The 228503-nt window shown below is 70.8% G+C and carries 204 protein-coding genes, 1 tRNA gene and 1 riboswitch (1 of these 206 running past the window's edge); of the genes, 127 read left to right on the forward strand and 78 right to left on the reverse strand.

Translation table 11 applies throughout. The annotated features are described in order from the left end of the window. Nucleotides 1-93 precede the first annotated feature (93 nt). Entirely contained in the window at nucleotides 94-1305 is a 1212-nt protein-coding gene (locus Q9R33_RS15895; protein WP_311294379.1) for an amidohydrolase family protein, read from the forward strand. Between the two features lie 138 nt (nucleotides 1306-1443). On the opposite strand, the gene Q9R33_RS15900 is transcribed toward Q9R33_RS15895, so the two are convergent. The 8 genes from Q9R33_RS15900 to Q9R33_RS15935 all read right to left on the reverse strand — a co-directional run bounded on the left by Q9R33_RS15900 (nucleotide 1444) and on the right by Q9R33_RS15935 (nucleotide 12171). Next, entirely contained in the window at nucleotides 1444-2802 is a 1359-nt protein-coding gene (locus Q9R33_RS15900; protein ID WP_056370460.1) for a hypothetical protein, read from the reverse strand. Between the two features lie 223 nt (nucleotides 2803-3025). After that, nucleotides 3026-4837 (reverse strand): DEAD/DEAH box helicase, encoded by a 1812-nt coding sequence (locus Q9R33_RS15905; RefSeq protein ID WP_056371501.1) that lies wholly within the window; start codon nucleotides 4835-4837, stop codon nucleotides 3026-3028. A gap of 119 nt (nucleotides 4838-4956) precedes the next feature. After that, a complete protein-coding gene (locus Q9R33_RS15910; protein WP_311294380.1) occupies nucleotides 4957-7713 on the reverse strand; it encodes an FtsX-like permease family protein in 2757 nt (918 codons plus the stop codon). A 98-nt stretch (nucleotides 7714-7811) separates the two neighbouring features. Further along, complete coding sequence (locus Q9R33_RS15915; RefSeq protein WP_056370456.1) at nucleotides 7812-8528, reverse strand: ABC transporter ATP-binding protein; 717 nt, start codon at nucleotides 8526-8528, stop codon at nucleotides 7812-7814. Beyond that, nucleotides 8525-9142 (reverse strand): PadR family transcriptional regulator, encoded by a 618-nt coding sequence (locus Q9R33_RS15920; protein ID WP_056370454.1) that lies wholly within the window; start codon nucleotides 9140-9142, stop codon nucleotides 8525-8527. Before Q9R33_RS15920 ends, Q9R33_RS15915 begins: the two co-directional genes overlap by 4 nt. A 40-nt stretch (nucleotides 9143-9182) precedes the next feature. After that, complete coding sequence (locus Q9R33_RS15925; protein ID WP_056370452.1) at nucleotides 9183-10394, reverse strand: ABC transporter permease; 1212 nt, start codon at nucleotides 10392-10394, stop codon at nucleotides 9183-9185. Next, on the reverse strand, nucleotides 10391-11245 hold the full coding sequence (locus Q9R33_RS15930) for an ABC transporter ATP-binding protein (RefSeq protein WP_056370449.1): 855 nt from the start codon (nucleotides 11243-11245) through the stop codon (nucleotides 10391-10393). The genes Q9R33_RS15925 and Q9R33_RS15930 overlap by 4 nt, the downstream gene beginning before the upstream one ends. Next, complete coding sequence (locus tag Q9R33_RS15935) at nucleotides 11242-12171, reverse strand: HlyD family efflux transporter periplasmic adaptor subunit (protein WP_310248594.1); 930 nt, start codon at nucleotides 12169-12171, stop codon at nucleotides 11242-11244. Before Q9R33_RS15935 ends, Q9R33_RS15930 begins: the two co-directional genes overlap by 4 nt. A gap of 225 nt (nucleotides 12172-12396) precedes the next feature. Here Q9R33_RS15935 and secA point away from each other — a divergent pair, with 225 nt between their 5' ends. The 3 genes from secA to Q9R33_RS15950 all read left to right on the forward strand — a co-directional run bounded on the left by secA (nucleotide 12397) and on the right by Q9R33_RS15950 (nucleotide 17056). After that, entirely contained in the window at nucleotides 12397-15231 is a 2835-nt protein-coding gene (gene secA / locus Q9R33_RS15940; RefSeq protein WP_310248591.1) for a preprotein translocase subunit SecA, read from the forward strand. Between the two features lie 167 nt (nucleotides 15232-15398). Beyond that, nucleotides 15399-16625, forward strand: coding sequence for a pyridoxal phosphate-dependent aminotransferase (locus tag Q9R33_RS15945; protein ID WP_056370445.1), 1227 nt, complete (start codon nucleotides 15399-15401; stop codon nucleotides 16623-16625). A gap of 74 nt (nucleotides 16626-16699) precedes the next feature. Further along, nucleotides 16700-17056, forward strand: coding sequence for a hypothetical protein (locus tag Q9R33_RS15950; protein WP_056370443.1), 357 nt, complete (start codon nucleotides 16700-16702; stop codon nucleotides 17054-17056). Nucleotides 17057-17169: 113 nt separating this feature from the next. Here Q9R33_RS15950 and Q9R33_RS15955 read toward each other — a convergent pair whose 3' ends face one another. Continuing rightward, nucleotides 17170-17610, reverse strand: a complete 441-nt coding sequence (locus tag Q9R33_RS15955; protein ID WP_056370441.1) for an Rv3235 family protein — start codon at nucleotides 17608-17610, stop codon at nucleotides 17170-17172. Nucleotides 17611-17739: 129 nt separating this feature from the next. Between Q9R33_RS15955 and Q9R33_RS15960 the strand changes: the two genes are divergently transcribed. Beyond that, nucleotides 17740-18348, forward strand: a complete 609-nt coding sequence (locus tag Q9R33_RS15960) for a hypothetical protein (RefSeq protein ID WP_311294381.1) — start codon at nucleotides 17740-17742, stop codon at nucleotides 18346-18348. A 31-nt stretch (nucleotides 18349-18379) separates the two neighbouring features. On the opposite strand, the gene Q9R33_RS15965 is transcribed toward Q9R33_RS15960, so the two are convergent. Further along, complete coding sequence (locus tag Q9R33_RS15965) at nucleotides 18380-18661, reverse strand: excisionase family DNA-binding protein (protein WP_056370437.1); 282 nt, start codon at nucleotides 18659-18661, stop codon at nucleotides 18380-18382. A gap of 98 nt (nucleotides 18662-18759) precedes the next feature. On the opposite strand from Q9R33_RS15965, the gene Q9R33_RS15970 reads away from it, so the two are divergent. Genes Q9R33_RS15970 through Q9R33_RS15980 form a run of 3 tightly spaced genes read left to right on the forward strand, consistent with a single transcriptional unit; the run spans nucleotide 18760 to nucleotide 22210 of the window. Next, a complete protein-coding gene (locus Q9R33_RS15970; RefSeq protein WP_311294382.1) occupies nucleotides 18760-19392 on the forward strand; it encodes an SAF domain-containing protein in 633 nt (210 codons plus the stop codon). Next, nucleotides 19389-20702 (forward strand): P-loop NTPase, encoded by a 1314-nt coding sequence (locus Q9R33_RS15975; RefSeq protein WP_311294383.1) that lies wholly within the window; start codon nucleotides 19389-19391, stop codon nucleotides 20700-20702. The genes Q9R33_RS15970 and Q9R33_RS15975 overlap by 4 nt, the downstream gene beginning before the upstream one ends. Before the next feature lie 23 nt (nucleotides 20703-20725). Further along, nucleotides 20726-22210 carry a histidine kinase N-terminal domain-containing protein gene (locus Q9R33_RS15980; RefSeq protein ID WP_311294384.1) on the forward strand — a complete coding sequence of 495 codons (1485 nt, stop codon included), beginning with the start codon at nucleotides 20726-20728 and terminating at the stop codon, nucleotides 22208-22210. Between the two features lie 73 nt (nucleotides 22211-22283). On the opposite strand, the gene Q9R33_RS15985 is transcribed toward Q9R33_RS15980, so the two are convergent. Then, nucleotides 22284-22532, reverse strand: coding sequence for a WhiB family transcriptional regulator (locus Q9R33_RS15985; RefSeq protein WP_018171995.1), 249 nt, complete (start codon nucleotides 22530-22532; stop codon nucleotides 22284-22286). A 247-nt stretch (nucleotides 22533-22779) separates the two neighbouring features. Between Q9R33_RS15985 and Q9R33_RS15990 the strand changes: the two genes are divergently transcribed. Beyond that, on the forward strand, nucleotides 22780-23205 hold the full coding sequence (locus Q9R33_RS15990; RefSeq protein ID WP_056370433.1) for a hypothetical protein: 426 nt from the start codon (nucleotides 22780-22782) through the stop codon (nucleotides 23203-23205). Here the strand turns inward: Q9R33_RS15990 and bcp are convergent. The 3 genes from bcp to aroA form a co-directional block, all read right to left on the reverse strand. Beyond that, on the reverse strand, nucleotides 23202-23672 hold the full coding sequence (bcp, locus tag Q9R33_RS15995; RefSeq protein WP_311294385.1) for a thioredoxin-dependent thiol peroxidase: 471 nt from the start codon (nucleotides 23670-23672) through the stop codon (nucleotides 23202-23204). The genes Q9R33_RS15990 and bcp overlap by 4 nt on opposite strands. Before the next feature lie 9 nt (nucleotides 23673-23681). Next, nucleotides 23682-24740, reverse strand: a complete 1059-nt coding sequence (gene rsgA / locus Q9R33_RS16000; RefSeq protein ID WP_310248563.1) for a ribosome small subunit-dependent GTPase A — start codon at nucleotides 24738-24740, stop codon at nucleotides 23682-23684. Nucleotides 24741-24823: 83 nt separating this feature from the next. After that, entirely contained in the window at nucleotides 24824-26197 is a 1374-nt protein-coding gene (gene aroA, locus Q9R33_RS16005) for a 3-phosphoshikimate 1-carboxyvinyltransferase (RefSeq protein WP_310248560.1), read from the reverse strand. Between the two features lie 167 nt (nucleotides 26198-26364). On the opposite strand from aroA, the gene Q9R33_RS16010 reads away from it, so the two are divergent. Beyond that, entirely contained in the window at nucleotides 26365-26982 is a 618-nt protein-coding gene (locus Q9R33_RS16010) for a sigma-70 family RNA polymerase sigma factor (protein ID WP_056371499.1), read from the forward strand. Next, nucleotides 26979-27221 carry a zf-HC2 domain-containing protein gene (locus Q9R33_RS16015; RefSeq protein WP_045297433.1) on the forward strand — a complete coding sequence of 81 codons (243 nt, stop codon included), beginning with the start codon at nucleotides 26979-26981 and terminating at the stop codon, nucleotides 27219-27221. The genes Q9R33_RS16010 and Q9R33_RS16015 overlap by 4 nt, the downstream gene beginning before the upstream one ends. 17 nt (nucleotides 27222-27238) lie before the next feature. Here Q9R33_RS16015 and Q9R33_RS16020 read toward each other — a convergent pair whose 3' ends face one another. Both Q9R33_RS16020 and Q9R33_RS16025 read right to left on the reverse strand, forming a co-directional pair. Next, nucleotides 27239-28144 (reverse strand): diacylglycerol kinase, encoded by a 906-nt coding sequence (locus Q9R33_RS16020; RefSeq protein WP_310248557.1) that lies wholly within the window; start codon nucleotides 28142-28144, stop codon nucleotides 27239-27241. After that, a complete protein-coding gene (locus Q9R33_RS16025; protein ID WP_082497090.1) occupies nucleotides 28141-29805 on the reverse strand; it encodes an FAD-binding oxidoreductase in 1665 nt (554 codons plus the stop codon). The genes Q9R33_RS16020 and Q9R33_RS16025 overlap by 4 nt, the downstream gene beginning before the upstream one ends. Before the next feature lie 34 nt (nucleotides 29806-29839). Here Q9R33_RS16025 and Q9R33_RS16030 point away from each other — a divergent pair, with 34 nt between their 5' ends. The 3 genes from Q9R33_RS16030 (at nucleotide 29840) to Q9R33_RS16040 (ending at nucleotide 33563) form a co-directional block, all read left to right on the forward strand. Beyond that, nucleotides 29840-30427 carry a helix-turn-helix domain-containing protein gene (locus Q9R33_RS16030; RefSeq protein WP_311294386.1) on the forward strand — a complete coding sequence of 196 codons (588 nt, stop codon included), beginning with the start codon at nucleotides 29840-29842 and terminating at the stop codon, nucleotides 30425-30427. Then, a complete protein-coding gene (locus Q9R33_RS16035; RefSeq protein ID WP_311294387.1) occupies nucleotides 30424-31983 on the forward strand; it encodes a glycerol-3-phosphate dehydrogenase/oxidase in 1560 nt (519 codons plus the stop codon). Before Q9R33_RS16030 ends, Q9R33_RS16035 begins: the two co-directional genes overlap by 4 nt. A gap of 188 nt (nucleotides 31984-32171) precedes the next feature. Next, nucleotides 32172-33563, forward strand: coding sequence for an APC family permease (locus Q9R33_RS16040; RefSeq protein ID WP_082497089.1), 1392 nt, complete (start codon nucleotides 32172-32174; stop codon nucleotides 33561-33563). Between the two features lie 33 nt (nucleotides 33564-33596). Here the strand turns inward: Q9R33_RS16040 and Q9R33_RS16045 are convergent, their stop codons facing one another. Then, complete coding sequence (locus Q9R33_RS16045) at nucleotides 33597-37325, reverse strand: multifunctional oxoglutarate decarboxylase/oxoglutarate dehydrogenase thiamine pyrophosphate-binding subunit/dihydrolipoyllysine-residue succinyltransferase subunit (RefSeq protein ID WP_311294388.1); 3729 nt, start codon at nucleotides 37323-37325, stop codon at nucleotides 33597-33599. Between the two features lie 178 nt (nucleotides 37326-37503). On the opposite strand from Q9R33_RS16045, the gene Q9R33_RS16050 reads away from it, so the two are divergent. Beyond that, the gene (locus tag Q9R33_RS16050; protein ID WP_056370416.1) at nucleotides 37504-38961 is read left to right on the forward strand and encodes a GuaB1 family IMP dehydrogenase-related protein; all 1458 of its coding nucleotides are present in this window, start codon (nucleotides 37504-37506) and stop codon (nucleotides 38959-38961) included. 50 nt (nucleotides 38962-39011) lie between these two features. Here Q9R33_RS16050 and Q9R33_RS16055 read toward each other — a convergent pair whose 3' ends face one another. After that, entirely contained in the window at nucleotides 39012-39887 is an 876-nt protein-coding gene (locus Q9R33_RS16055; protein WP_310248538.1) for an LLM class flavin-dependent oxidoreductase, read from the reverse strand. Nucleotides 39888-40021: 134 nt separating this feature from the next. Between Q9R33_RS16055 and Q9R33_RS16060 the strand changes: the two genes are divergently transcribed. After that, nucleotides 40022-41350 (forward strand): hemolysin family protein, encoded by a 1329-nt coding sequence (locus tag Q9R33_RS16060; RefSeq protein WP_056370412.1) that lies wholly within the window; start codon nucleotides 40022-40024, stop codon nucleotides 41348-41350. Continuing rightward, a complete protein-coding gene (locus Q9R33_RS16065; protein ID WP_310248536.1) occupies nucleotides 41347-42405 on the forward strand; it encodes a hemolysin family protein in 1059 nt (352 codons plus the stop codon). The genes Q9R33_RS16060 and Q9R33_RS16065 overlap by 4 nt, the downstream gene beginning before the upstream one ends. A 60-nt stretch (nucleotides 42406-42465) precedes the next feature. Here Q9R33_RS16065 and Q9R33_RS16070 read toward each other — a convergent pair whose 3' ends face one another. Continuing rightward, a complete protein-coding gene (locus tag Q9R33_RS16070; RefSeq protein ID WP_311294389.1) occupies nucleotides 42466-43530 on the reverse strand; it encodes an NADH:flavin oxidoreductase/NADH oxidase in 1065 nt (354 codons plus the stop codon). Nucleotides 43531-43571: 41 nt separating this feature from the next. On the opposite strand from Q9R33_RS16070, the gene Q9R33_RS16075 reads away from it, so the two are divergent. The 5 genes from Q9R33_RS16075 (at nucleotide 43572) to Q9R33_RS16095 (ending at nucleotide 48313) form a co-directional block, all read left to right on the forward strand. Beyond that, nucleotides 43572-44498, forward strand: a complete 927-nt coding sequence (locus Q9R33_RS16075; protein ID WP_310248532.1) for an ADP/ATP-dependent (S)-NAD(P)H-hydrate dehydratase — start codon at nucleotides 43572-43574, stop codon at nucleotides 44496-44498. Between the two features lie 138 nt (nucleotides 44499-44636). Then, nucleotides 44637-45848, forward strand: coding sequence for a glycosyltransferase 87 family protein (locus Q9R33_RS16080; RefSeq protein ID WP_311294390.1), 1212 nt, complete (start codon nucleotides 44637-44639; stop codon nucleotides 45846-45848). A gap of 31 nt (nucleotides 45849-45879) precedes the next feature. After that, on the forward strand, nucleotides 45880-46206 hold the full coding sequence (locus Q9R33_RS16085) for a thiamine-binding protein (RefSeq protein WP_311294391.1): 327 nt from the start codon (nucleotides 45880-45882) through the stop codon (nucleotides 46204-46206). Nucleotides 46207-46296: 90 nt separating this feature from the next. Beyond that, nucleotides 46297-47514, forward strand: coding sequence for an MFS transporter (locus tag Q9R33_RS16090; protein WP_311294392.1), 1218 nt, complete (start codon nucleotides 46297-46299; stop codon nucleotides 47512-47514). Nucleotides 47515-47554: 40 nt separating this feature from the next. Next, nucleotides 47555-48313, forward strand: a complete 759-nt coding sequence (locus tag Q9R33_RS16095; protein WP_311294393.1) for an NUDIX hydrolase — start codon at nucleotides 47555-47557, stop codon at nucleotides 48311-48313. Nucleotides 48314-48325: 12 nt separating this feature from the next. Here Q9R33_RS16095 and Q9R33_RS16100 read toward each other — a convergent pair whose 3' ends face one another. Beyond that, nucleotides 48326-49531, reverse strand: a complete 1206-nt coding sequence (locus Q9R33_RS16100; protein WP_056370397.1) for a homoserine O-acetyltransferase — start codon at nucleotides 49529-49531, stop codon at nucleotides 48326-48328. A gap of 118 nt (nucleotides 49532-49649) precedes the next feature. After that, nucleotides 49650-50972: a bifunctional o-acetylhomoserine/o-acetylserine sulfhydrylase gene (locus tag Q9R33_RS16105; protein WP_045297454.1), complete on the reverse strand. Its 1323-nt coding sequence runs from the start codon at nucleotides 50970-50972 to the stop codon at nucleotides 49650-49652. A 170-nt stretch (nucleotides 50973-51142) separates the two neighbouring features. Here Q9R33_RS16105 and Q9R33_RS16110 point away from each other — a divergent pair, with 170 nt between their 5' ends. From Q9R33_RS16110 to Q9R33_RS16125, 4 genes are read left to right on the forward strand one after another with little or no spacing between them, the layout of a single operon-like run. Next, nucleotides 51143-51931: an SDR family oxidoreductase gene (locus Q9R33_RS16110; RefSeq protein WP_310248515.1), complete on the forward strand. Its 789-nt coding sequence runs from the start codon at nucleotides 51143-51145 to the stop codon at nucleotides 51929-51931. Continuing rightward, nucleotides 51928-52797 carry a metal-dependent hydrolase gene (locus Q9R33_RS16115; protein ID WP_311294394.1) on the forward strand — a complete coding sequence of 290 codons (870 nt, stop codon included), beginning with the start codon at nucleotides 51928-51930 and terminating at the stop codon, nucleotides 52795-52797. Before Q9R33_RS16110 ends, Q9R33_RS16115 begins: the two co-directional genes overlap by 4 nt. A 1-nt stretch (nucleotide 52798) precedes the next feature. Then, nucleotides 52799-53491 carry a uracil-DNA glycosylase gene (locus tag Q9R33_RS16120; RefSeq protein WP_310248510.1) on the forward strand — a complete coding sequence of 231 codons (693 nt, stop codon included), beginning with the start codon at nucleotides 52799-52801 and terminating at the stop codon, nucleotides 53489-53491. 37 nt (nucleotides 53492-53528) lie between these two features. Next, the gene (locus Q9R33_RS16125) at nucleotides 53529-54140 is read left to right on the forward strand and encodes a GNAT family N-acetyltransferase (RefSeq protein ID WP_056370389.1); all 612 of its coding nucleotides are present in this window, start codon (nucleotides 53529-53531) and stop codon (nucleotides 54138-54140) included. Between the two features lie 3 nt (nucleotides 54141-54143). On the opposite strand, the gene Q9R33_RS16130 is transcribed toward Q9R33_RS16125, so the two are convergent. The 9 genes from Q9R33_RS16130 to Q9R33_RS16170 form a co-directional block, all read right to left on the reverse strand. Continuing rightward, entirely contained in the window at nucleotides 54144-54503 is a 360-nt protein-coding gene (locus Q9R33_RS16130) for a protealysin inhibitor emfourin (protein WP_310248507.1), read from the reverse strand. Next, a complete protein-coding gene (locus tag Q9R33_RS16135; protein ID WP_056370385.1) occupies nucleotides 54481-55551 on the reverse strand; it encodes a M4 family metallopeptidase in 1071 nt (356 codons plus the stop codon). Before Q9R33_RS16135 ends, Q9R33_RS16130 begins: the two co-directional genes overlap by 23 nt. Next, a complete protein-coding gene (locus Q9R33_RS16140) occupies nucleotides 55548-55703 on the reverse strand; it encodes a hypothetical protein (RefSeq protein ID WP_310248502.1) in 156 nt (51 codons plus the stop codon). Before Q9R33_RS16140 ends, Q9R33_RS16135 begins: the two co-directional genes overlap by 4 nt. A 262-nt stretch (nucleotides 55704-55965) precedes the next feature. Continuing rightward, complete coding sequence (locus Q9R33_RS16145) at nucleotides 55966-56700, reverse strand: ABC transporter ATP-binding protein (RefSeq protein WP_396654123.1); 735 nt, start codon at nucleotides 56698-56700, stop codon at nucleotides 55966-55968. Between the two features lie 56 nt (nucleotides 56701-56756). After that, entirely contained in the window at nucleotides 56757-57545 is a 789-nt protein-coding gene (locus tag Q9R33_RS16150; protein ID WP_310248496.1) for an ABC transporter ATP-binding protein, read from the reverse strand. Then, the gene (locus Q9R33_RS16155; protein WP_056370380.1) at nucleotides 57542-58444 is read right to left on the reverse strand and encodes an ABC transporter permease; all 903 of its coding nucleotides are present in this window, start codon (nucleotides 58442-58444) and stop codon (nucleotides 57542-57544) included. The genes Q9R33_RS16150 and Q9R33_RS16155 overlap by 4 nt, the downstream gene beginning before the upstream one ends. Continuing rightward, a complete protein-coding gene (locus tag Q9R33_RS16160; RefSeq protein ID WP_311294396.1) occupies nucleotides 58441-59391 on the reverse strand; it encodes an ABC transporter permease in 951 nt (316 codons plus the stop codon). The genes Q9R33_RS16155 and Q9R33_RS16160 overlap by 4 nt, the downstream gene beginning before the upstream one ends. Next, a complete protein-coding gene (locus Q9R33_RS16165) occupies nucleotides 59388-60902 on the reverse strand; it encodes an ABC transporter substrate-binding protein (protein WP_311294397.1) in 1515 nt (504 codons plus the stop codon). Before Q9R33_RS16165 ends, Q9R33_RS16160 begins: the two co-directional genes overlap by 4 nt. A gap of 171 nt (nucleotides 60903-61073) precedes the next feature. Beyond that, nucleotides 61074-62027, reverse strand: coding sequence for an alpha/beta fold hydrolase (locus Q9R33_RS16170; RefSeq protein WP_235560252.1), 954 nt, complete (start codon nucleotides 62025-62027; stop codon nucleotides 61074-61076). Nucleotides 62028-62094: 67 nt separating this feature from the next. On the opposite strand from Q9R33_RS16170, the gene Q9R33_RS16175 reads away from it, so the two are divergent. The 4 genes from Q9R33_RS16175 to Q9R33_RS16190 all read left to right on the forward strand — a co-directional run bounded on the left by Q9R33_RS16175 (nucleotide 62095) and on the right by Q9R33_RS16190 (nucleotide 64371). Continuing rightward, nucleotides 62095-62604: a carboxymuconolactone decarboxylase family protein gene (locus Q9R33_RS16175; protein WP_045297469.1), complete on the forward strand. Its 510-nt coding sequence runs from the start codon at nucleotides 62095-62097 to the stop codon at nucleotides 62602-62604. After that, the gene (locus Q9R33_RS16180) at nucleotides 62601-63356 is read left to right on the forward strand and encodes a tyrosine-protein phosphatase (RefSeq protein WP_396654119.1); all 756 of its coding nucleotides are present in this window, start codon (nucleotides 62601-62603) and stop codon (nucleotides 63354-63356) included. The genes Q9R33_RS16175 and Q9R33_RS16180 overlap by 4 nt, the downstream gene beginning before the upstream one ends. Before the next feature lie 74 nt (nucleotides 63357-63430). Beyond that, nucleotides 63431-63907: an SIP domain-containing protein gene (locus Q9R33_RS16185; RefSeq protein ID WP_056370374.1), complete on the forward strand. Its 477-nt coding sequence runs from the start codon at nucleotides 63431-63433 to the stop codon at nucleotides 63905-63907. A 140-nt stretch (nucleotides 63908-64047) separates the two neighbouring features. After that, nucleotides 64048-64371, forward strand: coding sequence for a hypothetical protein (locus Q9R33_RS16190; protein ID WP_157549698.1), 324 nt, complete (start codon nucleotides 64048-64050; stop codon nucleotides 64369-64371). Between the two features lie 59 nt (nucleotides 64372-64430). Here Q9R33_RS16190 and Q9R33_RS16195 read toward each other — a convergent pair whose 3' ends face one another. The 4 genes from Q9R33_RS16195 to Q9R33_RS16210 all read right to left on the reverse strand — a co-directional run bounded on the left by Q9R33_RS16195 (nucleotide 64431) and on the right by Q9R33_RS16210 (nucleotide 68711). Then, complete coding sequence (locus Q9R33_RS16195; RefSeq protein ID WP_200919498.1) at nucleotides 64431-64889, reverse strand: Fe-S oxidoreductase; 459 nt, start codon at nucleotides 64887-64889, stop codon at nucleotides 64431-64433. Then, complete coding sequence (locus Q9R33_RS16200; RefSeq protein WP_311294399.1) at nucleotides 64886-65722, reverse strand: arginase family protein; 837 nt, start codon at nucleotides 65720-65722, stop codon at nucleotides 64886-64888. Before Q9R33_RS16200 ends, Q9R33_RS16195 begins: the two co-directional genes overlap by 4 nt. A 121-nt stretch (nucleotides 65723-65843) precedes the next feature. After that, nucleotides 65844-66581 carry a PspA/IM30 family protein gene (locus Q9R33_RS16205; RefSeq protein ID WP_056370369.1) on the reverse strand — a complete coding sequence of 246 codons (738 nt, stop codon included), beginning with the start codon at nucleotides 66579-66581 and terminating at the stop codon, nucleotides 65844-65846. 99 nt (nucleotides 66582-66680) lie between these two features. Further along, nucleotides 66681-68711 carry a TPM domain-containing protein gene (locus tag Q9R33_RS16210; protein ID WP_311294400.1) on the reverse strand — a complete coding sequence of 677 codons (2031 nt, stop codon included), beginning with the start codon at nucleotides 68709-68711 and terminating at the stop codon, nucleotides 66681-66683. Between the two features lie 186 nt (nucleotides 68712-68897). Here Q9R33_RS16210 and Q9R33_RS16215 point away from each other — a divergent pair, with 186 nt between their 5' ends. The 10 genes from Q9R33_RS16215 to Q9R33_RS16260 all read left to right on the forward strand — a co-directional run bounded on the left by Q9R33_RS16215 (nucleotide 68898) and on the right by Q9R33_RS16260 (nucleotide 80535). Beyond that, the gene (locus Q9R33_RS16215; protein ID WP_310248476.1) at nucleotides 68898-69740 is read left to right on the forward strand and encodes a DUF3097 family protein; all 843 of its coding nucleotides are present in this window, start codon (nucleotides 68898-68900) and stop codon (nucleotides 69738-69740) included. Between the two features lie 117 nt (nucleotides 69741-69857). Then, on the forward strand, nucleotides 69858-70523 hold the full coding sequence (trmB, locus tag Q9R33_RS16220; protein WP_396654124.1) for a tRNA (guanosine(46)-N7)-methyltransferase TrmB: 666 nt from the start codon (nucleotides 69858-69860) through the stop codon (nucleotides 70521-70523). Beyond that, nucleotides 70520-71893, forward strand: a complete 1374-nt coding sequence (locus Q9R33_RS16225; protein WP_311294401.1) for an MFS transporter — start codon at nucleotides 70520-70522, stop codon at nucleotides 71891-71893. The genes trmB and Q9R33_RS16225 overlap by 4 nt, the downstream gene beginning before the upstream one ends. 35 nt (nucleotides 71894-71928) lie before the next feature. Then, nucleotides 71929-72810: a CPBP family intramembrane glutamic endopeptidase gene (locus tag Q9R33_RS16230; RefSeq protein WP_310248468.1), complete on the forward strand. Its 882-nt coding sequence runs from the start codon at nucleotides 71929-71931 to the stop codon at nucleotides 72808-72810. A 58-nt stretch (nucleotides 72811-72868) separates the two neighbouring features. Next, nucleotides 72869-72934, forward strand: a riboswitch (guanidine-III (ykkC-III) riboswitch). Between the two features lie 9 nt (nucleotides 72935-72943). Beyond that, nucleotides 72944-73264, forward strand: coding sequence for a multidrug efflux SMR transporter (locus tag Q9R33_RS16235; RefSeq protein WP_056370360.1), 321 nt, complete (start codon nucleotides 72944-72946; stop codon nucleotides 73262-73264). Between the two features lie 184 nt (nucleotides 73265-73448). Further along, a complete protein-coding gene (locus tag Q9R33_RS16240; RefSeq protein WP_311294402.1) occupies nucleotides 73449-74990 on the forward strand; it encodes a M20/M25/M40 family metallo-hydrolase in 1542 nt (513 codons plus the stop codon). 319 nt (nucleotides 74991-75309) lie between these two features. Then, complete coding sequence (locus tag Q9R33_RS16245; protein WP_311294403.1) at nucleotides 75310-76143, forward strand: mechanosensitive ion channel family protein; 834 nt, start codon at nucleotides 75310-75312, stop codon at nucleotides 76141-76143. A 56-nt stretch (nucleotides 76144-76199) separates the two neighbouring features. Further along, entirely contained in the window at nucleotides 76200-77852 is a 1653-nt protein-coding gene (locus Q9R33_RS16250) for a SulP family inorganic anion transporter (protein WP_311294404.1), read from the forward strand. Nucleotides 77853-77895: 43 nt separating this feature from the next. Beyond that, entirely contained in the window at nucleotides 77896-79767 is a 1872-nt protein-coding gene (locus tag Q9R33_RS16255) for an alkyl sulfatase dimerization domain-containing protein (RefSeq protein ID WP_311294405.1), read from the forward strand. A 462-nt stretch (nucleotides 79768-80229) separates the two neighbouring features. After that, the gene (locus tag Q9R33_RS16260; protein ID WP_310248454.1) at nucleotides 80230-80535 is read left to right on the forward strand and encodes an NIPSNAP family protein; all 306 of its coding nucleotides are present in this window, start codon (nucleotides 80230-80232) and stop codon (nucleotides 80533-80535) included. A gap of 866 nt (nucleotides 80536-81401) precedes the next feature. On the opposite strand, the gene Q9R33_RS16265 is transcribed toward Q9R33_RS16260, so the two are convergent. After that, complete coding sequence (locus Q9R33_RS16265; protein ID WP_311294406.1) at nucleotides 81402-82121, reverse strand: ion channel; 720 nt, start codon at nucleotides 82119-82121, stop codon at nucleotides 81402-81404. Between the two features lie 317 nt (nucleotides 82122-82438). Further along, nucleotides 82439-82864, reverse strand: a complete 426-nt coding sequence (gene arr / locus Q9R33_RS16270) for an NAD(+)--rifampin ADP-ribosyltransferase (RefSeq protein WP_311294407.1) — start codon at nucleotides 82862-82864, stop codon at nucleotides 82439-82441. A gap of 116 nt (nucleotides 82865-82980) precedes the next feature. Here arr and Q9R33_RS16275 point away from each other — a divergent pair, with 116 nt between their 5' ends. The 3 genes from Q9R33_RS16275 (at nucleotide 82981) to Q9R33_RS16285 (ending at nucleotide 84989) form a co-directional block, all read left to right on the forward strand. Continuing rightward, the gene (locus Q9R33_RS16275) at nucleotides 82981-83712 is read left to right on the forward strand and encodes a putative immunity protein (RefSeq protein WP_311294408.1); all 732 of its coding nucleotides are present in this window, start codon (nucleotides 82981-82983) and stop codon (nucleotides 83710-83712) included. Nucleotides 83713-83991: 279 nt separating this feature from the next. After that, nucleotides 83992-84282 (forward strand): hypothetical protein, encoded by a 291-nt coding sequence (locus tag Q9R33_RS16280; protein ID WP_157549696.1) that lies wholly within the window; start codon nucleotides 83992-83994, stop codon nucleotides 84280-84282. 260 nt (nucleotides 84283-84542) lie between these two features. After that, nucleotides 84543-84989 carry a VOC family protein gene (locus Q9R33_RS16285; RefSeq protein ID WP_311294409.1) on the forward strand — a complete coding sequence of 149 codons (447 nt, stop codon included), beginning with the start codon at nucleotides 84543-84545 and terminating at the stop codon, nucleotides 84987-84989. A gap of 201 nt (nucleotides 84990-85190) precedes the next feature. Here Q9R33_RS16285 and Q9R33_RS16290 read toward each other — a convergent pair. Both Q9R33_RS16290 and Q9R33_RS16295 read right to left on the reverse strand, forming a co-directional pair. Further along, a tRNA-Arg gene (locus tag Q9R33_RS16290) sits at nucleotides 85191-85266 on the reverse strand. Nucleotides 85267-85310: 44 nt separating this feature from the next. Continuing rightward, nucleotides 85311-86135, reverse strand: coding sequence for an SGNH/GDSL hydrolase family protein (locus Q9R33_RS16295; RefSeq protein ID WP_310248436.1), 825 nt, complete (start codon nucleotides 86133-86135; stop codon nucleotides 85311-85313). A 161-nt stretch (nucleotides 86136-86296) separates the two neighbouring features. On the opposite strand from Q9R33_RS16295, the gene Q9R33_RS16300 reads away from it, so the two are divergent. The 11 genes from Q9R33_RS16300 (at nucleotide 86297) to Q9R33_RS16350 (ending at nucleotide 101583) form a co-directional block, all read left to right on the forward strand. Further along, on the forward strand, nucleotides 86297-87151 hold the full coding sequence (locus Q9R33_RS16300; protein ID WP_056370339.1) for a transglutaminase family protein: 855 nt from the start codon (nucleotides 86297-86299) through the stop codon (nucleotides 87149-87151). A 46-nt stretch (nucleotides 87152-87197) separates the two neighbouring features. Beyond that, entirely contained in the window at nucleotides 87198-88865 is a 1668-nt protein-coding gene (locus Q9R33_RS16305) for an arginine--tRNA ligase (protein ID WP_056370337.1), read from the forward strand. 2 nt (nucleotides 88866-88867) lie between these two features. Next, nucleotides 88868-89686, forward strand: a complete 819-nt coding sequence (locus tag Q9R33_RS16310; RefSeq protein ID WP_311294410.1) for a DUF2993 domain-containing protein — start codon at nucleotides 88868-88870, stop codon at nucleotides 89684-89686. A 149-nt stretch (nucleotides 89687-89835) separates the two neighbouring features. After that, complete coding sequence (gene lysA, locus Q9R33_RS16315; RefSeq protein WP_311294411.1) at nucleotides 89836-91320, forward strand: diaminopimelate decarboxylase; 1485 nt, start codon at nucleotides 89836-89838, stop codon at nucleotides 91318-91320. After that, complete coding sequence (locus tag Q9R33_RS16320) at nucleotides 91317-92630, forward strand: homoserine dehydrogenase (protein WP_056370330.1); 1314 nt, start codon at nucleotides 91317-91319, stop codon at nucleotides 92628-92630. The genes lysA and Q9R33_RS16320 overlap by 4 nt, the downstream gene beginning before the upstream one ends. Nucleotides 92631-92654: 24 nt before the next feature. After that, entirely contained in the window at nucleotides 92655-93743 is a 1089-nt protein-coding gene (thrC, locus tag Q9R33_RS16325; RefSeq protein WP_056370328.1) for a threonine synthase, read from the forward strand. After that, complete coding sequence (gene thrB, locus Q9R33_RS16330) at nucleotides 93740-94687, forward strand: homoserine kinase (RefSeq protein WP_056370326.1); 948 nt, start codon at nucleotides 93740-93742, stop codon at nucleotides 94685-94687. Before thrC ends, thrB begins: the two co-directional genes overlap by 4 nt. A gap of 203 nt (nucleotides 94688-94890) precedes the next feature. Beyond that, nucleotides 94891-97110 (forward strand): transcription termination factor Rho, encoded by a 2220-nt coding sequence (gene rho, locus Q9R33_RS16335; protein ID WP_311294412.1) that lies wholly within the window; start codon nucleotides 94891-94893, stop codon nucleotides 97108-97110. Between the two features lie 3 nt (nucleotides 97111-97113). Beyond that, nucleotides 97114-98193 (forward strand): peptide chain release factor 1, encoded by a 1080-nt coding sequence (prfA, locus tag Q9R33_RS16340; protein WP_056370322.1) that lies wholly within the window; start codon nucleotides 97114-97116, stop codon nucleotides 98191-98193. 128 nt (nucleotides 98194-98321) lie between these two features. Beyond that, the gene (locus tag Q9R33_RS16345) at nucleotides 98322-98720 is read left to right on the forward strand and encodes a phage holin family protein (protein WP_056370316.1); all 399 of its coding nucleotides are present in this window, start codon (nucleotides 98322-98324) and stop codon (nucleotides 98718-98720) included. Nucleotides 98721-98793: 73 nt separating this feature from the next. Beyond that, a complete protein-coding gene (locus Q9R33_RS16350; protein ID WP_311294413.1) occupies nucleotides 98794-101583 on the forward strand; it encodes an AAA family ATPase in 2790 nt (929 codons plus the stop codon). A 107-nt stretch (nucleotides 101584-101690) separates the two neighbouring features. Here Q9R33_RS16350 and epsC read toward each other — a convergent pair whose 3' ends face one another. The 3 genes from epsC to cysK (Q9R33_RS16365) form a co-directional block, all read right to left on the reverse strand. Next, the gene (gene epsC, locus Q9R33_RS16355) at nucleotides 101691-102275 is read right to left on the reverse strand and encodes a serine O-acetyltransferase EpsC (RefSeq protein ID WP_310248416.1); all 585 of its coding nucleotides are present in this window, start codon (nucleotides 102273-102275) and stop codon (nucleotides 101691-101693) included. Further along, nucleotides 102272-103225, reverse strand: a complete 954-nt coding sequence (cysK, locus tag Q9R33_RS16360) for a cysteine synthase A (RefSeq protein WP_311294414.1) — start codon at nucleotides 103223-103225, stop codon at nucleotides 102272-102274. Before cysK (Q9R33_RS16360) ends, epsC begins: the two co-directional genes overlap by 4 nt. 92 nt (nucleotides 103226-103317) lie before the next feature. Then, nucleotides 103318-104256 carry a cysteine synthase A gene (cysK, locus tag Q9R33_RS16365; protein WP_045297522.1) on the reverse strand — a complete coding sequence of 313 codons (939 nt, stop codon included), beginning with the start codon at nucleotides 104254-104256 and terminating at the stop codon, nucleotides 103318-103320. A gap of 148 nt (nucleotides 104257-104404) precedes the next feature. Here cysK (Q9R33_RS16365) and prmC point away from each other — a divergent pair, with 148 nt between their 5' ends. The 13 genes from prmC (at nucleotide 104405) to Q9R33_RS16430 (ending at nucleotide 115630) form a co-directional block, all read left to right on the forward strand. Continuing rightward, nucleotides 104405-105283 (forward strand): peptide chain release factor N(5)-glutamine methyltransferase, encoded by an 879-nt coding sequence (gene prmC / locus Q9R33_RS16370; RefSeq protein WP_310248410.1) that lies wholly within the window; start codon nucleotides 104405-104407, stop codon nucleotides 105281-105283. Between the two features lie 58 nt (nucleotides 105284-105341). Continuing rightward, nucleotides 105342-106091 carry an L-threonylcarbamoyladenylate synthase gene (locus tag Q9R33_RS16375; protein ID WP_056370298.1) on the forward strand — a complete coding sequence of 250 codons (750 nt, stop codon included), beginning with the start codon at nucleotides 105342-105344 and terminating at the stop codon, nucleotides 106089-106091. Beyond that, on the forward strand, nucleotides 106088-107299 hold the full coding sequence (locus Q9R33_RS16380) for an MraY family glycosyltransferase (protein ID WP_311294415.1): 1212 nt from the start codon (nucleotides 106088-106090) through the stop codon (nucleotides 107297-107299). Before Q9R33_RS16375 ends, Q9R33_RS16380 begins: the two co-directional genes overlap by 4 nt. After that, a complete protein-coding gene (locus tag Q9R33_RS16385) occupies nucleotides 107296-107799 on the forward strand; it encodes a hypothetical protein (RefSeq protein ID WP_056370293.1) in 504 nt (167 codons plus the stop codon). The genes Q9R33_RS16380 and Q9R33_RS16385 overlap by 4 nt, the downstream gene beginning before the upstream one ends. Nucleotides 107800-107967: 168 nt before the next feature. After that, nucleotides 107968-108759 (forward strand): F0F1 ATP synthase subunit A, encoded by a 792-nt coding sequence (gene atpB, locus Q9R33_RS16390; protein WP_235560275.1) that lies wholly within the window; start codon nucleotides 107968-107970, stop codon nucleotides 108757-108759. A gap of 47 nt (nucleotides 108760-108806) precedes the next feature. Beyond that, nucleotides 108807-109043 (forward strand): ATP synthase F0 subunit C, encoded by a 237-nt coding sequence (gene atpE, locus Q9R33_RS16395; protein ID WP_045297529.1) that lies wholly within the window; start codon nucleotides 108807-108809, stop codon nucleotides 109041-109043. Nucleotides 109044-109071: 28 nt separating this feature from the next. Next, nucleotides 109072-109632: a F0F1 ATP synthase subunit B gene (locus tag Q9R33_RS16400; protein WP_056370292.1), complete on the forward strand. Its 561-nt coding sequence runs from the start codon at nucleotides 109072-109074 to the stop codon at nucleotides 109630-109632. Next, entirely contained in the window at nucleotides 109632-110423 is a 792-nt protein-coding gene (locus Q9R33_RS16405) for a F0F1 ATP synthase subunit delta (protein WP_311294416.1), read from the forward strand. Before Q9R33_RS16400 ends, Q9R33_RS16405 begins: the two co-directional genes overlap by 1 nt. Nucleotides 110424-110483: 60 nt before the next feature. Continuing rightward, nucleotides 110484-112121, forward strand: coding sequence for a F0F1 ATP synthase subunit alpha (atpA, locus tag Q9R33_RS16410; protein WP_056370287.1), 1638 nt, complete (start codon nucleotides 110484-110486; stop codon nucleotides 112119-112121). A gap of 21 nt (nucleotides 112122-112142) precedes the next feature. Beyond that, nucleotides 112143-113039, forward strand: a complete 897-nt coding sequence (locus tag Q9R33_RS16415) for a F0F1 ATP synthase subunit gamma (RefSeq protein WP_056370285.1) — start codon at nucleotides 112143-112145, stop codon at nucleotides 113037-113039. Nucleotides 113040-113078: 39 nt separating this feature from the next. Continuing rightward, complete coding sequence (atpD, locus tag Q9R33_RS16420; RefSeq protein WP_056370284.1) at nucleotides 113079-114527, forward strand: F0F1 ATP synthase subunit beta; 1449 nt, start codon at nucleotides 113079-113081, stop codon at nucleotides 114525-114527. Between the two features lies 1 nt (nucleotide 114528). Further along, entirely contained in the window at nucleotides 114529-114789 is a 261-nt protein-coding gene (locus tag Q9R33_RS16425) for a F0F1 ATP synthase subunit epsilon (protein WP_045297537.1), read from the forward strand. Between the two features lie 91 nt (nucleotides 114790-114880). Next, complete coding sequence (locus tag Q9R33_RS16430; protein WP_311294417.1) at nucleotides 114881-115630, forward strand: peroxide stress protein YaaA; 750 nt, start codon at nucleotides 114881-114883, stop codon at nucleotides 115628-115630. 4 nt (nucleotides 115631-115634) lie between these two features. On the opposite strand, the gene Q9R33_RS16435 is transcribed toward Q9R33_RS16430, so the two are convergent. Further along, nucleotides 115635-116363: a GNAT family N-acetyltransferase gene (locus tag Q9R33_RS16435; protein WP_310248395.1), complete on the reverse strand. Its 729-nt coding sequence runs from the start codon at nucleotides 116361-116363 to the stop codon at nucleotides 115635-115637. A gap of 80 nt (nucleotides 116364-116443) precedes the next feature. Beyond that, nucleotides 116444-116896 (reverse strand): DUF4282 domain-containing protein, encoded by a 453-nt coding sequence (locus Q9R33_RS16440; RefSeq protein WP_056370278.1) that lies wholly within the window; start codon nucleotides 116894-116896, stop codon nucleotides 116444-116446. Between the two features lie 185 nt (nucleotides 116897-117081). On the opposite strand from Q9R33_RS16440, the gene Q9R33_RS16445 reads away from it, so the two are divergent. The 7 genes from Q9R33_RS16445 (at nucleotide 117082) to Q9R33_RS16475 (ending at nucleotide 128245) form a co-directional block, all read left to right on the forward strand. Then, entirely contained in the window at nucleotides 117082-117885 is an 804-nt protein-coding gene (locus Q9R33_RS16445; RefSeq protein WP_310248391.1) for a DUF5684 domain-containing protein, read from the forward strand. 86 nt (nucleotides 117886-117971) lie between these two features. Then, nucleotides 117972-118955, forward strand: coding sequence for an aldo/keto reductase (locus Q9R33_RS16450; protein ID WP_311294418.1), 984 nt, complete (start codon nucleotides 117972-117974; stop codon nucleotides 118953-118955). A gap of 137 nt (nucleotides 118956-119092) precedes the next feature. Continuing rightward, nucleotides 119093-120826 carry an ABC transporter ATP-binding protein gene (locus tag Q9R33_RS16455; protein WP_310248385.1) on the forward strand — a complete coding sequence of 578 codons (1734 nt, stop codon included), beginning with the start codon at nucleotides 119093-119095 and terminating at the stop codon, nucleotides 120824-120826. Continuing rightward, nucleotides 120823-122865 carry an ABC transporter ATP-binding protein gene (locus Q9R33_RS16460; RefSeq protein ID WP_396654120.1) on the forward strand — a complete coding sequence of 681 codons (2043 nt, stop codon included), beginning with the start codon at nucleotides 120823-120825 and terminating at the stop codon, nucleotides 122863-122865. Before Q9R33_RS16455 ends, Q9R33_RS16460 begins: the two co-directional genes overlap by 4 nt. 64 nt (nucleotides 122866-122929) lie before the next feature. Beyond that, complete coding sequence (locus tag Q9R33_RS16465) at nucleotides 122930-123727, forward strand: protein phosphatase 2C domain-containing protein (protein ID WP_311294419.1); 798 nt, start codon at nucleotides 122930-122932, stop codon at nucleotides 123725-123727. A 66-nt stretch (nucleotides 123728-123793) separates the two neighbouring features. Continuing rightward, nucleotides 123794-126610, forward strand: a complete 2817-nt coding sequence (locus Q9R33_RS16470; RefSeq protein ID WP_311294420.1) for an FtsK/SpoIIIE domain-containing protein — start codon at nucleotides 123794-123796, stop codon at nucleotides 126608-126610. Between the two features lie 66 nt (nucleotides 126611-126676). Beyond that, a complete protein-coding gene (locus tag Q9R33_RS16475) occupies nucleotides 126677-128245 on the forward strand; it encodes an APC family permease (protein WP_311294421.1) in 1569 nt (522 codons plus the stop codon). A gap of 18 nt (nucleotides 128246-128263) precedes the next feature. Here the strand turns inward: Q9R33_RS16475 and Q9R33_RS16480 are convergent, their stop codons facing one another. The 3 genes from Q9R33_RS16480 to Q9R33_RS16490 form a co-directional block, all read right to left on the reverse strand. Then, nucleotides 128264-128644 carry a DUF5655 domain-containing protein gene (locus tag Q9R33_RS16480; protein ID WP_056370263.1) on the reverse strand — a complete coding sequence of 127 codons (381 nt, stop codon included), beginning with the start codon at nucleotides 128642-128644 and terminating at the stop codon, nucleotides 128264-128266. Nucleotides 128645-128745: 101 nt separating this feature from the next. Continuing rightward, on the reverse strand, nucleotides 128746-129861 hold the full coding sequence (gene ald / locus Q9R33_RS16485; RefSeq protein WP_311294422.1) for an alanine dehydrogenase: 1116 nt from the start codon (nucleotides 129859-129861) through the stop codon (nucleotides 128746-128748). 56 nt (nucleotides 129862-129917) lie between these two features. Further along, complete coding sequence (locus Q9R33_RS16490; protein WP_311294423.1) at nucleotides 129918-130907, reverse strand: asparaginase; 990 nt, start codon at nucleotides 130905-130907, stop codon at nucleotides 129918-129920. 52 nt (nucleotides 130908-130959) lie between these two features. Here Q9R33_RS16490 and Q9R33_RS16495 point away from each other — a divergent pair, with 52 nt between their 5' ends. Then, the gene (locus tag Q9R33_RS16495) at nucleotides 130960-131442 is read left to right on the forward strand and encodes an OsmC family protein (protein ID WP_310248370.1); all 483 of its coding nucleotides are present in this window, start codon (nucleotides 130960-130962) and stop codon (nucleotides 131440-131442) included. A gap of 99 nt (nucleotides 131443-131541) precedes the next feature. On the opposite strand, the gene Q9R33_RS16500 is transcribed toward Q9R33_RS16495, so the two are convergent. Continuing rightward, nucleotides 131542-132243: a 1-acyl-sn-glycerol-3-phosphate acyltransferase gene (locus Q9R33_RS16500; RefSeq protein ID WP_056371480.1), complete on the reverse strand. Its 702-nt coding sequence runs from the start codon at nucleotides 132241-132243 to the stop codon at nucleotides 131542-131544. Between the two features lie 200 nt (nucleotides 132244-132443). Between Q9R33_RS16500 and Q9R33_RS16505 the strand changes: the two genes are divergently transcribed. Together Q9R33_RS16505 and dxr are read left to right on the forward strand one after the other, a co-directional pair. Further along, nucleotides 132444-133415 (forward strand): FKBP-type peptidyl-prolyl cis-trans isomerase, encoded by a 972-nt coding sequence (locus Q9R33_RS16505; protein WP_311294424.1) that lies wholly within the window; start codon nucleotides 132444-132446, stop codon nucleotides 133413-133415. Nucleotides 133416-133455: 40 nt separating this feature from the next. Beyond that, the gene (gene dxr / locus Q9R33_RS16510; RefSeq protein ID WP_311294425.1) at nucleotides 133456-134541 is read left to right on the forward strand and encodes a 1-deoxy-D-xylulose-5-phosphate reductoisomerase; all 1086 of its coding nucleotides are present in this window, start codon (nucleotides 133456-133458) and stop codon (nucleotides 134539-134541) included. Nucleotides 134542-134785: 244 nt separating this feature from the next. On the opposite strand, the gene Q9R33_RS16515 is transcribed toward dxr, so the two are convergent. The 3 genes from Q9R33_RS16515 to Q9R33_RS16525 form a co-directional block, all read right to left on the reverse strand. Next, entirely contained in the window at nucleotides 134786-136450 is a 1665-nt protein-coding gene (locus Q9R33_RS16515; protein ID WP_311294426.1) for a UDP-N-acetylmuramoyl-L-alanyl-D-glutamate--2,6-diaminopimelate ligase, read from the reverse strand. Between the two features lie 78 nt (nucleotides 136451-136528). Beyond that, complete coding sequence (locus Q9R33_RS16520) at nucleotides 136529-137242, reverse strand: YcnI family protein (RefSeq protein ID WP_311294428.1); 714 nt, start codon at nucleotides 137240-137242, stop codon at nucleotides 136529-136531. A gap of 135 nt (nucleotides 137243-137377) precedes the next feature. Continuing rightward, nucleotides 137378-137941: a hypothetical protein gene (locus Q9R33_RS16525; RefSeq protein ID WP_311294429.1), complete on the reverse strand. Its 564-nt coding sequence runs from the start codon at nucleotides 137939-137941 to the stop codon at nucleotides 137378-137380. A gap of 107 nt (nucleotides 137942-138048) precedes the next feature. Between Q9R33_RS16525 and Q9R33_RS16530 the strand changes: the two genes are divergently transcribed. The 3 genes from Q9R33_RS16530 (at nucleotide 138049) to Q9R33_RS16540 (ending at nucleotide 141079) form a co-directional block, all read left to right on the forward strand. Then, entirely contained in the window at nucleotides 138049-139344 is a 1296-nt protein-coding gene (locus tag Q9R33_RS16530; protein ID WP_311294430.1) for a M50 family metallopeptidase, read from the forward strand. A 104-nt stretch (nucleotides 139345-139448) separates the two neighbouring features. Continuing rightward, a complete protein-coding gene (locus Q9R33_RS16535) occupies nucleotides 139449-139814 on the forward strand; it encodes a YciI family protein (RefSeq protein ID WP_311294431.1) in 366 nt (121 codons plus the stop codon). Further along, complete coding sequence (locus Q9R33_RS16540; protein WP_311294432.1) at nucleotides 139814-141079, forward strand: DUF6596 domain-containing protein; 1266 nt, start codon at nucleotides 139814-139816, stop codon at nucleotides 141077-141079. The genes Q9R33_RS16535 and Q9R33_RS16540 overlap by 1 nt, the downstream gene beginning before the upstream one ends. 123 nt (nucleotides 141080-141202) lie before the next feature. Here the strand turns inward: Q9R33_RS16540 and Q9R33_RS16545 are convergent, their stop codons facing one another. Then, nucleotides 141203-143155: a chorismate-binding protein gene (locus tag Q9R33_RS16545; protein ID WP_311294433.1), complete on the reverse strand. Its 1953-nt coding sequence runs from the start codon at nucleotides 143153-143155 to the stop codon at nucleotides 141203-141205. A 233-nt stretch (nucleotides 143156-143388) separates the two neighbouring features. Here Q9R33_RS16545 and nhaA point away from each other — a divergent pair, with 233 nt between their 5' ends. Both nhaA and ispG read left to right on the forward strand, forming a co-directional pair. After that, the gene (nhaA, locus tag Q9R33_RS16550) at nucleotides 143389-145290 is read left to right on the forward strand and encodes a Na+/H+ antiporter NhaA (protein ID WP_311294434.1); all 1902 of its coding nucleotides are present in this window, start codon (nucleotides 143389-143391) and stop codon (nucleotides 145288-145290) included. An 84-nt stretch (nucleotides 145291-145374) separates the two neighbouring features. Continuing rightward, nucleotides 145375-146526, forward strand: a complete 1152-nt coding sequence (gene ispG / locus Q9R33_RS16555) for a flavodoxin-dependent (E)-4-hydroxy-3-methylbut-2-enyl-diphosphate synthase (protein WP_311294435.1) — start codon at nucleotides 145375-145377, stop codon at nucleotides 146524-146526. 27 nt (nucleotides 146527-146553) lie between these two features. Here ispG and Q9R33_RS16560 read toward each other — a convergent pair whose 3' ends face one another. Then, nucleotides 146554-147144, reverse strand: coding sequence for a YdcF family protein (locus tag Q9R33_RS16560; RefSeq protein WP_310248345.1), 591 nt, complete (start codon nucleotides 147142-147144; stop codon nucleotides 146554-146556). A gap of 48 nt (nucleotides 147145-147192) precedes the next feature. Here Q9R33_RS16560 and Q9R33_RS16565 point away from each other — a divergent pair, with 48 nt between their 5' ends. From Q9R33_RS16565 to Q9R33_RS16575, 3 genes are read left to right on the forward strand one after another with little or no spacing between them, the layout of a single operon-like run. Beyond that, the gene (locus tag Q9R33_RS16565) at nucleotides 147193-148134 is read left to right on the forward strand and encodes an aminoglycoside phosphotransferase family protein (RefSeq protein WP_311294436.1); all 942 of its coding nucleotides are present in this window, start codon (nucleotides 147193-147195) and stop codon (nucleotides 148132-148134) included. Nucleotides 148135-148179: 45 nt separating this feature from the next. Beyond that, a complete protein-coding gene (locus Q9R33_RS16570) occupies nucleotides 148180-148803 on the forward strand; it encodes a hypothetical protein (RefSeq protein WP_311294437.1) in 624 nt (207 codons plus the stop codon). 31 nt (nucleotides 148804-148834) lie between these two features. Next, nucleotides 148835-150064, forward strand: a complete 1230-nt coding sequence (locus Q9R33_RS16575) for a benzoate/H(+) symporter BenE family transporter (protein ID WP_310248336.1) — start codon at nucleotides 148835-148837, stop codon at nucleotides 150062-150064. Nucleotides 150065-150171: 107 nt separating this feature from the next. Here Q9R33_RS16575 and Q9R33_RS16580 read toward each other — a convergent pair whose 3' ends face one another. Further along, nucleotides 150172-150447 carry a hypothetical protein gene (locus tag Q9R33_RS16580; protein WP_235560250.1) on the reverse strand — a complete coding sequence of 92 codons (276 nt, stop codon included), beginning with the start codon at nucleotides 150445-150447 and terminating at the stop codon, nucleotides 150172-150174. 115 nt (nucleotides 150448-150562) lie between these two features. On the opposite strand from Q9R33_RS16580, the gene Q9R33_RS16585 reads away from it, so the two are divergent. After that, nucleotides 150563-151180, forward strand: a complete 618-nt coding sequence (locus Q9R33_RS16585) for a TetR family transcriptional regulator (RefSeq protein ID WP_311294438.1) — start codon at nucleotides 150563-150565, stop codon at nucleotides 151178-151180. A 13-nt stretch (nucleotides 151181-151193) separates the two neighbouring features. Here Q9R33_RS16585 and pcp read toward each other — a convergent pair whose 3' ends face one another. Continuing rightward, nucleotides 151194-151829, reverse strand: coding sequence for a pyroglutamyl-peptidase I (gene pcp / locus Q9R33_RS16590; protein WP_311294439.1), 636 nt, complete (start codon nucleotides 151827-151829; stop codon nucleotides 151194-151196). A 9-nt stretch (nucleotides 151830-151838) separates the two neighbouring features. After that, nucleotides 151839-153281, reverse strand: a complete 1443-nt coding sequence (locus tag Q9R33_RS16595; RefSeq protein ID WP_157549692.1) for an RNB domain-containing ribonuclease — start codon at nucleotides 153279-153281, stop codon at nucleotides 151839-151841. Between the two features lie 89 nt (nucleotides 153282-153370). Between Q9R33_RS16595 and Q9R33_RS16600 the strand changes: the two genes are divergently transcribed. Beyond that, nucleotides 153371-155170 carry a proline--tRNA ligase gene (locus Q9R33_RS16600; RefSeq protein ID WP_056371471.1) on the forward strand — a complete coding sequence of 600 codons (1800 nt, stop codon included), beginning with the start codon at nucleotides 153371-153373 and terminating at the stop codon, nucleotides 155168-155170. Here the strand turns inward: Q9R33_RS16600 and Q9R33_RS16605 are convergent. Together Q9R33_RS16605 and Q9R33_RS16610 are read right to left on the reverse strand one after the other, a co-directional pair. Continuing rightward, nucleotides 155157-155771, reverse strand: coding sequence for a hypothetical protein (locus tag Q9R33_RS16605; protein WP_311294440.1), 615 nt, complete (start codon nucleotides 155769-155771; stop codon nucleotides 155157-155159). The two genes, Q9R33_RS16600 and Q9R33_RS16605, sit on opposite strands and share 14 nt — an antisense overlap. Next, nucleotides 155771-156781, reverse strand: coding sequence for a hypothetical protein (locus Q9R33_RS16610; RefSeq protein ID WP_311294441.1), 1011 nt, complete (start codon nucleotides 156779-156781; stop codon nucleotides 155771-155773). Before Q9R33_RS16610 ends, Q9R33_RS16605 begins: the two co-directional genes overlap by 1 nt. Nucleotides 156782-156964: 183 nt before the next feature. On the opposite strand from Q9R33_RS16610, the gene Q9R33_RS16615 reads away from it, so the two are divergent. Together Q9R33_RS16615 and Q9R33_RS16620 are read left to right on the forward strand one after the other, a co-directional pair. Further along, nucleotides 156965-158014, forward strand: a complete 1050-nt coding sequence (locus tag Q9R33_RS16615) for a TIGR00730 family Rossman fold protein (protein WP_056370223.1) — start codon at nucleotides 156965-156967, stop codon at nucleotides 158012-158014. Between the two features lie 203 nt (nucleotides 158015-158217). Beyond that, nucleotides 158218-160245 (forward strand): PhoX family phosphatase, encoded by a 2028-nt coding sequence (locus Q9R33_RS16620; protein WP_311294516.1) that lies wholly within the window; start codon nucleotides 158218-158220, stop codon nucleotides 160243-160245. Nucleotides 160246-160310: 65 nt separating this feature from the next. On the opposite strand, the gene Q9R33_RS16625 is transcribed toward Q9R33_RS16620, so the two are convergent. The 3 genes from Q9R33_RS16625 to Q9R33_RS16635 form a co-directional block, all read right to left on the reverse strand. Then, nucleotides 160311-160952: a GPR1/FUN34/YaaH family transporter gene (locus tag Q9R33_RS16625; RefSeq protein ID WP_310248315.1), complete on the reverse strand. Its 642-nt coding sequence runs from the start codon at nucleotides 160950-160952 to the stop codon at nucleotides 160311-160313. Nucleotides 160953-161074: 122 nt separating this feature from the next. Continuing rightward, nucleotides 161075-161596, reverse strand: coding sequence for a pyridoxamine 5'-phosphate oxidase family protein (locus Q9R33_RS16630; protein ID WP_311294442.1), 522 nt, complete (start codon nucleotides 161594-161596; stop codon nucleotides 161075-161077). 84 nt (nucleotides 161597-161680) lie between these two features. Further along, entirely contained in the window at nucleotides 161681-162517 is an 837-nt protein-coding gene (locus tag Q9R33_RS16635; protein ID WP_056370219.1) for a DUF1206 domain-containing protein, read from the reverse strand. 130 nt (nucleotides 162518-162647) lie between these two features. On the opposite strand from Q9R33_RS16635, the gene Q9R33_RS16640 reads away from it, so the two are divergent. The 5 genes from Q9R33_RS16640 to rbfA all read left to right on the forward strand — a co-directional run bounded on the left by Q9R33_RS16640 (nucleotide 162648) and on the right by rbfA (nucleotide 169395). Then, the gene (locus Q9R33_RS16640) at nucleotides 162648-164507 is read left to right on the forward strand and encodes a lipase family protein (protein ID WP_082497079.1); all 1860 of its coding nucleotides are present in this window, start codon (nucleotides 162648-162650) and stop codon (nucleotides 164505-164507) included. A 132-nt stretch (nucleotides 164508-164639) separates the two neighbouring features. Next, nucleotides 164640-165629, forward strand: coding sequence for a transcription termination factor NusA (gene nusA, locus Q9R33_RS16645; RefSeq protein ID WP_056370215.1), 990 nt, complete (start codon nucleotides 164640-164642; stop codon nucleotides 165627-165629). A gap of 34 nt (nucleotides 165630-165663) precedes the next feature. Further along, nucleotides 165664-165915, forward strand: a complete 252-nt coding sequence (locus tag Q9R33_RS16650) for a YlxR family protein (RefSeq protein WP_082497078.1) — start codon at nucleotides 165664-165666, stop codon at nucleotides 165913-165915. Between the two features lie 91 nt (nucleotides 165916-166006). Then, nucleotides 166007-168847, forward strand: a complete 2841-nt coding sequence (infB, locus tag Q9R33_RS16655) for a translation initiation factor IF-2 (protein ID WP_311294443.1) — start codon at nucleotides 166007-166009, stop codon at nucleotides 168845-168847. Between the two features lie 113 nt (nucleotides 168848-168960). Further along, nucleotides 168961-169395 (forward strand): 30S ribosome-binding factor RbfA, encoded by a 435-nt coding sequence (gene rbfA / locus Q9R33_RS16660; RefSeq protein ID WP_056370212.1) that lies wholly within the window; start codon nucleotides 168961-168963, stop codon nucleotides 169393-169395. Between the two features lie 76 nt (nucleotides 169396-169471). Here rbfA and Q9R33_RS16665 read toward each other — a convergent pair whose 3' ends face one another. After that, nucleotides 169472-170338 carry an A/G-specific adenine glycosylase gene (locus Q9R33_RS16665; protein ID WP_311294444.1) on the reverse strand — a complete coding sequence of 289 codons (867 nt, stop codon included), beginning with the start codon at nucleotides 170336-170338 and terminating at the stop codon, nucleotides 169472-169474. 143 nt (nucleotides 170339-170481) lie between these two features. Between Q9R33_RS16665 and Q9R33_RS16670 the strand changes: the two genes are divergently transcribed. From Q9R33_RS16670 to Q9R33_RS16715, 10 genes are all read left to right on the forward strand, one after another. Then, complete coding sequence (locus tag Q9R33_RS16670; RefSeq protein WP_311294445.1) at nucleotides 170482-171162, forward strand: uridine kinase; 681 nt, start codon at nucleotides 170482-170484, stop codon at nucleotides 171160-171162. After that, on the forward strand, nucleotides 171162-172067 hold the full coding sequence (gene truB / locus Q9R33_RS16675) for a tRNA pseudouridine(55) synthase TruB (RefSeq protein WP_311294446.1): 906 nt from the start codon (nucleotides 171162-171164) through the stop codon (nucleotides 172065-172067). Before Q9R33_RS16670 ends, truB begins: the two co-directional genes overlap by 1 nt. Next, a complete protein-coding gene (locus Q9R33_RS16680; RefSeq protein ID WP_045296346.1) occupies nucleotides 172064-172432 on the forward strand; it encodes a hypothetical protein in 369 nt (122 codons plus the stop codon). The genes truB and Q9R33_RS16680 overlap by 4 nt, the downstream gene beginning before the upstream one ends. A 68-nt stretch (nucleotides 172433-172500) precedes the next feature. Beyond that, nucleotides 172501-172920, forward strand: a complete 420-nt coding sequence (locus tag Q9R33_RS16685) for a hypothetical protein (protein ID WP_310248606.1) — start codon at nucleotides 172501-172503, stop codon at nucleotides 172918-172920. After that, on the forward strand, nucleotides 172917-173888 hold the full coding sequence (locus tag Q9R33_RS16690; RefSeq protein ID WP_056370199.1) for a bifunctional riboflavin kinase/FAD synthetase: 972 nt from the start codon (nucleotides 172917-172919) through the stop codon (nucleotides 173886-173888). Before Q9R33_RS16685 ends, Q9R33_RS16690 begins: the two co-directional genes overlap by 4 nt. 85 nt (nucleotides 173889-173973) lie before the next feature. After that, a complete protein-coding gene (locus tag Q9R33_RS16695; protein WP_056370196.1) occupies nucleotides 173974-174366 on the forward strand; it encodes a hypothetical protein in 393 nt (130 codons plus the stop codon). A gap of 95 nt (nucleotides 174367-174461) precedes the next feature. After that, a complete protein-coding gene (locus Q9R33_RS16700; protein WP_311294447.1) occupies nucleotides 174462-175406 on the forward strand; it encodes a sugar-binding domain-containing protein in 945 nt (314 codons plus the stop codon). A 52-nt stretch (nucleotides 175407-175458) separates the two neighbouring features. Next, nucleotides 175459-176466 (forward strand): deoxyribose-phosphate aldolase, encoded by a 1008-nt coding sequence (gene deoC / locus Q9R33_RS16705; protein WP_311294448.1) that lies wholly within the window; start codon nucleotides 175459-175461, stop codon nucleotides 176464-176466. A 14-nt stretch (nucleotides 176467-176480) separates the two neighbouring features. Next, entirely contained in the window at nucleotides 176481-177977 is a 1497-nt protein-coding gene (locus Q9R33_RS16710) for an aldehyde dehydrogenase family protein (RefSeq protein WP_311294449.1), read from the forward strand. Continuing rightward, nucleotides 177974-178837 carry an aldehyde dehydrogenase family protein gene (locus Q9R33_RS16715; protein WP_310248275.1) on the forward strand — a complete coding sequence of 288 codons (864 nt, stop codon included), beginning with the start codon at nucleotides 177974-177976 and terminating at the stop codon, nucleotides 178835-178837. Before Q9R33_RS16710 ends, Q9R33_RS16715 begins: the two co-directional genes overlap by 4 nt. A 246-nt stretch (nucleotides 178838-179083) precedes the next feature. Here Q9R33_RS16715 and Q9R33_RS16720 read toward each other — a convergent pair whose 3' ends face one another. Continuing rightward, entirely contained in the window at nucleotides 179084-179800 is a 717-nt protein-coding gene (locus tag Q9R33_RS16720) for an NRDE family protein (protein WP_311294450.1), read from the reverse strand. A 70-nt stretch (nucleotides 179801-179870) separates the two neighbouring features. On the opposite strand from Q9R33_RS16720, the gene coaBC reads away from it, so the two are divergent. The 6 genes from coaBC to Q9R33_RS16750 all read left to right on the forward strand — a co-directional run bounded on the left by coaBC (nucleotide 179871) and on the right by Q9R33_RS16750 (nucleotide 189451). Further along, nucleotides 179871-181106, forward strand: coding sequence for a bifunctional phosphopantothenoylcysteine decarboxylase/phosphopantothenate--cysteine ligase CoaBC (coaBC, locus tag Q9R33_RS16725; protein WP_311294451.1), 1236 nt, complete (start codon nucleotides 179871-179873; stop codon nucleotides 181104-181106). Between the two features lie 80 nt (nucleotides 181107-181186). Continuing rightward, complete coding sequence (locus Q9R33_RS16730) at nucleotides 181187-182083, forward strand: glycerophosphodiester phosphodiesterase family protein (protein ID WP_311294452.1); 897 nt, start codon at nucleotides 181187-181189, stop codon at nucleotides 182081-182083. A gap of 111 nt (nucleotides 182084-182194) precedes the next feature. Beyond that, nucleotides 182195-182833 carry a hypothetical protein gene (locus tag Q9R33_RS16735; protein ID WP_311294517.1) on the forward strand — a complete coding sequence of 213 codons (639 nt, stop codon included), beginning with the start codon at nucleotides 182195-182197 and terminating at the stop codon, nucleotides 182831-182833. 238 nt (nucleotides 182834-183071) lie between these two features. Continuing rightward, nucleotides 183072-185225: a DEAD/DEAH box helicase gene (locus Q9R33_RS16740; RefSeq protein WP_311294453.1), complete on the forward strand. Its 2154-nt coding sequence runs from the start codon at nucleotides 183072-183074 to the stop codon at nucleotides 185223-185225. A gap of 161 nt (nucleotides 185226-185386) precedes the next feature. Next, on the forward strand, nucleotides 185387-186415 hold the full coding sequence (locus Q9R33_RS16745; RefSeq protein ID WP_056370176.1) for an ATP-dependent 6-phosphofructokinase: 1029 nt from the start codon (nucleotides 185387-185389) through the stop codon (nucleotides 186413-186415). A gap of 96 nt (nucleotides 186416-186511) precedes the next feature. Next, complete coding sequence (locus Q9R33_RS16750) at nucleotides 186512-189451, forward strand: LuxR C-terminal-related transcriptional regulator (protein WP_311294454.1); 2940 nt, start codon at nucleotides 186512-186514, stop codon at nucleotides 189449-189451. Nucleotides 189452-189495: 44 nt separating this feature from the next. Here the strand turns inward: Q9R33_RS16750 and Q9R33_RS16755 are convergent, their stop codons facing one another. Then, complete coding sequence (locus tag Q9R33_RS16755; RefSeq protein WP_311294455.1) at nucleotides 189496-191619, reverse strand: S9 family peptidase; 2124 nt, start codon at nucleotides 191617-191619, stop codon at nucleotides 189496-189498. Between the two features lie 159 nt (nucleotides 191620-191778). Here Q9R33_RS16755 and Q9R33_RS16760 point away from each other — a divergent pair, with 159 nt between their 5' ends. The 6 genes from Q9R33_RS16760 to Q9R33_RS16785 all read left to right on the forward strand — a co-directional run bounded on the left by Q9R33_RS16760 (nucleotide 191779) and on the right by Q9R33_RS16785 (nucleotide 200118). Further along, on the forward strand, nucleotides 191779-193074 hold the full coding sequence (locus Q9R33_RS16760; protein WP_311294456.1) for an inorganic phosphate transporter: 1296 nt from the start codon (nucleotides 191779-191781) through the stop codon (nucleotides 193072-193074). Then, nucleotides 193071-193400 carry a hypothetical protein gene (locus Q9R33_RS16765; RefSeq protein ID WP_056370168.1) on the forward strand — a complete coding sequence of 110 codons (330 nt, stop codon included), beginning with the start codon at nucleotides 193071-193073 and terminating at the stop codon, nucleotides 193398-193400. Before Q9R33_RS16760 ends, Q9R33_RS16765 begins: the two co-directional genes overlap by 4 nt. Nucleotides 193401-193541: 141 nt before the next feature. Further along, nucleotides 193542-196946: a BTAD domain-containing putative transcriptional regulator gene (locus Q9R33_RS16770; protein ID WP_311294457.1), complete on the forward strand. Its 3405-nt coding sequence runs from the start codon at nucleotides 193542-193544 to the stop codon at nucleotides 196944-196946. A gap of 10 nt (nucleotides 196947-196956) precedes the next feature. Continuing rightward, entirely contained in the window at nucleotides 196957-197868 is a 912-nt protein-coding gene (locus Q9R33_RS16775) for a phosphodiesterase (RefSeq protein ID WP_311294458.1), read from the forward strand. A gap of 148 nt (nucleotides 197869-198016) precedes the next feature. Then, nucleotides 198017-199498 carry an aspartate ammonia-lyase gene (locus Q9R33_RS16780; protein WP_056370161.1) on the forward strand — a complete coding sequence of 494 codons (1482 nt, stop codon included), beginning with the start codon at nucleotides 198017-198019 and terminating at the stop codon, nucleotides 199496-199498. Between the two features lie 62 nt (nucleotides 199499-199560). Continuing rightward, complete coding sequence (locus tag Q9R33_RS16785) at nucleotides 199561-200118, forward strand: DUF4190 domain-containing protein (protein WP_311294459.1); 558 nt, start codon at nucleotides 199561-199563, stop codon at nucleotides 200116-200118. Nucleotides 200119-200185: 67 nt separating this feature from the next. Here the strand turns inward: Q9R33_RS16785 and Q9R33_RS16790 are convergent, their stop codons facing one another. Then, on the reverse strand, nucleotides 200186-201049 hold the full coding sequence (locus Q9R33_RS16790; protein WP_311294460.1) for a fumarylacetoacetate hydrolase family protein: 864 nt from the start codon (nucleotides 201047-201049) through the stop codon (nucleotides 200186-200188). 86 nt (nucleotides 201050-201135) lie between these two features. Here Q9R33_RS16790 and Q9R33_RS16795 point away from each other — a divergent pair, with 86 nt between their 5' ends. The 3 genes from Q9R33_RS16795 to Q9R33_RS16805 all read left to right on the forward strand — a co-directional run bounded on the left by Q9R33_RS16795 (nucleotide 201136) and on the right by Q9R33_RS16805 (nucleotide 203667). Next, nucleotides 201136-202359 carry a PrsW family glutamic-type intramembrane protease gene (locus Q9R33_RS16795; RefSeq protein ID WP_311294461.1) on the forward strand — a complete coding sequence of 408 codons (1224 nt, stop codon included), beginning with the start codon at nucleotides 201136-201138 and terminating at the stop codon, nucleotides 202357-202359. A 186-nt stretch (nucleotides 202360-202545) separates the two neighbouring features. Then, a complete protein-coding gene (locus Q9R33_RS16800; protein WP_056370156.1) occupies nucleotides 202546-202914 on the forward strand; it encodes an FKBP-type peptidyl-prolyl cis-trans isomerase in 369 nt (122 codons plus the stop codon). 189 nt (nucleotides 202915-203103) lie between these two features. Next, nucleotides 203104-203667 carry a YceI family protein gene (locus Q9R33_RS16805; RefSeq protein ID WP_056370154.1) on the forward strand — a complete coding sequence of 188 codons (564 nt, stop codon included), beginning with the start codon at nucleotides 203104-203106 and terminating at the stop codon, nucleotides 203665-203667. A 34-nt stretch (nucleotides 203668-203701) separates the two neighbouring features. On the opposite strand, the gene Q9R33_RS16810 is transcribed toward Q9R33_RS16805, so the two are convergent. Further along, a complete protein-coding gene (locus Q9R33_RS16810; protein WP_311294462.1) occupies nucleotides 203702-204649 on the reverse strand; it encodes a DMT family transporter in 948 nt (315 codons plus the stop codon). Nucleotides 204650-204745: 96 nt separating this feature from the next. Continuing rightward, entirely contained in the window at nucleotides 204746-206056 is a 1311-nt protein-coding gene (locus tag Q9R33_RS16815; RefSeq protein ID WP_311294463.1) for an MFS transporter, read from the reverse strand. Nucleotides 206057-206232: 176 nt separating this feature from the next. On the opposite strand from Q9R33_RS16815, the gene rpsO reads away from it, so the two are divergent. After that, nucleotides 206233-206502, forward strand: coding sequence for a 30S ribosomal protein S15 (gene rpsO, locus Q9R33_RS16820; RefSeq protein WP_005048780.1), 270 nt, complete (start codon nucleotides 206233-206235; stop codon nucleotides 206500-206502). A gap of 84 nt (nucleotides 206503-206586) precedes the next feature. Here the strand turns inward: rpsO and Q9R33_RS16825 are convergent, their stop codons facing one another. After that, nucleotides 206587-207621: an isopenicillin N synthase family oxygenase gene (locus Q9R33_RS16825; protein ID WP_056370148.1), complete on the reverse strand. Its 1035-nt coding sequence runs from the start codon at nucleotides 207619-207621 to the stop codon at nucleotides 206587-206589. 133 nt (nucleotides 207622-207754) lie between these two features. On the opposite strand from Q9R33_RS16825, the gene Q9R33_RS16830 reads away from it, so the two are divergent. After that, complete coding sequence (locus Q9R33_RS16830) at nucleotides 207755-208603, forward strand: SDR family oxidoreductase (RefSeq protein ID WP_311294464.1); 849 nt, start codon at nucleotides 207755-207757, stop codon at nucleotides 208601-208603. Between the two features lie 43 nt (nucleotides 208604-208646). Here Q9R33_RS16830 and Q9R33_RS16835 read toward each other — a convergent pair whose 3' ends face one another. Together Q9R33_RS16835 and Q9R33_RS16840 are read right to left on the reverse strand one after the other, a co-directional pair. Further along, nucleotides 208647-209849, reverse strand: coding sequence for an oxygenase MpaB family protein (locus tag Q9R33_RS16835; RefSeq protein ID WP_311294465.1), 1203 nt, complete (start codon nucleotides 209847-209849; stop codon nucleotides 208647-208649). A gap of 170 nt (nucleotides 209850-210019) precedes the next feature. Next, on the reverse strand, nucleotides 210020-211201 hold the full coding sequence (locus Q9R33_RS16840) for an acyltransferase family protein (RefSeq protein WP_311294466.1): 1182 nt from the start codon (nucleotides 211199-211201) through the stop codon (nucleotides 210020-210022). A 133-nt stretch (nucleotides 211202-211334) separates the two neighbouring features. Here Q9R33_RS16840 and Q9R33_RS16845 point away from each other — a divergent pair, with 133 nt between their 5' ends. Together Q9R33_RS16845 and Q9R33_RS16850 are read left to right on the forward strand one after the other, a co-directional pair. Continuing rightward, the gene (locus Q9R33_RS16845) at nucleotides 211335-212831 is read left to right on the forward strand and encodes a carboxylesterase family protein (RefSeq protein ID WP_311294467.1); all 1497 of its coding nucleotides are present in this window, start codon (nucleotides 211335-211337) and stop codon (nucleotides 212829-212831) included. Between the two features lie 13 nt (nucleotides 212832-212844). Further along, nucleotides 212845-213726: an alpha/beta fold hydrolase gene (locus Q9R33_RS16850; protein ID WP_311294468.1), complete on the forward strand. Its 882-nt coding sequence runs from the start codon at nucleotides 212845-212847 to the stop codon at nucleotides 213724-213726. Nucleotides 213727-213765: 39 nt separating this feature from the next. Here Q9R33_RS16850 and Q9R33_RS16855 read toward each other — a convergent pair whose 3' ends face one another. From Q9R33_RS16855 to Q9R33_RS16870, 4 genes are read right to left on the reverse strand one after another with little or no spacing between them, the layout of a single operon-like run. Further along, on the reverse strand, nucleotides 213766-214683 hold the full coding sequence (locus Q9R33_RS16855) for a carbohydrate ABC transporter permease (RefSeq protein WP_311294469.1): 918 nt from the start codon (nucleotides 214681-214683) through the stop codon (nucleotides 213766-213768). Further along, nucleotides 214683-215618 carry a sugar ABC transporter permease gene (locus Q9R33_RS16860; protein ID WP_310248224.1) on the reverse strand — a complete coding sequence of 312 codons (936 nt, stop codon included), beginning with the start codon at nucleotides 215616-215618 and terminating at the stop codon, nucleotides 214683-214685. Before Q9R33_RS16860 ends, Q9R33_RS16855 begins: the two co-directional genes overlap by 1 nt. Before the next feature lies 1 nt (nucleotide 215619). Then, nucleotides 215620-216906 carry an extracellular solute-binding protein gene (locus Q9R33_RS16865; protein WP_310248221.1) on the reverse strand — a complete coding sequence of 429 codons (1287 nt, stop codon included), beginning with the start codon at nucleotides 216904-216906 and terminating at the stop codon, nucleotides 215620-215622. 34 nt (nucleotides 216907-216940) lie between these two features. Next, nucleotides 216941-219106 carry an alpha-galactosidase gene (locus Q9R33_RS16870; protein WP_311294470.1) on the reverse strand — a complete coding sequence of 722 codons (2166 nt, stop codon included), beginning with the start codon at nucleotides 219104-219106 and terminating at the stop codon, nucleotides 216941-216943. Between the two features lie 126 nt (nucleotides 219107-219232). On the opposite strand from Q9R33_RS16870, the gene Q9R33_RS16875 reads away from it, so the two are divergent. The 3 genes from Q9R33_RS16875 to Q9R33_RS16885 all read left to right on the forward strand — a co-directional run bounded on the left by Q9R33_RS16875 (nucleotide 219233) and on the right by Q9R33_RS16885 (nucleotide 222371). Further along, nucleotides 219233-220348 (forward strand): ROK family transcriptional regulator, encoded by a 1116-nt coding sequence (locus Q9R33_RS16875; RefSeq protein ID WP_311294471.1) that lies wholly within the window; start codon nucleotides 219233-219235, stop codon nucleotides 220346-220348. Between the two features lie 171 nt (nucleotides 220349-220519). Then, nucleotides 220520-221719: an LLM class flavin-dependent oxidoreductase gene (locus Q9R33_RS16880; protein ID WP_157549776.1), complete on the forward strand. Its 1200-nt coding sequence runs from the start codon at nucleotides 220520-220522 to the stop codon at nucleotides 221717-221719. Nucleotide 221720: 1 nt separating this feature from the next. After that, on the forward strand, nucleotides 221721-222371 hold the full coding sequence (locus Q9R33_RS16885) for an FMN reductase (RefSeq protein WP_311294472.1): 651 nt from the start codon (nucleotides 221721-221723) through the stop codon (nucleotides 222369-222371). Nucleotides 222372-222374: 3 nt separating this feature from the next. Here Q9R33_RS16885 and Q9R33_RS16890 read toward each other — a convergent pair whose 3' ends face one another. After that, a complete protein-coding gene (locus Q9R33_RS16890) occupies nucleotides 222375-223199 on the reverse strand; it encodes a DNA/RNA non-specific endonuclease (RefSeq protein WP_056370130.1) in 825 nt (274 codons plus the stop codon). 45 nt (nucleotides 223200-223244) lie between these two features. After that, nucleotides 223245-223961 (reverse strand): VTT domain-containing protein, encoded by a 717-nt coding sequence (locus Q9R33_RS16895; protein ID WP_311294473.1) that lies wholly within the window; start codon nucleotides 223959-223961, stop codon nucleotides 223245-223247. Nucleotides 223962-223992: 31 nt separating this feature from the next. On the opposite strand from Q9R33_RS16895, the gene Q9R33_RS16900 reads away from it, so the two are divergent. Then, nucleotides 223993-225978 carry a GDSL-type esterase/lipase family protein gene (locus tag Q9R33_RS16900; protein WP_311294474.1) on the forward strand — a complete coding sequence of 662 codons (1986 nt, stop codon included), beginning with the start codon at nucleotides 223993-223995 and terminating at the stop codon, nucleotides 225976-225978. An 18-nt stretch (nucleotides 225979-225996) separates the two neighbouring features. Here the strand turns inward: Q9R33_RS16900 and Q9R33_RS16905 are convergent, their stop codons facing one another. The 3 genes from Q9R33_RS16905 to Q9R33_RS16915 form a co-directional block, all read right to left on the reverse strand. After that, nucleotides 225997-226653 (reverse strand): YrhK family protein, encoded by a 657-nt coding sequence (locus tag Q9R33_RS16905; RefSeq protein ID WP_310248202.1) that lies wholly within the window; start codon nucleotides 226651-226653, stop codon nucleotides 225997-225999. Then, entirely contained in the window at nucleotides 226650-228017 is a 1368-nt protein-coding gene (locus tag Q9R33_RS16910) for a glutamate decarboxylase (protein WP_310248200.1), read from the reverse strand. The genes Q9R33_RS16905 and Q9R33_RS16910 overlap by 4 nt, the downstream gene beginning before the upstream one ends. A 164-nt stretch (nucleotides 228018-228181) precedes the next feature. Further along, nucleotides 228182-228503, reverse strand: the final stretch of a protein-coding gene (locus tag Q9R33_RS16915) for a response regulator (RefSeq protein ID WP_311294475.1). It continues 371 nt past the right edge of the window; only the last 322 of its 693 coding nucleotides appear in the window; its start codon lies off the right edge, out of view — the gene reads right to left on this strand; its stop codon occupies nucleotides 228182-228184.

Below are 228503 nucleotides of genomic sequence, written 5' to 3' on the forward strand. Positions count from 1 at the left end.
CCCGGCCGGAGTGTCGATGGTACTCGGTATACCATCGACAATGTGACGCCGCTCCGGTCGCGGCATCCGCTCATTCGTCGAGAGGCACCCCACGTGATCATCCGCAACGCGCGCCCGTGGGGCGCCGAGTCCGCCGATATCGTTCTCGAGGGCGACCGCATCGCCGAGATCCGGTCGCACGACGCCTCTGCGCCGGCGGGCGCGGTCGACGTCGACGGTCGTGGCCGGCTTCTGCTGCCGTCGTTCAGTGACGTGCACGTGCACCTCGACTCCTCGCGCATCGGCCTGCCGTTCCGCCCTCACACGGGCGCGCCCGGCGTGTGGGGCATGATGCTCAACGACCGCAACAACTGGCGGAACACCGACGTGCCGCACGCCGAGATCGTCGCGGGCACCCTCGAGCAGATGATCGCCAAGGGCACGACGCGCGTGCGCACCTACGCGCAGGTCGACGTCGACTGCAAGCTCGAGAAGTTCGACTCCGTGCTCGCCGCGAAGGAGAAGTTCCGCAAGCACGCGGACGTGCAGATCATGACGTTCCCGCAGGCCGGCATCCTGCGTGAGGCGGGCACCGTCGAGTACCTCGAGGAATCGCTGAAGCAGGGCGCCGACGTGATGGGCGGGATCGACCCGAGCCAGCTCGACCGCGACCCGGTCAAGCACCTCGACATCGTGTTCGGCCTCGCCGAGAAGTATCAGGTCGAGATCGACATCCACCTCCACGAGCCCGGCGCCTTGGGCGTGTTCAGCACCGAGCTCGTGCTGGAGCGCACCCGCGCGCTGGGCATGCAGGGCAAGGTCACCATGTCGCACGCGTACGACCTCGGCTCGGTGTCGGAGGCGGTGAGCCGCCGCCTCATCGACGAGTTCGCCGAACTCGACATCGCCATGGCCACGGTCGCGCCGTCGACCACCGGTCATCTGCGACTCGTCGATCTCGTCGATGCCGGCGTGCGCGTCGGTCTCGGAGAAGACGGGCAGCGCGACTACTGGAGCCCGTACGGCAACTGCGACATGCTCGACCGCACGTGGCAGCTCGCCTTCGTCAACGGCTTCCGCCGCGACGACCACATCGAGCTCGCGCTCGCCGTCGCCACCATGGGCGGAGCCTCGATCATGAGCCACGCCTCGCCGCGTGTCGCAGGCGTGGGCGATCGCCCGGGTCTGGCCGCCGGCGACCGCGCCGACCTCGTGCTCGTCGACGGCGAGACGCCGGCGAGCACGGTCATGGACCGCGGCGTCGACCGCACGGTGATCCACGACGGCCGGGTTGTGGCCGACGCGCTCCAGGTTCTCACCGTCTGAGCCCTCGGTTCCTCTGCCGAAACACGGGTCGGCGACACGACACGCCGGGAACGGATGCTGCGCCCCGGCGTGTCGTCGTGACCAGCCCGTGTTTCGGCAATCAGGCCTGGGTCAGAACCCGAGCCGGTGGTGCCGCGGTCAGTCGATGAAGCCGTCCAGGATGCTGCCGATCACGAGGCCGCCGAGGATGCCGCCCATGAGGTCGCTGCCGCCGCTTCGGCGACCGCCGCCCCATCCCTGCTGACCGTATCCGGGGCCGCCCCACTGGTCGGGCTGCGGGCGTGCGGCGTCGATGTCGCGTTGCGCCAGCTGCAGCGCCTCACTCGCCAGGAACGCCGCACGGCGGGCCATCGCGAACGCCTGCTCACGGTGGTCCTCGTCGATCGCGGTGACCGCGGCGGCCGATGAGCCGAGGTACCGGTCGAGGTCGAGGCGCACGCGCTCGGCCTCGGCGAACCGGGTGCGCGCGTCGGCGCCGATCCACCCGCGGTGCCCGGCGATCACGTCGCGCGAGACGGCGAGCTGCCGGTCGGCGTCGTCGATGGCGTGACGCACGTGCTCGAGGGGCGGGATGGGTCGGGCGGCGCGCTCGCGCGCGGCCGCGATCGCGGCATCCAGTCCTGCATTCGCCTCGCGCAGTCGCGAGAGCTGCTCGAAGGGGTCGGTGTTCACGCCCGCGGCGGGAAGAGCCGCCAGGGCCGCCTGCAGGTCCTCGATCGCGGTCTGCACCGCGGGGGAGTGCGGCTCCTTGAGGGCGACGACGAGGTCGCCGCGGGAGTCCTCGACGATCGCGGCGAGCGTGGACTCGGCGCGCAGCGCCTCGACCTCGAACGTCTCGACCGCGTCGAGCAGCGTCTCGGCGCGCCGCACGGACTCGGTCGAGGCCTCGAGCGCCATGTTGGCCTGCTCGCGCTGGCCCGCTTCGCGGCGGCGCTCGGCGACGCCGGCGCTGTGCTCCGCGAAACCCAGCAGCTGCTCCGCCTCGGCCGGGTTCGCGTCGATCTGCGACAGCGCGTGCGACGAGTAGCGGATCGCCAGCCGGTCGACGGTGGAGCGGGCGTCGGGAAGCCGCAGGCGCAGGCGCGCAGCATCCGCCCGCACCTTCGCGATGATCTCGGGAGCCCGCCGCGCGCGCTCGATCGGCGCCGCGAGCGCCTCGGTACGGTCGTCGAGGAGGTCCTCGGCCCACTCGCACAGCTGCACGATGCGGGCGTTCCGGGTCCGCAGCTCTTCGGGGGTGTCGGGGATCTCGTCGTGGTTGAGCTGGTGGAGGTGGAACGCCTCCTGCAGGTGCGTCCGCACCGACCCGAGCGCGTCGCGCAGCTCCGTGGTGGGGCCTGGGCCCAGCTCGGCGTCGGCGAACGCCAGCTCGTCGGTCGTGAGGCGGATGCGCTCGTCGGCCGCCACCAGCGCCTGCTGCGCGCGGCGCGCCAGGTCGGCGTCCTGCGTGTTCAGTTCTTCCTGCTCGCGCTTGCGTCTGCCCCAGAATCCGGCCATGAATCGATCCTACGGGGGCCGCTGGGAGCAGGCTGAGGCGAGGGGCCGGCCGCGGGGGGTGTTCGCGCAGAGCGTGGCTCTGGCGCACGCACGCCCCGGTGCCCCAGTCCGCCGGGGTTCCCGTTCAGGCGGCGCAGCACGCGGGGTCCGTGAGACGATCCCGCGTGTCGAGACGCACCTGAACAGCGGGACACGGATGCCGCGCCCCGGCGCGGCGGCCGGGTCAGCCGTCGCTGCGCTTGTGGCGGGGCTTGCGCGCCGCACGGTCGTCGCCGTACGAGCCGCGCGAACCGGAGTCGCGGTACGACCCGCGGCTCTCCGAGCGGTCGCCGGAGCCGCGGTTGTCGCGGTACGACCCGCTCGCGGCATCCTTGCGTCGCTGCGGACGCCCGGTGTCGGGACGCAGCTCGATGAGCTGACCCGAGATGCGCGTGTCGGCGAGTCGGTCCAGCGCGCCGGCGGGGAGGTTCGCCGGCAGCTCGACGAGCGAGAAGTCGGGCATGATCTTGATCGCGCCGAAGTCGTCGCGACGCAGGCCCCCCTCGTTCGCGAGCGCGCCCACGATCTGACGCGGCTCGACGCGGTGACGCTTGCCGACGTTGATGCGGTAGGTCGCGAAGCCCTCGCGGGGCGTGCGGCGCTCGCCGCGCTCGGGCCGGTCGCCGTACGCGGGCCGGTCGCCACGATCCGTCCGCTCCGTGCGCTCGCGCCGCGGGGCCGGCTCGGGGTCGGCCTCGAGGAGCAGAGGGGTGTCGCCCTGCGCGACGACGGCGAGGGCTGCGGCGACATCCGCCTCGGGCACGTCGTGGTTGCGCACGTAGTGGGCCACGATGTCGCGGAAGGCTTCGATGCGCTCGGCTTCGCCGAGGGCCGCGGTGATGCGGTCGTCGAAGCGCGACAGGCGCGTCACGTTGACCTCGTCGACGCTCGGCAGCGGGATCTCGGTGAGCTCCTGGCGGGTGGCGCGCTCGATCATCTTGACCAGTCCGCGCTCGCGGGGCGTCACGAAGCTGATCGCGTCGCCCGAACGCCCGGCGCGACCGGTGCGGCCGATGCGGTGGACGTAGGACTCGGCATCCGTCGGGATGTCGTAGTTGACGACGTGCGATACGCGCTCGACGTCGAGACCGCGCGCGGCGACGTCGGTCGCCACCAGGATGTCGAGCTTGCCCGACTTCAGCTGGTTGACCGTCTTCTCGCGCTGCGGCTGGGCGATGTCGCCGTTGATCGCGGCGGCGGAGTACCCGCGGGCGCGGAGCTTCTCGGCGATCTCCTCGGTGATCGAGCGGGTGCGGCCGAACACGATCATGCCGTCGAAGTTCTCGACCTCGAGGATGCGCGTGAGGGCGTCCATCTTCTGCTGCCACGCGGTGATCAGGTAACGCTGGGAGATGTTCGCCGAGGTCTGCGTCTTGGACTTGACGGTGATCTCTTCGGGGTCGTGCAGGTACTGCTGCGACATCCGTCGGATCGTGGCCGGCATCGTGGCCGAGAAGAGCGCGACCTGCTTGGTCTCGGGCGTCTCGGCGAGGATTGTCTCGACGTCCTCGGCGAAGCCCATCTTGAGCATCTCGTCGGCCTCGTCGAGCACGAGGTACTGCAGCGCCGAGAGGTCGAGCGTGCCCTTCTCGAGGTGGTCGATGATGCGGCCGGGGGTTCCGACGACGATGTGCACGCCGCGTCGGAGGGCCGACAGCTGCACGCCGTAGCCCTGTCCGCCGTAGACGGGGAGGACGTGCACGTCCTTCAGGTGGCCGGCGTACTTCTCGAACGCCTCGCAGACCTGGAGCGCCAGCTCGCGCGTCGGAGCCAGCACAAGGGCCTGCGGGGTCTTCTGCGACAGATCGAGGCGGTCGATGATCGGCAGCGCGAACGCGGCGGTCTTGCCGGTTCCGGTCTGCGCCATGCCCACGACGTCACGGCCGCCGAGCAGCGTCGGGATGGTGGCCGCCTGGATCGCCGACGGGGTCTCGTAGCCGATGTCCTTCAGCGCCTTGAGGACGGGCTGGCTCAGCCCGAGGTCGGAGAAAGTCATCGCTGCGGGCTCGGTCTGAGCCTCGGCTTCGATCTGGTCGGCGTTCGTGTGCACAGTCAACCGTAGCGCGGCGCGCCTGTGAGGCGACAGGATGCCGCTTCCCCGCGCACGTGGAGACGTCAGGTGATGGCGGTGCGGCGGGTCAGGTCGGGGTTCCGCGGCGGCACGAGCCAGTTGGTCACCGCGATCGCGAGGGGAAGCGCGACGACCAGCGTGGCGATGAGCCACCACGGGATGTCCGAGACCCGCTGAGCGCCTCCGGACTGGATCGAGAAGCCGATCGGCGGGAGCACGCCGACGGCCGCCCCGGCGAGGGTGCCGAGGCCCGCGATGATGAGCCCCTGCCAGAAGCCGATCCCGCGTCGGAGCGACCTCGTGCCGCCGACGGCGGCGATGGTCGCGTCGTCGGGGCGGCGCTCGAATCGCGCGAGGCCCAGCGCGACCGCACTCGCGCCGAGCACGAGGACGGCCACGGCGGCGAGGAGAGGCACCATCCACGCGGCATCGCTCGGGGGGCCTTCCTCGACGCCCGGCGCGAGAGTGAACGAGGCGCCGCTCAGGAGCTCCGCCTGCGCCTGCATGCGGTCCCGCTCCGCCCACGTGGGCGGAGCGGGTGTCGTCGCGACGACGCGTTCCGGCATCAGCACCATGTCCAGGCGCTCACCGGTGCTCGGCGCGACGGCGATCGCCACCGGCTGCAACGGGGCGTCCACGACGATCGCCTCCAACCGCTCGGTGCGCTGTGGTTCGGCGACGATGGGAGCGTCCGGCCGGCGCTCCCAGATGTTGTCGGGGACGCGCCCCTCGTAGACGTCGGTGCCCGCGAACGTCGCGATGTCGATCGCCCCGTCCGAGACGAACCGATCGTCGGCGACGAGTGCGGCGCCGTCCCGGTATGCGGCGAGGGCGGATGCCGTCAGCTCCACTCCCATCACCACCGCCACGTCCTCGGCGGCCACGACGGAGATCGGATTGCTCGGGTCCTGGCCGAAGGTGGAGGAGTCCTGCACATCGGGGTCCAGCAGGTGCTGCTCGCCGAGAAGCGCGATGGTGAAGGTCACGTCGTCGGGCACCTCGTCGGCGGACGGGTACGCCCAGACGGTGCTCAACTGGCGGGACACGACGGCCGCTCGGTCTGCGCCCGCGTCGTGTGCGATCTGGAGGGCGGCGGCGGTGCCGGCCTCGGCGTCTTCGGCATCGAGCACGCCGGAGGACGAGGAACCGGGCCAGATCGGGATGGCGATGCTCCCTGGCGGCGCGTCGTAGTACCACAGCCGGGCGGTCTGGGCCGTCTGCATCGAGGACTGGGAGAGCGCGAAGACGCCGATGAACACCGTCGCGGCGATGGCGGCGAACGCCGGAACGGTCCGTGAGGCGTTGGCGGCGGCGTCCCTCGAGGCGAGCTTCGCCGCCATGCCGGTGCGGGAGAGCCCGCGCGAGGCGGTCCACAGCAGCCACCGGCCAGACAGAAGGATGCCGAACTGCGCGACGATCGGCCCGATCACGATGCCGTAGGCGGGCAGGTAGCGCATGAGCGAGTCGTAGCCGAAGAAGTTCGTGGCGTTGATCGCGGCGACCGCGAACGCGCACAGCAGGGTGATCGCCACCCCGCTCACGATCAGCACCGACCCCCAGATGGGACGCGCGACGACGGGCCGCTGCGGGCGGCGCGCGCCGCGCAGCGCGCGGATCGCGTCGGTGCGCCCGACCGTGCGGGCCGGCATCCAGGCCGACACGGTGCCGACGATCACGGCGAAGACGAGCACCACGGCGATGAGTTCCCACGGCACGTGGAAGCCCCAGAACATCGTCGTGCCGCCGCTGCCCAGCGCGATCACCAGCGCGGCGATGCCGATCCCGCCGGCGATTCCGACGACCCCGCCCACGAGACCCAGTGCGGTCCCCTGCAGCAGCACCACGCGCGACAGATCCCGGCGGTTCGCCCCGACGCTCGCGGCCACCGCCAGCGCGCGCTGCTGACGGCGTGCCGCGACGGCGAACGCGGCCCCGGCGAGCATCACCACCACGTAGCCCGCGAACAGCGCCGCGACCGACAGCATGAGAACGAGCGGCCACATCTTCGCCCACCGGTCCGTCGAGGCTGACGAGTAGTAGCGATTCGAGAACTCGGGCGGATCGAGCGCCACGGTGCGCGAATAGGCGACGACACCGCCGTCGTCGTTGAGTCGCTGCACGTCCGCCCACGAGAGCCGGAGCTCCGGGAGGTACCACTTCTGGGTGCCCCCGACGGCTCCTCGTGCGTGCTCGGGAAGGAACACGGCCGCGGCGCCGTCGGCGATGGTCGCCGCGTCGAGCGTGCCGGTCACCGTGAAGGACGGCCCGCCCGACAGCCGGAGCGTGTCGCCGATCTCGAGCCCGAGCCGTTCCAACGCGGCGGTGGTGACCATCGCGTCGCGAGTCGCCACCGGGCGATCGCCCGCCACCAGGACGAACGCTTCGCCGAAGCGCGGATCCCACGTCGTCCCGGCCCACGCAGGCAGGACCACGGAGCCGTCATCGGTGGCGACGGAGACCATGCCCTTCGAGATGGGCAGGATCTCGGTGCCGGCCGCCAGCAGCCCGGTCGGATCGTCCAGCGGCTCGCCGTCCGGCATCGTCATGACCCCGTCCGCGTCGATCGGGTACCCGTTCCACTCGGGCTCGGTGGGCACCTGCCAGAACCCCTCGCCGGGGACGCCGGACGGCGCGATCCACGCCTCCATGTCGCCGAGTTCGGCCGCCGTGCGCTCCTCGGGGGTTGCGATCGCGCTCGCGGTGAAGATGAGGAATCCCGTCATCCCCGCGATGGGAAGCGCCACCAGCGTCGTCACGAGCAGGCTCGACACCCACGCGCGTCGCAGCTGCCGCTGTGCCATCCGGACGGCGACCCTCCAGCGGGCCGCCCGCGAGAGCGGGCGGCGGCTGCGCGGGGCGGCGGAAGGGGGCGCGTCGACGCTCCGCTCGAGGGTGTCGGTCATCGCGCCGCCAGCAGCGAGTCCGCGCCCGCGCGCCGCGACTCGTCGACGATGCGGCCGTCGCGGAGGAACACGATGCGGTCCGCGAAGGCGGCATGGCGGGCCTCGTGGGTGACGAGGATGCCGGCGGCTCCGGCATCCACTCGCGCACGCAGCATCTTCAGCACCATCTCGCCCGTCACCGAGTCCAGAGCGCCGGTCGGCTCGTCGGCGAGGATCAGCCGGCGCCCGCCGACGACGGCGCGGGCGATCGCGACGCGCTGCTGCTGGCCGCCTGACAGATCGTCGGGGTAGGAGCCGGACTTGTCCTCCAGGCCGACCGAGGAGAGCGCGTCCCGTCCGGCGCGACGTGCAACCCGGGACCGGAAGCCGTCGAGCTCGAGCGGCAGCGTGACGTTCTCGAGCGCGGTGAGCGTCGGAATGAGGTTGAAGTCCTGGAACACGAAGCCGAGCGAGCGCCGCCGGAGGCGCGCGAGCTGTGCCGGCGTCTGCTCGCTGAGGTGCTGCCCCTCGACGACCACCTCGCCGGACGTCGGGATCGCCAGACCGCCGGCGATCGACAGCAGGGTCGACTTGCCCGAGCCCGACGGACCCATCACGGCGACGAGCTCGCCCTGACTCACGTCGAAGTCGACGCCCGACAGCGCCGAGACGGCCGTCGAGCCGCTGCCGTACTGCTGCGTCACGCCGATGAGACGCAGCACGGTACCGGTCATCGCGCCTTCTCGGGGGCGACGGATACCTCGGCTTTCGCCGGGCGCCCGCGCTTGGGCTTGTCGGTCGAGAGCTCGAGCGCCATGGCGTGATGCGGGTGCAGCGCCAGGCGCTGCTCGGAGTGGTCGAGCCAGCGCACCTCGGCTTCGGCCGAGAAGATCATGGAGTCGACGACGAGCGACCACGCGAGCTCCTCCGGACCGTCGGGGTTCGCGCCGGCGTACTTCGCCCGGTTCAGCTCCTGCAGCTGCGCGAGCGACGAGCGGCGCTGTGTCTGGATGATGTCCGCCACGTCCACGCCCGGCAGGGTCGCGGCGACCGCGAGCTTGATCGCGAGCTCGTCGCGGGTGCCCTGCGCGCGCTGCACCGGCGAGGCCAGCCAGTCGCGCACCTCGGCGGCTCCGGCATCCGTGATCTCCCAGTAGACGTGACCGTGCTCGTCGACGGCGCCCTTCTCGACGAGTCCGTCGCGTTCGAGGCGGTCGAGCGTGTTGTAGATCTGGCCCACGTTGAGCGGCCAGGTCGACCCGGTGCGCCGGTCGAACTCGGCGCGCAGCTGGTAGCCGTAGCACGGGCCCTGATCGAGGATCGCGAGCAGACTCTGACGAACGGACATGGGGTTCTCCTTCGGGTGGAGGGTCAGAAGCCCTGAACAGCTAGAAGCGGAGTGCGTCGATGACGTTCGAGCGCACCGCCATGAGCGCCGGGATGAAGCCGGCCAGCGCGCCGATCGCGACGGCGGCGACGAGTCCGGTGACGGCGGCGCGCACCGGGAAGGGCGGGATGTCCTGCATCGCAGAGAACATGTCCATGACGAACGGCGCCTTGAGCACGGCCACCGCGATCGCGATGCCGACGACCCCCGCGACCGCGGTCGCCACGACGCTCTCGAGCAGCACCGACGTGAAGATGCGGCCCTGCGTGGCGCCGAAGCTGCGGCGCACGCCGATCTCGCGGATGCGCTGGCGCATCGCCACGAGCTGGATGTTCACCAGACCGAGGCCGCCGAGCAGCAGCACGAGGGCCGCGATGCCGCCGGTGACGAGCTCGAACACCGCCATCGAGCTCTGCGCATCGGGCCGCGACGCCCAATCGGTGCGCATGACCGAGACCTCGGTGCTGTCGTCGAGCCCCGCGCGCAGGTCGGCCGCGAGCACCGGGCCGAGCTCGGCGACGCCGTCCTCGGGCACCCACACCTCGTACATGACCATCACGTCGGCCGGCAGTGCATCCAGCCGCGCCGCGTACGAGTCGAACATCATGGTGATGCGCTTCTCCTCGTCGCCGTTGTACTGCCGCGGCGTCACGCCGATCACGGGGTACGTGCCCGCCGTGTCGCCGGTCGTGCGGAGGGCGAAGCCCGCGCCGAGGTCGGGGCGTCCGTAGACGTCCCACAGCGCCTCGCTGATCACCACGGGCGGCGCGAGCAGCTCGGCGTCCGCCTCCTGGAACCAGCGCCCTTCGAGCAGGGGAGTGCGGTGGATGACCGGGTACGCCGGGTCGACGAGCCGCGCGTTGACGGGGCGCACCTGCTCCGGCGTCTGCACCTGCAGCGGCACCGGGTCGACGATGCGCGTGAGGTAGTCGAAGGAGTACCGCTCCGACACCTGGGCGACGTGGGCGTCGAACGCGTCCCAGTCCATCGGGGCGCCGTCGGTGCGCGACACCGAGATCGACACCGTCGCGGGCCGCCCGCCGCTCTGGTCGGACTGCTCCTCCATCTGCTGCTGCTGATACTCGCTGAGCGCCACCACCGCGGTGAGGGCGCCGACCGACACCGCGATGCCGATGAGGCTGAGCAGCACCCGCAGCTTGTGGTGGCGCAGCTCCGACCACGCTTCGCCCAGCGCGCCGACGAGCCCGCTCATGAGGCCACCTCCGCCGGCTCGGCGTGCTCGGCCCGGGATGAGGGACGGACGGATGCTGCGTCCCCCGCGTCTGCTCGGGCGTCGGCGAGCGCCGCGCCCTCGGCGGTGGGTTCGTCCACGCTCTCAGCGAGCTCGGGTGCGCCGGCGGTCTCGCCCGCGGTCGCGCCGAGGTCGAACTCCGTGAGCACGCCCGCCTCGAGCCGGTAGTGGCGACGGGCGCGCGCGGCGACGTGGAGGTCGTGGGTGATCGTGACGAGCGCGGCGTCGGCCTCGGAGGCGATGTCGTCGAGCAGTTCCATGACGCTGCCGCCGGTCTCGACGTCGAGTGCGCCGGTGGGCTCGTCGGCCAGGATCAGCGCCGGCCGGCGCACCAGGGCGCGCGCGATCGCGACGCGCTGCTGCTCGCCGCCCGACAGCTGCTCGGGCGTCGACTCGAGGCGGTGCCCGAGCCCGACGCGCTCCAGCATGCGGGTCGCCGCCGCCCGCCGGGTCCAGAAGGCGCGGCCCGAGGCGTAGCCGAGCGGCATCTCGACGTTCTCGAGGGCGGTGCGCCCGGCCAGCAGATTGAACTGCTGGAACACGAAGCCGACGTTGCGGCCGCGCAGGCGATCGAGCTTGCCGCGGCGCATCTTCCGCACCGGCTCGCCGTGGAACCAGACGGCCCCCTCCGAGGGGGAGTCGAGCATGCCGAGCAGGTTCAGGAGCGTCGACTTGCCCGATCCGCTGCGCCCGACGATGGCGACGTGGTCGCCCGCCGCGACGGCGAGGTCGACGCTGCGCAGGATGTCGAGGCGCGTGTCATCGGGCAGCAGCACGTGCTTGGCCACGCCCTCCAGCCGGACGAGGGTCACCAGTTCCACCCCGCGGGCTCGCAGTACTCGCCGCCCATGCCGTCGTCGTAGCAGACCGGCTCGTCGGCCGCGGCGACGCCGGGCACGTACTGGCGCACCTGCTCGCCCTCCTCGACGCCGCTGGTCACCTCGACGATCGTGCCGTCGCTGACGCCGAGCGCGATGGTGCGCTCCTCGAGCTCGCCGTCGCCGCCGTCGATCCAGACGACGCCCGAGCCCGCGCCGCCCTTGACGGCGGTGGTCGGCACGACGAGCACATCGGTGACCGTGCCGAGGTCGATGTCGAGCTGGGCCTGCAGACCCGCGAACACGACCTGGTCGGCAGGCACCGCGCAGGTGACCGAGGTCGTGCCGTCCTCGGCGACCTCGACCTTGAGGCCGGTGCACGTGAACGGCGCCGGGCCGCCCTGGATCGTGACCGAGCCCTCCGTCGGCGCGCCCTGCAGACGGTAGAGCTGCACCGGCTCGACGGTCGCCCGCACGTGGTAGCGCGCCGGCGTCAGCTTCGCGAGCTCCGCGCCGATCGACGCCGGCTGCCCCTTCACGACGGCGAGCTCGGTGATGTCGCCGGTCTCGGGCGCCAGCACGTCGATGTTCTTGACCGGGTCGGCCTGCTTGATCGTGAAGAGCTTCTGCCCGGCCGCGACCGCCTGGCCCTCGCCGACGTGCACGGCGGTGACGGTGCCGTCGATCTCGGAGCGGAGGGGATAGGCCGCATCCCTCGCGATCGTCCCCGGGAGGCTCAGCGCGTTGGCGACCTGGGCGCGCTCGACGGCGACGACCGGATCGGCGATCTGCGCCGACGGCTGCAGCGCGGCGGTGGGCGCGGTGTCGGGGAAGAACGCGATCTTCACCAGGGCGAGGGCCGCGGCCCCCAGCACGAGCACCAGCAGGATCGGGAAGATCCATCGACGCCAGACCACCATGTCGCACCTCTCCGTCGGGGTATACCCAGTATGTAGTCACCGAGTATATGCATACCGGGAATCGCGGGGAGCGGCATCCTCTCCTCAGTCCCCATGGATGAGTGCACACCCAGCGCACACCAAGGTCACGGGTGGATAACATGGGCAGGTATGCCTGGGGTCATGCACCCCGGCGGCACTGGCGCCGTTGCGCCGCTCCCGAAAGCCAGAAGATGGAGACATTCCGTGGCCAACCCCCTCGAGAAACTGCTTCGCGCCGGTGAGGGTCGCATCCTCCGGCGGCTCCAGCAGGTGGTGAAGGCCGTCGGCGCGCTGGAAGAGGACTACGAGCACCTCACCGACGAGGAGCTCCGGGGCGAGACCGCCGAGCTCCGCGCCCGCTATGAGGCCGGCGAGACCCTCGACCACCTCATGCCCGAGGCGTTCGCGGCCGTCCGCGAGGCCGCGAAGCGCACGCTCGGGCAGCGCGCCTACGACGTCCAGCTCATGGGCGGTGCGGCACTGCACCTCGGCAACATCGCCGAGATGAAGACCGGTGAGGGCAAGACGCTCACCGGCGCGTTCCCCGTCTACCTCAACGCGATCGCCGGCAAGGGCGTGCACGTCGTCACCGTCAACGACTTCCTCGCGTCGTACCAGTCCGAGCTCATGGGCCGCATCTACCGCGCGCTCGGCATGACGACCGGCACGATCGTCGCGGGCCAGACGCCCGAGGTCCGTCGCGAGCAGTACAACGCCGACATCACGTACGGCACGAACAACGAGTTCGGCTTCGACTACCTGCGCGACAACATGGCGTGGCGCAAGGAGGACCTCGTCCAGCGCGGTCACTTCTATGCGATCGTCGACGAGGTCGACTCGATCCTCATCGACGAGGCGCGCACGCCGCTCATCATCTCGGGGCCGTCGTCGGGCGAGGCGAACCGCTGGTTCGTCGAGTTCGCGAAGATCGCGAAGACGCTCGAGCCGGGCGTCGACTACGAGGTCGACGAGAAGAAGCGCACCATCGGCGTGCTCGAGCCCGGCATCGAGAAGGTCGAGGACTACCTCGGCATCGACAACCTGTACGAGTCCGCGAACACGCCGCTCATCTCCTTCCTCAACAACTCGATCAAGGCGCTGGCGCTTTTCAAGCGCGACACCGACTACGTCGTGATGAACGACGAGGTCATGATCGTCGACGAGCACACCGGCCGCATCCTGGTCGGGCGCCGCTACAACGAGGGCATCCACCAGGCCATCGAGGCCAAGGAGGCCGTGCCGGTCAAGGCAGAGAACCAGACGCTCGCCACCGTCACGCTGCAGAACTACTTCCGCCTGTACGACAAGCTCGCGGGCATGACCGGTACCGCCGAGACCGAGGCGGCCGAGTTCATGTCGACGTACCAGCTCGGCGTCGTGCCGATCCCGACGAACAAGCCCATGATCCGCAAGGACCAGGCCGACCTCGTCTACAAGAACGAGACGGCGAAGTTCGCCCAGGTCGTCGAAGACATCGCCAAGCGCCACGAGGTCGGCCAGCCGGTGCTCGTCGGCACCGTGAGCGTCGAGAAGAGCGAGTACCTGTCGCGCCTGCTCGCGAAGAAGGGCATCAAGCACGAGGTCCTCAACGCGAAGAACCACGCCCGCGAGGCCGAGATCGTCGCGCGGGCCGGTCGCCTGGGCGCCGTGACCGTCGCGACGAACATGGCCGGTCGAGGCACGGACATCATGCTCGGCGGCAACGCCGAGTTCCTCGCGGTGCAGGAGATGAAGACCAAGGGCCTCGACCCGGTCGAGACGCCCGACGAGTACGAGTCCGAGTGGGACGCGGTGTACGAGTCCACGCGCGACCGCGTCGCCCAGGAGAGCACCAAGGTCGTCGAGGCCGGCGGCCTGTACGTGCTCGGCACCGAGCGCCACGAGTCGCGCCGCATCGACAACCAGCTGCGCGGTCGCTCGGGCCGTCAGGGCGATCCTGGCGAGAGCCGCTTCTACCTGTCGCTCACGGACGACCTCATGCGACTCTTCCAGTCAGGCGCCGCCGAGGCGATCATCGCCCGGACGAACTTCCCCGACGACGTCGCGATCGAGTCGGGTATGGTCACGCGCGCGATCAAGTCGGCGCAGAGTCAGGTCGAGGCGCGCAACGCCGAGATCCGCAAGAACGTCCTCAAGTACGACGACGTCCTGAACCGTCAGCGCGAGGCGATCTACTCCGACCGCCGCCACATGCTGCAGGGCGACGACATCGCCGACCGTGTGCAGCACTTCATCGAAGACGCGATCAACGCCGTGATCGACGACCACACCGGGTCGGGTCACAGCGAGAACTGGGACTTCGACGCGCTGTGGACGGAGCTTAAGACGCTCTACCCCGTGGGTGTCACCATCGACGAGGTCGTGGCCGAGGCCGCGGGCCGCAAGGGCGGAATCACCGCCGACGGGCTCAAGCGCGAGATCCTCTCCGACGCCCGCATCGCCTACGACACGCGCCAGAACACGCTCGGTGAGGCCGCGACGCGCGAGCTCGAGCGCCGAGTGGTCCTCCAGGTGCTCGACCGTCGCTGGCGCGACCACCTCTACGAGATGGACTACCTCAAGGACGGCATCGGCCTGCGTGCGATGGCCCAGCGCGACCCGCTCATCGAGTACCAGCGCGAGGGCTACCAGATGTTCCAGGCGATGATGGGGCAGATCAAGGAGGAGTCGGTCGGCTACCTCTACAACCTCGAGGTCGAGGTGCGCCGCCAGGGCGAGGCGGGCGCCGAGCAGGTCACCCAGGTCGAGGCCAAGGGCCTCGGCGCCCAGCCCGTGGAGGCGCAGCGACTGCAGTACACGGCGTCCAACGACGCCGGCGAGGTCGAGGTGCGCAACGATCGCGGCCAGGTGCAGCAGGCAGCCACGCGCCTGCGCCAGGCCGCTGCCGCTGCCGCCGCCGCTCCTGCCCCGCAGCAGGCGCCCCCCGCCGAGCAGCAGCGCGGCGCATTCGGCCAGCGGACGGATGCCGAGGCACCGGCTGCGCCGGCGGCGCCGCTGAACCGCGCGCAGCGTCGCGCGGCCGAGCAGCGCAAGAAGTGACGCGGATGCCGCGACCCGCGGCATCCATCCTCCGTCTTCGTCCGTGAGACCACAGCCGGCGGACGAGACCTTGGGGTTTCCCCGGGGTCTCGTCCGCCGATTGGTGTTTCACGGGGCGGGCCACCTGGCGGCGATTGGCACCGGTCGGCCGCGGATATCCTGAAGCGATGAGTCCCCTCCGCCCCCTCGATCAGTCGAGCAAGCTCCAGAACGTTCTCTACGAGATCCGCGGGCAGGCACTGGCAGAGGCAGACCGGCTGGAGGACGACGGCCACACGATCCTGAAGCTGAACACGGGCAACCCCGCGGTGTTCGGGTTCGAGGCGCCGTTCCAGATCGTGCGCGACATGATCGAGGCCGTGCCGCACGCGCACGGGTACAGCGACAGCAAGGGCATCATGTCGGCGCGGCGCGCCGTCGTGTCGCGGTACGAGCAGGTGGCCGGGTTCCCGCAGTTCGACCCCGACGACGTCTATCTCGGCAACGGGGTGTCCGAGCTCATCACCATGACCATGCAGGCGCTCCTCGACGAGGGCGACGAGGTGCTCATCCCCGCACCCGACTATCCGCTGTGGACGGCGATGACGAGCCTCGCGGGCGGCACGCCCGTGCACTACCGCTGCGACCCCGACGCCGAGTGGCAGCCCTCGCTGGAAGACATCCGCGAGAAGGTCACGCCGCGCACCAAGGCGATCGTCGTCATCAATCCCAACAACCCGACCGGCGCCGTCTACAGCCGCGAGGTCCTCCAGGGGATCGTCGAGATCGCGCGCGAGAACTCGCTGCTGCTGCTCTCGGACGAGATCTACGACCGCATCCTCTACGACGAGGAGCAGCACATCCCGCTCGCGACGCTCGCGCCCGACCTGCTGTGCCTCACATTCAACGGCCTGTCGAAGACGTACCGCGTCGCGGGCTATCGCTCGGGCTGGCTCGTCATCACCGGACCGAAGAAGCATGCGGCGGGTTTCCTGGAGGGCATCCAGCTGCTCGCGTCCACGCGTCTGTGCCCCAACGTGCCGGCGCAGTACGCCGTGCAGGCCGCGCTGTCCGGCGTCCAGTCGATCGACGCGCTCATCGCGCCCGAGGGACGCCTCCATGAGCAGAGGGATGCGGCGTGGGAGGGCCTCGAGCGCATCCCTGGCGTGACGTGCCTGAAGCCCAAGGGTGCGCTCTACGCGTTCCCACGGCTCGACCCGGACGTGTACGAGATCCGCGACGACGCCAAGCTCGTCTACGACTTCCTCGTCGCCGAGCACGTGCTGCTGGTGCAGGGCACAGGCTTCAACTGGCCGACCCCCGACCACCTGCGCATCGTCACGCTGCCCGAGGCGCGCGTCCTCTCGGAAGCCGTCGAGCGGCTCGGCAACTTCCTCGCGTCGTACAAGCAGTAACAGACGACGTCGGCGGGTCGCGGCGTACGTCAACCCCCTCGTGTGACGGGGGATCGCGTCGTACTTTCTCCCCCATGTCCATCGAACTGAACCAGCCGGCGCTGCGCCATGCGCGTGCGCTCATCCGGGACGGCAAGGTCGTGCGCGATGAACGCGACGATTGGTCGGAGGCCGCGCCGACGGCTGACGAGGAGAACTCCTACATCGAGCGAGAAGGATGGACCGAGTACTCCCACTGGCACATCGGCATCGACCATCGTGAGAACGAGGAGACGAAACAGGCGTACTCGTTCCCGGTGGGCGACTTCACGAAGGTCCACCGGTCCGGGGTGATCTCGGCCGAGAGCCGCGCCGGACAGCACGACCACTACGAGATCCGCGACGCGCTGAGATCTCTGCTCGAACTCATCGACACAGACGACAAGAGCTGACGACGGGACCGGCCGCATCGTCGGGGCCGGTTCCGTCGCCGGGTCGTGGGGGCCTCGCATGCCGCGGCGCCGTCAGACGTTCGCGTGCGACGGCGGCTGCGTCAGGGCGTCGGTCAGAGCAGCGCGAGCGAGGTGGCGCGCCAGCGGCCGTCCATACCCTCGATCCGCACGGCGAGGGCTCGCGTGCGGGCAGGCCCTCGGACGACGACGACCGCCTCGATGATGCCGTCGGCGGGGGAGGACTCGTGCACCGACATGATCGTGTGCACGGGGCGCTTCGCTGCCACACCGCGGGCGCTGCGCGCCCGCGTCGCGAGGTTCGTGCGCGTGACGAGCTTGCGGTAGGCGTCCTCGGTGAGCCAGCGGGCGAGCTGGTCGACCTCGCGGACACCCGCGAAGACCTCGAGCACGCCGACCGTGAGGTTGCGCAGGAATGGCTCCGGAGCGGGGAGCGCTATGGACGGCGTCCGCTGCGGCGCGAAGAACTCTGCGACCTGCGCGCTGCTGCGGGACGCATAGGGTACGCGGGCGGTGCCCGCGGGCGTCGTTGCCATGGGTGCCAATCTCGACAGGGGGATGTCTTCCCGGACAGTAGACCACACAGCGAACTCTCAGGAAAATCCGGCCTGGTCGGCTGTGGATAACTCGCCGGCCGATGGGCCGCGGTGCCCTACTCTCACTGAGTGCGCTGGGACCGCTTCTTCGACGACCTCGAGGATCAGCTCGCCTCCGAATGGGAGGCCGAGCGTGCCGCGCTCGACACCGAGGCCGAGCGCCTGCGGCTCTCGCGGGTGCAGCTGTCCGAGCGTCTGACGCTGCTCGCCGCCCGCGAGGGAGCGTCGCCGACCGTGGCGTCGTTCGACCTCGCCGATGGTACGACGGTGCGAGCGTCGGTGACCGGCGTGGGCGCGGACTGGGTCGCTCTGGCCCTCGCCGACGGACCGGGGGGTGCGGTGGTCGTGCCGTTCGCCTCGATGGGGGCCATCGGCCTCCCGCACGCCGACCTCCTGCGCACCGCGCGCCCTGCGCCGCCTCGATCGCCCCTGGCCGAACGGCTCACCTTCGGCTTCGTGCTGCGCGACCTCGTGCGCCGCCGGGCGGGGGTCGCCGTGCACCTGGTCTCGGGGCGGGTCCTCACCGGCACGATCGATCGCGCCGGTGCCGACCATCTCGACCTCGCGGTGCACGACCAGGGCGCGCCGCGGCGCGCCGACGCGGTATCGGCCTACCGGCTGGTGCCGTTCGGGGCCATCGCGTGGATCCGCGCCGACGAGGCGCCGGCGATCCCCTGACCGCTGGGTCGCCGCGCGAGGGATGCCGTGCTCAGTCCGGGTGGCGGACGATGCTTCCACCCCACAGCTCGGGGAAGCTGGCGGTCTGGGACTGACGCCAGAGCGCCATGCGCCGAGCCTCCTCGGCCTGGTCGTCGAGGTAGTCCCCGACGCTCGCGGCGTCGATCCGCCAGCGCGCGGGCGCGCCGACACGCAGGCCCCGGAGCCGTCCTTCGTGGACCAGAGCCATGACCTCGTCGACCGAGACGCCGAGCACCTCGCCCACCTGGGCGGGTGCGTAGAGCCGCACGTCGGACGTCGGGTCATCTGACATGCCCCCATTATGGACCTGCCTCCCCAGTGCGGGCTGGGCCCCCTCACCCCTGTGGATAACGCCCGACGGCCTCACGCCGAGTCGGCGACGATGGACGCATGACAGCCGCCCACGACCCCGTCCGCACCCCGCGCCGAGCCTTCTGGGGCGATGCACGGTTCTTCCTCGGCGTGCTCCTCGTGGCAGCATCCGTCGTCGGCGTGTGGCTCGTCGTGTCGGCCGCGCGCCAGACCGTCCCGGTGTACGCCGCCGCCCACACGATCGTCCCCGGCGAGGCGATCGGGAGCGGCGACCTGAAGGTCGTCGACGTCGCACTCGGGACGCTTGCCGGCACCTACCTCACCGCGGACGACCTCGACGAGCCCGTCGTCGCGACCCGCACGATCGAGGCGGGCGAGCTCGTGCCCGCAGCATCCGTCGGCGATCCCTCCTCCGCGCGCACCACGAGCGTCGTCGTCCGCAGCGCCGTGGACGTGCCGGCGTCGGTCGAGGCGGGCAGCGTCGTCGAGGTCTGGTCGGCCCCGCTGCTCGAGCAGGGGGCGTACGACGAGCCGCGCGTCCTGGTCGCCGACGCCACCGTGGTCTCGGTGACGCGGGACGACTCCATGATCGGCGGCGGTGCGGCCGCCCTCGAACTCGTGATCCCGCGGGCGGACGTGCCGGCGACCCTCGCCGCGATGGCCGACGAGTCCGCGCTCTCCATCGTCCCGACGACGGGTTCCGGCTCGTGAGGGTCGTCGTCGCCGTCGACGACGCCCGGCTCCTCGTCGAGGGGCTGCGGCGCGAGGGGATCGACGTGATCGCCGAGGTCGCGGCATCCGCTCCCGCCCTCGCCGCCGCGGACGGGATGCTGGGCGCCGACGCCGAGACGATGCTCCGGGCGCTCGCCGACGCCGACGCGCTGGTGGTCGCGGTGTCGCGGGCCACGATGTCGCCGACCGTCGTCGCCCTCTGCGACCGTGCCGGCACGCGCGTCGTGCCGCTCGTCGAGGACGCGGCGGGGGAGCGGATCGCGGCGTCGTGCGGCCTCGAGGCCCCGCTGGATCTCCACACCGAGCCCTGGCGGATCGCCGAGGCCCTCGCAGCGACGCCGCGGCCGTCGACGCCGACGACGCCCGCGCGCCCGCAGCCGCGCGTGATCGCGGTGTGGGGTCCTGCCGGCGCCCCCGGGCGGTCCACCGTCGCGACAGAGCTCGCCGTCGAGCTCGCGCGCGGCGGACGCCACGTCGCGCTGGTCGACGCCGACACGCACGCGCCGTCGCTCGCCCTGACGCTCGGGCTCGCCGACGAGGGTCCCGGATTCGCCGCCGCGTGCCGGCAGGCCGAGCTCGGCGGTCTCGACGTGCGCGAGCTCACCCGCATCGCGGTGCCGCTCGGCCGCACCGGTGTCAACGTTCTCACGGGCATCAACCGGCCCTCTCGCTGGCCCGAGCTGAGCGAGCGGCGTGTGGGCGCCGCCCTCGCCGCCTGCCGCGAGTGGGCCGACTATACGGTCGTCGACGTCTCGTCGTCGCTCGAGCGCGACGAAGAGATCATGAGCGACCTCGACGGGCCGCGACGCAATGCCGCCACCCTCGCCGCGCTGCGCGCCGCAGACCTCGTGGTCGCGGTGGTGGCGGCCGATCCGGTGGGCGTCGCGCGATTCCTGCGCGGGCACGCCGACCTCCGCGCCACCGTCGGCGCGACCCGGGTGGCCGTCGTCGCCAACCGGCTCCGCCCCGGAACCCTCGGCGTCGACGCCCGCGGGCAGGTGCGCCGCACCCTTGACCGCTTCGGCGGCATCGAGGACGTCTGGTTCCTCCCGCAGGACCCGAGATCCGCGGATGCCGCGATCCTCGCGTCTCAGCCCATCGCCGATGTGGCGCCCCGATCGCCCTTCACGCTCGCGCTCCGCCGATTCGTGGGCGAGGCGATCGTGCCCGCTCCTGCCCCGCAGCGCGCCGCGAAGCCGCGGCGCCGGGGCGTCCATCTCACCGGCGCCGGGCGACCCGTGCACACCGACGCCGACGACATGGCACGTGTCGGCGAACGAGTCGTGTGATCATCGCGCTCTAGGCTAGGTCCGTGTCGACCCTCAGCGATCTCGTTTACGCCCAGGGCCGCTCCAGTGAAGAGGACGTGGAGTGGCTGCACCGTCTCGCAGGAGACGGCCAGCTCCTCGCCGATCTGGCGTTCGCCGACATCGTGCTCTGGGTGCCCACCTCCGACGATTCCTTCGTCGCCGTCGCCCACACCCGACCCGGCGGTGCGGCGACGCTCTTCTACCGCGACATCGTCGGCGACCGCGTGCGGCCGCAGTGGCGCACGCAGGTGCGCGAGGCGTTCCAGACGGGCGGCATCGTCGACTCGGCCTCGCCCGACTGGTTCGAGGAGACGCCCACACGCGTGCGTGCGGTGCCGGTCGCGCGCAAGCACGGCAAGGACGCGACGATCATCGGGGTGCTCACCCGCCACACCAACCTCGGCGAGGCGCGCATCCCCTCTCGGCAGCAGATCACCTTCAACGACTGCGCCGACGACCTCTTCGGGATGATCGCGTCGGGGGACTTCCCCGACCTCACCGCACCCACCTCGCCGCGCCGTGGCGCGCCCCGTGCGTCGGATGGACTGGTGCGGCTGGACGTCGACGGGGTGACGACGTTCGCGAGCCCCAATGCACTGTCGGCGTTCAACCGCCTCGGGTTCGACGACGAGCTCGAGGGGGAGTCGCTGGTGGAGGTCGTCACCGGCATCCTCCCTGCGAAGCGCCAGTTCGACGAGTCGCTGCCGGTCGTCGTCACCGGCCGGGCGCCGTGGCGTGCCGACCTGGAGGCCCGCGGCGTGACCGTCTCGCTGCGGACCATTCCGCTGCGCGACCACGGCACGCGCATCGGCGCCATCGTGCTCTGCCGCGACGTCACCGAGATCCGTCATCAGGAGCAGGAACTCATCACCAAGGACGCGACGATCCGCGAGATCCACCACCGCGTCAAGAACAACCTCCAGACGGTCGCGTCGCTGCTGCGCATCCAGGCCCGTCGCTCGCACACCGACGAGGCCCGTGAAGCGCTCACGCAGGCCATGCGCCGGGTCTCGGCCATCGCGGTGGTGCACGACACGCTCTCGGAAGGCCTCGCGCAGAACGTCGACTTCGACGAGGTGTTCGCCCGCGTGCTCAAGCTCGTGGCCGAGGTCGCCGCGGCGCCGAACACGCGCGCCAAGACGCACTCCACGGGCCGCTTCGGCACCCTGCCCAGCGAATACGCGACGCCGCTCGCGCTCGCCCTCACCGAACTCGTCACGAACGCCGTCGAGCACGGGCTGGCGGGGCAGGAGGGCGACGTCGAGATCATCGCCGAGCGCAGCGACGACCGCCTCGAGGTGCGCGTGCGCGACACCGGCTCCGGCCTCCCCGAGGGTCAGGTCGGTCGCGGCCTCGGCACGCAGATCGTGCGCACCCTCATCCAGGGCGAGCTCGGCGGCACCATCGACTGGCACACCATCATGGGCAGCGGCACGGAGGTCACGATCGACATCCCGCTGCGCTACATCGAGCGCGCCAAGAACTGAGCCTCACGCGCTCATCCTGCGACATGCAGAACGGATGCCGCGGGATGCGGCATCCGTTCTCTGCAGGTTCTCGCTATGAGGCGCGGCGCGCGCGGGCGGCGCGGCGCTTGAGCGCGCGGCGCTCGTCCTCGGAGAGACCGCCCCACACGCCCGAGTCCTGACCGGTCTCGAGGGCGTACTGCAGGCAGATCTCGGTGACGGTGCAGCGTGCGCACACCGACTTGGCCTTCTCGATCTGATCGACGGCCGGACCGGTGTTCCCGACGGGGAAGAACAGTTCGGGGTCGACGGTCAGGCAGGCGGCCTTGTCGCGCCAGTCCATGGTGGTGCTCCTTGTGACAGAGGGGTGGGGAATAAGGGCCCGGTTCGGGTCCGGTACCCTGTGGGATGTGCGAGAAGAATCTCGCCCCACGTCGCTGTGGGAGCACACGGCTTCACCAATCGTCCCATAGCGGTTTACCTGAATCAAGGGTTCATCGGCGGGTTTGTGTAGGACTTGCTGAGTGTTCCCCAGGGGGTGTGGAGGGTTCGCACAAACCGCTGTCGGTGGAAGAAGGAGTCGACGGAGAATGCGGACAAACCTGTCCGGAAGGATCGCCGCCGTGCTGGTCGGGCTCGAGGGACTCGGGCTCGCCGCGCTCACGGTGCGCGAGATCGTCGCGATCGCCTCGGGCGACACTGGCGCGATCGAGAGCGCGATCGCGCTGGCGGTGCTGACCCTCGTCGCCGCTGCCGCGGTCATCGCCTTCGCGTTCGCCATCTGGCGCGGCCAGTCGTGGGGGCGTTCGGGCGGCATCGTCACGCAGCTGCTGATCCTCGCGGTGGCCCTCGGAGCGGCGACGGGCGCGTTCGCCGATCCCGCAGCGGCGCTCGCGCTCGCCGCCCCGGCCGTGGTCGTCCTGGTGCTCCTGGTGCTCGCCGTACGCGACGCCGGCCGGGCGGCGCGCCGGCAGCGCGACGAGGAGGCCGACGGGCAGGCTTCGGGCAGCGCTTAGACGCCCAGGAGCGTCCGCACGCGCGCGACGTGGCCGGTGGCGCGCACGTTGTACAGCGCGTGCGTGAGACGGCCCTTCTCGTCGATGACGAAGGTGGAGCGGATGACGCCCATGAAGGTCTTGCCGTAGTTCATCTTCTCGCCCCATGCGCCGTACTTCTCGAGCACCTTGTGGCCGGGATCGCTCAGCAGGTCGTACGTCAGGCCGTCGCGCTCCCGGAACCGGCGGAGCTTCTCGGGCTCGTCGGGAGAGACGCCCAGCACCGTGTAGCCGGCCGCCTGCAGCGGGGCGAGGCTGTCGCGGAAGTCGCACGCCTCCTTGGTGCAGCCGGGCGTCATCGCCGCCGGATAGAAGAACAGGATCACGCGCCCGCCCCGCAGGTCCTTCAGCGTCACGGCCCGCTCGTCCTGGTCGACGAGGGTGAAGGCGGGGGCGAGGGAGCCGGGTTCGAGGCGTGTCGTGGTCACCGTCCCACTCTAGGCGCCGTGCTCCTGGCCCTTCTTGGCGAACGTCTCGAGCAGTCGCTGCAGTGAGTCGAGTCGGGCGGCGCCGCCGGGGCCCAGCCGGCCCTCCTCGACGGCCTCGACGATGGCGCAATCCGGCGCGTCGGGGAGGTGCGTGCACCCGCGAGGGCACTCCTCGGCGATCGCGTCGAGGTCGGAGAAGGCCCGCAGGATGTTCGCGGGATCGACGTGGCCGAGGCCGAACGAACGCACGCCGGGGGTGTCGATGACCCAGCCGTTGCCGCCTTCGCCGCGGTAGCGCAGCGACACGGTCGAACTCGAGGTGTGCCGCCCGCGCCCGGTCACGACGTTGACGTGCCCGGTGGCGCGCTTCGCATCGGGCACGAGCGCGTTGACGAGCGTCGACTTGCCGACACCCGAGTGTCCGACGAACACCGTGGAGTGGCCGACGAGCGCCGCGCCGATGCGCTCGAGGGGCATCTCCTCCCGCCCGCTCGTGAACACCTCGAGGTCGAGGCCTTCGAAGTGCGCGAGGAACTCCGCCGGGTCGGCGAGGTCGGTCTTGGTGACGACGAGGAGAGGACGGATGCCGGCATCCAGCGCCGCGACGAGGTAGCGGTCGACGAGCCGCGGGCGCGGCTCGGGGTCCGCCGCGGCGACCACGACGAGCATCTGGTCGGCGTTGGCGACGACGACGCGCTCGACCTGGTCGGTGTCATCGGCGCTGCGTCTGAGCAGCGAGGTGCGCTCCTCGATGCCGACGATGCGCCCGAGGGTGCCGTCGTCGCCCGACGCGTCGCCGACGACGCGAGCGCGGTCGCCCGTCACGATCGGCGTCTTGCGCAGTTCGCGCGCCCGGGCGGCGAGCGCCGTGCGCTCGGTCGGCAGGTCCTCGTCGACCAGCACGGTGTACCGGCCGCGGTCGACGCCCAGCACGCGCGCGATCTCGGCGTCGCTGTGGGCCGGGCGGCGTTTCGTCCGGGGGCGGTTGGCCTTCGGATTGGGCCGCACGCGCACGTCGGCCTCGTCGAACTCCGGCTCGTCGTCGTCGAGGTCGTCGAGCCAGCTCACGGTGTCGTCCCGCTCATCGAGTCATCCCGGATCGGTTCACGCTGGTCATCCCGATCGCTCCGCGAAGGTGTCCACGCGCCCTCTCACGAGGCGCGCATCGTCTCCTCGGAGACCCCGCCGTCGGCGTGCTCGCCGTCGAGCATCCGCTGCCAGATCTGCGGGAACTCGGGCATGGTCTTCGCGGTCGTGCCGATGTCGTCGACCTCGACCCCGGGCACGGCCAGGCCGATCAGGGCGCCCGTGGTCGCCATGCGGTGGTCGTGGTACGCGTGCCAGGTTCCGCCGTGGAGAGGGCGGGGGACGATGCGGATGCCGTCGGGCAGCTCCTCGGCCTCGCCGCCGAGGCCGCGCAGCTCGGCGACGAGCGCCGCGATGCGGTCGGTCTCGTGGCCGCGGATGTGACCGATGCCGTGCAGGGTCGAAGGGGAGTCCGCGAAGGCGGCGAGCGCGAAGATGGTGGGCGTCAGCTCGCCGGCGGCCGACAGATCGAGATCGACCCCCTGGATGCCGGCTCCGGCGGTCACGGTGAGCGCGCCGCCGCGGCGCACCACGCGGGCGCCCATGAGCGACAGGATCTCGGTGAGCATCGCGCCCGGCTGGGTGGAGTGCGCGGGCCAGCCGGTGACCGACACCGCACCGCCGGCCACCATGGCCGCAGCCAGGAACGGCGCTGCGTTCGAGAGGTCGGGCTCGATCGCGACGTCCTTGCCGCGGATCGGACCGGCCGGCACGATCCACTCGCCCACGCCTGGGCGCTCGACGTGCACGCCGCGGTGCCCGAGGGCTTCGACGGTCATGTCGATGTGCGGGATGCTCGGCAGCCGCTCGCCGGCGTGACGCAGCTGCAGCCCGACGTCGAAGCGCGGCGCCGCGAGCAGGAGACCGGAGACGAACTGGCTCGACGCGCTGGCGTCGATCGTCACCTCGCCGCCGCGGACGTGGCCGTGGCCGCGGATGATGAAGGGGAGCGCCCAGTGGCCGCCGTCGTCGATGTCGACGCCGACGTCGCGCAGCGCCGTGATCATGGCGCCCATCGGGCGGTGCAGCGCGCTCTCGTGCGCCGTGAGGGTGACGTCGCCGCGGGCGAAGCCCCCGAGGCCGGCCACGAACCGCATGACGGTGCCCGCCTGCCCGCAGTCCACGACGGTGTCGCCGCGCAGCGGCCACACCGGTGTCACCTCGATGTCGTCGCCGTACAGTCCGTTGCCTTCGACGAGCTCGATGCCGACGCCGAGCGAGCGCAGCGCGTCGATCATGCGGGCGGAGTCGTCGGAGTGCAGCGGCGCGATCAGGCGGCTCGGGGCGTCCGCGAGGGCGGCCAGGATCAGCTCCCGGTTCGTCAGCGATTTCGACCCGGGGACGGTCACCGTGGCGTGCAGTGCTCCGTCCGCGACGGGCGCGGGCCAGTGGCCGCGCTCGATCGGCGCGGAGGGCGGGGAATACGCGTCGGCTGTCATCGGGTTCTACCCTACTGAACCCGGTGGGCACGAGCCGGGAGCAACCTACTGAGCGGAGCCGGATGTTCGCCACCCTCGAGCGCCTCGATCGTGAGGCGCCCCTCCTCGCAGAGCGCGACGCGCCTCTTTCAGGCGGCCTGGAACAGGCCGCCGTAGACTGGCGCGTGATGAGCGACTCGACCGACCAGGCTGCCGAGGCGGACCGCGATCAGGATCCCCGCGCGCAGTTCGAAGAGCAGGCGCTGCCCTTCATGGACCAGCTGTACGCCGCGGCCATGCGCATGACCCGCAACCCCGCCGATGCGGCTGATCTCGTGCAGGAGACCTTCGTCAAGGCGTTCGCCTCGTGGAAGACCTTCACGCAGGGCACCAACCTCAAGGCGTGGCTGTACCGCATCCTGACGAACACCTATATCAACACCTACCGCAAGAAGCAGCGCGAGCCGTATCAGGGCACGATCGACGACCTCGAGGACTGGCAGCTCGGCGGTGCCGAGTCGACCACGGCGACGAGCACCCGCTCGGCCGAGGCCGAGGCGATCGACCACATGCCCGCGTCCGTCGTGAAGGACGCGCTGCAGTCCATCCCGGAGGACTTCCGGCTGGCGGTGTACCTCGCCGACGTCGAGGGCTTCGCCTACCAGGAGATCGCCGACATCATGAAGACCCCCATCGGCACGGTCATGAGCCGTCTGCATCGTGGCAGGCGGATGCTGCGTGAACTGCTGGCCGACTACGCAAAAGAGCGCGGCATCACCCCCGCCGCCACGAGGAGCACGAAATGACCGACTGCGGCTGTGAGAAGGCGCGGCGCGACCTGGAGGAGTACCTGCGCCACGAGGTCTGCAAGACCGAGCAGAGCGACATCGCCGAGCACCTGGCCAACTGCGAGGGCTGCCGCGACGAGGCGCTCGTCGCGACCACGCTGACCGAGGTGCTCGCCCGGGCGTGCAAGGAGAGCGCGCCCGAAGAGCTGCGGGATCAGGTGCTGGCCAAGCTGCGGGCGGTCCAGGCGGCGCACTGACGCCGCTGCCCGCCGGGTCACCCCGCGGGCGTGAAGATCGTGAGCGCGCCGGGCGCCACATCGACGGTCACAGGCAGCGCGCCGATCGGGTCGCCGTCGGCGTACGCCGTGACCCCCGGTGACGACAACCGCACCGAGCGCACACGTCGCATCGCGACCTCCGACACGCCGGCGTGCGTGCCTCTGTACACCCGGGGGAGGAGCCGCAGCAGGCGCAGTCTCCCGGCGGGACGCACGAGCACGACGTCGAGCAGGCCGTCGGCCGGGTCGGCATCGGGACAGATCGGGATGCCGCCGCCATACGTGCGCCCGTTGCCGACGGTCGCCATCACGAGGTCGCCGCCCACGTGTTCGCGCGTGCCGTCGGCGAGTTCGAGCTCGACCTCGTACGGGATGCCGGCGAGCGTCAGGAACTCGACCAGGATCGCGATGTTGTAGCGCGAGCCGCCGCGCGGCCAGCGCATCGCGTTGGCGCGGTCGTTGACCTTGGAGTCGAACCCGCTCGCGAGCACCGATCCGAAGTACCGCGTCGATCCGTCCTCGCGGGTGACGCGAGCCAGGTCGATCGCCCGGGTGACGCCCGCGGCGATGGCGTCGGCCGCCGCGGTGGCGTCGAGCTCGCGCAGCCCCAGCGTCGCCGCGAAGTCGTTGCCGGTGCCCGACGGCACGATGCCGAGCGGGATGCCGGTGCCGGCGACTTCCTGGATCGCGAGGTTCACAGTGCCGTCGCCGCCGGCGACGACGACCGCGTCCACGCCCACCCCGATCGCGGTCCGCAGCAGTGCGGACGACTCCGCCGCGCTGCCACCGCTCAGGATCGACGTCTGGACGCCGTGCGCGCGCAGGCGCTCGGCGGCGCTGGTCGCGGCACCGGTGTGGGCGCCTGCCCGCGCCGCGGGGTTGACGAGCAGCGCGACCTTCATGGGCGCTCCGTCGCAGAGGCGGCCGGTTCGACCAGCGCGCCGGGGTTCATGATCCCGCGCGGGTCGAGCACGTTCTTCACCGCGCGCAGCACCTGCACGCCGAGGGGTCCGATCTCGGCCTCGAGATACGGCCGATGATCGCGCCCCACGGCGTGATGGTGGGTGATCGTGCCGTGGGCGTCGCCGATCGCGCGGGACGCGGCATCCTTCGCCCTCATCCACTGGGTCTCCGGATCGTCGGTGAGCGCGGCGACCACCGTGAAGTAGAGCGACGCGCCCGCCGGGTACACGTGCGAGATGTGGCACAGCACGAGGGGCTTCGTGCCTGCGGCGGCGAGGCTCGCGGTGAGCGCGGCGGTGACCGCGGCCTTGAGGGCGGGCAGGTTCGCCCACGTCGTCGCGGTCTCGAGGGTCTCGGCGAGGACGCCGATGTCCATGAGGGTGTCGCGCAGCGCGGGCGAGGCGAAGCGGCCGCGCTCCCACGACCGCGCCGGGTCCTCACCTCGCGACGTCGCGCCGTGCGCGCGGAAGACCGCGTCGAGCGCATCGCGTGTCGCCTCGGCCTCGGCGGACGTCGCGCCCTCGAAGGTGGCGACGGCGAGGCATCCGCGCATCCGCGTGAGGTGCCCGCCCATCGCTGCGTTCACCCGCGTCTCGGTCTCGTCGCTCAGCCGCAGGACGGTGGGACGGATGCCGCGCTGCGTGGCTTCGCGGAACGCCGACGCCCCCGCGGCGAAATCGGGGAACGACCAGGCGCGGTACGCGGTCGCCGCGGGGACCGGGCGGATGCGCACGGTCACCTCGGTGAGGACGCCGAAGGCGCCCTCCGAGCCCAGGAACAGCTCGCGCAGGTCGGGGCCGGCGGCGCTCGCGGGGGAGCGCCCGAGGTCGAGGTCTCCCGCCGGAGTGGCGACGCGCAGCGCGTGGACGAGGTCGTCGAAGCGGCCGTAGCCGCGCGAGGCCTGGCCGCTCGACCGCGTCGCCGCGTACCCGCCGAGGGAGGCGTACAGGAAGCTCTGCGGGAAGTGCCCGAGCGTGTAGCCGCGGGTGCCGAGAAGCTCCTCGGCCTGAGGACCGGTCGTGCCGGCGCCGAACGTCGCGAGAAGCGCCACCTCGTCGAGCGCGAGGAGCGCCGCGGTGCGGCTGAGGTCGAGGGCGATCACGGCGCGCTGCGCGCCGCGCACGGGGTCGACGCCGCCTACGACCGACGTGCCCCCGCCGAAGGGCACGACGGCGATGCCGCGCTCGCCGCACACGCGGAGCACGGCGGCGACCTCGGAGTGATCCGCGGGCGAGACCACCGCGTCGGGAGCGGCCTGCAGGTCGTCGAGCCGGCGGCGCAGCAGGTCGGGCGTGCTCTTGCCCCCGAGGTGCATCATGCGCACCGCATCGTCACGCGTCGCCGCGTCGGCGCCGACCACGCCGGCCAGTGCCGCGAGGTCGCCGTCGGGCAGCAGCGAGGGCGTGAGGACGGGCGCGGTGCGGCGCGCAACGGGGTGTGCCTTGCCCGGCAGCAGCGTCGCGACGATCGCCTTCGCGGCCGTAGGCAGACGCGCGGGCTCCGACCCCCAGGCGTCCCACTCGCCGCGGGGGCGGGGCGTCGGGACGGCGAGCGGACGCACCGGGTCGCTCGAGGGATCGGTGGGCACCGTCGCAGCCATGGCGACAGTATGACACATTCTGTATGGTTGTCACATGGCCGATGGAGTGCCCGATACCGAGACCGCGATCCTCGACGCCGCGCTCGCCGAGGTGCTGGCGCACGGCATCCGCCGGACGACGGCCTCCGACATCGCACGGCGCGGCGGGATCGCCCGCCAGACGCTCTATCGCTACTGGCCCGACGCGCAGGCGGTGTTCGCCGCGCTCGTGACGCGCGAGCTCGTCGCGGCGCTTCCCGCCGACGCCGGGGACTCCGCCGACCTCGGCGAGCTCGTCGCACTGCTCGTCGAGACCGCAGACCGCGTGCGACGTCTTCCCCTCGTCGACCGGCTCCGCGACACCGATCCCGAGCTGTTCGCCCGGTACATCCTCGATCGGCTCGGCACGAGCCAGCGGGCGATCCACGCCGAGACCGCCCGGCGCATCGCCGCGGGCCAGCGTGCCGGCTTCGTACGCGCGGGCGAGCCGCCGCAGCTGGCGGCCATGGTGCTGCTCGTGGCGCAGTCGGCGGTGCAGTCGGCGCCGCTCGTCGCCGAGTGGCTGCCCGAGGGCGCGTGGCGCGCCGAACTCGCGCACGCGCTGCGCGGCTACCTCGCACCGGCCGTGGGGGAGCAGCGATGACGACGCGCATCGTGGGGCGCACGCCCGGATCGTCCGCGCTCTCGGCGGGCAGGCGCTCGCGCGAGCTCGACGCACTCGCCGACCGCGGCGAGATCGACGTGCTCGTCATCGGCGGCGGCATCACCGGAGGGGGGATCGCGCTGGATGCCGCGAGCCGGGGCCTGCGCACGGTTCTGGTCGAACGGCACGACCTCGCGCACGGCACCAGCCGCTTCAGCTCCAAGCTCGTGCACGGCGGCCTGCGGTACCTCGCGTCGGGCCAGATCGGGATCGCGCACGAGAGTGCGACAGAGCGTCACATCCTCCTCACCCGGACGGCGCCGCACCTCACGCGCGCGCTGGCGCAGGTCGTGCCACTGCACGACCCCGGGCACCTCGCGCGCGGTGCGTACATCGGCATGGGCTACGAGCTCGGCGACGGCCTGCGCCGCGCGGTCGGAACCCCCGGGTCGCTGCTGCGGCCGCCCGGCCCGATCGGCCGCGACGCCACCCTCGCGCTCGCGCCCGCCGTTCGCGCCGAGGGGCTCCGCGGCGGGGTGCGGGGCTGGGACGGACAGCTCATCGACGACGCCCGGCTCGTCGTCGCCGTCGCGCGGACGGCCGCCGGGTACGGGGCATCCGTCCTCACCCGTGTCGAGGCCGTCTCGGTCACCGGACGCGAGGCGACCCTGCGCGACCTCGTGACGGGCGAGACGCTCCATGTGCACGCGCGCGCCGTCGTGAGCGCGACGGGTGTGTGGGCGGGAGATCTCGACCGCGACGTCCGCCTGCGGCCGAGCCGCGGCACGCACCTCGTGGTGTCGACGGCCCGCCTCGGCGGTTCGGACGTGTCGCTCACCGTGCCGGTCCCCGGGTCGTCGAGCCGCTTCGTCTTCACTCTGCCGGCGCAGCACGGTCGCACCTACATCGGCCTCACGGACGTGCCCGCCGACGGGCCGATCCCCGACGTCGCGCACGCGACCGAGGCCGAGATCGACATGCTCCTCGGCACGGTCAACACCGTGCTGGAGGAGCCCCTCGTCCGCGCCGACGTGCTCTCCACCTTCGCCGGCCTGCGGCCGCTGCTCGCCGGCGGCGACGACCACGACACCAGCGACCTGTCGCGCCGTCACGCGATCATCGAGTCCTCCAGCGGCGTGCTCAGCATCGTCGGGGGCAAGCTCACGACGTACCGGCGGATGGCGGAGGACGCCGTCGATGCCGTGATCCGGCGCGACCCCGGGTTCGCCTCCCGCCCGTCGCGAACGCGTTCGATCCCGCTCGTCGGCGCGTGGCCGCGGCACCGCCTCGGCGAGATCGCCGCGGCGCCGCGTCTGGTGCGCCGGTTCGGTGCCGAGGCGCCCTACGCCGCCGCCCTCCCGAAGGGTCCGGCCGCCGCGTGCGGCGTGACGGCCCAGGAGCTGCAGTGGGGGGTCGCGGTCGAGGGCGCCCTGAGCGTCGCCGACCTCCTCGACCGGCGTACCCGCCTCGGTCTCGTCGAGACCGACCGTGAGCAGTCGACGGATGCCGCCACCGCCGCCTTCGCGCGCGCGGGTGTCGAGCCGATCGAGGCCTGAGCCGCAGCTCGCAACCGATCCTCGGTTGAGGAGCATTGCCGATGTGAGGGGCGACATGCCCTGATTCGGTCCGCATCTCGGAGCAGAACCTCGTGTGAGGAACGTCCGTACGCGGGTTGGCAGGAATCCGCTCCAGGACGGCGGCGCAGGCGGGTCGGGGTGTCGCACGTCCCCCTCACACTGGAACGGTGACTCACAGCGGAACCCACGGGGGACTCGGCGTCGTCCAGGGCACGGCGCTCTACATCGCGTCGGTGCTCGGAACCGGGCTCCTCGTGCTCCCCGGCCTCGCGGCCGACGTGGCCGGTCCGGCGTCCATCGTCTCGGTGCTGGCGGTCATCGTGCTCGCCGTGCCGCTGGCGGGCACCTTCGCCGCCCTGGCCGCGCGCTACCCCGATCCGGGCGGCGTCGCCAGCTACGTGCGCCGCGCGCTCGGTCGCACGGCCGCCCGCGCGACCGGCTACTGGTTCTACTTCGGCGTGGCCGCGGGGTTCCCGGTGCTGGCGGTCCTCGGCGCCGAGTACCTGAGCGCGATCCTGCACATCGACCGCGTCGCCGTGCCCATCCTGGTGTTCGCGATCCTCATCCCGCCGTTCGCCGTCAACATGCTGGGTGTGCGGGTCGCCGGCTGGGTGCAGTTCGTCCTCACCGGCCTCCTCGTCGGCATCGTCGTCTTCGTCGTCGCCACGGCCTTCCCCGCCGTCGAGGGGTCGAGCTTCACGCCGTTCCTGCCCCACGGCTGGTCGGGCGTCGGCACGGCGATCAGCCTCTTCGTCTGGGCGTTCGCGGGCTGGGAGGTCGGCACGCACATCTCGGGGGAGTTCCGCGACCCGCGCCGCAGCATCCCGATCGCCACCGCCATCGCGCTCGTCGTGACCGGGCTCGCGTACCTGCTGCTGCAGGTCGTGACCGTGGGCGTGCTCGGCGAGGACGCGGGCGCCGGTGCCGTGCCGCTGCTCTCGCTCGCCGAGGCGGTGGCGCCCGGATTCGGTCCGACGGCGATCGGCGCCGTCGCCGCGATCGTGGTGCTGGGCGTGATGAACGCCTACCTCGCCGCATTCGGCAAGCTGGGCGCGTCGCTCGCGTCGTCGGGCGATCTGCCCCGGGTGCTCGCGCCCGGTGCCGAGTCGGGTGGAGTGCCTCGGCGCGCCCTGATGCTGACGTTCGTGATCGCGATGGTCTACTGCACAATCGCGCTCGCGACCGGCGGCGACCTGCAGACGTTCATCCTCATCCACACCAGCAACATGGTGTCGATCTACGCCGCCGGCATGATCGCGGCGACGCTGATCCTGCCGCGCTTCACGGCGGGCTGGTTCATGGCGGTCGTCGCGGCCGTCCTGTCGGTGGGCCTGCTGCTCCTGGCCGGAGCGAATCTGCTCCCCGCCGCCGCGCTCGCGCTCGCCGCGATCCTCGTGACGGTCGGGAAGCGGCTGCGGCGCTCGTCGCGGCAGGCGGTCGCGCTCGGCGGCGAGACCGTGGCAGCAGAGGCCGCAGACCCCGGGTCCATCGTCGAGGTGAAGACGACGGCGGTCCCGGCAGAACGCAGTTCGGCCCTGGAATCCTCAGCGCAGGGCTGAGTCCTCCAGGGCCGGACCGGCGGAGCGCTCCGCTTACAGCGTGAGCGCCTGCTGCATGATCGCAGCCTGCTCGGCGGCGTGCACCTTCGGCGAACCGGTCGCGGTCGACGCCGCCGACGCGCGCGAGACGCGGCTGATGGTGCGACCGTTGAGGTTCTTCACGACCTCGAGGGCGATGAAGGGCCATGCGCCCTGGTTCTCGGGCTCGTCCTGCACCCACACCAGCTCGGCGTTCGGGTAGGCGTCGATGACGGCGTTGAGCTCGTCGATGGGGGCCGGGTAGTACTGCTCCAGGCGCACCAGGGCGATCTCGGGGTTCGGGTTCTTGTCGAGCTCGGCGCGCAGATCCCAGTGGATCTTGCCGGCGTGCAGCAGCACGCGCTTGACCGCCGACTTGTCGAGACCGCGGTTGTCGTCGATCACCGGTTCGAAGCGGCCGGTGAGGAAGTCCTCGACCGGGCTCGTCGCGCCGCGCAGGCGCAGCATCGCCTTCGGGGTGAAGACGATCAGCGGGCGGCGCGGACGCGCGTACGCCTGGCGGCGCAGCAGGTGGAAGTACGACGCCGGGGTCGACGGGCGCGCGACGGTCATGTTGTCCTGCGCGCACATCTGCAGGTACCGCTCGATGCGTGCCGACGAGTGGTCGGGTCCCTGACCCTCGTAGCCGTGGGGGAGCAGCAGCACGACGCTCGACTGCTGGCCCCACTTCTGGTCGGCCGCCGAGATGTACTCGTCGATGACCGACTGGGCGCCGTTGGCGAAGTCGCCGAACTGGGCCTCCCACAGCACGAGCGAGTCGGCGCGCTCGACCGAGTAGCCGTACTCGAACGCCATCGCCGCGTACTCGCTCAGCAGCGAGTCGTAGACATAGAAGCGCCCCTGGTCCTCGCTGAGGTTCGTGAGCGGGATCCACTCCTGGCCGTTCGCGCGATCGTGCAGCACGGCGTGGCGCTGCACGAAGGTGCCGCGACGCGAGTCCTGACCCGCGAGACGCACGTTGGTCTTCTCGAGCAGCAGCGAGCCGAAGGCCAGCAGCTCGCCGAAGCCCCAGTCGATCGAGCCGTTGCGGCTCATGTCGAGCCGCTTGTCGAGCAGCTGCTGCAGCTTGGCGTGGACCGTGAAGCCGTTCGGCTTGTTCACGAACGTGTCGCCGATCAGGTTCACCATCTCGCGGGAGACGCCCGTGGTCGCCGGCTCGCCGGCGGCCGGCACGTCGCCCGCTTCGGGCACGAGGATCGGCGAGGAGCCGGTCTCGGCCGCGTGGGTCTCGGCGAACGCGATCTCGAGGCGGCTCTGGAAGTCCTGCTTCGCCTTCTCGTACTCTTCTTCGGTGATGTCGCCGCGACCGACGAGAGCCTCGGTGTAGAGGCGGCGCACGGAGCGCTTCGCCTCGATGAGGTTCGTCATGAGGGGCTGGGTCATCGACGGGTCGTCGCCCTCGTTGTGACCGCGGCGGCGGTAGCAGACGACGTCGACCACGACATCGCGGTGGAACCGCTCGCGGTAGGCGAAGGCCAGCTGCGCCACGCGCGTGACGGCCTCCGGGTCGTCGCCGTTCACGTGGAAGATCGGCGCCTGGATCGTCTTGGCGACGTCGGTCGCGTACACCGAGGTGCGGGCGTCGGTCGGCGTCGTGGTGAAGCCGACCTGGTTGTTGACGACCACGTGGACGGTGCCGCCGGTGCGGTAACCGCGCAGCTGCGACATCTGCAGCGTCTCGACGACGACGCCCTGGCCGGAGAAGGCCGCGTCGCCGTGGACGAGGATCGGCAGCCACGTGAACGTGCCGATGGGCTTGCGGTCCTGCTTCGCGCGGACGATGCCCTCGAGCACGCCGTCGACCGTCTCGAGGTGCGACGGGTTCGCGGCGAGGTACACCGGCAGCTCGGACTCGTTGTCGGCGACGAACGTGCCCTCGGTGCCGAGGTGGTACTTGACGTCGCCCGACCCGCTCTTCGAGCCGATCGCGACGGAGCCCTCGAACTCGCGGAACACCTGGCCGTACGTCTTGCCGGCGATGTTCGTCAGCACGTTGAGGCGACCGCGGTGCGCCATGCCGATCGCAGCACCGTCGAGGCCTGCCTGGGCCGCGCCCTGCAGGATCTCGTCGAGGAGGGGGATCAGCGACTCGCCGCCCTCGAGGCTGAAGCGCTTCTGGCCGACGTACTTCGTCTGCAGGAACGTCTCGAACGCCTCGGCCTGGTTCAGCTTGTCGAGGATGCGCAGCTGCTCGTCGTGCCCGGGCTTCTGGTACTTGACCTCGACGTTCTCCTGGAACCACGCGCGCTGCGTCGGGTCCTGGATGTGCATGTACTCGATGCCGATGGTGCGGCAGTACGAGTCGCGCAGCACGCCGAGGATGTCGCGGAGCTTCATCTGGCGCTTGCCGCCGAAGCCGCCGGTGACGAACTCGCGGTCGAGGTCCCAGAACGTGAGGCCGTGCTGCTCGATCTCGAGGTCGGGGTGCGTGCGCTGCTGGTACTGGAGCGGGTCGATGTCGGCCATGAGGTGGCCGCGCACGCGGAACGAGTTGATGAGCTCCTGCACGCGCGCGGTCTTGTCGACGCGCTCGGCGAGGTCGACGTTGATGTCGGACGCCCAGTGGATCGGCGCATACGGGATGCGCAGCGCGGCGAAGATGTCCTCGTAGAAGCTGCGCTGCCCGATGAGCAGCTCGTGCACCTTCTTGAGGAACTCGCCCGACCCGGCACCCTGGATGACGCGGTGGTCGTAGGTGCTCGTCAGCGTGATCGTCTTGCCGATCGCGAGCTCGTTGAGCGTCTTGTCGCTCGCGCCCTGGAACTCGGCGGGGTACTCGAGGGCGCCGGCGCCGACGATGCAGCCCTGGCCCTTCATGAGCCGCGGCACGGAGTGCACCGTGCCGATGCCGCCGGGGTTGGTCAGCGAGATCGTGGTGCCCTGGAAGTCGGCCGCGGTGAGCTTGTTGCCGCGTGCACGCGTGACCAGGTCCTCGTAAGTGGTGAGGTACTCGTTGAACGTCAGCTGCTCGGCGCGCTTGATGCTCGGAACGAGGAGAGCGCGGGTGCCGTCGGGCTTCGGGAGGTCGATCGCGATGCCGAGGTTGATGTGCGCGGGCGCGACGAGCGACGGCTTGCCGTCGACCTCGGCGTAGAACACGTTCTGGCTCGGGAACTCCTTGAGCGCCTGGATGATCGCCCACCCGATGAGGTGCGTGAAGCTCACCTTGCCGCCGCGCGTGCGCGACATGTGGTTGTTGATGACGATGCGGTTGTCGATCATCAGCTTCGCCGGCACCGTGCGCACGCTCGTCGCCGTCGGCACGGTCAGCGACTCGTCCATGTTGGCGGCGAGGGCCTTCGGCATGCCGCGCAGCGTCGTGACGACATCGGCGTCGGCCTCGCCGTCGGCTGCCGACGGCTGTGCCTTCGGTGCCTGCGCCGGGATCGGCTGCGGCGCGGCCGGGCGCGCGGTGGTGCGCGCCACCGGCTGCGTGCCGATCACCGGGATCGGCGCCGTCACCGGACGCGGCTCGGATGCCGTCGGCGGGGTCGTCGCCGGGGGCGCGGCGGGCGCGGCCGCCGCGGGGGCGGTCGCCGCGGGCGCGGCCTGGGTCGGTGCTGCTCCGTCGACGGGGTGGTAGGCCTCGAGAACGGGCCACCACGCCTTGTCGACGGAGTTCCGGTCGATCTTGAACTGTTCGTACAGCTCCTCGACGAGCCACTCGTTGGCTCCGAACTCTCCCTCGTTCGAAACCCCGACGCCCGTCACCTGGCTCGACACGCTGAATCGCCTGCTTTCATCGGTGAAGTTCTGGGATGCGCGGGGGGCGCGAACCGCCCTCACACACGACGGTTAAGCCTAGCCCAGTCTGCGCGGGAGGTTCGGGCCCTCCGGGGCCGCGAACCTGAAAGAACCCGCATGATTATCCGCACAGGAACTGTCACTAACCTTGGCGGTCATGGAGTTCTACGGCGAAACACCCGACGTCGACCTGACCTACTCTGACGTCTTCCTCGTCCCGCGGCGCTCGGCGATCACGAGCCGCCTCGATGTCGACCTCGCTCCTGGCGACGGCACGACGGCCACCCTTCCTCTGGTCTCGGCGAATATGAACTCGGTCACGGGGGCGCGCCTCGCGGCCACGCTGGCGCGCCGCGGCGGCCTCGGAGTCCTCCCGCAGGACATGCCGCTGCAGGAGCTCGACGCCGCGATCCGCTGGGTCAAGGCGCAGCCGGTCGCGTGGGACACCCCGCTCGTGCTGCCGCCCGATGCGACCGTCGCCGACGCCGCGCGGCTGCTCCCCGCGACCGAGGGGCACGGCATCGTGGTCGCCGACGCCTCGTCCGGTCACGTCGACGCCGATGAGATCCTCGGCATCGTCCCGGCCGCCCGGCTCGGCACCGCCCTGCCCGACGCACGCCTGGGTGACCTCGCGCGTGGGCGCGCAGCATCCGTCGATGCCGATGACATCGAGAGCGCGCGCCACGCGTTCGACGTGATCGTCGCCGCGGAAGCCGAGACCGTGTGCGTGCTGCACCACGGGCACCTTGTCGGCACCCTCTCGCGCCGCAGCGCACTGCGCTCGACGCTGTACCGCCCGGCCGTCGACGCATCGGGTCGCCTCATCGTCGCCGCGGCCGTCGGCATCAACGGAGACGTCGCGTCGAAGGCGAAGGCCCTTGCCGGCGCGGGCGTCGACGTCCTCGTCGTCGACACCGCCCACGGGCACCAGGAGGGCATGCTCCGGGCGCTGCGGGCCGTCGCCGACCTCGACCTCGGCATTCCGATCGCAGCCGGCAACATCGTCAGCGCCGAGGGCGTGCACGACCTCGTCACCGCCGGTGCCACCATCCTCAAGGTCGGCGTGGGCCCCGGCGCCATGTGCACGACGCGCATGATGACCGCGGTCGGCCGTCCGCAGTTCTCCGCGGTCCTCGAGACGGCGGAGGCCGCCCGCATCATGGGGGCGCACGTGTGGGCGGACGGCGGTGTGCGCTACCCGCGCGACGTCGCGCTGGCTTTGGCGGCGGGTGCGGCATCCGTCATGATCGGCTCGTGGTTCGCGGGGACCATCGAGGCGCCCGGCGAGCTGCAGATCGACGACGCCGGCCGGGCCTACAAGGAATCGTGGGGCATGGCCTCGACGAAGGCCGTGCACGAGCGATTCGGGCGTCTCGATCCTTACGAGCTCGCCCGCAAGGAGCTCTTCGCCGAGGGCATCTCGTCGTCGAAGATCTACCTCGACCCGCTCCGCCCCGGCCTCGAGGACCTGCTCGACATGATCACGTCGGGCGTGCGGTCCTCCTTCACGTACGCGGGCGCGTCGACGGTCGCCGAGTTCCATGACCGCGCGCGCGTCGGCCTGCAGTCGGCGGCCGGTTACGAAGAGGGCAAGGCGCTGCCGGTCAGCTGGTGAGGATGCTCCGGATGCTGCGGCCCGCGGCATCCGTGATCCCGAAGGCTTCGTCAGCGCAGGCGGGCGAGTGCCTGCTCGTGCACGGCCGGGTCGGAATCCATTCCGGCTGGTGACTCGGGGGCGTACACGACGAGCTCGGTGAACCCGAGCGACGCGGCGTGCTCGGCGGCCGCGAGGTACGCGTCGACGCTCGTCGTGGGGCGCACGCGGCCGAACCCCAGCAGCAGCGAGCGACGCACCGCCGACGGATCCCGGCCGGCGCTCCGGCACGCCTCGTCGAATCCCCGCGCCTGCTGTGCGAGCAGCGCCCAGTACTCCTCGGCGTCGAGCTGGGTCGACCCGGGGCCGCCGTACGAGTTCCAGGTGTCGGCATACGCGGCGGCGAGCGCCAGCGCACGGGGCCCGTGTGCGGCGAGCAGCAGCTCCGGGCGGGCGACCCCCTCGGGTGCCGGCAGGGTCTCGAGACCGCGGAACGAGGTCGTGCGACCTTCCCACTCGGTCGTCCCGTCGAGCACCGCCCGGTAACCCCGCACCACGTCCGCGAAGCGCGCCGACATCTCGGCGGGGCTCTCGCGGGTGCCGTGATCGGCCAGTGCGCACGTCGGCGCACCCATGCCGAGGCCGAGGACGAGGCGGCCGCCCGAGATGTCCTGCACGGTCATCGCCACGCGGGCGAGCGTGACCGGCGTGCGGAACACGGCCGACGCCACGAGCGTGCCGAGGCGGATGCGCTCGGTCACGGCCGCCGCCGCGGTGAGCGTGGTGAAGGCCTCGCTCAGCCACAGGCCGGGCGCCGTCGCGTGCGTGAGGTGGTCGTAGGTGTACACGACGTCGTACCCGACCTGCTCGGCCCACCGGTACCACCGCTCCTGTTCGCGCCACGGTCCGACCGGCGGAACCACGAGGCTGATCCTGTCCAGTGCCATAGCGCCATGGTGGCACCCATCCCAGGATCGTGCGGAGATGCCTGCCGTAGACTTGTCGGCACGATGGACGACCCTCCTAGTTGCAGACAATCGCCCCACCGACCCTCCACCCCGATGAACGGGGGTGATGCGTGATGGATTACGTCATGTTGGGCGTGGGGCTTCTTCTCACAATCGGCACCGGCCTGTTCGTCGCCAGCGAGTTCGCGCTCGTGAACCTCGACCGGGCGGACCTCGAGGCCCGCCAGGCTGCCGGTGAAAACCGGCTCTCGCTCACGATCAGCGCGTTGCGCATCACCTCGACCCACCTGTCGAGCGCGCAGCTCGGCATCACCCTCACCACCCTGCTCACCGGTTACACGATGGAGCCGGCGATCTCGAACCTGCTCGCGCCGGTGTTCGACGCGTGGGGCATCCCGAGCGGGGTGTCACGACCCCTCGCCGCCATCATCGGCGTCTCGATCGCGACCGTCTTCTCGATGATCATCGGCGAGCTCGTGCCCAAGAACTTCGCACTCGCGGTCCCACGTCAGACCGCCAAGCTCGTCATGCCGTTCCAGGTGGCGTTCACGACGGTGTTCCGCCCCGCGATCGTCGTGCTCAACGGCAGCGCCAACGGCGTGCTGCGCTCCGTCGGCATCGAGCCGAAGGAGGAGCTCTCCGGCGCCCGCACCGCCGAGGAGCTCTCGAGCCTCGTCCGTCGCTCGGCGAGTGCCGGCGTGCTCGAGGAGGACACCGCGTCGCTCCTCGACCGCAGCCTCACCTTCGCGCGGCTCTCGGCGGCCGACGTCATGACGCCGCGCCCGAGCATCCACGCCCTCGCGGCCGACGACTCCGCGGAGGACGTCATCCAGCTCGCCCGGCGCACCGGCCACAGCCGGTTCCCCGTCTACGGCGAGGACATGGACGACATCACCGGCATCGTGCACCTGAAGGCCGCGGTCGGCGTTCCCCGTGAGCGTCGGGCCGACGTGCCCGCCGCCGCGCTCGCGACCGAGCCGCTGCGGTTCCCCGAGGCGGTCCACCTCGACGTGCTGGTCGCCGAACTGCGTGCCCGCGGTTACCAGATGGCCGTCGTCGTCGACGAGTACGGCGGCACGGCCGGCGTCGTCACCCTCGAGGACCTCGTCGAGGAGATCGTCGGCGAGGTGCTCGACGAGCACGACCGCCGTCGCGCGGGCATCGTCCGGGTGGAGGACACCGTGATCTTCCCCGGCGAGCTCCGCCCCGACGAGGTGCGCGACCGCACGGGCATCCGCATCCCCGAGGGCGACGTCTACGACACCGTCGGCGGGTACATCATGAGCGTGCTCGAGCGCATCCCGGTCGTCGGCGACAGCGTCGAGATCGAGGACGGCACCATCGAAGTGCAGCGCATGGAGGGCCGCCGCGTCGACCGCGTGAGGTTCACACCCACGCCGATGCCCCACGAAGGCGCGAACGAGGGGGGTGATCGCCGATGAACGACTGGGCAGGAATCGCCTGGCTGGTGGTGCTCCTCATCGCCAACGCCTTCTTCGTCGGCGCCGAGTTCGCCGTCATCTCGGCACGACGCTCGCAGATCGAGCCCCTCGCCGAGAAGGGATCGCGCGCGGCCAAGACGGCGCTGTACGCGATGGAGCACGCGACGCTCATGCTGGCGACGAGCCAGCTCGGCATCACGATCTGCTCGCTGCTGATCCTGAACGTGTCGGAGCCCGCCATCCACCACCTGCTGGCCGAGCCGCTGGGGCTCACCGGTTGGTCGGAGGCCGTCGTCGACGGCGTCGCCTTCGCGGTGGCGCTCATCGTGGTGTCCTACCTGCACGTCGTGTTCGGCGAGATGGTGCCGAAGAACCTCGCGTTCTCGGTGCCCGACCGCGCCGTGCTCATGCTCGCGACGCCGCTGGTGTGGGTGTCGAAGATCTTCCACCCGGTGATCGTGACCCTGAACTGGATCGCCAACCACATCGTGCGGCTGTTCCGCGTCGAGCCGAAGGACGAGGCCGCCTCGACCTTCACGCTCGAAGAGGTCGCCACGATCGTCAATCAGTCCCGCATCGAGGGCGTGCTCCACGACGCCTCGGGCACGGTGGCCGCGGCCGTCGAGTTCACCGACAAGAAGGCCGCGGACGTCGCGGTGCCGCTGTCGCAGCTCGTGACGCTCCCCGAGATCACGACTCCCGACGAGATCGAGCGCGCGGTCGCCAAGCACGGCTTCTCGCGCTACGTGATCGTCGACGAGGCGGGCGTGCCGCTCGGCTACGTGCACCTGAAGGACATCCTCCGAGCGGCCGAGGGGCCGGATGCCGCGACCGATGTCGCCCTCCCGATCGCGACGAAGCGCATCCACCACATGGTGCCCGTGCTCGAGTCGACCGATCTGGAGGACGCGCTCGCCGTCATGCGCCGGGCCGGACGCCACCTCGCGCAGGTGCGCAACGAGTCCGGTGAGATCACCGCGGTGCTGTTCCTCGAGGACATCATCGAGGAGCTCATCGGCGAGGTGCAGGACGCCACGCGCCGTCGCGGCTTCTGACGAACGAGATGAGCGGATGCTGCGGCCCCGGGCCGCGGCATCCGCTCATCGCCTTTCGTGTCAGAGGCGGGCGCGGAGGTACTGCGCCGGCCAGTAGTCGATGTCGGCCCCCAGCTCGGCGGCGGCACGCAGGCCGTAGTGCGGGTCGCGCAGCCACTCGCGGCCGGCCATCACCGCGTCGGCGAGGTCTTCGGCGAGCACGCGCTCCGCGTGGGCGGCGTCGTCGATCATGCCGACGGCGTTGACCGGAACCCCCGCCTCGCGCCGCACGCGCGCCGCGAGCTCGACCTGGTACCCCGGGCCCGTCGTGAGCTTCTGGTGGGCGACGAGTCCGCCGCTGGAGATGTCGAAGAAGTCCGCGCCGCGCTCCGCCGCCCAGCGGGCGACCGTCGCGGTCTCGTCGGGGTTCCAGCCGCCGTCGGCCCAGTCGGTGGCGGAGAACCGCACGATGACCGGAACGCCGGGGGCGGCCTCGGTCACCGCCTCCAGCACGCGCAGCAGCAGACGCGCCCGATTCTCGAGCGGACCGCCGTACTCGTCGTCGCGCAGGTTCGACAGCGGCGACAGGAACTGGTGCAGCAGGTACCCGTGCGCACCGTGCAGCTCGAGCACCTGGAATCCGGCGGCGACGGCGCGGCGCGCGGCCGCCGCGAAGTCCGCCACGATGCGGTCGATGCCCGCGAGATCGAGGGCGACGGGCTCGGCGTAGCCGTCGAACGCGATCGCCGACGGGGCGACGGTGGCCCAGCCGCCGTCAGCGGCGGTGACCGAGCCGCGGCGGCCGGAGAACGGCGACCAGGTGGAGGCCTTGCGGCCCGCGTGGGCGAGCTGCACGCCCGCGACGGCGCCGCGGCTGCGGATCGCGGCGACGATCGGTGCCCACGCGCCCTGCTGCGCGTCGTTCCACAGCCCGGTGTCCTCGGGTGAGATCCGGCCCTCGGGCGACACCGCCGTCGCCTCCGCCATGACGAGCCCGGCGCCACCCGACGCGAACTGCGCGAGGTGCGTGTGGTGCCACTCCTGCGGCACCCCGTCCACCGCGCTGTACTGGCACATCGGCGAGACCCAGAGGCGGTTGCGCACCGTGACGTCGCGCAGGGTGAGGGGGGTGAACAGGCGGCTCATCTGGTCTCCGGATCGGATCGGGTGGGCGGTACTGTGGCCGCATGGTGAGGACGTGGACGCGCGCCGATGCCGCTCGCGCCCTGCGGAGGCCAACCGCCGGCGACGACAAGTATTCCCGAGGCGTGCTCGGCATGCGGACGGGCTCCGAGGCCTACCCGGGGGCAGCGGTCCTCGGTGTCGAGGCCGCGTGGCGTACCGGCCTCGGCATGGTGCGCTACCTCGGACCCGCCCGTCCCACCGACCTGGTGCTGGCACGCCGGCCCGAGACGGTGACCGCCGACGGGCGCGTGCAGGCGTGGGTGATCGGATCGGGAACGGATGCCTCGGCCCGCACGCCGTCCGACACCGCGGCGCTGCGGGCGATCCTCTCCGACACCGACCCGGTCGTCGTCGACGCCGGGGCGCTCGACCTCGCCGCGGAGGCCACGGCCCCCCGCATCCTCACGCCGCACGACCGCGAGCACGCACGCCTGCGCTCGGCGCTCGGACTCGGGCATGCGCCGGCCGACCGCGTCGCCGCCGCCCGCGAGACCGCCGAGGCCACCGGCGCCGTCGTCCTGCTCAAAGGCGCCGTCACCGTCGTCGTGGCGCCCGACGGATGGGCGGCGACGGTCGAGGCCGGCACGCCCTGGCTCGCCACCGCGGGCACGGGGGACGTGCTCGCCGGCGTCATCGGAGCCCTGGTCGCCGGAGCGATGGCGCACGAAGGACGCACGGTCCCCACGCCCTCTCCACACGGCGCTGGCGCGCCGCGCGGAGCCTCGGGGCGCGTGGGCCCAGCCGCGACCCTCGCCGCCCTCGCCGCCTCCGGCGCATGGCTGCACGGGCGGGCGGGGGCGATCGCCGCGCAGGGCGCGAGCATCGCGGGGGCATCGAGCTCCCCGCCGTTCGGCGACGGGCCGATCACGGCTCTGGATGTCGCGGACGCCCTGCCCCGCGCCGTCGCCGAGGCTCTCGCGCACTCCTGAACCAGCCCCACTGCGGGCACAGAATCGGAGGTCGCGCGCGACGCGCCGTGTCGCGGCATCCGTTTCAGGCGTGTCGGGCATCATCTCCGATTCTGTGCGCGTCCAGGACGTTCCGCGGGCGCTCCCTAGGATGAAGGGGTGTTGCGGCGGATGTGGGTGTGGATCGCGTTCGTCCTCGTCCACGCGGTCGTCATCTGGCTCGGCTTCGCCGGCGACCACGCCGCCTCGTGGGACGTCGATCAGCTGTACCGCTGGTGGGCCGGGCTCACGCTCGGCGGCGACGTCGTGCCGGGCATCACCGAGGACTGGATCTATCCGCCGCTGGCGCACCTGCCGATCCTTCTCGTCGGGGCGCTGCGCGGTGTCGTGGACTACACCCTGGGCTGGGGACTGCTCGTGACGGCGCTCGATGCCGCGGCCTTCGCAGTGCTCGTCGGCCGTGGGCGCTCGCGCGGCCGCATGATCGCGGCGTGGTTCTGGCTGGCGGCGATCCTCGCGCTCGGCGGCGTGGGCATGTTCCGGCTCGACGGCGTGACGGTGCCGATCGCGGTCGCCGGTTCGCTGTTTCTCGTCGGCCGACCGTGGCTGGGCTCCGTGCTCCTCGCCGTGGCCACGTGGATCAAGGTGTGGCCGGCGGCACTGCTCGCCGCGGCGGTGATCGCGGTGCGTCGCCGGCTCGCGGTCGTCGGCGGCGCTGCCGCCGTCTCGGCGGTCGTCGTGGGGGTCGTCCTCCTCGCCGGCGGCGGCCCGCACCTGCTCGGCTTCGTGGGCGACCAGACCTCGCGGGGCCTGCAGATCGAAGCGCCGGTGAGCAGCGCCTACCTGCTGCTCGCGCTGGCGGATGTGCCCGGTGCGCGGATCTTCTACGACCCCGACCTGATCACTTTCCAGATCACCGGCCCGTCGGTCGACACCGTCATCATGCTGATGACCCCCGTCCTCATGTTCGGGATGCTCGCCATCGCGGTGATCGGCGCCGTCAAGGCGTGGCGCGGGGCGTCGTTCGTCGCGCTCTTCCCGCCGCTGGCCCTCGCGCTGGTGCTCGGCTTCATCGTCCTCAACAAAGTGGGGTCGCCGCAGTACATGACGTGGCTGATCGCGCCGGTCGTCGTGGGTCTCGCGATCGATCGGCGGCGGTGGCTGCGCCCCGCAGTCCTGACCGTGGTGATCCTCGCCCTCACCCAGTGGCTCTTCCCGTTCGCCTACGACTGGCTGCTCGTGCTGTGGCCCGCGGCAGTCTGGCTCGTCGTCCTGCGCAACGTGATGCTCGTCGCGCTGTTCGCGTGGGTCGTCGTGAGGCTGGTGCGGCTCCCGGTGCGGCAGCCGGTGGCGCTGCGCGTGTCAGAGTAGACCCCGTCCCCCTCGAGACCCGGAGGTCCCCATGCTCGTCGCCTTCTCTGTCGCCCCCAGCGGAACCGGCCGCGCCGACGGCTCGGTGCACGACGCCGTGGCTGCCGCCGTGCGAGTCGTGCGCGACAGCGGTCTGCCGCACCGCACGACCTCGATGTTCACCGAGATCGAGGGGGAGTGGGACGAGGTCTTCGACGTCGTCAAGCGCGCGACCGACGCCGTCGCGCCGTACGGCTCCCGCGTCTCGCTTGTGCTCAAGGCCGACATCCGGCCGGGCTACGCGGGCGAGCTCGACGGCAAGATCGAGCGCCTCGAGGCCGCGATCGACCGCCAGGAGGGCGACCCCGGCGCCGAGTGAGACTCCTCCTGCCGAGCACTCATGACACTCCGCGACGAGCGCGCCCGAATCGATTCGACAGGATCATCCGGCCGCCGGTAGCATGACGCCGTGACCTCCTCGAATCTGACGAGGGGGGCGGCGACGTGGGCGCTCCTTTCCCTCGCCGTCGGCAGCTTCGGCATCGGCATGACCGAGTTCGTCGTCATGGGCCTGCTGCCGAACATCGGCTCCGACCTGCTCCCGTCGCTCTGGCAGCTCCGCCAAGAGGACGCCATCTACCAGGCCGGCTGGCTCATCTCGCTCTACGCCCTCGGTGTCGTGGTCGGTGCCCCGACCATCGCCGGTGCGGTGGCGAAGTATCCGCGCCACCGCGTGATGATCGGGCTCGCGCTCGCCCTCACGGTCTTCAACGCGCTCACCTTCCTGGCGCCGACGTTCGAGTGGGTCGCGGCATCCCGGTTCCTCGCGGGGCTCCCGCACGGCGCGTACTTCGGCATCGGGGCGCTCGTCGCCGCCGACGTCCTCGGGCCGGGCAAGCGGGCGAAAGGCGTCGCGTTCGTGCTCACCGGCCTCACGGTCGCGAACGTCGTCGGCGTGCCACTGGGCACCTACCTCGGCCAGCAGCTGGGATGGCGGGCGGCGTTCATGGTCGTCGCGGCCATCTTCGCGGCGGCCACCGTGCTCATCGCGTTCTTCGTGCCCGGGCATCCGGGGGATCCCTCCCGCACGCTGCGTGCGGAGCTCAAGGTGTTCCGCATCGGTCAGGTCTGGCTGGCGCTCGGCGTCGGCGCGATCGGCTTCGGCGGGTTCTTCGCGGTGTACAGCTACGTCGCGCCGCTGGTGACCGAGGTCGCGGGATCGCCGGAGTGGGTCGTGCCGATCGTGCTCGTGCTCATCGGACTCGGCATGACCGTCGGCAACCTCGTCGGCGGCCACCTCGCCGACGTCGACCTGAAGCGGACGCTCATCGGGGGCCTCGTGGGGCTCGCGGCGGTGCTCGCGCTGCTCGCGCTGACCGCCCACTGGATCTGGGCGCTCGCGTTCTTCGTGTTCGCCGTAGGGTTCGTGGCGTCGGCGCTCAGTCCCACGATCCAGACGCGGCTGATGGATGTCGCCGAGGACAACCAGTCGATCGCCGCGGCCCTGAACCACTCGGCCCTCAACATCGGCAACAGCCTGGGCGCCTTCCTCGGCGGCGTCGTCATCGCGGCCGGATGGGGGTTCGGCGCACCCGCGTGGGTGGGCGTGGGCCTTGCTCTCGCCGGGCTGGTGCTGGCGTCGGCGAGCCTGATCCTCGAGCGCCGCAGGGTGCCCGTCGCTGTCTGAGCTCCGCGCCGCGGGCTTCGGCCATGGATAGAGTGTGCGGATGCCGGAACCGACGCCGTCCTCCGACCGCGCTCTGCAGGCGCTGAGCGACTCGATCGGCGGCGCTCGCACGCGCCGCCCCGAGGACGCCACCGACCCGGCCATCCCCGTCGCCGCGACCGTCGTGCTGTTGCGCGACGCCGGCGACGGGCTCGAGGTGCTGATGATCGAGCGGCCGGACCGTGGATCTTTCGCCGGTGCGTGGGTGTTCCCCGGCGGCAAGCTCGAAGACGCCGACCGGGGCGCCGAGGGCGACCCGGAGGAGGCCGTCGCCCGTCGCGCCGGCGTGCGCGAGACGCACGAGGAGACCGGGCTCGCACTCGACGTGGACGCGCTCGTGACGCTGTCGTGCTGGGACCCGCCGCCAGGCCTCGCGCTGCGCATCCGCACGTGGTTCTTCGTCGCGCAGGCCGCGGCGGGCGCCATCACGCTGTCGGCCGACGAGGCTGTCGCCGCCGAGTGGCTGCGCCCCGCCGACGCGCTCGCGCGACACGGGCGCGGCGGGTTGACGCTGTATCCGCCGACGTGGGTGACGCTGCACGGCCTGGCCGAGCACGCCGACGTTGACTCCGTGGTCGGGGCAGTACGCCTCCGGGGCGTCGAGCGCTTCGAGACGGTCGCGCGCCGTGGTGGCGAGGGACCCCTCCTCATGTGGCAGGGAGACGACGAATGGGAGGCGGACGCCGAGGGCGCAGCATCCGGATCCCGTCATCGCCTCGAGATCGGTGCCCTGCCGTGGCGCTACGAGCGCACGGACTGAGACCCCGAGGGGTCAGGCTTCGAGCAGCCGTCGCAGGTGCGCCCCGACGGCGTTCGTCTCGATGAGGAACCCGTCGTGGCCGAAGTCGCTCGACAGCACCACGGCGCGATCGCCGTCGAGCGTGTTGCGGATGCCGCGCGCGATGCGGTGCTGACCGTCGATGGGGAAGAGACGGTCGCTGTCGATGCCGAGCACCAGGGCCTTGGCGGTGACCAGGGACAGGGCGTCCTCGACGCCGCCGCGATCGCGGCCGACGTCGTGCGAGTTCATCGCCTCGACGAGCGTGATGTACGAGTTGGCGTCGAAGCGGCGCGTGAACTTGTTGCCGTGGAAGTCGAGGTAGGACTCGACGGCGAAGCGCCCGCCATGCCCGAGCGGGCTCACCCCGGATTGCCACGTGCGCTGGAAGCGCTGGTTGAGCTCGGTGGGGGACCGGTAGTTGAGCAGCGCCATCCGCCGGGCGAGCGCGAGCCCGCGGTTCGGACCGTCGCCGTCACCCGCGTCGTAGTACTCGCCGCCCTGGAACCGCGGATCGATGCGGATCGCCTCGAGCTGCACCGAGTTGAGCGCGACCTGGTCGGCGGTGTTGACGGGCGGCGACGACAGGATGCCGACCCGCTCCACGCGGTCGGGGAGCATGACCGACCACTCGAGCGCATGCATGCCGCCCATCGATCCGCCGACGACGGCGGCCCACACGTCGATGCCCAGGGCGTCGGCCAGGCGCACCTGCGCGGCGACTTGGTCGCGGATGGTCAGGTAGGGGAAGCGCGACGCCCACTCATAGCCGTCGGGTCCGATGGATGCGGGGCCGGTCGATCCCTGGCATCCGCCGAGCATGTTCGGGGCGACGACGAACCAGCGATCGGTGTCGATGGGCGCGCCGGGGCCGACGATGTCGTCCCACCAGCCCGAGGTCGGATGCCCCGCGCCGGCCGGCCCGCGCACGTGGCTGTCGCCGGTGAGGGCGTGCAGCACGAGCACGGCGTTGTCGCGCGCGGCGTTGAGCTCGCCCCATGTCTCGTAGGCGAGGCGGTACGCGGGAAGCTCGCGGCCTCCCTCGGTGCGGAACGCCCCGAACGCGGCGAAGTGGCGCTCGCCCACGGGATCGCCGTCGCGCCACGCGCCGGTCGCCGGAGGGCGGCCCAGCAGCAGGCGCGCGTCGGCCTCCGTCACAGGTGCGCTCGGCACCGTGTCTTCGGAGGTCTGCCAGTCCATCCGTCCATTCTCGCCTGAGCATGCGCCTGCATGCTGTCTGTTACGGGTACGGGAATGACGGATGCCGTGTGCCGGCGCAGTGCGCAGGCACACGGCATCCGTGTCCCGAGGAGGGGGATCAGGCGCGAGCGGCCTCCGACACGCGGCGTGCCGCGGCGAGTGCCTGCTCGAGGTCGGCCTTGAGGTCGTCGATGTTCTCGAGACCCACCGAGAGGCGCACGAGGCCCGGCGTGACACCGGTCGTGAGCTGCTGCTCGGGCGTGAGCTGCGAGTGCGTCGTCGACGCGGGGTGGATGACGAGCGAGCGCACGTCGCCGATGTTGGCGAGGTGGCTGAAGAGCGTCAGCGAGTTGACGAACTCGCGGCCCGCCTCGACGCCGCCCTTGAGCTCGAACGACAGCACCGCGCCGACGCCCTTCGGGGCGTACGCGTTGGCGGCCGCGTACCACGGCGATGTCGGCAGGCCCGAGTAGTTGACCGAGGCGACGTCGGAGTGGTTCTCGAGCCACTCCGCGATCTCCTGCGCGTTCTGCACGTGGCGCTCGACGCGCAGCGACAGCGTCTCGATGCCCTGGATCAGCAGCCACGCGCTGTTCGGCGAGATGGCCGAGCCGAGGTCGCGGAGCAGCTGCACGCGCGCCTTGATGATGTAGGCGAGGCCGTCGCCGACCGCGGCAGTGTAGGACGCGCCGTGGTACGACGGGTCCGGAACCGTGAGGCCCGGGAACTTGTCGACGTTCTTCGACCACTCGAACGTGCCGCCGTCGACGATCACGCCGCCGATGGTCGTGCCGTGGCCGCCGAGGAACTTCGTGGCCGAGTGGACGATGATGTCGGCGCCGTGCTCGAACGGCTTGATGAGGTACGGGGTCGCGATCGTGTTGTCGACGATGAGCGGCACGCCGTTCTCGTGGGCGACGTCGGCGACACCGCGGATGTCGAGCACGTTGATCTTCGGGTTGCCGATGGTCTCGGCGAAGAACAGCTTCGTGTTCGGGCGGACCGCGCGGCGCCACTCCTCGAGGTCGTCCTGGTTCTCGACGAACGTGACCTCGATGCCGAGCTTGGCGAGCGTGTACTTGAAGAGGTTGTAGGTGCCGCCGTAGATGGAGCTCGACGACACGATGTGGTCGCCCGCCTCGGCGATGTTGAGCACCGCGAACGTCGCCGCGGCCTGGCCGCTCGCGAGCAGCAGGGCGCCGGTGCCCCCCTCGAGCGCGGCAAGGCGCTCCTCGACGACGGCCTGCGTCGGGTTCTGGATGCGCGTGTAGATGTTGCCGAACTCGGCGAGCGCGAAGAGGTTGGCCGCGTGGTCCGCGTTGTCGAAGACGTACGACGTGGTCTGGTAGATCGGCGTCGCGCGAGCCTTGGTCACCGGGTCGGGCTGGGCCCCCGAGTGGATCTGCTTGGTCTCGAAACGCCAGTTCTCGGGTGCGGACATGGCCTGCTCCTGCGGGATCGGATGCCGGGAGCGTGCCCCCCAGCCGGGTTCGAGAGTACGGAGAACCCCGGGTTGTCAACAACGTGGGGGAAATGTGACGTAACGCGGTCGGGTCCCAGCAATCCCTGTCGGGGAGTGCCTCCGGGCGCGACGTGGGTAGCGTTGTGGTCATGGCGAACAGACGTGCAGTGGTGACCGGGGCGAGCTCGGGGATCGGCGAAGCGGCGGTGCGGGCGCTGCGGGCGAGCGGATGGGATGTGGTCGGCGTCGCCCGGCGCGCCGATCGGCTCGCCGCCCTGGAGGCCGAGACGGGTGCCGTCGCGTTCGCGGCAGATCTCACGGCCGACGCCGACGTCGAGGCGCTCGCCGCCTTCCTGGCGGACTCCGGCCCGGTGCACGCCCTCGTCCACGTCGCCGGCGGCGCACGCGGCACCGACCGCGTCGAGGACGGCCGCGTCGAAGACTGGCAGTGGATGTTCGACGTCAACGTGCTGTCGGCACAGCGGCTGGTCGCAGCGCTGCTGCCGCAGCTGCGCCGGGCTGCGGCATCCGACGGTCACGCCGACACCCTCTTCGTCACCTCCACCGCCGCGCAGACCGCGTACGCCGGCGGCGCCGGCTACAACGCCGCCAAGGCCGGCGAGGCGATGATCGCGCACGCGCTGCGGCTCGAGCTGAACGGCGAGCCGATCCGCGTGATCGAGGTCGCTCCGGGCATGGTGCACACGCCGGAGTTCACCCTCAACCGCCTCGGCGGCGACAGTGCGGCGGCCGAGCGCGTGTACGACGGCGTCGAGAAGCCGCTCACCGCCTACGACGTGGCCGACGTCATCGCGTACGCGCTCAATGCACCCGGCCACGTCAACCTCGACCTCATCACCATGCGCCCGGTCGCGCAGTCGGCGCAGTTCCTCCTCGCGCGCGGCCCGCTGCGCCCGCGCGGCGCGGAGGAGCTGTGACCCTCGCCGACGGCACCGTCGTCACCTATCCGGCCGGCGCCACCTCGTCCCGCGGCACGGTCGTCCACGTCACCGACGCCGGCGACGGGCGAACCGCCGTCGTCCTCGACGAGACCGCGTTCCACCCGGTCGACACCGCGTGGCCCGATCAGCCCGCCGACCGCGGCACGCTGGGCGTGGGCGGCGCCGAGCTCGTCGTGGTCGACGCCGTCGTCGGCGCGACGCAGGGTGACGGGCTGCTGCTCGGCCCCGACGTCCCCGTGCGCACGGGCACCGAGGGCTGGACCTTCGTCGTCGCCCACCTCGTCGAGAACGGCGCCGCGGTTGCGGTGGGCGACACGGTGGACGTGACGGTGGATGCCGCCTACCGCGCCGCGCTCTCGGCAGGGCACACCGCCTGCCACCTGGCCTCTCTCGCCCTCGACGCGGCACTCGCCGACGCGTGGCGCAAGGGCGCGCCCACCGATGCGCTCGGCGCCCCGGCCTTCGACGCCCTCGCGATCCAGGAGTCGCGGATCCTGCCGGACGGCTCTCGCGACGTCTACCGCATCGGCAAGTCTCTGCGGCGCAAGGGGTTCGACCCCGACGCGCTCGGCGACCTCGACGCCCTCGCGGCGCGGGTGGACGCAGAGCTCGCGGACTGGATCGCCGCGGGCGGCGCGGTGCGCATCGAGCGCGACGGCGACGCGCTCGCCGACCGGCGCACGTGGGTGTGCGGGCTGCCGGGCGCCGAAGCGAGGATCCCCTGCGGCGGTACGCACGTCGCCTCTCTGCACGAGCTGACGGCGGCGACCGTGGCGTTCACGTCCGCGCCGGTCGAGGGCGGCCTCGAGCTCGTCATGACCACGACGGTGGAGCGCGCCTGAGATGGCGATGACCCTGCCCGAGCTCGCCGACGCCGGACTCATCGACCCGGAGTGGTCGGCGGCGCTGGCACCCGTCGCTGCGGACATCGCCGCACTCGGCGAACGTCTCCGCGCCGAGGTCGCCGCCGGACGCCAGTATCTGCCGGCCGGCGACCTCGTGCTGCGGGCGTTCCAGCGCCCGCTTCCCGACGTGAAGGTGCTCATCGTCGGGCAGGACCCGTACCCCACGCCGGGGCATCCGATCGGGCTCTCGTTCGCGGTCGACGCGCACGTGCGACCGCTGCCGCGCAGCCTCGGGAACATCTACCAGGAGCTGGAGAGCGACCTCGGGATCCCGCGCGCGCCGCACGGCGACCTGTCGGCGTGGAGCGACCAGGGGGTCATGCTGCTGAACCGCGTGCTCACGGTCGCGCCGGGCGCGCCGGCATCCCATCGCGGCTGGGGCTGGGAGAAGGTGACCGAGCACGCCATCCGCACGCTCGTCGCGCGCGACAGGCCGCTCGTGGCGATCCTGTGGGGACGGGATGCCGCGAACCTCCGACCGCTCCTCGGCACGACGCCGATCATCGAATCGCCGCACCCGTCGCCGCTGTCGGCGAGCCGTGGGTTCTTCGGCTCGCGGCCGTTCTCGCGGTCGAACGAGCTGCTCGCCCAGCAGGGCGCCGACCCCGTCGACTGGCGAGTGCCCGCGTAGGGGCCGCCGGCCGATCGCAGACATCGAGGAGGAGTTCATGCTCGAAGAGGAATACGACAAGGACCGCCGCAAGCTGCCGCGCCATCTGCAGCGGCAGCCCGAGCCCGAGCGTCCGTTCTCGTTCACGATCCGTCCTGTCGAGGACCGGGACATCCCCGACATCCGCGAGATCTACAACTACTACGTCACCAACTCGGTCGTGACCTTCGACGAAGACGTGTGGTCGGTGGCCCAGTGGCGCAAGAAGCGCGACGGCCTCGCCAAGCAGGGGCTGCCCTTCCTCGTGGCGGAGTCACCGTCGGGTCAGGTCCTCGGCTATGCGCTCGTGCAGCCCATGTCGAGCAAGTCCGCGTACCGGTTCTCGGTCGAGAACTCGATCTACCTCGGCCAGGCCGCGACCGGCAAGGGGCTCGGTCGCGCGTTGCTCGAAGCCCTCATCGAGGCGTGCGAGGCAGCCGGGATCCGGCAGATGGTCGCGGTGATCAGCGACAAGGGCGCCGAAGGGTCGGTCGCCCTGCACGAGAGGATGGGCTTCGTCGAGGTCGGCCGCATGGGCCGCGTCGGCTTCAAGTTCGGCAGGTGGCTCGGGACGATCTACATGCAGAAGGCGCTCAAGCCGGCGAAGAAGAAGGGCCTCTTCACGCGCTGAGCGTCAGCGGCTCGGCCGATCGGGGTCGGCACTCTGCCGGCTCCAGTCGCGTACGGCGTCGACGAGTTCGCGCCAGGCGCCCACGACCTCGTCGTCGGGCAGCTCCGCCTCGAGGGGGCCGGTCCCCGACCACGTCGCGCGGATGAACCACACGAAACCATCGGGCATCGGTTCGCGGTTGCCCGCTTCGCTCCACGGGCAGCGGTCGATGAGGGTGATCCACTCGGACGCCTCCGCCTCGGGCGGCTGCGCCGACCACCGTCGCGTCATGCCGGCGATGCCACCGGTGCGCGCGACGTCGACCTCGACCGCGGGCGGCGCCGCGGAAGGTGCGGTCGGGTCAGGACTCGGCTTCTCGGTCATTCGGGATCACGCCGACGCCCGTCCACCCGGCGCGGACGGCGGCGACCTCCTCCGACTCCTCACCGTACTCCGCGGCGGCCGCGGCGAGGGTGGCGCGTGCGAAGGTGGTGAAATCGGCCGTGGACGGGAGCGTCCCCGACGTCAGGGCGCGGTACCAGATGAGCCCGGCGCGCTCCCACGCATGGCCGCCGAGCGCCTTCGCCGTGAGGTAGAACGCGTGATTGGGGATGCCCGAGTTGATGTGCACTCCGCCGTTGTCGTCGCGGGTCTCGACGTAGTCGCGCATGTGCGCGGGCTGCGGGTCCTTGCCGAGCACGTCGTCGTCGTACGCCGTGCCGGGGGCCTTGAGCGACCGCAGCGCGACGCCCTGCACGGCGTCGGTGAAGATCCCCTCGCCGATGAGCCACGTCGCCTCGGCGACCGTCTCCCCATCGCGGTGCTGCTCGGCCAGGGCGCCGAAGACGTCGGCGATCGACTCGTTGAGCGCGCCGGATTGGCCGCGGTACAGGAGGCCCCCCTCGTCTTCGATCACGCCGTGCGCGAGCTCGTGCGCGATCACGCTGAGCGACCGGGTGAACCCGCGGAACACCTCGTCGTCGCCGTCGCCGAAGACCATGCGCTCACCGTTCCAGAACGCGTTGTCGTAGTCGCGGCCGTAGTGCACGGTCGCCAGGAGCGAGCTGCCCGAGCCGTCGATGCTGTCGCGGGCGTAGGAGTCCCACCAGAAGTCGTACGTCGCGCCGAGCCCGTCGTACGCCTCGTCGACGGAGGCGTCGCCCGTCGCCGGGTCGTCCTCGCCGCGCACCCGGGTACCCGGCAGCACTTCTCGGTGCTTCGCGTCGGAGATCTCGCGGTCGGGTGCGGGCGTCGCCTCGGCGACGAGCGTTCCCGGCTCCTGGATCGACAGGCGCAGGCGAGAGCGCACCGGACGGTATTCGCGCGGCGCCGCCAGGGTGCGGTGCGCCGCGTCGGCCGCACGAGCCCAGTTCTCCTCCTGCACGGCGGCGATGCGGGCGAGCAGGTACGGGGGGACGATTCCGGGGCTCATGCTCCGAACCTACTGGCCGTCACCGACAGGGTGCGCTGCAGCCCGTAGGACACGAACATCCGGATGTCGACGTCCGAGAGTCCGATGCGGTGCAGGTCGCGGGTGGACGCGACGTGACCCGAGCGCGCCATCGCCATCTGCCAGGACATCACGAAGCCATGATCGCCGCCCACGCGCGCGGTTGTTCCGCCGGAGATGCTCCTGGGGATAAGGACGACCCGCCACACCCCCGGGGAGGAAGCGACCGCCGCGCCAACGGGCGGTCTCGGCGATGATCGCGGCATCCGTCTCTCGAGGACCCTCGCGGGTCCTGACCGAGCGTCCTTATCCCCAGGACTGTTTCTCCAAGGACCGGTCGCTCGTCGCGCGACACACCTCCGGGGGAGCGGCCGGGACGAGGCGAGGCCTCCGCGACTACCTGCCGTTCTCGATGACAGGGATGGATGCCAGCAGCCGCCGTGTGTACGCGACCTGGGGCTGCAGCAGCACCTTCTCGGTCGGGCCCTCCTCGACGATGCGGCCGTCCTTCATGACGACGACCTCGTCGCACAGGTTCTGCACGACGCCGATGTCGTGCGACACCATCAGGAGCGTCAGGCCGTCGCGCACCCGCAGCTCGCCGAGCAGTTCGAGGATCTGCGCCCGGACCGTGACGTCGAGCGCCGACAGCGGCTCGTCGCCCACGAGCAGCCGGGGACGGTGCACGATCGCGCGGGCGAGGGCGATGCGCTGCCGCTGGCCGCCCGAGAACTCGTGCGGGAAGCGGTCGGCCATGTCCGCCTCGAGGCCGACGTCCTCGAGCACCTCGCGCACGCGCGCGCGGCGGTCGCCGTCGATCCCCAGCGCCCACAGCGGCTCGCCGACGATGCGTCCGACGCTCATACGCGGGTCGAGCGACGCATACGGGTCCTGGAACACGATCCCCGTCTGCTTGCGCAGCCAGTGCAGCGACCGTGCCGAGGCGCTCGCGTCGACCGGTCGCCCGTCGAACTCGAGGGTGCCGGCGGAAGGGGTGTCGAGCGCCAGCAGCAGGCGGACGAGCGTCGACTTGCCGGAGCCCGATTCGCCGATGAGGCCGACCGCAGAGCCTTCGCGCACGTCGATGTCCGCGTCCTCGAGTCCCGTCGTGAACGCGGGCTTCTCGAACAGGTGCGTCTTCGGCGTGGGGTAGCGCCGGGTGAGCCCGCGGCCGCGGATCAGCACGCTCACTCCGCGCCCCCCGGCCGCCACAGCGTCGCCGTCGCGTCGCGCAGCAGCTCTTGAGTGACGACGGATGCCGGAGCCGACAGCAGCTGAGACACCGGAGCCTCCTCGACGACACGTCCCCGCTCGAGCACGACACCGTGCGTCGCGATCTGCGACAGCACGGCGAGGTCGTGGGTGATGAAGACGAGGGACATGCCGTCGTCGCGCACGAGCGACAGCAGCAGCTCGAGGATCTCGGCCTGGATCGTCACGTCCAGAGCCGTCGTCGGCTCGTCGGCGATCAGTAGGCGCGGACGGCAGGCGAGCGCCATCGCGATCGCGACGCGCTGGCGCTGGCCGCCCGACAGCTGATGGGGATAGCGAGCCACGATACGGTCCGGATCGGGGAGGGCGACACGGGATGCCTCGGCGACCGCGCGGGCGGCAGCATCCCGTTTCGAGAGCCCCTCGTGGATGCGGATCGACTCGGCGATCTGGCGCCCGACGGTGCGGATCGGGTTGAGCGCGGTGCGCGGCTCCTGGAAGATGATGCCGATCTCGTCGCCGCGGAGCTCGGCGAGCTCGCGGTCGGGCAGGCCCAGGACCTCTCGTCCGTTCCACCGCACGCTGCCCGACGCCGTCGCACCGTCGGGCAGGAGGCCCAGGATCGCGAGGGCGGTGAGCGACTTGCCCGACCCTGACTCGCCGATGAGTCCCACGCGGGCGCCATCGGGCACGGCGAACGACACACCGTCCACGACACGGCGGTCGCCGATGTCGATCGTCAGGCCCTGCACCTCGAGGCTCACGAGACCACCTCCGGGATGTGCAGCCGTGCGCGCCGGGTCGCGAACGGACTGCGCGAGAGTGTCGGGTCGGTCGCCTCCCGCAGGGCGTCGCCGAGGAGGTTGAGCCCCAGCACGGTGATCGTGATGGCGAGACCCGGCCACACGACCGACAGCGGGTGCACCCCGATGAACTGCTGCAGCTGCGCGAGGAGCAGACCCCAGGACGGCTCGGTCACCGGCGCGCCGAATCCGAGGTACGACAGGCCGGCCTCCGCGAGCACCGCGACCGCCATGCCCCACGAGAGCTGCACGATGAACACCGGCGCGACGTTGGGAAGGAGGTGCCGCCAGAGGTTCTGGGCCGGCGTGAGGCCGGAGGCGCGTCCCGCCAGCACGAAGTCGCTCTGCAGAACACGGCGCAGCTCGGGCCGTGTGACGCGGGCGATGTTGACGCCGAAGCCGATGCCGACCGCCCAGATCACGACCCAGAGCGACCCGCCCCACACCGCCGAGATCATCATCGCGATGATGAGCACCGGGAACGCGATCAGGATGTCGACGAACACCGCCACGGATTCGCGAACCCAGCGCGCGGTGAGGGCGCCGAGGGCCGCGAGCGAGATGCCGATCACGGTCGCGACGATGCCGGCGCCGATCGCGACGAACACCGTGGTGCGGGCGCCGGCCATCAGGAGGCTCAGGATGTCGCGCCCCGATCCGTCGGTGCCGAGCAGGTGCGGCCAGCCCGGAGGGGCCCAGCGGTCGGCGATGTCGACCTTCTGCGGGTCGAACGGCGTCCAGAAGCGCGCGACGATCGCGGTGATCCCCACGACGGCGACCACGATGAGCCCGAAGCGTCCTGTCGACAGAGACCACAGCCCGCCGAGCCACGCCCAGCGTGAACGACGTCGCGGGCTCACGATGCCTCCCGCTGCCGGGGGTCGATCACGCGATGCACGAGGTCGACGACGAAGCCGACGATGAGCACGAACCCGGTGAGCGCGAGGAGCTCGCCCTGCACCTTCGGCAGGTCGCGCGCGGCGACGTCGGCCACGAGCATGCGGCCGATGCCGGGGAGGGAGAAGAGCTGCTCGATGACCACGGCGCCGACGATGATGCCGGCGACCTGCAGGCCCAGCACCGTGATGACCGACAGTCCCACGACGGGCAGGCCGTGGCGGAGGAGCGCCTGGTCGCGCGTGAGCCCCTTCGCGGCCGCGGTGCGCACGAAGTCCTGCCCGACCGCCTGCAGTGTCGCGCTGCGCACGAAACGCAGCAGCATGGCGCCCTCGACGATGCCGATCGTGAGGGCAGGGAGGATGAGGGCGCGCAGTGCCGCCCACGGGTCGCTCCACCCCGACCGCGGGAAGCCCTGCGCGGGCAGCCACCCGAGCCACACCGCGAAGACGACGACGAGCATCATGCCCGCCCACACCACGGGCACCGCGGCGAGGGTCTGCGCGCCGACGCTGAGTCCCGTGCCCGAGGCGCGCCCGCGCCGCATGGCCGAGAGCACGCCGAGCGGCACGCTGATCACCACGGCGATGAGGAGGGACAGGATGCCGAGGGGCACGGTCACCTCCGCCTTCTGGGCGAGCTCGTCCACGACGCTCGTGCCCGTGAGGAGGGAGGTGCCGAGGTCGCCCCGGAAGAGTCCGCCGACCCAGGTCAGGTACTGCTCGGGGAGCGGGCGGTCCAGGCCCAGCCGCTCCCGGATGGCGTCCTGCTGCTCGGGTGTGGACCCGACACCGGCGATGAGGTGCGCGATGTCACCGGGGAGCACCCGGAGGGTGAGGAAGATCAGCACGCTGGCGACGAGAAGCCCGAGCAGGAGCAGGGCGAATCGGGTCAGCGTGTACCGGATCACCCGTTGCTCTTGGCGATCTCGGCGACGTTCAGGCGCTCGTTCACGTTGATCGACGGCATACCGGCGATGTTAGTGCCGACGGCGACGACGGAGGCCCCGTTGTAGAGCCAGTCGGCGGCGGCGTCCTCCGACACGATGCGGGCGGCCTGCTTCCGCAGGTCTGCCGCCTCGGACTCGTCGGTGGCGGCCAGCGACTGGGCGTACAGGTCCTGCACCTCGGGGTTGTCGTAGGTGAAGTAGTAGTCCGGGTTCGCCCAGTTCTCGAAGTCGCGGGCCTCGGTGTGGAGCACGAAGCTCAGGTCGTAGTCGTGGTTCGTGTAGACGTCGGTGAGCCACGTGGTGAAGTCGACCGAGTCCACATCGAGGGTGATGCCGACCTCGTCGAGGTCCGACACGAGGATCTGCGGGATCGTCGTCGAGTAGAAGCTCGGGATGGTCAGCGTCAGCTCGAGGTCGTCCTCGTAGCCGGCCTCCTTGAGGAGCTTCTTCGCGGCCTCCGGGTCGTACGGCGCGACGTCCGACAGGTCCTCGTAGCCGGGGTCGAGTTCGGGGATCGGACCGTACTGGGTCTGCCCTGACGCGAGGGCCTCGATGATGGCGTCGTGGTCGATCGCCTGACGGATCGCCTGGCGCACGCGCTTGTCTGCGAGCGGGCCGGTGGTCTGGTTGAACGCGAGCGTGCCCTTGTCGGTGGACTTCCCGAGCACGAGCGCGAAGTCGCCGTTCTGCTCGACCTGCTCCTTCAGGTTCGCGTCGAAGCCCGTCAGCACGTCGACCTCGCCCGCGAGCGCCGCGTTGAGGGCGGCCTGGTTGTCGGGGATGTACTCGAACACGACCTCGGCGGCGCCGGACGCGTCGCCCCAGTAGGCGTCGTTGCGCTCGAAGGTGATGCTGTCGCCCTGGCGCCACTCGGTGAGCACGAACGGACCGGTGCCGTTCGCCTTGGTCTTGTAGTCGACGGTGTCGCCCTCCTTGAGGACGATGCCGGCGCGGCCGGTGAGGTTCCACAGCAGGCTCGAGTCGGGCTCGCTGAGGGTGAGCGTGATGTCCTGCCCCTCGGCGGTGATCGAGGTGACGTTCGCCAGGCGCGCCGCGTCGCGCCACGCCGGCGTGTCGCGGCGAGTCGTGAGCGACCACACGACGTCCTGCGGAGTCAGCGCCTGGCCGTCGTGGAACGTCACCCCCTCGCGCAGCGTGAAGGTGTAGGTGAGGCCGTCGGGCGAGACGGTCCAGTCGCTCGCGAGCGCGGGAACGATGTCCTGCTCGGGCGTGCGGGCGACGAGGCCCTGGTAGATGTTGTCGACGAGGATCTGGTCGAGCGCCGACCCTGCGGTCTCGCGGATGTCGAGGTTGCCGGGCTCGAGCACCAGCCGGACCGCGACCGACGCGTCGGGGTCGGGCTCCCCGGGCGAGGTCGGCGCGGCATCGCCCCCGCCACCGCTGCAGGCGGTGAGGACGAGCAGACCGGCGGCCAGCAGCGAGGCTGCGGCGAGAGAGGTGCGACGGAGCATGAAGGTCCTTTCGGGGAGGGGCCCGTGTGTGGTGTGCGGGGCCCCGGGGCTGCCCAGGGGGGTCAGGACTGCCGGATGGGTATCAGCCTAGGGATATCGCCGAGGTGCGCGGCGACTCGGTACCCGGAACGCAACAGAAGTGTTAACGCTTCCCGACCAGCGCCGCAGCGGTCACGCGACGCCGGCGATCGCACGCAGGCGCGCGCCCAGTTCCAGCGGGATCTCTTCCTGCACGTTGTGCCCCGAGGGGACGACGGCGACGGATGCTGCGGGCACGCGTCGCGCGAACTCCGCGGCGTCGTCGTCCGTGACGTAGCCGCGCTCCCCGCGCAGGAGCGTCGTCGGGGCCGCCACGGCGGCGAGATCCGCCCAGCCGGACTCGCCGAGCACCGAGGCGACGGCGTCCTGCCCTTCGACGGGCTCGGGGACCGCCGGCCCGGAGGCCGCCGCGTTCGCGAGCCGGGCGAAGTGGTGCTTCCACTCGACTCTGCCGTCGGGGCGGACACGGGAGTTGAAGTACACGCCGCGCTCGGCCTTGCGGCGGGTGCCGCCGCCGAGCCCGAAGGAGAGCGCGCGGTCGACGAGCTCGTCGCGCGACCCCCAGTCGGCGGGGCCGGCGAAGAAGTCGCGGATCTGCTGCGCCCCCGCGTTCGGGTCCAGGCCCGGCGTGATGTCGATGACCACCAGCTCGCGCACGAGATCGGGTCGGGACGACGCCACGGCGGCCGCGGTCAGCCCGCCGAGCGACTGCCCCACGAGCAGCTGCGGGGCGTCGGTCCAGGTGTCGATGCCCGCCGCGACGTCCGGCGCGAGCACCCGCGCGACGTAGGCCGTGTCGTCGCGCCACGACGAATCGCCGTGGCCGGGCAGATCGATCGCGAGAGCGGGGAGCCCGAGCGCGAGGATCGTGGTGTCCCACGTGTGCGCGTTGAGGCCCGCGCCGTGGAGGAACGTCACCACGGGGGCGGCACCGGGGGAGTCCGCGGGCGTGTACCGCAGCGCGCTCAATGTGCGTCCGTCGGCCAGCGTCAGCGACAGCCGCTCGCCATGGGGGACGAGAGCCGGGATGCCGGCCTCCGCGGCCTGCTCGGGAAGGAACGAGAACTCGTCGATGGGGTCGCTCACCCGCTCATCATGCCCCACCCCGGCGACGCCCGGCCTCGCGCGAGCCGGCCCTGGGTAGTCTGGCGTCATGACGGCAGAACACCGCGTGCATCTCTCGCGAGCGGCGCGACCCGCCTATCAGGCGCTCTCGGCCTTCTCGAAGACCGTGGGCGGCATCGCCGCCGAGAACGGCATCGACGACCGGCTCAAAGAACTCGTGCAGATCCACGCCTCGCAGCGCAACGGCTGCGCCTATTGCGTGCGGGTGCACGTCGAGCGGGCGCTCGCCGCCGGCGTCACGGCGGACGACATCGCGCAACTGCCGGTGTGGCGCGAGTCGGGCGTCTTCTCCGACCGTGAGCGGGCGGGCCTCGAGCTCGCCGAGGCGTATGTCTACATCCACGAGGACGGCATCCCCGACGACGTGTACAACCGCATCGGCGGCGTGCTCAGCGAGAAGGAGTACGTCGCCCTCAGCTGGATCCTCGTCTCGATCAACGCGTTCAACCGGATCGCCATCGCGGGCCGGTACAGCACGCCGCCCCGCGACGACCTCGTCGGCGAAGACAAGGACGCCGCCGCGGGCGCCGCCTGGTGACCATCCCCACACCCCCTATCGATCCGGCACCGGTCGACCCCGTCGTACCGGGCGCGGTCAATCTCCGCGACGTCGGCGGCCTGCGCGCGGGTGACGCGGCCACGCGGTTCGGCGTGCTGTTCCGCTCGGGCAACCTCGCCCGGCTCGATCCCGCCGGCACCCAGGCGCTCGCGGATCTTCGCCTCCGGCGCATCATCGACCTCCGCGCCGACGACGAGGTCGCGCGCGAACCCAGCCGCATCGCCGGTCTCGACGTCGTGACGCAGCGCGTGCCCCTGTTCCTCGGATCGGTGGAGTCCTTCTTCCGCGACGACATCAGCCTCGACGAGATGTACCGCCGACTCGTCGACGACTCCTCCGAAGGTGTCACCGCGGTGGTCCGCGGCATCCTCGTCGACCAGCCGGTGCTCGTGCACTGCACCGTCGGCAAGGACCGCACGGGCGTGACGATCGCACTCACCCTCGCCGCTGCCGGTGTCGACCCCGACGCTGTCGTCGCCGACTACGCCCGCACCGAGGGGCTGCTTCCGCCGCAGCGCAATCGCAAGATCGTCGAGATGCTGCGCGCGATGCACCCCGACGCCGTCCACCTCGAGGACCTCGCGACCAGGTCCCCGGCGCCCGTCATGCGGGCACTGCTCGACGATGTCACGCGGCGGTACGGGTCCGCCGAGGAGTACCTGCGCGCCCATGGCCTGGCCGACGACGAGATCGCCGAGCTGCGCCGCGTGCTGCTGCACCGCAGCGCGTAGAGGCGAGGCATCCGCTCTTCACGATCGGTAATGAGGTAAGGCAACCCTTCATCAGCGGTTATAGTGGAGGGGTCATGGTCCAGAACATCCAGCCTCAGAGTGCCGCGCACAACGCGTCGGCGTGCCGTGCGTCGCGTCACACGCGCGTGCAGCACCTGATCACGGCCGACGAATCGTCGCTGGCCGAGCTCGAGGCCGTGCTCGCGACCCTGCCGATCTGCTCGACGGGCCGGGTGTTCATCGAGATCCCGGATGCCTCGTGGCTGGCCGAGATCACCGCTCCGAGCCGCATGATCGTGACGTGGCTCGACCGCTCGCAGCGGTCGGGCGCGCCCGGCACCGGCCGCGGCTGCGCGTCGGGCGAGGCGCTGACGCGTGCGGTCACCGCGTGGGCCGACGAGATGCTCTGTGCCGAAGACGACGAGACCCGCATCCACCTGCTGGGCGGCTACCTCGGCACCGCCGACATCGTCGACCACCTGGTCGAGCTGGGCATCCGCGCGGACGCGATCCACACCCCCGCGCAGTACGGCCTCGCCACCGCGCGCTGAGTCGCCGTGCGGCGTCGGCGCCGCGATGCACGCTCCCTAGGTACTGCCCTGGTATTCACCTCATTGACGGGGCCCGAGCCTCGGAGTTCGATGAGCGCGGGCGAGCTCGCTGCCGCCCTGTCGACTGGAGGGGGCGCATCATGCGCAGGAAGATCATGTTGGGAATCGCGGTGGGGGCTGTGCTGGTGCTCGGTTCCGCGGGCGGAGCATTTGCGGGGGAGTACAACGCCAACGGCGAGGCGACCGGCGCGCGCAGCAACGCGAACTCGCCGTGCGCGTTCTCCGGCCTGGAGGACCACGAGACCGACGGCTCGGGCGTGGAGCCGGGGGCCACGCAGAACTGGGGCCAGTTCGACCAGGAGGTCCGCAAGGCCGCCAGCCTGCACGGCGGCGGCGCCTCCGAGGTCAACATCCCGGGCCTCGGGGAGTGGGGCTGCAACGGTCACACCCAAGGGCAGAAGTGACCTGAGGACGCGGTCGGAGTATCCGGCCGCGTCCTTCGTGCTGTCGTCGCCTCGTGCGATCAGGCCGCGCCGCGCGGCACGTAGTTGCCGTCGGCGAGGCCGGCCTCGATCTCGAACCGGTTGCGAAGCGGGTTGCGGCCGGCCAGCAGGTAGAGCACGGGCATGAGCAGCCCGTAGCGCTGCCACTGCCGCTTGTGCACCGCCTCGTGCCGCAGCAGCGCGTCGGTGACGCGCCCGTCGCCGGTGAGGAAGCACGCGCCGACGCACGAGCCGCCGCGCGGGAACGTCCAGCGGGGCATCCCGCGGAACACCCACAGGCCCTCGCGCTTCTCGACCCGCCCGGTGCTCCAGAGCGTGCCCCAGACCCATCCCACTGCGCAGCCGTACCAGTAGCCGATGCGGCTGATCGGCGAGTCCAGGAGGATCGACGGGATGGCGTCGTCGATGCGGCGCCCCCTGATGACGGCGCGCTCCGCGGCGGCGCGCCACCCGGCGGGCGGCGTGGGGATGGGACTCACGCCAGCGCCCCGATCACGCGCAGGATCGCGCCCAGGTCGTCGGTCGCCGCCGCGAGCGAGGCGGGCGAGTAGCCGGCGAGGGATGCGCCGACCAACGGCACCCGCTCGCGCAGGCGCGCGACCGCGACGGTCAGCTCCGTCACGGTGACCCCGAACGGCTCGGGGTGCGCGTTGCCCGCGATCTCGGCGGGGTCGAGCGCGTCGATGTCGATGTGGATGTAGACGGCGTCGGCCCGCGTTGCGAGCACGGCGTCGGCGAGGGCGTCGGCGTCGCGCAGCGCGTCCACCGTGAGCGCCGTGATGCCGAGCTCCGCGACGACCTCGAGCTCGGGGTCGTCGAATGACCGCGCCCCGCCGACGATCACGCGCTCGGCGGCGATCGTGCCGGCGGGAAGCGCCAGGCCGGGATCCCCGTCGCCGATCACGGCGCGCAGCGCCATGCCCGCGAAGGCGCCCGACGGCGACGAGTCCGGCGAGTTGAGGTCGGGGTGCGCGTCGATCCAGACCACGGCGAGCCCGGGGGAGCGGCGGGCGGCGTGAGCGATCGGCGCCAGCGCGACGCCGCAGTCGCCGCCGATCGTGAGCACCGGCTCATCCGGCGCCGCGGCATCGTGCGCGTCGAGCGCCTGCGCGACCATCCCGCGCACGCGCTGCAATGCGCTCAGGCGATGGATGCCGGTGCCCAGCGATTCGCCCGCCTCCATGGGCACGTCGAGCACGGTGGTCGAGGCCCGGGGGAGGTCTCCCGCGATCGCCTGGGCGCCGTCGATCAGCTGCATCGCGCGGGAGGACGGGCTTCCCTGCCACTGCGGGACCACGAGGTAACGCGTCATCTCCTCATCTTCGCGCAGACCGGGGGTCGAGGCATCCGTCCTGCCGTCCGTTCGCTGGAGGCAGACGCGAGGGGCGCCGGATCCGCGCGGATCCGACGCCCCGAGGCAGCGAGCGGTGGGCTCAGTTCTCGATCGCGGCCTGCACCGGAGCGCCGGACTTGAGCGCGGCGAGGCGCGCCTCGACCTCGGTCAGCTCGCCGACGTCCTCGAGGGCGTTGAACTGCGCGTCGAGGGTCGACGCGGCCAGCTCCTGTTTGCCGGCGGCGAGGGCCTCCTGGCGGCGCACCTTGTCTTCGAAGCGGCCGAGCTCGCTGGTCGGGTCGAGCACGTCGATCGACTTGACGGCGTCGTGCACCTTGTTCTGGGCCTCGGCGGTCTTGGCGCGGGCGAGAAGCTCGGAGCGCTTGGCCTTCAGCTGCTCCAGCTTCTGCTTCATGCCATTGAGGCCCTCCTTCAGCTTGTCGACGACCTCGTTCTGCGTCGCGATGGTGGGCGCGATCGCCTTGGCCTCGTTCTCCTCGCTGATCTGACGCTGCAGCGCGATCTTGGCGAGGTTGTCGAACTTGTCGGCGTCGGTGGTGTTGCCGGTCTTGCGCAGCTCGTCGGCCTTGCGGCTGGCGGCGAGGGCCTTGTTGCCCCACTCGGCGGCGGCCTGCACGTCCTCCTGGTGGTCGCGCTCGAGCAGGCGCAGGTTGCCGATGGTCTCGGCGATGGCCGACTCGGCGTCGGCGATCGAGTTCGTGTAGTCGCGCACGAGCTGGTCGAGCATCTTCTGCGGGTCCTCAGCGGAGTCGAGGAGTGCGTTGATGTTCGCTTTCATGAGGGTCGAGATGCGACCGAAGATGGACTGCTTCGCCATCGGTTTTCCTTCCTATCGGACGTCAGTTCTGGGTCGGTGAGTCTGGTCTGGAGACGGATGCCGCAGCTCGCTGCCCGCGGGCGGCCGGGCGATTTCGGGTCAGAAGCGGCCACCTCCTCGACGCGCGCGCGTGCCGCCGCCTCCGAAGCTACCGGGTCGCATTCCGCCCGACGAGCGGCTCGGACCGCCGCCCAGCATGCCGCCGAGGCCGCCGCCCATGCCTCCCGAGGAGCGGCCACCGCTCAGCACGGAGTTCAGCACGATGCCGCCGAGGACGGCGCCGAGCATGCCGCCGCCGGACTGGCCGCCCTGCTGGCTCGGGCCGAACATGCCGCCTGAGCCGGCGTCGAACGCGCCGACGTCGCTCTGCGCGAGCTGGATCGCCTGCCCGGCGAGCTGGTCGGCACGCTGCGCCTGCTGCATCGCCTGCTGCGGGTCGCTCGCCTGCAGCGCCTGGGCGCGCGCGAGTGAGGCTCCGGCCTCGGCGAGGCGGGTGCGTGCCTGGGCGCCGACCGCGCCGCGCCGGGCGGTGATGTAGTCCTCGGCCGCCGACACCTGCGCCTGCGCCTGCATCATCACCTGGCCGACCATCTGCCGTGCGCGCTCAGCCTGGGCCTCGGCATCCCGGACGCCCTGCACGAGCGTGTCGATCTGCGTGTTGGCCGCTTCGAGGCTCTGGAGTGCCGCGAGCGGACGCTTGGCGGTGCCGCTGAGCTGTGCGCGCGCGGCATCGAGCTGCTGGCGCGTCGACGCGATGACGCCGGCGATCCGCCCGTCGGTGTCGGGGAGGGCCGATGCCGCGGCGATGTCGGATTCGAGCTCGGCGACGAGGGCGGTGGCGTTGCGCTCGCCCTCGGCGAGGTCGGACTGGAGCTTGTCGATGGCGTTCTCGAGCAGAATCGCCTGGCCGACTGCCTCTTCGGCGGCCCTGATCCCGACCGCGGCCTCGCCGCCGTCGCCCGCGCCGATGGCGGCCTCCGCGGCGGTGAGCTGTTCGTCGGCGAACGCGAGGCGCTGCCGTGCCTGCTCGGGATTGTCGACGACGGTCGCGAGCGCCTCAGGCGCGTACGCCGTCTGCAGGCTCTGCAGCCGGGAGGTCGCTTGGTCGAGGGATGCCTCGGCCTTCGCCTTCGCGTCGTGCACCCGCGCGAGCGCCTCGGGGGCGTTCTGCTCGAGTTTGCGCAGCTCGTCGAACGCGGCCGCCTTCTCGTCGAGGAGGGTGTTGGAGGCCTCGCAGAGCGCGATGATCCGCTCGTTCCAGGCGCGCGTGTCCTGCTCGGAATCGGGGATGTGATCGTCGAGCTTCTGCTTGAGCCCGAACGCCTCGTCGAGGCTCTGCTGCGCGGTCGCGAGTGCCGCCTCGAACTCGGTGGTCGCGGCGTCGCCGAACTGCGCCTTCGCGAAGCCGAGCTCCTGCGTGCTCGTCTTGATGGCGTCGTCGGTCTCGACGAGCAGCGACGACGCGCGCCGCTCGAGTTCCTCGACGCTGGGCTGGGGCGGACCTGCCGGCCCGGCGGTCACCGCGCCCTTCTTGCGCCGGCGGAGGAACATCACCAGCAGCACGATGCCGATGCCGACGACGACGATGACGAGCAGCCAGGTGAGCCACCCGCTGCCGCCGGAGCCGATGGCAGCGGCGCCGGACCCGCCGACGGCGTCCGTCAGACCGTCGGCCGCCGCGTCGACCGCGCCGAGCCAGTCGTCCTGGGCGAGGGCGGGCTGGATCTGCTGCTGCTCGATGGTCGCGAGCTGCTCGTCGCTGACGGGGCCGCCCGGGTCGCCCGACAGGTAGTACGCGCGGCCCTGGGTCGCGACGGCGAGCAGGTACTGGCTGACGCCGAGGTTGTTGTCGTCGGCGGTCTGGTTCGCCCAGTCGGCGGCGCTCGCCGGGTCGGTGAACTCGTCGACGTAGACGACCCAGAGATCGAGGCCGGTGTCGGACTTGAGCTGTTCGAGTCGCGACTGCGCCTCGGAACGCTGCGCGGACGAAAGCACACCCGACTCGTCGAGCACGTACTCCGCGCTCGAGCCGAGCGTGACCGGCGGAGTCGCGAGCGCCGCCCCACCGCTGATCGCCGTGACCACGACCACCGCAGCGGACGCCAGCGCTGCAGCCCAACGCAGTCGCATCGATCCCCCCTCTGGGACTCGGGTTCCCCCTCCCGCGAGTCTATTCAGCCGCGGGGATACGACGATAGCCCACGGCCCCGACGCCGCTTGAGTGTTCGCCGAGAACGTACGCAGGCGCCGCCGCTGCGGGTCGCTCCCGCCCTGGGTGCGGGGCGGCGGGTAGCCTTGCCGATCCGGAGGAGGACCATGGACGATCGCTACGGCGCCGATGTGCTGGCCACGGGCTGGAAGGGCCACGGGGTGCGGGAGCTGCCGCGGGTGGCGGCATCCCGTGATCTCGTCGTCGAGGTGGCGGACGACGGCTTCTGCGGCGCCGTCGTGGGTGCGTCGGGCGGCATGGTGGAGCTCGAGGACCGCCTCGGACGCCGCCGGCTGTTCCCGCTGGGCGCGGGGTTCCTCATCGACGGCAAGCTCGTCGTGCTCGGTCCGCCCGCACCGGCCGCGGCGCCCGCCGGCCCGAAGCGCACCGCGTCGGGCTCGTTCGCGACCGCCGACTCGCGCGCCCGCGTCGCGCGTGCCAGCCGCATCCTTGTCGAGGGGCGCCACGATGCCGAGCTCGTCGAGAAGGTGTGGGGTGACGACCTCCGGGAGGAGGGCGTCGTCGTCGAGTACCTCCAGGGCATCGATCTGCTCGACGCCGCGCTCGACGAGGAGCCGCCGTCGGCCGAGCGCCGCTACGGCGTGCTCGTCGACCACCTCGTGCCCGGGTCGAAGGAGTCGCGCATCGCCGACGCCATCGGGCGCGGCCGCCACGGGAAGCACGTGCTCATCGTCGGCCACCCCTGGATCGACGTGTGGCAGTGCGTCACGCCCCGCGCGGTCGGCATCGAGCGCTGGCCCGAGGTCCCCCGGGGCATCGAGTTCAAGGTGGGCGTGTGCCGGGCACTCGGCTGGCCCGCGCGCGACCAGGCCGACATCGCCCGGGCCTGGCAGCGCATCCTCGCGTCGGTGAAGACCTACCGCGACCTCGAGCCCGCCTTCCTCGGCCGCGTCGAGGAGCTCATAGACTTCGTCACGGTCCCGCAGTAACCCGTCGGGGTCGGCCGCCCTGGGTAGCCTGGAGGGGTGACGAACCCTGCCACGCCTGCGCCCGAGCCCCGCACCTTCCGTGAGAAGCCGGTGTCGTTCGTCCGGCGCAGCGGCCGGATGTCGGACGCGCAGGAGCGCGCCTGGAGCGAGCTCGCCCCGCGGTACGTCATCGAGGTCCCCCGCGACCGTGCGGCCACGAGCATCCTGCCGGACTCTGAGATCGATCCGGGCACGGTGTGGGGGCGCGACGCGCCGCTCGTCGTCGAGATCGGATCGGGCCAGGGGCACGCCATCGTGCACGCAGCGACGTCGCGCCCCGATACGGACTTCCTCGCCATCGAGGTGTTCCGCGCCGGGCTCGCCCGCACCATGCTCGACGCCGACCGCGCCGGGGCGCGGAACCTCCGCCTCGTCGAGGCGAACGCGCCCGAGGTGCTGCAGCACCTGCTGCCCGAGGCATCCGTCGACGAGCTCTGGATCTTCTTCCCCGACCCGTGGCACAAGAAGAAGCACACCAAGCGGCGCCTCGTCGCCGAGGGCTTCGGCGCGATCGCGGCGCGGGCGTTGAAGGACGGCGGGATGCTGCGCCTCGCGACCGACTGGGAGGACTACGCGCTGCAGATGCGCGAAGTCATGTCGGTCGCGCCCGAGTTCGAGGCGACGTTCGAGGGGGAGTGGGCCCCTCGCTTCGACGGTCGCGTGCTGACCGCATTCGAGCGCAAGGGCGCGCGCGTGGGCCGCGACATCCGAGATCTGTCGTATCGCCGCGTCGCGAGGTCATGAGCGGACCCACCGGACCCCTCACCGGCCCGGTCCCGCTGCCGGGATCGGCGCCCGACCACGCGCGAGAGCCCCAGGCCGCGTCCGGCGCGGTCGCCCCCGCGCCGCCGCGCGACCCGTGGCGCTTCGTCCGACCGCTCGGGCACCGCGACTTCCGGATGCTGTTCGGCGCCGTGGTGCTGTCGATCCTCGGCGCGGGCATGTGGGCCGTCGTCATGGTCTACACGGTCATCGGCGCGGGCGGCGGGCCGGTCGAGCTCTCGGCCGTCGCCGCGGCGAACGCCATCGGTCTGCTGGCGTGCGCGATCCCCGGGGGCATCGCGGCCGACCGCGTGCCGCGCCGACTTCTGCTGCGCATCGTGGAGCTCGTGAACCTGCTCGCGATCACATCGGTCGCGCTCGCGGGCTCGTTCGGCGTCGTGACGATCCCGCATCTCGCGGTCGTGGCCTTCGTGATGGGCGCGGGGGCGGGCTTCTTCTTCCCGGCGTACAGTGCGATCCTGCCCCGCATCCTGCCGCCCGCGCAGCTGCTCGCCGCGAACGGTCTCGAGGGCGCCATCCGGCCCGCGCTGCAGCAGGCCGCGGGCCCGGCGGCGGCCGGTGCCATCGTCGCGGCGGTGCTCGCACCCGCGCACGCGGCGTGGGGCGTCGTCGCCGCGCACGCGCTGGCGTTCGTGCTGCTGCTGTTCGTGCGTCCTGAGCCGCCCGCCGCCCCAGGCGAGCAGCACGAGGCGCCCGAGGGCGTGCGCGGCGTGCTCCACGACCTGCGCGAGGCGGTGGGCTTCACGATCCGCACGCCCTGGCTGCTGTGGACGCTTCTGTTCGCGACGGGGTGGGTGCTCGTGTTCGTCGGTCCCGAAGAGGTGCTGCTGCCCTTCGTCACCCGCGACCGGGTCGGGGAGGATCCGCGGCTGTTCGGCTTCCTCCTCGCGATCTACGGCATCGGCGGCGTGCTCGGCTCGATCGTGGTGTCGTCGATGAGGCTGCCGCGCCGGTACCTCACGGTGATGATGGGCGTGTGGGGCGTCAGCACGCTGCCGTTCGCGATCGTCGGCATCACCCACCAGTACTGGCTCATGGCGCTGTGCCTGTTCCTCGTGGGCTTCGGGTTCAGCTACGGCAACGTCATCTGGGGCACGCTGCTGCAGCGCCGCGTGCCGCGCCACATGCTCGGGCGCGTCTCGAGCCTGGACTTCTTCGTGTCGCTTGCGCTCATGCCGCTGTCGATGGCGCTCGCCGGCCCCCTCGCCGAGGTGGTGCCGATCGAGGCGATCTTCATCGCCGCCGGCGTGATCCCGCTGATCCTCGGCGCGCTCGCGTACGTCGCCGCGCGCATGGCGAAGGATGAGATCGAGCACCCCCTCGACCACTGACCTGTCCCGACCCCGACCGACCGGAGCCGCCGCGCATGCCCGCACATCCCGACGCCCCGCCCGCGCCGGCCGTCCGCACGTGGTCCTGGGGGTTGGCGCCCGCCCTCCTCGTCTGCCTCGCTGCGCCGGCGTTCTTCGTCGTGCGGGTGCCGTGGCTCGGGTGGGTGCTGCTCGCCGCGGGCCTTGCGGCCGCGCTGCTGACAGAACGAACCGATACTGCCGCCAGACTGCCTGCGTCGGACTCCGGTCTCCGTCAGCCGTCCCTCCTGCGCGATCTCTCGCTCATCGCCGTGGGACTGCTCATCGTGAGCGCGATCCCCCTCAAGGCGGAGCTCGACAACCTCGCGATCCTGCGGTTCGCGGTGGCCCTCGGTGGCGCGGTCGCCGTGCCCTACGTGATCTCGCGATGGGTCTATCGCGACCGCGCCATCCGGTTCCCGTGGCGTGGCGGTGGCCGGTGGACGCGGTTCCAGTGGACGTGGCTCATCGCCGTGCTGCTGCTCGGCTGGCTGATCCTGCCGTTCTACTTCATCACCTCGGGCGTCTACCTCAACTGGCCGGTCGTCGACACCCCGGAGCTCATCGCGCGCCTCTTCGTCGGCGTCGGCGCGGTGGGCATCTGGGACGAGCTGTTCTTCATCTGCACGTGCTTCGCTCTGCTGCGGCGGCACTTCCCGTTCTGGCAGGCGAACATCCTGCAGTCGGTCGTGTTCGTCTCGTTCCTGTGGGAGCTGGGGTACCAGGCGTGGGGTCCGGTGCTCACCATCCCGTTCGCGCTGCTGCAGGGCTTCATCTTCATGAAGACGCGCTCGCTCGCGTACGTGGTCACCGTGCACCTGCTGTTCGACGCGGTCGTCTTCCTCGTGCTCGTCCACGCGCACAACCCGGGGATGCTCGACTGGCTCTTCTTCGTCTGACCCGGACGGGCCGCAACCCTGCCCAGGCCCTGCCCAGCGGGAGCGGCTAGGGTGGTCAGCGGATCCCCGACCGGGGATCCCCGGACGACGGATCAGTACCCGGTACGCGACAAGACTGGCCAGGAGCACAGTCATGGCGTGGGTCATCCTCATCGTTTCCGGCATCCTCGAGGCCGTGTGGGCCACCGCCCTCGGCAAGACCGAGGGTTTCACGAAGCTCTGGCCGTCGGTGATCTTCGGCGTCGCCCTCGTCGCCAGCATGGGCGGACTCGCCTGGGCGATGCGCGACATCTCCACCGGCACGGCGTACGCGGTGTGGGTCGGCATCGGCGCGTCGCTGACCGTCGCCTACGCGATGATCACCGGCGACGAGGCGTTCTCGTTCGTCAAGATGCTGCTCATCCTCGGCCTGGTCGGCTGCGTCGTCGGCCTGAAGCTCGTCGGCCACGAGTGAGGTTCGGGAGACGGATGCTGCGACCCGGCGACCACGCCGGGTCGCAGCATCCCTCCTGATCGGGCCCTGATGATGAGAGCTCGATGAGAGTGCCCGCCGTGGGACTGGCCGTGCCGACGCGGAGTGTGTGAGCATCCCCGCAGGAAGCCGGTGACAGAGGGGTCGCCGGCGGAGAGGCACGACCATGCCCATGAGAACCAGGCGCGCCTGGGCTGTCGCTACCGCGACCGCCCTCGTCGCCACCGTCGCTCTCGCTGCTCCCGCGTACGCGGCACCGAACAACAACTCGGTGAACAAGATCACGAAAGCCGTGACGCTTGATGCCGTCTTGAACCATCTCGAGGCGTTCCAGGCGATCGCCGACCAGTACGGCGACCGGGCCGCCGGCCGTCCGGGGTACAAGGCCTCCGTCGACTACGTCGTGAGCCGGCTCACCGCCGCCGGGTACACACCCGAGGTGCAGCCGTTCGAGTTCGACTACTTCGAGGAGAACAGCGAGCTCATCCGTGTGTCGCCGAACCCCACCTCGTTCGTCGACGAGTCGGACTTCCTCCGCAACAGCTTCGACACCGGCAGTCCCAAGGGCACCGCGACCGGGCCGCTCGTGCCGGTCGGTGTCGTCTACCCGTCCGAGGCGCTCCCGCCGAACAGCAACACCAGCGGATGCGAATCGACGGACTTCGCCGGCTTCCCGGCGGGCGGCATCGCCCTGGTCCAGCGCGGGTCGTGCGGGTTCGCGGTCAAGGTCCTCAACGCGCAGGCGGCGGGTGCCGCCGGCGTGATCGTCATGAACGAGGGGCAAGCGGGCCGCACCGGTCTCGTCGGCATGATCGGCGACGCCACCGGGCTCACCATCCCCGCGGTGTTCGCGACCTCGGCCACGGGTGCGAACCTGCTGTCGGTGCCGAACTCGATCGTCACCGTGACCGTCGACTACGAGGCCGATACGCGCACCGCGTGGAACGTGCTCGCCGAGACCAAGGCCGGCAACGACGCCAACACCGTCATGGCGGGCGCTCACCTGGACAGCGTCCAGGACGGCGCGGGCATCAACGACAACGGCTCGGGCAGCGCTGCGCTGCTGGAGACGGCCATCCAGATGCAGAAGACCAAGCCCAACAACACGGTGCGGTTCGCCTGGTGGGGTGCCGAGGAGAGCGGACTGCTCGGTTCGGAGCACTATGTCGGGGCTCTGTCGGATGAGCAGGCGGGCGACATCGCGCTCTACCTCAACTTCGACATGATCGGCTCGCCGAACTACTTCATGGGCGTCTACGACGGCGACAACTCCAGTGGGACGGCCGCACCCGGCTTCATCCCGGAGGGATCCGCCCAGATCGAGGACGTCTTCGAGCAGTACTACACGAGCGTCGGAGAACCGTTCCAGGACACCGAGTTCTCGGGCCGCAGCGACTACGGACCCTTCATCGCCGTGGGCATCCCCGCGGGCGGTCTGTTCACCGGTGCCGAGGGGGTCAAGACCGCGCAGCAGGCGGCGATCTTCGGCGGCACGGCCGGCGTCGCGTTCGACCCGTGCTACCACGCTCCCTGCGATGACATCGACAACCTCAATGCGCACGCGCTCGACGTGAACTCCGACGCTGTTGCCGCGGCGGTCATGACGTTCGCGTTCGACACGTCGACGGTCAACGGCGTCCGCACACCGGGCAAGTCGCACGGTGCGGGCAAGAGCATGGACGCGTTCACGGACGACGCCACGCAGTGATCGAGCGGATGCTGCGCCTCGGCGACGTGCGCCGGGGCGCAGCATCCCTCACCCTCAACCTCACGTCGAGATGACTTCTTCGTGAACTCTTGACGACGGGGTTTCGGAGGAGGACATTCGATCTTGCGAAGAGAAAACAGAGACGTAAGGCCCGAAAGGACCCGGAACACAGAAACCCCTTCGCATTGACGATCCCCCCGGCGCTCCGGCACCGAGGGGATCATCGTTTTGCGCCGGGCGTCGTCGGGGCCTCTCGTTCGAAGCCGGGGCCCCGGCGAGGCTCGCGCGACGCGCGCACCCCCCTTCGTATCCTGACGACGTGGATTTCAGTCAGTTCCTGAGCACGCCGATCACGTGGTGGCAGGTGCTGTGGGCGATCCTCGCCCTGCTCGCCGGGTGGATCGCCTCGCGCATCGCCAAGAGGGCCGTCACCGACCTCATGGGCCACGTGCCCACGGCTACCCCGGCGGCGACCAGGTTCGCCGCGCGATTCGCCCAGTACACGCTGCTGTTGGTCGGCTTCGGGATCGCACTCGCGTTCCTCGGGGCCAATGTGCAGCCGGTGCTGGCCGTCGTGATCGTGCTGGTCGTCGTCGCCGCCCTGGTGCTGCGCGGCGTCGCCGACAACTTCGCGGCGAGCGTGCTCATCGCGACGCGCAAGCCCATCGTGCTCGGCGAGGAGATCACCGTCGAAGGACCCGACGGCAACCCCATCTCCGGCACGGTCATCGAGCTCAACTCCCGCGCCGTGGTCTTCATCACGCCCGACGGTCGCACCGCGCACGTGCCGAACTCGAAGCTCCTCGCCGAGACCCTGGTCAACAACTCGCGCCACGGCGGTAGGCGCAGCGACATTCAGGTGCGTGTCGAGCGCGCCGGTGCCGGGGTCGACGAGGTCGTCGAGGCACTCGCAGAGTCCGCGGCCGCCGCCGAGGGCGTGCTCGCCGATCCCGCGGTCGGCGTGCTCGTCACCGCCGTTTCGGAGACCCGGATCACCGGGCGCGTGCAGTTCTGGCACGATCCCGCGCGGGGCCTTTCCGTCACGTCGGGGGTGGTCGCCGCGCTCACCGCGGGACTGGCGCGGCGCGGATGGTCGGCAACGGTGACGAGCGAGGCGGTCGTGCCGCCCCTCGTTCCCGGCGATCCCGTCTGACACCGCTCGACCATGCCAAGGTGGACACGACTGTCCCCCCTTATCCAGGAGCAGGAATGCAGCGACCCCTCGCCGGCCTGACCAGGCGGAACCTCGTCACCGAGCTCACCGCAGGGGTCACCCTTCTCGCGATCGCCATCCCGCTCAACATCGGGTATGCCCAGATCGCGGGGCTCCCGCCGACGGCAGGGTTGTACGCGCTGGTCGTGCCGACGCTGATCTATGCGCTGGTCGTGTCGTCTCGTCAGCTTGTGGTGTCGCCGGATGCTGCCGCCGCCGCCCTCGTCGCCTCGTCGATCGGCGGGCTCGCCACAGCCGGCAGCACGGATTACGCCACACTCGCACTCGCGCAGGCCATCATCTGCGGCGTCATGTTCGTGCTGATGGCATTCTTCAAGCTCGGCTTCCTCGCCAACTTCCTCTCCAAGCCGATCCTGATCGGGTTCGTCGGAGGCCTCGCCCTCGACATCCTGGTCAGCCAGATCGCGAAGATGCTCGGGGTCAAGATCGACTCGGGCGGCGAGTTCGTCGACAAGGTGGTCGGACTCGTGTCGAACCTCGAGACGATCAACGCGTGGTCGGTGGCGATCTCGGCGGCGTCCGTCGCCGTCCTCCTGCTCGGCAAGAGGTATCTGAAGGCCGTGCCGTGGGCGCTCGTCGTCCTGATCCTGTCCACGCTGCTGGTGGTGCTGACAGGCCTCGACCAGCGGGGCGTCGACGTTCTGGGCGCGGTCCCCTCGGGGCCGCCCACGCTCACGTGGCCCGTCATCGACTGGCAGATGTGGATGGCGCTGATCCCGTCGGCGATCGCGCTGACGCTCGTCACGACCGCCGAGGGCCTCCTCGTCTCGCGCTCGTACGGCGAGAAGCACGGCTACCCGTTCCACGCCAACCGCGACCTCCTGGCCTTCGGCCTCGGCAACATCGCCGCGGGCGCGCAGGGCAGCTTCTCGATGGGCTCCTCGACGTCCCGCACTGCCGCGATGGATCAGGCGGGCTCCCGCACCCAGCTTCCGTCGCTCGTGCTCGCCGTGGGCACTCTGCTGCTTCTGCTGTTCGGCACCACGCTGCTCGCCGACATCCCATCGCCCGCCATCGGCGCGGTGGTCGGCGTCGCGATCCTGCCCCTCCTCGGCATCCGCGAGTTCCGGGTGCTCTGGCGCCAGGACCGCTTCGAGTTCGCGATCGGCGCGGTGTGCTTCCTCGTGACACTGTTCGTCGGCGCGATCCCCGGGATCGTCGTGGCGTTCGTGCTCGCGCTCATCAACCTCGCCAAGCGCGCGGCGAACCCCGCGATCGACGTCCTCGCCGCCGACGACGACGCGAAGCAGTCGCTCCTGGAAGACGCGGCGGCCGGCGCGACGACCGCGCCCGGCGTCGTGGTGGTGCGGATGGCAGCGCCGCTGTTCTTCGCGAACGGCGCCGTGTTCTCCGCCGCCGTCAAGCGCGCGGTGACCGGCGCCGACGAGCCCGTGAAGCACGTGGTCATCGACATGGAGGCGGTGACGGACATCGACGTGACTGGTGCCGAGGCGTTCGCGTCGCTCGAGGAGTGGCTCGACGAACAGGGCGTGAGCCTGGCGTTCAGCCGCGTGCGGGTGCCTACGAAGGCGCGACTCGACGAGCTCGGACTGCTGTCCGGGCAGACCGTCTACTCGACCAATCGAGAGGCTGTGGCCGCGCTGGAAGCGCGGGCGCCGCAGGACTGAGGGACTCACGGCCGCCGGGGCCGGAACGAAGGGAACAGGACACATGGAACAGCGGGAACCGCAAGCGTCGATCCGTCAGGCTCACGCCGCCGCCCTGGCTGCGCTGCCGTTCGACGACGTCGATGACTTCGTCGCCGCGGACCGCGGATACATCGGCACGCTCGATGATCCGAAGATCCGCAACGACAAGGGCGAGGTCGTGTGGGATGCCTCGAGCTACGACTTCGTGGAGGGCGACGCGCCCGCGTCGGTGCACCCGAGTCTGTGGCGGCAGTCGCAGCTGGTCGCCAAGCATGGACTGTACGAGGTCGTGCCCGGGCTGTACCAGGTGCGCGGACTGGACCTGTCGGTCATGTCGATCATCGAGGGTGACACCGGCGTGATCGTCGTCGACCCGTTGATCTCGGTCGAGACGGCCGCGGCCGCGATGGCGCTCTACCGCGCGCACCGTGGCGAGCGCCCGATCCACGCGGTGATCCACTCGCACAGCCACATCGATCACTTCGGCGGCGTGTTGGGAATCGTCAGCGAGGACGACGTCGACTCCGGAAAGGTGCAGATCATCGTGCCCGAGGGGTTCCTCGAGCACTCGGTCGCGGAGAACGTGTATGCCGGCACCGCGATGGCCCGACGCGCCGGGTACATGTACGGCGCCGCCCTCGCCAAGGGACCGCAGGGGCAGGTCGGTGCGGGGCTGGGGCAGACCACGTCGACCGGAAGCCCGACCATCCTCCCGCCGACGCTGGAGATCACCACCACCGGCGAGACGCACACGGTCGACGGCGTCGAGTTCGAGTTCCAGATGGCGCCGGGCACCGAGGCGCCGTCCGAGATGCACTTCTACCTGCCGCGCTACCGTGCGCTGTGCATGGCCGAGAACGCGACCCATACGCTCCACAACCTCCTGACGCTGCGGGGCGCGCTCGTGCGCGACCCGCACGTGTGGTCGCAGTACCTCACCGAGGCTCTCGAACGCTTCGGCGAGGAGGTCGAAGTGGTGTTCGCGTCCCACCACTGGCCGACGTGGGGCAATGAGGAGATCCGCGAGTTCCTCGCGATCCAGCGCGACCTCTACGGCTACCTGCACGACCAGACGCTGCGGCTGCTGAACCAGGGATACAACGGCGCCGAGATCGCCGAGATGCTCGAGCTGCCCCCGGCGCTCGAAGCGTCGTGGAGCACGCACGGCTACTACGGCTCGGTGAGTCACAACGTGAAGGCGATCTACCAGCGCTATATGGGCTGGTTCGACGGCAACCCCGCGCGCCTGTGGCCGCATCCGCCTCAGGCTCAGGCGGAGCGTTACGTCGCCGCGATCGGCGGCGTCGACCGGGTGGTCGAGCTCGCGCAGCAGGCGTTCGACGCGGGCGACTACCGCTGGGCGGCGACACTGCTCGACCACGCGGTGTTCGCCGACGCCGACCACGAAGCGGCGCGCACCCTTTACGCCGACACCCTGGAGCAGCTGGCATACGGTGCCGAGAACGGCACCTGGCGCAACTTCTTCCTGTCGGGCGCCACCGAGCTGCGCGAGGGCAGCTTCGGCACGCCCACCCAGACGGCCGCGCCGCTGATCATCGCCCAGCTCACGCCTGAGCAGCTGCTCGACGCCGTGGCGATCCGCGTGAACGGCCCGAAGGCCTGGCGCCTCGACCTCGCCCTGGACGTGACCCTCACCGACCTCGGTCGCACCTTCCACGTGACGCTGCGCAACGGGGTGCTGGTGTACGTCGAGCGGGAGGCCGATCCCGAGACCCCGCTGCAGCTCACGCTCTCGAAGCCGCGCCTCATCCGGCTGGCGGGGGGCGATACGGACTCCGAGGGCATCGAGGTCCGCGGTGACGCCGGGGTGCTGCGGCAGATCCTCGGTGTGCTCGACCAGGGCGACCCGGATTTCGAGATCGTCCTTCCGTAATCGCGTGCCACCGGTCGCCGGCGCCGCGCCCCGCGGCGCCGGCGACCGGCTGTGAGGGGCGCTGGGGCGCCTGCACGGCCGGTGCGCGCGGGCCGCAGCGTCCGCTCCCGCTGATCAGCCGACGAAGGGCGGACCACCGCTGGACCAGATCGCGTCCGGGCTGGGCGCGGGCAGCTCGTCCGGGAGGGGGATGATCGCCAGCGGAACCCCCCACCCTCCGCACACCCTGCAAGAGTGTCCGGATCTGCGACGTCACTCGCTCGACGCCCACGACTCGTGATGCGGTGCTCCAACCGGCTGCGACTCCCGCTCGAGCCACGCTGCCGCGGGCGGTCGATCCGCGTGGCTCTGCCAAGTTCTCGGGCTTTCTCCGCCACCTTTGCTCGCGGCACCCCCGATCGTCGTCGCGCCCGCTCCGGGTCAGTGAGACTCGTGGGTACGGCTGAGTGCAAAGGAACCTCGATGATCACTGTTCATCTTCGCTACGAGATCGATCCCGACAAGCTCGACGACTTCACCGAGTACGGCCGCGCCTGGATCCGACTCGTCGGCAAGCTCGGCGGCACCCACCATGGCTACTTCCTGCCCAGTGAGGGCGACAGCGACGAAGCGTTCGCGTTGTTCACCTTCCCGTCGCTTGCCGAGTATGAGGTCTACCGCAATGCCTCGAAGACGGATCCGGAGTGCCAGGCGGCGTTCGCGCTCGCGCGCGCCACGGGTTGCATCCGTCGCTACGAGCGTCGCTTCCTCTCTCCGGTCTTCTCCTGACAGCCGGCAGCCTGCGAACCTGCAGCCGTGGGGTCGACCTCGTCTCGCGGGAAGAGCAGAAGGATCGGGAGTCCTGATGACCCACCTTCGGGTGCGGGTGGAAGGGATTTCCCTTCCCGCTTCGTTCCGCTGATCCGCCCGACCCGGCTCCTCGCGAAGCGTGTTCGGAGGACACGAGCCGCACGGGTCAGAGGTGGGCGAACGCCGTGATGGTGCTCTCGAGTGGGACCTCCCACATCGAGACGTTCCACGCTGCGGTGCCGCAGCGGGCACGCGGTCGGTGAAGGTGAAGTCCACGCCCACGATCTGGCCCTGCGGGTTGCGCGCGATCAGGTCGATGCGCACCATGTCCTGGTCCTCGGAGAAGTTCGAGGTCACCGTGCCGTCGACGGTCATCCAGTCGTACTCCTGACCAGTCGTGATCGCGCAAGACGTCGACTGGCGACGGAGGGATCCGGCTGCGTCGTGCGAGGCGCCTGGACGCCCTACCAGTCTCTGGGGCCGGGCGTTGGGTTGAAGTCCGGGCGTTGCCGCCGTCCATCGCGATAGTCGTCGAGCCCGCCGGGAGCCCGCCGCGAGGTTCCCGACGCGCCGGCGTCGGGGTAGCCGGCTCCGGTGGCCCACAGCTGTGGCAGCGGGTCGCGCTTGGACGACTTGAGGTAGCGCCGTTGCCGGCGTCGCCAGCTTGCGCGCTTCACGGCAGCTATCGCCCAGCGGCCGACGATCATCAGGAGCACTCCCCAGAGCACCCCGACAATGACCCCAGCCCAGAACGTCATCCCCACAGACGCATCCACGAGCCACACAGTAGCGCCCCTCCTCGGTGCACGCCCTGCACCTGCGCCGCACATCCGCGCTGTCACAGCTCAGCCGGCGGGGCGCAGCTCCCGGATCATCTCCTTGAGCTCGACGATCTCGCTGCGCAGTTCCTCGACTTGCGTCTCCGTGGCGGAGACGGTCTTGCTGGTCTGGTCCGCGACGCGTTCGACGATCCAGGACGCGAGGGTGGCGGTGACGACACCGATGAGCGCGATGCCGCCGATCATCAGCCCGACTGCGACGATCCGGCCAGCGGCGGTGACGGGATAGTAGTCGCCGTAGCCGACGGTGGTGATGGTCACGAACGCCCACCACACCGCGTCGGGAAACGTGTCGATGTCGCCGACGCCGCGTTCTGCGTCGAACACGGAGAGCGCCGCGATGAACACGGTGAGGACGGTGGCGCCGACGGTGTACAGCACAACGCGGCCACGAAGCATGTTGCCGGTGCTGCGCCCGATCAGTGCCAAAACGGTCAGAAACCGCATGAGGCGCAGCGGCCGCAGCATCGGCAGCACGACGATCGCCAGGTCGAGCAGATGCCGGTAGAACCACCGCCATCGGCGCTTCGTGATCGCCAGCCGAACCACGTAGTCCACAACGAACACGGCCCACGTCGCGACCAAGACGATCTCGCAAGACAGGTTCAACAAACCGCCCGGTCGGGCAATGATCTGTATCGCGTAGGCGGCAAGGAAGAGGACGGCGGCGAGGGTGAGGGGCCATTCAACAGCCTTCTCCCATTTGGCGATACGTTCCCCATACATGGCGCGATTATCGCAACCGCATCGCCGCAACGGGGACGCCGGTGATGACGTGCAGAGCGTCTGCCGAGATCTGCCCCTCCGCGACGAGCCGTTTGAGCTCATCTACGACGCTGTTCGAGTGCGATGTCATGGGTTCACACGAAGGCGCCCTTCGCGGCCGCCGACGGCACACGGATCCGCCGCGCTCGGTTCTTGCGTCTTCGAGGGTGCGGTGTCCAAGCTTGAGCCTCATGCCCGACGGACGGCCCTTCTCGTGCCATTGCCCGCAGGAGGACCGTCGGGGTCGGCACGTCGACCAAGCATTGAGATGCGCGGTGCTAGTTGATGATCTCGGCGTCGCTCTCGCGCAGCGCAGCCAGTCGAACGCGCCATGACTCGAGGGCCTCGGGTGTCAGCCGGGTCCATTCCGTGATTTCCTCGACGACGATCATGGGTGCTCTTGTCCGGTAGGAACGCGTGGGGTTGCCCGGGAACTTCTTGTCCGTGACGTTCGGGTCGTTCTCGAAGTCTCCGGTCGGTTCGACGAGGTAGACGTGCGGCTCCGCTTCGGCGGGTCCCAGCATCGCCGCGATCTCGGCGGCCAGGCCCGCGCCGTCTCGGAGGGCGGTGAAGTACACGTGGTTCATGATGACCTCGCGCCTGTAGTTCGACCGATGCCCGGCGACGAGCCGGTCTCCGGCGGCGAGGTTCGCACGCGTGCCGTGAAAGAACGGGCCGTCGTCGAGTGAAGCATTGCCGCTCATCGCGCAATTGTCGCACCCACCTCACGCAGGCTTGAGGATCGCGGCTGCACGGATGCATCCCCTCAGTGCGCACCGCCCGTTTGTGGATCGATCGTGGCGTAGCAGATTGCGGCCTGATGGCGATCGCATCAGGTCACGGGTGCAGCCAGCGTGTCGAAGGCGGGTTGCAGTCGTCGCGCGCGATCGGGGTCGGACTTCGTGACCTCTTCGAGAAGCAATCGGGTCAGTGCGATGCGGGCGCTGAGCGGGCAGTGCGCGTTTACGGATCCAGTGCGGGCCGGGATCGGCAGTTGTGCGAGATTGCTGGCATGCTTTCGCCTCAGTCGCTCAGCGAAGATGACCGGAGACAAGTCGCTGCGTGGGCAGCAGACTGCGCGGAGCGCGTCCTGGCGCTGTTCGAGTCCGAGGCGCCAGGCGACGACCGGCCGCGCGACGCGATCGCGCGCACTCGAGGGTTCGCCGCAGGGCGACTGACGGCCGCCGACCAGATCCGTCGACGGTTCATCGCAGGGCGCGCAGCCAAGTCCGCCGCCTCGCCGGCCGGCGCCGCCGCCGCTCGGGCCGCCGCGCAGGCGGCCGGTGTCGCGCACATGGGCGCGCACGCGCTTGGCGCAGCCGCCTATGCGGCCCGCGCGGTCAGGCTCTCCGCGGGCGACCCGAACGCTGTGAACGAGGAACTCGAGTGGCAGATCGCCAGCATGAGTTCCGACGTCGCGGCTGCACTCCGGTCGCTCCCGCCGATCGGCAGCGACTCTGCCGGCCCGCTCGGCCCGGGGATGCTGTCATCCGGTGAGCTCGGCGAACACATCCGACAGCTCCAGACGCGACTTCACAACACGACCGCCTGAGCGCTACTCGCGCTCGGGCACGGCATCCGCACTGCTCGCAGGAGGATCGACGCCGCTCGGGGGGTTATGGCCAGATAGTGTTCGCTCATGTCGTTTGCAATACTCACGACCCAGGCCGCATGGAGTGGATTCTGGGAATGGTCGCAGACGCAACTCGGGGCAACTATCGTCGGTGGACTCGTCGTAGCGGCGGTACTGGGCGCGGTCGGGTGGCTCGCACGTAGACGGCGATTGCGAAAGGCGGCCGCCACGAATCGGGTTGACGAGAGTTCGGACGACTTGTCGACCACGCACCCGGCGAATCCGACCTTCCAGTGGCGCTTGGCCAAAGAAGGCGATGAAACCGTGCGGCTGATCAACGAGGGAGCCTTAGCTGAGGTGACGACCATCGTCGGCCGACCTGGACTCACCCGCGTGAGTACGGACTTCAGCCTCCCCGTCCGGGTGCCGCATAAGTCGTCGATCGAACTCCGTGTTCGCAAGGACGACGGGCACGAACGTCACTGGCTCAACGTCAATTGGCTCCGCGAAGGTCGAGGCAACTTGCAGAGTCACAGCTTCGACGTCTGATCGCCGACCCGCCCGGAGCAGCTGTCAGCACGCATCGGAACGCCTCATGCACGCCCTCAGGCCTGCACGCATCGTTCCGGCTTCGTGCAGTGCCCGCAACGGGATCGACGCACGTCATGGTGTTCGCAGGGGGCGATGCCCGTTGAGGGATGCGCTCACACCGATGTCGGTTGCGATCCTCGACAACGGCCCCGGCAACGACCTGACAGCTACCACCGATCCGGACACCATCTGTCCGGGAGAATCGCTACCTTCTCATCATGACAACGGCAGAGACTCCGGCATTCCTCTATGCGCAGATCCCGTACCGCGATGCGCCCGCCGCCCTCCGATGGCTCGAGCGCGCGTTCGGGCTGACGACCACCGCGGAATGGCCCGACGGTGAGGGAGGCATCCAGCACGCCGAGATGCGGCGCGGCGATGCTGTCTTCACCGTCTTCACCGATCGAGCGGGCTACGACCGCGCGCAACCACGCGGCGAGTCGGTCGGGCTCGGGCTGGTGTTCGCCCTGGGCTCTTCGGCCGAGGTCGACGACATCTTCCGGTCTGCCGTCGCCGCCGGCGCGGAGGTCGTCTTCGCACCCACCGACACGGAGTGGGGGAACTACCGTTGCCGCGTCCGGGACCTCGAAGGCTACGAGTGGACCTTCGGGACGTACAAGCCCGGCGAGCCGCAGGAGTGGGCGGGCGACGACCAGGTGGACTAGCTGTTCTTCCCCGACACGTTGTGAACGGCTGAGGTGAGCGGAGACCGGTCGCGGTCGGTCCCGTATCCCGAGTTCCTGGCATCGCCGTTTGACGCAATAGCCGCTGCTCTCGATCGCGCCGAGCGCGCCACAGATGTTGTCAAGGTGTTGTCACGAGAAAGGGATCGAGAGTCCTGAAGACTCTCGATCCCTTGTCCCGACTGGTGCCCCCGACAGGAATCGAACCTGCGACCTTTGGTACCGGAAACCAACGCTCTATCCCCTGAGCTACGGAGGCGTGCCGATCGAGACTACCATCCAGGCGCCCGTCGCCCCGCCAACTCAGGGCGCCGGGGGAGTGTCGTCCAGCGGTGCGTCGGCGACGATCGCTGGCTGCTGCTCCATGCGTTCGATCGCCGTCGCGACGCGGTCGGCGAGGTAGGCGTGGCCGTTCGTCGAGGGATGGTCGCGCCCGATGGGGCCGGTGTCGATGACATCGCGGTAGTTGGCGTCGGTGATCCAGTCGTCGCGGATGGGGGAGATGTACCACCAGCCGCGTGCGCCGGCCAGCTCGCTCAGGTCGGCGTCGATCCTGCGCGTGGCGTCCTGTACCGGCAGCACCTGCGGCGACGGGCCGAGGATCACGATCTCGGCGTCGGGGTACCGGGCCTCGAGGGCGTCCCACGCGGCGGTGACGGCATCCCGGTATCCGGCCGGATAGAGCTTGCGGTCGTTGATCGACCCCTCGACGATGATCAGGTCGGGGTCGAGAGCCGGATCCAGCCCGCCGATGCGCTCGCCGTAGGCGGGGCCGTCGAGGCCGGGCTTGAGGTAGCCGCTGCCGCGCACGCCGTCCACGACGGTCTCGACGCCGAGCTCGTCGGCGAGGAGGTAGGCGAAGCCGAGCGTCGGCACGTTCGCGGCCGAGCCGTAGACCCACGAGTCCCCGAAGACGAGCACACGCGCATCGTCTTCGAGTACGAGGGGAGCGGGAGGGACGGATGCTGCGACCGCCGCCTCACCCTCGGCCACCGCCGCCGGAGCCACCGGTTCGGATGCACCCCAGGGGCGCAGCACCGCGACCGCGCACACCGCCGCGACGGCCAGTGCGGCGCCCGCCAAGGGGAGCCATAGCCGCCGGGCTCGGGTGTTGCCGGGCGCGTGCATGTGAAGAGGGTAAGTCATGCACGGACGAGGTCGTCCCCTGGGCCGTGAACTGGGGAAAAGTGGGGCCCGATCCTGAGGGTGGGAATCGCTTCCAGAACACTCGCAGCAAGAGGTTGTCAACCCCGCGCGATCGAGCCCTCGCGGCATGCGAGGATACTTCGGTGCAACGCGTCGTGACCGCTGAGATGGACCTCGAATTGGGGGCATCCGTCGACCTCATCTTCCAGATCGCAGCCGCTCAGGCGGTGCCGATCTCGAATGAGCATCTGACGTTCATCCAGGGCGATCGCGTGTACACCCCGACCGAGATCGTCGATCAGTCGGGAAGCAGGCTGCACCGCCTCACGGGCGAGCCCGGCCACCTCGAGATCCGCTACGAGGCGACCGTCGACGGACAGGCCGCGAGCAGCCGCACGAGCGATCTCGAAGCCATCACCTACCTGCGCCCGAGCCGTTACGCCCAGTCCGACGAGGTGTTCCAGCAGGCCCGTCGCCAGTTCAAGGGGCTCTCGGGCCACGACCTCATCGCGGCGGTGTCGGAGTTCGTCTCGACGAGCACCACGTACACGCCGGGTCTCAGTCAGGGCACCGACAGTGCGGTCACGACCCTCATGACCGGCCAGGGCGTCTGCCGAGACTACGCGCACGTCGTCATCGCCCTGCTGCGCGCGATGGACATGCCGGCCCGCTATGCCGCGTGCTTCGCGCCGGGGCTGCGCCCGATGGACTTCCACGCCGTCGCCGAGGCGTACCTCGACGGCGCCTGGTACGTCATCGACGCGACGCGTCTCGCGAACCGCAATTCTCTGGTGCGCATCGCGACCGGGCGCGATGCCGCGGACTGCGCATTCCTCAGCTACCACGGCGGCTACGTCGGCCTGAAGCGCCTGCGCGTCGACGCGTGGGTGGTCCCCGAGGCCGCGACCCTCGACGGACTCGACACTCTGCCCGAAGTGCTGCCCGAGGCATCCGATCCCGCCGCCGACGACTTCGGCGCGCTGGTGCAGATCTCCTGACCCCGCGCAGGGGCGGGGTGGGCCGCGCCCGTAGACTTGACGGGCTATGAATCCCGAAGCCCTCTCCGCCGCCCTGCTCGCCGTCGTCGCCCCGCTCGCGGAGGCGCGACGACCCGGCGCGGCCGAGGGGCTCACGGTCGCCGATCTGCCGCTCGAGCGGCCGAAGAACCGCGACCACGGCGACTGGGCCTCGAACGCGGCGCTCAAGCTCGCGAAGGCCGTCGGCGCGAACCCCCGCGAGTTCGCCGCCGACATCGCGGCCGGTCTCGCGCAGGTCGAGGGCGTCGCCGATGTCGAGGTCGCCGGTCCCGGCTTCATCAACATCCGACTGGATGCTGCCGCCGCCGGTGCGCTCGCGAAGACCATCGTCGACGCGGGCGCGGCGTTCGGAACGAACGAGTCGCAGCGCGGCAACACGATCAACCTCGAATTCGTCAGTGCCAACCCGACGGGTCCGATGCACATCGGCCACACCCGCTGGGCGGCGCTCGGCGACTCGATGGCGCGGCTGCTGCTCGCGAGCGGTGCGACGCTCGTCCGCGAGTTCTACGTCAACGACGCGGGCGCGCAGATGGACCGGTTCGGCCGCTCGGTGCTCGCCGCCGCCAAGGGCGAGCCGACCCCCGAGGACGGCTACCCGGGTTCGTACATCGCCGACCTCGCGCAGCGTGTGCTCTCGGCGGTGCCCGAACTGCTGACGCTGGCGGAGGACGAGCAGCTGCGGATCGCGCGCGACCGCGCCTACGAGCTGCAGCTCGGCGACCTGCAGTCGTCGCTCGAGAAGTTCAACGTGCACTTCGACGTCTTCTTCAGCGAGCGCACGCTGCACGCGAAGGGGGCCGACGGCGAGCCGAGCCTCGTGGACGAGGCTGTCGACCGCTTGCGCGAACAGGGCCACGTGTTCGACGACGAGGGTGCCGTGTGGGTGCGCACCACGGACTTCGGCGACGACAAGGATCGCGTCATCCGTCGCTCGAACGGCGAGTACACCTACTTCGCGGCCGACGCGGCGTACTACCTCAACAAGGGCGACCGCGGCTTCGCGCACAAGATCTACCTGCTCGGTGCCGACCACCACGGCTACGTGCACCGCCTCAAGGCGCTCGCCGGTGCGGCCGGCGACGACCCCGAGAAGGACATCGAGGTGCTCATCGGGCAGCTCGTGTCGGTCAACGGCGCACGGCTCTCGAAGCGCGCGGGAAACATCATCGAGCTCGACGACCTGCGGGACTGGATCGGCACCGACGCGCTGCGCTATTCGCTGGCGCGCTATCCCGCGGACTCGCCGCTCACGCTCGACCCCGAGATCCTGCGCAAGCGCACCAATGACAACCCGGTCTTCTACGTCCAGTACGCGCACGCGCGCACGCACAACGTGGCGCGCAACGCCCACGGCTCAGGTGTCGACCGTTCCGAGTTCGCCCCCGAGCTGCTGACCCACGAGACCGAGTCGGCCCTCCTCGGCGCGCTTCAGGAGTTCCCGCGCATCGTGGCGTTCGCCGCCGAGGTGCGCGAGCCGCACCGCGTCGCGCGGTACCTCGAGGAGCTCGCGGGGCTCTACCACCGCTGGTACGACAACTGCCGCGTGATCCCGCTGGGTGACGAGCCCGTCGAGCCGGTGCACCGCACCCGGCTGTGGCTCAACGACGCCACCGGCCAGGTGCTGCGAAACGGGCTCGATCTCCTGGGTGTCACCGCACCGGAACGGATGTAGCAATGGCCAGAGGCGACACGCAGGCGACCGAGCCGATCCCCGACGGGACGCTGTCGACGGCACCGGCGCAGCCGCGCCGCGTGTGGCCGTGGATCGTGGCGTTCGCGATCGTCGCTGTGCTCGCCGTGGCCGCGTGGTTCGCCGCCGAGGCGATCGCCCGGCAGATCGTGACCGGCGTCGTCCGCGACCAGGTGCGCACCCAGCTGTCGCTGCCTGCCGACCACCCGGTCGACGTCGACGTCGCCGGCGCCGTCATCCCCCAGCTCATCTCGGGCTCCATCGACGACCTCACGATCGCCTCCGACGACGTCACGCTCGGCGGTGTCACCGGCGATGTGACGGTGACGGCGCACGATGTCGCCGTGCGCGGCACCGGAGAGATGAGCGGCGCCACGGCGACCGTCTCGCTCGACGAGTCGCAGCTGCGCACGCTGCTGGCGACGGTCGAGGGTCTCCCGTCCGACTCCGTGGGCCTCGCCGCGCCGAACGTGACGATGTCGATCGACCTGCAGCTGTTCGGCGCGTCCATCCCCGTCGGCGTCGCCCTGGCGCCGTCCGCGGTTGACGGCGCCATCGTCCTGACGCCCGCGGCGTTCCGTCTCGGCGAGTCGGAGGTGACCGCCGACGCCCTGCGCAGCCAGTTCGGAGGTCTCGCCGACATCGTCCTGCGCGAGTGGAACGTGTGCATCGCGCAGTACCTGCCATCCGGAGTGACCCTCACCTCCGTCGAGGTGACCGGCGACGTGCTCGTCGCCGACTTCGACGTCGATGGGGCCATCGCCACCGATCCGGCGCTGCAGGCGAACGGCACCTGCGCCTGAGCCGCCGCAGGGCGTCACACGGCGCAGGGCCCTGGAGCCGTGTGCCCTAGACTGCTACCACCGCCAGGCGCGTGACCCCCTCCGGCCTGGCAGAGCCGCACCCGGACTCCCGGACGGCCAGCGTCGAAGCTCCCACTGATTGGTCCACCGTGTCCGCCGACCCGCACCACCGTTCCGTCGCTCCCGCGTGGCTCGAGCGCCCCGCCGACGCGAACGGGCTCGCCCCGGCCGTCTGGCCGGCGGCAGCGGCGCGTGATGCCGACGGCGTGCTGGAGCTCGGCGGCATCCCTGCCACCGCCCTGCGTGAGCGGTTCGGCACGCCTCTGTATGTCGTGGACGAGGACGAGGTGCGCCAGGCCGCACGCCGCACACTCGACGCCTTCCGCGCGGCTGCGGCGCTGCACGGCGTTCAGGCCCGCGTCTACTACGCCGGCAAGGCGTTCCTCAGCACCGAGGTCGTGCGCTGGGTCACCGAAGAGGGGCTCGCCGTCGACGTGTGCAGCGGCGGAGAACTCGCCGTCGCGCTCGCGGCGGGCGCCGACCCTGCGCGACTGGGCTTCCACGGCAACAACAAGTCGGTGGCCGAGCTCGAGCGGGCCGTCGAGGTCGGCATCGGCTCGATCGTCATCGACAGCCTCATCGAGATCGAGCGTCTCGCGGCGATCGTCGAGCGCCGCGGAGCGACGCAGGCCGTGCTGCTGCGGGTCAACAGCGGCGTGCACGCCGAGACGCACGACTTCCTCGCGACGGCTCACGAAGACCAGAAGTTCGGCTTCACGCTGACGGATGCCCCGGCCGCCGTCGCCCGCATCCGCGAGCTCGGCGGGCTCGAGTTCGTGGGCCTGCACTGCCACATCGGCTCGCAGATCTTCGGCACCGCCGGGTTCGAGGAGTCCGCCGCCCGCCTGGTCGAACTGCACGCCGAGCTCCGCGAAGGCGGCGAGCTGCCGGTCCTGAACCTCGGCGGCGGGTTCGGCATCGCCTACACGTCGGTCGACGACCCCACCCCCATCGAGCAGCTCGCGCTGGGCATCGCCGAGTCGGTCGCGCGGCAGTGCGAGGTGCGGGGCATCCCCATGCCGAACCTGGCGTTCGAGCCGGGCCGTGCCATCGTGGGCCGCGCGGGCGTGACCTTGTACGAAGTGGGCACGACCAAGCCCGTCGCGCTCGAGGGCGGCGAGACCCGCCTGTACGTGAGCGTCGACGGCGGCATGAGCGACAACGCCCGCCCGGCCCTGTACGGCGCGCAGTTCTCGGCCCGCATCGCGTCGCGCACCAGCGACGTCGAGCCGGCGCTCGCGCGCGTCGTGGGCAAGCACTGCGAGTCGGGCGACATCGTCGTCGACGCGGAGTACCTGCCGGGGGACGTCTCGCCCGGCGACCTGCTCGCCGTGCCCGCGACGGGCGCATACTGCTTCTCGCTCGCGAGCAACTACAACTACGTCTCCCGCCCGCCCGTCGTGGCGCTGCGCGGGGGAGAGGCGCGCGTCATCGTGCGCGGCGAGACGATCGACGATCTGCTCGCCCGGGACGCAGGCCTCAGCACCGTGCGCGACGGGCGCGAGCTCGCCGGCGCACCGACGGAAGGAAGACAACGTATGCCTGTACTGAGCGAGCGAAGCGAGTCGAAGTGACCGACTACCGCCGCCTCCGCGTCGCACTGCTGGGAGCCGGAGCCGTCGGCTCGCAGGTCGCCGCGCTGCTGCGTCAGCACGCCGACGAGCTCGCCGACCGCGCGGGTGCACGACTGGAGCTGGTGGGCATCGCCGTGCGCGACGTCGACGCCAAGCGCGAGACCGACCTTCCGCGCGAGCTCTTCACGACCGATGCGGACTCGCTCATCGTCGGCTCCGACATCGTCATCGAGCTCATGGGCGGCATCGAGCCGGCGCGAGAGTACCTGCTCCACGCGATCAATTCGGGCGCCGACATCGTGACGGCCAACAAGGCGCTCCTGGCGACGCACGGCCCCGAGATCTTCGACGCCGCCGATCAGGTGGGTGCCGAGGTCTATTACGAGGCGGCCGCCGCGGGCGCGATCCCCATCATCCGTCCGCTGCGCGATTCGCTCGCCGGCGACCGCGTCCAGCGCATCATGGGCATCGTCAACGGAACCACGAACTACATCCTCGACCGGATGGACACCGAGGGCGCCGAGTTCTCCGACGTGCTCGCCGACGCGCAGCGCCTCGGTTACGCGGAGGCCGACCCGACCGCCGACGTCGAGGGCTACGACGCCGCGCAGAAGGCCGCGATCCTGGCGAGCCTGGCGTTCCACACGACCGTGCCGCTCGATGCGGTGCACCGCGAGGGCATCACCTCGATCGACAAGTCGATGATGGATGCCGCACGCCACGCCGGGTACGTCATCAAGCTGCTCGCCGTGTGCGAGCGCCTGACCGAGGCATCCGGTGAATCCATCTCGGTGCGCGTCTACCCGGCGCTCATCGACCGCGCGCACCCGCTCGCGAGCGTGCACGGCGCCAACAACGCGGTGTTCGTTCAGGCCGAGGCCGCCGGAAACCTCATGTTCTACGGCGCGGGCGCCGGTGGCGTGCAGACCGCGTCGGCGGTGCTCGGCGACGTCGTCTCGGCGGCGCGCCGCCACATCGCCGGCGGCGTCGGCGTCGGCGAGTCGACGCTCGCGAACCTGCCGATCGTTCCCGTCGGACGCGTCACCACGCGGTACCAGATCACGCTCGAAGTCGACGACCAGCCGGGCGTTCTGGCTACGGTCGCGGGCATCCTGAGCGAGGGTCGCGTGTCGATCGCGACCGTCGAGCAGACCGTCGTCGAGTCGGCCGAGGGCGAGAGCGGCGTGGCGCGACTGGTGATCGGCACGCACAAGGCTCTGGAGCAGGACCTGAGCGAGACGGTGGACCGCCTCGCCGCGAGCGGCGTCGTCGAGCGCGTCGTCTCGGTGCTGCGCGTCGAAGGCAATTGAAGACTTTTCTGAAGGAGAACTGACATGGCACACGTTTGGCGCGGAGTCCTCCGCGAGTACGCAGATCGTCTGGGCGTCACGGATGCCTCGACCGTCGTCACCCTCGGGGAGGGTGGCACGCCGCTCCTGCCCGCTCCCGCGCTGTCGCGCCGCACCGGCACCGACGTGTGGGTGAAGTTCGAGGGCATGAACCCCACGGGCTCGTTCAAGGACCGCGGCATGACCGTCGCCGTCTCGCGTGCGATCGAGCACGGGGCGAAGGCCGTCATCTGCGCCTCGACCGGAAACACGTCCGCCTCGGCGGCCGCATACGCCGCCCACGCCGGCATCACCGCCGCGGTGCTCGTGCCCGAGGGCAAGATCGCGATGGGCAAGCTCAGCCAGGCCGTGGCGCACAACGGCCGTCTCATCCAGATCCGCGGCAACTTCGACGACTGCCTCGAGATCGCGCGCGAACTCGCCGACAACTACCCGGTGCACCTGGTCAACTCGGTCAACCCCGACCGCATCGACGGTCAGAAGACCGCCGCGTACGAGGTCGTCGAGCAGCTGGGCGACGCCCCCGACTTCCACTTCATCCCGGTCGGCAACGCGGGCAACTACACCGCCTACACGCGCGGCTACCGCGAAGAGGCCGAGGCCGGCGTCTCGACCCGCGTGCCGCGCATGTTCGGCTTTCAGGCCGCCGGCTCGGCGCCGCTCGTCACCGGTGAGGTCGTGAAGAACCCGGAGACGGTCGCCAGCGCCATCCGCATCGGCAACCCCGCGTCGTGGGAGCTCGCCCTCGAGGCGCGCGCCGCGACCGACGGGTACTTCGGCGCGATCGACGACGACCGCATCCTCGCGGCCCAGAAGCTCCTCGCGGGCGAGGTGGGCATCTTCGTCGAGCCCGCGTCGGCGATCAGCGTCGCCGGTCTCCTCGACCGTGTGGAGGCGGGCATCGTGCCGCAGGGCGCGCGCGTCGTGCTCACGGTGACCGGCCACGGCCTCAAGGACCCGCACTGGGCACTGCGCAACGCCGACGGCTCCGAGGTCGAGCCCACCGTGGTCGACGCCACGACGTCGGAGGTGGCATCCGTCCTCGAGCTCGCTCCCGCGGCGGCGACCGCGTGAACGCAGCCGTCGCTCCGGCCCCCGGCCGCCGCGTGGTGGTGCGGGTTCCGGCGACGAGTGCCAACCTCGGGCCCGGGTTCGACACCCTCGGCCTCGCGCTGAGCGTGTACGACGAGCTCGACGTCACGGCGCTGCCCGAGGGCGAGCTCGAGATCGAGGTCGAGGGAGCCGGTGCGGACGACGTGCCACGCGACGCCTCGCACCTCGTGGTGCGGGCGATCGCGTACGCGTACGAATCGGTCGGGCGACGGATGCCGGGACTCCGCCTGGTCGCCAAGAACGTGATCCCGCACGGACGCGGCCTCGGCTCGTCCGGCGCGGCGGTCGTGTCCGGCCTGCTGGCCGCGAAGGGCCTGCTCGAGGGCGACGTCGAGCTCGGCCCCGATGCCCTGCTCCGTCTCGCGACCGAGCTCGAGGGCCACCCCGACAACGTCGCGCCGGCGCTGTTCGGCGGCCTCACCATCGCGTGGGTGGACGAGGACGGCCCGCAGCACAAGAAGCTGCTCGTGCACCGCGGTGTGTCGCCGCTCGTCTTCGTGCCGACCTTCACGATGTCGACCGAGCTCGCGCGCAGCCTTCAGCCGATGCATGTGCCGCGAGAGGACGCTGTCTTCAACGTCTCGCGCTCTGCGCTCCTGATCGCGGCGCTCACGCAGAGCCCCGAGCTGCTGCAGGCGGCGACGGAGGACAAGCTGCACCAGAACTACCGCGCGAGCGCCATGCCCGAGACCGACGGTCTTGTGCGGGCGCTGCGCGCGGCAGGCTTCGCGGCGGTCGTGTCGGGGGCGGGACCGAGCGTGCTCGTGCTCGCCGACGGCCCGGGACGACGCCTCGAGGCGGCGGCGCTCGCGGGTACCGCGACCGACACCCCGTGGGAGGCGCTCATGCTCGCCGTCGACTTCAAGGGTGGTACAGTGAGGGAGTACGCGGAGGGTTCCACGTAAGACGTGAATCTGGCCTCCGTCGCAAATCTGCGAAACCACCGCACGGCATCCTGACCTGCTGACGTCCGCTGAGCACCCTCGCGGTCCCTCACCCCGTCGGCGGGCGTTTCGACAGGCGTGACAACTGATCGAGACAGGCAGACGCCACCCGGCAGCGCCGTGCGATCGTGCACAATCGTTCCGTTTTTCACAAGGGAGAACTCGTGGAGTCCATCTCCGAGATCCACGCCGACGTTCCGGCCGACGAGCGCGCGGAAGCGCCCGAGGCCTTCGAGGACGCCGGCAGCATCGAAGCCCAGGCCGAGGCCGTGGCTGAGGAAGCCGTCATCGAGGCCGTCGCGGCCGAGGTCGTCGCCGAAGCGGCCGTCGAGGTCGCCGAGGCGGCCGACGCCGTCGCCGACGAGGCCGTCGTCGAGGCGCTCGCCGCCGAAGAGGTCGCCGAGGAGGCGGTCGCCGAGGCGATCGTCGCCGAGGAGTCCGGTGACACCGCCGCCGCAGAGGCCGCCGAGGAAGCGGCAGAGGAGGCCGTCGCCGAGGCGATCGTCGCCGACGCCGTCGCCGAGGAGGCCGTCGCCGAGGCTGCGGTCGCGGACGCGGTCGCCGAAGAAGCGGTCGCCGAGGCCGTCGTCGCCGAGGTCGTGGCCGAAGAGGTCGTCGCCGAGGTCGTGGCCGCCGAAGCGGCTGCCGAGGCGCCCGCTGCGCCCGCCAAGGCCCCGCGCAAGCGCGCTCCTCGCCGTGCCAAGAGCACCGACGTCGCGCCGGCCGAGCCCGCCGCGGAAGCACCGGCCGAGGAGCCGGCATCCGCCCCCGCCGAGGCTGCGCCGGCTGAGGCCGCGCCGGTTGAGGCCGGCGAGCAGGCCGCAGACGAGGCATCCGCCCCCGCCGAGGCATCCGCCGCCGATGCAGAAGCGCCCGCCGAGGGCGGCGAGCAGGCCGCTGAGGGCGAGGGCGCCGAGACGCCGTCGCGCGGCCGGAGCCGCAGCCGCAGCCGCAGCCGCAACCGCAACGCTCAGAACCAGAACGCCCAGGGCGGCCAGGGCGGCCAGGCCGCACAGGGCCAGAACGCGCAGGGCGGTCAGAACCAGAACGCCCAGCCCGTCGCGGAGCCGGCGAAGGCCGACGCGCAGGACGACGAGCAGTCGGCCCAGGGCAACGGCCGAGGCCGCCAGCGCAACAAGCGCCGTGGCACGCAGGCCGCCGCCGGTGGCGATGAGTTCGAGACCGAGATCGGCGAGGACGACGTCCTCATCCCGATCGCGGGCATCCTCGACGTGCTCGACAACTACGCGTTCGTGCGCACCTCCGGCTACCTGCCCGGCCCGAGCGACGTCTACGTCTCGCTCGGTCAGGTGAAGAAGTACAACCTGCGCAAGGGCGACGCGGTCGTCGGCTCGATCAAGCAGCCGCGCGAGGGTGAGCAGTCCAGCCGTCAGAAGTACAACGCGCTGGTCAAGGTCGACGCGATCAACGGCCTGTCGGTGGACGACGCTGCCGCGCGTGTCGAGTTCGGCAAGCTGACGCCGCTCTACCCGCAGGAGCGTCTTCGCCTCGAGACCGCGCCCGAGAAGCTGACGCAGCGCATCATCGACCTCGTCGCGCCGATCGGCAAGGGCCAGCGCGGCCTCATCGTCGCGCCCCCGAAGGCGGGCAAGACGATCGTGCTGCAGCAGATCGCCAACGCGATCTCGATCAACAACCCCGAGGTGCACCTCATGGTCGTGCTCGTCGACGAGCGCCCCGAAGAGGTCACCGACATGCAGCGCACGGTGAAGGGCGAGGTCATCGCCTCGACCTTCGACCGCCCTGCCGAGGACCACACCACGGTCGCCGAGCTCGCCATCGAGCGCGCCAAGCGCCTCGTGGAGCTCGGCCGCGACGTCGTCGTGCTGCTCGACTCGATCACGCGCCTCGGCCGCGCCTACAACATCTCGGCGCCGACCTCGGGCCGCGTGCTCACCGGTGGTGTCGATGCGTCGGCGCTGTACCCGCCCAAGCGCTTCTTCGGCGCCGCGCGCAACATCGAGAACGGCGGATCGCTCACGATCCTCGCGACGGCCCTCGTCGAGACCGGCTCCAAGATGGACGACGTGATCTTCGAGGAGTTCAAGGGCACCGGCAACAGCGAACTGCGCCTGAACCGCCAGCTCGCCGACAAGCGCATCTTCCCGGCGGTCGACGTCAACGCATCGTCCACGCGCCGCGAAGAGATGCTGCTCTCGCCCGACGAGGTCAAGATCACCTGGAAGCTCCGCCGCGCGCTGGCCGGCCTCGAGCCCCAGCAGGCCCTCGAGGTCGTGCTCGGCAAGCTCAAGGAGACACAGTCGAACGTCGAGTTCCTGGTGCAGATGCAGAAGTCGATCCCGGCGCCCGCCAACGGGCACGGCGGCGGCCGCAGCCACGATCACGACAACAGCATCCGCTGAGCCGTGTTCGAGTCCGTCAAGGGACTGATCGACGAGCACCGCGCGGTCCAGGAGGAGCTCTCTGACCCCGCGGTGCACGCCGATGCGGCGCGCGCCAAGCGGGTGAACCGGCGCTACGCCGAGCTGTCGCGCATCGTGAAGGCCCACGAGGACTGGGTGGCGGCATCCGATGATCTGGATGCCGCCCGCGAGCTCGCCCGTGAGGACGACGCGTTCGCGGAGGAGGTGCCGGCCCTCGAGGCCGGGCTGGCCGAGGCGCAGGAGCGCCTGCGACGCCTGCTGATCCCGCGCGACCCCGACGACGCGCGCGACGTGATCATGGAGATCAAGCAGGGCGAGGGCGGTGCCGAATCGGCGCTGTTCGCGGCCGACCTCCTGCGCATGTACCTGCAGTACGCGGCGTCGAAGGGCTGGAAGACCGAGCTCCTCGAGCGCAACGAGTCCGACCTCGGCGGCTACAAGGACGTCCAGATCGCGATCAAGGGCTCCTCCTCCGACCCGGCGCAGGGCGTGTGGGCGCACCTCAAGTACGAGGGCGGCGTGCACCGCGTGCAGCGCGTGCCGGCGACCGAGTCCCAGGGGCGCATCCACACGTCGACCACCGGTGTGCTGGTGTTCCCCGAGGTCGACGAGCCCGAAGAGATCCACATCGACCCGAACGACCTGAAGATCGACGTCTTCCGCTCGTCGGGTCCGGGCGGCCAGTCGGTGAACACGACCGACTCCGCAGTGCGCATCACCCACCTCCCTACGGGGATCGTGGTGTCGATGCAGAACGAGAAGTCGCAGCTGCAGAACCGTGAGGCGGGCATGCGCGTGCTCCGGGCACGCCTCCTCGCCAAGCAGCAGGAGGAGCTCGAGGCTGCGGCATCCGACGCCCGCAAGTCGCAGATCCGCGGCATGGACCGGTCCGAGCGCATCCGCACGTACAACTTCCCCGAGAACCGCATCGCCGATCACCGCACCGGCTACAAGGCCTACAACCTCGACCAGGTGATGGACGGCGCGCTCGAGCCCCTCATCGAGTCGGCCATCACGGCCGACGAGGAGGCCCGTCTCGCGGCCCTCGGCTCCGACGACTGACCCTCCGCGCTGTGGCCGGGCGTGCGCGCCCAGACCTGGGGCGCAGCCCCCGGTCTCGGCGCGGATCCCCGGTCTCCGGATCCGTGGCGGTCGGCGGACTCCGGATGCTGCGCCGGTAGGCTTCGAGCGTGCTCACGCTGCTCATCCGCGCCCTCATCTTCCTGGTGTCGGCGGCGCTCGGCCTCATCGTCGCGGACCTCGTCCTGCCGGGCTTCTCCCTGCACTGGAACGACTGGTGGGGGATCCTCCTCGCCGTCGTGATCTTTGCCGTGCTGCAGAGCGTGCTCGCGCCCTGGCTGTTCAAGATCACGCGGCGGCACGCCAACGCGCTGATCGGGGGCATCGGACTGCTCTCGACGTTCGTGGCCCTGCTCATCGCGGTGCTCATCCCCGCGGCGGGCATCGGCATCGACGGCCCGGTCGCCTGGATCATCGGAACGCTCATCGTATGGCTGGTCACCGCGCTCGCGACGTGGCTGCTGCCGCCGCTGTTCATCAAGAACAAGGTGCAGGACCGCCGCGGCTGACGCCCGAAGACAGGGATTCCTCCCGATCCCGCCGGGCCGCCTCAGCCACGAGGCTGGTGGAATGATAGGCGGTATGCAGATCGGCCGGGTGCCCCTCGTCGGCCGCCAGGCGGACCTCGACGCGTTGCGCGACGAGGTCGACGCCGTGGGTGCGGAGGGCCGTGCCGTCGTCGTGTCGGGTGACGCCGGGATGGGCAAGACCCGCCTGCTCCGGGACTTCACCGACAGCCTCACCGACGTGGTCGTCGTCCGGGGCGCCTGCGTCGACTCCGGCTCGGGCCCCGCACCGCTGACCGCGATCACCGACCTCCTGCGCGACCTCGTCGACGCGCTGGGCGTGGAGGCGGTGCGCGAGGCCGCCGGTCCCGGCGCGGACGCGCTCGGCGTGCTCGTCCCGGCGCTCGCCGACAGCGCCGGCGACGCCGAGCGTCTGGCCGACGTCGTCGTCGAGCTGTTCTCGCAGCTGGCGCGCACGCACCGGCTGGTCGTCATCATCGAGGACCTCCACTGGGCCGACAGCACGACCTGCGACATCGCGGCGCGGCTGGTCCGCCGCGCGGCCGCGCTGCCGCTCTTCGTGCTGCTGTCGTACCGCACCGACGACGTCGGGCGGGCCCATCCGCTGCGTCCGGTGCTCGCCGAGCTCGACCGCGCGCGCCTGCTGACGCACCGGCCCCTCGCTCGCCTCAGCCCTGCCGAGGTCGGCGCACTCGCCAATGCGGTGCACGGCGACACGCTCGCGGCCGGCGTGCTGAACGACATCGCCGCCCGCAGCGACGGCATCCCGTTCTACGTCGAGGAGCTCGCGAGCTTCACCGGCGCGAGGCTCCCGGTATCGCTGCGGGACGTGCTCCTCCTGAGATACGAGCGATTGGATGCTGAGGCCCGCCGCTTCGCACGCGTGCTGGCGACCGGCGGGGTCGAGGTGGAGCACGCCGTCCTCCGCGACGTCTTCGACGGGGACGAGGCCGCCCTCGAGGATGCCGTGCGCAGCGCCGTCGACGCGCAGGTCGTCGTGGTCCGCGACGAGGCGTACGCGTTCCGCCACGCGCTCATGCAGGAGGCGGTCTACGCGGAGCTCCTGCCGACCGAGCGGACGCGTCTGCACACCGCTTACGCCGTGGCACTCGAGAACTCGGCGCCCACGGCCCGGGTCCTCGCGGACATCGCCCACCACTGGCGCGCGGCGCGCGTGCCCGACCGCGCGCTGGCCGCGGGGGTGGCGGCGCAGCGCGCCGCGAGCGTCGCATCGGCGTGGTCGACGGCGGCCGAGGCGGGGGAGCGGGTGCTCGAGCTCTGGGAGTCGGTCCCCGACCCCGAGGGGATCTGCGGGATGCCGCGCGCCGAGGTGCTGCGACGCACCTCTGCCGCCCTCGTGTCGGCGAACCGGAACGACCGAGCCCTCGCGTTCGCTCAGGAAGCAGTCGCCCTCTGGCCCGAGGACGACGTCGTCGGGCGCGCCACGATGCTCGGCGACCTGGCGACGATCGAGTTCCAGGCGGGGGTGTCGGACGGGGTCGAGAGCATCGAGCAGGCGCTGTCGATCCTGGGCGACGACCCGCAGCACGACGTGCAGCGCGCGGGCCTCCTGCTCAGCTCCGCGCGCGTGCACATGCTCAACGGGCGCCAGGCACTCGGCGCGGAGGTCGCCGCGCAGACGCGGGCGACCGCCGAGGCTGCGGCTGCCGCGGGAGACCCCGCCGCGCGCGAGATCCTCGCGCAGGCGCTGCTCATCGCCGCGACGTGTCGCGCCAGCGTCGGCGACCCGGACGGCGTGAGCCTCTTCGAGGAGGCGCGTGCGCACGCGGACGGGTTCGTCCGCGCGATGATGCGGTTCTACATCAACTACTCGAACACCCTCATGCTGATCGGCCGCTACGAGGACGCCGTCGCCCTGGCGCGGGAGGGGCAGGAGTACGGCCGCACCCACGTGGCCGACCTCGGCCCGCTCGTGATGATCGAGGCCAACATGATCGAGGCGCACATCTACGCGGGCCGGCTGCGGGAGGCCGAGGAGCTCGGCGGTCTGCTCCCGATGGTCGAACCGGGCCTCTACTCCGCCTTCCTGCGCGAGCGGCTGGTGTGCCTGGCGATCTGGCGCGGGCGTATCGACGGCGCCGAGGCAGCCCTGGACGCGGCCCGTCTGGAGCTCGACATGTTCGGCGCGTACGAGTTCCAGACCCGCTTCGGCATGGCGTACGACCTCGGCGAACTGGCGCTCGCGCGCGGAGACGCGCACGAAGCGCTCTCGCACGCGCGCCTGGCCTGGGAGACGCCCGCCGGCGGCGTGCTCGCGCTGCCGCTGACCGCGATCGCGGCCAGGGCGGTCGCGATGCTCCGCGAAGCCGGTGAGGATGCCGACATCGAGCCCTACCGAGCCGTGCTCGCCGGATTCGACGCCTGGCCGGTGACTCCGCTGTGGGCGGCGGTCTTCGCCGCCGAGCTGGGCGAAGGACCGTGGACCGCCGCGATCGACGCGATCGGACCCGCCTACATCCGCGCGTACGCGCGCGTGCGGCACGGCGAGGCGCTGCTGGCGGAGGGCGACCGCGCCGGCGCGCGCGAGGCGCTCACGGGGGCGGCGTCGTACGCCGGGGAACTCGGTGCGGACGGCCTCGCCGCGCGCGCGAACGCGCTGCTGACGGATGCCGGACTCACGGGCGACGCGTCGCGCTCACTGCTGACCGCCCGCGAGGAGCAGGTGCTCGAGCTGGTCGCCGAAGGGCTCAGCAACGGGCAGATCGCGGAACGGCTGTACATCAGCGTCAAGACGGTCTCGGTGCACGTGTCGGCGATCCTGCGCAAGCTCGATGCGTCGTCCCGCACGGCAGCGGCCGCGATCTATCGTCGCAGCGCCGCGTAGACCCGGCCGGACCCGGTGCGCTTCGAGAAGCCGCGGGCCGCGGCATCCGTCATCCGGCGTGGTCGGGCTCCGACACGGCTCGTTCCCTGCGCGACCTCGACCCGGCGTCAGATGTGGTACTCGGGCGTCGTCAGCAGGGCACGGGTGTCGTCGCCGACGCGGCGGGCGCGCGGCTTCGCGGGCACGCCGACCAGCACGCTGTCGGCGGGCGCGTCCTTGGTGACGACCGCGTTCGCGCCGACGACGGATCCGGCGCCGATCGTGATCGGGCCGAGGATCTTGGCGCCGGCGCCGACGGCGACGCCGTCCTCGATCGTGGGGTGGCGCTTGCCGCCCTCGCGCTGGCGGCCGCCGAGCGTGACGCCGTGGTAGAGCATCACGTCGTCGCCGACCTCGGCGGTCTCTCCGACCACGACGCCCATGCCGTGGTCGATGAAGAAGCGACGGCCGATCGTGGCACCGGGGTGGATCTCGATGCCGGTGAGCCACCGGGTGATCTGCGACCCGGCGCGCGCGACGAAGCGGAAGTCCCGCGTCCACAGGGCGTGCCACACGCGGTGCGCCCAGATCGCGTGCAGGCCGGGGTACAGCACGGCGATCTCGAGGCCGCCGCGCGCCGCGGGGTCGCGCAGCTTCGCCGCGGCGACGTCCTCGCGGGCCCGGGCGAGGAATCCGATGCGTTCGTCGGTCATTTGGTCTGGGCCTCCGGCTCGCGCAGGTGCTCGTACAGAGCGGTCGACAGGTATCGCTCGCCGGAGTCGGGCACGATCACGACGATGCGCTGCCCGGCGGCCTCGGGGCGCGCGGCGATCTGGAGCGCCGCCCACACGGCGGCGCCGGCCGACATCCCGGCGAGGATGCCCTCGCGGGTGGCGAGCTCGCGCGCGACCGTGATCGCGTCATCGAACTCGACGTCGAAGATCTCGTCGACGACCGAGCGGTCGAGCACCTCGGGGACGAAGTTCGGTCCGATGCCTTGGATCCGGTGCCCGCCGGCGCGGCCCTCCGTCAGAACGGGGGAGTCCTTCGGCTCGACGAGGACGATCTTGACGTCCGGGTTGCGCTCCTTGAGCACCTGACCGACGCCGGTGATCGTGCCGCCCGTGCCCGAACCCGCGACGAACCAGTCCACGCGGCCCTCGGTGTCGCGCCAGATCTCCTCGGCGGTGGTCTTGCGGTGGATCGCCGCATTCGCCTCGTGCTCGAACTGGCGCGCGAGGATGGCCCCGGGGGTCTCGGCGACGATGCGCCGGGCCGCCTCGACCGCCTCGGTCATGCCCTTGTAGGGGTCGGTGAGCACGAGCTCGGCGCCGAACGCCTTCAAGAGGGTGCGGCGCTCCTTCGACATCGAGGCGGGCATCGTCAGGATGACGCGGTAGCCGCGCGCGGCGCCGATGAGCGCGAGCGAGATACCGGTGTTGCCGCTCGTGGACTCGACGATCGTGCCGCCCGGGAGCAGTTCTCCTGCGGCTTCGGCGGCCTCGACGAGCGCGTAGCCGAGGCGGTCCTTGACCGAGGAGCCCGGGTTGTAGAACTCGAGCTTCGCGAGCACCTCCGCCCCGAGGCCCTGCGTGAGCGCGTTGAGCCGCACGAGCGGTGTCTCGCCGAAGGCGGTGGTGATGTCGGAATGGATGCCGGGCACGTGGAACTCCCTCGGATCAGCGGTGCGCGAAGACGGCGACGGCGCGCCGGCGCCCGACGGGGTCGGGGCGGCCGGCGCGCCGTCGTGACGACTCAATCTTCGCGCAGATCCTCGTAGAGCGCGGTCGACAGGTACCGCTCGCCGAACGAGGGGACGATGACGACGATGTTCTTGCCGGCGGCCTCGGGGCGTGCAGCCACCTGGAGCGCCGCCCAGATCGCCGCACCAGACGAGATGCCGACCAGGATGCCGTCCTGCGCGCCGACGGCGCGTGCCGTCGAGATCGCGTCGGGGAACTCGACGTCGATGACCTCGTCGATGACGCCCTGATCGAGGATCGCCGGGACGAAGTTGGGGCCGATGCCCTGGATCTTGTGCGGGCCGGGCGTGCCCTTCGTGAGCAGCGGCGAGTCGGCCGGCTCGACGGCGACGACCTTGGCGCCGGGCACGCGCTCCTTGAGCACCTGGCCGACGCCGGTGATCGTGCCGCCCGTGCCGATGCCGGCGACGAAGTAGTCGATCTGGCCGTCGGTGTCGCGGATGATCTCCTCCGCGGTGGTCTTGCGGTGGATCTCCACGTTCGCCTGGTTCTCGAACTGGCGGGCGAGGATCGCACCGGGAATGGCGGCGACGAGCTCCTCGGCCTTCGCGATCGCACCCTTCATGCCGCCGGCGGGGTCGGTGAGCTCGAGCTCGGCGCCGTAGGCCTTCAGCAGGAGGCGGCGCTCGATCGACATCGACGAGGGCATCGCGAGGACCACGCGGTACCCGCGCGCCGCACCGACCATCGCCAGCGCGATGCCGGTGTTGCCGCTGGTCGCCTCGACGATCGTGCCGCCCGGCTTCAACTCGCCCGAGGCCTCCGCGGCATCGACGATCGCGATTCCCAGGCGGTCCTTCACGCTCGAGGCGGGGTTGTAGAACTCGAGCTTCGCCAGGACGTTTGCGCCGGCACCGTTGGTGACGCGGTTCAGGCGTACCAGCGGCGTGTTGCCGAATGCGGAAGTGATGTCGGGATGGATGCCGGTCATGTCGGGACCTTTCGCGGGTTCTCGGCTGAATCGAGCACCAGCCTAGGGGGCGGTGTTTTCCATGAGTCCTTCTGTGACGAAAGGGTGGCGCGCACGCGGTACCCTCTTGCGCGCCTCGCACGGAGCCGGCCCTAAAGTGGATGCGGTCATGGCTTCTCCCGACGAATCCCCCCTGCTCTCCGATGCCCTCCGCCGCGCCGCCGCGCGTCTGGCCGAGGTCGGCGTCACCGATCCGTCCGTCGACACCGAGCTGCTCGCCGCCTTCGTGCTCGGCTCCGGGCGCGGGGGAGTGCAGGCGGCCGCGATCCGCGGCGATCGCCTGGCCGCCGCCGACGCCTCCCGCCTCGACGAGCTGGTCGCCCGCCGCGCCACCCGCGAGCCGCTGCAGCACATCATCGGGACGGCACCCTTCCGCCACCTGGAGCTGCGGGTCGGCCCCGGCGTGTTCGTGCCGCGCCCAGAGACCGAGGTCGTCGCGCAGCTGGCGATCGACGCGCTGCGGGCCGCAGCATCCGCGTCTCCCATCGCGGTGGATCTCGGCACCGGCAGCGGCGCGATCGCCCTCGCCATGGCGACCGAAGTGCCGCACGCACGCGTCTACGCCGCGGAGAACTCGGTCGACGCCTTCGTGTGGACGAAGGAGAACTTCGCGCACGTCGGCGCCGACAACGCGACGCTCGCCTTCATCGACCTCGCCCACGCGTTCGGTGAGCTCGACGGCACGGTCTCGGTGGTGGCATCCAATCCTCCGTATGTTCCGGATGCTGCGATCCCGCGCGATCCGGAAGTCCGCTTCTTCGACCCGCCCGCGGCGCTGTACGGGGGAGAGGACGGCCTCGACGTCGTCCGCGTGCTGAGCGGGGTGGGCCTGCGGCTCGCGCACCCGGGCGGTCTGATCGTGATCGAGCACGGCGAGTGGCAGGGCGAGGCGATCCGCGGGATCCTCGAGGCCGACGGCTGGCGTGCCGCCGCGACCCACCCCGACCTCACGATGCGCGACCGCGCGACCACCGCCCTGCATCCCTGATCGCCCGTCCCGGTCTCGGAGCGTTCGTCCGCGGCCGCGCAACTAGACTTCCTCTGACATGTCCCCCATCTACGACTGCCGTGACGAGGCGCAGCTGCTCACCGGCATGCGCCAGGCGCGCCAGGCCATCGGCCGCGGCGAGCTCGTCGTCATCCCCACCGACACCGTCTACGGCGTCGCCGCCGACGCCTTCGACCACGCCGCCGTCGCGCGCCTGCTGGCGGCCAAGGGGCGCGGACGCCAGTCCCCGCCGCCCGTTCTCGTCGCAGGACTCACGACGCTGCGCGCGCTCGTGGCCGAGGTCCCCGAGCCGGTCGAACGCCTCGTGGAGGCGTACTGGCCGGGTGGCCTGACCATCGTGCTGCCGTCGCAGCCGTCGCTGTCATGGGATCTCGGCGAGACCCGCGGCACCGTCGCCGTGCGCATGCCGGCGCACCGCATCGCCCTCGAGCTCCTCGAAGAGACCGGTCCGCTCGCCGTCTCGAGCGCCAACCTCACCGGCATGGCGGCCGGCATCACCGCCGAGGACGCGGAAGGGATGCTGAAGGACAGCGTCGCCGTCTACCTCGGCGACGGACCGTCCAAGACCGGCATCCCGTCGACGATCATCGACGCGACCAGCCTCGTCGTCGGCGACGAGCCCCAGGTGCGCGTGCTGCGTGAGGGCGCGGTCAGCCGCGAGCAGCTGCGCGACGTGCTCGGCGACCTCCTCGAGCCCGACCCGGGTGCCGAGCCCGACGCCGACGCCGCGGATGCTCCGGCCGAAGAGGCTGCGGCGCCCGAGGCGCCGGAACCCGACCGCTCGTGAAGCAGTACGTCTTCACGATCCTCCTCACGGCGGCCGTCACCTTCGTCCTGTCGTGGGCGGTGTGGCGACTCAGCCTCAAGTACAAGCTGTATCCGGGCATCCGCGAACGCGACGTCCACAAGACCCCCACACCGCGCCTCGGCGGCATCGCGATGTTCCTCGGCGTGCTGGCGGCGTTCGCGGTGTCGTCGCAGCATCCCTATTTCTCCATCGTCTGGGCGCAGCCCCAGCAGATGTATGCCCTGCTCGGCGCGACCGCGCTCATCGTCGTCGTCGGCGTGCTCGACGACCTGTGGGACCTCGACTGGATGATCAAGCTCGGCGCGCAGTTCCTCGCCGCCGGCGTGATCGCGTGGTTCGGACAGCTCCAGATCTACACGCTGCCGCTGGGCGGCATGACGATCTTCTCGAGCTGGGCGAGTTTCACCCTCACCGTCTTCTCGATCGTCGTCGTCATGAACGCGGTGAACTTCATCGACGGTCTCGACGGTCTCGTCGCCGGCGTGTGCCTGATCGCGAACGGCGTCTTCTTCGCGTACTCCTACATGGTGTTCCGCGACATCGGCTCGAGCACGTACTTCACGCTGTCCTCGCTCATCGCCGCCGTGCTCATCGGCGCCTGCATCGGCTTCCTCCCGCTGAACTGGAGTCCCGCGCGCCTGTTCATGGGAGATGCCGGCGCGCTCATGCTGGGCCTTCTGATGGCGTGCTCGGCGATCTCGATCACCGGCAACTTCGACCCGGCGATGATCGCCGACAACGACGCGTTCGGCCGCTCGCAGCTCCTCGGTGCGTTCATCCCGATCCTCTTGCCGGTCGTCGTCGTCCTGCTGCCGCTGCTCGACTTCGGCCTCGCCGTCGTGCGGCGCATGAGCCGCGGCAAGTCGCCGTTCTCGCCCGACCGCAAGCACCTGCACCACCGCATGCTCGACATGGGCCACACGGATCGCGACGCCGTGCTCATCTTCTACGCGTGGACGGCGCTCGTGAGCCTGTCGGTGCTGCTGATGTACATCGGCACGACCCTCCAGTGGCCGGGGGACTACCTCTTCGGCGTCTTCTACGGCATCGTCGGCATCGCCGCATGCCTCGTCGTCACCCTTCTTCCCTCGCGCCGGCGCCCCGCACCCGCGGCGATCGCCGTCGATCCCCGACCCGAACCCGAACCGCAGCCCGATCCCGCGCCCGCACAGGAGGACGCCCGATGAGCACCAGCCCGAACCCCCGCACCCCGATCTCCAGCACCCCGATCCTGCGCACCGTCCTGGTGTGGTCGGGCTCGGTCACCGCGATCCTCGCCGTCATCGGCGCGATCGTCGGCTTCCTCGTCGCGGGCACGACGGGCCTCTGGAGCGCCCTCGCCGGCGTCCTGGTCGCCGCGGTCTTCCTCGGCATCACCGGGGCGAGCATCCTCATCGCGAACCGCTGGTTCGGCGACCCGCTCTACGTGCCGATCTTCTTCGGCATCGTGATGGGCGGGTGGATCCTCAAGTTCGTCGTGTTCATCGTCATCCTGCTCGTCCTTCGCGATCAGCCCTGGATCGAGCCGAGGGTGTTCTTCGTCGCAGCGGTCGTGAGCGTTCTCGCCTCACTGGCCGTGGACGTCGTCGTGATGGTGCGCATGCGGGTGCCCCACGTGAGCGATGTGGAGCTTCCGACCGACCCCGACGCGGGGGACAGGCGCGACGACGGGTCCTCCGGATCCTGATCCGCCGCCCCGCGGATTCAGCGACCTCACAAGTTTGATAGGCTGAACGAGCGCCCGCCCCACTCGCTTGACGAGTACTTGCGGAGTGACGCTCATCGACCATCGTCGCAACGGTTCTCGACCGGTGCCCCGAAGCTGGAGCCAGCGCTGTCTATTCATGCTGCGACCCTGATCGCCCCCTTTGCCACGGATGAACCGCCCGTCTTCCACGGGCCCTCGATCGATGAGTTCTTCCCTGAGGTCCTCTTCAATCTGGCCGGTGTTCCGATCACTCGGATCCACCTCATCCAGTTCCTCGCCACGATCGCCGTCGTCGTGATCTTCTGGCTCGGTACGCGGCGCATGCGTGTCGTACCGGGGCGCTTCCAGAGCCTCGTCGAGATGGGACTGGACTTCGTCCGCGTCAACATCGGCGAAGACCTGCTCGGCAAGAAGGACGCCCAGCGCTTCCTGCCGATCCTCACGACGCTCTTCTTCATGATCCTGTTCATGAACATCACGGGCATCATCCCGTTCCTGAACATCGCCGGCACGAGCATCATCGCGGTGCCGCTGACGCTGGCGGTCGTGAGCTACGTCACGTTCATCTACGCCGGCATCAAGAAGAGCCCGAAGAACTTCTTCAAGAACTCGCTCTTCCCGTCGGGCGTGCCGTGGCCGATCTACATCATCGTCACGCCGATCGAGCTGATCTCGACGTTCATCATCCGGCCGGTGACGCTGACCCTCCGACTCCTCATGAACATGATGGTCGGCCACCTGCTGCTGGTGCTGTTCTTCGCGGCCACGCAGTTCTTCATCTTCGACATGGGCGGCTGGTGGTCCATCCTCGGCGCCGGCAGCCTCGCGTTCGGCTTCGTCTTCACCCTGTTCGAAATCCTGGTGGCCGTCCTCCAGGCCTACGTCTTCGCCCTTCTCACCGCGGTCTACATCCAGCTCGCGGTCGCCGAAGAGCACTGAAAGCGGGACGGCTCGCACGCCGCCCACAACTGAAAGGAAACACCCCCGTGGACGCAACTACGGTTCTCGCAGAGGTCACCGGCTCCATCGCCACCGTCGGTTACGGCCTCGCCGCGATCGGCCCGGCCATCGGCGTGGGCATCGTCGTCGGCAAGACGATCGAGGGCGTCGCCCGTCAGCCCGAGCTGGCCGGCCGCCTGCAGGTCCTCATGTGGATCGGTATCGCCTTCACCGAGGCGCTCGCCTTCATCGGCATCGCGACCGGCTTCATCTTCGGCTTCTGATCGCCACACTCTCGTCTAAGGAGACAGGATGCTGAACGCTCTTGTCACGTACGCCGCGGAAGAGGGCGCCGAAGCGGCGCACAACCCTCTGATTCCCGCGTGGTACGACATCATCTGGTCGTCGGTGTGCTTCATCGTCATCCTGGTCATCTTCTGGAAGGTCGCCCTTCCTCGGATGAAGAAGCTGCTCGACGAGCGCTCCGCTGCCATCGAGGGCAACATCGCGAAGGCCGACGAGGCCCAGCGCAAGGCCGAGGCCGCCCTCGAGGAGTACACGGCGCAGCTCGCCGATGCCCGCAAGGAGGCCGGCGAGATCCGCGACGCCGCCCGCGAGGACGGCAAGAAGATCGTCGCCGAGGCCAAGGAGACCGCTTCGGCGGAGGCCGCGCGCCTGACCACGACCGCGCACGCGCAGATCGAGGCTGAGCGCCAGACGGCACTCGTTTCGCTGCGCAGCGAGGTGGGCACGCTCGCTCTCGACCTCGCCGGCGGCGTGATCGGTGAGACGCTGTCCGACGACAAGAAGGCCCAGGCCGTCGTCGACCGCTTCCTCGCCGAGCTCGAAGAGTCCGAAGGGGCCAAGGCGTAATGGGCAGCGCGACCACTCAGGCCCTGGCGGCGACGACCGCGGCGCTGCGCGCCGCGTCGGGCGTCGACCTCGACGTGGCCGGCGAGCTGTTCGCCGTGGCGCGCGCCGTGGGCGACTCGTCGCAGCTGAGCGGCGCGCTCGCCGACTCCGCCGCGTCGGGCGAGGCGCGCCGCAAGGTCGTCACCGACGTGTTCGGCAAGGCTGTGAAGCCCACGACGGCGTCGCTGCTGACGGCCGCCGTCGCCGAGCGGTGGTCCTCGTCCGGCGATCTCGTCGACGGCATCGAGGAGCTCGCCGTGCGTGCTGCCGCTGTCGCCGACGCGAACGCCGACGTCGAGGCCGAACTGTTCGCGTTCTCGCGGGCGGTCGCCGACAACCCCCAGCTCGAGCTCGCACTGGGGAGCCGGCTCGGTGACTCCGCCGCGAAGGGCACGCTCGTCGAGAGGCTCCTTGCGGGCCGCGCGAGCGCGGGGGCGACGCTGATCGCGTCCTCCCTGGTCCGCCAGCCCCGCGAGCGCCGCGTGCGTCAGCTGCTGGCGCGCGCCACGCGACTCGTCGCCGACCAGCGCAACCGCGCGGTCGCGACCGTCGTGGCGGCGGCCCCGCTCAGCGCCGCGCAGAGCGAGCGCCTCACGGCCGCGCTCACCAAGCGCTACGGGACGCCGGTCTCGCTGAACACCATCGTGGACCCGACCGTCGTCGGCGGTGTGCGCGTGCAGATCGCGGACGACGTGATCGACGCGAGCGTGTCGTCGCGCCTGGCCGACCTCCGTCAGCGGCTCGCCGGCTGACACAGACTTCCCGCTCACGCGGAGATTTCGGGGCCGAGGCCCCTTGAACGAAGGAAAACAATGGCAGATCTCACTATCAGCCCTGATGTCATCCGTGACGCGCTGAAGGACTTCGTCGCCGCTTACGAGCCCACCGGGGCTGCGGCCACCGAGGTCGGCACCGTCGTCGACGCCGCGGACGGCATCGCCCACGTCGAGGGCCTGCCCGGCGTCATGGCGAACGAGCTCGTGACGTTCGGCGACGGCACGCAGGGCCTCGCCCTCAACCTCGACGAGCACGAGATCGGTGTCGTCGTCCTCGGCGACTTCTCCGGCGTCGAGGCCGGCCAGCAGGTCACCCGCACCGGCGAGGTGCTCTCGGTGGCCGTCGGCGACGGCTACCTCGGTCGCGTCGTCGACCCGCTCGGCAACCCGATCGACGGCCTGGGCGAGATCGCCACCGTCGGCCGCCGCGCCCTGGAGCTGCAGGCGCCGGGCGTCATGCAGCGCAAGTCGGTGCACGAGCCGCTGCAGACCGGCATCAAGGCCATCGACGCGATGATCCCGGTCGGCCGCGGCCAGCGCCAGCTCATCATCGGCGACCGCCAGACCGGCAAGACGGCCATCGCGATCGACACGATCATCAACCAGAAGGCCAACTGGGAGTCGGGCGACGTCAACAAGCAGGTGCGCTGCATCTACGTCGCGATCGGCCAGAAGGGCTCCACCATCGCGGCCGTGAAGGGTGCCCTCGAGGACGCCGGCGCGCTGGAGTACACGACGATCGTCGCGGCCCCCGCCTCCGACCCCGCCGGCTTCAAGTACCTCGCGCCTTACACCGGCTCGGCCATCGGCCAGCACTGGATGTACGAGGGCAAGCACGTCCTGGTCATCTTCGACGACCTGTCGAAGCAGGCCGAGGCCTACCGCGCCGTGTCGCTGCTCCTGCGCCGCCCGCCGGGCCGCGAGGCCTACCCGGGTGACGTCTTCTATCTGCACTCGCGTCTGCTCGAGCGTTGCGCGAAGCTGTCCGACGAGCTCGGCGCAGGCTCCATGACCGGTCTTCCGATCATCGAGACCAAGGCCAACGACGTCTCGGCGTACATCCCGACCAACGTGATCTCGATCACCGACGGCCAGATCTTCCTGCAGTCCGACCTGTTCAACGCCAACCAGCGCCCCGCAGTCGACGTCGGCATCTCGGTCTCGCGAGTCGGCGGCGACGCCCAGGTCAAGTCGATCAAGAAGGTCTCCGGCACGCTCAAGCTCGAGCTCGCCCAGTACCGCTCGCTCGAGGCGTTCGCGATGTTCGCCTCCGACCTGGATGCCGCTTCGCGTCGCCAGCTCGCCCGCGGCGCGCGTCTGACCGAGCTGCTCAAGCAGCCGCAGTACTCGCCGTACCCGGTGGAGGAGCAGGTCGTCTCGATCTGGGCCGGCACCAACGGCAAGCTCGACTCGATCGAGGTCGAGGACGTGCTGGCGTTCGAGCGCGAGCTGCTCGACTACCTGCGTCGCAACACCACGATCCTCGACACCCTGCGCGACACGAACGTCCTCGACGACGACACCGCGGCCGAGCTGGCGAAGAAGACCGACGAGTTCATCCTCGAGTTCCAGGCCGGCAAGGGCCAGTCGATCACCAAGCCCGGCCACGAAGAGGTCGCGGCTGCGCAGGCCGACGACGTGAACCAGGAGAAGATCGTCAAGGGCCGCCGCTAAGGCGGGCCTGGGCTAGCAGACATGGGCGCACAACTCCGGGTCTACAAGCAGAAGATCTCTTCTGCTCAGACGACCAAGAAGATCACGAAGGCGATGGAACTCATCGCGGCTTCGCGCATCCAGAAGGCGATGGCGCGTGTGCGCGCGTCGTCGCCCTTCGCGCGGGCCGTGACGCGTGCCGTCTCCGCCGTGGCGACGCACTCCAACGTCGACCACCCGCTGACCGTCGAACGAGAGACGATCCGCCGCTCCGCGGTCGTGATCTTCTCGTCCGACCGCGGTCTCGCGGGCGCGTTCAACTCGCAGATCCTCCGAGAGGGCCTCGAGCTCGCGCAGCTGCTGCGCGAGGAGGGCCGGGAGCCGGTGTTCTACCTTGTCGGCCGCAAGGCCGTCGGGTACTTCCAGTTCCGTCGCATGGAGAGCGCTGCCGAGTGGACGGGTGACACCGACACCCCGCACTTCACCACGGCGGAGGAGATCGCGGCGACTCTGCTCGACGCGTACGACCGCGGCGGCGAAGAGAACGGCGTCGACGAGATCCACCTCGTCTACAACCGCTTCGTCAGCATGATGACGCAGTCGCCCGAGACGGTGCGACTGCTCCCGCTCGAGGTCGTCGAGGCGGAGGAGTCGTCCTCGGCAGCGGTCTACCCGCTGTACGAGTTCGAGCCGGACGCCGAGACCGTGCTCGACGCGCTCCTGCCGGTGTACATCCAGAGCCGCGTCTTCAACGCACTCCTGCAGTCGTCGGCCGCGAAGCACGCCGCGACGCAGAAGGCGATGAAGTCCGCCAGCGACAACGCCGACAAGCTCATCACCGACTACACGCGCCTGCGCAACAACGCGCGCCAGGCCGAGATCACGCAGCAGATCGCCGAGATCGTCGGCGGAGCCGACGCCCTGTCCTCGGGCAAGTAACGCTCCTGCGCAGACAGACCACACGAAAGAGAAGAAGCCATGAGCCTCACCGCTGACAAGACCGAGACGGCGGTCGTCGGGCGCGTCGCCCGCGTCACCGGCCCCGTCGTCGACATCGAGTTCCCGCACGACTCGATCCCCGACATCTACAACGCGCTGAAGACGACGATCGTGATCGGCGACGACGCGTCCGAGATCACGCTCGAGGTCGCTCAGCACCTCGGTGACGACCTCGTCCGCGCCATCTCGCTCAAGCCGACGGACGGCATGGTCCGCGGCCAGGAGGTGCGCGACACCGGCGGCCCCATCACGGTCCCCGTCGGCGACGTCACCAAGGGCAAGGTGTTCAACGTCACCGGCGACATCCTGAACGGCGAGCCGGGCGAGACGATCGAGATCACCGAGCGCTGGGGCATCCACCGCAAGGCGCCGTCGTTCGACCAGCTCGAGTCCAAGACCGAGATGTTCGAGACCGGCATCAAGAGCATCGACCTGCTCACCCCGTACGTGCAGGGTGGAAAGATCGGCCTGTTCGGCGGTGCCGGCGTCGGCAAGACTGTCCTCATCCAGGAGATGATCCAGCGCGTCGCGCAGGACCACGGCGGTGTGTCGGTGTTCGCCGGTGTCGGCGAGCGCACCCGTGAGGGCAACGACCTCATCGGCGAGATGGAGGAGGCGGGCGTCTTCGACAAGACCGCGCTCGTCTTCGGCCAGATGGACGAGCCGCCGGGGACGCGTCTGCGCGTGGCCCTGTCGGCCCTGACGATGGCGGAGTACTTCCGCGACGTGCAGAAGCAGGACGTGCTGCTGTTCATCGACAACATCTTCCGCTTCACGCAGGCCGGTTCCGAGGTCTCGACGCTGCTCGGCCGCATGCCGTCCGCAGTGGGCTACCAGCCGAACCTCGCCGACGAGATGGGCGTCCTCCAGGAGCGCATCACCTCGACGCGCGGTCACTCGATCACGTCGCTCCAGGCGATCTACGTCCCCGCCGACGACTACACCGACCCGGCGCCGGCCACGACGTTCGCGCACCTCGACGCGACCACCGAGCTGTCGCGCGAGATCGCGTCGAAGGGTCTGTACCCCGCCATCGACCCGCTGACGTCGACGAGCCGCATCCTCGACCCGCGCTACATCGGTGAGGACCACTACCGCGTGGCCACGGCCGTCAAGCAGATCCTCCAGAAGAACAAGGAGCTGCAGGAGATCATCGCGATCCTCGGTGTCGACGAGCTCTCGGAAGAGGACAAGATCGTCGTCTCCCGCGCGCGCCGCATCCAGCAGTTCCTCTCGCAGAACACCTACATGGCGAAGAAGTTCACCGGTGTCGAGGGCTCGACGGTTCCGATCAAGGAGACCATCGAGTCGTTCGACGCCATCGTCAAGGGCGACTTCGACCACGTCGCCGAGCAGGCGTTCTTCAACGTCGGCGGCATCTCCGACGTCGAAGAGCAGTGGGCGCGCATCCAGAAGGAGAACGGCTGACATGCCGCTCAAGGTGAGCCTCGTCTCCGCGGACGCGGAGGTCTGGTCGGGGGAGGCGTCGCTCGTCGTCGCCAAGACCGTCGAGGGCGAGATCGGCTTCATGACCGGCCACGAGCCGGTGCTCGCGATCCTCGCCGAGGGTCAGGTGCGCATCACCGAGACGTCCGGCACGAAGATCATCGCCAACGCGCAGGACGGGTTCCTGTCGATGGAGGGCGACGATCTCACGATCGTGGCCGGAAACGCCGCACTGATCTCCTGATCGACCATCATTCGCACTCGGCCGGTCCCCTCGGGGATCGGCCGAGTCGTTTCATCCGGCGACGTCGCCCCGAGCCCCGCCAGGGAGAGCCATGCTGATCCTGCTGCCCCCGTCCGAGACGAAGCGGACCGGCGGCAGACGCGCGCCGCTGGATGCCGCAGGACTCGCGCTGCCGGAGCTCGCACCGCAGCGCGACGCCGTCGTGACGGCCCTGGTCGCCCTCTCGGCCGATGAGGAGCACGCCGCACGCGTCCTCAAGCTCGGCCCCCAGCAGCGCAGCGAGGTCGCCGTGAACGCCGTGCTGCGCGAAGCACCGACCATGGCGGCGATCGACCGCTACACCGGTGTCCTCTTCGACGCGCTGGATGCAGCATCCGTCTCCACCGCCGGACGTCGCTGGCTGGGAGCCCATGTCCTCGTGCACTCGGCCCCGTTCGGGCCGGTGGGCGCGCTGGATCCGATCCCGGCGTACCGTCTCGGCGCCGCCACGTCTCTTCCGGGCGTGCCGCCGCTGCGGCGACTGTGGAGCGCCGATGTGACCGCCGCTCTCGCTGCGCTCGCGCCGCGGTTCGTGCTCGATCTCCGCTCCGAGGCCTACGTCGGGCTCGGCCCCGTACCGGCCGGCGTCGCCTCGCGGTACGTGCGGGTCGTGAGCGAGGGCGCCGACGGCGCCGTGCGCGCCCTCAACCACTTCAACAAGCACGCGAAGGGCGCGCTCGTGCGCCGGCTGGCAGAGGATCGCCCACGAATCGGGTCTGCCGCGGCCTTCCTGACATGGGCGGATGCTGCGGGCCTGCGCGTCCGCGAGACCGCCGCCGGCGAACTCGAGCTCTTCGCCTGAGTTGCTACGCGGTCGGCGTGCGCACCGCCGAGAAGCGATTGCGGCGGCGCAGCGCGAAGCCGAGACGCTCGTACGCGGCGATCGCCCCGACGTTCGACGCCGCCGCGTGCAGCAGTGCGCGGTCGCCGCGCTCCTGGATGTGGAAGGCGACGTCGAGCACGAGTCGCGACGCGAGCCCCTGACGGCGGTGGTCGGCGTCGACGGCGACGGCGCTGATCTCGGTCCAGCCCTCGGGGTGCAGGCGCTCGCCCGCCATTGCGACCAGCCGGCCGTCGCGGCGGATGCCGATGTACCGTCCGAGCTCGTAGGTGCGCGGCCGGAACGGGCCGGGCTGGTTTCGCTCGACGATCGCGAGCATCTCGGGAACGTCGTCGGCGCCCAGCACGATCGCTTCGGGATAGGGCTGCGGTCGCAGCGCGTCGGTCTCGACGAGCTGCACCCCCTCGCCCTGGCCGACGACCTCCCATCCCACCGGCACTTCGCCCTCGTACCCCGACAGCCCGATCTCGGCACCGGGGCCCACGAGGTCGACGAGCGCCTGCCACACCGCCGGCTCGTCCCACGAGCGCACCGCGACGAACGGCGCCACGTCTTCCGGATAGCGGCGCACGAGGTCGTCGCCGATCGCGAACGAGGCGTGCGGACCGGTGAGCGCGTGCCACGGGGCGTTGTCGAGCACGGTGGCATCGGCGTGCGGGGCATCGAGGACGGGGGCGAGGGAGGCATCGGGCACCCGCCCACTCTGCGCCTGCCGTCCCGTCGCCGCAAATGCCCGGCGTCACCGCACGCAACACGTGCGATGACGCCGCCGGGTCAGCGCTTCGTGTGCTCGGCGGTGCGCTCGGTGTTCTCGGCGATCGCGATGAGGGCGACGACCGCCTCGATGATGAACCTGAGCAGGATGATCGCGAGGAACGTCACCACCGGCACCACGATGATGGTCGCGACGAGCCCGGTGATGCCGGCGCCGACGTTCAGCCACATCACCGAGATCGCACTCATGATGCCGCCGACGAAGTACACGATGAAGCCGATGGCGATCGCGATCAGGCCGACGAAGTAGAACACGCTCGCCAGTCGCCGCGTGATGAAGGTGCGGAACGACAGGTCGAACAGCGCCGAGAAGAACCCTCGGCCGACCTCGTTGACCTCACCGCGGACCGTCGGGACACCGGTGTCGTCAGGATCGGCCGCGCGCGCGGCGTCGGCTGCGGACTGCGGGGGCAGCGGCGGAGGAGTCGAGGCGGACGGAGTCTGGTCGGTCATGGCAGCCCTTCGGTCGGGAGATCTGCTCAGGGTATCCACCGCCGCCTCAGCGGGCCATCCCCTTGATATGGGGCGCCAATGCTGACAGGCAGCTGAGAGCGTCGCTAGCATGTGTCGAGCGGAGCAGGGGCTCCGTGGGCGCGCTTGGGCGCTCCCCGAACCGACTCTCTCGGAGGTCGCTCCACATGGATTACAACGACGGCAGCGGAGCTGGGGCGCTCATCGCCTGGCTCGTGCTCGCTCCCTTCCTCTTCCTGCTCGCGATCGCCGGATACGTCATCGGCTCGTGGTTCCTCATGAAGGTCTTCGACAAGGCCGGCGTCCAGGGCCGCTGGCGTGCATGGGTGCCGGTCTACAACACGCTGATCTTCGTCAAGCTCGGCGACCTCAACCCGTGGTGGCTGCTGATCCTCTGGGGCGGCGCCGTCGTACTCGGGTGGGTTCCGGTGCTCGGCACCCTCATCGGGATCGCCGCCTTCATCTACACGCTCCTCGCCGCCTGGCGCGTGGGCCTGAAGCTGCAGAAGGAAGCCGTCTGGCTCATCCTCTACTTCTTCCTCGCCATCGTGTGGCTCGGCATCAACGCGTTCGACCGCTCGCGCTGGAACACGGCGATCCCCGCAGCCCCGTGGGCGGGCACCTTCCTCGCCGACAACACCGTGTGGTCGGGCGTCCCCGCGCAGGCACCGGCCGGCGGCTACCCGCCGAACCCGGCCACCGCTCCCGGCTACGGCGCCCCTGCGGGCTACCAGCCGCCGGCCGGGTACACGCCGCCCGCGCCTCCCGCCGGCTACACGCCGCCGCCCGCGCCCCCGGCCGCGCCCGCCGCTCCGGTGCCGCCGCCCGCTGCCCAGCCCCCGGCCGCACAGCCCCCGGTCACGCCGCCGCCCACGGCAGCGCCTCCGGCCGCACAGCCCCCGGTGACGCCGCCGCCCCCGTCCGAGCCGCCCACCACCGAGCCGCCGGCGCCTGACGCGCCCAAGCCGTAACCGCATCGACAGCCCCTCGCCCGATGGCGAGGGGCTGTCGTTTCACCCCGGGCGGCGGCATCCGCATCCGGGGATAGCGTGGACGCATGACCTCGACTGTTCCCCTGCGCCGGGTCGGCGCGTCCGGCCTGCTCGTCTCCGCCGTCGGCCTCGGCTGCAACAACTTCGGTCGCCCCGGCACCCGCACCGAGACGCTCGACGGCACGCGGGAGGTGCTCGACGCCGCCATCGACGCCGGTGTGACGTTCCTCGACACCGCCGACATGTACGGCGGCGATCCGGGGCAGTCCGAGACGTTGATGGGGGAGGCGCTTGAGGGGCGGCGCGACCAGGTCGTCCTGGCGACCAAGTTCGGGCATCCCGGCCGCGACATGGGCTACCCGCCGTCGGGCGCGAAGGGCTCGCGGTCGTACATCCGGCGCGCGGTCGAGGCATCCCTCACCCGCCTGAAGACCGAGTGGATCGACCTGTACCAGCTGCATGTGCCCGACAACGACACGCCGATGGAGGAGACGCTCGACGCGCTCGGCGACCTCGTCCGGGAGGGCAAGGTGCGCTACATCGGGCACACGAACTTCTCGGGCTGGCAGGTCGCGGAGGGCCATTTCACCGCGCTCATGCGCCACGGCGTGCCCTTCGTCTCGGCGCAGAACGAGTACAGCCTGCTGGCGCGCGGAGCCGAGCGGAACGTGCTGCGGGCCGTCGAGCGCTACGGTCTCGGCTTCTTCCCGTACTTCCCGCTCCACAACGGGCTGCTGACCGGGAAGTTCACGCGGGATGCCGCGCCGGCCGACACGCGCATCATCCGGCAGCGTCGCCACATCTACGACGACGCGCCGTGGGAGGCACTCGAGGGATATCGGGCGTTCTGCGACGAGCGGGGCATCACGATGCTCGAGGCGACCTTCGGGTGGCTGCTGTCGCGTCCGGCGCTGTCGAGCGTCATCGCGGGTGCGACCACTCTCGAGCAGGTCCGCGGCAACGCCGCGGCGGCCTCGGCGTGGACGCCGACGGCCGCGGACCTTGCGGCGATCGACGCGCTGTTCCCGCCGCCGGAGGCCGCCGCCTGACGCCTCGACGCACCGCGTCGGGCGAGTTCGCCGACGGCGTAGGTGCCGGACTGTCGGCGGAACGCACGCAGGCGTAGCGTCGCTATCCGTGCGCGGTCCGCGTGAGCGGATGACTCCGCGCGCCGGAAAGGACCGTCGTGCTCGGCAAGCTCCTGGTGCGGTATCTGAGTCCCGCGTGGCCGCTCATCGTGGCGGTGGTCGTCTTCCAGCTGGCGCAGTCGATCGCGTCGCTGTGGCTGCCGACCCTGAACGCCGACATCATCGACAACGGCGTCGTCACCGGCGACATCCCGTACATCTGGTCGACCGGCGGCGTGATGCTGATCGTGAGTCTCGTGCAGGTGGTGTGCGCGATCGTCGCGGTGTACTTCGGGTCGCGCCTCGCGATGGGCATGGGCCGGGACCTGCGCGGCGACCTGTTCCATCGGGTGGTCGCGTTCTCGCAGCGGGAGGTCGGCCAGTTCGGCGCCCCGTCGCTCATCACCCGCAACACCAACGACGTGCAGCAGGTGCAGATGCTGGTGCAGGTGTCGGCGACGCTCATGATCTCGGCGCCCATGCTCGCGATCGGCGGCGTGATCATGGCCATCAGCCAGGACGTCGGCCTGTCGTGGCTGATGGCGGTGGCGATCCCGGTGCTGCTCATCATCGTCGGGCTCATCGTGTGGCGCATGGTCCCGGCATTCACCCAGATGCAGAAGCGCATCGACCGCGTGAACCAGATCATGCGCGAGCAGCTGAGCGGCATCCGTGTCGTGCGGGCGTTCGTTCGTGAGCGTGAGGAGCGCGCCCGCTTCGAGGCCGCCAGCGACGATGTGAAGGCGACAGGTCTGCGTGCCGGCAACCTGATGGCCCTGATGTTCCCCGCGGTGATGCTGGTCATGAACGTCTCGAGCGTCGCGGTCATCTGGTTCGGCGCGTTCCAGGTGCAGAACAACGGCGTCCAGATCGGCACGCTGTTCGCGTTCCTCACCTACCTGATGCAGATCCTCATGGGCGTCATGATGGCGACCTTCATGTTCGTGATGATCCCGCGCGCCGCAGTCTGCGCGAACCGCATCGGCGAGGTGCTCGAGACCGATCCGTCGGTGTCGGCGCCCGAGACCGCGGCGTCGGCTCCGGCCCCCACCGGCCGCATCGAGTTCGACCACGTCGACTTCGCGTACCCCGGCGCCGAGGAGGCCGTGTTGCACGACGTGACCTTCACCGTCGAGCCGGGCACGACGACGGCGGTGATCGGCTCTACCGGCTCGGGCAAGACGACGCTCGTCAGCCTCGTGCCGCGCCTGTTCGACGTGACCGCGGGCAGCGTCCGCGTCGACGGTGTCGACGTGCGCGACTACGACCCCGATGAGCTCTGGACCCGCGTCGGGCTGGTCCCGCAGCGCGCCTTCCTGTTCTCGGGCACGATCGCGTCGAACCTGCGCTACGGCGATCACGATGCGACCGACGAGCAGCTGTGGACCGCGCTCGAGCTCGCCCAGGCGGCCGACTTCGTCCGTGCGATGCCCGAAGGGCTCGAGGCGCCGATCGCCCAGGGCGGCACGAACGTGTCGGGCGGGCAGCGCCAGCGCCTCGCGATCGCGCGGGCGCTCGTGAAACGTCCCGAGTCGTACATCTTCGACGACTCGTTCTCGGCACTGGACCTGAGGACGGATGCGGCGCTGCGCCGCGCGCTCGATACCCACCTGCCCGACGCGACCCGGCTCGTCGTCGCGCAGCGCGTCTCGACGATCCAGCACGCCGACCAGATCCTCGTCCTCGAACACGGGCGCATCGTCGGGATCGGCACACACGACGAGCTCGTCGAGGCCAACGAGACGTACCGCGAGATCGTGGAATCCCAGCTCGCGGCGGAGGCGGCGGCATGAGCGGGCCGGGGCGGGCACCGCAGCGCATGCCGATCGGCCGCGGCCCCATGGGTCAGGCGACGGGCGGCGAGAAGGCGCAGAACTTCGGTCCGAGCGCGAAGCGCCTGCTCGCGACCCTGCGCTCGGACATGCCGCGGCTCTGCGTGGTGCTCGTGTTCAGCATCCTGTCGGTCACGCTCTCGGTGATCGGCCCGAAGCTGCTCGGCGAGGGCACGAACGTGGTGTTCGCGGGCTTCATCTCGCTGCAGGTGCCGGCGGGCGTGACCAAACAGCAGGTCGTCGACCAGCTCGTCGCGTCGGGCAATCAGGACCAGGCGAACATGGTCGCGGCGATGGACTTCGTGCCCGGTGCCGGCATCGACTTCGACCAGCTCGCGCGGATCCTGACGCTGGTGCTGCTCGTCTACGTGTTCTCGAGCCTGTTCGGGTGGCTGCAGGCCCGCATCCTCAACGGCGTGGTGCAGCGCGCGATGCACCGGCTGCGTCTGCAGGTCGAAGACAAGGTGCACCGCCTGCCGTTGTCGTACTTCGACCGTGTGCAGCGCGGCGAGCTGCTCAGCCGCGTCACGAACGACGTCGACAACATCGGGCAGACGATGCAGCAGACCCTGTCGCAGGTCGTCATCTCCCTGCTGACCGTGATCGGCGTTCTCACGATGATGTTCATCATCTCGCCGCTGCTGGCGGTCATCGCCCTCGTCACCATCCCGCTGACGATCCTCATCACCGTGCTCGTGGCCAAGCGCTCGCAGAAGCTCTTCGTGCAGCAGTGGAAGACGACAGGCGTGCTCAACGCCCGGGTCGAGGAGACGTTCTCCGGCCACTCGGTCGTGAAGGTGTTCGGCCACCAGAAGGAGGTCGAGGCGGACTTCAGAGCCGAGAACGAGGAGCTGTACCGGTCGAGCTTCGGGGCGCAGTTCCTCTCGGGCGTGATCATGCCCTCGATGATGTTCATCGGCAACCTCGTGTACGTCGCGATCGCCGTCGTCGGCGGACTCCAGGTGGCCGCCGGGCTCATGTCCATCGGCGACGTGCAGGCGTTCATCCAGTACTCCCGGCAGTTCACCCAGCCGCTCAGCCAGCTCGGGTCGATGGCGAACCTGCTGCAGTCCGGCGTCGCCAGCGCAGAGCGCGTGTTCGAACTGCTCGACGAGGAGGAGCAGACGCCCGACGACGACCCGGCCGAGACCGCGCCGGAGTCGGCGAGCAGGCTGGAGTTCGAGGGCGTCTCATTCCGGTACACGCAGGACAAGCCGCTGATCGACTCGCTGACGCTGGCCGCGCGGCCTGGCAGCACGGTCGCGATCGTCGGGCCCACTGGCGCCGGCAAGACGACCCTCGTGAACCTCATCATGCGGTTCTACGACGTCGACTCGGGCCGCATCGTGCTGGACGGCGTCGACACCCGGCGCATGACGCGCGACGACCTCCGCGCGCGCACCGGGATGGTGCTGCAGGACACCTGGCTGTTCGCGGGCACCATCCGCGAGAACATCGCGTACGGGCGACCGGAGGCGTCCGAGGAGGAGATCGTCGCCGCGGCGACGGCGGCCTACGTCGACCGTTTCGTGCACGCGCTGCCCGACGGCTACGACACGATGCTCGATGACGAGGCCACCAACCTCAGCGTGGGTGAGCGTCAGCTCGTGACGATCGCCCGGGCATTCCTCGCCGATCCGCGCATCCTCATCCTGGACGAGGCGACGTCGTCCGTGGACACCCGCACCGAGCTACTCATCCAGCGAGCGATGTCGCGGCTGCGCGAGGACCGGACGGCGTTCGTGATCGCCCACCGGCTGTCGACGATCCGGGACGCCGACCTCATCCTCGTGATGGAGAACGGCGCGATCGTCGAGCAGGGGTCGCATAATGAGCTGCTCGCGCAGAAGGGCGCGTACTGGCGCCTCTACAACGCGCAGTTCGAGGGCGCGGCCGAAGAGGAAGAGGCGCTCGAGGTGCCGACCGTGCCGCTGTCGCCGCCCACGACTGCGCAGATCGTCGTCGAAGCGCTCGCCGAGTCCGAAGACGCCGTCGAGTAACCCACTAGTATGTGAGGACGCCGGGGCGATGGGTTCCGGCGTATTCCGACGGGGAGGACAGGGCGTGCCCGAAGTTTCCACCCAGTCTCTCGCCGTCCCGGTTCCCGGTGGCGTGCTCGAGCTCTCCTGGGCGGCCGTGACCGACACCGGACGCCGTCGCGAGGTGAACCAGGATGCGATGTTCGCGGCGTATCCGCTGTTCGTCGTCGCCGACGGCATGGGTGGGCATGTCGGGGGTGAGATCGCCAGTGCGAGCGCGATCGAGCGACTCCGCGCCGTCGCCGACAGCGGCACGGTGACGCCCAAGACCATCGAGAAGGCGCTCGCGCGCGCCGTCAAGGACATCGCGTCGCACCCCGAGGCGACGGACGACGGCACCGGCACCACGGTGACCGGCGTGTTCCTCGACACATCGGGGGACGCCGCCCACTGGGTCACGCTGAACATCGGCGACTCCCGGGTGTACCTCGTGCGCGATGGCGCGATCGTGCAGATCACCACCGACCACTCGGTCGTGCAGGAACTCGTCGCAGCAGGACGACTGAGTCCCGAAGAGGCCGAGAACCACCCCTACGGCAACGTCATCACCCGCGCGGTGGGGCCGAGCGAAGGCGTCACGCCCGACTACGTGCGGCTGGACGCTCTCGACGGCGACCGCTTCGTCATCTGCTCCGACGGGCTGACGAAGGAGCTCACCGACTACGGCATCCGCCACTTCCTCGAGGAGAACGCCGACGCGGGCGACGCGGCATCCGCCATGCTCGAGGCGGCGCTCGAGAACGGCGGCCGCGACAACATCACCATCATCGTGCTCGATGTGAGTCGCCCGGCCGACGACGTCTCCTCCACAGACGACGACTGACCGCCGCGATCCACAGATCCGGCTTGCGGGGATCCGGGTCGATCCGGCTCGCGCTGGACTGGGCGCATGCGCTCGACCGTTCCTTCGACCTTCGCGACCGGTGGCGTCCTCGACGATGAGCCGCTCGCCCTGCCAGCGGCGTGGAGTCCTCCGCCGCGCCCCCCGCTGCCGCTCGTGGCCGCGATCGTGCCCGTGGTCGGTGCCGTCGCGCTCTGGCTCGTCACCGGCTCCCTCTTCTCCCTCTGGTTCGCGCTCCTCGGCCCGCTGATCGCGGCGGCGACCATGCTCGACGCACGCCGCGCCGCCCGCCGCGACGGCCGGCGCGCCGCAGCCGACGCGATGCGCGCCCGCGCCGACGTCTCCGCGGCCGTGACGGCGCGTCACGAGAGCGAGCGGGCGCAGCTGTGGGCGCGGCATCCCGATGTCGCGCGCCTCGCCACCCGCGACGGCGAGATCTGGCGCGGCGGCCGCGATGCGTGCCTCGTGGTCGGCGAGGGCGAGCGCGCGAGCGTCGTCCGGGTGACCGGAGGAGACGGAGATCCGGATGCTGCGGAGCTGCGTCGTCGCGCGGCCCGCGTCGCTGGGGCGCCGGTGACGCTCCCTCTCGCCGCCGGCGTGGTGGTCGTGGGCGGTGAGACACTGGCCGCCGCCGTCCAGCGGGCGCTGGTCCTGCAGGCGTGCCTCGCCTTCGCGCCGGACGAGCTGCATGTCCTCCCGCCGCTCGGGCGGGGTCTCGACTGGATGGAGGCGCTGCCGCACCGGGACGGCCGGGGCGGATCACAGCTAGCAGTCGTCGGTCCCGGTGAAGTGGTCCCCGCGGACGCCGACCTCGTCATCGCGCGCGGTCGACCCGGCGAGCCACTGCCACCGAGGTGCCAGGCGGTGCTCACGATCTCCTCGCCCGGCGTCTCGCGTCTCGAGCACGCCGGCGAGGTCGTGCCGGTGCGCGTCGAGGCGGTGGCCCGGGGGCAGGCGGAGGAGATCGCCGCCGAACTCTCCACTCGCGCCGACCACAGCCTGGGACTGCGGCGCGGGGCGCCGGAGCCGATCGCCCTGTCGTCGCTGCTGACCGTCGTGCCGGCCACGGCCGGCGGGCTCCCTGCGGTCATCGGCGCGAGCCGCGGCGAGCCGGTGCTCGTCGACCTCGTCGCCGACGGACCTCACGCGGTGGTCGCGGGAGTCACCGGGGCCGGCAAGAGCGAGCTGCTGATCACCTGGATCCTCGCGCTCTGCGCCACCCGCTCTTCAGATGAGGTGACCTTCCTGCTGGCGGACTTCAAGGGCGGCACGGCGTTCGACGGCCTCGCCGGGGTTCCCCATGTCACCGGGGTCATCACCGACCTCGACGGTTCCGGCGCCCGCCGCGCCATCGAGAGCCTGCGGGCCGAGCTCCGCGGTCGCGAGGCGGCGATCGCCGCGGCCGGCGCCCGTGACATCGGCGACCCGCGGGTACGGCTGCCGCGGCTCGTCGTGGTCGTCGACGAGTTCGCGGCTCTCCTGGGCGATCACCCCGAGCTGCACGGCCTGTTCGCGGATCTCGCGGCCCGCGGCAGAGCCCTCGGGATCCATCTCATCCTCGGCACCCAGCGGGCGGCGGGGGTGATCCGCGACAACCTGCTGGCGAACTGCCCGCTGCGGATCAGCCTGCGCGTGACCGACGCGGCCGACAGTCGCGCGCTGCTGGGCACGGAGGATGCCGCGCGCCTGCCCGGCGGGGTCTCGGGCCGCGGGGCGGCGTTCGTCCGTCGCGCCGGCGATGCGAGTCCCGAGCAGCTGCGAATCGCGCTGTCCGGCCCCGGCGACGTCGCGGCGGCCGCGCTCAAGGTCGGGCACCGTGCGCCCCGTCGGCCCTGGCTGCCGGAGCTGCCGAAGCTGCTGACCCTCGACGATCTCGTGGGTCGCTCGGCGGCGGAGCGGGACGCACCTCCCGCGGGCGCCGTGCTTCTCGGGCTGGCCGACGAACCCGAGCACCAGCGGCAGCCGGTCGCGTTCCTGAGCGCGTCCGACCGTGGGCTGCTGGTGCTCGGAGGGCCGGCGTCTGGGGTGTCGAATGCGCTCGACCTCGTGCAAGCCCAGTTGCGCGGGGCGGCGGTGCGCCTGCCGGCGCATCCCGAGCGGCTCTGGGATGCCGTCGCCGCACTGCACGAGGAGCTGCCGCGCCCCGGCTCGGCGGTGCTCGTCGATGATCTCGACGGGGTCGCACCGCGGCTGCCGCCCGAGTACGCGCAGATCGTCACGGAGCGGATCGAAGCGCTCGTGCGCCGGGCCGCCGATGCCGGCGTGCTCATGGTGGTGGGAGCGCACCGGCTGACCGGTCCCGTGTCGCGCATCGCCGAACTCTTTCCGCGTCGGCTCGTGCTGCCGTACGCCACGCGCGTCGATCACGCATCGGCCGGGGGTGATCCCTCGACGTTCGATGCGGCCGCGCCCTCCGGGCGGGGGCGACTCGACGGACGGACGCTCCAGCTCGCGATGGCGCCCTCCGCGTGGCGAGAGACGTTCGAGCCCGACGCCCCGTGGATCCCCTCCGCCGCGCTCACCGGAGTCGTGGCTCGGCGCTCGCCGGCCGGGCGACGCGCGCTCGCCGCCTGGGAGGAGCGCGGGGTGCGCGTGCTCGGCGTCGAAGCCTACGTGGCGGAACCGGCTGCCGTGGCCACGGCGCGAGTGGTCGTCGTGGGGGAGCCCGACGACTGGCAGCGGCAGTGGCGCCTCCTCGCAGATGTGCGCGGCGACCACGACCTCGTGATCGACGCGTCGTGCGCGTCGGAGCTCCGCGTCCTCACGGGGTTCCGCGGAGCACCGCCCTACTGCGAGCCCGGTGCCGGGCGCGCGTGGCTCATCTCGGCCGGAGCGGATCCCGTCCGCATTGTCCTCCCGTCGTGACATGTCCGGCCTGACCGTCGGGCGGATGCCTTGACCGGTGCTTCTCGCACGCCATAGCGTCGGCCTGTGGCCACATCCCCGATCGATCTGCACCGCCCCGAGGGGAAGGGACTCGCCGCGGGCACGCTGGGCCTGTGGGGTTCTACCGTCATCGGCCTCGCGTCGACCGCGCCCGTCTACTCCCTGGTGGCGACCCTCGGGTTCGTCGTGCTGGCGGTCGGGGCGCAGGCGCCCATCGCGTTCGTCATCGCGTTCATCCCGATGCTCTTCATCGCCTTCGCCTATCGCGAGCTCAACAACGACGTCCCCGACTGCGGCACCACCTTCACATGGGGCACCAAGGCCTTCGGGCCATGGGTCGGCTGGATGGGCGGGTGGGGCGTCGCCGTCGCCGGCATGGTCGTGCTGGCGAACCTCGCGCAGATCGCCGGCATCTACTTCTGGGCGCTCGTGGACGGCATCGTGGGAAATCCCGAGGATGCACTCCTCGCCGACAACGTTGCGCTCGTCACGGCGACGGGTGTGGTGTTCATCGCGGCGATGACCTGGGTCAGCTGGCGGGGCGTCGAGATCGGCGAGCGCATCCAGAACGTGCTGCTGGCGATCCAGTACCTCGCCCTCGCGATCTTCGTGGTTGCCGCGCTCTGGCAGTTCTTCGCCGGCACGGCGCCGGACCCGACGCCGTTCGACTGGTCGTGGTTCAACCCGTTCGCGTTCACCGAGTGGAGCGGGTTCGTCGAGGCCGTGCTGCTCGCACTCTTCATCTACTGGGGCTGGGACACGTGCCTCGCCCTCAACGAGGAGACGAAGGACCCCAAGCGCATCCCGGGCCGTGCGGCTCTGCTGACGACGGTCATCCTGCTCTTCACCTATGTCGGCGTGACGGTGGCCGCGATGATGTACGCCGGCCTCGGCGAGACGGGGACGGGCCTCGGCAACGAGGCGAACGCGGACGACTTCTTCCTCGCGATCAAGGACGGCCTGCTCGGGCCGCTGGGCTGGGTGCTGGTGGTCGCGGTGATGATCTCGGCGATCTCGTCGACGCAGACCACGATCCTGCCCACGGCTCGCGGCACGCTGTCGATGGCCGCCTACAAGGCACTGCCCCGCCGGTTCGCCACGGTGCACCCGCGGTACAAGACGCCGTCGTTCTCGACGCTCGTGATGGGCGTCGTCGCGATCGTCTACTACGTCGGCATGACCTTGATCAGCGACAACATCCTGCAGGACTCCATCCTGTCCCTCGGGCTCGCGATCGCCTTCTACTACGCGATCACCGGCTACGCCTGCGTGTGGTACTTCCGGCGGGAGCTGTTCAACAGCGCGAGGAACTTCTTCTACCGGTTCCTCTTCCCGCTGCTGGGGTCCCTGATGCTGACGTACGCGTTCGTGCAGTCCGCCATCGACATGTACGACCCCGACTACGGCTATGGCGGTGGCATCGGCCCCGTCGGCAGCACGTTCCTGCTCGGCATCGGATCGCTCGCGTTCGGCGTGCTGCTCATGGTCCTGTGGTTCCTCTTCCCCCGCGCGAAGGCGTTCTTCCGGGGGGAGAGCCTCAACCGGGACACCCCGGTGCTCGTTCCCGAGGACCCGGCAGACTTCGCCCGGTCGATCGACGGCGGGCTCGTCTGAGGCGGAGCGCCACGGCCCTCACGGACCGAGGTGCGCCCCGCAGCCGACGTCGTACGCCTCCCGCAGCCAGGCCGCGACAGCCTCGTCGAACTCGCCCGCGTCGGCGAGGCGGAGCTGGTGCACGAAAAGCCGTCGTCCGTACGGCGACGCACTGAGGACACGGGGGTCGGGCGGAAGCTCGCGCATGAGGTCGAAGTACCCGCGAACCCCCGCGCGCCACGGCCTGAAGCCGGCGAACCCGCGACGCGGTCCCTTGAACGTGATCGTCGTCTTCGCGACCGAATGCGTCACGGGGCCGAACGATCGGATCAGCTCGTCGATGCGGTGCCACAACTCGACCGCGGCGGGGTCCGCATCCCTCAGGTGATCCTCCACCGTCCACACCCGCGCGTCCGTCATCCCCCCAGTCTCGGCCAGGGCGCCGACACGCGCACCTCGGCAGAAGGGCGGAAGCCCCGGACTCCCGAAGGAATCCGGGGCTTCTGAAGCCGGGACCGCTGTCAGACCAGGGCGGCGTCCAGCGGCGCGAGCTCGAGTCCGTGCGCCGTCGCCACACCCGCGTTGACCACGCGGCCGCCGACGGTGTTGAGACCGGCCGCGAGCGCGGCATCCGCTCGGAGCGCTTCCTTCCACCCGCGACGCGCGATCTGGCGGATGTAGGGGAGGGTGGCGTTGGTGAGCGCCGAGGTCGACGTGTTGGGCACCGCGCCCGGCATGTTCGCGACGCAGTAGAAGATGCTGCCGTGCACCGGGAAGGTCGGATCGGCGTGCGTGGTGGGGTGCGTGTCCTCGAAGCAGCCGCCCTGGTCGACGGCGATGTCGACGAGCACGGAGCCCGGCCGCATACGCGAGACCATGTCGTTGGTCACGAGCTTCGGCGCCTTCGCGCCCGGGATGAGCACCGAGCCGATGACGAGATCCGAGGCGGTGACCGCCCGATCGAGGTCGAGCGGGTTCGATGCGGCGGTCTTGACCCGGCCCTGGAAGTGGTCGTCGAGGTAGCGAAGACGCTGCACGTTGGTGTCGAACACGGTGACGTCGGCGCCCATGCCCACCGCGATCACCGCGGCATTGGCGCCGGCGACGCCGCCGCCGATGACGGTGACCGTGGCCGGTCGCGTGCCCGGCACCCCCGACATGAGCAGGCCGAGGCCTCCGGCGGAGCGCATCAGCGTCGCGGCGCCGACCGTCGGGGCGAGACGCCCGGCGACTTCGCTCATGGGCGCGAGCAGCGGGAGCCCGCCACCGGCCAGCTGGACGGTCTCGTAGGCGATCGCTGTCACGCCGTCGGCGACGAGGCGCTCGGTGAGCGGCCGGTCGGCCGCGAGGTGCAGGTAGGTGAACAGCACGAGGTCGTCGCGGAAGTAGCCGTACTCGCTCGCGATGGGCTCCTTGACCTTGAGGAGCAGCTCGGCGCGCGCCCACACCTCGGCGGCATCGTCGAGCAGCACCGCCCCCGCGTCCTCGTACTCGGCATCCGGCATCGACGAGCCCTCGCCCGCGCCGCGCTGCACGAAGACCTCATGGCCGGATGCGACCAGGTCGTGCACGCCCGCGGGCGTGAGGGCGACCCGATACTCGTTGTTCTTCACCTCGGTGGGGACGCTGATCCGCATCGTGTGATCCTTTCCGCTCCGCCGTTGGAGCGCTCGGGCTCCTCGTGGGAGCGCCTCTAGAAAGCGGGGCGGATGGCCCCGACATCCTGTCCGCCGCCGGTGACGGTCAGCGGAAGCCTCGACATCGTGTCGGCGACATCCGCCGACGCCAGCGCGCCGTGCCGCTCGAGCAGGCGCACCGCGACGGCGGTCGCGGCGCGGCCGCTGCCGTCGAGCATCTTGAGTGCGACCGTCGTGCCGTTCGGGGCGACCATCACCATGACGCCCTCGGCGCCGCCCTTGGCGAACACGCCCAGCCGTTCGATGACGACCGTGTCGGCGCGGCCGGGGCCGTCGATCGTCCACGGGTCGGCGCGCACCGCTTCGACGAGTGCGCCCGCGCTGCGGTGCAGAGCGAAGGGGGACGTCGTCGACGAGTTGCCGATCCGATGGATCGCGCGCGCGAGACCGAACAGGGTCATCGCGTAGACGGGAGCGCCACAGCCGTCGACGGCGGTCGCGGCGACCTTCTCGCCGATCAGGCGTTCGACGGTCTCACGGACGAGGATCTGCACCGGATGATCCGGCGCCAGGTAGCTTTCGGGATCCCACCCGTTCAGGACGCTCGTGACGAGCATCGCGGCGTGCTTGCCGGAGCAGTTCATCCGGATGCGCGACGGCTGTCCGAGTTCACGCACCAGCTCGTCACGCGTCGACGTGTCGCCGGGCCACGCTGCGGGGCATCCCAGTGCGTCCTCGCCGAGTTCGGCGAGGGACAGGATGTCGCGGACCACCGCGACGTGACGGTCGGTGCCGGAGTGGCTCGCGGTCGCGAGGGCCAGTCGCTCGCCCTCGAGGGGCGCGCCTGCCGAGAGGCACGCGAGCGCCTGCAGCGGCTTGAGGCTGGAGCGGGGGAGGATCAGCGCCGAAGGATCGCCGAGCTTCTCGGCGATGGTGCCGTCGGCGGCGAGCACGATGGCGATGCCGGCGTGGCGCGACTCGACGAAACCGCTGCGTTCGACGACGGCGAGCTCGACGGCGTCGGTCGCGGCGAAGGTCTGCGGCACCCCGACAGCCTACCGCCGGAGGGGCTGTCCGCCCGCATGACAGACTGTGCTCATGTGGGGCGAGCATCGATACTCCGTCCGGACGACGTGGACCGGTGACCGCGGCACCGGTACGTCGGGCTACCGGGACTACGACCGGGCGACGACCATCGAGATCGACGGCAAGCCGGCTCTGCTCGCTTCCTCCGACAAGCCCTTCCGCGGAGACCCGTCGCGCTGGAACCCCGAGGACATGCTGCTGGCATCGCTCAGCGAGTGCCACCTGCTGTCATACCTCCACGCGTGCGTGCAGGCGGGCGTGGTGGTCGTGGGCTACGAGGACGAGGCATCCGGTCTCATGGTCGAGGACGGCCGCGGCGGCGGCGCGTTCCGCGAGGTCGTGCTGCGCCCGCGCGTGACCGTCGCGGACGCCTCGATGACGGATGCCGCGGCCGCCGCGCATGCGCAGGCGAACGAGTGGTGCTTCATCGCGAACTCCGTGAACTTCCCGGTGCGCCACGAGCCCACGATCCTCGTCGCTCCCGCCGGTCGTTGAGCGCGCGGCATTCCCCGGTCTTTGAGCGGACTGCATTCCCCGGTCGTTGAGCGGGCTGCATTCCCCGGTCGTTGAGCGAGCTTGCGAGTCGAAACGCCGTCAGCGGCGCTCGTGGGGGAGGACCTGCTTGATGCGGTCGATCGTGTTGTGCGCGGGGACCTCGTTGTAGGCGTTCGCGAGCTCCTGGCCCGACAGGGCGTGGATCGCGGCCATGATCTCATCCGTCGCGAGACGGCGTGCCTTGCCCGAGGACGCCGGGCCGTGGTGGGCGAGGTCGAGCGGCTCGCCGAACTTGACCGTGATGCGGTGCTGGAACGACGGCTTCTTGGCCCCCACCGGCATGACCTTGTCGGTGCCGATGAGCCCCACCGGCACCACGCGGGCGCCCGACTGCAGCGCGAGGAACGCGACGCCGGTGCGGCCCTTGTAGAGGCGGCCGTCGAGCGAGCGGGTGCCCTCAGGGTAGAGCGCCACGGCCTTGCCCTCGTCGAGCAGGGCGCGCTGCTGGTCGAGCGCATCGAGGGCGGCCTGCCCGGCGCCGCGCTGCACCGGGATCGCGCCGATCGACGTGAAGAACCACCGCGACGCCGGCTTGTCGAAGTAGGTCGATTTCGCCAGGAAGTGCACGGGGCGCGGTGCCGCCACCGGGATCGCGATCGAGTCGATGAACGACAGATGGTTGCTCGCGAAGATCACCGGGCCGGACTTGGGGACGTTGGCCTTGCCCTCGATCCGCGGGCGGTACACGACTCGGGCCAAGGGGGTCAGGATGCTGCGCCCCAGCGCGTACGTGAAGCCCATGCGGCGCGCCGCAACGGCGGAGGATTCGGGTTCTTCCGCCGTCTCGTCGGCGGTGTCTTCGGCGCCGGGCACGAGGTCGGAAGTCACCCGTAGAGGGTACTCCCGATTGCATTCCGGTATCGGCATGTCGTTTCCCAGCGCGAACAGAGGGAAGATGCGAAAGGATGGAGGCTTCCCTTCCCCTGACTAGAGGTTGTTCCGTGCGCATTCGCCCGTTCGCCGCCCTGTCCGTCGTCGCCGCGGCGACTCTCCTGCTTGCCGGGTGCACCGGGTCGGCCGATCCGAACGCCACGCCGACGCCGACGTCGACCGCTTCGTCCGAGTGCCTGCTCGACGCGCAGCCGGGTGCGGACTCCGACGCCATCGAGGTTACGGGCAACGGCGCGGGTCTCGCGGCGACCCTCCCCGACGACCTCGCCTTCGAGGGCGTCGAGCGCACGATCGTGACCGAGGGCTCCGGCGACGACGTCGTGTCGGGTGACCTCGTCAGCGGCTTCTACACGATCTATGACGGATCGACCGGCGAGGTCCTGCAGGACTCGTCCGAGACGTCGGCCGACGACTCCGGCGAGGTCCCGATCATCATGGACCCGCAGCAGTACTCGCTGTTCGTCGCGGCGCTCGAGTGCGCGCCGATCGGGTCGACGGTCGCGATGTCGATCCCGGGGAGCGCGTTCGGCGAAGGCGCATCGCCTGTCGTGATCGTCGCCGAGACCACTGACTTCGTCCCGACCAGCGCGGACGGCGCCGAGCAGGACCCGGTCGACGGCATGCCCACCGTCGAGCTCGCCGACACCGGCGCGCCGACCATCACGATCCCCGAGGCCACCGAGCCGCCGACTGAGGTGCAGATCGCGGACCTCAAGGAGGGCGATGGCCCCGTCGTCGAGTCCGGTGACACCGTGTTCGTGCAGTACACCGGCGTCAAGTGGTCGGACGGCTCCGTCTTCGACTCCAGCTGGGACCGCGGCCAGCCCTCGGCGTTCCAGACGACCGGCGTCGTCGCCGGCTTCCAGCAGGCGCTCGAAGGACAGGCCGTCGGCTCGCAGGTGCTCGTCGTGATCCCGCCGGAGTTCGGCTATGGGGCTCAGGACGGTCACGAGCTGCAGAACGAGACGCTCGTCTTCGTCGTCGACATCCTCGGCGTGCAGCGCGCCGCCGCCCAGCAGTAACCCGAGGCGGCCGCATCCGGCCCGGCGATAGGCTGGCCGGATGCGGCGCGTCCTCATCCTCGGCTCGACCGGTTCCATCGGCACCCAGGCGCTCGATGTCGTGCGGGCCAACCCCCGGCGGTTCGAGGTGGTGGGTCTCGCTGCGGGATCCGACCGCGAGACGCTCGAGGCGCAGGCGACCGAGTTCGGCGTCGAGAGCACCGCACTCGGGGCCGTCGAGGCCGAGCAGCTCGTGCGCGATGTCGACGCGGATGTCGTGCTCAACGGCATCACCGGCTCCGTCGGCCTCGGTCCGACCCTCGCCGCACTCGAGACAGGTCGCACGCTCGCCCTCGCGAACAAGGAATCGCTCATCGTCGGCGGCGACCTCGTCACGGCCCTCGCACGCCCCGGGCAGATCGTCCCGGTCGACTCGGAGCACTCCGCCATCGCTCAGGCGTTGCGGTCGGGGGAGCGCAGCGAAGTGCGCCGGCTCGTGCTGACGGCATCCGGGGGCCCCTTCCGGGGCCGCAGCCGCGCCTCGCTCGAGGACGTGACCCCGGCCGAGGCCCTTGCGCACCCGACATGGGACATGGGCCGCGTCGTCACGACCAACTCGGCGACCCTCGTCAACAAGGGCCTCGAGGTCATCGAGGCGCACCTGCTCTTCGCCGTGCCCTACTCCGAGATCGACGTCGTCGTGCATCCGCAGTCGATCGTGCACTCGATGGTCGAGTTCGTCGACGGCTCGACGATCGCGCAGGCCTCGCCGCCCGACATGCGCCTGCCGATCTCGCTCGGGCTCGACTGGCCCAACCGCATCGCCGGCGTCGGCCGGCCGCTCGACTGGACCACTGCGACCTCGTGGACCTTCGAGCCGCTCGACGACGCCGCCTTCCCCGCCGTGCGCCTGGCGAAGCAGGTCGGGCGGGCCGGCGGCACCTACCCTGCCGTGTTCAACGCCGCCAACGAACAGGCGGTCGACGCGTTCCACGACGGACGCCTGAGCTTCCTGGGCATCATCGATGTGATCGAGCGCGTGGTCGACAAGCACGACGCCCCTGACACCCTCACCCGGGACGCTCTCGCCGACGCCGAGGACTGGGCACGCCGCAAAGCCGACAAGGTCATCGCCGCAGCATCCTGACGGCGCGACCCGTCGTGCCGGCCGACCTCTCCGGCTGGCGTTGCTCCCTCACCCGTGGTCCCGGTCCCGACCTCATTTGAGGAGGATTGCCGAGATGCGGATCGCGGTAGAAGGATGCCTCCGCATCTCGGCAGCTGTCCTCAATTGAGGAGGGCAGCGAGAACGTCCTCAATTGAGGAGGGCGGCGAGAACGTCCTCAATTGAGGAGGGCGGCGAGAACGCCGGGGGAGCCCCGAAGAGGTGCTCAGGCCCGCGGATAGACCGGACGCAGGGGGTCGGATGCCGGGGTCTCGTGCTCCGGGTACGGCACCGGCCAGTGCGGCTCGGGCACGGGCCAGCCGGCCTCGCGCAGCGCGCGGCGGGCGAGCTCGCGCGCCGAGTAGGGCGTGCGGACACCGCGGATGTCACGGTAATCCTGGTGACCGGGGCCGGCCCACAGGATCGCGTCGCCGTCGCCGACGAGCGCGACGGCCTCGATGATCGCGCGCTCGGGCGGCGAGAACTCGTGGATCTCGGCATCCGGCTGCGCGCGACGCGCGCCCTCGACCAGGGTGGCGCGGATCGAGTCCGGGTCCTCGTGACGAGGGTGGTGGTCGGTGATGACGAGGATGTCGCTGCCCTCGACGCCGGTGCGGCCCATGTCGTGGCGCTTGGTGGCGTCGCGGTCGCCGTCGGCGCCGAACAGCATGACGACCTTGCCCGGCGTGACGCGGCGCACCGCCGAGAGCGTCTTCTCGAAGGCGTCGGGGGAGTGGCCGAAGTCGACGTACACCGCGGGTCCGGTCTCGCCCGAGACGAGCTCGGTGCGACCCGGCAGATAGGCCTCGATCCGGCCGCCGTCGAGGGCCTCCACCAGGCGCTCCCAGGTGTAGCCGCCCTCGTGGATCATTACGATCGCGAGCCCGGCGTTGGCGGCCATGTGCCGGCCGATCACGGGGACGAGCGTGGTCAGGGTGCGCCCGTCGCGGGCGGTGAGGCGGAACTCGGTGCCGACCTGGCGCTCGTCGAGGATCTCGACCACCCAGTCGGCGGCGGCCGCGGCGTCCGGATCCGACGCGAGGGCGGGCGTGCCCACGGTGACCGTCGGCACCTCGCTGCGCGCAACGACCTCGGCCCCGGGCTCCGAGTCGACGCAGACGACGGCGCGACGCGCGCGGTCGGCGCGGAACAACGGCAGCTTCGCCTCGAAGTACTCGCGCATGTCGGCGTAGTCATCGAGGTGGTCGTGGGTGAGGTTCGTGAAGCCGGCGACGTCGAACACGATGCCGTCGACACGGCGGCGGCTGAGCGCCTGCGCGCTCACCTCGACGGCGACCGCTTCCACGCCGCGCTCGCGCATGAGCGCGAGCAGCGCGTGCATCTCGTACGCCTCGGGGGTCGTGAGGCGCGACACGATGACCTGCCCGGCGATGTGGCGCTCGGCGGTCGACGACAGTCCGCTCGTCACGCCGAGCTGCCCGAGGATGCCCTCGAGCAGGTGCGAGACGCTCGTCTTGCCGTTGGTGCCGGTCGTGCCGAACAGCGTGGGGAGATCGTCGTCGCGTCCCGTGCTGTAGACCCAGGCCGACAGCTCGCCCAGGACTGCTCGAGGATCGTCGACGAGCACCACGGGCAGCCCGCTCGCGGCCGCGGCGTCGGCTCCGGCAGCATCCGTCACCACCGCGACGGCGCCCTTCTCGGCGGCCGTGGCGGAGAACTCGGCTCCGTGGCGGTTGACTCCCTGCACGGCGACGAACACGTCGCCGGGGCGGAGGTCGGCGGTCGCGAGGGTGAGGCCCGTCAGCGTGGCGTCGGCGACGTCACCGCGGACGTCGACGGCGAAGCGTGCCGCGAGGTCTGCGAGCGAGTGTGTCGGCGGCGCGTCGGGGCGGAGTACCGGGGGCAGGTTCGAAGGCGCGTCGGTCGGCATGGCGCATCCATCTTCGCATGGGGGCCGGTCGTCGAGCGGCGGGTGGTGCGCTCGCCCGACGACCGGCGGGGGTTCGCGTCAGGCCCTGCGGCGTCCGCGCACCAGCACGACCACGAGCGCCGCGATCCCGGCGGCGAGTCCGCCGGCCGCCAGCCAGCGCGCGACCGGGTCGGCGGAGGCGACGGATGCTGCAGCCTCGGCATCCGCGGCGGCCGCGTCGTCCGACGCGTGGCCGGAACCGTCGGCGTCAGCGTGCCCGGAACCGTCGGCGTCCGCCGCGGCGCCCACGGCGACCAGCGGCGCGGGCGCATCGAGGTCGTGCGGGTCCTCGCCGTCCTCGGCGATCTGGGTCCAGGCGGTCTCGCCTGCAGCACACGTCTGCGTCACGGGGAACGCGAGGGTCGTGCCGGCCGTGCCCTCGGTGAAGAGCACGTCCATCGAGACGGCGGCTGCGAACCCGTCCTCGACCGGGGTGTCGGCGGTGTACACGACGCGGGTCGGCACGCCGTCGGTGCCGAGTTCGCGAGTGATCGTCCAGCCGCCCTGCACGACGGGCGTCGCGTTGCCGACGCCCGCGGGGATGTCGACCGCGAGGGCCGTCGTGGGGGAGCCGTCGCAGCCGTGTGAGAACGAGAACGTGAGCGTCTCGGTGCCGCCCGCCGCCGCCGTCTCGGGGGTGACGTGGACGTGGGCGGATGCGGCGAGCGGCGCGCCGATCGCGAGTGCGAGGCCGGCGGTGACGCCGATCACGACGCGGCGGGTGCGGGAGGAACGGGAGATGGAATCGGTCATGGCTGTGCTGTCGTCTTTCGTCCGGGTCGTCGGCGGGATCGCCGATCGGGGCGCACCGGCGGGAGCCGGACGCGCGAGAGGGTTCCGGCGCGCGCATCGGGCGCGGGCCGGCGACGGTGCGGCGCGCGGCGCCGCTCAGACGAGTGCGGGAGGACCGCGCCGCGAGACGTCGGACAGGACGATCCGTGCCGCGACGACCGCAGGGCCGTCAGGTACCGGCACGAACCGCGGCATCGTCGGCCGCGGCGCGATCGCGCGGGCGCGCGAGAAGAGCGAACGGATGCCGCGGCCCAGGGCGCGCAGCATCCGTTCCCCGCCGTACAGTGCGACGACGGTCGCGATCGCCGCGAGCACGTGCGCGGCGAACATGGGGGCGTCGGGGAGGACGACGGCGCTGAGGTCGCCGCCGAGGTGCGTCACGTGGTGCCCGTGAAGCGCGGCGGGATCGGCGTCGGCGGTCACGGCGAACGCGACGTGGAACAGTCCCTGGCTCGCGAGCACCGTGGCGCCGACGCGCCACGCGGCGAGCCGCCGGCCGATGAGGGCGACCGCGACGGGAGCGGCGAGGATGCCGACCGCCGCGACGAAGGCGGGAGACGGTGCGCCGCCCCCGCCGAGGGTGTGCGCCGTGGCGGCGACGACGGTCGCGACCCACGCGGCAGCGGTGCCGCGCAGCGCGCGCACGTGGCGTGGGGTCACGGCTCCTCCTCGCGTCGAGCCTACGGGAGGAGCGAGGCGCCCTGCGTCCGCCCGCGGTGGGCGGCCGTCACACCCAACTCAAAGGCTGGCGCGGGTACCGTGAGCGTGTGGAGATCCTCGCGTTCGTCATCGGTGTCGCCCTCATGGTCGTGGGCCTCGCGGTGTCGATCGCGCTGCACGAGCTCGGCCACCTCTGGCCCGCCAAGAAGTTCGGCGTGCGCGTCGGCCAGTACATGATCGGGTTCGGCCCGACGCTGTGGTCCAAGCGGTGGCGCGGCACCGAGTACGGGTTCAAGGCGATCCCGCTCGGCGGCTACATCTCGATGGCCGGAATGTACCCGCCGTCGCCGCAGGCGGCGACACGTGACGGCCGGGCCGCCGGGGGCTTCTTCGCGACCATGGTGCAGGACGCCCGGGACGCGAACGACGAGACGCTGCACGGCGATGACGACACGCACGTCTTCTATCGCCTCCCGATCCACAAGCGCATCGTCGTGATGCTCGGCGGTCCGCTGATGAACTTCTTCTTCGCGATCGTGCTGTTCTCGATCCTGCTCACCGGGATCGGTGTGCAGACGGCGACCACCGAGGTCGCGCGCCTGTCGGAGTGCGTCCCCACGACGAGCTCGACCGAGTGCGCCGACGGGTCTCCCGCGGCTCCGGCCGAGGCCGCCGGCATCCAGCCCGGCGACGTCATCGTGTCGATCGACGGGGAGCCGGTCGCGGACTTCGCCGAGGCATCCGCCATCATCCGCTCGTCGCCCGGCGAGCAGCTGACCTTCGTCGTCGAACGCGACGGCAGCGAGCAGACGCTGCAGATCACCCCCGCCACGATCCAGACCGAGGTGACGGCCGCCGACGGCACGACCGCCACCCAGCAGGTCGGGTTCGTGGGCATCGGTCCCAGCGTCGAATACGTGCAGCAGCCGATCTGGGCGGGGCCGCAGATGGCCGTGCAGAACGTGGGCGCGGTCGCGGGGATCATCTGGCAGCTGCCCGTCAAGGTGTGGCAGACCGGGGTCGACCTCGTCACCGGCCAGGAGCGCGACCCGAACGGCCCGCTCAGCATCGTGGGCGCGAGCCGCCTCTCCGGCGAGGTCGCCGCCGCCGACTCGCCCGTGCTCAACCGCGTCGCGGGGTTCCTGTCGCTGCTCGCGTCGCTGAACATCGCCCTGTTCGTCTTCAACCTGATCCCGCTGCTGCCGCTGGACGGCGGCCACATCGCGGTGGCCCTCTGGGAGGGCATCAAACGGGGGTGGGCGAAGCTCGCCCGTCGCCCGCCGCCGAAGCCGGTGGACGCGACCAAGCTCGTGCCGCTCACGTTCGCCGTCTTCGTGGCCCTGCTCGTGATGGGTGGCATCCTCATCCTCGCCGACCTCTTCAACCCCGTCACGCTCTTCTGACGCCCCGCGCACCGGCCGCGAAGAATCCTGGTCGGTCGTGTCGAAATCGGTCTTGTCCGTTCGCTGTAGGGATGCAACGGTTCCACTGACGAAAGGACACGACCGTGAAGTACGTGATCATGTTCACCTCGACCCCCGAGCTCGACGCCGCCGTGCCGGATGAGCGCCGCCAGGAGGTCTACGGGCGGATCTACGAGTGGTTCGGCATGAACGCCGACAAGATCGACGATTCCGGCGCCGAGCTGCACCCGGTCAGCACGGCGACGACGGTGCGCTCGGGCGATGACGGTCCGGTCGTCGCCGACGGACCCTTCTCGGAGGCGAAGGAGGTCATCGGCGGGTTCAGCGTGATCGACGTGCCCGACCTCGACGCGGCGATCGAGCTCGTGAAGACCTGGCCGTCCCTCGAGTTCCCGGGCGTGGCCGTCGAGATCCGGCCGATGGTCGTCGACTACAGCCAATTCGAGTGATGTCCGCAACGGATGCCGCGGCCCCGCGCGAGCCGGATCACCCGGTCGGCGCCGGGGACGCGGCATCCGATCGTCTTCTCGTGAGCGTCGTGCGCGAGGAGTCCGCACGCATCACGGCGGCGCTGACCGTCTCGTTCGGAAGCTTCGACGTGGCCGAAGAGGCAGTCGCCGAAGCGGTGGAGGAAGCGCTGCGCGAGTGGCGCGGCCGGGGGATCCCGCCGAAGCCCGGCGCGTGGCTCATGCAGGCCGCGAGGCACAACGCCCTCGACCGGGTGCGGCGCGAGCGCGTGCTCCGAGACAAGGTCGCGCTGCTCCGACCTGACCTGTCGGTCGACGGCGCGCCGGCGGATGAGCGGCTCCCGCTCCTCTTCGGATGCTGCCACCCCGCGCTCGCGCCCGACGCCCAGCTCGCCCTCACTCTGCGGGCGGTGTGCGGCCTCACGACCGTGCAGATCGCCCGCGCCACGTTCTCGACCGAGTCCGCCACCGCGCAGCGGATCTCGCGGGCCAAGCGCAAGATCGCCGACAGCGGCATTCCCCTGCGCGTTCCCGAGGGCGCGGACGCCGCCGCGCGCCTCGACCTCGTGCTCACGATCGTGTCGGTGATGTACAGCGAGGCCCACTTCGTGGCGGGGGCGGATGCCGCGGCAGACCGCGACCTCGCCGACGATGCGCTGTGGCTCGCCCGGGTGGTCGCCGAGGCGCTTCCTCGCGCCGCAGAGGCGTGGGGACTGCTGTCGCTGCTGCGGTTCCACCGGGCCCGCGAGTCGGCGCGGTCGGTCGACGGCGAGCTCGTGCTGCTCGCGGAACAGGACCGCACACGGTGGGATGCGGCGCTGCTCGCCGGCGCGCGTGACGCACTCGGGCGGGCGGCACGCCTGCGGCGGCCCGGACGCTGGCAGCTGCACGCGGCGATCGCGGCGTGTCACGCGGATGCCGCCGATGCGGCGTCCACCGACTGGCTCCAGGTGCTGACGCTCTACGACATGCTGCTCGCGTACGACCGGTCGCCGGTGGCGCGGCTCAACCGTGCGGTCGCGCTCGCACGGGTCGACGGCGCGGCCGTCGCGCTCGCCGAGGTCGACGCGCTCGAAGCCCCGCTCGCACGATCGCATCTGTGGCACGCCGTGCGGGCGTCACTGCTGCGCGACCTCGGACGCGACGACGAGGCGCTCGCCGCGGACCTCCGCGCCCTCGAGCTCACCGCCAACGAAGCCGAGCGCCGCCTGCTCGCCGCCCGCACCGGCTCTGCCCCCGGTTGTTGAGCCGCAGCATCCGTCGCCCGGTTCGGAGTTTGGGGCGCGCGTTGTTCGTCGGGGCGCAGAAGGTGCGCCCCGACGGAGGAAATGCGCCCCAAACCCGGTGGCCGGGCCGACGTGTGGCAGTCGTCAGGCGGGGACGGGACTCAGCGCCTGTTCGACCAGGCGCTGGAGCGTCGTCATGCCGTCGCGCGACAGGATCGACTCGAGGTGGCCCTGCACGGACGCGAAACCGGGGCCACGCAGCGCGTAGACGTCACCCGCCGCGTCGGCGGCGACCTCCGCCTCGCCTACGCGCGTCGTTCCGGCGGGGACGCGCGCGGTGAAGGTGTTGTAGAAGCCGATCGATGCCGGCATGCCGAACACGTCGACCGACTTCTGCAGGCCCTGGTGCGGCGCGTCGAGCGGAGCGAGGTCGATGCCGAACGTGTCGGCGAGGATCTGGTGGCTCAGGCACACCGCGAGGAGCGGCCGGCCGGCGGCGCGGCGACGCGCCACGACCTCGCGCATGCGATGGATGCGGGGGCTCGACGCGTCGCGCGGGTCACCCGGCCCCGGCCCGGTCACGAGGAGCTCCGCCGCATCGATCTGCGCGTCGGAGACCTCGCTCCACGGCGAGATCTCGACCTCGAGCCCGAGGTGGCGCAGCTGGTGGGCGAGCATCGTGGTGAAGCGGTCCTCGGCGTCGACGACGAGCGCCGAGCGCCCCGCGAAGGGCCCGGGTTCGCCCGAGCCCTGCGGGTTCAGCCAGAACTCGGCGAGGCGGCCGTTGCGCGACGCCAGCAGCTCGGCGATCGCGGCGTCGTCGGCGAGGCGTCGGGGGGCCGCCGCCGGGGCGTCCTCGTCGATGACCTCGCTGCGCGCGGCCGCGGACTCGGCCTCGGCGTCGCGGGGAACGGCGCCGATCGCGCCGAGCACGCCGGCGGCCTTGCCGTGGGTCTCGCCGACCTCGCCGTAGGGGTCGGAGTGGCGCACGAGCGTGGCCCCGACCGGCACGCGCAGCCGGCCGTCCTGCAGGTAGGCGGTGCGGATGAGGATCGGTGCGTCGAGGTCGTGGGTCGCCTCGCCCGCCCCGCCCGGTTGCTGAGCCTGTCGAAGCACGCGCGGTGTGAAGAGCGCCGCGACGCCCGAGTAGTAGCCGCGCGGGGTCGTCTCGTGACGGGTGATGACCGTGCACGCGTTCTGCATCGGCGAGCCGGTCACCGTCGGCGCGAACATCGTCTCGCGCAGGATGTCGCGCGGGTCGAGCTTGCTGCGGCCTCGCAGCACGTACTCGGTGTGCGTCAGCCGCGACATCTCCTTCAGGTGCGGCCCCGTGATGCGGCCGCCGTCCGAGCAGACGGCGCTCATCATCTTGAGCTCCTCGTCGACGACCATGAAGAGCTCCTCGGTCTCCTTCGTCGAGCGGAGGAACTCGCTGAGCGTCTCGGGGGTCGCCCCTCCCGCCGGGTGGCGGAACGTGCCGGAGATCGGGTTCATCGTCACGACACCGTCACGTGCGCTCACGTGCGCCTCGGGGCTCGCGCCCACCGCGACATGGCCGGGGGTGACGACCGCGAAGGTCCAGTACGCGCCCCGCTCGTGCTCGAGGAGAGCCCGGAACCACGTCAAGGCGGCGGTGGCGGCATCCGTCGACACGCCCGCGGTGAAATCGCGACGGATGACGAAGTTGGCGCCCTCGCCGCGACCGATCTCGTCGGCGATCACCCGCCGCACGATCTCGGCGTAGTCCTCGTCGGCGATGTCGAAACCGGGGTCCTCGAGCGGGACCGCGGCGGTCGGCAGCTGTGCGAGGGCCTCGTCGCGGGGGAGCGAGGTGCGGCTCTGCACGATGAGGCACCGCAGCGGCGCACCGTCGTCGTGGCACTCGAACCCGCGCTCGCGCACCTGACGGAACGGGACCAGGGCGAGCACCTCGTTCGGCGCGCCGGACGCCCCCGTCAGCGGGATGTCGGCGAGGAGGTCGACGTCGACGACGTCGCCGGTCAGCACCTCGACGGTGCGGTCGTCACGCGCGATGAGCGCGAACGGGAGACCGCTCGCAGCGAGGTCGGGAAGGGACGGGGAATCGGGCCCGGACATGTGCATCGTCTTTCGTCGTGGGGCGGAGTCCCGTACGAAAAAGAAGACCGCCCCGTGGGCGGTCTGTGGTCGCGCGAAACCCACCGCCTATGCGGTGAGCCACCAGGAGAGGTGCGCGGACATGCGCCGAACCTACCACACGCCCGATCCGGCCATCGGCCCACCGGCCCCGCGTTACGCACCATACTGAGGCCAGCCCGTTTCCACGCATCCCCGCCTCGCGGAGGTACGCCATGACCCAGCTGACCATCACCGAGCGCTCGCCCGAGCCCGAACGGCCGGAGCCGCGCCGTCGTCGCGGTCCGTCGATCGCCGACCGCATCCGCAACATGGGGGAGCAGCGCACCGGCGCTCTCCTGCTGGTGCTCGCGACGCTCGTCGCGATCGTCTGGGCGAACATCTCCGCCACGTCGTACCACGACTTCTGGGAGACCGCGCTGACGATCGGGTTCGGCGACATCCATCTCGAGTTCACGCTGCACGCGCTCGTCAACGACGCGCTCATGGCCATCTTCTTCTTCACGGTCGGGCTCGAGGTGCGCCGGGAGTTCGCGATCGGCGAGCTCACGAGCTGGTCGCGCGCGATGATCCCCGTGATGGCCGCCCTCGCGGGCCTGCTCGTGCCGGCGGGGCTCTTCCTCGCGATCGCCGCCGGGTCGGGCAGCGAGCACGCGTGGGGCGTGGTGATCTCGACCGACACCGCGTTCCTCGTCGGCGCGCTCGCCCTCATCGGGCCTCGCGCCTCCGGCCGATTGCGCGTGTTCCTGCTCGCGCTCGCGGTCGTCGACGACATCGGAGCGCTGAGCATCATCGCGCTCTTCTACACCGAGAACTTCACCCCGTTGCCGCTCGTCGTGGCGGCGGTCGGGCTCGCGGGCATCTACTTCACCCGCTACGTGCGCCGCGGCCGCGGCCCCATCTACGCGACCCTGTCGATCATCGTGTGGCTCGCGTTCCTCGCGTCCGGCGTGCATCCGACGCTCGCCGGTGTCGCGATCGCCCTGCTGATCCCGGTCTACCGGCCGAATCGCCGCGACGTGGAGCAGGCGCTCGAGCTCGCCCGGGTGTTCCGCCAGTCGCCGAACACCGAGTACGCCCGGCAGGCGGCGAACAGCCTGCGCGAATCGATCTCGATCAACGAGCGCCTGCAGTCGGCGTACTCCCCGTACGTGGCGTACGTCATCCTCCCGCTGTTCGCGCTGGCCAACGCGGGTGTCGAGATCTCGGGGCCGATCCTCGCGGCGGCGGTGCAGTCGCCGGTCACATGGGCCATCATCGTGGGGCTCGTCGTCGGCAAGTTCGTCGGCGTCTTCGGGGCGGCCGCGATCATGAAGGTGTTCAAGCTCGGCGAGTTCGGACTCGGCCTCACCCTGGACCGCATCGCCGGCGGCGCGATGCTGTGCGGCATCGGGTTCACGATCTCGCTCTTCATCATCGATCTCGCGATCGACGACCCCGGCGTGCAGAACGAGGCGCGCGTCGGCGTGCTCGCAGCATCCGTCCTCGCGTTCATCCTCGCGGCGATCGTGTTCCGCATCTCGGACGCGCGACGGCCCGACGATGACGGCGGGCGCACCCTCGTGCGTGAGGTCGACCCCCAGCGCGACCACATCTACGGCGACGTGAACGCGCCGCTCACGATCGTCGAGTACGGCGACTTCCAGTGCCCGTTCTGCCTCAAGGCGTCCGGATCGATCGAGGAGGTGCGCCGCGAGCTCGGCGACCGGCTGCGGTACGTCTGGCGGCACGCCCCGCTCGAGCGGCAGCATCCCAACGCGCTCGCCGCGGCGGAGGCCGCCGAAGCCGCGAATCTGCAGGGCAAGCTGCCGGAGTTCTCACGCAGCCTGTTCGCCGATCAGGACCACCAGCTGCCGTCCGACATCATCCGGCGCGCCCGCGAGCTCGGTCTCGACGTCGAGCGCTTCGAGGAGGACCTCAGCTCGCCGAGGGTGACCGAGCGGGTGCGCGACGACATGCTGGATGCCGAGGCGATGGACATCACGTCGGTGCCCACGTTCTTCATCAACGGCGTGCGGCACGTCGGGCCGTACGATGCGCGCACGCTCGTGCGCGCCCTCACGGGCTCGGAGGCGGCAGAGACCGGCACCCAGCCCGAGCCCCGCGCCGACGCGTAGTCGCGCCTGCGGCGTTCCACGCTTGCTCGCTCGGCCCCGTCCGCAAGCGGCCGGGCCTCACTCGCTGCGCGTAGGCTGTCAGACGTGCCAGCCGTCAACATCGGGATGCCCAAGGTCCCCGAAACGCTCGCCCCCCGTCGCAAGACCCGCCAGATCAAGGTGGGCAAGGTGCTGGTCGGTGGCGATGCCCCCGTGAGCGTCCAGTCGATGACGACGACGCCGACGACCAACATCAACGCCACCCTCCAGCAGATCGCCGAGCTCACCGCCTCGGGCTGCGAGATCGTCCGGGTCGCCGTCCCCTCGCAGGACGACGCGGACGTGCTGCACATCATCGCGGCGAAGAGCCAGATCCCGGTGATCGCCGACATCCACTTCCAGCCGAAGTACGTCTTCCAGGCGATCGACGCCGGGTGCGGCGCCGTGCGCGTGAACCCCGGCAACATCCGCAAGTTCGACGACCAGGTCGGCGCGATTGCGGCCGCCGCGAAGGCGGCCGGGGTGTCGCTGCGGATCGGCGTGAACGCCGGCTCTCTCGACAAGCGCCTGCTGGAGAAGTACGGCAAGGCGACGCCCGAAGCGCTCGTCGAGAGCGCCGTGTGGGAGGCATCCCTCTTCGAGGAGCATGACTTCCACGACTTCAAGATCTCGGTCAAGCACAACGACCCGATCGTCATGGTGAAGGCGTACCGCCTCCTCTCCGAGCGCGGCGACTGGCCCCTCCACCTCGGCGTCACCGAGGCGGGCCCGGCGTTCCAGGGGACGATCAAGAGCGCGACGGCCTTCGGCATCCTCCTCGCCGAGGGCATCGGCGACACGATCCGCGTCTCGCTCTCGGCCCCGCCGGCCGAAGAGGTCAAGGTCGGCCACCAGATCCTGCAGTCGCTCAATCTGCGCGAGCGCAAGCTCGAGATCGTCTCGTGCCCGTCGTGCGGCCGCGCCCAGGTCGACGTCTACACGTTGGCCGACGACGTGACCGAGGGCCTCAAAGACATGACCGTCCCGCTGCGCGTCGCGGTCATGGGCTGCGTCGTGAACGGCCCGGGCGAAGCCCGCGAGGCCGACCTCGGTGTCGCGTCGGGCAACGGCAAGGGCCAGATCTTCGTGAAGGGCCAGGTCATCAAGACGGTGCCCGAGGCCGACATCGTCGCGACCCTCATCGAAGAGGCGAACCGCATCGCCGACGAGATGGGCCCTGACGCGCCGATCGGCACCGCGCAGGTCGTCACGTCGTAGCGCCGGCGCCGGTCATCGCGGTCCGGCTCACCGCCGCGCGTGGTACCGGCCTGCGATGAACGCCGCCGCGACCTTGAGCAGCGGCGCCTCGCCCAACCGGTAGTCCGCGCCGCGCGCGAGACGGTCGGCGAGGTCGGGCCTCAGGCTGCGGAGGTACTCACGTCCGACCGCGGCGTGGGGCGAGTTCGACACGACCTTGATGGCATCCGCGTCCTCGACGAGTGCGATCGCATTCTCGATGTTCTCCTGCGTGGTCGTGCTCGTCGAGTCGAGCAGGATGCGCCCGGCGTAACCGCGACTCTCCCGGGCGTAGCGCGCCATCAGCTCGGCTTCAGGGATGTCGCCGCCGACGCTGCCGCCGCACAGCACCAGCACGCTCTCGCGCGCCCGAGGACTCTGCGAACGGAGCCCGACGCGAACGCGGTACCTGTTGACGAAGTTCGCGGTCGGCCCTCGATCGCGGTAGCCGAGGACCACCACAGCCTCGATGCCGTCTTCGCCGGCGCTGACGCCGAGCGCGCGGTGCGAGGCGCGCCAGTTCACGTACTCCGCCCACGCGAGCACGCCCAGGCCGGCCGCTGTCGCGGCCACCGCGAGCGGGGGGATCAGTCGACGCACACCCCGACCCTACGGGCACGGTCACGGCGCCCGTGGCAGGATCCGAGGGTGCATCACCCCTCCACGCCGCCCGTCGACGCCGGCCTCGGCCGTCTGTCGCCGCGGCAGCGTGCCCTCGTCGCCGCGTGGCTCCCCGGCGCTGAGGTCATCGCCGACCTCAGCTGGAACCAGGTCGAGACCGTCGTGCTGCAGGTGCGCCAGCGCGATCGCACGCTCATCGTCAAGGCGGGAGGCGACACCGATCACCACCTCGGCCGCGAGCTCGACGCGCACGAGGGCGGGTACGTCTCCCCGTGGGCGGAGCGCGGCCACGCGGCCAGGCTCCGGTGTGCCGATCGTGAGGCCCGCGTCCTGGTGCTCGACTGGCTTTCCGGCGAGCTGGCGTACCGCACGGCCGCAGGCGTCGACCCCGAGGTCCATCGTCGTGCGGGCGCGCTGCTGCGGCAGTTCCATGCGCAGACGACGCAGCGCTCTGCGGGGACGGATGCTGCCGTCACCCGCCGCGCGATCGCCTGGCTGGACTCGTCCCACGCGATCGCGCCGGACGTCGAGCGCCGGCTGCGAGCCATGCTCGCCGCGCTGCCGCCGATCGAGGACGACCTCGTTCCGACCCACGGAGACTGGCAGCCGCGCAACTGGCTGGTCGACGGCGACGAGGTACGCGTCATCGACTTCGGGCGCTTCGCGTTCCGCCCCGCCGCCACGGACTTCGTGCGCCTCGCCGCGCAGGAGTGGCGTGAGAACCCCGCGTGCGAGTTGGCGTTCCTCGATGGCTACGGCCCGGACCCCCGGCTGGGCCCACGCGCCCGAGGCTCCGCGCAGCGCGAAGCGATGCGTGGAGAGGCGTGGGGACCGTCCCACTGGATCCTCCTGCGAGCGCGAGAGGCCATCGGCACGGCCTGCTGGGCGCATCAGGTCGGCGACGCCGAGTTCGAGGCGCAGGGGCATCGCATGATCGCGGACGTGCTCGCGGAGTTCGAGGCGCGCTGAAGCCTGCCGCACGGGGCCCTGCGAGGGCTCCGTTACTGTGAGCGCATGGTGCACTTACGCAGGGTCGGCGATGTCGAGGTGTACGAGCGCCTGCGTTTCGTGCCGCTGACGGTCGGGGCGGCCGCCGCGGGCATCGTCCTCGTGCTGCTGCCGGCGTTCGACACTCGCTACCTCGGATTCTCGGCCGGGCTGGGTCTCGTGGTGTGGCTGCTGTGGGCGTTCGCGGTGTGGCCTCGCGTGACCGTGGAGACCGACGCGGTGCACGTGCGGAACACGTTCACGACCACCCGGTTCGCGCTCTCCGCCCTCGACGGCGTGACATCGGGCTTCACGCTCGACTTCCTCCTCCGCGGCGGCCGGCGTGTGCGGGCGTGGGCGGTGCCGGGGCAGCAGAACCTCGCCATGGAGGCGATGCGATCCGCGGACGCGCACGCGAGCGGGTTCCAGCCCGTCAGGCGGGTCGCCGAGCTGACGGTCGGCAGCGCGACCACGCCCGCCGGCCAGGTCGCGGCGTCCATCGCGCGCAGACTCGCTGTGGCAGGCGCGGGGCAGGTCGGCGTCACCGATCCGCCGGCGGATGCCGTTCGTCGGGTCAACGTGATCATGATCGCGGTGACCTGCCTGGTCGTGGTTCTCGCGGTCGCCGGCATCGCGGGCGTCGCATCGTGACCGCATCGCGAGGATCGCGACGGCACGAGGCATGACCGAGGACTCCTCGACCGGCGCCGCGGCGGCGGATCCTTCGCCCGCTCCGGCCGAGACCGCACCGCTGTCGCGGCCGATCGTCGCGGGGATCGTGACCTCCCTCGTCGGCGTCACGAGCTCGTTCGCCGTGGTGCTGACCGGCCTCGACGCCGTCGGGGCATCGCGCGCGCAGGCGGCGAGCGGCCTCCTCGTGCTGTGTCTCACGATGGGGGCGTCGGCGATCCTCCTGGCGTGGCGCTATCGCATGCCGATCACCGTCGCGTGGTCCACGCCGGGCGCCGCGGTGCTCGCCGCCACCGGAGCCGTCGAGGGCGGCTGGCCTGCGGCGGTCGGCGCGTTCCTCGTGACCGCCGGCCTCATCCTCCTGACGGCGCTCTGGCCGCAGCTCGGCCGGCTCATCGCGCGGATCCCGCCGTCGATCGCACAGGCCATGCTCGCCGGCGTGCTGCTTCCGCTGTGTCTCGCCCCGATCACCGGGCTCGTCCTCAACCCGTGGGGCGTCGTGCCGGTCCTCGTCACGTGGCTCGTGTTCGTGCGGCTCGCGCCGCGGTGGGCGGTGCCGCTCGCGTTCGTCGCGGCATCCGTCGTCGTGGCGGTGGATGTCGCGGTCACGGGCGCGACGATCGATCCGGCGCTGCTCGTTCCCCGACTCGAGTTCACGGCGCCGACGCTCACCTTCGGTGCCGTCGTCGGACTCGCACTGCCGCTGTTCCTGGTGACGATGGCGTCGCAGAACGTACCGGGCATCGCGATCATGCGCAGCTTCGGCTACCAGGTGCCGTGGCGGCCGGCGATGCTCGTGACCGGTGTCGGCACCGCGATCGGCGCGACGGCCGGCGGGCACGCGATCAACCTCGCCGCGATCAGCGCCGCGCTCGCCGCAGCACCGGATGCGGATCCCGACCCGAAGCGGCGCTGGGTGGCGGGCGTGTCGACGGGTGCGAGCGGCATCGTGCTCGGCGGGTTGTCGGCGGCGCTCGTCGCACTGGTCGTGGTGGCGCCGGAAGCTGTGATCCCGGCGGTCGCCGGCATCGCGCTGTTCGGCGCCTTCGGCTCGGCGGTGCAGCAGGCGATCGACGATCCGGGGGAACGGCTGCCGGCCGTGGTGACGTTCCTCGTGGCCGCGTCGGGCGTCGCGATCGCGGGCGTGAGCGCCGCGTTCTGGGCCTTGGTGGCAGGTCTCGTCGTGCGTGAGGTGCTGCACTTCGGCCGCCGCTCGCGCTGAGGCCGCCACATCTGTCAGGAGCGGAGGGGATGCGACGAGCGGAGGTCGACTTCGGCGCTTTCAGCCCTCCCCTCCTCACATTCCCTCCGCTCAGGACGCGGCGGGCGTCAGCTCTCGCGGGCCGCGCGGCGCCGGAGAAGCGACGCGTAGACGCCGAGGAGCCGCGGCACGACGACGTAGACCGCGAGCGGCACGACGACGGCGGTGAGTACCAGTGCGCGGAGGATGGGATGCCACGACTCCGACACGGGGGCGAGCAGCAGCATCCCCACCGACACGAGAGGGAAGATCGCCAGCCACGTGATCACGGCGCGGACATGGACGGACGGCGCGGGAGCGGGTGCCGCCACGCGAACGGGCTCGGTGCTCGAAGAAACGGACATGTGCGGCATCCTTCCGAAAAGCCAACTGAATGGTTGCAACTGGCTCGTTGTAAGTGAATCACCGCGCGAATAATTCCGCAACCACTTAGTTGGATTTCTTCGTTACCATGGGCGCATGGCGTGGGATACCGAGCGCACGAGGCGGCTGCTGCTTGACGCTGCGACGGTGGAGTTCAGCGAGCACGGGCTGGCCGGCGCACGCGTGGACCGCATCGCCGCCGCCGCAGGCGTGAACAAAGAGCGCATCTATCAGTACTTCGGCAAGAAGGACGAACTGTTCGCCACGGTGCTGGCCGAGGCGCTCCAGGCCGCGTTGCAGGCGGTCCAGGTCGAGGGCACCGGGCCTCAGGCCGTGGGCGACTACGCCGCGCGGCTGTTCGATCACCACATGGCGAACGGCCACATCCCGCGCCTCGTCTACTGGGAAGGACTCGAACGCGGCATCGCGGCGGCGGAGAGCCCGGTGCGAGCCGAGTTCCACGCCGAGAAGGTCACGCGCATCCAGCGCATGCTGCCGGGTGTCGGTCGCGTCGAGGCGGGGGAACTGCTGCTCACCCTCGTGAGCCTCGTCAATGCCTGGCCGGTGCTGCCGCAGCTCGACGCCCTCATCGTGCCCGACGCCGGCGACGGCGCCGCGCGCACCGCGGCACGACGCGCCGCGATCGTCGCCACGGTGACGGCTGCCGCGATTGCTGTTGCGGCGTCCGCCTCGGCCGAGCCCGCCGCGCCCTGACGCCCTAGTCAGATCAGTGCAGCGTCCCGCCCGGCGTGGCGGTGTCTTCGGCGACGTCGAGGCTCGTCCGCACGGCGATCTCGAGCGCACGGGCGATGTCCGAGAGCGGCAGGGCGGCAGACTCCGTCGTCGGCGCGTGCTCGGTGGACCAGGGCACGTGCACGAATCCGGCACGGGTTCCGGATGCCGCGGCCTCGAGCGCAGTGAAGAACACGTGGTTGCACACGAACGTGCCGGCCGAGTACGACACCTCGGCGGGGATCCCGGCGTCGGCGATGCGCCGTGCGATCTCCTTCACGGGGAGCGTCGCGAAATGGGCGGTTGCGGCACCGGGAACACTCGGCACGTCGACGGGCTGGTCCCCGTCGTTGTCGGGGATGCGCGCATCGACGAGGTTCACCGCCACGCGCTCGACGCCGATCGCGGCGCGACCGCCCGCGAGCCCGGCGGCGATCACGATGTCGGGCCGGTGCTCTGCCAGCAGTGCGCGCATCCGCTCCGCTGCGCCCGCGAACGTCACCGGCAGCACGGCGGTGACGAGCGCTTCGGGCCCTTCCCAACGCGAGGCCACGAGAATCACGGCGGCTCCCGACGGATTGGAAAGGTCGCCGCCGAACGGCTCGAACCCGGTGAGCAGCACTGTCGTCATGCGACCACGCTATGCGCTGTGCTCGAGCACGACGGTGCCCGAATCGATGTCGGTGGACGTGAGGCGCAGTCGCACGGTCGCCCCCGCCCCCGCGTCGAGCCCCGCGACCTTCGCGGTGACCGGCGGATCCGTGAGCTGCACGCGGGCGCCGTCGCCGCGCAGGCCCAGCACCACGGCTTCGAACACCTGGCCCTCGTGGCCGGAGAGGAGCGCCGCCTCGACCCGGTCGACGGTCGCCGCCCCGAGACGATTCGCGACGCCGTCACTGCGTGCCATGATCTTCGGCAGCGACGCAAGGCTCTCCCGCGCCCACGCAGGCACATCCCGCCCGTTCGCGAGCGCCTCGCAGATCACGAGCGACCAGCGATCGACGAGTCGCCGCAGCGGCGCCGTGGTGTGCGCATAGGGTGCGCCGATCGCCGCCTGCAAGGGGTCGGCGGGCGGTGCGCCGTCGAAGGCCGCGTACCCCGCGCCGCGGAACAGGCCCGCAGCGGCATCCAGGATCGCGAGCGCGGCGGGCGAATCGCGGTCGAGACCGCGCAGGTAGTCGCCGTACGAGACGTCGGCCGGCCACGGGATGCCGAGCGCCACCGTCTGCGCTCGGAACGCGGCGACGTCGTCGGCCTCGGCAGCGGGCATCGTCCGCAGGATGCCCACGCGACCCTCCAGCATGATGTCGGCGGCAGCCATTCCGGTGAGGAGCGAGACCTGGGCGTTCCAATCCTCGATCGCGAGCGGAGCGTCGCGTTCGAGGCGGTGACCACCGTCGTCGGCGACGATGCGGGTCTCGGGCACGTTCAGGCTCGCCCCGCCGCGCTCGGCCTCGCGTTCGAGCCGCAGCGGGCCGAACCACGCGAGCGCATCGAGGCTCGGCGGAGCGGTGCCGGCGTCGATCACGGCCTGGGCGTCGACGTAACTCCATTGCGCGCGCGACCGGATCACGGCGCGTCGCAGCGTCGTCTCGAGGGGGCGAGCCCCGTCATCGAGGACGAACCTCCAGACGAACGCCCGACGGTCCTGATCCGGCAGCAGCGACGCCGCCTCCTCGCTGATGACGACGGGATGCAGTGGGATCCGACCATCAGCCGCGTACAGGGTCTGCCCGCGCAGCCGCGCCTCCGCGTCGATCGCCGCGCCCGGGGTCACGAAGGCGGGGAGGTCGGCGATCGCATAGTGAAGCACCGCCCCGGTCGGCGTGCGCTCGATGTGAAGGGCCTGGTCGAGGTCGGTGGAGCCCGCGGGATCGATCGTCAGGAACTCGATGTCGCGCAGGTCGGCGAGCTCCGCTGTTCCCGGATCGGCGGAGACGGCGCGGGCGGCGCGCTGGGCCTCGGCCTCCACGTCAGCGGGGAAGCCGGCCGGAAGCTCCAGCTCCTCGCGCAGGTGCGCGAGCGACTCGACGAGCTCGTCGTGGGTTTGTGCAGGAGCGAGTCGAGGTCGGCGTGCGGGCACCCGATCAGTGTAGGGACCGGGGTGCGTGCGAGGCCGGGATTGACATCGGCGCGGGGGCGCAGCATCCATTCGCCCTAAACTTGACCCTCGTGGTCACCCGTCTGTCGCACTTCTTCCTCCGCACGCTCCGTGAAGACCCCGCCGACGCCGAGGTCACGAGCCACAAGCTGCTCGTGCGCGCCGGCTACATCCGGCGCCAGGCGCCAGGCATCTTCGCGTGGCTGCCGCTGGGTCTGCGCGTGAAGGCCAAGGTCGAACAGGTCATCCGCGAGGAGATGACGAACGCCGGAGCGTACGAGGTGCATTTCCCCGCGCTGCTGCCGCGCGAGCCCTACGAGATCACGAATCGGTGGGAGGAGTACGGCGACGGCATCTTCCGCCTGAAGGACCGCAAGGACGCCGACTACCTGCTGGCGCCCACGCACGAGGAGGTCTTCACACTCCTCGTGAAGGACCTGTACTCGTCGTACAAGGACCTGCCGCTCACGATCTACCAGATCCAGGACAAGTACCGCGACGAGGCGCGCCCCCGCGCAGGCCTCCTGCGCGGCCGCGAGTTCACCATGAAGGACGCGTACTCGTTCGACTCGTCCGACGCCGGACTCGACGCGAGCTACATGGCGCAGCGCGACGCGTACGAGCGCATCTTCCAGCGCCTGGGTCTCGAGTACGTCATCGTGCAGGCGGATGCGGGGGCGATGGGCGGTTCGCGCTCCGAAGAGTTCCTGCACCCGACCGCCGTCGGCGAAGACACGTTCGTGCGCTCGGCCGGCGGATACGCGGCCAACGTCGAGGCGTTCACGACCGTCGCCCCCGAGCCGATCGCGCTCGACGGGCTCGGCGGCCCGGTGATCTTCGACTCGCCGAACACGCCGACGATCCAGACGCTCGTCGACCACTCGAACGCGCACCTCGACGCACCCGCTTCGGGGATCGCCGGCCCCGCCACCGACGGCGTCACCGAGTGGACTGCCGCGCACACCCTCAAGAACGTCGTACTGGCGCTGACCCACCTCGACGGCACCCGCGAGCTCGTGATCGTCGGCGTGCCCGGCGACCGCGACGTCGACGACAAGCGCGTCGAGGTGGCGTTCGCGCCGGCCGCCGTCGAGCCCGCCACCGAGCAGGACTTCGCGGCGAACCCGCTGCTCGTCAAGGGCTACATCGGCCCCTGGTCGGAGACCGGCGCCGTGCTCGGCGAGGAGTCGGCGACCGGCATCCGGTTCTTCCTCGACCCCCGGGTCGTCGACGGCACCGCGTGGGTCACCGGCGCCAACATCGACCAGAAGCACGTGCACACCCTCGTCGCAGGCCGCGACTTCACCGGTGACGGATTCGTCGAGGTCGCCAGCGTCCGCGCGGGTGACCCCGCACCCGACGGCTCGGGTCCGGTCGAGCTCGCCCGTGGCATGGAGATCGGGCATGTCTTCCAGCTCGGCCGCAAGTACGCCGACGCGCTGGGCCTCAAGGTCCTCGACGAGAACGGCAAGCTCGTGACCGTCACGATGGGCTCGTACGGCATCGGTGTCACCCGCATCCTCGCGATCATCGCCGAGCTGAACAACGACGCCAAGGGCCTCATCTGGCCCGCCTCGGTCGCGCCGTTCGATGTGCACGTCGTCGCGGCCGGCCGCGAACCGGTGATGTTCGATGTGGCCGCACAGCTGTCGGCCGACCTCGAGACCGCGGGCCTCGACGTGCTCTACGACGACCGGCCCAAGGTCTCGCCCGGCGTGAAGTTCGGCGATGCCGAGCTCGTGGGCGTGCCGAAGATCGTCATCGTGGGCCGCGGCGCCGCCGACGGCCAGGTCGAGCTCTGGGACCGCCGCACCGGCGACCGCGAGGTCGTCTCGGTCGCCGACGCCGTCGCCCGCCTCAGCGCTCGCTGAGGGTCGGCGGGTCGTCCGTCACGATGACTTCGGGACGGGGCGCGGGACCGAGCTCGGGCACGGGCGGCGCCGGCGGGGGAGTGAAGCGCGGTTTCTTCCGGAAGTAGTGGCCGACGGGTCGCAGGAACGGCAGGATCGCCGCTGCGATCGCCGTGAGGAAGAGGGCGCCCACGACCACCCAGAACGTCGTGTCGCCTCCGACCTCGGGGCCGACGAACGACACCGATGATGCCGCGGCCTGCCACGCCCACCACTGGTTCGACACGATCACCATCGCGAAGCCCGCGGCCGGCAGTGCGAGGACGGCCAGCACCACACGCGCCGCGCGGCTCGCGCGCCGCAGTCGCAGCACGAAGACCACCTCGACGACCACGAGCGCGAGGGTGGGCAGGCCGATCGGCACGTAGACGAAGAGGATGTCCCAGGCCGGACCGCCGACCTCGGCGGCCTGACCGAAGACGAGTCCCATCCACGCGAGCCCGACGGACTGCACGAAGATCAGCACCCACCAGAGGTAGAACGCTGCGACCACGGGCCAGGGCGCGCGGGGCCGCGGAAGTTCGGCCGTCTCCGGCTGTTCGAGAGTGATCGGAGTGCTCATCACGGTGTCTCCGCCCAGAAGACCGACTTGATCGTCCCGTCGGGCTCGAGCAGATCGAACTCGTATCCGCCGTTCGACACGTCCTCTTGCGAGACATCGAAGATGTCGTAGTACGTGAGGGTGCCGTCGCCGTTGTCGCGCCCGCCGTCCTCGATGGTCGGATACCCGGGGATCGACACCATCGTGTATTCCATGTAGTCGCCGTCGTACACGAACCAGTAGCTCGGAGGCGCAGTCCACGAGAAGCAGTCCAGCCCGCCGTCGGGCGTCGCCTCCATCGTGACGGGCACGGCGACATACATCCCGTTCTGCGGCGGCGCCGCGGCCTTCTCGGTGACGTCCACGGGGGCATCCACCCTGAACGTCGCGATGTCGCGTGGTTCCATCGCGGCGGTCGGCGCGACCGTGATCGTCCTGCCGTACGGGAACGAGGGTTCGGAGATGGTGTCGACCCCCACCAGGTCCGGAGCGAAGAAGGCCGAGGAGTAGGCGTCGGCGTCGATGTCGATGTCGTCCGGCGGGGTTCCCGAGAGCAGCTGGCAGTCCGCGTAGCCGTACACATGGACGCCGAGATCGGGCTGCGGGATCGCGCTCGCGGCTCCGAACACTCCTGCGACCAGCGCCATCACCACCCCCGCGACCGCGGCCGCGGAGCGACGCCCGCGGCCTTCGAGCGCGACGACGCCCGCTGCGATTGCAGCGACGGCGAGAGCCACGGTGACCGACGGCCCCGCGGTCCGGCCCCACCCGGCGAAGAGCATGAGCAGGCATGAGAGCAACGCCGCCGCGCCGAGCGCGAGCGCGAGGACGGCGGGCAGCCGCGATCGAGCGGGCGCCGCCGACCCTCTGTCGAGGGCCGGCGGCGGACCGACCGGGGGGATGACGTATGCAGTCGGGGCAGCTTCCTGCTGCACCACCACCCCCTCGGCGGCCGCTCGTGGTGCGGGGCTGTAGCCGACGTCGCCGTCACCGGCGTCACCGCCGCGGCTCCACGGCTCGTCAGCACTCATGTCGCACCCCCAGTGGCATCCGCTCCCTCGCGCATGCCATGTGTCCCCAGGCAGAATGATGCACCCGACAAGCGTTTTGATACAACGGTGTATCCGAATCGATCCGTCGCGCCTCGTCCCGCGTGGCGAGAACGTTCACGCGTCGTCCACCGAACAGCGGCTCCGCGTGGCACTCTGGGCGTCATGGGCCCCAGCGACACCGGAACCATCCCGCACCCTGTGACCGAGGAGCTGCGCGCGACCATCGCCGCAGCAGGCATCACCGAGAGCACCGACCTGGTGGCACGCATCCTCGCGACGGGCATCGGGATGGGGATCGACGACACCGACCGCCTTGACCTCAAGATCACCTCGGCTGCGCTCAGCGAGATGCGCGCCGCGTTCCGGCTGTTCGCGCCGTACCGCGGAATCCCGAAGGTCACGATCTTCGGCTCGGCGCGCACGCTGCCCGAGGACGCCCACTACAGTCAGGCGTCGGACGTGGCCACGGCGCTCGCCGATCGCGGCTGGCTGGTGGTGACCGGTGCGGGGCCGGGCATCATGCAAGCCGCCGCCGAGGGTGCCGGGCCTCACAACTCGCTCGGCGTGTCGATCCGCCTCCCGTTCGAGGAGAAGCCGAACGCGATCGTGGGTGCGAACGCCCGCAACGTGGCGATGAAGTACTTCTTCACGCGCAAGCTCATGCTCGTGAAGGAGTCGAGCGGCTTCGTCTGTGTTCCCGGCGGCTTCGGCACGCTGGACGAGATGTTCGAGCTGCTGACGCTGCAGCAGACCGGCAAGGCCGATCCGACGCCGATCGTCCTGCTCGATGCGCCCGGCGGCACGTTCTGGGCGGGACTGCGCCGATTCGTCGACGATCACCTGATTCCGTCCGGCGTGATCTCGAAGGGCGACTTCGATCGCGTGCTCGTCACCGACTCGGTGACGGCCGCCGTCGACGAGCTCACCGGGTTCTACCGCAACTACGACTCGCTGCGGTGGGTCGGCAAGCGGCTCGTGCTGCGCGTGAAGGCGGAGCCGACGGATGCTGAGGTGGAGGCGCTCAACGCCGCGTTCGGCGACCTCGTCACCGAGGGCGGCATCGAACGGCGCGGACCGCTCGCCGTCGAGATCGAAGACGACGACGAGCTGCAGTGGCCGCGGCTGGTCCTGCGGCTGAACCAGTTCCGCGTGGGCGAGCTGTACCGCCTCATCCGGGCGATCAACACGCTGGAATCCGCACCGGCAGGCTGACGGCGCGCGGTCGCCGCACGGCGGAGGTGCGGCATGCGTCTCGATGAGGCCGTTCTCATGTCCTCGTCGCCGGCCGTTCACCTCCGGTTCGGGCGAGCTTCGCCGCACGCGGCGAGGCTTGCGCCACCCCACGCCAGCCCGTTGCCATGCATGCCGAGAGGACGCTCGTGAGCATCATCGAAGGATTCCGCCGTTCCCTGCCCATGGCAGACCACGCACGAGGCAAGCGCCTCGCCGTGACCTGCCAGTACAAGTGCGCCAACGCGTGCCTGGGCCCCGAGTGCAACTCGTCGCACAACGAGACCTTCCAGGAGGTCGCCGCAGCCGCGCTGTCGCGTCGCGCGCTCCTCGGCCTCGGTGCCGCAGGTGCTGTCGCCGTCGCTGTCGGCGGCCTCCGCGGACAGACGCCGCTGTCCGGCCCGGGCTCGTCGGGTGTCGGGGGAGTGGGCGCCGCGTTCGCGCGGCCCGCGGGCGGCAGCCTCCCGTTCGACCCGATCGCGCCGGTGAACCGTCTGGTCGACGAGTTCACCGTTCCGGCCGGTTACACCTGGCGTCCGATCATCCGGTGGGGCGACCCGCTCTTCTCGAACGCGCCGGGCTTCGACATCAACGCGCAGACACCCGCCGCGCAGGCTGTGCAGTTCGGCTACAACAGCGACTACCTCGACATCGTCGCCGACCCGAGCGGCAAGACCGGTGTGCTCGTGAACAACCACGAGTACGTCAATCCCGAGATCATGTTCCCGCCGACCACCGACGCCGCCGAGCTGCAGCGCCGAGGCGACATCTACAAGGCCGCGCAGGGCATGTCGGTCGTCGAGATCACCCGCAAGCGCACGGGCGAGCCCTGGTCGTACGTCGTCGACGGCAAGCGCAACCGTCGCATCACGGTCGAGACGGTGTTCGAACTGACGGGACCTGCCGCGGGCAGCGACCTCGTGAAGACCGCTGCCGACCCCGAGGGCCGCTGGGTGCATGGCACACTCGGCAACTGCGCCGGCGGGACCACGCCGTGGGGCACGATCCTGTCGGGCGAGGAGAACTTCAACGGCTACTTCGCGTGGGCCGCCGACACCGCCGCGCAGAAGCGCTATCAGTCCTCGTCGTCGACCTCGACGTCGACCGGCTGGGACAAGTACGACCCCCGTTTCGACGCGCACAACGCCGACTACGTCAACGAGCCCAACCGCTTCGGCTACATCGTCGAGATCGACCCGCAGGACCCCACCTCGACCCCGCGCAAGCACACCGCGATGGGCCGCTTCAAGCACGAGGGCGCCAACGTCATCGTCGCCGAGGACGGCCGCGTGGTCGCGTACATGGGCGACGACGAGCGCAACGACTACCTCTACAAGTTCGTCTCGAAGAACAAGATCTCGGGCTCGCGCAAGAAGAACCTGCAGCTGCTGAGCGAGGGCGACCTGTACGTCGCCAAGTTCGCGGGCAACTCGCCGGCGAACCAGATCACCGGAACCGGCGCCTTGCCGGCCGACGGCAGGTTCGACGGCTCGGGCACCTGGATCCCGCTCACACAGAACGGCGAGAGCGTCGTCCCCGGATTCACGACGGAGCAGGTGCTCGTCTACACGCGTCTGGCGGCGGATGCCGTGGGCGCGACCAAGATGGACCGTCCGGAGGATGTCGAGCCCAGCCCCAAGACGGGCAAGGTGTACCTGGCGCTCACGAACAACTCGTCGCGATCGGTGGCGACGCTCGATGAGGCGAACCCCGTCACCGGGAACCGCTATGGCCACGTGGTCGAGCTGACCGAGACGGCCGGGCAGTCGGGCACCACGTTCGGCTGGAGCATCCTGCTCCTCTGCGGCGACCCCGCCGTCTTCGGCAACTCCTACTTCGCCGGCTTCCCCAAGGAGCTCGTGTCGCCGATCTCGTGCCCTGACAACGTCGCGTTCGACTCGGCCGGCAACCTCTGGATCTCGACCGACGGCGCACCGAGCACGATCGGCTACAACGACGGCCTGTTCCTCGTGCCGCTCGAGGGCGCCGAGCGGGGCCACGTTCAGCAGTTCCTGTCGGTGCCGCGCGAGGCCGAGACCTGCGGTCCCGTCATCCACGACAAGGACGGCCTGGTGTTCGTCGCCGTGCAGCACCCGGGTGAGGGCGGCACGTTCGCCGCGCCGACGTCCCTCTTCCCGGATTACGGCTCGGCGGCGGCGGGCGCCGTCGCCACCGCGCCTCGCCCGTCGGTGGTGCAGGTCTACCGCGCGTGAGTTCAGACGCCGGATCGAGACGCCGCCCCGCCTTCGTCAGGCGGGGCGGCGTCCTCGTCGTGGCGTCACGACTCCGGGTTGGGATCGCCGAGGATCCACGGCGGTCCCAACGGGACGACGCGGCGCCCGATGGTCCGCCAGTAGAACTTCTCGACGAGCATGTAGGCCGCGAGCGCAGAGGCCACCATCAGCAGGATCGAGCCGGTGATCGCGAGACCCTCCGTCGCGGTGAACGCCGCGACCGACTGGAGCCCCAGCCCGAGCGAAACGCTCAGCAGCGTGATCGGCAGCACGGAGTTGTGCACCGCGCCCGCGGGCGTGAAGAGCAGCGCCAGGATCGCGAACACGAGCGAGAAGAGCCCACGCGCCTGGGCGGTCACCTCGAAAAAGCCGAGCTCCTCACCGAGGAGGAATCCCGGGACCACGATCCAGTACCAGCCGAAGGCGTTGTACACGATGAAGTGGAAGTTGTCGCCCGCGAAGTACGACAGCATTCCCGCGGTCACCTGCACCACGCCGCCGAAGACGGCGCCCACCCAGAACACGGGCGCGTCGTCCTGAAGGCCGAGATGCGCGAGCTGGGCCGTGACGGTGGCGATCACGAAGCCCAGCAGGCCGATGAGCCCGGGGTCCGCGACGCGCAGCCCGCTTCCGCGGGGAGCGGGGAGGGCGTCGGTGATCGCGATGTTCGTCGTGCCGTCGGTCATGCCCGTGCCCCCTGTGGATCGCCACTGCCGCCTGAGTCGTGCACGGCCAGTATGGCGGATCCCAGGGGAACGGGCCGGCGTCCGCGCCGGTCAGCGGTGTGGCGGCCGGCGCAGGGCGAACCTCAACAGCTGACCCTGCCGTGCGACATGGTGTCGTCGGGCGTGTCCTTCGTCACGAGCGCCTTGAGCATGCCCGCCGCGGTGACGAGCTTGCCGTGCCGGGGCTCCCAGAACTCGCACTCGACGGGCGTCACCCGCAGCAGCACGATGCCCGGCGTCTCGAGTCCGTTCTCGAACCAGATGTCGAGGCTGGGGGAGTACAGCTCCTTCATCTTCGCCGCATCGCGCACCACCTGTGCCCGGCCGGCGACGGAGACATACCGATGGCCTTTGGCATCGAGGTACGACAGTCCTACGTCGTGCTGCGGATCCGCCTGGCTCTCCGACACCTTCGCCGTGTCGGCGAGCGTGAAGAACCAGATGTCGCCCTTCCCGTCCATCTGCCGTGTGCTCATCGGCCGGCTGACCAGATTCCCCCGAGAATCGCGAGTGGTCAGCATGGTGAAGTCGATGTCCTCGACGAGTTCCTTGACCCGCGCGATCGCTTCCGGGCCGGTGACGAGATCTTCCTTTGTGTGCGTCATGCGTCCAGGCTCGATCGGGCGGTCGGCGGACGCCAGGCCATTGACATGAGGGATGCGGGCGCATAGCCCCGTCGCACCGTCCGGTCACATCTGCGCGAAGCGGGCGCGGGCGATGGTGAAGGCTGCGTAGGCGAAGAAGCCGATGCCGATGGTCCAGGCGAGCGCGGGACCCAGCGGCAGCCCCAGAATCGCGTCGATGGCACCGTCGAGGCTGCCCGCAGCCTCGGCGTCGGTGACGAGCGCTGCGACGCTGACGAGGACGCCGAGGGCCGTCAGGGCGACCCCTTTCGCAACGAATCCCACGATTCCGAGCACGGTGACCCACCGTCCCACGGTGCCGTCCGGAATCCGCATGCGCGCGCGGAAGCTGCGCCTCGCGCCCATGATCACGAAGACGACGCCGGCGATCCCGATCGCGAGGCCGATGACCGCCAGGACGATCGAGCCGCCGGGACTGCGGAGCAACTCGCGGCTGGCGTCCTCCGCTGTCTTGTCGGCGTTCGGTCGGGCGCCGATCGCCACCGCCGCCGAGATCAGACCGAACGCGAGGAAGACGACGGCCTGCCCCCATTCGGCAAGCCGGCGCCCCCACTTCCGAGCGGCGCCCTTCGTGTCGCCCGACCGATCTCGCGCCAGAAGTCCCTCTGCGGCGTGCCACCCTCCGAGCGCGCACAGTCCGATCGCGATGAGCCACAGCATGACGAAGCCCGCGGGTGCACCCGCCACGGCCTTCAGCGCGCCCACTTGGTCGCCCTCGCCCTTTCCGCCCGCGGCGATCACGAGCACGATGACGCCGATCAGCGCGTGGATGATCGCGTTGGCGACGTAGCCGGCGCGCGCCAGCACCTCGAAGACGGAGTTCGACTCCGCCTCGCGGGCGAGTCGCTTCGCGCCCGTCTTCACCTCGTCCCGTGTCCCCATCCCCCTCACGCTAACTGCCGGTGACACGGCGAGCAGGGGCTTGACGCAGCTCAGGCAGGGGGAGCCCGCGGAGGGGCACGGCCAGCCGGCCCCCGCCGAGATCACGGGCACGCGATCTATCATGGGGCGGATGATCCGCGAGGACCACAGGCCACCGGCGACCGGCTGGAGCGTCGTACCTCGCCTGGTGCGTGGAGCTCCCCCCGTCGTGCTGGTCGTCGTGGGCGCGCTCTCGCTCCTGGTCGGGCTGCTCATCGTGACACGACCGCTCACGTCCCTCGTGCTGCTGACCGTGTACGTGGGCCTCAGCGCCGTCTTCTCCGGCCTTGCGCGCATCATCGCCGCGCCCGAGACGCCGCTGTGGTCCCGAATGGTGTTCGGCGGCCTGTGGATCGCGCTGGGGCTGGCGGTGCTCTTCGGTCTCGGCCGCACGCTCGAGCTGCTGCCCGAGATCATCGCGGTGCTCCTCGTGCTGGGCGGCCTTGCGTCCATCTACGACGCGGTGTCGCGGGGCAGCGTGAGCCAGCGCGTGCTCGCCGGTGTCTGGGGTGGAACCCAGATCGCGTTCGGCGTGCTGTCGTACGCATGGCCCGACGTCACCGTCCTCCTCGTGGCGGTGATCTTCGGTGTCCGCACGGTCGTGTTCGGCGCCACCCTCCTGGTCCGCGCGGTGCGCGCCTTCGTGGAGGGAAGGCGTTCCGTTCCGGGGACAGGGCTGCCCGCAGCATCCGTTCCGGAATCCACGACGCGTCGCCGCCGCGCCCGCGCCGCGTGGCTGGCCGTGGGGCGTTACGCGCTCTCGGCGCTGCTGGTGGTGCTCGCGGTCGGCGGGTGGTGGGCGAACTCGTGGTTCGAGGACGGCGCCCAGGTGGTGGACGCGTTCTACGACCCGCCGGTGATCGTGCCGTACGACCACGGGCGCCTGATACGCAGCGACGACTTCTCCGGGCAGAAGCCCGCCGGCGCCGACGTCCGCCGCATCCTCTACACGACCCGCGACGCCAACGGCCAGCCGGCGGTGGCCAGCGCACTGGTCATCGTGCCGCAGGACCCGCCCCCTGGCCCGCGACCGGTCGTCGTGTGGAATCACGGCACCACCGGCGTCGCCCGCGGGTGCGCGCCGAGCCTGCGCGATGCGTCGGCGACGAAGTGGGCGATCCCCGGACTCGACCAGGCGATCGCGAACGGCTGGGTCGTCGTGGCCTCCGACTACTCGGGACAGGGGGCTCCCGGCGTGTTCCCGTACCTGATCGGCCGGGGCGAGGCACGCTCGTCGCTCGACGCCGTCATCGCCGCGCGCGAGCTCGACGGCGTCACGCTGTCGAGCCGGACCGTGGTCTGGGGGCACTCCCAGGGCGGACACGCCGCCCTCTGGACCTCGCAGATCGCCGACGACTACGCGCCCGATCTGGATGTGCGGGGCACGGCCCTGCTCGCACCGGCCGCAGAGCCGGTCGCGCTCGCCGAGGAGCTCACCAGCGGCGACGCGAACGCCCTGCTGTCGATCCTCATCTCGTGGGTGCTCGTGCCCTACGCCGACACCTACGACGATGTCGACCTCACCCGCTACATCGCTCCGGGCTCCGAAGCGATCGTCCGCGAGATGACGCAGCGGTGCCCGTCCGAGCCCGGCGTGATCGTGTCTGTCGCGACCGCGCTCGGCGTCTCGGAGGACCGCCCGCTCTACGTCGGCGACCTCACTGCCGGCGCGCTCGGCCGCCGCCTCGAGGACAACACGCCGACGGGTCCGTGGACGCAGCCGATCCTCGTCGCGTGGGGGGACCAGGACGAGGTCATCCCGCCCCACCTGCAGCGCGAGTTCGTCGACCGGCTGTGTGCGGACGGGAATCAGGTGCGCAGCCTCGAATACCGCGGCTATGACCATCTGCGCACGCTGCTTCCCGGATCGCATTTCGTCCCCGTGCTCATCGAGTGGACGGATGCCCGCTTCCGCCACTCCGACACCCACGTCGACGACTGCGCCAGGTGAGGGGGAGGAGGGCGCCGGCCGCTCTGCAGGGCGTGGAGCCGACTCGCAGAACCGTCGGACGCGGCATCCGGTAATGTTGGAGGGTTCCGGCGCGCGTCGACGTGCTGGTGAGAGCTGAATACGGAGGCCACTGTGGACATCGATCTCGGACTGCTGCGGACTGTCGAGCGCGAGAAGGAGATCCCCTTCGACGAGCTCGTGCGCATCATCGAACAGGCGATCCTGACCGCCTACGCCAAGCACACCTCGCCCACGGGCGAGCTGCCGGAGGGCGCGCGCGCGGAGCTGGACCGCAAGACCGGTCACGTGGCCGTGTTCATCCCCCTGCTCGACGACGAGGGCGCGGTCGTGGGCGAGGAGGAGTCGACTCCCGAGGACTTCGGCCGCATCGCCGCGTTCGCCGCGAAGCAGGTCATCAGCCAGCGTCTGCGCGACATCGCCGACGACGCAGTGCTGGGGGAGTTCCGCGGCAAGGAGGGCGACATCGTCGCCGGCATCGTGCAGCAGGGCCCGAACCCCCGCATGGTGCACGTCGACCTCGGCAGCGTCGAGGCGATCCTGCCCCCCGAGGAGCAGGTGCCCGGCGAGGACTACGCGCACGGCGCGCGTCTGCGCGTCTACGTCACGTCCGTCGCGAAGGGCACCAAGGGTCCGCAGATCACCGTCTCGCGCACGCACCCGGGGCTCGTCCGCAAGCTGTTCGCGCTCGAGGTCCCCGAGATCCCCGCGGGTCTGGTCGAGATCGTCTCGCTCGCCCGCGAGGCCGGCCACCGCACCAAGATCGCGGTGAAGGCGAACGACCCGTCGATCAACGCGAAGGGCGCCTGCATCGGCGAGCTCGGCCGCCGTGTGCGCGCCGTCACCGAAGAGCTCGGCGGCGAGAAGATCGACATCGTCGACTACGACCCGGAGCTCGCCAAGTTCGTCGCGAACGCGCTGTCGCCCGCGAAGGTCACGTCGAGCTTCATCCTGGATGCCTCGAACAAGGCTGTGCGCGCGCTCGTGCCCGACTACCAGCTGTCGCTCGCGATCGGCAAGGAGGGCCAGAACGCCCGCCTCGCCGCCAAGCTCACGGGCGCGAAGATCGACATCCAGCCGGACTCGATCCTCGAGGAGGGCTGACCCGCGGCGCTGGCTCCCAGCCCCGGGGTGTAAGATGGACGCTGTACGAACGTGCGTCGGATGCCGCACGCGTGCTCTCCGGACCACTCTCCTCAGGGTGGTCTCCATCGATTCCCACCTCGTCGTCGACGAGCGTGCATCGATGCCCGGAAGAGGCGCGTGGGTGCACGAGACGCCGGAGTGCGTGGATGCCGCCATTCGGCGCCGCGCCTTCGTGCGGGCATTGCGTGTGTCAGGCCCGCTTGACACGCAGACCATCGAAGAGCACATCCAGCGAAAAGGCTGAACGGCTATGGAAACAAAGTGAACGGCTCGAAATGAGACCCGTCCGCCAATAACGGTCTGCCCTGTCTGGGTGGACCCAGACAGGAGAATTTGTGGCTGCCAAACCACGCGTGCACGAGATCGCTTCCGAGCTCGGCGTCGACAGCAAGGTCGCGCTCGAGAAGCTGAAGGCGCTCGGCGAATACGTCAAGAGCCCCTCGTCCACCATCGAACCCCCCGTAGCGCGGAAGCTCCGTGCTGCGCTCGAAGCCGACGGCGCGGCCAAGTCCGCTGATGCGGCGCCCGCTGCGGCGAAGCCCGCGGCTGCGGCACCCGCCGCCCCTGCGGCGAAGCCCGGCGCGCCCGCGGGTCGTCCCGGCCCGGCTGCGAAGCCCGGTCCGGCGCGTCCTGCCGCTCCGGCTGCCCCCGCGGCTCCGGCCGCGAAGGCCGCTCCGGCCGAGGCTGCCCCCGCGGCTCCCGCCGCGAAGGCCCCCGCGGCACCGGCTCCCGCCACGCCGGCGGCCAAGGCTGCTCCCGCCGCCAAGGCTCCGGAGGCCCCGGCCGCGCCCGGCGCCCCCAAGCCCGGCCCCGCCGCCGCGACTCCCCAGCCGCCGCGTCCGGGTGGCACCCCGCGTCCCGGCAACAACCCCTTCGCGTCCTCGCAGGGCATGGGCCAGCGTCCCGCCGGCCCGCGTCCGGGCAACAACCCCTTCGCGTCGGCGCAGGGCATGGGCCAGCGCCCGAGCCCCGGCAACATCCCGCGTCCCCAGGCTCCGCGCCCGGGTGCTCCCCGCCCCGGCGCTCCGCGTCCGGGTGGTGCGGGTCGCCCCGGTGGCGGCGGTCGTCCCGGCGCTCCGTTCCAGCAGCGTCCCGGCGGCCCCGGTCGTCCCGGCGGTGCCGGCGGCGGCTTCCAGCGTCCCGGCGGCGCGCCCGGTGCGGGCGCACCCGGCGGCTTCGCCGGTCGTCCCGGCGGTGGCGGCGGTCGTGGCCGTGGCCCCGGCGGTGGCACCGCAGGTGCCTTCGGCAAGGGCGGCGGCAAGTCGAAGCAGCGCAAGTCGCGTCGGGCGAAGCGCCAAGAGTTCGAGATGCGGTCGGCGCCGGTCGTCGGCGGCGTCAACGTCTCGAAGGGCAACGGCGAGATCATCCGCCTGCGTCGCGGCGCATCGATCGCCGACTTCGCCGACAAGCTCGAGGCGCTGCGCGGCTACACCGTGCAGCCCGGCACGCTCGTGACGATCCTCTTCAACCTCGGCGAGATGGCCACGGCCACCGAGTCGCTGGACGAGGCGACGTTCGAGGTGCTCGGCGCCGAGCTCGGCTACAAGATCCAGATGGTCTCGCCCGAGGACGAGGACAAGGAGCTCCTCGAGGGCTTCGGTCTCGACCTCGAGGCCGAGCTGGAGGCGGAGAACGAGGAAGACCTCGAGATCCGGCCTCCGGTCGTGACCGTCATGGGTCACGTCGACCACGGTAAGACGCGACTGCTCGACGCCATCCGCCAGACCAACGTGGTCGCGGGCGAGGCCGGCGGCATCACGCAGCACATCGGTGCGTACCAGGTCTGGACCGAGCACGAGGGCATCGAGCGTGCGATCACCTTCATCGACACCCCGGGTCACGAGGCGTTCACCGCCATGCGTGCCCGTGGTGCGCAGGTGACCGACCTCGCGATCCTCGTGGTCGCGGCCGACGACGGCATCATGCCGCAGACGGTTGAGGCCCTGAACCACGCGCAGGCGGCGAACGTCCCGATCGTGGTCGCGGTGAACAAGGTCGACAAGCCCGACGCCAACCCGGCCAAGGTGCGTCAGCAGCTCACCGAGTACGGCCTGGTCGCAGAGGAGTACGGCGGCGACGTCATGTTCGTGGATGTGTCGGCCCGCCAGGGCACCGGCATCCAGGAGCTCCTCGACGCGGTGCTGCTGACCGCCGATGCGGGTCTGGACCTCACGGCCAACCCGAACAAGGACGCGCGCGGTGTCGCGATCGAGGCCAAGCTCGACAAGGGTCGCGGTTCGGTCGCCACGGTGCTCATCCAGTCCGGAACGCTGCGCGTCGGCGACGCGATCGTCGCGGGCACGGCTTACGGCCGCGTCCGTGCCATGGCGGACGAGAACGGCGACCCGGTCCTCGAGGCCTACCCGTCGCGTCCGGTGCAGGTGCAGGGTCTCAACTCGGTGCCGCGAGCCGGCGACACGTTCATCGTGACCGAGGAGGACCGCACGGCCCGCCAGATCGCCGAGAAGCGTGAAGCGGCCGAGCGCAACGCCCAGCTGGCCAAGGCCCGCAAGCGCATCTCGCTCGAGGACTTCACCCGTGCACTCGAAGAGGGCAAGGTCGAGTCGCTCAACCTCATCATCAAGGGTGACGTGTCGGGTGCCGTCGAGGCGCTCGAGGAGTCGCTCCTCAAGATCGAGGTCGACGATTCGGTGCAGCTGCGCATCATCCACCGCGGTGTCGGTGCGATCACCGAGTCCGACATCAACCTGGCGACGATCGACAACGCGATCGTCATCGGCTTCAACGTCCGTCCCGACACGAAGGCGCGCGAGCGCGCCGCCCGCGAGGGTGTGGATGTCCGGTTCTACTCGGTCATCTACAACGCGATCGACGACGTCGAGCAGTCGCTCAAGGGCCTGCTCAAGCCGGAGTACGAAGAGGTCCAGTCGGGTGTGGCCGAGATCCGCGAGGTGTTCCGCTCCTCGAAGTTCGGCAACATCGCCGGTGTCATCGTCCGCTCGGGCACGATCACGCGCAACGCCAAGGCGCGCGTCATCCGCGACGGCGTGGTGCTGGCCGACGGCCTGGCGATCGAGTCGCTGCGCCGCTTCAAGGACGACGTCACCGAGGTCCGCACGGACTTCGAGTGCGGTATCGGCCTCGGCAAGTACAACGACATCCAGGTGGGCGACGAGATCGAGACCACCGAGATGGTCGAGAAGCCCCGCGCGTAAGAGCAATTCCGGTCGTTGAGCGAGCAGCGAAGCGACGAGACGAAACGCCCTGACGATGTTCAGGGCGTTTCGACTCGCTTCGCTCGCTCAACGATCGGGGACAAGGAGCAATCATGTCTTCTGAACGTCAGGCCCGTCTGGGCGACCGCATCCGCGTGATCCTGGCCGAGAGGCTCGAGAAGGGTCTGCGCGACCCGCGCCTGGGCTTCGTCACCATCACCGACGTCCGCGTCACGGGTGACCTGCAGCACGCGTCGGTGTTCTACACCGTGCTCGGCTCCGCCGAGGAGCGCGAGGATTCCGCCAAGGCCCTCAAGGCGGCGACCGGGATGCTGCGCTCCGAGGTGGGCAAGCACCTCAACGTGCGCCTCACCCCGTCGCTCGAGTTCATCCCCGACGCGATCCCCGAGAACGCCGGGCACATCGCCGACCTGCTCCGTGAGGCGCAGGAGCGGGATGCGGCGGTCGCGGGCCTTGCGGCCTCGGCCACGTACGCCGGCGACGCCGACCCGTACCTCAAGCCGCGCGAACTAGACGACGACGAGTAAGCGCACCACAAACGCACGCGGAACGCCGCGACCGACTACCTCGGTCGCGGCGTTCCGCGTACCCGGGCAGATTCGATCAGAGGGGGAGGCGCAGCATCCCGTCGGATGCCTCGGCGAGCCCGTCGCCGATGAGTGAGTCGATGGCGCGGTCGCGCTGCAGCGCGTCAGGCCAGTCCGGCACGACGTCGGCGAGCGGCACCGCGTGGGTCGCGGCATCCCTCAGCGTCTTCAGCACCGCGCCGCGCGCCTGCCGGTCGCTGCCCTCGTACCGCGCCTGCTTGCGTCGCTCGTCGCCGGTGTCGGGCCGGCCGGCGGCGAGCCAGGCGCAGCGGTCGCTGAGGGGGCACACGTCGCAGCGCAGGACGCGAGCGGTGCAGACCGTCGCACCGAGCTCCATCGCCGCCGCGTTCACGGCGGCGGCTGCGGTGAGGTCCGGGGGCAGGATCTCCTCCATCGCCGCGAGGTCGCGCCGCGAGGGCCGCCCGGGCTGCGACCTGCCGTCGATGGCGCGCGCAAGCACTCTTCGCGTGTTCGTGTCGACGACGGGATGCCGGTCGCCGTACGCGAAGACCGCCACGGCCCGAGCGGTGTAGTCGCCGATGCCGGTCAGCGCGAGCAGCGCGTCCACGTCGCGCGGGACGACGCCGTCGTGCCGGTCGCGGATCTCCACCGCCGCACGGTGCAGCCACAGGGCCCGCCGAGGATAGCCCAGGTTCGCCCACTGGCGCACCGCGTCGGCGGGGGCGGCCGCGGCCAGATCTCTCGGCGTCGGCCATCGCGTGAGCCACGCCTCGAGAAGGGGGATGACGCGGTTCACCGGCGTCTGCTGCAGCATGAACTCGCTCACGAGCACGCCCCACGCCCCGAATCCGGGCCGCCGCCACGGCAGGTCGCGCGCGTTCTGGCGGTACCACTCGACCAGGGGAGCGGCGAGGTCGGGCATGCCTTCCAGCCTAAGTGGCGCCTCACATCGTCGGAGATCTGCACGACCGAGGAGCAATGCGCGCGCGCAGGTTGCCTCGTGTGTGCGGATCTCCTCGGATCTGCGGACAGAGGGCACCATGTGCCGCGCCGTAGGCTGGAGGCATGCGCCTGCCCGTCACTCCGACAACGACGCTGTGGCGCGATCTGCGCGACCGTGTGCGGCGGCGGTACCCCGCCGGCCGCGTGATCGTGGCGATCGACGGGCTCGATGGCGCGGGCAAGACGGTGTTCGCCGACGGTCTCGCCGAGGTCTTCGCCGAGACCGGCGACGCCGTGTTCCGCGCGGGGATCGACGGCTTCCATCGTCCCCGGGCCGAGCGGTACCTGCGCGGGCGACGCAGCCCGGAAGGCTTCTACCAGGACTCGTACGACTACGCCACGTTCCGCCGCGTGCTCATCGACCCGTTCCGCGACGGCGCGCAGACCGCCGCCACGACCGGTTTCCAGCTCGCCGCGTTCGACGTCGCGCGCGACGCGCCGGTCGAGTCGCAGTGGGTCACCGCTCCGCTCGACGCGGTGCTCGTCGTCGACGGCATCTTCCTCAACCGTCCCGAACTGCAGGACCTGTGGGACTGGTCGGTGTGGCTCGATGTCCCCGTCGGCGTCGCCTACGGCCGCATGGCGCTCCGAGACGGCTCGGATCCGGATCCCGAGGCGCCCTCGAACGCGCGCTACCGGCAGGGGCAGGAGATCTACCTGAACGAGGCGCACCCGCGGGCCGCAGCATCCGTCATCGTCGACAACACCGACCTCGCACACCCCCGGATCGTGGGGCGCAGCTGATGGCGGCACCCGGAATCCTGCTGGTCGACAAGCCCGGCGGCATCACCTCGCACGACGTCGTCGCGCGCGCGCGACGCGCACTCGGCACGCGCAAGATCGGCCATGCCGGCACGCTCGACCCGATGGCGACGGGCCTGCTCGTCCTGGGCGTCGAGGGCGCGACGCGGCTGCTGACCTTCGTGGTCGGGCTCGACAAGACGTACGAGGCGACCATCCGGCTCGGTGTCGCGACCGACACCGACGACGCTGAGGGCCAGACGCTGTCGACGACGGATGCCTCGTCCCTCGACTCCGCCGAGATCGCCGCCGGCATCGCCGCACTGACCGGCCGCATCTCGCAGGTGCCCAGCACCTACTCGGCGATCAAGGTCGACGGGCGCCGCGCCTACGACCTCGCGAGGGCGGGAGAGGACGTGCAGCTCAAAGCCCGCGAGGTCACCGTGTCGCGGTTCGACGTGCTCGCCGAGCGCCGCTCTCCGACAGGCTCAGGGGTCGAGGCAGTCGTCGACCTCGACGTCGTCGTGGACTGCTCGAGCGGCACCTACATCCGCTCGCTCGCGCGCGACCTCGGCACTGCGCTCGGCGTCGGCGGCCATCTCACGGCGCTGCGCCGCACCCGCATCGGCCCCTTCGACGTCGCGGACGCCGCCGATGTCGACGCGCTGGCCGACGCGCCGCTCCTCGGCCCCGCGGCCGCGGCCACCGCTGTCCTCGGCAGGTTCGACGTCACCACGGATGAGGCGCGCGACCTCCGCCACGGCAAGCGACTGCTGGGCGCCGCAGAGCGGCTGCCCGCGAATCCGACCGCCGCGATCGATCCGGAGGGTGTGCTCGTCGGCATCGTCGAGCGCCGCGGCGCCGACGTGAAGAGCGCGATGAACATGCCCGAGGAGGCCGCCCGATGATCCTGTGGTTCACGATCGCGCAGGTCGCCGTCGCCGTCGCTGCCGGGCTGTTCTGCGTGATCGCCGGCCTCGCAGGTCGTCGGCCCAGCGACTGGACGGTCGGCTCGCTGGCGCTCGTCGAACTGCTGCTGCTGGTGCAGGTCGTGATCGCGATCGTCGCGCCGCTCACGGGCAATCCGCCGTCGGGGAGCCTGCTCGAGTTCTGGGTCTATCTCGTGTCGGCGGTGCTGCTGCCGTTCGCCGCCGTCGCGTGGGCGCTCCTCGAGCGCAGCCGCTGGAGCACGGTGATCATGGGCATCGCCGCCCTGTCGATCGCGGTCATGGTGTGGCGCATGTACGTCATCTGGACCGTCCAGGTGGCCTGAGAAGCCGCGGCCCCGGCGACAAGAACTAAACTCGTCTGGTTATGTCGACCACACCCGCTCGCCCCCGCATGACCGGCATCGGCCGCGTGCTCGTGATCGTCTACGCGATCATGGCCCTCGGCGCCACCGGTCGGTCCTTCGTGCAGATCGTCGAGCGTTTCGACGAAGCACCGGTCGCCTACACGCTGTCGGCGCTCTCCGCGGTCGTCTACATCGTCGCGACGCTCGCCCTGATCTTCGCCGGCCGCCGCGGCTGGTATGTCGTGGCGTGGGTGGCGATCGTGTTCGAGCTCGTCGGAGTACTGGTCATCGGAACGCTGAGCCTCGTCATGCCGGAGCTCTTCGCCCACCCGACGGTGTGGTCGTGGTTCGGCATGGGCTACCTGTTCGTCCCGCTCGTGCTGCCGTTCCTCGGCATCTGGTGGCTCGCGACGCACCACCCCGCGGCCGAGGTGCACACCCCCGCACCCGCGGCGGTCGCCTCGTGATCGTCTTCCGCGATCCGAGTGAGGTGCCCGCGGGCTTCGGCCCCTCCGTCGTCGCGATCGGCAAGTTCGACGGCGTGCACTCGGGGCATCGCGCGGTCATCGACCGGGCGCGGGTGGATGCTGCCGCCTCCGGTGCGCGCGTCGTCGCGGTGACGTTCGACCGCAACCCGCTGGCGCTCCTGCGCCCCGAGATCTGCCCCGACAGCCTGGTGGGCGTGGAGCAGAAGCTCCGTCTGCTGGCGGACGCCGGCGTCGACGCGACGCTCATGCTCACGTTCGATCGCGCGCTCGCGGACCTGAGCGCACGCGAGTTCGTCGAGCACGTGCTCGTGGGCGCCCTCGGCGTGCGGATCGTGATGGTCGGCGCGGACTTCCGATTCGGCCGCGGCGGCGCCGGAAACCCCGAGCTGCTGCGCGAACTCGGACCCGAGTTCGGCTTCGAGGTCGACGTCGTCGACGACGTGCGCGCCATCGACGCCGGCCGCCGCGTCTCGTCGACATGGGTGCGCGAACTGCTCGACACCGGCGACGTCGCCGGCGCGACGCGTCTGCTCGGTCGCCCTCACTCCGTGCGCGGCGAAGTCGTCCACGGACTCAAGCGCGGACGTGAGCTCGGCTTCCCGACCGCGAACCTCTCGGCCGACCTCGAGGGGTTCGTGCCCGCCGAGGGCGTCTACGCGGGATGGCTGGTGGACGAGGGGATGCCTCGTGCCGGGGCGTCCGAGCCGCGCAGCAGCGTGCGGTATCCGGCGGCGATCAGCATCGGAACGAACCCCACTTTCGACGATGTGACAGTCCGCCAGGTCGAGGCGTACGTGCTCGACGAGACCGACCTCGACCTCTACGGACACATCGTCGAGATCGAGTTCGTGTCGCGGGTCCGGGGGATGGTCGCGTTCGAGGGGATCGAGCCGCTCATCGCGCAGATGGGCGACGACATCGTGCGGGTGCGGCGCCAACTGGCCTGACGCGCCGGGCCGTGGCATCCGTCCGTTCGCCGGTGCCTTCCTCGACCCGTAGACCGGCGCACCCGCTCGCCCCTACGATCGAGGCGTGCACGCGCTGGACCTGCTGGCGGCCGCCGGTGCCGCTGATTCCCCCAACCTGTGGGGTGCGCTGGGGTGCGCGGTCGCGTACTCCGCCTCGCTGCTGGCGACCCTCGACGCGTTCGCGGATCTCATCCTCGCGCGCGGCGACTCGCCGGCAGGGCGGCTGACACCGGGCATCGGCATGAAGTTCGCGTCGAAGCTCATCGCGGCCGCGATCGCGGTCGTGTCGGCGGCCATCGTTCTGGCGCTCGATGACAACTGGTTCGCGTTCACGACGCTGTCGATCGCGTTCGTCGTGGTCGTGGGGATCGGCGTCTTCGTCCTGCTGCGGCACGCGAAGGTCACCGCCGCGCCGCCGGCGTCGACGGGCGGTGGAGGCATCCGTCCCGCCTCTTGATCCTGAGCATCGTGCTCATGTGAGCAAAGTTTGTTCAGATGTTGGCGACCGGCCGCGGACTGTGTCAGCCTGGAGAAGACGACGGAAGGAGGACCGTGGACGCCGTCGACGAACTTCTCTCGATCCGCGCGGCCGAGCTCTATTACGAGGAGAACCTCACGCAGGAGGAGATCGGCCGCAATCTCCAGATCACGCGCTGGAAGGTCGGGCGCCTGCTCACCCAGGCGAAGGACGAGGGCTTCGTCCGCATCGAGATCCTCCACTCCCGCGCGCGCCGTCCGCAGCTGGAGCGGCGCCTCCGCGAGGAGCGCGGGCTGGCCGACGCCGTCGTGGTCTCGCGCGCGGGCGTCCGCAGCGAGGACGAGCTCCAGCAGCGGGTCGCCCAGGCGGCCGCCGACCACCTCACCGGCCTCCGGCCGAGCCCACGCGTGCTCGGCGTCAGCTGGGGGCGCACCCTCTCCGACATCGCACACCACCTGCGCGACGGCTGGTCGCAGGCCACCGACGTCGTGCAGATCAACGGCGGCGTCAGCATGAGTCAGCGTCCCGGCACCGCGGCGGCGACCGCAGTCAGCATCGCTCAGAAGGGCGGGGGCACGGCGGCGCTGCTGCCGAGTCCCGCGATCCTCGAGCAGCGGGCGACGAAGGAGGCCATCGAGGCCGACCGTGTCGTGGCCCGAGTGCTCGACGCCGCGCGCTCGGCGAACGCGTACCTGTTCAGCGCGGGCGCCGCCGACCACGGCTCCGTCCATGTCGACAGCGGCTACCTCACGACGCCCGACATCGATCGACTCGTCGCGGCCGGCGCCGTCGGCGACGTCGTGGGGCGGTACATCGACGCCGGCGGACGCATCGTCGACGCTGATCTCGATGCCCGCACGGTCGGCCTCTCGCTCGACGATCTGCGCCGTGCCGACATCGCGATCGCCGCGATCGCCGGGGCGCCCAAACGCGCGATCGCTTCCGCAGTGGTGGCGTCCGGGCTGTGCACCGTGCTCATCACCGACGAATCCACGGCGCAGCACCTGCTCGACGGGTGAGCTTCGGCGTCAGCATCCCATCTCTCGACCCCAACGAAAGCCAGGTCATGACATGTCAGGCACCTCCATCGTGACGCTGCCCGAGAGGGCCGTCGAGCTGCTCGGGGGGCAGCCCGACGACACGACACTGCGGCGCTACCTCCACGGGCTCCCGGGCGTCGACGCCGTCGGGCTCGAGCAGCGCGCCGGGGATCTCGGCACCCGCTCCATCAAGACGACGTCGAAGGCGTGGGCGCTCGACAAGATCATCGAGCTGATCGACCTCACCACGCTCGAGGGCGCCGACACGCCCGGCAAGGTGCGCTCGCTCGTCGCGAAGGCGCTGAATCCGGATGCCTCCGACCCGACCTGTCCCCGCGTGGCGGCCGTGTGCGTGTACGGCGACATGGTGCCCTACGCCGTCGAGGCGCTGGGCGCCGCGCACGGAGACCCCGACGACGGGGAAGTGAGTGTGGCCGCCGTCGCCACGGCGTTCCCGAGCGGCCGCGCGTCGCTCGAGATCAAGCTGGCCGACACCGCGGAGGCGGTCGCCCACGGCGCCGACGAGATCGACATGGTCATCGACCGCGGGGCGTTCCTCGCCGGCCGCTACGGTCTCGTGTTCGATCAGATCGCGCGCGTCAAGCAGGCCTGCCGCCGCGAGGACGGCACGTACGCGTCGCTCAAGGTGATCCTCGAGACCGGCGAGCTCACCACCTACGACAACATCAAGCGCGCATCGTGGCTGGCGATCCTCGCCGGCGGCGATTTCATCAAGACGTCGACCGGAAAGGTGCAGCCGGCGGCGACGCTGCCGACGACCCTCCTCATGCTGGAGGTCGTGCGCGACTGGTACCGGGCCACCGGCGAGAAGGTCGGTGTGAAGCCGGCCGGCGGCATCCGCACGTCGAAGGACGCCATCAAGTACCTCGTCACCGTCGCCGAGATCGCCGGCGAGGAGTGGCTGCAGCCGCACCTCTTCCGGTACGGGGCATCCAGCCTCCTCAACGACGTGCTCCTGCAGCGGCAGAAGCTGAAGACCGGGCACTACGCCGGCGCCGACTACGTGACCATCGACTGAACCGGGAAGAAGACATGAGTTTCCTCGAGTACGCACCGGCGCCCGAGTCCCGCGCCATCCTGAATCTGCGCGATGAGTACGGGCTGTTCATCGACGGCGACTTCCGCGCAGGATCGGGCGAGTCGTTCGTCACGATCTCGCCCGCCGACGAGAAGCACATCGCCACCATCGCCACGGCGAACGAAGCGGATGTCGACGCCGCCGTCGCCGCCGCGCGCCGCGCCTACGACAAGACGTGGTCGAAGATGAGCGGGCGTGACCGCGGCAAGTACCTGTTCCGCATCGCGCGCCTCGTCCAGGAGCGGGCACGCGAGCTCGCCGTCGCGGAGAGCCTCGACAACGGAAAGCCGATCAAGGAGAGCCGCGACGTCGACGTGCCGCTGGTGGCCGCCTGGTTCTTCTACTACGCCGGCTGGGCGGACAAGCTCGACTACGCGGGCCTGGGCTCGGACCCGAAGCCCCTCGGCGTCGCCGGCCAGGTGATCCCCTGGAACTTCCCGCTGCTGATGCTCGCGTGGAAGATCGCCCCGGCGCTCGCGGCCGGCAACACGGTCGTGCTCAAGCCCGCCGAGACGACGCCGCTCACCGCGCTCCTGTTCGCCGAGATCCTGCAGCAGGCCGACCTTCCGCCGGGCGTCGTCAACATCGTGACGGGCGCCGGCGCGACCGGGGCCGCTCTGGTGCGGCATCCGGGCATCGACAAGGTGGCCTTCACGGGATCCACCGCCGTCGGCCGGGAGATCGCCAAGGCCGTCGCCGGCACCGACAAGAAGGTGACGCTCGAGCTCGGCGGCAAGGCCGCGAACATCATCTTCGAGGACGCGCCGATCGAGCAGGCCATCGACGGCATCGTCACGGGGATCTTCTTCAATCAGGGTCAGGTGTGCTGCGCAGGCAGCCGACTCGTGGTGCAGGAGTCGATCCACGACGAGGTCGTCGACCGGCTCAAGGCGCGCCTGTCGACGCTGCGTCTCGGCGACCCGCTCGACAAGAACACCGACATCGGTGCGATCAACTCGCTCGAGCAGCTCAATCGCGTGCGCGAGCTGTCTCGCATCGGCGACGAGGAGGGTGCCGAGCGCTGGACGGCCGACTGCGTGATCCCCGACAAGGGCTTCTGGTTCGCGCCGACCATCTTCACGAACGTGCAGTCGAGCCACCGCATCGCGCGCGACGAGATCTTCGGTCCCGTGCTGTCGGTGCTGACCTTCCGCACGCCCGACGAAGCGATCGCGAAGGCGAACAACACGCCCTACGGACTGTCTGCGGGCGTGTGGACCGAGAAGGGGTCGCGCATCCTCGCGGTCGCCGACAAGCTGCGCGCGGGCGTCGTCTGGGCGAACACGTTCAACCGGTTCGACCCGTCGTCGCCGTTCGGCGGCTACAAGGAGTCCGGCTACGGCCGCGAGGGAGGCCGCCACGGACTCGCCGCGTACCTCAAGGGAGCCTCGGCCGGCGATGCCGCGCGTCGCGTCGAAGCCGGCCGTTCGAAGAAGGAGGTCTCGGCATGAGCAAGCGACTGACCGTTCCCAAGACGTACAAGCTCTACATCGGCGGCGCCTTCCCGCGCAGCGAATCGGGCCGCACGTACGAGGTGGCGACGCCGAAGGGCGACTTCCTCGCGAACGCCGCGCTCGCCTCCCGCAAGGACGCTCGGGATGCCGTCGTCTCGGCCCGCGGCGCCGTGAAGGGCTGGTCGGGCGCCACCGCGTACAACCGCGGTCAGGTCCTCTACCGCGTCGCCGAGATCCTCGAGGGTCGTCGGGCGCAGTTCGTGGACGAGATCGTGCAGCAGACGGGCGTCTCTGCCGCGGTCGCCGCAGCCGAGGTCGACGAGTCGATCGATCGCTGGGTCTGGTACGCCGGCTGGTGCGACAAGTTCGGCCAGGTCGCCGGCAACGGCAACCCCGTCGCCGGTCCGTACTTCAACATCTCGGTGCCCGAGCCGACCGGGGTCGTGGGCGTCATCGCCCCGCAGGACACGGCTCTCGTCGGTCTCGTGTCGGCCATCGCGCCCGCGCTCGTGACCGGCAACTCGGTCGTCGTGGTGGCGTCGCAGCGCTACCCGCTGTCGGCGATCTCCCTCGCCGAGGTGCTGGCGACGAGCGACGTGCCCGGGGGAGTCGTGAATGTGCTCACCGGCTCACCCGCCGAGATCGCGCCGTGGCTCGCGTCGCACCCCGATGTGCACGCGCTCGACCTCGTCGGCGCCGGCGACCTCGACTGGATCGACCTCCAGATCGCCGCGGCCGAGACGCTGACGCGCGTGCTCCCTCCCGAGAGCGGAACGGATGCTGCGGCCCCGAGCCTCGCTCGCATCACCGCGTTCACCGAGACCAAGACCGTCTGGCACCCGAAGAGCCTGGTGTAACGGCGCGGGACGGCCGACGACGGGAGCGGGACGGATGCCTCGGGCCGAGGCATCCGTCCCGCTCCGTCGTGCCATCCGGCCGCGGGCGGTGCCCGTCCGCTCGCAGAATCGGATCCGCACGTGCGGACGCTGTGCGTGACACGCCGGTCGGCACAGCCCGGAAGCGGCGTGTCGGCCCGTCCGTCCGCAGGAGCGGATCCGCGGTTGCGTACGCGCGGATCAGTGCGTCGGACGCCGAGGCGCCGCCTAGATGAGTTGGAGGCCGCCCCACTGGCCGGGCTCGCGCAGCTCGCCGTAGTGCACGTCGACGTCGTCGACCGACACCGAGGCGACGCACGCCAGAAGTGACAGGGTGGGGTAGCCGAGCGGGCGGTTGTCGCGGATGATGGCGCCGTCGTCGGTGGGCGCGAGCTCGGCCGAGCGCTCGAGGACGTCGACCCACGGCATCCACCATCGTCCGTCCACGGCAGGCTCCGTAGCCCGGAACTCGCCCAGCCACCGGGCGATGCGGGGTGTGCCGCTGTCGTCGACGTCGTCGTGGGCGATCATGTGCGTGCCGGGCTCGAGCTCGGTCGCCCGGAGGGTGATGCCGTCCCACGTGAGCACGCGGGCCTGCGGTCCATCGACCTCCACGAGGTTGAACCCGTGAGTCCGTGGTTCGCCGGCGGGGGAGCGGCCGGCCACCGCGTCGAGCACGATGCCGCCGCGCGAGACGAGCTCGGATTCGGGGCGCGTCGACTCGTCTGCGCGGTTGAGGAGCACCGCGAGGCGGCCGGCCGCCGGATCGGCCGCGAGCCAGGCGCCGCCCGCGCGCACATCGCGCACGCCGACGACGCCGTCGTGCGCCTCGGGCCACCAGCGGCCGAGCGGGTTCCACGGCCGTTCGGGGTCCTCGTCGCGGATCGCGAGCACGCGCGTGGGTTCGTCCGGCGACTCGGGGACGCGGATCACGACGGTGCACATTGCGGCGCTCCTCGGGTGGGTCGTACGGCCGGTGGGCCGGGTGTTCGGGCAGTCGTGCCAAGATCGGAGGGTGTTCGTCGTGGTCGGGGTCACCGGTGGCATCGCCGCCTACAAGACGGTTCAGCTCGTGCGCCTGCTCGTCAAGGACGGGCACGAGGTCCACGTCGTTCCCACGGAGGACGCGCTGCGCTTCGTGGGGATGCCGACCTGGGAGGCGATCAGCCGCCACCCCGTGACGACCTCCGTCCACGACGACGTCGCACGCGTTCGTCACGTCGCGCTCGGCCAGGCGGCCGACCTCGTGATCGTGGCGCCCGCGACGGCGAACACGCTGGCGAAGATGACCGCGGGGCTCGCGGACGACCTCCTCGGAACGACCCTACTCGCCACCACGGCACCGGTCGTCGTTGCCCCGGCCATGCATACCGAGATGTGGCGGCACCCCTCGACGGTCCACAACATGGCGGTGCTGCGCGAGCGCGGCGTCATCGTGGTCGGCCCGGAGGACGGCGAGCTCACCGGCGGGGACAGCGGACCGGGACGGATGTCGGAGCCCGAGGTCATCGTCGCCGCCGCGCTCGCCGCAGCCGAGGGCGGCGCCGGCGACCTGCGCGGACTGCGGGTCGTCGTGAGCGCCGGCGGCACCCGCGAGCCGATCGATCCCGTCCGCTACATCGGCAATCGCTCCAGCGGACGGCAGGGCGTCGCCGTCGCGCTGTCGGCGGCAGAGCGTGGAGCCGACGTCGTGCTCGTCGCCGCCCACGTCGACGACGGGGTGCTGGCCGCGGCATCCGCTCGTCCGGGTCTGCGGGTGGTGCGCGCGGGCACCGCGGCGGAGCTCGGCGAGGCCGTTGCGGCGGAGGCCGGAGGGGCCGACGTCATCGTGATGGCGGCCGCCGTCGCCGACTACCGCGTGGCCGAGGTGTCGCCGCTCAAGCGCTCCAAGGAGTCGGCTCCGGTCGGCGGCATCACGCTCGACCTGATCGAGAACGACGACATCCTCGCGGGGCTCGTCCGGCGCAGGCGCGAGGGTCAGACGATCGTCGGATTCGCGGCCGAGACGCCAGGCGACGGCGAGACCCTCCTCGACCGAGGGCGCCGCAAGGCAGCGCGCAAGGGAGCCGATCTGCTCGCGGTGAACGAGGTGGGCTGGTCGAAGGGATTCGAGGCGGCCGATAACGCCGTCACGATCATCGGCGCCGACGGCGAGGTCATCGGTGCCCGGCGGGGGACCAAAGAAGACGTCGCCGAGGCCCTCTGGGACGCGATCCGCATGGTGCGTGAAAGCCAAGCCAAAACAAAGTAACGAATAAGTAACGGCGCATGTAGAGTGGTCCGAACCACGTCGACGATGACGTGGGGTACGACCCCCGGAGGACATGCCCGATGCCCTACTCCGCGGCATCCGATCGCGCCCGCGACCGGATCCACGCTCTGTCCGTCATGTGCGTCCTCGCGGTCGCGAGTCTGGTGATCGCCTTTCTCGGCGCCACTCCTGCGCGCGTGAGTTCGCGCGAGCTGATGGGGGACGAGCGGACGCCGGGAGAAGCCGCGTTCATCGCCAGTCATCGCGGGGGAGCGGCGACGGCGCCCGAGAACACGCTGCCCGCCATCACCGCCGCGCTCGCCGCCGGGTTCGACTACGTCGAGGTCGACGTCGCGCTCACCGCCGACCGGCAGCCGGTGCTCATGCACGACAAGACGGTCGATCGCACCACCGACGGTCACGGGCGTCTCGCCTCCCTCAGCCTGGCCGAGGTGAAGGCCCTCGACGCCGGCGCCTGGTTCGACCGCGGCTTCACCGGCACCCCGGTCCCCACCTTCGTGGAGTTCCTCGACGCGCTCGTCGCCGCCGACGGGCGCGCGATCGTGGAGCTGAAGGGCGAATGGGATGCCGCGGCCGTCGACGCGGCGGTCGCCGATGTCGCCGCGCGCGGCCTCGAGCGCCGCATCGTCTTCGCGAGCTTCGATGCGCGGACGCTCGCGCTCGCCGCGGCCGGGTCGGACGTGCTGTCGCGGCTGCTCATCCTGAAGCAGCTCCCGTCGGACGTCGTGAGCGCGGTCGCCGAGGCCGGAGCGCGCGGTGTCGTCGTGAACCGCAAGGCGGTGCTCGCGCGGCCGGGCATCGTCGATGAGCTGCACGCCGCGGGTGCGCGCGTGGTCGTCTACACCCTCAACGACGACTCCCAGTGGGACGAGGTCACGGCCCTCGGCGTCGACGGCATCGTCACCGACGACCCGCACACGCTGTCGGAGTGGCAGAGCGCCTACGCCGGCCCGTGACGGCTGTGCTCGCGCGCGCGGCGTGGCCCGCGGCATCCGTCCGCCTGTCTCGTTAGGGTCGAAGGCGCGTCGCCCTTCCGTCTTCCGCGGCGCGCGAGGGGTGGCGTGGGAATGGTCGTGCAGAGCCGGTTGACGCGGATCGTGATCGGGTGCGTCGCGCTCACGGCCCTGGCGGCTGTCGTGACCGGATGCCGGCCCGAGTCCGAGGCGACGCCCTCGAGCAGTCCCTCGATCACGATGAAGGACCAGACGCCGGATCCGTCTGCGACCCCGGTCGAGACGGAGAAGCCCCAGGCCGGTTTCGAGGTGCCCGGCGGGTGCGAGGAGATCTACTCCGCGGCGATGCTCGCGCAGCTGCAGTCGGCGAACCCGCCTCTCAACGACCCCGGCGTGACGATGTTGTCGACGGAGAACGCCGATCTGCTCGAGATCATCCACGGCGGAGCGCCGACGCTGCGCTGCTCGTGGGGGCAGCCGAGCGAGGTCGGGCTCGCGACCAACGTGACCGCGGTCGACGCCGAGCAGGAGAAGGCCGTGCTGGCGGCGCTGCCCGCGGCGGGCTTCGGCTGCGAGGCGCTCGGCGACGGCACCGTGTGCCGCATCGAGCAGAGGGGCGTGACGCTCGACGACGAGGAGTACACCCGCGGCGAGACCCACTACGTCGGCGGGGGCGGACTCGTGACGACGGCGTGGATCAACTTCGCCCCTGAGGGGTACACCGAAGACATCGTGGCGACGCTCTGGGGCTGAGTCCGGCGGTCATCCCGCGCGGGAATGCCCCGTTCCGGGGCCCGTTCCCCTAGACTGGTGCGCGGGGAACCGCTGACGATGTCGCAGCTCGCAGAAGCGAGTGCCCGCGACCGCCGGCGGCCAATCCCTGATCCCGCGTTCGCGACGGCGTTCGCGCCGCCCGCGGGAGCACGCAGAACCATCGGTGTCATCCGATCCCCGCCGGACCCCCTATCCGGCATTCACGCTCAGGAGGAGCATGCCGACCACGGCACCCGCCCAGACGGCGCAGCGTCGCCGCAAGTCCTCGTCCGCGCGCCGCGACGACGAGGCCCCCATCATCCCGATCCTCGCCCGCAAGGTCCGCGAGGTCGAGGCGAAGGCCCAGCGCGGCAAGCTCGGGCCGACCAACCGCGTCAAGTTCCAGGTCATCGCGTTCCTGGTGCGCGAGGAGCGCGCGCGGGTGAAGGGCGACTCCGAGCTGACGGATGCTGCGCGCGCCGAGTTGCTGAAGCGGCTCGACGGCGTCGCCACCATCCTCGCGAAGACCGCTGCGCGCGACACGTCGCTCATCCAGCTGCTCGAGGTCGACCAGGCCACTTCTCCCGTCGCCCGACGGATGCGCCGCGACTGGCTGCTCGAGTCGGGCGCCGAGCTGGCGCCCGACGAGCTCATCATCACCGATGTCGCCCCGGTCGTCGCGCCCGTCGTGCCCGCCGCCCTCGCCGAGCGCCAGGTCGTGCCGCCGCAGGTCGTGGCCCGCCGTGACTCCAACCCCTTCCTCGCCCCCGACCTCACGATCCGCGCGCCGAAGCAGACGCCCCGCCGCCGCCTCGACAGCTGGGAGCTCATGGGACCGCTGTACAAGGCGTTCGAGACCGGCGCCGGCGGCGCGACCGCCTCGATGGACCTTCCGCCCGTTCCCGAGTTCGACCGCCTGTCGCCCAAGGGCCTCGAGGTCATGCCGCACCAGTCGCGGTTCCTCGAGTCGGTGCGCGCCGGTCACCGCACGTTCCTCCTCGCCGACGAGCCGGGCCTCGGCAAGACGGCGGAGTCGGTGCTCGCAGCATCCGTCGCGAACGCGTACCCGCTCCTCGCGGTCGTGCCGAACGTCGTCAAGATGAACTGGGCGCGCGAGGTCGAGCGCTGGACCCCGCAGCGTCGTGCGACCGTGATCCACGGCGACGGCGAGAACATCGACGCGTTCGCCGACGTGTTCATCGTCAACTACGAGATCCTCGACCGGCACCTGTCGTGGCTCAGCTCTATCGGCCTGAAGGGCATGGTCGTCGACGAGGCGCACTTCATCAAGAACCTCACGTCGCAGCGGTCGCAGAACGTGCTGGCGCTGGCGACGCGCATCCGCGAGCAGGTGCCCAACCCGTTGCTGCTCGCCCTCACCGGTACGCCGCTGATCAACGACGTCGAGGACTTCGACGCGATCTGGCGCTTCCTCGGCTGGACAACCGGCGAGAAGCCCGGCCCCGTGCTCATGGAGAAGCTCGACGAGACGGGCCTCACACCGGCCGACAAGTCGTTCTATCCCGAGGCGCGCGACGCGGTGATCTCGATGGGCATCGTGCGACGCAAGAAGAAGGATGTCGCCGCCGACCTGCCCGACAAGCTCATCGCCGACCTCCCCGTGGAGCTCGACGACGAGTTCGGCCGGTCGATCCGCCAGGCCGAGCGCGAGCTCGGCCAGCGGCTCGCCGCGAAGTACCGGCGCATCATCGAGGCGCGCGGCGATCGCGGCTACGGCCCGGGCCACATCGACGAGGACATCGTCCGCCTGGTGGCGCACAACGAGCTCGAGGAGTCGAAGGCCGCCGGCACCGGCTCCGAGAACGTCTTCACGATGGTGCGCAAGATCGGCCAGGCCAAGGCGGTGCTCGCCGCCGACTACGCCGTGCAGCTGCAGCGCTCGGTCGGCAAGGTCGTGTTCTTCGCCAAGCACATCGACGTCATGGACACCGCCGAGGCGCACTTCGCCGCCGCAGGGCTCAAGACCGTCTCGCTGCGCGGCGACCAGGCCACCACGGCCCGCCAGCAGGCGATCGATGCGTTCAACAACGACCCCGAGGTCGGCATCGCGGTCTGCTCGCTCACCGCGGCAGGCGTCGGCGTGAACATGCAGGCGTCGTCGAACGTCGTGCTCGCCGAGCTGTCGTGGACGGCCGCCGAGCAGACGCAGGCGATCGACCGCGTGCACCGCATCGGCCAGGACGAACCCGTGACCGCGTGGCGCATCATCGCCGCCCACACGATCGACACCAAGATCGCCGAGCTCATCGACTCGAAGCAGGGCCTCGCGGCCCGCGCGCTCGACGGCGAGGCCGTCGACCCGCAGTCGAGCGACTCGGTGCAGCTGTCGGCGCTCATGCACCTGCTGCGTCAGGCGCTCGGCGCCGCGTAACACGCGATTCGACGAGGGGCGGTGCGGGTTTCGCGCCGCCCCTCGTCGTGTGCGGGCCGAGGCGGAGCGCCCCGTGTGGCAGGCCGGGCCATCCGGCACTAGTGTCAGGGGAGGCAGCGACGCCGACCCTCTTCACCGACCCGACAGCGAGGAACACAGCAATGAAGATCGGCATCCTGACGAGCGGCGGCGACTGCCCCGGGCTCAACGCGGTCATCCGTGGCGTCGTGCTCAAGGGCACGACGACCTACGACCTCGAGTTCGTCGGCATCCGCGACGGCTGGCGCGGTGCGGTCGACGGCGACTTCTTCCCGCTGACCCGGCACGAGGTGAAGGGCCTGTCGAAGGTCGGCGGCACGATCCTCGGCACCTCGCGCACGAATCCGTACGAAGGACCCCGCGGCGGCGCCGAGAACATCGCCAAGACGATGTACGGCCACCGCCTCGACGGCATCATCGCGATCGGCGGCGAGGGAACCCTCGCGGCCGCGAACCGCCTCTCCAACGACGGCATCAACGTGCTCGGCGTCCCGAAGACGATCGACAACGACCTGCGCGCCACCGACTACTCGTTCGGCTTCGACACCGCCGTCAACATCGCGACCGACGCGATGGACCGCCTGCGCACCACCGGCGACTCGCACCAGCGGTGCATGGTCGCCGAGGTGATGGGCCGCCACGTCGGCTGGATCGCCCTCCACGCCGGCATGGCCGCGGGCGCCCATGCCATCTGCATCCCCGAGGTGCCGATGTCGATCGACGAGATCACGGCGCTGGTCTCCAAGGCCCACGACCGCGGCCGCGCGCCGCTCGTGGTCGTGTCGGAGGGCTTCACCCTCACCGGCATGGACGAGGCCTACAGCGACAAGGGGCTCGACGCCTTCAACCGCCCGCGCCTCGGCGGCATCAGCGAGATCCTCGCGCCCGAGATCGAGCGCATCACGGGCATCGAGACCCGCGCGACGGTGCTCGGCCACATCCAGCGCGGCGGCTCGCCGTCGGGCTTCGACCGGGTGCTCGCGACACGCCTCGGCCTGCACGCCGCCGACGCCGTCGTCGACGGAGCGTGGGGTCAGATGGTCGCGATGCGCGGCACCGACATCGTGCGCGTCCCGTTCGCCGACGCGCTCGGCGAGCTCAACACCGTTCCCCTTTACCGCTACGAAGAGGCCGCCGCGCTGTTCGGCTGAGTTCGTCGTCGCCAGGTCTCAGGGGACGGATGCCTCGATCCGAGGCATCCGTCCGCACCCCTGACGTGCGGCTCGCAGGCGTGCCACGATGGCGTCGTGGCTGGGGTGGCCGTGAGTCCCGTGCTGATCGGACGCCAGGGGGAGTTCGAGGCGCTGCGCCGCGCGCTCGCGGACGGCAGAGGCGGGGTTCCGCGCGCGATGGTGATCCGGGGCGAGGCGGGGATCGGCAAGACCCGGCTCGTCCAGGAGGCGATCCGGGCGTTGCGAGCCGACGCTGCGGCAGACGATCCGCCTGTGGTGGTGGCGACGGCGCAGTGCGTCGACGGTGGTGACGGTGCACCGCCGTTCCACGCGCTGCGGGGATTGCTCCGTGATCTGCGGGCCGGCGTGGGGGACGGGCTGCTCGACGTCGCATCGGCATCACCGGGGGTGCTGCGCACTCTGGGCGTGCTGGTTCCGGAACTCGCGGAAGCCTCGGTGACGGTCGCGCCCGAATCGATCGAGCCTTCCTCCGACCTCGTCTCGGACACGATCGAGACCGTCGTGGAACGCCTCAGCGAGCGGTTCCATGTCGTGGTCGTCGTCGAGGACCTGCACTGGGCGGACGCCCTCACTGCATCCTTCGCCACGCTGCTCGCGATGACCCTTCGTGGTCGCCACCTCACCGTCGTGCTGACCTATCGGTCCGATGAGGTGGCGCGCCGGACCATGCTGTCGGGCGTCGTGGCGCTCGAGGGCCGCCGCGACATCGAGCACCTGGAGCTCGCGCGGCTCTCCGGCGCGGAGGTCGGCAGCCAGATCGAGGCGATCGCGCCGGGCCGGTTCTCCCGTGCGGACACCGACGCGATCGCCGCGCGCAGCGGCGGGGTGCCGTTCTTCGTCGAGGAGCTCGTGTCGCTCGAGGCGGAGGAGCTGCCGGGGCCACTGCGCGACCTGCTGCTGCTCCGGTACCGCGGCACCTCGCCCGGGGCGCGGCAGATCGTCGCACTGCTCTCCGTCGGCGGCGACGACGTCGACCACGACATCCTCCTGCGGGTGTCGGGAGGGGACCGCACGGTCCTCGACGACGGCGTCCGGGAGGCGCTCGAGCGAGGGCTCATCACGGTCACGGCGACCGGATACGGCTTCCGCCACGCGCTGCTGCGCGAGGCGGTGTACGGCGACGTACTGCCCGGCGTGCGTCGTGACGCCCACCGGGCCTACGCCGATGCGCTCGAGCGCGCCGGCGCGTCGTTCTCGACCCTGGCCGCGGTCGCGGAGCATCGGGCGAGGTCCGGGGACGTGCCTGCTGCGTTCGACGCCACGGTGCGGTGTCTCGCCCAGCCCGGCTCCGAACTCGCGCCGTCGACGACAGCAGCGCTCTGGCGCCGCCTCGCCGAGTGGTGGGATGACGTCCCCGACGCGCAAGACCGGGTCGGCGGTGCGTCGCGCATGGAGGTGCTGCGACGTGCGGCGGAGTACCTCTGGCACGCCGGCGACTACCTCGAGGCGCGTTCGGTGGTCACCGCAGCGCTCGCCCTTCCCGGACCGAGCGACCCGGTCGAACGCGCGACGGCACTCTGGTGGCTCGTGATGTGCGAAGGCTGGATCAGCATCCGAGCCGATGAACAGGCACTCGCCGAAGCGGACGCGCTGCTCGTCGGCCGCACGGAACCGGCCGCGCTGGCGCAGCTCGCGCGCGTGCGCAGCATCAGCGGCCGGCACGACATCGCCTCGCTGGAGGACGCCGTGTCGATCGCACGCGACTCCGGCGATGCCGAGACGCTCGCGATCTGCCTGACGAATCTGGCGGTTCGCCGCGTGCACGACGGCGACGACGAACTCGCCGCCGCCGCCGCGCACGCGGCGCTCGAGGTGACACCGCGCGCGGGCGGAAGGCACCGTGCCCTGCTGGTGCTCGCCGGCATCGCTCTCTTCGAGGCACGCTATCGGGAGGCCGCTGAGGGCTTCGAGAAGATGCGTCGCGAGGCCCTCGAGATCGGGCGTGAGCGCGGACACGGAGCCATCGCGACCGTGGGCCTGGCGCACACGCTGATCCCTCTCGGACGGCTCGGCGAGAGCGAGGCTCACGCGCAGCGCGCGCTGCAGCTCCTGGTGGTGCCGTTCGACCGGTCGGCGGCCCTTCGCGTCCTCGCGGAGGGCGACCTGTGGGGCGATCGACCGACGGCCTACGCCGAGAAGCGGCGTGTGATCGACGACGAGATGCCCGACGTCCTCGACGTGCCGGACGAGGACTACGGATGGCGGAGGCTCGATCTCTTGGAGGCGCTCGTCCGCATCGCCGATGAGCCCGACGACCGCCGCAGGCTCGAGCTGGTGCGCGCCGGCGTCTCGCGGGAGTCCGCGCTGCGCGCCGCCGAGACGCAGCCGTGGGTGCGGCCGTGGTCGCTGCCGATCCGCGCGTGGCTGGTGGCAGAAGGCCGCCGTGTCAGCGGCGCCGACCCGTCACTGGACCACGGGATCTCCCAGATCAGGGACGACGTCATGGCGCTGGTGTCACCGCCGACGATTCGCGGCGTCGCTGCGGTGCTCGTGGACTTCGTCGCAGCCGAGTCGACGGCGGATGCCGCCGTCGAGTCCCGCCTCGCCGCGTGGCGTGCGGTGCTCGCCGGGGTGCGCGCGGGCGAAGGCCTCGCGGTCCAGTTCGTGCACCTGGCGATGCTCCGCCTCGCGGAGGCGCTCGTCGAGTGCGGCGACCGCGCCGGCGCGGAGGCGACGCTCGCGGAGCTGGGTGCTTCCGCCCGCGCCGAGGGCGACGCGCTCGTCGCGCGGTGGGCCGCGCAGCTCGCGGCCCGCGCCGGTCTGGGCGGCGACCCGGGCTCGAGGATCGCGTCCCTCACCGAACGCGAGTCACAGGTCCTCGAGCTCGTCGCGCGTGGCATGACCAATCCGCAGATCGGCCGTGAGCTCTTCATCAGCCCGAAGACGGCGTCGATCCACGTGTCCTCGATCCTCACGAAGCTCGGCGTGGCCAACCGCACGGAGGCCGCCGCCTTCGCCCGTGCTCGCGCGCCGGCTGCGCCCGCACACGACTGAGGGCGGGCTCTGCAGAGATCCCGCCCTCGATGCGTGGGTCCGGTTCAGGCGTCGGCGACGCCCAGCACGTCCAGGAGCCACGCCAGCTCGAACGCGCGCTCGCGCCACGCGTTGTAGCGGCCCGAGACGCCGCCGTGGCCGGCGACCATCTCGCACTTGAGCAGCGCGTCCGCGCCGACTTCGCGCAGGCGCGCGACCCACTTCGCAGGCTCGACGTACAGGACCCGGGTGTCGTTGAGCGATGTGACGGCGAGGATGCGCGGGTATGCAGCATCCGTCCGCACGTTCTCGTACGGCGAGTACGACTTCATGTAGGCGTAGACGTCGGGGTTGTGCAGCGGGTCGCCCCACTCGTCCCACTCGATCACCGTGAGCGGCAGCGACGGGTCGAGGATCGTGGTCAGCGCGTCGACGAACGGCACATCGGCGAGCACACCCGCGAAGAGCTCGGGCGCGATGTTGGCGACCGCGCCCATGAGGAGGCCGCCGGCCGAGCCGCCCTCGGCGACGAGCTGCGAGGCCGTGGTATACCCGTTGTCGATGAGGTGCAGTGCGCTGTCGACGAAGTCCGTGAAGGTGTTGCGCTTGTTGAGGAGCTTTCCGTCCTCGTACCACTGGCGCCCCATCTCGCCACCCCCACGCACGTGGGCGACGGCGAAGACGACACCGCGGTCGAGCTCCGACAGGCGCGGCACCGAGAAGCCGGGCTCGATGGAGTGCTCGTACGAGCCGTAGCCGTACAGGTGCACCGGGCGCGGCGCCACGCCCGCGTCGCCGAACGAGCGCTTGTAGACGAGCGAGATCGGGATCTGCGTGCCGTCCTGGGCGGTCGCCCACACGCGGGCCTGCGCGTAGTCGTCGGGCTCGTAGCCGCCGAGCACCGGCTGACGCTTGCGCAGGTACAGCTCGCGTGTGGCGACGTCGAGGTCGTAGACGGTGCCGGGGGTGACGAACGAGCCGTAGCCGAGGCGCAGCAGGGGAGGAGCCCACTCCGGGTTGCCGCCGGTGCCCACCGAGTACAGCGGCTCGTCGAACGTGATCTCGTCGACGGCGCCCGTCGCGTAGTCGAGCATGCCGAGGCGGGCGAGGCCACCGCGGCGGTAGCCCACGACGCCCCAGTCGCGGAACGTCGAGACGCCGAGCAGGCGCTCGCCGGGACGATGGGGGATCACGACAGCACGGTCGCCGGACGGATCGGATGCTGCCACCCGCACGAGCTCGAAATCGAGGGCTCCGTGGTTGTGGAGGACGAACAGCACGTCCTCGCCGTCGACGACGGCGTGCTCGGAGTCGTATTCGACCCCCTCGGTGCGGGGCCACACCACGCGCGGCTCGCCACGGAGGTCGTCGGCATCCAGCAGCCATTCCTCGCTCGTGATCGAAGAGCCGAGACCGATCACGAGGAAGCGGTCGCTGCGCGTGAACCCGGCGCCCACCCAGTACTTCTCGTCGGGCTCATGGAAGAGCTTCGCGTCGTCGTCGACGGCCGTGCCGAGCTCATGCAGCCAGACGGTGTCGGGACGCCACGCGTCGTCGACGGTCGTGTAGACGATGAAGCGGCCGTCGGGCGAGAAGGTCGCGCCTGCGAAGGTGTCGGGGATCTCGTCGGGGAGCTGCTCGCCCGTCACGAGGTTGCGCACGCGCACCGTGTAGCGCTCGTCGCCCGCGACGTCGACGCCGTAGAGCATCAGCGTGCCGTCGTTGGAGACCTCGAAGCTTCCGAGCGAGAAGAACTCGTGGCCCTCGGCCTCGATGTTGCCGTCGAGGAGGATCTGCTCGCCTGCGACCTCGACGTCGGGGGAGAGCTCAGGAGGCGTCCAGTCGTCGGCGGACGCGAGCGGAGCGCGGCACTGGATGCCGTACTGCTTGCCCTCGAGCGTGCGGCCGTAGTACCACCACTCGCCCCGGCGGGTCGGCACCGAGAGGTCGGTCTCGAGCGTGCGGCCCTTGATCTCGCCGAAGATGCGCTCGCGCAGAGCGTCGAGGTGCGCGGTGCGCTGCTGCGTGTACGCGTTCTCGGCTTCCAGGTGCGCGATGACGGCGGAATCCTCCTTCTCGCGGAACCACTCGTAGCGGTCTTCGACGTCGTCGCCGTGATGGGATCGAACGATCGGACGGATGCCGGCGACAGGGGCGGACGGGGCGGGTGCGGAGTCGCTGAGAGTCACCGTTCCACGCTAGTCGCCTGCTGAGTTGACCGTCAGGGTCGCCGATGTAGGATTCTTCCTGGCCGGTTGCCGGTTCCTGAACTCTTGGTGAACTGTTCGTTCGTCGCGTCGATCTCGTCGGCACACTCTTTCTCCACTCCTCCTCCCCGAAAGCGAACGGTGGAAACCGCAACCCTCATCATCGTTCTGGTGATCGCGCTGGCGCTGTTCTTCGACTTCACGAACGGCTTCCACGACACCGCGAACGCGATGGCGACGCCCATCGCCACCGGCGCGCTCAAGCCCAAGACCGCAGTGCTCCTCGCCGCCGTCCTGAACCTGGTCGGCGCGTTCCTGTCGACGGAGGTCGCCCAGACGATCTCGGGCGGGATCATCAACGAGGAGCAGATCTCCCACGACATCTTCCCGGAGATCATCCTCGCCGGCCTGATCGGCGCCATCACGTGGAACATGCTCACGTGGCTGCTGGGCCTTCCGTCGTCGTCGTCGCACGCTCTCTTCGGCGGCCTGATCGGCGCGACGATCGTGGGCGTCGGATTCACCGCCGTCAACTTCGGCGTGGTGATGTCGAAGGTGATCCTCCCGGCGTTCATCGCGCCCGTCACGGCCGGCGTCATCGCGTTCACCGCCACGAAACTCGCGTACGTCCTCACGCGCCGCTACGACAGCAAGCCCGACGGCCGCGACGGATTCCGGTTCGGCCAGATCTTCACGTCGTCGCTGGTGGCCCTCGCTCACGGCACGAACGACGCGCAGAAGACGATGGGCATCATCACCCTCCTCCTCATCACCTCGGGTCTGCAGTCGGCCTCGAACCCTGAGCCGCAGACCTGGGTGGTGTTCGCGTGCGCGATCACGATCGCACTCGGCACCTACATGGGCGGCTGGCGCATCATCCGCACCCTCGGCAAGGGCCTCACCGAGGTCAAGCCGGCGCAGGGCTTCTCGGCCGAGGCGTCGACGGCGTCCACGATCCTCGCCTCGAGCGCCCTCGGCTTCGCGCTTTCGACCACGCAGGTCGCCTCGGGGTCGGTCATCGGCTCGGGCCTCGGCCGTCGCGGCTCCCAGGTGCGGTGGCGCACCGCGGGCCGGATCATGGTCGGCTGGATCCTCACGCTCCCGGCCGCGGGCGCCGTCGGCGCCGCTGCCGCGCTCATCGTGGTGTGGCTGCCGGTGTGGGGCGTCATCATCGACGCGGTCCTCGCCGTCTTCATCATCCTCTTCCTCTTCATGCGCTCGCGCCGCGACGAGGTCACGGCGTCGAACGCGATGAGCGAAGTGGCAGACTCCGGTCGGGCCGTCAAGGTCAAGCGCAACCCGCCGCCCACGCGCCGACAGCGCGCGCTCGCGCGCGACGAGGCGCGGCGCGTGGCCGCGGTGGAAGCGGCCGCGAAGAAGGCCGCCAAGGCGGCCGGGCGATCCGAGAACCGTCCGAAGGACGGAGGCCCGCGATGATCATCAACTGGCTCGCCTTCGTTCAGGTGTTCCTCGCGGCGTTCATCTCGGCCATCGTGGTCGTCTCCTTCTACGCGCTCGGCCTGCGACTGCTCGTCCGCGCCGGCCGCGCTCCCGTGGTGGCCCCCGCGGAGTTCACCGACGCCATCACCGTCATCTCCGAGAAGGAGGCGCGGCGCGCCGAGAAGGCCGCCGCGAAGGCGGCCAAGCGCAGCCCGCTGACCGTCGGCCAGAAGCGGTTCGCGCTCGCAGGCGCCTACGCGTGCTTCGCGGTCTGCGCCGCGGCCGTGCTCGGCGGACTGCTGCTCATCATCTTCAACCACTGAGGACGGATGCCGGCAACCAGGCCGCCGGCATCGTCATTCCGCGAGCAGCATCTATCAATCTGATATCGGTCGAGCTCGCGCGGGTATCAGCCTGATATCGGGGTCCTTGACGGATACCGGCGCGAGTTTCACAGTGTCGTCATGGACCTCCGTGTACTGGGGGCGTTGACACTCGACGAAGGCCGGATCGCGCTCCCCCCTCGTGATCGTCTCGTGCTGGGAGCACTCGCCGCACGGATCGGCAGAGCGGTCACAGTCGAGGCGATCGCGACCGCGGTGTGGGGTGACGCGCTGCCCGCGTCGTGGTCGAAGGTGATCCCGGGCTGCATCATGCGTCTGCGCAGAGAACTGCCGAAAGCCGCGATCGCAACGACGGCGGCCGGGTACACCCTCGCACCCGCGGCGGTCGAACTCGACGCCGCGCAATTCGTGCGGCTCGTCGAGCGCGGCTCGCGGCTGCTCGAGTTGAATGAGCCGGATCGCGCGGCCCACTCTCTCTCGGAGGCACTCGGATTCTGGCGAGGACAGCCGTTCGCCGAGCTGCAGGATTGGGAGCCCGCGCGCATCGAGTCCGATCGGCTGGACGAGATCCGCCTCGCGGCGGAGGAATCTCTGCTGGAGGCGCGGTTGCAGTCGGGTGACCTGGTCGACGCGGCCGCCGAAGCGCGCGCCCGTGTCGCGGAATCGCCGATGCGGGAGCGCCGCTGGGTGATCCTCGGGCTCGCGCAGTATCGCCAGGGACGTCAGGCGGACGCACTCGCCACGATCCGTCGTGGACGCGAGCTGCTCGCGACCGAGCTCGGCCTCGACCCGTGCGCCGAGCTCGCCACGCTCGAGGAGGCGATCCTCCGGCAGGACCCCGAACTGCAGTCGGCGGCCGCGTTTCGCACGGCGAGCGCGGAGTGTCCGTACTTCGGCCTCCCACCCGCCGGCGCGGACGACGGGGAGCGCTATTTCGGGCGTGAAGACGAGCTCGACCGCGCGCTTCAGGAGCTGGAACGGCACGCCGTGCTGGTCGTCTCGGGGTCGTCGGGGGTCGGAAAGTCGTCGTTCGTCCGCGCCGGGATCGCAGCGCACTACGCGGCGCGCGGCAGGCGGGTGACGGTCGTCACGCCCGGAGAGCGCCCGCTCGAGGTGCTGCGCGAGCTCGCGCGGCATGACGGCGAGTCGCTGTTGATCGTCGACCAGTGCGAGCAGGCGTTCGCGATCGACGATCGGGACCAGACCCGTCGGTTCTTCGAGGAGATGGGCCGACTGGTGTTCCAGGGTCCGCTCGTGATGGTGATCCGCGCTGACCGGCTGGGCGATCTCGCCGACCACCACGGCTTCGCGGGGCTCATCCAGTCTCACCTGATGATGCTGGGTCCGCTCTCGGCTGACGGTCTGCGTGCAGCGATCGAGAAGCCCGCGCGGCAGGCAGGACTCATCCTCGAGCCGGGGCTGGTGGAAGTCCTGGTGCGTGACGCGGACGGGCGGAGTCTGCCGCTTCTGTCGCACGCGCTGTACCAGGTGTGGCAGCGACGCGAGGGACGGGTGCTGAGCATCGACGGCTACCACGCGTCGGGGGAGATCGACGGCGCCGTCGCGCAGACGGCCGAGGAGATGTTCGCTGATCTGTCGCACGAGGGCGCAGGACTGGCACGCGACATCCTGCTCCGGCTCGTCGAGCCTTCCCGCGGCGGTGGAGTCATCTGTCAGCGTGTGGACCGCGCGACGGTCGCGGTCGACGAGTCTCACGCGCGCGTGGCCGAGCGGTTGGTGGATGCCCGCCTGGTGACCAGCGACGAGGACTCCTTCCAGCTGGCGCACGAGGCTGTCGCCCGTGAATGGCCCCGTCTGCAGGAGTGGCTCGCCGACGATGTCGAGGGGCAGCGGACCATGCGTCATCTCAACGCCGCAGCGACCGCATGGGAGGAGATGAGTCGACCCGACAGCGAGCTCTACCGTGGCGGCCGACTGAGCGCCGCCGTTCAGTGGCGGGAGTCGGCGCAGCCGGTGCTCGCCCCGGTCGAGGTCGCGTTCCTGGACGCCTCGGTCGAGCGAGAGGCGGCTGATCTCGATGCCACGCGGGATCAGCTGCAGCGGGAGCGACGCTCCGTCCGGCGCCTGCGTCGGCTGGCCGGCGCGACCGCCGCGCTCGCCGTGCTGGCGCTCGCGGCGGGGGCCCTCGCGGCGGTCCAGACGTCGGTGGCCAACGAGCGGGCCGTGATGGACGATGCGCGTCGGGTCGCCGCTCTCGCCGCCGCGGAGCCCGTGTACGAACGCGCGCTCCTCATGGCGGTGGAGGCGATCCGCCTCTGGGATGCGCCGGCGACACGCAGGTCTCTCCTGGACATCATGGAGCGCAGCCCGCGCATCGCGAGCGTGACGCGACTGGGCGACAACATGGGCATCGAGACGATGATGCTCGGTCGCGACGACTCCACTGTGCTGGTCATCGACGACACGATCACCGCCGGTGTCATCGACCTCGATGAGCGAGCCCCGATCGCCGTCGCCGATGTCGGGGGAGGGATCGTCCTGGACGCCGCCGAGGGACCCGGCGGGGGGATCGCGCTGAGCGTGATGCAGGGCGACTGCGGGGGCAGTGGCTGGTGCGAGGCGCCCGACCTCCGCACTTTCGACATCGGCCGCGGGAGTGCTCGCGAGCTGACGTTTCCCGTGTTCGGTTCGGAGGTGCTCGACATCGAGTACTCGCGCGACGAGTCGCTGGCGGCGATGATCGCGCCGCTCCCGTGGATGGCGGAAGGTGCGAACGTCGCCGTCTGGCGGGTCGACACGCCGGACGAGCCGCTGCTGCTCCGGCTCCCGCAGGTGGGGACCAACCCAGGACCACCGAGCTGGGCGAACTCGTTCGGACGCGTGCGGTTCTCCGCCGATGGCACGCGGCTGTACGCGAGCGGATTCGGCCCGACCGCCGTTTTCGATACGGCGGACGGCGCGCTCCTCGACGAGATCGAAGGCGACGGTCTGCTCGCGGTCAGCCCCGACGGGCAGACCCTTCTCCTGCGCGAGGGCCGCCAGGCGGCGCGCATCGTCGACCTCGCGGATCCGTCTCGGTCCCGTCTTCTCGAGATGGATGCCGACGTCGTGGACGGCGCATTCAGCCCCGACGGCACCGCCGTCGCCACCGCCTCGGGCGACCGAGCGTGGCTCTGGCGAGCGCGCACCGGCGACCTGCTGGAGGTCCTCGCCGGCCATCGCGGCATCGTCCGGGCGCTGGCGTTCCGTTCGACGGGCGAACTTGTGACGGCAGGCAAGGACGGAGCACTGTTCACCTGGGCGCTGGACGATTGGACCGAGTCGTTCCGCGTGATTCGGGATCTCAGCGGCCAGCCTTCCCTGAGGGATGAGCGCGCCCTCATCTACGCCCTCCCCAACGGCGGGCACGTGAGGGTCTCCGCCGACGACCCTGACATCTGGGTCGAACGGGCTTGTGCGATCGCCGGGCGCGGCCTCAGCGAGGAAGAGTGGCAGGAGGTCTTCGCGGACCGACCACATGACCCCGCTTGCGCGAAGGGCGCTCCGTCCGCGCTGCCCGAATAGACTCGGCCGCATGGCCACCGCCGCACCCGTCCAGTTCGGTCAGTACCCGCCTGCGCGGCGCACGCTGCTGCACGTGAGCGACACGCACCTGCTCGCGGGCAACGCGCCGCTCGGCGGCCGTTTCGACACCGCGGCGAACCTCGCCCGGACGCTCGAGGCGGCAGAGGCCACCGGCATCCGTCCCGACGCGATCGTGTTCACCGGCGACTTGACGGATCTCGGCGAGCCCGAGGCGTACACCGCTCTGCGCGCCGCGGTGGAGCCGGTGGCGGAGCGACTGGGAGCCCCGGTGGTGTGGGTCGCCGGCAACCACGACGAGCGCCCGGCGCTGCGGCGCGACCTCCTCGGGCTGGAGCCGACCGAGGAGCCCGTGACCGGCGTATGGGATCTCGGTGGGCTGCGGCTGATCGGTCTCGACTCGACGGTGCCCGGCTGGCATCACGGCGATCTCGACCACGGGCAGCTCGAGTGGCTGCGCCGTGAGCTCGCGACGCCGGCGCCGCTCGGCACGATCCTTGCGCTGCACCACCCGCCGCTGCCGTCGCACGTGCCGCTGTTCGACATCCTCGAGCTTCGGGAACAGGGCCGACTCGCCGACGTGATCGGCGGCACCGATGTGCGCGCGATCCTCGCGGGCCACCTGCACTACTCGACGAGCGGCACGTTCGCGGGCGTCCCGGTGAGCGTCGCCGCAGCCACCTGCTACACGATGAACCTGGCGCGCCCCGCGGCGGACGTCAACGGCATGGACGCCGGCCAGTCGTTCCACCTCGTGCACGTCTACGACGACACGATCACCCACGCCGTCGTGCCCGTCGTCGACGCGCCGACCGGCGATGTCTTCTCCGCCGAATGGGTCGAGCGGATGTCGCGACTCACGCCAGAGGAGCGACTCGAGGCGTTCTCGCGCAAGCGCCGCTGACGGCGGTCTCCTCACCGGATGCCGACCGCCGTCATGTACGTGGAGGCGGAGCCGGGTGTACGCCGTGTACAACCCGGTGGGCGGGCCCCGCGGGTAGGCTCGAAGCATCCCGCACACCGCTGTGAACGACCCACGAGGACTGCAACACATGGCTCTGGACGCAATGACGCGAACCCGCATCGAGACCGACTCCCTGGGATCCCTGGAGATCCCCTCTGACGCGTATTGGGGCATCCACACCGCCCGCGCGCTCGAGAACTTCCCGATCTCGAAGAGGCCGATCTCGGTCTACCCCGACCTGGTGCGGGCGCTCGCGATGGTGAAGCAGGCGTCGGCCCGCGCGAATCGAGAGATCGGGGTGCTCGACCCCGCCAAGGCGGACCTCATCGACCGTGCCTCGCAGCTCGTCATCGACGGCGACTACCACGACCAGTTCGTCGTGGGCGTCATCCAGGGCGGCGCCGGCACGTCGACCAATATGAACGCGAACGAGGTCATCACCAACATCGCGCTCGAGCTCGCCGGACGCCCCAAGGGCGACTACGACTTCCTGTCGCCGATCGACGACACCAACCGCAGCCAGTCGACGAACGACGTCTATCCGACCGCCATCAAGGTGGGCCTGGGTCTCGACCTGAAGACGCTGCTCGAGGAGCTCGACCTGCTGCGCCGCGCGTTCCTGGCGAAGGCGGTCGAGTTCCACGACGTGCTGAAGGTCGGCCGCACCCAGCTGCAGGACGCGGTGCCGATGACGCTCGGCCAGGAGTTCCACGGGTTCGCCACGACTCTCGGCTACGATCACCAGCGCCTCACCGAGAATGCCTACCTCCTGTACGAGGTCAACATGGGTGCGACCGCGATCGGCACCGGCATCACGACGCATCCCGCGTACGCGAAGGCCGTGCTGCGCCACCTGCGCGAGATCTCGGGCCTCGACCTCGACACCGCCTCCGACCTGGTCGAGGCGACCAGCGACACCGGCTCGTTCATGTCGTTCTCGGCGTCGCTCAAGCGCAACGCGATCAAGCTGTCGAAGATCTGCAACGACTTGCGACTGCTGTCGTCCGGCCCCCAGGCCGGATTCGGCGAGATCAACCTGCCCGCGCGGCAGGCGGGGTCCAGCATCATGCCCGGCAAGGTGAACCCCGTCATCCCCGAGGTCGTCAACCAGGTCGCGTTCTCGGTCGCAGGCGCCGACCTCACCGTCACGATGGCGGTCGAGGGCGGGCAGCTGCAGCTGAACGCGTTCGAGCCCGTCATCGCGCACTCGATCTTCCAGTCGATCACGTGGCTGCGTCAGGCGATGTACACCCTGCGTGTCAACTGCGTCGACGGCATCACCGCGAACCGCGAGCGGCTCGGTGCGATGGTCGGCTCGTCCGTCGGCGTGATCACCGCACTCACCCCGTTCATCGGCTACGCGGCGGCCGCAGCTCTCGCCAAGACCGCCCTGCTGACCGGGCACGGCGTCGCCGACCTCGTCGTCGAGGCGGGCCTCATGTCGCGCGAGGAAGTCGTCAAGCAGCTCTCGCCCGCCCGCCTTTCGGGACTCGAAACCATCACCGCCGCGATCCCGGTCGTGGCGGCGCCCGAGGACGTCGTCGAGGAGGCGCCGGCAGACACGCGCTGAGCCGGTTGCCGCGGGCGGCTCCCGATCGATAACGTCAGGGAGACTCGAACGAAAGGCGAGAAATGACCGATCCGCAGAACCCGGCCGCACCCGAGCCGCCGCAGCAGCCCGCGTCGCAGCCCACTGCGCCTCAGCCGCCCGCCGACGCGCCGGCTCCGCCCGCGGCGGAACCCGCCGCTCCCGCGCCCGACGCCGCCCCGTCGGAGCCTGCCCTCCAGCCGGAGTATGCGGCAGCCCCGCCGGCGTACCCCGCGGGCGCGCCCGCCTACGACGCCGCGCCTCCGGCGTACAGTGCGGCGCCGCCCGCCGCGTACGGCGCACCGGCCGACGCACCCGTCCCGGGCAAGACGCTCGGCATCGTGGCGTTCATCCTGTCGTTCTTCGTCCAGCTGGTCGCGCTGATCCTCGGCATCGTCGCGCTCGTGCAGAGCCGCAAGGCCGGGGTCAAGAACGGCTTCGCCCTCGCGGCGATCATCATCTCGGCGGTGCTGCTCGTCGTCGGCATCATCGTGACGATCATCATCCTGACCGTGGTGTTCGGTGGTCTCGCGGCCGCGTGCGCGGAGCTCGGGCCGGGCGTCTGGGAGCTCCAGGGCGGCGGCACCATCACCTGCAACTGACGCAGGCGTCGACATCGAAGGGCGGGTCCGCAGCGCGGGCCCGCCCTTCGCGTCGTGAGGCGGGACCTCAGTCGAGGATGCGGCAGTGCGTGGTGAGCGCGCCGATGCCGTCGATCCCGACGGTGACGGTGGAGCGGTCGCGCAGGAACACCTGCGGGTCCCGCGAGTACCCGGCGCCGCCCGGGCTGCCCGTCGAGATGAGCGTCCCCGGCAGCAGCGTGGCCGACTTCGACAGATGCGAGATGAGCGTGGCGACCGGGCGCACCATCTGACCCGTGGTCGCATCCTGCAGCGTCGTGCCGTCGAGCACCGTCCAGATGTGGAGATCCTGCGGGTCGGGCACTTCGTCGGCGGTGACCACGAAAGGACCGGTCGGCGTGAAGCCGTCGAAGGACTTGCAGCGCGACCACTGCGCCTCGGAGTACTGGATGTCGCGCGCGGTGATGTCGTTGACCACCGTGTAGCCCCAGACGTGGTCGAGCGCGTCCTCGGGGGAGACGTCCTTCGCGGGAGTGCCGATGATGACGCCCAGCTCGGCCTCGTAGTCGACGGACTCGCTGAGGGACCGCGGCCAGATCGTGGTGTGGTCGTGCCCGGCGAGCGAGTTCGGCCAGAGCACGAACACCGTCGGCGTCGAGTCCGTCTTCAGGCCGAGCTCGCTGGAGTGCGCGGCGTAGTTGAGGCCGATCGCGAGGATCACCGGGGGCGCGAGCACCGCGGACGCGAAGCCCAGTCCCTCGATCGGATGCCGCGTGCCACGGTCGGCGGCATTCCGCACGCGTGCGAGCAGCTCGTCGCCACCGGCGATGAGCTCCTCGAGCACGCGGGGCGCTCCGTCGAACAGCTCCTCGACGATCGCCACCTCGTCGCCATCGACGAGTGCGAGCCTCGGCTCGCCCGACTCCGGTGGCACGACATGGGCGAAGCGCATGCCCCCAACCTAGCCGCCGGGATGCGCGCGCGGGCCGTCCACAGCCCGGATGACGGGTGAGCGTTCTGCACCCATAGGCTGTGCGCATGACGCTCGACCCCGGTGCCTCCCGCCCCCGGCCCTCGCTCACGCCGCCGGAGTTCGCCTCCGCGCTCGCGCAGCCCCTCGTCGCGGCCCCCGCGGCGATCACGCCCCCGTCATCCGCACCCGCACCCGTGCAGATCCCGACCGCCGCGTCGCATCGCGGACGCGGTGCGTCGGTCTGGATCATCGGCATCCTCGTGCTCGTGCTGATCGTGCTGGTGGCGTACTTCCTGACCGCGCTCGGCCCGGCGGCGTCGCTCATCGGGATGGTGCTGGCGGTGGTGCCGCTCGTCGGCGTTCTCTTCGCGGTGCGTATCGTCGACCGCTGGGAACCCGAGCCCCGCGGACTGCTCATCCTCGCGATCGCGTGGGGTGCGATCGCCGCCGTCGGCATCGCGCTCGGCGTCGACCTGCTGCTGTCGATGGTGTTCGGCCCGGCGACCGGGTCCCGTGAGGTGCTGCAGACCGTCGTCCAGGCACCGGTCGTCGAGGAGTTCGCGAAGGGACTCGGCGTCTTCCTCATCTTCGCGACTGCCCGGCGCGCGTTCGACGGCCCGATCGACGGCATCGTCTACGGTGCGCTGGTCGGTGCCGGCTTCGCGTTCACCGAGAACATCCAGTACTTCGCCGTGAGCTTCATCGAGGGCGGTGCGACCGAGACCACCACGACGTTCTTCCTGCGCGGCATCCTGTCGCCGTTCGCCCATGTCATGTTCACGAGCGTCACCGGCTTCGCGCTCGGTCTCGCCGCGCGCCGCGGGCTGTCGACCGGTCAGGCGATCGGCCCCGGGCTGCTCGGACTGGCGGGCGCGATCGCGCTGCACGCGTTCTGGAACGGCTCCGCCATGTTCGGGGACTTCTTCTTCCTCTACCTGACGCTGCAGGTGCCGCTCTTCATCGGGTTCATCCTCGGTGTCGTGGCGCTCCGGCGAGAGGAGTCGCGGCTCACGCGCCGCCGGCTCGGCGAGTACGCGTCCGCCGGCTGGTTCACCCCGCAGGAGGTCGACATGCTCGCGACCTCGGCGGGGCGCAAGGCCGCTCTCGCGTGGGCGCGGACGCTGCGGGGGGACCGCACGGCGCTCATGAAGACCTTCATCACCGATGCCACGGCCCTCGCCGCAACGCGCCAACGGGCGATCACCGGGCGCGATCCGCAGGCGGCGGCCGAGGAACGGGACCTGCTCGCGAAGACCGCCGCGACCCGCACCGCGATGTTCGCGCCGTGACCGGAGAACCCCGGAGACAAAGACTCAGCGCTCGGTGCCGCGGCGATGCCTGCGTGTCAACCGAGCGCTGAGTTGGTCTGCCCCCAGCATGCCGGGCGCGCTGCGCAGGTGTCAAGAGAACCCCGGCGGTTCCCCTGACGGCGAACTCGCTCGGCGCTCGCGGACTTCGGATGGTTGGATGGAGGCATGACTGACGACCGTACCAAGCCCGAGATCGACGCACCCGCCGGCCCGGCGCCGGCCGACCTCGTCGTCCGCGACATCGTCGTGGGTGAGGGTGCCGAGGCGAAGCCCGGCGACACCGTGACCGTCCACTACGTGGGCGTCGAGTACGAGACCGGCGAAGAGTTCGACTCGTCGTGGAACCGCGGCGAGAGCATCCAGTTCCCGCTCCGCGGCCTCATCCAGGGCTGGCAGGACGGCATCCCGGGCATGAAGGAGGGCGGTCGCCGCGAGCTCGTCATCCCGCCGCACCTCGCTTACGGTCCGGCCGGCGGCCACTTCCTCGGCGGCAAGACGCTCATCTTCGTCATCGACCTCATCAAGGTCGGCTGAGCTCGTCGAAGCCTGACCCACCCCGATCGTCCGGAGGGACGGATGCTGCGGCATCCGTCCCTCCTTCGTTCCCAGGAGTTCGCGCGTAATTTGCATTCACGGGAATAGAACATCTGCGAGGCTGTGTTGGACCACGTATGCCCGTCCCCTCGGGCGGCCCCACACGGACCTGAAACACGAAGGACGACCATGACCGACTCCACCACGATCGACGTTCCCGGCTACAAGGCGGGCACCTGGGTGCTCGACCCCGCGCACAGCGAGGTCACCTTCAGCGTGCGCCACATGATGATCTCGAAGGTGCGCGGCACCTTCGGCATGAAGAGCGCGACCCTCGTCGCCCCCGAGAACCCGCTCGACGCCAAGGTGGAGGCATCCGTCGACGTCACCTCCGTCGACACCAAGGACGAGGGCCGCGACAACCACCTGCGCTCCGCTGACTTCTTCGATGTCGAGAACCACCCCACCATGGAGTTCGTCTCGACCGGCGCCCACGTGAAGGACGGCGAGTTCTTCGTGGACGGCGACCTCACCATCCGCGGCGTCACCAAGCCCGTGTCGTTCGAGTTCGAGTTCGGCGGCTTCGGCACCGACCCCTGGGGCAACTACAAGGCGGGCGCGACGGCCAAGACGGTCGTGAACCGCGAGGACTTCGGCCTCACCTGGAATGCCGCCCTCGAGACCGGCGGAGTGCTGGTCGGCAAGGACGTCACCATCACGCTCGACCTGCAGGGCGCGCTCCAGCAGGACTGACCTTCCGCACGCAGAAGAAGAGCGGATGCCTCGATCACGAGGCATCCGCTCTTCGTGCGCGCAGCCGATCCTGAGCGAGCAGGATGCCGAGGAACACGACGAGCGCGCCGATCGGCTCGTTCCACGTGATCGTCTCGCCGAGGATCAGGATGCCGAGGATCACGCCGACGACCGGGGTGATGTAGGTCACGGTCGAGGCGCGCGTCGGCCCCCACGCGCGCACGGTGTTCTGGTTCCACACGTACGCGATGCCGGTGCCGAGGCACCCGAGGAGCACCAGGCTCACCGCGATCGGGACGTCGAGGCGCACGGGCGTCAGCACGAGAAACGGCGTCAGCAGTGCCATGACGACGCCGGCCATCGCGATGTATCCTAACGTGAATGCGAGCGCCGACATCCCGGTGTTCGAGACGAAGCGCCGCATGTAGGCGAAGCTGAAGCCGTAGCTCGCGGTCGCACCGAGGATGGCGAGCTCGGCGACGAGGCTTCCGTCGAGGGCGATGCCCTGCCACGGGGCGATGATCACCACGACGCCGAGGATGCCGACGCCGATCCCGAGGACCTGCAGGGCCTTGAGTCGCTCGACGCGGAAGACCAGCCACGCCATGATCGCGGTCATGATCGGCGTGGTCGCGTTGAAGATGCTGGCGACGCCCGAACTGACGTGCTGCTGCGCCCACGAGAACAGCAGGAACGGGATGACGCAGAACGTGAGCCCGAGCACGGTCAGGTGCGCCCACACCTTGAGGCTGCGGGTCAGGTGCTCGCGCCGCAGGAGGACGAGTGCGCCGAGGGTCAGCGCCCCGAGGAGGATGCGGGTCCACGCGACCTGCGCGGGGGAGATGCCGGTGAGCGACACCTTCATGAAGAGGAAGCTCGCGCCCCACACGATCCCGGCGAGCACGAACTGCACCGTGATCCAGCGCGGGGACGGCAGCCGCTGCACAGGCAGTGCCGGCGGAGCCGTTCTTGTCGAGGTCACGGTCGCCACCGTACGCCCGCCCGCCGACGCCCGGGCCCGGGAGAGGATGCGACGTCCGAAATCCGCCGATGCACGGCCGTCAGGCTACGGCGCAGCTCAGGGGACGGGATTCTCGGCGTCGTACGCGCGGAACCGCGGCGTGAGCCGCACCAGCGTCGCGACCAGGCCGATGATGATGAAGCCGCCCAGCAGCGGCGGGAACCACAGTGCGGTGAGCGTCGCCAGCGTGCCCGCGTACAGGGCGCCGAGGCGCGGGCCGCCCGTCACCACGACGATGAAGATCCCCTGCAGGCGGCCGCGGATCGTGTCGGGCACGGCGGACTGAACCATCGTGTTGCGGAAGATCGAGCTGATGTTGTCGGCGGCGCCCGAGACCGCGAGTAGGAGGCACGCGAGTGCGATGAGCACCAGGTTCGGGGTGTCGGCGTCCACGCCGTCCGGCGCGAACCACCCGAGCGCGGCGGCGCCCAGGACGAGCCCCAGCGCGGCGATCGAGCCGCCGTACGCGAGGATCGCGCGCTCGATCCCGACGCCCTGACGCCGGATGCCGCCGACCCGGCCCGAGAACAGACTGGAGGCGAAGGCGCCTGCCGCCACCGAGGCGGTCAGCACGCCCGTCGTGATCGGCCCGCCGCCGAGCAGCACCGCGCCGATCGCGGGGAACAGCGAGAGCGGCTGGCCGAACGTCATCGCGATGATGTCGAGGATGAACTGGAGCCGGATGTTCGACGCGCGCTTCAGGAAGCGCCAGCCATCGCGGAGCGACTCGAGGCCCGGCCGCACGATCTCACCCTCGGGGCGGAGATTCGGAAGGGTCCACAGCCCGAGGAAGAGCGAGGTCATGAGCACGACGTCGAGTGTGTAGGTCCACGCGTAGCCGGTCAGCGCGACCAGCACGCCCGCGAGGGCGGGCCCCGCCATCACCATGATCCCGACCGTGATGCCGCCCAGCGCCGACGCCGCGGGCAGCAGCTCACGCGGAAGCAGGCGCGGAACGATCGCCTGGCGCGAGGCGAACACGATCGAGTTCGCCGACGAGTTGACGATGCTGAGCGCGTAGAGCCACCATACGGTCTCGAGTTGCGCCCAGGTCAGCACCGCGAGCAGCGCGGTCGAGGCGAACGTGACGGTCGCGGCGATGAGGGCCACCGCCCGGCGGTCGAAGGCGTCGGCGAGCATGCCGCCGTAGATGCCGGCGAAGATCATCGGCACGAGGCCCGCGACCGCGATCATCGACACCGCGAAGGTGGACCCGGTCAGGTCGTACATCTGCAGCATGATCGCGACGATCGTGAGCTGCCCGCCGAGGCCGGCGAGCGTCGAGCCGATCCACATGCGCGTGAACGGGGGACTGGCGCGGAAGGGCCGCAGGTCGATGAAGTGGCTGCGATGCTCTCCGGCGCTCACTCGCCGGCCTCGGTGTCCTGCACGGATTCGAGCGTACCCGGGCTCAGGGGCGGCCGGTTCGCCGGGGCATCCGTTCGCTGGTAGACTCTTCAGGTTGCCGTTGGATCGGCCGCGGAGAAAGAGAGCTCGCACATCGGGTGACGAGCACCGCGCAACAAGCAGAGAGGGGATCACCTATGGCACTGGAAGCAGACGTCAAGAAGGCGATCATCGAAGAGTACGCGACGCACCCCGGTGACACCGGATCCCCCGAGGTGCAGGTCGCGATGCTGACGCAGCGCATCAAGGACCTCACCGAGCACCTCAAGGAGCACAAGCACGACCACCACTCGCGTCGTGGGCTGTTCCTGCTCGTCGGTCAGCGCCGCCGCCTGCTGGGTTACCTGCAGGACATCGACATCAACCGTTACCGCTCGCTCATCGAGCGCCTCGGTCTCCGTCGATAAGGCATCGACCAGCGTTCAATCGCGCAAAACATTCTTGGAAGGCCTCCCCACGGTGTGGGGAGGCCTTCGTCATTCCCGGACGCGTCAACGCGACGGGCGAGCGGATGCCTCGACCCGGGCGGCGACCAGATCCGCGTGGTGGATCTCGGCCACGTCGGGGTGCGCGCGCAGGCGCGACTTCAGCGCGTTCTCGCCGTACAGCGCGTGGATCGGGTTGGACGGATCCTGCGTGACGCCGCGGGCCTGCGCCGCGAGCTCGGCCGGAAGCTCGATGAGCGGGAGGCGCTTGTCGAGGGCCGGGTTGAAGAAGAACGGCACCGAGATGCGGTCGTCGGGGGAGCGGGGAGAGATCACGCGGTGCTTCGTCGCGATGAGGTAGCCCTGCGTCGCGTACTCGAGGAGCTCGCCGATGTTGACGACGAACGCACCGGGTACCGGGGGAGCGTCGACCCACTCTCCGTCCCTCTCGACCTGCAGGCCGCCCTTGCCCGGTTCGACCCACAGGAGCGTCAGCACGCCGGAATCCTTGTGGGCGCCGACGCCCTGCTGCGGCGTCGGGTCCTCCTTGCCGGGGTAGCGCACGATCTTGATGAGCGTCGAGGGCTCGCCGAAGTGCTCGTCGAAGTAGTTCTCCGCGGCGCCGAGCGAGAGCGCCCACGCGCGCAGGAGCTTGCGCGCGACCCCCGACAGGTGGTCGTGCCACTCTGAGACGACCTCGCGCAGCTCGGGCTGGGCTGCCGGCCAGAGGTTGGGTCCGATGAGGCGTGCGAAGTCCGGGGCCGCCGGGTCGGCGATCGCCTCGCGTTCGGGTCCGATGTCGATCTGCTCGCGCCAGTCGACCTTGCCCTGCGTGCGCTCGCCGCCGACGCGGGTGTACCCGCGGAAGTGCGGGCTGTTGACGTTCTCGATGGCGAGCTTGTCGGCCTCGGGGAGGGCGAAGAAGTCGCGCGCGGCCTGGTGCAGTCGCGCCTCCAGGTCGGGGGTCACGCCCGTGCCGGTCAGGTAGAAGAAGCCGACGTCGTGGGTCGCGGCGCGCAGGTCGCTGCGGAACTGCGCGGCCGCCTCCGGGCCCGCGTCGAGCCGGGAGAGGTCGAGGATCGGCAGGTTGAGGTCGGTCATGGTGCGAGAGTAGGCGGCTGCGCCGCATCCGTCCCGTTTGTTGCCTTCGGTTTCGCACGGTCCGCGCCGATGCCGAATCGGCGGCTGACGCGCACCCGTTGCGCCCGCGACCGACGTCCGGTCTGCTGGACGCATGACGCGTCCCCCACGCAACGTGCTCGTGACCGGCTGTTCCACCGGTATCGGCCGCCAGGCGGCATCCGTCCTCGCCCGGCGCGGCTGGCGCGTCTACGCGACGGCTCGCCGTCTCGACGCCATCGCGGATCTCGAGAGGCATGGATGCCGCCTCCTCGAGCTCGACGTGACCGATGAGGCTTCGCGGGCCGCCGCCGTCGACGCGGTCATGGCGGCCGAGGGTGCGGTCGGCGTGCTGGTGAACAACGCCGGCATCAGTGAGCTCGGCGCGACGGCGGCCATGCCGGTGGCACACGTGGAGCGGATGTTCGCGACCAACGTCTTCGGCATGCTGAGCCTGACGCAGCTCGTGGTCCCGGGCATGCGCATGCGCGGCGCCGGGCGCATCGTGAACATCGGCTCGATGAACGGCCGCTGGATGATGCCGGGCATGGGATCGTACGCCGCCACCAAGCACGCGCTCGAGGCGTTCAGCGACGCCCTCCGCTACGAGCTCCGGCCTTTCGGCATCGAGGTCTCGCTCATCGCGCCCGGCATGGTGACGACAGGGTTCGGCCATTCGGCGGCGCGGCGCAGCGACAGCTCCGAAGACGACCCGCAGTGGGCGGACTTCACGGCCCGCGTGTCGGAGCTGACGCTCACGTGGGACGCGGGGCCGCGCGCCCGGCTCGCCTGCTCGCCGCGCGATGTCGCCGAGCGCGTGGTGCGCGCAGCCGAGTCTCAGCGGCCGCGGGCCCGCTACCGGGTCGCGCCGTCGGCGACGATCATGCTGTCGCTGCGCCGCGTGCTGCCGGAGCGGACGTTCGAGCGTGTGTTGCGCGCCCAGTTCCCGTCCCCGCGGCCCTGACGCCGGACGATGGCCGGGCGCGCGGCCCGGCCATCGGCGATCCTCAGGAGGTGGGGCGGTTCATGTCGGGGATGGTGATCGGGGTGGTCGTCCCCGATGCGCCGCGGTTCAGGAAGGCCATCGCGATGCCGCGGAGGAGCTGGTCGAACAGGTAGAAGTTCGCCGGCATGAGCGGAAGGAGCCCCTCGCGGAACGCGATGTAGCTCGGCCAGCCGACCCGGATGGTGGCGGCCGACACATAGTCGCGGGGGAGGGCGAGCCAGTCGCCGATCTCGTTGCCGAGCTGGTAGCGGACGAACTCGTTGAGGAAGCCGCGCGTGACCCCGAGGTCGATCTGCGCAGTGAGCCCGAGGAGCGTCTCGGCGAGCTCCTGGCCCTCGGGCGTCCACGCGAGCTTGGGCGTGAGGATCTGCGCGGCCTGGGCATGTGCGGCGTCCCAGGTCGCGGGGATGTACTCGTCGCGGACGCCGAGGAAGTGAAGCGCCACCTGCCACGAGTGCAGGAAGGCGTCCTGGTCGGCCGTCGACATCGGCACCCGCCACTCCTTGAGCTTCTTGTGCGCGAAGGTGCCGGTGCTGTGGAAGGTGACGAGGATGTCGTGGTTGCTGATCGGGATCTGCTCGTCGTGACCGCTCTGCTGCCAGTGCGGCGACTGCGGCAGGAGGTGGCGGACGGCGGAGTGCACCATGCGCGTCTTGTTCGAGGTCACCATGAACTCGCCCGTCGTCTCGAACGCGTTGATGTCGCTCAGGTCGTAGCCGAAGCTGAACGTCTTCGCTGCGCGGTCCTGCATGTCGGCGCCGCCCTTCGAGTGGTACACGGACCGTGCCTCACGCGGGATGACGGTGCTCATGATGCCGCCGCCGATTCCGTAGATCATGAAGAGGTAGGTGTCCTTGCGGCGGTTGAAGTCCGCCGCGCGGCGCAGCTTGGTCCGGTCGGCCCAGGAGGGCAGCTGGGTCGAACCCTGGAGGAAGCCTGCCAGCTCCGGCGGAAGGCCGGTGGGCACCGGCTGCCAGTTGTTGACCCACGGCAGGATCGCGTCGTTGACCGCAGCGGTCTGACCGCTGGAGATGACGGAGGCCATGATGCGGTCGAGGTCGTCGTCCCACACCCACTGCGGATCGACGCCGGAGCCGGTGCCGAGCACCGACCCCGCGGGCGACCACGACCAGGCCGCTTTGGGGATGGCGACGCCGGCGAGACCGAGCGCGGCCCCCAGCGTCAGGACGGAACGTCTGGTCATTTCGGGCATGGGGGTACCTGCTTCCCGACGGGGGACGGATCACGCCCGGCGACATCGTCGACGCCGGTTCCCGCGTGTCGATCCATCCAGGACGAATGTGATTCGCCGTTAACATATGTGGTGCGGGCGCGCCGCACAACCCCCTGATGTCCAGGGGTTTCGGAACGGGGTCAGCCGTTCTGGCGCGGATCGGGTCGGGGCGTCCGCGGTTCCTCGCGCGGCCGGCGCGATCCCGTGGGATCGTTGCGCCGTCCCTCGCGGCGGGCGAGGGTGCGATCGGCGAACAGCCAGGTCGGACGCGGCTCGACCAGCGGGCGGAAGACGCGGCGCACGGGTTTCGTCGCGAGCCCGAGGGCGATCAGCACGGATCCGATGATCACGAGTGGCAGCCACAGCCACGTCGGCTCGGCGTTGCGCAGCAGGCCGTTCTCGCGGAACGGGTAGAGCACGAACGAATGCAGCAGATAGACGTACATCGTGTACTGGCCGAAGTGCGTCCACCAGTGCGTGTCGCGCGGCACGAGCGCGAAGAACGCGGTCGACAGCACCACTGCCACGACCATCAGCGAGAGGCGCACACCGCCCGCCCACCACTGCGTGCCGCCGATCGACGCGTAATTCTCGTCGTAGAACAGCCACTCGCGCAGGTTCATCGCGCGCCAGTCGTCGACGAAGAACCACGCCGCCCATCCGGTGACGGCGAAGAGTCCGAGCGCGCCGGCCAGCACCCACCAGGGCCGGCGGTCGAGGAGTCGAAGCCGTGCGACGACGTCGTGCTCGCGCAGCCACCAGCCGAGCGTGAAGAACGGCAGCAGCCCGAGCGTGCGCGACAGCGAGAACGTCGAGCCGATGTTCGGCAGGTAGCCGGCGCCGATCGAGATCACGATGGTCCACAGCAGCGGCCAGCGCAGCAGCGCCAGATAGGGGAGTACGACTCGGAAGATGCCGAGCGCGAGCAGGAACCACAGCGTCCAGGAGGGCTGGGTGATGTTGGGGTTCGCCTGTCCCTCGACGATCCACTTGGTGAGGGTCCACAGTCCCTCGAACACGATGTACGGCACCAGGATGTCGGTGATCACGCGTGCCATCTGCGTCTTGGTCGGGGCGTCCGACTTCGAGAAGTAGCCCGAGATGATCGCGAACGCCGGCATGTGGAACGCGTAGATGACGAGGTACAGGCCCAGCGCGATGTCGGAGTCGTACGTCAGCCGCTGCACGGCGTGACCGAGCACCACGAACACGATGCACGCGAAGCGCGCGTTGTCCCAGAACGGCGTGCGCCGCCGCGGACGGGCGATGGATCCCGTCGGGGTGGTGGTCGTCGCCGTGGGCGGAACGCTGCTGCCGGTCATCGTCACCTCTCGCCGGGGGCGCAGACCAGACTAGCCGCGTGCGCCGGGCGGCGCTCTCGCTTGACACCGAGTCCCACGCTGGATGAATCTGAGTGCGAGCGTGCCGACGGCGGTCGCCGGGAGGGATTCACCGATGAGGGATGCTGCGACCCACGCCGGCTGGTCGAGCTCGGCGACCGATCGGCCCTCCGTCGCAGTGAGCACCGGGGTGATCCGCGGAACCCGGGAGGGTGCGCTCGACCGCTTCCTCGGCATCCCGTACGCCGCCCCGCCGGTGGGTGAGCGCCGCTTCCGGGCTCCCGAGCCTGCCGCGGCGTGGGTGGGGGAGCGGGATGCCTCGGCCTTCGGCCCGACCGCGCCGCAGCGTCCGTACAGTCCGGCGATCGCGAAGTACCTCGCCTCCGTCGAGGTGCCCGGCGACGACATCCTCACGGTGAACGTGTGGACGCCCGCCGATCGCGCACCGGACGCCGCGCTGCCCGTGCTGGTGTTCGTGCACGGCGGCGCGCTCACGCGCGGCACGACCGCGCTTCCCACCTACGACGGCGAGCGGTTCGCGCGGCATGGCATCGTGTACGCGTCGATCCAGTATCGGCTGGGCCAGGAGGGCTTCGCGGTGCTCGACGACGTGCCCCGGAACCTCGGCGTACTCGACCAGGAGCTCGCTCTGCGCTGGGTGCGCCGCGAGATCGCCGCCTTCGGTGGAGACCCCGCCCGCGTCACGGTCATGGGGCATTCGGCCGGTGCCAACACGCTCACGGCTCTCCTCGCCCTCCCGCACGCGAAGGAGCTGTTCGACCGGGCGATCCTGCAGTCAGGCCCGCTCGAGGCGCGGCCGCCCAAGAAGGCGGGCCGTATGACCCGCGAGATCGCCCAGCGCCTCAAGGTCGCCACCACGCGTGCGGGATTCTCCGGCGTCCCTGCGGATGAGCTCGTCTCGCAGCAGACCGCGCTCGCCGCGGGCGGCTCCCCGCTCGGCGGCGGGCCGACGGTCGCGCTGGTGATCGGGGGCGAGGCCGTGCCTCGCAGCCCGCTCGACGCTCTGCTCGAGGGCGCGGGTCGAGGCATCCCGGTGCTGATCGGCTCCACCAGCGAGGAGTACCGGCTCTGGCTCGTCCCGTCGGGGGCGGTCGACAAGGCGAGCTGGCTCACCGTGACCGTCGCGCGGCTGGCCGCCCGCGTGCCGGCACGCGTCGTGCGGGCTCACCGCGCACGCCGCCCGGCCGCGAAACCGGGTGAGGTGCTGGGCGAGGTGATCGGTGACATCCTGCTGCGCGGACCGATCACACGGTTCGCCGACAGCCGCACCGCGGCCGCGGACTCGCCCACGTGGGTCTACGAGTTCCGGTGGCGGAGCCCCGTCGACGGGCTGGGCGCCGCGCACGTCATGGAGCTCGGCTTCGTGTTCGACCGGCTCGGCGAGCCCGACGCGATCGGCATCGGGGGTCCCGACGCGCCCCAGACCCTCGCCGATGCGATGCATCGGGCGTGGGTGTCGTTCGTGGTCGACGGCGATCCGGGCTGGGAGGCATGGTCGGCGCGGCGGCCGGTGCAGGCGTTCGATGCCGACGGCGGGCACATCGACTACGCGCCGCGTCAGAACGAGCTCGACGGCCTTCCCGAGGGGTAGTCTCGCAGGCGCGATGACGACGATCGACGACGCGCTGCAGCGCGACCAGGCCATTGCCGACCTCGATTGGCATGTGTTCCCGGTCGGCACGGAGCGCGACGTGTTCCGCGCCCCCAGCGGCGGTCTCGCACGGATGCGCCTCGGCGAGCACGGCGCGCCGAGAGTCGTGCTCGTCCCCGGCGTGGCCGGGTCGAAGGAGGACTTCGTCCTGCTGTTCCCCCTGCTCGCCGCCGCCGGCTACCGCGTCGAGTCCTACGACATCGCCGGCCACTACGAGTCGGCGCAGGCCGGCCCGCACCATCTCGATCCGCCACGGGATTCGTACGACTACGCGCTGTTCGTCGACGATCTCATCGCGATCCTCGAGGACGGCGGCCCCGCCCATGTGCTCGGCTACAGCTTCGCGGGCCTGGTCACCGAGCTTGCGCTCGTCGAGCGCCCCGACCTCTTCCGGAGCCTCACGCTCATGGCTGCGCCGCCCGCGACCGGCCAGGTCTTCCGTGGCGTGAAGCACATCGGGCCGATCTCCGACATGTCGCCGCACCGCGCCGCGGGGCTGATCCTGTGGGGCATCCGGTACAACCTCAACCGCACGCCTCCCGGCCGCATCGCCTTCGTGCGCGAGCGCCTCAGCATCACGGGCCGGCCCTGCATCGACGACGTCGTCGCACTCATGATGTCGACGCCCGACGTCGCCGACGCCGTCGCGGACGTCGACATCCCGAAGCTGATCGCCGTCGGCGACCAGGACCTCTGGCCGCAGGCGCAGCACGATGCCTACGCCGCGCGCATCGGCGCCCGCGTCGCGACCTACCCCACCGGGCACGCGCCCTGCGAGACCGCCCCGCACCAGCTCGCACGCGACATGCTGCTGCTCTTCGCCGACGCACAGTGACGGGGTGGATGCCGCGGGCCGCGGCATCCACCCCTCATCTCACTTGATCGAGCCCCGCGTGACGCCCGAGATCACCCAGCGCTGGCTGAAGATGTAGACGATGAGCAGCGGCGCCATCGCCATCAGGTAGGACGCGAACGCCACGGTGTAGTCGGTGTTGAACTGACCCTGGAAGACGTACTGCGCGAGCGACAGCGTCCGTGCCGAGGGCTCGGTGAGCACGACGAGCGGCATGATGAAGTCGTTCCACGCCCACACGCACGTGAGGATGCCGACCGTCGCGTTCATGGGCATGAGCAGCGGGAAGATCACCTGCCAGAACACCCGCCACGTCGAGGCGCCGTCGACGCGCGCTGCCTCTTCGAGCTCGATCGGAATCGAGCGGATGTATGCCGTGTAGATGAAGATGTTCAGCGACAGCCCGTAGATCGTGTACAGGATGATCATGCCGGCCTGGTTGTCGAGTCCCAGGATGGACGTCTGCTTGACGAGCGGCAGCATGATGATCGGGAACGGTATGAACAGCGCCGCCAGCAGATAGAAGAACACGCCCTTGAAGAACGGGCGGTGGATGTTGCGTGCCAGCGCGTACGCCACGATCGAGCTCGTCAGCAGTGTGAACGCCACGGAGCCGACGGTGATGATCGCCGTGTTCAGCAGCGCCTGCGGAAAGCTCGTCCGCACCCAGGCGTCGGCGAAGTTCTCCCACCGGATCGGGTTCGGCAGTTCGAACCCGGTGCCCTCGGTCAGCTGATCCGGCGTCTTGAGAGCGACGACGACCGCCAGGTACAACGGGATCAGCACGGTGAGCGAGCACACCGCGATGAGCGCCGTCGCCCACCAGTTGGTCTTGCGCGTGTCGTCGTCAGGCTCCCTGCGACGCTTGCGGCGGCCGTTCGCCGTGATGGCGTCGACCTCCTGCTCGAGCTGGGACGCGGTGTTGGTCATGGTGGTCATCAGAAGTCGGCCTCTCTGCGCTGAAGGACCCGGAACTGCAAGAGCGAGACGACGGTGATCACGATGAAGAAGATCACCGCGTTGGCCGTCTGGTAGGCGAACTCGCCGCCCGAGAAGCCGCCCCGGAAGATGAGCAGCGTCACCGATTCGGTCGACGTGCCCGGGCCGCCGTTGGTGAGGGCGACGATCGGGTCGAAGACCTGGAGGAACCCCTTGAGGCTCAGCACCACGTTGATGGTGAAGAAGGCGCCGATGAGGGGGAATGTGATCGACCGGAACTGCCGCCACGGGCTGGCGCCGTCGAGCGACGACGCTTCGTAGAGCTCCGCCGGAATCGTCTGCAGCCCCGACAGGTAGATGATGATCGCGAAGGCGCAGGCCTGCCAGACGGCGAGTGCGACGATCGCGGTCCACGCCCACGTCTCGCTGGTGAGTATGTTGTCGCGGAACAGCGGGATGCCCGAGAGGATCTTCGGCAGCGAGTTCGAGAAGAAGAACTGGAAGACGTAGCCGATGACGAGGATCGCCAGGATGTAGGGGACGAAGTACACGCCGCGCCAGAAGTTGCGCGCCTTGATCTTCGCGTTCAGTCCGAGGGCGATCGCCAGCGAGAACACGTTCGTCAGGATCGTGGCGACGATGGCGAACAGGAACGAGAACCCATAGGCCTGCAGCACGCGATCGTCTTTGAACAGGTTGAGGTAGTTCGACAGGCCCACGAAGTTCCAGGCGCCGTAGCCGGCGTAGTTCGTGAAGCTGAAGAAGATGCCCACCACGACCGGCAGGGTGTGGAACGCGGCGAACGCGATGACCGCGGGCCACACCATCCAGTAGTAGGCAGGCAGGGCGCGTGCGGAGTCGCTGCGCGTGCGGGTCGCCCGCTTGCGGGCGGCGCCCGCGGGTGTGGACCGTACGGCTTCGGTGAGAGTGGTCATGTCATTCTCCCGTCACGGGAATCGTGCGGGCGGCCACCTTGGCCCACTCGCGGTCGAGGGTCTTCAGCGCCTTCTCGGCGTCCCCGTCGAAGAGGAACTGCTGATCGGTGGGGATGAGGGGGAGCGCAGGCGGGATCTGGTGGTCGATGAAGCCCGTGATGCGCCGGTCTTCGAAGTACGGCCGCACGGACTGCAGCGCGGGATCGTCGCTGAGCTCGGCGCCCTCGACCGACGGGACCATGTTCTGGGACGCGGCGAACTTCTCGATCACCTCGGGCTGGAACACGTAGTCGAGGAACCGCATCGCGGCGTCGTGCTTGGGGCTGTCCTTGCCGAGGGTGAAGACGACGTCGACGCCCGAGACGAGGAGGCTCTCACCGGGCTCGTCGGTGGGGTAGGGGAAGATCCCCATCCGGATGTCGGGGTTCACCTGCTTGATCGGGTTCGTCGCCCAGATGCCCTGCAGCAGCATGGCCGACTCGCCGCGCGCGAACGCGGCATTGCCGTCGTCGTACGTCTTGCCGCGGTAGCCCTCCTGCATGTACGAGTACAGCTGGTACTGGCGGTCCATCGCTTCGGCGAAGTCCTTCTCGAAGGACACCTCGGAGTCAGGGCCGACGTTCTCGCCCTCCTCGCGCATCTTGTCGAAGAAGCCGTTCTGGGCGGGGTAGGCGCCGAGGGCGTTCCACGACGGGATGCCGGTCCACGAGTCCGCGAGCGTGCCGTAGAAGGGCTGGATGCCGGCGTCGACCAGCGCGTCGCAGACCGCGATGAACTCGTCCCAGGTCTGGGGGACCTCGAGGCCCTGTTCCTCGAAGATGTCCTGGTTGTAGATGACGCCGTTGGCGTTGTTGACGTAGCCGAGACCGTTCACCTCGTCGCCGTAGGAGCCGAGGTCGGCGAGGATGTCCTGCACGGCGGGGTTGATGGTCTCGAGCACCGGCTCGTTCGAGAAGTCGTAGAACACGCCGGCCTGTGCGAGCCGGCCGAAGTTGCCGTTCGCGTTGAGGGTGATGACATCGGGGATGCGATCCTTCACCAACAGCGTGCGGATGGCGGTGTCGGCGTCCGCGACCTGGTTCTGCACCACCTTGATGTCGGGGTTCTCCGCCTCGAAGCCCGCGATGATCTCGTTGAAGTCCTCGAGCGCCTCGCCCTTGAACTGGAAGAAGTTCAGGGTCGTCACGCCGTCGGCGGGGTTCTGGGCGCAGCCGCCGACGGCGACGGCGGTCGCGGCGATGACGGCGACCGCGAGCGGCCGGATCCATCGTCGGTGAATGGTTCTCATCGTGCGCCTCCTTGCGCGTGGGGGTGGGGAGTGTTCAGTTCTCGGCGGTGAGCTCGACGACCATCGCCTGCTGCGGGCGCTGCACGGGTGGGCGCACGCCCACTTCGGCCAGTTGCCGGCCGGTCAGCACGATGTCGGACTCGGCCCATTCGAGGGCCGACTGCCCGGCGTCGTCGTCCCGCATCAGGACGCGGAGCCGGTAGGCACGGGCGGGATCGAGTCCGGGCATGCGGACGCGACCGGGCGGATACGCGGCGCTGGTCGCGGTCTGGACGATCGTGAAGACGGCGGATGCGGCATCCGCTCCCACCACCCCGCGCACGTCGATTCCCGGGTCGGTGCCGTCGACGTGGATGACGCGACCCGACGCGACGAGGGGGCGCAGGCGCTTGGCGAGGGCGACCCACTCCGCGATCTCGGCACGACGGGTGTCGTCGAGGCTGGTCAGATCCCATTCGATGCCGAAATGGCCGAGCAGCGCGACGGCGCCGCTCAGACCGAGCGAGACGGTCCGCCCCGACGAATGGACGACGGGACTCGTCAGGTGCATGCCGAGCATCTCGGGGGGCACCACGATGCCGGTGTGCTTCTGGTTGTCGAGCCGCTCGAGCGGATCGAGGCTGTCGCTGGTCCACACGCGATCGGTGCGATCCAGGATGCCGAGATCCACACGTGCGCCGCCGGACGCGCAGCTCTCGATCTCGAGCCCGGGATGGGCTGCCTTGAGCTCGTCGATCAGCCGGTAGACCGCGAGCGTGTGCTCGTGCACGCGGGCGCCCCCCGCGGGTCCGCTCGCGGCGTCGACGAGATCGCGGTTGTGATCCCACTTGAGGTAGGCGATCGGGTACTCGTCGAGCAGGGCATGCAGACGCCCGGCGATGTGGGCGTACGCCTCCGGCTGCGAGAGGTCCACCACCTGCTGCTGGCGAGCGGACGGCGGCAGCGACATCCGTCCCCGCAGGAGCCAGTCCGGGTGCTGCCGCGCAAGGTCGCTGTCAGGGTTGACCATCTCGGGTTCGACCCAGAGGCCGAACTCCATCCCGAGCCCTCGCACGTGGTCGACGAGGGGGTGAAGGCCCCGGGGCCAGACGGCGGTGTCGACCGTCCAGTCGCCGAGCCCCGCGGTGTCATCGCGGCGGCCCTCGAACCAGCCGTCGTCGAGGACGAACCGCTCGACGCCGACGGATGCTGCGGCGTCGGCGAGTGCGGTGAGCCGATCGAGCGAGTGGTCGAAGTAGACCGCCTCCCAGGTGTTCAGCGTGACCGGCCGGGGCCGACGCGGATGCTGCGGCCGGGCGCGCCACTCGTCGTGGAAGCGCGCGGACAGCGCGGTCAGCCCGTCGCCCCACGAGCCGATCACCCAGGGGGAGCTGTACGCCGCACCGGCCGCCAGCACCACCTCGCCGGGCAGCAGCAGTTCGCCGCCCGCGAGGAAGGCGTCTCCGGTGGTCGTGCGCTCGGCGAGAACGCGGTGGTTGCCGCTCCAGGCCACGTGGATGCCGTGGACCCGGCCTCTCTCGAAGCCGAACCCCGGCCGGCCGGCCGCGAGGAGGATCGTGGAGTCGGCCCCGGTCCGGCCGCGACGGCTCTCACGGACATGGACGCCGATGCCGAGGTCGCGCCGCTGCGGCGACCGCTCGCGGAGGTGGTGTCCCGTGGTGTCGAGCACCTCGGTGGCATCCCAGGGGAGGGGGAAGGTGGGGTGCGCGGCCTGCAGTGTGTACGGCGTCGCGCCGGCGTTGCGCACCGTCACCCGCTGGTGGAGCAGGCCGCTCGGCCCGATGCGCACCTCGACGCGCACGGCGAGACCCGCCTCGGCGTCGACGAGGGCCAGGCTCGCGCGATGCTCGCCGGCCTGCACGTCGGCGAGAGAGAGACGGATGCTGACACCCGCACCCTCGCGGTGCCCCTCGAGTCCCGGGGCGGCGAACCATCCTTCGGCGCCGGTGGGCACGAGTGTGAGGGCAGGCGTCGTGTCGAGGCCGCCGGACACGCGCTGGCCGCGCGCGGCCACCGCGAGTGAGCGCAGCGTGTCAGGAGTGGAGCCCGTGAGCGCCTCGCCCCAGTGCACGATCGCCGGTCCGGGCGTCGCGTCGAGGTCGACGACGACGCTCGTTCCTCCGCGGCTGAGGTGGAGCACGCGAGGCTCGGCGGACGGAGAGGTGCGCTCGGCGTCGAGCAACCGGTCGGTGCTGTGCATGAAGTTAGTTTTACCACGGAAGTAATGAGTCCCACAAGAGGGAGCGAAACGGTCGCGCCATCGGCGCTTGAAGGGGTATTCGTGCCAGAATGAAACCATTAGGGATGTGGGGGGAGATCGCCGACGATGCTGACGGACAGCGAGCGCGCCCTCGCGCGGGCCGTGCTCATCCATGGCCCGATCGCTCGCAGCGCGCTCACCAACCGGCTCGGCCTGTCGCCGGCGAGCCTCACACGGCTGGCAAAGCCGTTCCTCGATCGTGGCTACCTCGTCGAGCTCGACGATCTGGCCGACGGCACGGTGGGGCGCCCGGTGCGACCGCTCGACGTCGCACCCGGCCTCGGAGTCTTCGCGGGCGTCAAGATCACCGGCGACGCCGTCCATGCGGTGGTCACGGACGTCCGTGCCGGTCTCGTCGCTCAGCGGGCGGTCCCGCTCGGCACGCATGAACCCGAAGGCGTCGCGGCAGTGATCGCCGGAGCGCTCCGCGCCATGACGGACGACTCCCTCGTCGGTGTCGGTGCCGCCCTCGGCGGTGCGGTCGCCGACGGCGTGGTGCGTTATGCCCCGTTCCTCGGGTGGGAGGGGGTGGACTTCGCGTCGATCCTCGAGCGTGAAGTCGGCGTCCCCGTGACGCTGGAGAACGATCTTGTCGCGCTGACCGAGGCTGAGCGCTGGTTCGGCCTCGGCCGAGGCATCCCGGGTTTCGTCGTCCTGACGATCGGAGTGGGCGTCGGCTACGGGCTCGTCGTCCACGGCGAGGTGGTCCACTCGGCGGAGGCGGGTCTCGGCCTCGGGGGGCATATCCCGCTGAGCGACACCGGCCCGCTCTGCCAGGAGGGGCACCGCGGATGCTCGCAGGCGATGCTGACATCGGGTTCGATCGCCGCGCAGGTGTCGGCGGCACTGCAGCGCACGGTCACCTATGACGAGGTCCTCGCGCTGGCGATCGCCGGTGAGCCGGCCGCCGCCGCGGTGGTCGATGCCGCGGCCGATGCGCTGGGCAGGTTCATCGCGCTGGCGGCCAACCTGACATTCCAGAGCGCGGCGGTGCTGGCGGGCGACGGCATCGGGCTGTTCCCGATCGTCGAGGATCGGATCCGCGCCGCGATCTCGGCGGGTCGGGACCCGCGAGCGCAGCCCGTGCAGCTGTTCGTCGACGACTCCGGATTCACCGCCTGGGCCCGGGGTGCCGCAGCCGTCGCGATCCAGGCCGCGGTCGACAGCCTGCAGTTCGACTGACACACTCCCGCGCTCGAGGGCCCACGGCGCCCGTTCCGAAACGGTCCGGAATATTCTTGGTGCGCACACGTTGCACGAGATACATTCATTTGCATGGATTCGCACGACGGAGAACCCGCACGGCGAAAGAGCGGAGAAGCGATCGTGAGCGAGAGCACCACGTGGTCGGGTATGCAGTTCGGCATCTTCACGGTGTCCGACATCACCCAGGACCCGACCGACGGCACCACGCCCAGTGAGGCGGAGCGGATCAAGGCGACCCTGAAGATCGCCCAGCACGCCGAGGAGGTGGGCCTGGACGTCTTCGCGCTCGGCGAGCACCACAACCCGCCGTTCTGGTCGTCGTCGCCGACCACGACGCTCGCGTACATCGCGGCGCAGACCGAGCGCCTCATCCTCTCGACCGCCACGACGCTCATCACCACGAACGACCCGGTGAAGATCGCCGAGGACTACGCGATGCTGCAGCACGTGTCGGACGGCCGCGCCGACCTCATGATCGGGCGCGGCAACACCGGCCCGGTGTACCCGTGGTTCGGCAAGGACATCCGCCAGGGCCTGCCCCTCGCGATCGAGAACTACAACCTGCTGCACCGCCTCTGGCGCGAGGACGTCGTCGACTGGGAGGGCCAGTTCCGCACGCCGCTGCAGGGGTTCACCTCGACCCCGCGTCCCCTCGACGGCGTCGCGCCCTTCGTGTGGCACGGCTCGATCCGCACCCCCGAGATCGCCGAGCAGGCCGCGTACTACGGTGACGGCTTCTTCGCGAACAACATCTTCTGGCCCAAGGAGCACTACCAGCGCCTGATCCAGCTCTACCGCCAGCGCTTCGCGCACTACGGTCACGGCACGCCCGAGCAGGCGATCGTCGGCCTCGGTGGGCAGGTCTTCATGGCCGCGAACTCCCAGGACGCGGTGAAGCAGTTCCGCCCGTACTTCGACAATGCGCCGGTCTACGGCCACGGCCCGTCGCTCGAGGACTTCAGCGAGATGACGCCGCTCACGGTGGGATCGCCCCAGCAGGTGATCGACCGATACGCCGCGATGCGGGAGACGTACGGCGACTACCAGCGCCAGCTCTTCCTCATGGACCACGCCGGTCTGCCCCTCAAGACCGTGCTCGAGCAGCTCGACATCCTGGGCGGCGAGGTGGTTCCGGTGCTGCGCAAGGAGCTGCAGAAGAACCGGCCGGCGGACGTTCCGGATGCCCCGACGCACGCGAACCTCGTGACCGCGAAGTACGGCGACGAGGCGCCGCGCCAGGCTGTCCCCGGCGCGAACCGCGGCGACAACCTCGTGGGCGCGAGCCCCTACGCCGACACCCCCGCCCCCGCGGGCGCGGCGTTCGGTCTCGGCCGGAAGGAGGCGTGACATGACCAGCTCCGCACGCCGCATCGCAGTGATCTCGGCGGGACTGTCGAACCCGTCGTCGACCCGCATGCTGGCCGACCGGCTCGCGGCAGCCACCGCGAAGCAGCTCTCCGAGCGCGGCATCGAGGTCGAGGTCGACGTGTTCGAGCTGCGCGACTACGCGCACGACATCACGAACAACCTCCTCACGGGGTTCGCGCCTGCGGCGCTCGAATCGGTGATCAACGCGGTCGTGTCGGCCGACGCGGTCATCGCGGTCACGCCGATCTTCTCGACGAGCTACTCGGGACTCTTCAAGTCGTTCATCGACGTGCTCGACCCCGACGCCCTCACCGGCAAGCCCGTGCTGATCGGCGCGAACGCCGGCACCGCGCGCCACTCGCTCGCGATCGACTATGCGATCCGGCCGCTGTTCACGTACCTGCACGCCGAGCCCGTCTCGACCGGAGTGTTCGCCGCATCCAGCGACTGGGGTGCGTCGGCCGACAACATCGCCTCGCTGGGCGAGCGGATCGACCGCGGCGCCCGGGAGCTCGCCGAGGCGATCGCGCGCCGTGAGCCGGCCACCGATGCCGATCCGTTCGACCCCGCCAACTACCTCGGTGAGGGCCGTTCGTTCGGCCATCTGCTCGGCGGTCTCGCGGGGGAGTAGCCCTCAGCCGAGAACGACATCCTCCGGGGCGCGGAGGGGACGCCACGCGTCCTCTCCGCGCACTGTCGTGCGGGGGAGCACATCGGCCTCCACGAGCGGGCCGAGATCGACGCCCGCGAGCTCCTCGATGTCGCCGATCGGCACCTGGAACGTGCGGAACGCGCCCAGCACCGGCACCCCGAGCACGCCCTCGCTCAGGTCGATCAGCTGCGACTGGTCGAGCACGAAGCCTGCCGCCGCAAGCCGCGGCTCTCCGTCGTCGTGCGGTGTCGCCCACGCGGCGACCTTGAAGAATCGTCGCGGAACACGGATGCCGCGGTATGGCGGATCGTCGTCGTGCAGCACCGGTGCGGTGAAGACGCTGAGGCGTTCGTCGGTCGTCTCGGCGAACTCGAGCACGTGGTCCTCGAGGCCGAGCCACAGCTCTTTGGACTGGTTGAACCCGCTCGCCTGCGGCGCCGCATTCGGATACGTGAACGTCGCCTCGGTCGCGCGCCGCGCCTCGGCGGCCGAGCCCCAGCCCGGATCCCGCCGGCGCACCAGGTGCCCCCGATCGAGGTCGTTGGAGGCGTAGACGGCGGGCCCGGCCTGCTCGGTCGCGGGAACGCGCGCGTCGAGCTCCCAGTCGCCGGTGCGCGGGAGGTCCTGCAGCGTCGCCCCGTCGATGTTCACGCCGGTGACGACCGCGAGCCGGCGCTGCGGATCGAGGAGCACCGTGAACCGGGGGTAGGTCAGCTCGCGCACCGCGCGCCCGTCCGCCGGATGCGGGAGGGGGAGCGGGATGCCGAGGAAGCCGTCGTCGTACGCGTCCGAGATCACGTCTGCCACGACTCCATCCTGGTCTGCGCGGGCGACACCGCGCGTTGCCACGCGTCACTCATCGCCCGTCGCCCGCCGGGCTCGCAGCCGGCGCGCGAGCACCGCGTCGATGGCCAGCCCGAGGCCGACCGCGAAGACCACCGAGACCACGACCGCGACGACCGGGCCGCCGGGCACCAGCGTCGCGACGAGCGCCCCGATCAGAGCCTGGTAGATCGCCCACGCGAGCGCGGCGAGGCCCGCCACCGCGAGGTAGCGCGGCGCCGGAAGCCGGGTGGCTCCCGCCGTCAGGTTGACCGCGAGTCGTGCGAACGGGATGAACCGGGCGGTGAAGAGCACGAGCGCCGCACGGCGCTCGAGCCGCAGCCGGGCCCATGCGAACGCGGCCTGCGTGCGGGGTGCGCGCATCCAGCGCCAGCGCTCGAGGCCGATCGTGCGGCCCACGAGATAGCACGCGACGTCGCCGGTCAATGCGGCCGCGGCTGCCACGAGCACGATCGCGGCCAGGGCCGGCTCGCCCTGAGACACCGCCAGCGCCCCCAGCGCGGTGACGGCCGCCTCGCCCGGTATCACCACCAGGAACGCGTCGCCCAGCACGAGCACGAACAGCAACGGCAACGCCCACGCGCTCGACGCGATGCTGGTGAGCAGGTCCTCGACCATGTCTTCTTGGTAGCCGCCCGCGGTGAACGGCGACGGAACGGGGCACGTCCGGTGACCCGCCGCGGTGCATCCGGTGAACTCTTGCGCACGGACGCCGGTTCGCGGCATCCGTCCTCCTTCGTCCCGTCACCCTGGAGGCGTGAGAGTCGCACTGCTCGCCGAATCGTTCCTGCCCCATATGAACGGGGTGACGGGGTCGGTGCTCCAGGTTCTCCGGCATCTGGCCGCCGAAGGACACGAGACCCTCGTCATCGCACCGCGTGCCGGGGAGATCACCACCGATCTCCACGGCGCCCGCACCGAGCTGCTGCGCTCGGCGCCCCTGCCGTCGTATCCCGAGGTGCGCGTGGTGTTCGCGCGCGCCGCCCGGCTGACGGCGATCCTCCGCGAGTTCCGGCCGGATGTCGTGCATCTGGCGTCGCCGTTCGTCCTCGGCTGGCAGGGTCTCGCGGCCGCCGACGCGCTGCGCGTGCCCTCCGTCGCCGTGTACCAGACCGACGTGGTCGCGTACGCGGAGAAGTACGGGATGCCGCAGGCCGCCGCGCTCGTCGGACGCCACATCGGGCGGCTGCACCGACGGGCGACGCTCACCCTCGCGCCGTCGACGGCGTCGCTGCAGCAGCTGGAGGGCCTCGGCGTCGACCGCCTGCGTCGCTGGGGGCGCGGCGTCGACGCCCTGCGCTTCGGTCCCGAGCGGCGCAGCGACGGCTGGCGTGCGCAGGTGGCGCGGGGTCAGGCGATCGTCGGCTACGTCGGCCGCCTCGCCCCCGAGAAGCAGGTCGAGGATCTCGCGGCGCTCGCCGGGCTCCCGGGGACGCGCCTCGTGATCGTCGGCGACGGACCCTCACGACCGGCGCTCGAGCGTGCGCTGCCCGACGCCGTCTTCACCGGGCACCTCGCCGGAGCTGCGCTCGCCGAGGCGCTCGCGAGCTTCGACGTGTTCGTGCACCCCGGCGAGAGCGAAACGTTCGGGCAGACGATCCAGGAGGCGCTCGCCAGCGGCGTGCCGGTCGTCGCGACCGGTGTCGGCGGTCCCGTCGACCTGGTGCGATCGTCGGTCGACGGCTGGCTGTACCGGCCCGGAGACCTGGTCGACCTGCGCGCGCGGGTCGCCGATCTCGTCGGCGACGACGGCAAGCGCCGCGCGTTCGCTGCGGCTGCCCGCGAGTCGGTGAGCGAGCGCACGTGGCACGCCGTCTGCAACCGCCTGGTGGAGCATTACGACGAGGCACGGATGCTGCGGCCCATCGACGACGCGCAGCCTCAGCGCGCGGCGACCCGGCCGGCGGTTCCGACGCCAGCTCCGCCGCGCTCGTGGTCGCGGTTCGTCGCGCTCGGCGACTCGATCACCGAGGGGCTCTGCGACGCCTCGCGGATGCCGACCGGGCGGTACCGCGGGTGGGCGGACCGGCTCGCACAGCTGCTCGCGCACGCCGGCGGCTCCGGCGAGCCGTTCCGCTACGCCAACCTCGCGGTGCGCAGCCGTCGGGTACGGCACGTCGTCAGCGAGCAGGTGCCGCAGGCGCTGGCACTCAGGCCGCAGCTGGTCTCGATCCTCATCGGGGCCAACGACCTCGTCGGGCGCCGCGTCGATCCGATCGCCGTCGCGCGCGACCTCGAGAAGTCCGTGAGGGAGCTGCGCGCAGCCGGCATCGACGTGCTCCTCGTGACGCCCTTCCTCCCGCGTCGGCGCCCTGCGCGGCTGTTCGGCCGCCGGTTCGCGGTGTTCTCGTCCGAACTGCGCCGGATCGCCGCATCCACCGGCGCGGTGCTGCTCGACACCGACGCGTTCCTCGACGCGCGCGGGCTCCCCGCCATCGGCGACCTCGACCTCTGGGCCGACGACAAGGTGCACCTTCGCCCGCGCGGCCACCGGTACCTCGCGTACCGTGCGGCCGAGGCGCTCGGGGTGCCCGACGCCGAGGCCCTCGGCGAGCTCGACGCGAGTCTGCACGCCGACGACGACCCGGTGCTTCCGGGCACGTGGCTGCGCCGCGACGCCCTGCCGTGGGTGTGGCGACGCCTCCACGGACGCACGGCCGGCGACGGACTCGTCGCCAAGCACACGGACTACGTGCTCATCGGCGGTCCCGGCGACGTGCCTGCTCGCGTGCACGCCGGCTGAGGCATCCGTTCCGTCTCTTCAGTCCGCCTCGCCGATCGTGCGCCGGGCCAGCAGCGCGGCCGCGAAGAAGCAGAGCGCGCCGACGCCCGTGCCGAGGTTCGCCCACAGCGGGCTCAACAGCTCGCCGGTCGACGGCACCACGAACGCCGCGACCGCCGACACCCCGAAGGCGATCGAACCCAGCAGGTTGAGGCCGGTGCCGTGCCACGTCCGCGCGTCGCGATCCCACAGCGTCCCCCGGTCCTTCGTCGCCGCGACCGCCAGGACGCTGGAGACGAGGAAGGCCGCGGAACCCCATGCGTCGGGCCGCCATCCGGCCCCGACGTAGTCCGGATCCGCGATCGCAGCGATGAGGGCGGCGGCGGTCGACACGTTGAACAGGAGCGTGCCGGCGAACTGGATGGCGGCGGCCCACCAGTCGAAGCGGTCGGCCCGGTTCATGCGCGCGTCCGGCGTGCGGCGCCCGCTCAGCAGCAGCTGGATGAGACCCGCCGTGGTGAAGAAGATCGATCCGGCGAAGAACGTGACGTTCGCGCCGACCGGACCCGCCCACGCGGCGTAGGCCGGGACGACGCCGATGAAGAACAGCGCCGACCCGACCGCGAAGCCCCAGGACTCCCGCCGGAGTCGCCGGATCCGCCGCGCGGCCGGGTCCAGCGGTCGTCGCGCGCTCAATGGTGGAAGCTGGGGCCGATGCCGGGGTGGGGCATGGGGCTGTCGAGCGAGTCGAGGAACTCGGTCTCGTTCTTGATGTCCCTCATGAGGTCCTCGGCGAGGTCGCGACTGAGCCCGTTGCGGCACACGATGCGCATCACGGTCTGATCCGACAGCTCGCCCGACAGCGGATACGCGGGGACGAGCCATCCCTTGATCCGCAGTCGCTCGGACAGGTGGTACAGCGTCCACTTGTCGGTGTGGCCCTCCTTGAGCCGCCACGCGAACACGGGGATGTCGGTGCCGTCGCTGAGCAGCTCGAACGCGTCGAGCTCGGCGATCGCCGACGAGAGGTACACGGCGACGTTCTGCGAGGCCTGCTGGATCGCGGTGTAGCCGGCGCGACCGAGCCGCAGGAACCGGAAGTACTGCAGCAGCACCTGCGTGCCGGGCCGGGAGAAGTTGAGCGCGAACGTCGGCATCGAGCCACCCAGGTAGCTCACCTTGAAGACGAGGTCGTCGGGCAGCGCCGCGGCGTTGCGCCACACCACCCAGCCGACGCCCGGGTACACGAGCCCGTACTTGTGCCCCGACGTGTTGATGGACTGCACGCGCTCCACGCGGAAGTCCCACTCGAGGTCGGGCTGCAGGAACGGCGCGATCATGGCACCCGACGCGCCGTCGACGTGCATCGGGATGTCGAGCCCCGTCTTCTCCTGGATCTCGTCGAGCTTCGCGGCGATGGCCTTCACCGGCTCGTACGCGCCCGTGTAGGTGACGCCCACGATCGCGACGACGCCGATCGTGTTCTCGTCGACGTAGTCCTCGAGCCCGGTGCCGTCCATCAGCGGGTGCTCCGCGGTCACGGGCACCAGCCGCATCTCGACGTCGAAGTAGTTGCAGAACTTCTCCCAGCACACCTGGACCGCCGAGCTCATGATGAGGTTCGGCTTCTCGGTGGACTTCCCCGCCGCGCGGCGTGCGTGCTGCCAGCGGCGCTTGAGCGCGAGGCCGCCGAGCATGCACGCCTCGGACGAGCCGATCGTCGACGTGCCGATCACGTCGTCGTTGTCGGGGACGTTCCACAGGTCGCCGAGGATGCGCCAGCAGCACTCCTCGATGGCGGCCGTGGCCGGGTACTCGTCCTTGTCGATCATGTTCTTGTCGGCGGAGTCGACGGCGAGCTTGTTGGCGTAGTCGTCCATCCATGTGCCGACGAAGGTGGCGAGGTTCAGCCGGGCGTTGCCGTCCAGCATCGTCTGGTCGCGGATCACGCGGTACGCCGTCTCGGGCAGCATCTCGCCCTCAGGGATGACGTTGTACCTCGCGGTCGTCGCCTCCCCGGCGCGTGTGAAGGTGGGCTGGAGCGCTTCGTCCTGGTACATGCATCCTCCGTCGCTTGCGGGCCTGTCGCGCGGGCGCGCCTCGGGGCCTGCGATGCCCAGTCCACCGCGCCCCGATCGGTCCCTTCGGTGCCGAAGCTATACCGCTGCGGTCGCGCCGTCATCCCCTGGATCGCGTGAGAGGGCGATGTTCGGTCGCTGTTCTCCTACGGAAGGGACGGATGCTGCGCCCACGCGTACTCGGACTCCGGCCGGCCGCGCGTGCCGTAGCGCGCCGCGCGCTGCGCTCGACCCTCGGCCACGAGGTGCTCGAGGTAGCGACGAGCGGCGACGCGCGACATCCCCAGCCGCTCCGCGGCCTCCGCGGCCGAGACAGGGCCGCGCTCGCGCACCTCGTCGCTGATGCGGGCGAGTGTGTCGGCCGAGAGGCCCTTCGGCAGCGCGACCGGCGTCGCCGGACGCAGCGCCCCGAGGAGCGCGTCGATCTCGGCCTGCGTCGCCGCGCCCGCGGCTTCGGCCGCGCGTCGA

The sequence above is a fragment of the Microbacterium sp. PRC9 genome (genome assembly GCF_031844125.1).
Lineage (GTDB): Bacteria > Actinomycetota > Actinomycetes > Actinomycetales > Microbacteriaceae > Microbacterium.

Excerpts from the sequence above, each read along its gene's own strand:
- Q9R33_RS16075 (WP_310248532.1), top strand. The coding sequence starts at position 43,572 with ATGGTGAGGACGTGGACGCGCGCCGATGCCGCTCGCGCCCTGCGGAGG.
- Q9R33_RS16835 (WP_311294465.1), bottom strand. The coding sequence starts at position 209,849 with ATGACCAGACGTTCCGTCCTGACGCTGGGGGCCGCGCTCGGTCTCGCC.
- Q9R33_RS16295 (WP_310248436.1), bottom strand. The coding sequence starts at position 86,135 with ATGCACGCGCCCGGCAACACCCGAGCCCGGCGGCTATGGCTCCCCTTG.
- Q9R33_RS16570 (WP_311294437.1), top strand. The coding sequence starts at position 148,180 with ATGGTGCACTTACGCAGGGTCGGCGATGTCGAGGTGTACGAGCGCCTG.
- Q9R33_RS16805 (WP_056370154.1), top strand. The coding sequence starts at position 203,104 with ATGACCGACTCCACCACGATCGACGTTCCCGGCTACAAGGCGGGCACC.
- prmC (WP_310248410.1), top strand. The coding sequence starts at position 104,405 with ATGGCTTCTCCCGACGAATCCCCCCTGCTCTCCGATGCCCTCCGCCGC.
- Q9R33_RS16085 (WP_311294391.1), top strand. The coding sequence starts at position 45,880 with ATGCTCGTCGCCTTCTCTGTCGCCCCCAGCGGAACCGGCCGCGCCGAC.
- Q9R33_RS16685 (WP_310248606.1), top strand. The coding sequence starts at position 172,501 with ATGACCGGCATCGGCCGCGTGCTCGTGATCGTCTACGCGATCATGGCC.
- Q9R33_RS16585 (WP_311294438.1), top strand. The coding sequence starts at position 150,563 with ATGGCGTGGGATACCGAGCGCACGAGGCGGCTGCTGCTTGACGCTGCG.
- Q9R33_RS16165 (WP_311294397.1), bottom strand. The coding sequence starts at position 60,902 with ATGCTCCGTCGCACCTCTCTCGCCGCAGCCTCGCTGCTGGCCGCCGGT.
- Q9R33_RS16840 (WP_311294466.1), bottom strand. The coding sequence starts at position 211,201 with ATGACCGGCAGCAGCGTTCCGCCCACGGCGACGACCACCACCCCGACG.
- Q9R33_RS16710 (WP_311294449.1), top strand. The coding sequence starts at position 176,481 with ATGAGTTTCCTCGAGTACGCACCGGCGCCCGAGTCCCGCGCCATCCTG.
- Q9R33_RS16095 (WP_311294393.1), top strand. The coding sequence starts at position 47,555 with ATGCCGGAACCGACGCCGTCCTCCGACCGCGCTCTGCAGGCGCTGAGC.
- Q9R33_RS16020 (WP_310248557.1), bottom strand. The coding sequence starts at position 28,144 with ATGAAGGTCGCGCTGCTCGTCAACCCCGCGGCGCGGGCAGGCGCCCAC.
- Q9R33_RS16860 (WP_310248224.1), bottom strand. The coding sequence starts at position 215,618 with ATGACCACTCTCACCGAAGCCGTACGGTCCACACCCGCGGGCGCCGCC.
- Q9R33_RS16125 (WP_056370389.1), top strand. The coding sequence starts at position 53,529 with ATGCTCGAAGAGGAATACGACAAGGACCGCCGCAAGCTGCCGCGCCAT.
- Q9R33_RS16825 (WP_056370148.1), bottom strand. The coding sequence starts at position 207,621 with ATGACCGACCTCAACCTGCCGATCCTCGACCTCTCCCGGCTCGACGCG.
- Q9R33_RS16010 (WP_056371499.1), top strand. The coding sequence starts at position 26,365 with ATGAGCGACTCGACCGACCAGGCTGCCGAGGCGGACCGCGATCAGGAT.
- Q9R33_RS16060 (WP_056370412.1), top strand. The coding sequence starts at position 40,022 with ATGGATTACGTCATGTTGGGCGTGGGGCTTCTTCTCACAATCGGCACC.
- Q9R33_RS16350 (WP_311294413.1), top strand. The coding sequence starts at position 98,794 with ATGCAGATCGGCCGGGTGCCCCTCGTCGGCCGCCAGGCGGACCTCGAC.
- Q9R33_RS16495 (WP_310248370.1), top strand. The coding sequence starts at position 130,960 with ATGTGGGGCGAGCATCGATACTCCGTCCGGACGACGTGGACCGGTGAC.
- Q9R33_RS15925 (WP_056370452.1), bottom strand. The coding sequence starts at position 10,394 with ATGAGCGGGCTCGTCGGCGCGCTGGGCGAAGCGTGGTCGGAGCTGCGC.
- Q9R33_RS15955 (WP_056370441.1), bottom strand. The coding sequence starts at position 17,610 with ATGGCAACGACGCCCGCGGGCACCGCCCGCGTACCCTATGCGTCCCGC.
- Q9R33_RS16255 (WP_311294405.1), top strand. The coding sequence starts at position 77,896 with ATGGAACAGCGGGAACCGCAAGCGTCGATCCGTCAGGCTCACGCCGCC.
- Q9R33_RS16575 (WP_310248336.1), top strand. The coding sequence starts at position 148,835 with ATGACCGAGGACTCCTCGACCGGCGCCGCGGCGGCGGATCCTTCGCCC.
- Q9R33_RS16515 (WP_311294426.1), bottom strand. The coding sequence starts at position 136,450 with ATGCCGACCGACGCGCCTTCGAACCTGCCCCCGGTACTCCGCCCCGAC.
- Q9R33_RS16225 (WP_311294401.1), top strand. The coding sequence starts at position 70,520 with ATGAGCGGACCCACCGGACCCCTCACCGGCCCGGTCCCGCTGCCGGGA.
- Q9R33_RS16605 (WP_311294440.1), bottom strand. The coding sequence starts at position 155,771 with ATGAGCACTCCGATCACTCTCGAACAGCCGGAGACGGCCGAACTTCCG.
- Q9R33_RS16460 (WP_396654120.1), top strand. The coding sequence starts at position 120,823 with ATGAGCGGGCCGGGGCGGGCACCGCAGCGCATGCCGATCGGCCGCGGC.
- Q9R33_RS16035 (WP_311294387.1), top strand. The coding sequence starts at position 30,424 with ATGACGACGCGCATCGTGGGGCGCACGCCCGGATCGTCCGCGCTCTCG.
- Q9R33_RS16175 (WP_045297469.1), top strand. The coding sequence starts at position 62,095 with ATGACGGCAGAACACCGCGTGCATCTCTCGCGAGCGGCGCGACCCGCC.
- Q9R33_RS15990 (WP_056370433.1), top strand. The coding sequence starts at position 22,780 with ATGCGGACAAACCTGTCCGGAAGGATCGCCGCCGTGCTGGTCGGGCTC.
- Q9R33_RS16025 (WP_082497090.1), bottom strand. The coding sequence starts at position 29,805 with ATGGCTGCGACGGTGCCCACCGATCCCTCGAGCGACCCGGTGCGTCCG.
- Q9R33_RS15950 (WP_056370443.1), top strand. The coding sequence starts at position 16,700 with ATGTCCATCGAACTGAACCAGCCGGCGCTGCGCCATGCGCGTGCGCTC.
- cysK (WP_045297522.1), bottom strand. The coding sequence starts at position 104,256 with ATGACCGGCATCCATCCCGACATCACTTCCGCATTCGGCAACACGCCG.
- Q9R33_RS16615 (WP_056370223.1), top strand. The coding sequence starts at position 156,965 with ATGGGCCCCAGCGACACCGGAACCATCCCGCACCCTGTGACCGAGGAG.
- Q9R33_RS16850 (WP_311294468.1), top strand. The coding sequence starts at position 212,845 with ATGACGACGATCGACGACGCGCTGCAGCGCGACCAGGCCATTGCCGAC.
- Q9R33_RS16895 (WP_311294473.1), bottom strand. The coding sequence starts at position 223,961 with ATGCCGCGAACCGGCGTCCGTGCGCAAGAGTTCACCGGATGCACCGCG.
- Q9R33_RS16640 (WP_082497079.1), top strand. The coding sequence starts at position 162,648 with ATGATCCGCGAGGACCACAGGCCACCGGCGACCGGCTGGAGCGTCGTA.
- Q9R33_RS16235 (WP_056370360.1), top strand. The coding sequence starts at position 72,944 with ATGGCGTGGGTCATCCTCATCGTTTCCGGCATCCTCGAGGCCGTGTGG.
- Q9R33_RS16790 (WP_311294460.1), bottom strand. The coding sequence starts at position 201,049 with ATGCGCTTCGCCCATGTCGTGCCACCGGAGTCGGGCGAGCCGAGGCTC.
- Q9R33_RS16715 (WP_310248275.1), top strand. The coding sequence starts at position 177,974 with ATGAGCAAGCGACTGACCGTTCCCAAGACGTACAAGCTCTACATCGGC.
- Q9R33_RS16415 (WP_056370285.1), top strand. The coding sequence starts at position 112,143 with ATGGGCGCACAACTCCGGGTCTACAAGCAGAAGATCTCTTCTGCTCAG.
- Q9R33_RS16865 (WP_310248221.1), bottom strand. The coding sequence starts at position 216,906 with ATGAGAACCATTCACCGACGATGGATCCGGCCGCTCGCGGTCGCCGTC.
- Q9R33_RS15915 (WP_056370456.1), bottom strand. The coding sequence starts at position 8,528 with ATGACCGGTACCGTGCTGCGTCTCATCGGCGTGACGCAGCAGTACGGC.
- Q9R33_RS16680 (WP_045296346.1), top strand. The coding sequence starts at position 172,064 with ATGATCCTGTGGTTCACGATCGCGCAGGTCGCCGTCGCCGTCGCTGCC.
- Q9R33_RS16260 (WP_310248454.1), top strand. The coding sequence starts at position 80,230 with ATGATCACTGTTCATCTTCGCTACGAGATCGATCCCGACAAGCTCGAC.
- Q9R33_RS16625 (WP_310248315.1), bottom strand. The coding sequence starts at position 160,952 with ATGACCGACGGCACGACGAACATCGCGATCACCGACGCCCTCCCCGCT.
- Q9R33_RS16385 (WP_056370293.1), top strand. The coding sequence starts at position 107,296 with ATGAGCACCAGCCCGAACCCCCGCACCCCGATCTCCAGCACCCCGATC.
- Q9R33_RS16630 (WP_311294442.1), bottom strand. The coding sequence starts at position 161,596 with ATGACGCACACAAAGGAAGATCTCGTCACCGGCCCGGAAGCGATCGCG.
- Q9R33_RS16135 (WP_056370385.1), bottom strand. The coding sequence starts at position 55,551 with ATGAGCCCCGGAATCGTCCCCCCGTACCTGCTCGCCCGCATCGCCGCC.
- Q9R33_RS16110 (WP_310248515.1), top strand. The coding sequence starts at position 51,143 with ATGGCGAACAGACGTGCAGTGGTGACCGGGGCGAGCTCGGGGATCGGC.
- Q9R33_RS16670 (WP_311294445.1), top strand. The coding sequence starts at position 170,482 with ATGCGCCTGCCCGTCACTCCGACAACGACGCTGTGGCGCGATCTGCGC.
- Q9R33_RS16430 (WP_311294417.1), top strand. The coding sequence starts at position 114,881 with ATGCTGATCCTGCTGCCCCCGTCCGAGACGAAGCGGACCGGCGGCAGA.
- atpA (WP_056370287.1), top strand. The coding sequence starts at position 110,484 with ATGGCAGATCTCACTATCAGCCCTGATGTCATCCGTGACGCGCTGAAG.
- Q9R33_RS16215 (WP_310248476.1), top strand. The coding sequence starts at position 68,898 with ATGGACGATCGCTACGGCGCCGATGTGCTGGCCACGGGCTGGAAGGGC.
- Q9R33_RS16830 (WP_311294464.1), top strand. The coding sequence starts at position 207,755 with ATGACGCGTCCCCCACGCAACGTGCTCGTGACCGGCTGTTCCACCGGT.
- Q9R33_RS16105 (WP_045297454.1), bottom strand. The coding sequence starts at position 50,972 with ATGTCCGCACCCGAGAACTGGCGTTTCGAGACCAAGCAGATCCACTCG.
- rpsO (WP_005048780.1), top strand. The coding sequence starts at position 206,233 with ATGGCACTGGAAGCAGACGTCAAGAAGGCGATCATCGAAGAGTACGCG.
- Q9R33_RS16780 (WP_056370161.1), top strand. The coding sequence starts at position 198,017 with ATGGCTCTGGACGCAATGACGCGAACCCGCATCGAGACCGACTCCCTG.
- Q9R33_RS16800 (WP_056370156.1), top strand. The coding sequence starts at position 202,546 with ATGACTGACGACCGTACCAAGCCCGAGATCGACGCACCCGCCGGCCCG.
- Q9R33_RS16120 (WP_310248510.1), top strand. The coding sequence starts at position 52,799 with ATGGCGATGACCCTGCCCGAGCTCGCCGACGCCGGACTCATCGACCCG.
- Q9R33_RS16185 (WP_056370374.1), top strand. The coding sequence starts at position 63,431 with ATGGTCCAGAACATCCAGCCTCAGAGTGCCGCGCACAACGCGTCGGCG.
- Q9R33_RS16610 (WP_311294441.1), bottom strand. The coding sequence starts at position 156,781 with ATGAGTGCTGACGAGCCGTGGAGCCGCGGCGGTGACGCCGGTGACGGC.
- Q9R33_RS16500 (WP_056371480.1), bottom strand. The coding sequence starts at position 132,243 with ATGGGCTTCACGTACGCGCTGGGGCGCAGCATCCTGACCCCCTTGGCC.
- Q9R33_RS16130 (WP_310248507.1), bottom strand. The coding sequence starts at position 54,503 with ATGACCGAGAAGCCGAGTCCTGACCCGACCGCACCTTCCGCGGCGCCG.
- Q9R33_RS16480 (WP_056370263.1), bottom strand. The coding sequence starts at position 128,644 with ATGACGGACGCGCGGGTGTGGACGGTGGAGGATCACCTGAGGGATGCG.
- Q9R33_RS16785 (WP_311294459.1), top strand. The coding sequence starts at position 199,561 with ATGACCGATCCGCAGAACCCGGCCGCACCCGAGCCGCCGCAGCAGCCC.
- Q9R33_RS16720 (WP_311294450.1), bottom strand. The coding sequence starts at position 179,800 with ATGTGCACCGTCGTGATCCGCGTCCCCGAGTCGCCGGACGAACCCACG.
- Q9R33_RS16055 (WP_310248538.1), bottom strand. The coding sequence starts at position 39,887 with ATGGCACTGGACAGGATCAGCCTCGTGGTTCCGCCGGTCGGACCGTGG.
- rbfA (WP_056370212.1), top strand. The coding sequence starts at position 168,961 with ATGTCTTCTGAACGTCAGGCCCGTCTGGGCGACCGCATCCGCGTGATC.
- Q9R33_RS15905 (WP_056371501.1), bottom strand. The coding sequence starts at position 4,837 with ATGACTTTCTCCGACCTCGGGCTGAGCCAGCCCGTCCTCAAGGCGCTG.
- Q9R33_RS16855 (WP_311294469.1), bottom strand. The coding sequence starts at position 214,683 with ATGACCACCATGACCAACACCGCGTCCCAGCTCGAGCAGGAGGTCGAC.
- Q9R33_RS16520 (WP_311294428.1), bottom strand. The coding sequence starts at position 137,242 with ATGACCGATTCCATCTCCCGTTCCTCCCGCACCCGCCGCGTCGTGATC.
- Q9R33_RS16205 (WP_056370369.1), bottom strand. The coding sequence starts at position 66,581 with ATGGCGAAGCAGTCCATCTTCGGTCGCATCTCGACCCTCATGAAAGCG.
- Q9R33_RS16540 (WP_311294432.1), top strand. The coding sequence starts at position 139,814 with ATGTCCGCAACGGATGCCGCGGCCCCGCGCGAGCCGGATCACCCGGTC.
- Q9R33_RS16580 (WP_235560250.1), bottom strand. The coding sequence starts at position 150,447 with ATGTCCGTTTCTTCGAGCACCGAGCCCGTTCGCGTGGCGGCACCCGCT.
- Q9R33_RS15935 (WP_310248594.1), bottom strand. The coding sequence starts at position 12,171 with ATGGTGGTCTGGCGTCGATGGATCTTCCCGATCCTGCTGGTGCTCGTG.
- deoC (WP_311294448.1), top strand. The coding sequence starts at position 175,459 with ATGTCAGGCACCTCCATCGTGACGCTGCCCGAGAGGGCCGTCGAGCTG.
- Q9R33_RS16265 (WP_311294406.1), bottom strand. The coding sequence starts at position 82,121 with ATGTATGGGGAACGTATCGCCAAATGGGAGAAGGCTGTTGAATGGCCC.
- Q9R33_RS16275 (WP_311294408.1), top strand. The coding sequence starts at position 82,981 with ATGGCGATCGCATCAGGTCACGGGTGCAGCCAGCGTGTCGAAGGCGGG.
- Q9R33_RS16375 (WP_056370298.1), top strand. The coding sequence starts at position 105,342 with ATGTCCCCCATCTACGACTGCCGTGACGAGGCGCAGCTGCTCACCGGC.
- Q9R33_RS16065 (WP_310248536.1), top strand. The coding sequence starts at position 41,347 with ATGAACGACTGGGCAGGAATCGCCTGGCTGGTGGTGCTCCTCATCGCC.
- Q9R33_RS15945 (WP_056370445.1), top strand. The coding sequence starts at position 15,399 with ATGAGTCCCCTCCGCCCCCTCGATCAGTCGAGCAAGCTCCAGAACGTT.
- Q9R33_RS16445 (WP_310248391.1), top strand. The coding sequence starts at position 117,082 with ATGGATTACAACGACGGCAGCGGAGCTGGGGCGCTCATCGCCTGGCTC.
- Q9R33_RS16100 (WP_056370397.1), bottom strand. The coding sequence starts at position 49,531 with ATGGACTGGCAGACCTCCGAAGACACGGTGCCGAGCGCACCTGTGACG.
- Q9R33_RS16845 (WP_311294467.1), top strand. The coding sequence starts at position 211,335 with ATGAGGGATGCTGCGACCCACGCCGGCTGGTCGAGCTCGGCGACCGAT.
- Q9R33_RS16650 (WP_082497078.1), top strand. The coding sequence starts at position 165,664 with ATGGACGCTGTACGAACGTGCGTCGGATGCCGCACGCGTGCTCTCCGG.
- Q9R33_RS16250 (WP_311294404.1), top strand. The coding sequence starts at position 76,200 with ATGCAGCGACCCCTCGCCGGCCTGACCAGGCGGAACCTCGTCACCGAG.
- Q9R33_RS16230 (WP_310248468.1), top strand. The coding sequence starts at position 71,929 with ATGCCCGCACATCCCGACGCCCCGCCCGCGCCGGCCGTCCGCACGTGG.
- nhaA (WP_311294434.1), top strand. The coding sequence starts at position 143,389 with ATGACCCAGCTGACCATCACCGAGCGCTCGCCCGAGCCCGAACGGCCG.
- Q9R33_RS16285 (WP_311294409.1), top strand. The coding sequence starts at position 84,543 with ATGACAACGGCAGAGACTCCGGCATTCCTCTATGCGCAGATCCCGTAC.
- dxr (WP_311294425.1), top strand. The coding sequence starts at position 133,456 with ATGCGGCGCGTCCTCATCCTCGGCTCGACCGGTTCCATCGGCACCCAG.
- Q9R33_RS15920 (WP_056370454.1), bottom strand. The coding sequence starts at position 9,142 with ATGTCCGTTCGTCAGAGTCTGCTCGCGATCCTCGATCAGGGCCCGTGC.
- Q9R33_RS16425 (WP_045297537.1), top strand. The coding sequence starts at position 114,529 with ATGCCGCTCAAGGTGAGCCTCGTCTCCGCGGACGCGGAGGTCTGGTCG.
- Q9R33_RS16735 (WP_311294517.1), top strand. The coding sequence starts at position 182,195 with ATGGTCGTGCAGAGCCGGTTGACGCGGATCGTGATCGGGTGCGTCGCG.
- Q9R33_RS16015 (WP_045297433.1), top strand. The coding sequence starts at position 26,979 with ATGACCGACTGCGGCTGTGAGAAGGCGCGGCGCGACCTGGAGGAGTAC.
- Q9R33_RS16405 (WP_311294416.1), top strand. The coding sequence starts at position 109,632 with ATGGGCAGCGCGACCACTCAGGCCCTGGCGGCGACGACCGCGGCGCTG.
- Q9R33_RS15985 (WP_018171995.1), bottom strand. The coding sequence starts at position 22,532 with ATGGACTGGCGCGACAAGGCCGCCTGCCTGACCGTCGACCCCGAACTG.
- Q9R33_RS16200 (WP_311294399.1), bottom strand. The coding sequence starts at position 65,722 with ATGACGCGTTACCTCGTGGTCCCGCAGTGGCAGGGAAGCCCGTCCTCC.
- pcp (WP_311294439.1), bottom strand. The coding sequence starts at position 151,829 with ATGACGACAGTGCTGCTCACCGGGTTCGAGCCGTTCGGCGGCGACCTT.
- Q9R33_RS16665 (WP_311294444.1), bottom strand. The coding sequence starts at position 170,338 with ATGCCCGACCTCGCCGCTCCCCTGGTCGAGTGGTACCGCCAGAACGCG.
- Q9R33_RS16210 (WP_311294400.1), bottom strand. The coding sequence starts at position 68,711 with ATGCGACTGCGTTGGGCTGCAGCGCTGGCGTCCGCTGCGGTGGTCGTG.
- Q9R33_RS15970 (WP_311294382.1), top strand. The coding sequence starts at position 18,760 with ATGACAGCCGCCCACGACCCCGTCCGCACCCCGCGCCGAGCCTTCTGG.
- Q9R33_RS16070 (WP_311294389.1), bottom strand. The coding sequence starts at position 43,530 with ATGAGCCGCCTGTTCACCCCCCTCACCCTGCGCGACGTCACGGTGCGC.
- aroA (WP_310248560.1), bottom strand. The coding sequence starts at position 26,197 with ATGACAGCCGACGCGTATTCCCCGCCCTCCGCGCCGATCGAGCGCGGC.
- Q9R33_RS16545 (WP_311294433.1), bottom strand. The coding sequence starts at position 143,155 with ATGTCCGGGCCCGATTCCCCGTCCCTTCCCGACCTCGCTGCGAGCGGT.
- Q9R33_RS16875 (WP_311294471.1), top strand. The coding sequence starts at position 219,233 with ATGCTGACGGACAGCGAGCGCGCCCTCGCGCGGGCCGTGCTCATCCAT.
- Q9R33_RS16440 (WP_056370278.1), bottom strand. The coding sequence starts at position 116,896 with ATGACCGACCAGACTCCGTCCGCCTCGACTCCTCCGCCGCTGCCCCCG.
- Q9R33_RS16745 (WP_056370176.1), top strand. The coding sequence starts at position 185,387 with ATGAAGATCGGCATCCTGACGAGCGGCGGCGACTGCCCCGGGCTCAAC.
- Q9R33_RS16870 (WP_311294470.1), bottom strand. The coding sequence starts at position 219,106 with ATGCACAGCACCGACCGGTTGCTCGACGCCGAGCGCACCTCTCCGTCC.
- trmB (WP_396654124.1), top strand. The coding sequence starts at position 69,858 with ATGTCGGACGCGCAGGAGCGCGCCTGGAGCGAGCTCGCCCCGCGGTAC.
- Q9R33_RS16470 (WP_311294420.1), top strand. The coding sequence starts at position 123,794 with ATGCGCTCGACCGTTCCTTCGACCTTCGCGACCGGTGGCGTCCTCGAC.
- Q9R33_RS16190 (WP_157549698.1), top strand. The coding sequence starts at position 64,048 with ATGCGCAGGAAGATCATGTTGGGAATCGCGGTGGGGGCTGTGCTGGTG.
- Q9R33_RS16030 (WP_311294386.1), top strand. The coding sequence starts at position 29,840 with ATGGCCGATGGAGTGCCCGATACCGAGACCGCGATCCTCGACGCCGCG.
- Q9R33_RS16450 (WP_311294418.1), top strand. The coding sequence starts at position 117,972 with ATGACCTCGACTGTTCCCCTGCGCCGGGTCGGCGCGTCCGGCCTGCTC.
- truB (WP_311294446.1), top strand. The coding sequence starts at position 171,162 with ATGGCGGCACCCGGAATCCTGCTGGTCGACAAGCCCGGCGGCATCACC.
- Q9R33_RS16310 (WP_311294410.1), top strand. The coding sequence starts at position 88,868 with ATGGCCAGAGGCGACACGCAGGCGACCGAGCCGATCCCCGACGGGACG.
- arr (WP_311294407.1), bottom strand. The coding sequence starts at position 82,864 with ATGAGCGGCAATGCTTCACTCGACGACGGCCCGTTCTTTCACGGCACG.
- Q9R33_RS16740 (WP_311294453.1), top strand. The coding sequence starts at position 183,072 with ATGCCGACCACGGCACCCGCCCAGACGGCGCAGCGTCGCCGCAAGTCC.
- Q9R33_RS16305 (WP_056370337.1), top strand. The coding sequence starts at position 87,198 with ATGAATCCCGAAGCCCTCTCCGCCGCCCTGCTCGCCGTCGTCGCCCCG.
- Q9R33_RS15965 (WP_056370437.1), bottom strand. The coding sequence starts at position 18,661 with ATGTCAGATGACCCGACGTCCGACGTGCGGCTCTACGCACCCGCCCAG.
- Q9R33_RS16770 (WP_311294457.1), top strand. The coding sequence starts at position 193,542 with ATGGACCTCCGTGTACTGGGGGCGTTGACACTCGACGAAGGCCGGATC.
- Q9R33_RS16795 (WP_311294461.1), top strand. The coding sequence starts at position 201,136 with ATGACGCTCGACCCCGGTGCCTCCCGCCCCCGGCCCTCGCTCACGCCG.
- Q9R33_RS16775 (WP_311294458.1), top strand. The coding sequence starts at position 196,957 with ATGGCCACCGCCGCACCCGTCCAGTTCGGTCAGTACCCGCCTGCGCGG.
- Q9R33_RS15900 (WP_056370460.1), bottom strand. The coding sequence starts at position 2,802 with ATGGCCGGATTCTGGGGCAGACGCAAGCGCGAGCAGGAAGAACTGAAC.
- epsC (WP_310248416.1), bottom strand. The coding sequence starts at position 102,275 with ATGACCGACGAACGCATCGGATTCCTCGCCCGGGCCCGCGAGGACGTC.
- Q9R33_RS16910 (WP_310248200.1), bottom strand. The coding sequence starts at position 228,017 with ATGTACCAGGACGAAGCGCTCCAGCCCACCTTCACACGCGCCGGGGAG.
- atpD (WP_056370284.1), top strand. The coding sequence starts at position 113,079 with ATGAGCCTCACCGCTGACAAGACCGAGACGGCGGTCGTCGGGCGCGTC.
- Q9R33_RS16885 (WP_311294472.1), top strand. The coding sequence starts at position 221,721 with ATGACCAGCTCCGCACGCCGCATCGCAGTGATCTCGGCGGGACTGTCG.
- Q9R33_RS16765 (WP_056370168.1), top strand. The coding sequence starts at position 193,071 with ATGATCATCAACTGGCTCGCCTTCGTTCAGGTGTTCCTCGCGGCGTTC.
- thrC (WP_056370328.1), top strand. The coding sequence starts at position 92,655 with ATGGCACACGTTTGGCGCGGAGTCCTCCGCGAGTACGCAGATCGTCTG.
- Q9R33_RS16635 (WP_056370219.1), bottom strand. The coding sequence starts at position 162,517 with ATGGGGACACGGGACGAGGTGAAGACGGGCGCGAAGCGACTCGCCCGC.
- Q9R33_RS16240 (WP_311294402.1), top strand. The coding sequence starts at position 73,449 with ATGCCCATGAGAACCAGGCGCGCCTGGGCTGTCGCTACCGCGACCGCC.
- Q9R33_RS16730 (WP_311294452.1), top strand. The coding sequence starts at position 181,187 with ATGCCCTACTCCGCGGCATCCGATCGCGCCCGCGACCGGATCCACGCT.
- Q9R33_RS16050 (WP_056370416.1), top strand. The coding sequence starts at position 37,504 with ATGGAGTTCTACGGCGAAACACCCGACGTCGACCTGACCTACTCTGAC.
- ald (WP_311294422.1), bottom strand. The coding sequence starts at position 129,861 with ATGCGGATCAGCGTCCCCACCGAGGTGAAGAACAACGAGTATCGGGTC.
- Q9R33_RS15910 (WP_311294380.1), bottom strand. The coding sequence starts at position 7,713 with ATGGCACAGCGGCAGCTGCGACGCGCGTGGGTGTCGAGCCTGCTCGTG.
- Q9R33_RS16400 (WP_056370292.1), top strand. The coding sequence starts at position 109,072 with ATGCTGAACGCTCTTGTCACGTACGCCGCGGAAGAGGGCGCCGAAGCG.
- Q9R33_RS16620 (WP_311294516.1), top strand. The coding sequence starts at position 158,218 with ATGGCAGACCACGCACGAGGCAAGCGCCTCGCCGTGACCTGCCAGTAC.
- Q9R33_RS16880 (WP_157549776.1), top strand. The coding sequence starts at position 220,520 with ATGCAGTTCGGCATCTTCACGGTGTCCGACATCACCCAGGACCCGACC.